The sequence below is a fragment of the Pseudomonas sp. LRF_L74 genome, assembly GCF_965644255.1.
Classification (GTDB): Bacteria; Pseudomonadota; Gammaproteobacteria; order Pseudomonadales; family Pseudomonadaceae; genus Aquipseudomonas.
On the sequence record NZ_CBFFRH010000001.1, the window covers coordinates 820627 to 1050086 of the forward strand.

Genomic DNA, 229460 nt, shown 5'->3' on the forward strand with positions numbered 1-229460 from the left:
AGGCGATGCAACTGTTGCCGACGTCGGTATGCACCGCGTAGGCGAAGTCGACGGCCGTGGAGCCTTTCGGCAGCTCCATGATCCGGCCCTTGGGCGTGAACACATAGACCTCGTCCGGAAACAGGTCGATCTTCACGCTCTCGATGAATTCCAGGGAGTTGCCCGCCCGTTGCTGCAGCTCCAGCACACCCTTGACCCACTGGCGCGCACGGGCGTGGGTGCCCTTGGGTTGCTCGTCCTCGGGGGACTTGTACAGCCAGTGCGCGGCGATACCGTTGTTGGCCATCTCTTCCATCTCGCGGGTGCGGATCTGGATTTCGATGGGCACGCCGTGCATGCCGAACAGGGTGGTGTGCAGCGACTGGTAGCCGTTGGCCTTGGGAATTGCGATGTAGTCCTTGAAGCGCCCGGGCAGCGGTTTGTACAGGTTGTGCACGGCGCCGAGCACGCGGTAGCAGGTATCTACCTTGTCGACGATGATGCGGAACGCGTAGACGTCCATGATCTCGTTGAAGGCCCGGCGCTTGCCGCGCATCTTCTGGTAGATGCTGTACAGGTGCTTCTCGCGGCCGGTGACATCGCCTTCCATGCCTTCGCGGTGCAGGCAGGCGAGGATCGATTCCTCGATCTTGGCGACGATTTCCTTGCGGTTGCCGCGTGCGCGCCGAACGGCGGCACGGATGCGCTCGGAGCGCATCGGGTGCATGGCCTTGAAACCTAAGTCCTCGAACTCCACGCGCATGCTGTGCATGCCCAGGCGGTTGGCGATGGGCGCGTAGATTTCCAGGGTTTCCTTGGCGATGCGCCGGCGTTTCTCGCCGGACAGCACTTCCAGGGTGCGCATGTTGTGCAGGCGGTCGGCCAGCTTTACCAGGATCACGCGGATGTCGCGGGCCATGGCCATGGCCATCTTCTGGAAGTTCTCGGCCTGGGCTTCGGCCTTGGACTGAAAGTCCATCTGGGTCAGCTTGCTGACCCCGTCGACCAGCTCGGAAACGGTCTCGCCGAACTGCGCGGTGAGGGCTTCCTTGGCGATGCCGGTGTCCTCGATCACGTCATGCAGCATCGCGGCCATCAGGCTTTGATGGTCCATGTGCATGTCGGCGAGGATGTTGGCGACGGCGAGCGGGTGGGTGACGTAAGGCTCGCCACTGCGGCGGCGCTGCCCGTCGTGGGCCTGCTCGGCGTAGAAGTAGGCGCGGCGGACCAGGTTGACCTGGTCCGGGCCGAGATAGGTCGATAGCCGATCGGCGAGTGTGTCTATGCTCGCCAAGGCCGTGCTCCTTGACGCTCGTCAGTCTGGCTCAGGCATCGACCCATCGCGATCAGAGAGGCTCGTTGCTCTCGTCTTCCAGCGGCGCGGCGAAGAAGGGTTCTTCTTCGACCAGGTCTTCCTGGGCGATAAAGTCGCTGTCCACCAGGCCGGCGGCGATTTCACGCAGGGCGACGACGGTCGGCTTGTCGTTTTCCCACGCCACGCGTGGCTCCTTGCCGCCGGTGGCCAGCTGGCGGGAGCGCTTGGTGGCGAGCATGACCAGCTCGAAGCGGTTGGCAACGTTGTCCAGGCAATCTTCTACGGTAACGCGGGCCATGATGTTCCTCGGTGCAAATAGCGAATGGGGCTGGTCGCCAGTCTGGCGAGCGGACTGAACAGTTTAAAAAATCACCAGCATTTAGGGAAGCGCTGTTTTCAGGTTCAGGCGAGCAGGTCGGTCAGCAGGCCGGCATGGCGCTGCTGCTGGGTCGCCTGGAGCAGTTGGTTGGCATGGAAGATCGCCTTGAGGTCGTCCAGGGCATGGGCGAAGTCGTCGTTGATCACCAGGTAGTCGTACTCGACGTAGTGGCTCATCTCGCTGACCGCTTCGCGCATGCGCCGCTCGATGATCTCGCCGCTGTCCTGGCCGCGGTTGGTCAGGCGGTGGCGCAAGGCGTCCTGGGTGGGCGGCAGGATGAAGATCGACTTGGCCTGGGGCATCAGCTTGCGCACCTGTTGCGCGCCCTGCCAGTCGATCTCGAGGATCAGGTCGATGCCTTCGGCCAGGGTCTGTTCCAGCCAGCGTTGCGAGGTGCCGTAGAAGTTGTCGAACACCTGGGCATGTTCGAGGAAGTCGCCACGCTGGATCATCGCGGTGAACTCCTCGCGGGAGACGAAGTGGTAGTTGACCCCGTCCGCCTCGCCCGGGCGCATGGCGCGGGTGGTGTGCGAAACCGATACGCGAATGCGCGGCACGGCGTCGATCAAGGCCTTGACCAGGCTGGTCTTGCCGGCGCCGGACGGCGCGGAAACGATGTAGAGCGTACCGGTGGTGGCGGTCATTGCGGGTATCCTGACTTATTCGATGTTCTGCACTTGTTCGCGCATCTGTTCGATCAACACCTTGAGGTTGACCGCGGCCTGGGTGCTGCGCGGGTCGAAGGCCTTGGAACCGAGGGTGTTGGCTTCGCGATTGAGCTCCTGCATGAGGAAGTCCAGGCGCCGCCCGGCCGCGCCGCCGGCCTTGAGCACGCGACGCACCTCGCTGACATGGGTGGTCAGGCGGTCGAGTTCTTCGGCGACGTCGCTCTTCTGCGCGAGGATCACCAGTTCCTGTTCCAGGCGCTGCGGGTCGAGTTCGGCCTGCATCTCGGCACAGCGGTCGAGGAGCTTCTGGCGCTGGCCGGCGAGCATCTGCGGCACCAGTTCGCGCAGGGCGGCGACTTCGTCGAGGATGCTGTCGAGGCGCTCGTTGAGCAACCTGGCCAGTTCGGCACCTTCACGGCCGCGACCGTTCTTCAGTTCGTCGAGGGCTTTGTCGAACAGCTTCAATGCGGCGCTGTTCAGTGCCTGGGGGTCGGCGGCGTCGGCGACCAGTACGCCGGGCCAGGCCAATACCTCCAGGGGGTTGATCGGCGCTGGCTGGGCGATCAGCGCGGCGACGCTCTGCGCCGCTTCGATCAACTGGCGCGCGCGCAGGCTGTCGACCTGCAGGCTCTTGCCGGCGTCTTCCTCGGCGAAACGCAGGGTGCATTCCACCTTGCCGCGCGACAGGCCCTGGCGCAGCGCTTCGCGCACGGCACCTTCGAGATCGCGGAACGACTCGGGCAGGCGCAGGTGCGGTTCCAGGTAGCGGTGGTTGACCGAGCGCAGTTCCCAGATCAGCGTGCCGTGGCTGCCGGCTTCTTCGGTGCGAGCGAAGGCGGTCATGCTGTGCACCATGGGGTTACCTCTCGGATCGTGAATGAGGGGCGGGATTGTAGCGCAGTGCGTCGAACGGCCCAATCGGACGTGTCGCGGCGGCGACGTGCACTCTATAATGCCGGCCAGTTTTCAGTCCCCTGACAGGTATTCCCGATGAAACGTCCCAGTGGCCGTGCCGCCGCCGAGTTGCGCCCCGTTCGTATCACCCGCAACTACACCAAGCATGCCGAGGGTTCGGTGCTGGTCGAGTTCGGCGATACCAAGGTGATCTGCACTGCCAGCGTCGAGGCTGGCGTGCCGCGCTTCCTCAAGGGCCAGGGTCAAGGCTGGTTGACCGCCGAGTACGGCATGCTGCCGCGTGCCACCGGCGAACGTAACCAGCGCGAGGCGAGCAAGGGCAAGCAGGGCGGCCGCACCCTGGAGATCCAGCGCCTGATCGGGCGCTCCCTGCGCGCTGCGCTGGACATGAGCAAACTGGGTGAAAACACCCTCTATATCGATTGCGACGTGATCCAGGCCGATGGCGGCACCCGTACCGCGTCGATCACGGGCGCCATGGTCGCCGTGGCCGATGCGCTGAAGGTGCTGAAGAAGCGTGGCTCGCTCAAGGGCGAACCGCTCAAGCAAATGGTCGCCGCCGTCTCGGTGGGTATCTATCAGGGTGAACCGGTGCTCGATCTCGATTACCTGGAAGACTCCGCCGCCGAGACCGACCTCAACGTGGTGATGACCGATGCCGGCGGTTTCATCGAGGTTCAGGGCACCGCTGAAGGCGCGCCGTTCCAGCCGCAAGAGTTGAATGCCATGCTGGCGCTGGCCCAGCAGGGTGTACGCGAGCTTTTCGAACTGCAGCGCGCCGCGCTGGCCAATTGAAAGGAGTGCTGGAAATGGATGAGCAGAGTCTGAACAAGGTGCCGAGCCAGGAAGTCCGCCAGTGGGCGATGTTCTGCCATCTGGCCGCGCTGGCCGGGATGGTTATCCCCTTCGGCAATCTGCTGGGGCCGCTGATCCTGTGGCAGATGAAGCGCGAGAATTCGCCGTTCATCGATGAGCAGGGCAAGGAAGCGCTGAACTTCCAGATCACCGTGGTGCTGGCGTTCGTGGTGTGCTTCTTCCTGGCCTTCATCGTCATTGGCGTGTTCCTGGCGGGGTTGGTGGGCATCGGTGCGCTGGTGTTGCTGATCATTGCCTCGATCAAGGCCAACGAAGGCAAGTCCTATCGCTATCCCTTCTGCCTGCGCCTGATCAAGTAAGCCCCTGGCGAGCGACCCGTCGGTCGCTCGCCACTTTTTCCCCTTCGCCTGGATGACTGCCTGTGGCCGGTGCCAACCTTCTCGCTCTGCTCGATGACATCGCCACGGTCCTGGACGATGTGTCCGTGATGACCAAGGTGGCGGCCAAGAAAACCGCCGGCGTGCTGGGCGACGACCTGGCGCTGAATGCCCAGCAGGTCACCGGGGTTTCCGCCGACCGCGAATTGCCGGTGGTGTGGGCGGTGTGCAAGGGCTCGCTGGTGAACAAGGCGATCCTGGTGCCGGTGGCGCTGCTGATCAGTGCCTTCGCGCCCTGGGCGATCACGCCACTGCTGATGGTCGGCGGTGCCTTTCTCTGTTTCGAAGGCTTCGAGAAGCTGGCGCACAAGCTGCTGCACAGCAAGGAAGAAGACCAGGCGGCTCACGAGCAGCGGAATCAGGCGCTGGCCGATCCGGCTGTGGATATCAAGGCGTTCGAGAAGGCCAAGATCAAGGGTGCGATCCGCACCGACTTCATTCTCTCGGCGGAAATCATCGCCATCACCCTGGGCGTGGTCGAGCAGCAACCGCTGCTGCAGCAGTTCACCGTGCTGGCAGGAATCGCAGTGGCGATGACCATCGGCGTCTATGGCCTGGTGGCGGGCATCGTCAAGCTGGATGATGCCGGTCTCTACCTGAACAAACGCACCAGCGCGCTCGCCCGTGCGCTCGGCAACGGCTTGCTGTGGCTGGCACCCTGGCTGATGAAGGTGCTGTCCGTGGTCGGCACGGCGGCGATGTTCATGGTCGGTGGTGGCATCCTGACCCACGGTTTCGCGCCGCTGCATCACCTGGTCGAAGCGCTGACTCTCAAGTCGGCGCAGATCGCCGAACCGCTGGCCTGGTTCGCTCCGACGCTGCTCAATGCTCTGTTCGGGATTGTCGCCGGCGCAGTGGTTCTGGCCGGTGTGACGATTGTGGGCAGCATCTGGCGCAAACTGCGCGCCTGAGCCTACCGCCAGCAGGTCTTCAGACGCTCAGCAGCCAGTCGTAGTCGACGATCAGCGCGGCATGCTGGGAGAAGCGCGGCTGGCGTGGCAGGCGTGCGTTGCGTACGGTGCGACGCATGCCGGGAGTCAGCAGTTGGTAGTCGAAGCGCCAGCCGAGGTTGAGCATCTCGGCCTGCTCGTTGTCCGGCCACCAGCTGTACTGGTCGCCTTCACGGCTGACTTCGCGCAGGGCGTCGACATAACCCATGGTGCCGACCACCTCGTCCATCCAGGCGCGTTCGGGCGCGAGGAAGCCGGGCATCTGCTGGCAATCGCGCCAGTTCTTCACGTCGAGCTTCTGGTGGGCGACGTAGAGCGAGCCGCAATAGATATAGTCGCGGCGCTTGCGGCGCTGTTTGTCCAGATAGCTGCTGAAGTCGTCGATGAACTTGAATTTCTGGTTGAGATTCTCGTCACCGCCCTGGCCGGAAGGCAGCAGCAGGCTGGCGATACTGACTTTGTCGAAGTCCGCCTGCAGGTAACGTCCGTAGCGATCCGCCGTCTCGAAGCCGAGGCCGTGAATCACGGCTTTTGGCTGCAGGCGCGAATACAGCGCCACGCCGCCTTGTTCCGGATTCTCGGCTTCGCATGCGTAGAGGAAGTAACCGTCCAGTTGAAAGGCCGGGTCGTCCAGTTCGACGGAAGTCGCCCGGGTATCCTGCAAGCAGATCACGTCGGCATTCTGGGCTTGCAGCCAGCTGAGCAGACCTCGCTCGACCGCACCCTGAATGCCATTCACGTTCACGCTGATGATCCGCATAAATGGCCCCTGAAAACACGTGCATGTATGATACCCGAGCTCATCGTCAATTAGCCAAAAATCCTAGTAATAATCGAGCCTTCCGGGACTTTCCATGCAAGCCTATCAGCGTGAGTTCATCCGTTTTGCCATCGAACGCGGCGTGCTGCGCTTCGGCGAATTCACCCTCAAGTCCGGGCGCACCAGCCCCTATTTCTTCAATGCCGGCCTGTTCAACAGTGGTTTGGCCCTGGCGCAACTGGGGCGTTTCTATGCGTCGGCGCTGGTCGACAGCGGCATCGACTTCGACGTGATGTTCGGCCCGGCCTACAAGGGTATCCCGCTGGCCGCCGCCACGGCCGTGGCCCTGGCCGAGCAGCATGGCCGCGATGTGCCGTACTGCTTCAACCGCAAGGAAGCCAAGGCCCATGGTGAAGGTGGAACCCTGGTCGGCGCGCCGTTGAACGGTCGGGTGATGATCGTCGACGACGTGATCACCGCCGGGACCGCGATTCGCGAGGTCATGCAGATCATCCAGGCACAGGCTGCGCAGGCAGCTGGCGTATTGATTGCATTGAATCGGCAGGAGCGCGGTCAGGGCGAGCTGTCGGCGATCCAGGAGGTCGAGCGCGACTACGCCATTCCGGTGGTCAGCATCGTCTCTCTGGAGCAGGTACTTGCCTATCTGGCGGATGATGCTGAACTGAAGAAGTTCCTGCCCGCCGTCGAGAGCTATCGCGCGCAATTCGGCGTTCAGTGACGCCCTACCGCTGAAGAGAAGGGTTCGGGTCATGCTCAAGGGTACTGCCCATTGCATGCTGTTGTTGTCGATCTGCCTGCCGGTGCAGGCGGACCTGTACCGCTACGTGGATGGCAAGGGAATCGTCGTGCTCGACAGCATGGTCCCGCCGCAGTACATGGAAAAAGGCTACGAAGTGCTCAACGAGCAGGGCCGGGTGGTCAAGGTGGTGCCGCCGGCTCCGAGCCTCGAGGAGCGTAAGCGCATGCAGCAGGAGAAGTCCCGCGCGGGCTCGGATATCCAGTTGCTGCGCCTGTATTCCAGCGTGGCGGATGTCGATCGTGCCCGCGACCGCAAGCTCGCCGAGCTGAGCGGGGTGATCGACGTGGCCAAGGCCAACGTACAGTCGTTGCGCATCCAGCAGAACAACCTGCTGAGCCAGGCGGCCGACATGGAGCGTTCAGGGCGCGAGGTGCCTGAGCACCTGCTGGCGCAGATCGACAACCTGAAGGCCGAGCAGGCCAGTGCCGAGCAGGACATCCTGCGTTTTCAGAAGAACCAGGCCGATGCCGCAGCATCGTTCGCCGCCGATCGCGCCAGGCTCGATTACCTGCTCAAGCGCAATCAGTAAGGCGCAGCACGTGGCTTGTATCTAAGGCCTGCTGAGGTTTTGCTCCAAGCCATTGGGCGTGTTGAAGAACGTATCTCCCTTCGACATTTCGAGCAGGCTGCTTTGAGGCAATTGCGGACATTCGTTATTCCTCCGTCATTCCCGCGAAGGCGGGAACCCAGAAGCGCTTTTTTGGGCTCCCGCCTTCGCGGGAGTGACGGCTAAACACACCGAGTAATGATGTCCGCCCCTGCCTCAATGCGGCCACTCAAGCGAAAAGTCTGTTATCGAACGGCCAAGAGTCGCTGGCTAAAACGAAAACAGCCCCTTTGGGGCTGTCGTCGTGTTTCTCTGATCGCTTAGTTGCGTGGCTTGCGGTTGCTGATCAGCGTGCCGACGCCGCTGTCGGTGAAGATTTCCAGCAGCACCGCATTCGGTACCCGGCCATCGATGATGTGCGCGCTGGTCACGCCGCCTTGCACGGCCTCCAGGGCGCAACGGATCTTCGGCAGCATGCCACCGTAGATGGTGCCGTCGGCGATCAGGCCATCGACCTGTTCGGTGGTCAGGCCGGTCAGCACTTCACCCTGCTTGTTCATCAGGCCGGCGATGTTGGTCAGCAGCATCAGCTTCTCGGCTTTCAGCGCTTCGGCCACCTTGCCTGCGACCAGGTCGGCGTTGATGTTGTACGACTCACCGTTCACGCCTACGCCGATCGGGGCGATGACCGGGATGAAGTCGCCTTTGACCAGCATGTTGATCAGGTCGGTGTTGATGCTGGACACCTCGCCAACGTGGCCGATGTCGATGATTTCCGGCTTGGTCATTTCCGGGGTCTGGCGGCTGACGGTCAGCTTCTTCGCCCGGATCAGCTCCGCGTCCTTGCCGGTCAGGCCGATAGCGCTGCCGCCGTGGCGGTTGATCAGGTTGACGATGTCCTTGTTGACCTGGCCGCCGAGAACCATCTCCACCACATCCATGGTCTGCGCGTCAGTGACGCGCATGCCGTCGATGAAATGGCTCTCGATGGACAGGCGCTTGAGCAGATCACCGATCTGCGGCCCGCCGCCATGCACCACCACCGGGTTGATGCCGACTGCCTTCATCAGGACGACGTCGCGGGCGAAGCCTTCCTTGAGTTCGTCGCTTTCCATGGCGTTGCCGCCGTACTTGATCACCAGCGTCTTGCCGACGAAGCGACGGATGTACGGCAGCGCCTCGGAGAGAACCTTGGCGACTTCGGTGGCGGCATCACGATTGAGGGTCATTGCGAAACGGGCTCCAGGGTAGGTCAGAACGGCAGTTTGAGATCAGGTGCGACGGCATGCAGTTGCGCGCGGAATACATCCTGGATGCGCGTGAGCTCTTGTTGCGTCTCGGCCTCGAAGCGCAGCACCAGTACCGGCGTGGTATTGGAGGCGCGCACCAGGCCCCAGCCTTTCGGGTAGTCCACGCGCACGCCATCCAGGGTAGTTAGATTGGCGTCGCCCCACTTGGCGTCACGCTGCAACTGTTCGATCAGCGGGAATTTGCTGTCGTCGGTCACGGTGACGTTGATTTCCGGGGTGGAGACATCGGCCGGGAAGGCGGCGAACACCTGTTCGGCGGGGCGCTTGTCCTGGCTGAGAATCTCCAGCAGGCGCGCCGCGCTGTAGATGCCGTCGTCGAAACCGAACCAGCGCTCCTTGAAGAAGATGTGCCCGCTCATCTCGCCAGCCAGCAGGGCGCCGGTCTGCTTCATTTTCTTCTTGATCAACGAATGGCCGGTCTTCCACATTACCGGGCGCCCGCCGTAGCCGCTGATCAGCGCACCGAGGCGGCGGGTGCATTTGACGTCGTAGATGATGTCGGCGCCGGGGTTGCGCGAGACCACGTCCTTGGAGAACAGCATCATCAGGCGGTCGGGGAAGACCATGGTGCCGGCGTTGGTGATCACGCCGACGCGGTCGGCGTCGCCGTCGAAGGCCAGGCCCAGGTCGGCGCCTTCGCTCTTGACCTTGGCGATCAGGTCGACCAGGTTCTCCGGCTTGCCCGGATCGGGATGGTGATTGGGGAAGTTGCCGTCGACCTCGCCGTACAGCGAGATCACTTCGCAACCGAGGGCCTCGACCAGCTTCGGCGCGATCACGCCGGCCACGCCGTTGCCGCAGTCGACCACCACCTTGAGCGGGCGCGCCAGGGCGATGTCGCCGACGATGTGCTCGAAGTAGGGCGTGAGGATATCGACCTGCTTGACACTGCCCACGCCGCTGGCGAGGTCGTTGTCGTCGATGCGCGCCTTGAGCTTCTGGATCTGCTCGTTGGCCTGGGTGTCGCCGGCGATGACGATCTTGAAGCCGTTGTAGTCCGGCGGGTTGTGGCTGCCGGTGAGCATGACGCCGGACTTGCCTTCGAGGATGTGGGTGGCGAAGTACAGCGCCGGGGTCGGCACCATGCCCACGTCACTGACATGGCAGCCGGCGTCGAGCAGGCCCTGGATCAGTTGCTGCACGAGTTTCGGCCCGGACAACCGGCCATCACGGCCGACGGCGACGTTGGCTTCGCCCTGGGCGAGGCTTTCCGAGCCGATGGATCGACCGATCCAGTAGGCGGCTTCTTCGGTGAGACTGTCGTCGACCACGCCACGAATGTCGTAGGCGCGGAAAATGCTTGAGAGCAGTTTCGGTGGATTTTGCGGGGCGCTGGCCATGTAGGTTTGCTCCAGTCCCAGGAGATCCTGGTCTTCGTCAAGGATATCGATATCGAGAATATCGGTGTCTTGGAACAGCGGGTCGGCCAATTCGATCGGCTTGGGCGCGGGTTCCGTTACAGCAGTGGCTTTCGGACTGCCGGCCCCGTGGCTGGCCGGGGCTTCTTGTTTGCGACGCGGCATCCGCGCGATGGCCTGGGCCAGTTCATTCAAGGGCGGCAGGCCCAGGCTGAACGCTTTGACCGACTTTCCGCCAGAAAGCTCCTGAAGCAGTTGACCAAGTTGCTTGGCATCGCCGTCCACCTGCCTGAGCAGGCGTGAGCGGGTCAGGTGCAGACCGACCAGGGCGCCGAGCAAGGCCAACAGCACGGCGATGGCCAGCAGTGGAGTGGAGATCGGTGGGGCGGTGATCGCCGGCCCAGCGCTGAAATTCAGCACCCAGTTGGGGTTGCCGGTCGGGAAGCTGACGGCCTTGCCCTCGGCCGCGCCGCCGTATTGCACCAGCGTCTGCGGGTTGCCCTTGCCGAAGCGTTGCGCCAGCTCGGCGCGCCCGGCATTCGCTGGCAGTTCGGGCAGGGTGTTGAGGATACGTTGCAGGTCGACGACCAGCAGCAACGTGCCTTGCAGTTGCGCGCTGTCGGGGCGGCGCAGGGGCGCGACGCTGTAGACCAGCCAGCGTTCGCCGATCTTGTAGGCTTCCGCGGCGGCCTGTTGGCCGTTTTCCAGGCGATGCACCAGATCGAGCGCGGCGAAGTTCATCGGCCCGGCGCGGCCGGTTTCCGGGACAGCGCGGCCTGGCGCGTTGAGGTGGGCATCGACCACGCCTTGCCAGTGCTGCAGGCTGTGTTCGGCGGCGCCGATCTGCTCGTGGTCCTGGCTGTTGATGGCGTCGAGCAACGCGGGGTCGTTGGCGGCCGCTTCGGTATCGGCCTTGAGCTGCTGCAAGGCCTGCTTGATGGCATTGGCCTGGCTGTTGCCCCAGGCCTCGACCAGCTCCTGCCGCTGGTGGTTGGCGTTGCCGTTCAGGGCATACCACAGCAGCGCGCCAGCAGCGGCGATGCCGAGCAGGGTGGTCAGCGCGCCTGGCAGCAGCGGGCTGAGGTCCCTGTCCGGCTTGGCCTTGTCGTCCGGGGCGATCAGTTGAGGTGTTTCTGTGGCATTGCCGCGCTTGAACAGTTTCACCGAGCGTCTCCCCGTCCTGAGTGTGGGTCAGCGTGTTCCCGAATGGCCGAAGCCGCCCGCGCCGCGCTGGCTTTCGTCGAACTGTTCGACCAGTTCGAAGTGCGCCTGCACCACGGGTACCAGCACCAGTTGCGCGATGCGCTCGCCGACTTCGATGGTGAAGGCGCTCTGGCCGCGGTTCCAGCAGGACACCATCAGTTCGCCCTGGTAGTCGGAGTCGATCAGGCCGACCAGGTTGCCGAGCACGATGCCGTGCTTGTGGCCCAGGCCCGAGCGCGGCAGGACCAGCGCCGCCAGGCCTGGATCGGCGATATGGATCGACAGCCCGGTGGGGATGAGAATGGTCTGGCCCGGTTCGAGGATGGCCTTTTCCTTGAGCATCGCGCGCAGGTCGAGCCCGGCTGAGCCTGGGGTGGCGTAGTGCGGCAGGGGAAATTCGCTGCCCAGGCGGGAGTCGAGGATCTTGGCTTGCAGTGCGTGCATGAAGTGTCCTGTGTCTATCGGTTGAAGTCAGGCGCCGGTCTGGCGCTCGGCGATGAAAGCGACCAGTTGGCGGGCGATCTTGCCCTTGCTGGTCTGGGCGAAGCTGCTGGCGTGCAATTCGCGGTCGATGATGGTGATCGCGTTCTCTTCACTATTGAAGCCGATGGTGGGGTTGGCCACATCGTTGGCGACGATCAGGTCGAGATTCTTGTCCTGCAGCTTGCGTGCAGCATAGCCGAGCAGGTTTTCCGTTTCCGCGGCGAAGCCCACGCTGAACGGGCGATCCGGGCGGCCGGCCAGGGTGGCGAGGATGTCGGGGTTGCGCACCAGTTGCAGGAGCAGGCCGTCGCCGGTGGTGGGGTCTTTCTTCAATTTGTGCGGGGCGATCACTTCCGGACGGTAGTCGGCCACCGCCGCCGAGGCGATGAGAATGTCGCAGGGCATGGCCGCTTCGCAGGCGGCGAGCATGTCGCGGGCGCTGACCACGTCGATGCGGGCAACCCGGTCCGGGGTCGGCAGGTGCACCGGGCCGGTGACCAGGGTCACGCGGGCGCCGGCTTCCACCGCTGCTTCGGCCAGGGCGAAGCCCATCTTGCCGGAACTGTGGTTGGTGATGTAGCGCACCGGGTCGATGTTTTCCTGGGTCGGGCCGGCGGTGATCAGCACATGCTTGCCGGTCAGGCTGTGGCGCTGGAAGCAGTCGGCGGCGCGCTGCACCAGTTCCTCGGCTTCGAGCATGCGGCCAGGGCCGACGTCGCCGCAGGCCTGGCTGCCGGCGGCAGGGCCAAACAGCTTGAGGCCGCGCTGCTCCAGCAGTTGGGCATTGGCCTGGGTCGCCGGGTCGCGCCACATCGCCTGGTTCATCGCCGGGGCCAGGGCCACCGGGGCGTCGGTGGCCAGCACCAGGGTGGTCAGCAGGTCGTCGGCGACGCCTTGGCTCAGGCGTGCCATCAGGTCGGCGGTGGCGGGGGCGACCAGTACCAGGTCGGCCCAGCGCGCCAGCTCGATATGGCCCATGGCGGCTTCGGCCTCGGGATCGAGCAGGTCGAGATGAACCGGGTGGCCGGACAATGCCTGCAGGGTCAGCGGGGTGATGAATTCGCAGCCGCCACGGGTCATGACCACGCGTACTTCCGCGCCCTGATCGCGCAGCCGGCGAACCAGCTCGGCGCTCTTGTAGGCGGCAATGCCCCCGCCGACGCCCAGAACGATGCGTTTACGATACAGCCGCTGCATAGCCTGCCTTAATAATGTGGTGTGGATAGCAATGCGACGAAGGCGCCTCCCCTGGCCCTGCCACCGCGCAAAAAAGCCGGGCTAAGATAGCACAGGGCCCACACCGGAACAGTGGGTGCAATGGACAGGGAGATGTCTATGAGTATTCGTGATTGGCCCGTGGCGGAACGCCCGCGGGAAAAGCTGCTGGCCCAGGGCGCGGCGACCCTTACCGATGCAGAGTTGCTGGCGATCTTTCTGCGTACTGGCGTGGCCGGCAAGAGTGCGGTCGACCTGGCCCGGCACCTGCTGCGCGACTTTGGCGGTCTGCGCCAATTGCTCGAAGCGGACCTGATTTCGTTCAGCCAGCACCTGGGGCTGGGACCGGCGAAATACACGCAACTGCAAGCTGTATTGGAGATGGGCCGCCGTCACCTGGCCGAGCGCATCAAGCGCGACTCGGCGCTGGAGAGCCCGCAGGCCGTGCGTGACTACCTCAAGGCCTGTCTGCGTCACGAGCCGCATGAGGTGTTCGGTTGCCTGTTTCTCGATTCGAAGCACCGGGTGATCGAGTTCGAGCCACTGTTTCGCGGCAGCATCGACGGTGCAAGCGTTTATCCCAGGCAAGTGGTCAAGCGCGCCCTGGCACAGAACGCCGCCGCCGTGATCCTGGTGCACAACCATCCTTCAGGTGTCGCCGAGCCGAGCCAGGCGGATCGCGTGTTGACGGCAAGGCTCAAGGAATCACTGGCGCTGGTCGAAGTGCGGGTGCTCGATCACTTCATCATTGGCGATGGCGATCCGCTGTCGATGGCGGAGTTTGGTTGGCTTTGAGGCAGGAGCGGACGTTCGCTATTTCTCCGTCATTCCCGCGAAGGCGGGAATCCAGAAGCGCTTTTTTGGGCTCCCGCTTTCGCGGGAGTGACGGCTAAACACATCGAGTAATGACGTCCGCTCCTGCCTCTAAGCAGCCCTTACTCGCGCAACTCCACCTTGGCAAAGTCCTGCCGCCCGAACGGGCTGGCCTGGTAGCCCTCGACCTGCTGGCGCAGCAGGACGCTGGCGGTCGGGTGGGCGAGGGGCAGCCAGAGTGCCTGGTCGTGGATGATGCGCTGTGCTTCTTTATAGGCTTGCTCGCGGGCCTGGCGGTCGCCGTCGGTCTTGCCCTGGCCGATCAATTTGTCCAGTTGCGGGGCGCAGTAGCGAGCGAAGTTGGTGCCGCTATTTACCGCCGCGCAGGAAAATTGTGGGCTGAGGAAGTTGTCCGGATCGCCGTTATCGCCGGCCCAGCCCATGAACAACAGGTCATGCTCGCCGGCTTTGGCGCGACGGATCAGTTCGCCCCACTCGATCACCCGGATTTGCACGCGAATGCCGACACCGGCCAGATCGGACTGCAGCATCTGTGCGCCCAGGCCCGGATTGGGGTTGAGCAAGCTGCCGGAAGGACGTGTCCAGATGGTGGTGTCGAAGCCTTGTTCCAGACCCGCCTGCTTCAGCAGTTCGCGAGCCTTTGCCGGATCGTGCGCATAGCCGGGCAGGCTGCGGTCGAAGCTCCAGGTGTTGGGCGGAAAGGGGCCATTGGCGATCTGCGCGCTGCCCTGGAACACCGCCTTGAGGTAGCGCTCATGGTCGAAGGCGAGGTTGATCGCCTGGCGCACTTCGGGTTTGTCCAGCGGTGCATGCTGGCTGTTGATCGCCACGAAGGCCGTCATGAAGGCCGGGGTTTCGCTGACTTTCAGCTCGTGCTGCTGGCGTGCGCTCTCTATATCCAGCGGTTTGGGCGACAGGGCGATGTGGCACTCGCCACGACGCAGCTTCTGCAGGCGTACGGTGGCTTCCGGGGTGATGATGAACACCAGCGAGTCCAGCGCGGGTTTGCCGGCGAAATAGTTCGGGTTGGCGATGTAGCGCACCACCGCATCGCGCTGGAAACGCTTGAGCTGGAACGGCCCGGTGCCGACCGGTTCGCGGTTGAGTCGGTCGGTCTGCCCGGCGGCGAGCAATTTGCTCGCGTACTCGGTGGAATAGATGGAAGCAAAGCCCATGCTCAGGCTGGCGAGAAAGGTGGCATCGGCATGCTTGAGGGTGAAGCGCACGGTCAGCGGATCGACGGCTTCGATCCGTTCGATCAGCGTGGGCCACTGCATCGACTGGGCATGTGGATAACCGCTGGGCGATGTCTTGTACCAGGGGTGTTGCGGGTCGATCATGCGCCGGAAGCTGAACAGCACGTCCTCGGCATTCAATGTGCGAGTGGGGGTGAACCAGGGCGTGGTGTGGAAGGCCACGTTCGGGCGCAAGCGGAAGGTCCATTGCAGGCCGTCGGCGGAAACTTCCCAACGCTCGGCCAGGCCGGGCACCAGGTCGCTGCTGCCGGGGGCAAGCTCCACCAGGCGGTTCATCAGCACATCGGCCGAGGCGTTGGTGGTGGTCAGCGAGTTGTAGCGCACCACATCGAAACCTTCCGGGCTGGCCTCGGTGCATACGCCCAGGGTGGCGGCTTGCGCCAGGAACGGGGTGAACAGCAGGGGCAGGGCGGCAAGGCGCATGTCGGTGCATCTCCAGCGAGTGAAGGCGTAACCCTAGACCAAGCGGCTCAGCCGGGACAACCGGCAAGGGCGACGAGCGGTAGTCAGCACATGCCCTGTGTCCGGCGCCTCTGGCCTGTGGACAGCTTTTCAACCTGCACATCGCCTTGCTAGGTCTAGGGTGTTCTGGTATAAAGTAGCGCTCTTTTCTTGGGGCCCGGCAAATGCGTGAGCGAGATAGTCGGTAAGACCCCCTGAGAAACGTGGCGCTGAGCGCCAAATGACTATTGAGTTCAAGCGGCCAACCCATGCCGGGTTGGGCATGTGGTTTTAGAGGGCTGAGGCATGTCGAGAGTCTGTCAAGTTACCGGTAAGGGTCCGGTAACCGGGAACAACGTTTCCCACGCGAACAACAAAACCCGTCGTCGTTTCCTGCCGAACCTGCAGCACCATCGCTTCTGGGTCGAGTCCGAGAAGCGCTTCGTGCGTCTGCGCGTCTCCGCCAAGGGCATGCGCATCATCGACAAGCGCGGCATTGACGTAGTGCTGTCCGAGCTGCGCGCTCGCGGCGAAAAGGTTTAAGGAGACTGTCATGCGTGAACTGATCCGTTTGGTGTCCAGCGCCGGTACCGGCCACTTCTACACCACCGACAAGAACAAGCGCACCACCCCGGACAAGATCGAGATCAAGAAATACGATCCGGTCGTCCGCAAGCACGTGATCTACAAGGAAGCCAAGATCAAGTAATTGGTCTGGCTCCAAGCGAAAAACCCGCCTTCATGGCGGGTTTTTTGTGGCCTGCCATCCATGGCGGCCACCCTTCGGGCCGTCGCAAGCGACGTCAAAAATTGCTCCCGGCAATTTTTTGTTTCTGTGACTCAGCGATTCATGCGCCCTTCGCTTCGAAAATCACATAGACCTTCCGGCAAGGCTCCAGCACTTCCCAGGTCCCGGAAAACCCCGCCGGGATCACGAAGCGATCGCCGGCGCGCACGGTTCGGGCGCTGCCGTCCCTGTCGCGCAGCACCGAAACGCCCTGCAGGATTTCGCAGTATTCGTGCTCGGTGTAGTTCACCGTCCACTGGCCGACCGCGCCTTCCCACACGCCGCTGCTGAACTGGCCACAGGGGCTGGAATAGTGGTTGCGCACATTCTGCTCGGGATCGCCCTTGAGGACTTTTTCCTTGGCGGGTCGATAGTGCTCGGCAGGCGTTGTGCTGCTGGCGAAGTCGACGATCTTGTCCAGGGTCATGGCCGCTCCTTAATAAAGAGGAAAGGTGGTCGAGTCTATGTTTGATAAAACGAACGTAGCAAGGCGATAAATTCCATTCTGTCAAAAATATTGAAAATTCGTGTTCCGCTGGTTTAGTGTGGCCGGCACTCGGCTGTGCCGAATGAATGCCTGGCTGGGTTGTCGATCCAGCACACCTAATTCGAGGACAACAAGATGACCGCTCTGACTCGCTCCGATTGGGAACAACGTGCCAAGGACCTGAAGATCGAAGGCCGTGCCTTCGTCCAGGGCGAATACCGCAATGCGGTTTCAGGCGCCACTTTCGAGTGCCTGAGCCCTGTCGATGGCCGCCTGCTCGGCCATGTCGCCAGTTGCGACCAGGCTGACGCCGATCTGGCGGTCAAGGTTGCCCGCGAAGCATTCGATTCCGGTGCCTGGTCGCGCATGGCGCCGGTCAAGCGCAAGAAAGTCCTGCAGCGTTTCGCCGACCTGATCGAAGCCCATGGCGAGGAGCTGGCGCTGCTGGAAACCCTCGACATGGGCAAGCCGATCAGTGACTCCACCAGCGTCGACGTGCCCGCTGCCGCCAACGCCATCCGCTGGAGCGGCGAGGCCATCGACAAGATCTACGACGAGGTGGCGGCCACCGCGCACAACCAGCTTGGCCTAGTCACCCGCGAGCCGGTCGGCGTGGTCGCGGCCATCGTGCCGTGGAACTTCCCGCTGCTGATGACCTGCTGGAAGCTCGGCCCGGCCCTGGCCACCGGCAACTCGGTGGTGCTCAAGCCGTCCGAGAAGTCGCCGCTGACCGGCCTGCGCATCGCCCAACTGGCCATCGAGGCCGGCATCCCGCAAGGCGTGTTCAACGTGCTGCCGGGGTTCGGCCACACCGTGGGCAAGGCCCTGGCCCTGCACATGGATGTCGACACCCTGGTGTTCACCGGCTCGAGCAAGATCGCCAAGCAACTGATGATCTACGCTGGCGAGTCGAACATGAAGCGCGTGTGGCTGGAGGCCGGCGGCAAGAGCCCGAACATCGTGTTCGCCGATGCGCCTGATCTCAAGGCCGCTGCCGAAGCTGCCGCCAGCGCCATCGCTTTCAACCAGGGCGAGGTCTGCACCGCCGGCTCGCGCCTGCTGGTAGAGAATTCGATCAAGGACACATTCGTGCCGCTGGTGGTCGAGGCACTCAAGGGCTGGAAGCCGGGCAACCCGCTGGACCCGCAGACCACTGTCGGTGCGCTGGTCGATACCATTCAGATGAACAACGTACTGTCCTACATCCAGGCCGGCCATGACGACGGCGCCAAGCTGCTCATCGGCGGCAAGCGCGTGCTGGAGGAAACCGGCGGCACCTACGTCGAGCCAACTATCTTCGACGGCGTGAACAACGCCATGCGCATCGCCAAGGAGGAAATCTTCGGCCCGGTGCTGTCGGTGATCGGCTTCGACGACGAGAAAGAAGCCATCGCCATTGCCAACGACACCGTCTATGGCCTGGCCGCTGCGGTGTGGACCAGCAACCTGTCCCGCGCGCACCTGGTCGGCAAGGCCCTGCGTGCCGGCAGCGTGTGGATCAACCAGTACGACGGCGGCGACATGACCGCGCCATTCGGCGGCTTCAAGCAGTCCGGCAACGGTCGCGACAAGTCGCTGCACGCGTTCGACAAGTACACCGAGCTGAAATCGACCTGGATCAAACTCTGATCCATTGCCGAGGGTGATTCGCGCCTGCCGAAGCAGGCTTGATACACCGAGGCGGCCGGGCTCCTTCCAGGGCCCGGCCGTTTTCTTTCGCCTGATCATCATGATGGAGAGCGTCATGGAAATGCGTTGGGGCACCTATTTCGCCGTTTGCGCGGCGGTGATCAGCATCGGCCTGGCCCTGGGCGTGACCATGCCGCTGGTGTCCCTGCGCCTGGAAGGCTGGGGCTACGGCAACTTCGCCATCGGGGTGATGGCCGCGACGCCGGCGGTTGGCGTGTTGCTCGGCGCTGCGTTGTCCGGCTTCCTCGCCGCCCGGGTTGGCACGACCTTGCTGATGCAACTGTGCCTGCTGGTCGGCGCCGTATCGGTGGCGATGCTGGCGCTGGTGCAGCATTACGCGATCTGGATCGTCCTGCGCCTGGCCATCGGCGTGGCACTGACCGTAGTGTTCATCCTCGGTGAAAGCTGGATCAATCAGTTGGCCGTGGAGAAATGGCGAGGCCGCCTGGTGGCGCTGTATGGCACCGGTTACGCGCTGAGCCAGCTGTGTGGTCCGCTCCTGCTTACCGCCCTGGGAACCAAGACCGACATCGGCTTCTGGACCGGCACCGGCCTGTTGATCGGCGGTTCGTTGCTGCTGCTCGGGCGTAGCGGGGCGCCACGGGTCGACGAGCACAGTGCTTCGGGGCGTGGCCTGGTGGGGTTCTGTCGCGAGCTGCCGACCATCGCCTGGGCGGTGATGCTGTTCGCTGCCTTCGAAGCGATGATGCTGACCCTGCTGCCGGTCTACGGGCTGCACCAGGGCTTCACCCAGGAAGTGGCGCTGCTGATGGCCACGGTGGTGGTGGTCGGCGATGCGGCGTTGCAACTGCCCATCGGCTGGTTGGCCGACCGCCTGCCGCGCCTCACGCTGTTTCGGGTGTGTGGCATTGCTCTGCTGCTTTCGAGCCTCGGCGTCCCGCTGTTATTGCACACGCCGCTGATCTGGCCGCTGTGGGTGATCTTCGGTGCCAGCGCCGGCGGCTTGTTCACCCTGTCGTTGATCCTGATTGGCGAGCGCTTCCGCGATGATGAACTGGTGCGCGCCAACGCCCACGTTGCCCAACTCTGGGGTCTGGGTTGCCTGGTCGGGCCGCTGGTCACCGGCGCGGTGAGCCAGTGGATCAGTGGTCATGCCCTGCCGCTGTTGATGGCTGTGGGCGCTGCAGTGTTCGTCTGGCTGACCTGGCGAGAAGGTCGGGCAAGCGTATCGAACGTTTCGTTGCAGAAATAACCTTCACTCGACGAGCATGCCCGCCACGGTCTCGCCAACGATGCGCAGCGCCTGCTCGACTTCGTCGCTGGTCGTCGAGTAGTTCATGCGCAGGCAATTGCGGTATTTGCCGGCGGCGGAAAAGATGCTGCCGGTGGCGATCTGCACGCCTTGTTCCACGAGCAGGCGGTTGAGGCGATGGCTGTCGAAGTCCTCGGGCATTTCCACCCAGATCATGAAACTGCCGACCGGCTGGCTGACTTTCACCACCGGCGGAAAGTAACGGGCGATCCACTCGCTCATCAGGTCGCGTCCGCGCTGGTACTGCGCGCGCATGCGTCGCAGGTGCGGCTCGTAGTGGCCGCCCTTGATGAACTCGGCCAGGGCCAGTTGCGGAACCTGGGCGGTGGAGCCGGTACACATGTACTTCATGTGCAGCGCCCGATCCAGGTAACGGCCGGGGGCGATCCAGCCGATGCGCAGGCCGGGTATCAGGGTCTTGGAGACGGAGCTGCAGAGCAGCACGCGGCCATCTTCGTCGAATGACTTGATGGTGCGCGGGCGCGGGTAACTGTAGGCCAGGTCGCCATACACATCGTCCTCGATGATCGCCACGTCATGGCGCTGGGCCAGGGTCAGCAGGGCGCGCTTGTTGGCTTCCGGCATGATGTAGCCAAGCGGATTGTTGCAGTTGGGGGTGAGCTGGATGGCCTTGATCGGCCATTGCTCAAGGGCCAGTTCCAGGGCTTGCAGGTTGACGCCGGTGAGCGGATCGGTGGGCAGCTCCAAGGCCTTCATGCCGAAGCCTTTCAGCGCCTGCATCACGCCATGGAAACTCGGCGATTCGACCGCTACCACGTCGCCAGGTTGGCAGACGGCGTGCAGGGCGGTCAGCAGCGCTTCATGGCAGCCAGTGGTGACGATGATCTCTTCGGCGGCGATGCGCGAGCCGGAGTCCAGCATCAGGCGGGCGATCTGTTCACGCAGGCCAAGGTCGCCATACAGGCTGCCGTAGGTCAGGCAGTTCAGGTCCTGGCGTCGACTCAGGCGCGACAGGCTGCGCAGCAGCGGCTTGAGCGTCGGGCTGCTGATGTCTGGCCGCCCCCGGCCGAGCTGGATGAGCGTATCGGTGGGCGCGCCGCCGATCTGTTGCAGCACCTGGTCCCATTGGGATACCTCGACTGGTCGCTGGGTCGTGCGACTGACCTCGGGGAGTGCGGGAAGCTGGCGCGCCGGTGGTACGAAATAGCCGGACTTCGGCCGCGGCGTGGCCAGGCCGCGGTCTTCCAGGGTGCGATAGGCCTGCTGCACGGTGCTCAGGCTTACGCCGTGTTCCTGGCTCAGGCTGCGTACCGAGGGCAGGCGATCGCCCGGGCGATAGAGGCCTTGTTCGATGCGTGCGCCAAGCAGCTCGGCGAGGTTGCGATAGAGGTTCATGGGGTGGGCCATACAGATAGGTCTGGAAAGCGGGATTCAGATCAGGAAAAACCAATCTGTATGGTTTTAATTGGTTTTTCCTGAATCTGTATCCATTTCCCTGCGGAAATCATCATGTTCTCCCATACAGATACGTGCAAGGAGAACATCATGCCCGACCTCATCGAACACGCCGTGCTGCCGGCCCGGCGGCAGGTGCCGGCCAAGACTTTTCAGGCGCGGTTGCAGGCATTCCTGCGCCGTCTGCACACCCGCAAGGGATTGGTCGGGCTGAATGAATCGCAACTGCGCGATGTCGGCTTGAGTCGGGAAGAGGCCCTCGAGGAGATCGAGCGGCCGGTGTGGCGGTTGTGGGGCGGTTAAGTTGCAAGCTTCAAGTAAGAGCTCAGAATCTGTTCATGACCTCCGATTGGCTCATCAGGCAGCGTTGAGGCAATTGTGGACATCGATACTATTTACCGTCACTCCCGCGAAGGCGGGAGCCCAAATAAAAAAGCGCTAAAGGCTCTTCTGGGTTCCCGCCTTCGCGGGAATGACGGAGTAATAACGAATGTCCGCTCCTGCCTCGAAGCAGTCATTCGAACGAGATTGTGAGATCGTGAATCGCTTCTCAGCGCTCAGCGCGTCTGGGTAGCTTTTAACTTGCAGTTGCTCTATTCGACGAAGGCGACGGCGCCATCCACCAGTGACTTCACCCGGGCCAGGGATTCGACGCGGTAGCCTTGGCTTTCCAGCAGGGCGCGGCCTTCCTGGAAGGATTTCTCGATGACGATGCCGAGTCCGGCGATGCTCGCGCCGGCCTGGCCGATCAGGTCGATCAGGGCCTTGGCGGCGTGGCCGTTGGCGAGGAAGTCGTCGATCACCAGGACGTGGTCGGCGGCGCTCAGGTGGCGCGCCGAGATGGCGATGGTGCTTTCGGTCTGCTTGGTGAAGGAGAACACCTTGGAAATCAGCAGGTCGTCCTTCAGCGTCAGCGATTGGTACTTGCGGGCGAAGATCACCGGTACGCCCAGTTCCAGGCCGGCCATCACCGCCGGGGCGATGCCCGAGGCTTCGAGGGTGACGATCTTGGTGATGCCCTGGTCGCGATAGCGCGTGGCGAACTCATGGCCGATCTGCTGCATCAGCGCCGGGTCGATCTGGTGGTTGAGGAAGGCGTCGACCTTGAGCACCTGTTCGGACAGGACGATGCCTTCGCTCAGTATTTTCTGTTTCAACGCTTCCACGACTGCACCCTCTGGCTCGACGAAAGCGGCGGATTTTCCCTCAAAACGCGGCGCACTTGTAGGGGCACCGAGCGAATGCCGAGTCACTCTCGTCCCCAGCGTTCCACCAGGGCATCGGCGAACACTTTCAAACGAGGGGAGCGCTGGCGCGACGGCGGATAGACGATGGAGATTTCCCGCTGGCGCCCGGCATAGGGCTGGAGCAGTTCGACCAGGCGCCCGTCGGCGATTGCCTCGGCCACGGCGAAGTCCATCAGTTGGGCGATGCCCAGGCCGAGGTGGGCGGCTTCGAGCAAGGCGTCGCCGTTGTCGAAGATCAGCCGGCCGCAGGCTTCCAGATCCCTGGGTTTGCCTTTGTCGATGAACTGCCAGGCGACCAGTCGGCCATCGCGCGGATTACGTACCGCCAGGCAGTCGTGATCGGCGAGATCATCGAGGTTCTGCGGCGTGCCCCGTCGAGCCAGGTAGCCGGGCGTCGCCACGCAGGTCCATCGAGTGGCGCGCAACGGCCGGGCGATCATGCCCTGGTCGTCGATGCGCCCGGTGCGCACGGCGAGGTCGAAGCCATCCTCGACGATATCCACGACCCGATCGCTCAGGGTGCTCTCGATGTGCAGTTGTGGATAACGCTGGTGCAACTCGCCCAGCAGCGGCAGCACGATCATCCGCCCGAATGCCGCCGGCGCGGTCAGGCGCAGGGTGCCGCTGGGTTCGCAACGGCGGTCGAGGAGGGTGCGTTCGGCATCTTCCAGGCCGCAGAGCAGTGGTGCGCATTGGTCGCGCAGTACGGTGCCGTCGGGCGTCAGGCTGACACTGCGGGTATTGCGGTTGAGCAGGCGTGTGCCCAACTGCCGTTCGAGCCGGGCGATGGCCCGCGACAGGCCGGACTGGGTCATGCCGGTGGCATTGGCGGCGAGGGTGAAGCTGCGCAGCTCGGCGACCTTGAGCAGCAGGTGGACGGCATTCAGATCCATGATTTTTATCATTACTGATAGGTTCGGTTCGATATTTATCATGCGTTGAGCATGAATGACACTGCCGGTCCGCTCAGTCTTCAAGGACCCGCCCATGCCTTCCGCCCATCCCCGCCTGATGCTTGCGCTACTTGCCTGCGCGCAACTGATCATCGCCCTGGACGCCACTATCCTGTTCGTCGCGCTGCCGAGCATCGGCGAGCAACTGGCGTTTTCCGCCCAGCAACTGCAGTGGGTGATCAGCGCCTACAGCGTAGCCTTCGGCGGCTGCCTGTTGCTCGGCGGGCGTTGCGCCGACCTGCTCGGTCGTCGGCGCATGTATCGCATCGGCCAGACCTTGTTCGCCCTGGCCTCGCTGGCCGGAGGCTGCACCGATTCACCGTTGCTGTTGGTACTTGCTCGTGCAGTGCAAGGCGTTGGCGCGGCGATGCTGTTCCCGGCGACCCTGGCGTTGATCAATACCCACTTCGCCGAAGGCCCGCCGCGCACCCGCGCCCTGGCGATCTGGAGCGCGGCTTCGGCAGCGGGTCTGGCGCTCGGGGCATTGCTTGGCGGGGTGTTGACCCAGTGGTTCGGCTGGGAAGCGGTGTTCCTGGTCAACGTGCCGTTGGCGGCAGCGTGTGCCTGGGGCGCCGGCCGCTGGATCGCGGCGGATGCTGCCCGTGAGTCGGGGCGCCGCTTCGACCTGCCCGGCGCGATCTGCGTGACGGCAGGTGGCTGCCTGCTGGTGTTGGGGTTCATCCAGGGGCCGGAATGGGGTTGGCAGTCACCCGGATTGATCGTCGCCTTCGTACTGGCGCTGCTGTTGCTCGCGGCATTCATCCATATCGAGCGCACCACCACTGATCCGCTGATGCACCTGGACCTGCTGCGCCAGCGCAGCCTGTGGCTGGCGATGCTGATCACGGCAGTGTTCATGAGCAGCTATGGCGTGCAGTACTACTTCCTGGCCATCTACTACCAGCGTGTGTATGGCTTCAGCGTGTTGCAGACTGGCCTGGCGTTTTTGCCGGCGACCCTGTTCTGCACCGTCGGCATCGCCCTGGCCGAGCGGTTGCTGGCGCGCTTCGGGGCGCGCAGTTCATTGATCATCGGCCTGCTTGCCGGTGCCGCCGGAATCGCCTGGCAGACGACCGGCCTGGTTCGTGTCGACAGCTATACGAGCCTGTTGCCGGCGATCCTGCTGTTGAGCCTCGGCCAGGGCATCACCTGGACTTCCATGTGGGTCTGCGCCGGCCAGGGCGTGCCCGCTGCACAGCAGGGCGTGGCCTCGGGCATGGCCTCCACGGTGCAACAGATCGGCGGGGCGCTCGGCCTGGCGGTGCTGGTGTCACTGGCCAATGCCGCCAGTGATTCGGTGGACGGTATGGATCGGGCGTTGTGGTGCAGTGCGCTGGTCGCGTTGGCTGGAGCAGGGTTGGCAATCGCCTTGCCGGGGCGCAGAGCGAAGGGCAGCTCGTGCCAGTGCCTGGGAACGGATGGCTGAGCCGTGCTCAACGGCGGACCAATGGCGCCTGGGTGAATTGCTCGTGGCTGTGTACGAGGTAGGCCGCAATGCGCTGCGCCAGGCGTTCCAGGGTCTGGATGCTGTAGTGCTGGCGATCCCAGGCGGCGTGCAGGACTACGCCCAGATGAGTCGAGCTGACCTGTTCATCGCTACGCACCAGGACGTGCCAGCCGGGGTACTTGGGAGGATCGGTGACCACCCCGACCCCACGACCGCTGGAGGCCAACGCCTGTACGATCGCCGCCTGATCGCATTCGTCCACCTGGCCGTAGGCGAGGCCGGTACGCACGAGGGCCATGTTCAACTCCTGGCGGGCGATGCTCTGGCTGGTGTGCAGGATCAGCCGCTCGTTGACCAGCTCTTCGAGGCTGACGTCGACACGCTGTGCCCTGGCCCAGGGATGCGCGGCACTCACGTAGGCGCGCAAGGGCACCGGGCCCAGGCGCAGGCTGGCGAAATCCTCGCTCATGTTGGCGGGGGACAGCACCATGTCGATCCCGGAGTGCAGTAGCTCATGCAGTTGGCAAGGCTGGGCTTCCTGGGTCAGCAACAGCGGATCGTCCGCCTCCAGGGTGGTGATGAACGGCGCAATCAGCCCGGAAATCGTCGCCGGGGTGGCGGCCAGGCGCAGTTGGCGAATGCGCCCGGCAGACCAGCTTTGCGCGGCGGCTCTCACCGAGCGGGCGTTGTCCAGCAGTTGCCGCGCTAGCGGCACCAGTTCGCGGCCGGCCGGGGTCAGTTGCAGGCGGTTGCGCTGGTGGTCGAACAGGCGCAGGCCGAGTTCCGTTTCCAGGGTCTGCAACTGACGGCTGAGCGCCGGTTGGGCGACGTGCAGCGCAGCGGCAGCCGCGGTCACGGTGCCGGTGTCGACGACGGCGAGGAAGCATTCGATGCGGCGCAGGTTCATGCACGCAGCATACGCCAGGGGCTCCGGCCGGCCCAACTGGCTACAGATCGGTTCAGTAGCCACGGGCCGTGTGTACACGTCGTGGTGAAGAGGTGCCTGTGGTCAGGCTGGCGAGGTTTTCCAGGGTCTGTGCGGCGATGACCTCGACGGCCGTGCGCGTGGCGATGTGCGGCGTGATGCGGATGTGTGGGTGGCTCCAGAACGGGTGCGTCGCGGGCAGCGGTTCGACGCTGAAGGTGTCCAGCGTGGCTTGGCTCAGTTGGCCACTGGCCAGGGCTTGCAGCAGGTCCGCCTCGACCAGGTGATCGCCGCGCCCGACGTTGATCACGTGCGCGCCGGGCGGCAACTGCTCGAACAGCGTGGCGTCGAGCAGGCCGTGGGTCTGCTCGGTCAGCGGCAGCAGGCAAACCAATGTCTCGCATTGAGCGAGAAAGGCAGGCAGTTGCGAGGGGCCGACGAAGCTTTGCACGCCCTCTGGCAAATCGGTCTTGGCGCTGCGACTCCAGCCCGCGAGCGGATAGCCGAGCGCCCGCAAGGCTCGTGCGCAATGCACGCCGAGCTCACCCAGGCCGGCGATGCCGACGCGGTGCGTGTGCGGTGCGCGGACCTGCACCGAGGCCCAGCGTTTTTCCTGTTGGGCGCGGGCGCACTCATCCAGGCCGCGCTGGGCGTTGGTCACTGCCCAGGTCACGTACGCCGCCATGCCGGCCGCCATCTGCGGGTCGACGATGCGGAACAGCGGCACGTCGGCGGGCAGTTCGGGATCGTCGAGCAGGTGCTCGATGCCGGCGCCGACCGACTGGATCAGGCGCAGATGCGGTAGGCGGGCCAGCAGGCCGGCAGGCGGGAACCAGCAGACAGCGGCCTCTATCTCTTCCAGCGCGCCCAGGTCGTCGCCCAGGCGCAGGTCATGATCGGGGTGCAACGCCTGCCAGGCCTGTGCCATCGGCGTCATGTCGTCGCGCGCGCTGAGCAGGGCGATGGTCGGTGTGCGGGGGGTCATAGTCGGTAGTCCGGGGCGATACGGTCGAGTTGGCGCAACAGCGCCTGCCAGGCCAGTTCGACGCCGCCCGGGTTGTCCAGCTCGCGGGCGCTGCGTTGGCGCGCGGGATCGTTGAGCTGGCGCTGGGTGCGTTCGCGCACGGGAGTGTCCGGCAGCAGCAGGTCGCCGCCGGCCTGGGCGGCGATCTGCACATCACAGGCTTTCTCCAGATAGAACAGGCGAATGAAGGCTTCGGCCACGCTGCGGCCCACGCTGAGCAAACCGTGGTTGCGCAGGATCATCACGTCGTTATCGCCCAGGTCGGCAACCAGGCGTGCCTGTTCGTCCAGATCGAGGGCCACACCTTCGTAGGTGTGGTAGCCGACCCGGCCGTGGAAGGTCAGGGCGAACTGGCTGATCGGCAGCAACCCGGCGGCCTGGGCGGCGACGGCACAACCGGCGCGGGTGTGGGTGTGCAGCACGCATTGGGCGTCGTCACGGGCGGCATGGATGGCGCTGTGGATAACGAAGCCTGCCGGGTTTACCCGGTGCCCGGTGGGCGCCACGGGCTGGCCGGCGAGGTCGATCTTGACCAGGCTGGAGGCGGTGATTTCCTCGAACAGCAGCCCGTAGGGGTTGATCAGGAAGTGATGTTCCGGACCGGGGATACGGACCGAAAGGTGGGTGAAGATCAGGTCGCTCATCCGGTAATGAGCGACCAGCCGGTAGCAAGCCGCCAGTTCCTGGCGCAGGTGGCGTTCGATGTCGTGCATGACAGCGATCCTCAAGAGGAAACGCCGCAGCCTCTAAGGCTGCGGCGCCAGGTCAGGGTTGTTTGCGGGTGACGTAGCCGGTGAGCAGGGCACCGACCAGTGAGGTCCCGGCGATCAGGGCCAGCAGGCTGGCGGGGCCCCAGGATTGGTTGTCGGAAATCACCAGCATCTGCGTGGCCAGCGCCGGCATGAATCCGGCGATGACCGCCGACAGGTTGGCCGACAGCCCGAGCCCGCTGTATTGCAGGTGCGGCGGGAACAGGCGGGCCAGCAGGTTGCCGATGGGCGCATAGGGAATGGTGGCAATGCCCAGGGCGCCGATCATGCCCAGGGTGATCCACTGGCTTTCACGGGTGTCGACCAGCCAGAAGATCGGGAAGGCCAGGGCCAGGGTCACCACATAACCGATCACCACGGTACGCACCGCACCGATACGGTCGGCGAGGCGACCGGAGAGGATCAGCACGATCATCTGCACCACGGCGGCGATGCTCATGGCCTTGAGAATCACTGTGCTGGGCAGGCCGAGCGTCTTGGTCACGTAGCTGATCATGAACGCGGTCATGATGAAGAAGCCGGCGTTGCATTGCAGGTACGCGGCGATACCGATCAGCAGGCGACCCGGCACCTGGCGCAGCAGTTCGAGCACCGGCATCTTCTCGGTCTTGTCTTCCTTGGCCAATTGTTTGAACGCCGGGGTTTCCTCGACGTGCCAGCGCATCCACAGGGCGATGCCGACCAGCACGATGGACACCAGGAACGGCAGGCGCCAGGCCCATTCGAGGAAGGCATTGCCAGGCAGTGAGGCAACCAGTGCAACGCCGCCGGAGGACAGCAGGGTGCCGGTCGGCGAACCGAGCTGGATGATCGAGGCATACAGGCCGCGCTTTTTCGGCGGCGCGTACTCGATGGCGAGCAAGGTCGCGCCGCCCCATTCGCCACCCGCGGCAATACCCTGCAGGGCGCGCAGGATGGTGAGCATGATCGGCGCGGCGATCCCGGCGGTGGCGTAGGTCGGCAGCAGGCCGATGGTGGTGGTGGCCAGGCCCATCAGCATGACCGTGGCGACCAGCGAAATGCGCCGCCCATAACGGTCACCGATGTGGCCGAAGATCACCGCGCCCAAGGGGCGTGCGACGAAGCCGGCGCCGAAGGCTAGGAAGGCGCCGATCAGCGACACGGCGGGGACGTCTCCGGGGAAGAACAGCGGGGCGAAGACGATGGCGGCGACGGTGCCGAACAGGAAAAAGTCGTACCACTCCAGGGCGTTGCCGAGGTAGGCGGCGAACACGATCTTGCGTATCTGGCCGATGCTCAGGGGCGATGCAGCAGTCGACGCGTCCAGCGAAAGCGTAGGGGAAGTCATGGTCGGCTCCTGGCTCAGAAAATGTGGAAGGGCACGTTGATAACAACGCGTGCTTCTTCCACGTTGCCTTCGATCTGGTTGTCGTGGCTGCGCAGCCAGTTGCTGCCGGCGGCGAGGCTGGCGCCTTTGAGTTGGCCCGATTGCAGGGTGTACAGCAGGTAGGCGCCGACCTCGTAATGGCTGGTGTCGTCCTGGGTAGGCGAGAGGGTGTAGGCGCCGTTCGGGCCGCCGTCATAGTGGGTGCCGTCGATCCCCCAGCCGCGCACGTACCACAGCAGTGACTTCAGGCCCGGAACCAGGCGGCCCCAGTCGCGGGTATACGCCACCTGGAAGGAGGTTTCGTTGGGGCCGTTGAAGTACGAGCCCATGGCGTTGGGCAGCGACATGGCATTGGAGTCGCGCACGTAGTCGAACCACTCGTCACCGACGATTTTCTGCAAGCCGAATTTGACGCTGTTGGCACCGTAGGTCGGTGTCACGGTCAGGCCATAGGCCTGTTGCTCGATCTTGCCGGCCAGCTCGCGGCCCTGGGAGTCGGTGTTGTAGGCGTCGATGCGGACCTGGGTGGTGAGGTCGCCCCATTTGAGTTGCTTGGCCAGGCCCAGGTACTGTCGATTCCAGACGTCCTCCAGGCGCGATACATAGGCGCTGGTTCGCCAGCCGTCGCCAAAGCTGTAGTCGCCGCCTACGTAAGCGTTGAAGTCCGGCGTTACCGCACGCGAGGCCCATTGCAGCGCCAGCTCTTCGGTGCCCGCAGCGGCACGTGGGCTGGTGTGATCGAAGTAGCCGGCCTTGACGGTCAGGCCGTCGACGGAGGTGTTTTGCAACGAGGCGCCATCGAACGAGGCGGGCAATGCACGCAGGTCGAAGTAACTCATCATCGGCGTATCGACCTGATGGCGGCCGAGCTTCACCTCGGTATCGGCGAAGCGCAGCTTGAGCGCGGCGATACCCAGCTTGCTCCAGTCGTCGACTACGTCGCCATCGGCATTGACCAGCATCCGGTTGCTGCCCCCCGCCGCCTTGGCGGTACTGTGGTCGAGGGCGATTGCGGTGTAGGTCGACAGGTCTACACCGACGCCCACCAGGGTGTCGGTGAAGCCGGAGCGATACTCCAGCTTCAGTGCCTGCACCCAGGCGCTGCGGTCGTGGGATGTCTGCGGACCGTCCTCGGTGGTGTAGCGGAACAGGTTGCTCTTGCTGGCCATTTCCTTGGAGAACCAATGACGGGTGTTGAGGGTGAGCGAGCTGCCCTCGATGAAACCTTCTTCAGCGTTGACCGGTTGGGTGAATGCGATGCAAGCGAGGACTCCGGCGAGGGGGCCGGCAAATCTGCTGGGTGAGTGCATGGAATGTGCCTGTAATCGTTGTTGGCGGCAGATCGATGAGTGCTGCTGTTGTTTTTGTTGTTCGAACGGGCGGTTCACAGGCTGTGTGAAAACTACTGCGCTCGGTCATGCGGCGTTAAAAACCGGCTCAAAATGCTCATTTACAACGCGTAAACTGCGCTTTTTCGCCGGTTTTTGCCTTGCTTGACCGTCGCTCGCTACGTTTTCACACAGCCTGTTCAGCGCGGGTTGAGCTGGCACCAGCGGGCGATGAACACGGCGAGAACCTTGGTGGCGTCCATGATCGAGTCGATGGAGACCCATTCGTCGATGCCATGGATGTTGTCGCCGGTTGCGCCATAGCAGGTCGCCGGGATGCCGCCGTAGAGGTTGAAGAAGCGCGCGTCGGTGGTGCCTTCGAAGGTGTATTCGGCGACTTCCGTGCCGAGCACGTCGCGGTGCACGTCCTTGAGCGAGGTGACCATCGGCGTGTTCATGTCGACTTCGCAGCCTTCGGCCTTGAAGCCTTCGTAGCGAATCCGGTATTGCGCATCCTTGCTGGCCGGGTGGGCAGCGAATGCATCCTGGATGCAGGTCTCCAGTTCGCCGCGCACGTCTTCGATGGTGCGTCCGGGATAGAAGCCGACGCGGATATCGAGGCGGCAGCGGGTGGGGACCGAGGAGGTCCATTCACCGCCTTCGATACGGCCCAGGTTGAAGTTGATCGGCTTGTGCGAGTGGGTGTAGCAGTGATGGCGATGCTGGGGTTCGTTCCAGTGTGCTTCGCGTTCCTGCAAGGCCTTGAACAGGCGCATGCCCATCTCCACGGCGGAGAAGCCCTGGCTGGCGCGGGCGGCATGGGCGGGGTGGCCTTCGACTTCCAGGGTCAGCCACATCACCCCCATCTGGCAGGCCATGACACCGTTGTTGGTCGGCTCGGTGATGATCGCCGCATCGGCGGTATAGCCTGCGACCAGGCAAGCCAGGGCGCCGTTACCCGTGCATTCTTCTTCGATCACCGATTGCAGGATGACCTCGGCAGCCGGCTCGTAGCCCAGCTCGCGCAGGGCCTTGAAGGCGATCAGGTAGGCTATGATGCCGGACTTCATGTCGGCACCGCCGCGCCCATACAGGCGGTCGCCGTCGACCCAGGGCTCGAACGGCGGGCGGGTCCAGAGCGCGGCGTCACCGACCGGCACCACATCGATGTGGCCGTTGAAGATCAGCGAGCGGCCTCGGGTTTGCTGTGGCCGGTGACGCCCGATGACGTTGACGCGCCCGTCATAGCTGATCAGCGAGGGCGAATAGCCGGGGTGTTCACGGATCGCGTCTTCGTCGATGACCAGGTTATCGACTTCCAGATCCAGCTGCGCGAAGCGCTCGGCGACCCAGGCCTGGGCCGAGGCTTCCTGGCCAAGCAACGACGGCTTGGCGATCAGTTGCGACAGCCAGTCGACGGTCTCTGCGCGCAGGGTTTCAACGGCCTCGACGATCTGTCGTTCCAGGTCATTCCGAGGCATGGCGGCTTGCTGCATGGGATCTCCAACGGGTGGGTGAACACGATGGTTGCGCAGGCTAAGTGGCCCTGTTCCATAGCGTCCAATACCCATTTTCGGGAATGACCATGCTGTAACGGCATGCAAGATTGCGGTGCGTGGATGCACCTGCGAGGGGCTGCGCCCCAGGGCATGCGGGGCCTGGAGAGAGGGTGTGCGGGCTGGTGACAGAGCACGGTTGTAGGGCGCCCGGCAGGGTTCGGTTGCGGTGAGGCGGCAGTCGAAAAAGGATGAATGACGGCCGCGTTCGGGGCGACGGCGTTGTGCGCGGGTGGTGCAGGCAATGTTGAGTCAGGAGCGAACACGGCAGTAAGCGCAACACCCACCGCCGAAGTAATCGTCATTCCCGCGAAGGGGAATCACCCAGAAACGTGAGGCGATAAGCCGCCGGAGCATTTGGGTCCCCGCCTTCGCGAGGACGACGGGCATGAGGAGGTTGGCATCCATAGATGCATCCTCATGGCCGGCGGCGAACGAAGAGCGCCAGGCAGGCGCGCATGCCGGGGCCTACCTCGTCATTCCCGCGAAGGCGGGACAGCGGCTCCATCGCTGAACAGCGATTGCGCTGACCCGAAGGGGAATCATCCAGAAACGTGAGGTGATAAGCCGCTGGAGCATTTGGGTCCCCGCCTTCGCGAGGACGACGGGCATGAGGAGGTTGGCATCCATGGATGCATCCTCATGGCCGGCGGCGAACGAAGAGCGCCAGGCAGGCGCGCATGCCGGGGCCTACCTCGTCATTCCCGCGAAGGCGGGACAGCGGCTCCATCGCTGAACAGCGCTTGCGCTGGCCCGAAGGGGAATCATCCAGAAACGTGAGGTGATAAGCCGTTGGAGCATTTGGGTCCCCGCCTTCGCGAGGACGACGGGCATGAGGAGGTTGGCATCCATGGATGCATCCTCATGGCCGGCGGCGAACGAAGAGCGCCAGGCAGGCGCGCATGCCGGGGCCTACCTCGTCATTCCCGCGAAGGCGGGACAGCGGCTCCATCGCTGAACAGCGCTTGCGCTGGCCCGAAGGGGAATCATCCAGAAACGTGAGGTGATAAGCCGTTGGAGCATTTGGGTCCCCGCCTTCGCGAGGACGACGGGCATGAGGAGGTTGGCATCCATGGATGCATCCTCATGGCCGGCGGCGAACGAAGAGCGCCAAGCAGGCGCGCATGCCGGGGCCTACCTCGTCATTCCCGCGAAGGCGGGACAGCGGCTCCATCGCTGAACAGCGCTTGCGCTGGCCCGAAGGGGAATCACCCAGAAACGTGAGGCGATAAGCCGCCGGAGCATTTGGGTCCCCGCCTTCGCGAGGACGACGGGCATGAGGTGGTTGGCATCCATGGATGCCTCCTCATGGCTGGCGGCGAACGAAGAGCGCCAGGCAGGCGCACATGCCGGGGCCTACCTCGTCATTCCCGCGAAGGCGGGAACCCAGAAGCGCTTTTTTATTTGGGCTCCCGCCTTCGCGGGAGTGACGACAAATAATCCGAACGGGCTTTCCTGTCTCGTAGCTGCTACTCAAACTGAAACGGAAGCAGGCTCAGCGCTTCAACATCGCCCGCATGTTGGCCAGGGCATCGTTGCCCCGTGCGGCTTTCACCTCGACGGGCGCATCTTCCTGGCCTTCCCAGGCCAGGTCTTCCGGCGGCAGTTCGTCGAGGAAGCGGCTCGGCGTGCAGTCGATGACCTCGCCGTACTGCTTGCGCTTGGCGGCGAAGGTCAGGGCCAGGTTGCGCTTGGCGCGGGTGATGCCGACGTAGGCCAGGCGCCGCTCTTCCTCGATGGTGTCGGCCTCGATGCTGGAGCGGTGCGGGAGGATTTCTTCCTCGAAGCCGATGATGTACACCGACGGGAACTCCAGGCCCTTGGAGGCGTGCATGGTCATCATCTGCACGCCATCGGCGCCTTCTTCCTCTTCCTGCTGGCGCTCGAGCATGTCGCGCAGGACCAGCTTGCCGATGGCGTCCTCGATGGTCATGTCGCCGTCCTCGTCCTTGTCGAGGGTGTTCTTCAGCGCGTCGACGAGGAACCAGACGTTGCCCATGCGCGCCTCGGCGACCTTGTCGCTGGAGGCGTTCTGGCGCAGCCACTGTTCGTAGTCGATGTCCATGACCATGCTGCGGATCGCGGCGATTGGATCGTTCTGCGCGCACTGCTGGCGCAGGTTGTCCATGTAGCGCTTGAAGCGCGACAGGCGCTCGGTGAAGCGCGCGTCCAGGTGTTCGCCCAGGCCGATCTCGTCGCTGGCGGCGTACAGGCTGAGCTTGCGCTCGTTGGCATAGTTGCCGAGCTTCTCCAGGGTGGTCGAGCCGATCTCGCGGCGCGGCACGTTGATCACCCGCAGGAAGGCGTTGTCGTCGTCCGGGTTGACCAGCAGGCGGAAGTAACTCATCAGGTCCTTCACCTCCTGGCGGGCGAAGAAGCTGGTGCCGCCGGAGAGGCGATAGGGAATCTGGTGGTGCTGCAGCTTCAGCTCCATCAGCTTGGCCTGGTAGTTGCCCCGGTAGAGGATGGCGAACTCGCTGTACGGGCGCAGGGTGCGCAGGTGCTCGGTGAGGATTTCCAGGGCCACCCGCTCGCACTCGGCGTCTTCGTTGCGGGTGCGGATCACGCGGATCTCGTCGCCCATGCCCATCTCGCTCCACAGCTGCTTCTCGAAGGCGTGTGGGTTGTTGGCGATGAGTACGTTGGCGCACTTGAGGATGCGGCTGGTGGAGCGGTAGTTCTGCTCCAGCATCACCACTTTCAGCGACGGGTAGTCTTGCTTGAGCAGGTTGAGGTTCTCCGGTCGCGCACCGCGCCAGGCGTAGATCGACTGGTCGTCGTCGCCGACCACGGTGAACTGGTTACGCATGCCCACCAGCATCTTCACCAGCAGGTACTGGCTGGCGTTGGTGTCCTGGTATTCGTCGACCAGCAGGTAGCGGATGCGGTTCTGCCATTTTTCCAGGATGTCCTGGTGCTCCTGGAACAGCTTCACCGGCAGCAGGATCAGGTCGTTGAAGTCCACCGCGTTGTACGCCTTGAGCGTGCGCTGGTAGTGCAGGTAGACGATGGCGGCGGTCTGCTCCTTCGGCCCGCGGGCGTTGGCCAGGGCCTCGTCGGGCAGGATCAGGTCGTTCTTCCAGCTGTCGATCAGGTTCTTGATCTCGTCGGCGCCGTCATCGCCGGCGTATTCCTTCTGCATGATGTCGGTCAGCAGGGCCTTGATGTCGCCGTCGTCGAAGATCGAGAAACCGGGTTTGTAGCCCAGGCGCGCGTATTCCTTGCGGATGATGTTCATGCCCAGGTTGTGGAAGGTCGACACGGTCAGGCCACGGCCCTCGCCACCCTTGAGCAGGGTGCCGACGCGCTCCTTCATCTCGCGCGCGGCCTTGTTGGTGAAGGTCATGGCGACGATGTGCTGGGCGCGGATACCGCACTGCTGCACCAGGTAGGCGATCTTGCGGGTGATCACGCTGGTCTTGCCGGAGCCGGCGCCGGCGAGCACCAGCAGGGGGCCGCTGATGTAGTCGACGGCTTCCTGCTGCCGGGGGTTGAGTCGGGACATGGTGACCATCACGGGAAAACGGGGGCGATCATTTTCAAGCCCCGGGCGACAAGCTTCAAGCGGCAGGCGCTCGGACCGACCGAATGTCGCCGGGCTTGGCAAGGCAGGCGGCCCGTGACGATCGAGGCGGAAATGCTTTCTCTGATCCCGCTGCGTGCGCCTCCCGGTGCTCGGCCGCCCGGTTTCTACGCGTTGCAGTGAGGGGCGAGGACTTCTTCTATGCTGAGGAGGCGTTGTGTTATTGGCGTTTTTCTTAGTGGAACACTCAAGTATTCTCGCGCCCCTGCCGATAGGCGGCTACATCATCCGTTTTGCTCCGTTCATTGTATCCCGGAGATTTCCATGCCTCGTTCACCGTCCCGCATCGCCTGGCAACTGGCTGTCGCCATGGTCGCCGTTCTGGTCCTGCTGACCACCGGCAGCACCCTGTTCGCCCTGCATTCGCTGGATACGGCGAACCTGTCCACCCGTAGGCAGCACCTCGACAGCGAGGCGCGCCTGCTGGCCGATCAGCTCGATACCTTCCATGGCAGCCTGAAGGAAAGCACCCAGCGCCTGGCCAGCCTGTTCGAACAGCGCTTCGCCAACGGCCTGGCGCTGGACAATGAGCAACGCATCGCGGTTGCCTCGTTGAAGCCGCCGGCACTGCTGCTCAAAGGCCAGGCGCTGAACAACGATTTCACCCAGGTCGATGAATTCCGTCACCTGACCGCTGGCGTGGCCACGGTCTTCGTCCGGGATGGCGACGATTTCGTGCGCATCACCACGTCGCTGAACAAGCAGGACGGCAGCCGTGCCATCGGCACCGTGCTCGATCGCCAGGGCCCGGCCTATCCGAAGGTCATCGGCGGGCAGAGCTATGTCGGCCGGGCGCTGCTGTTCGACCGCCTGTACATGACCCAGTACACACCGGTGCGTGACGATGCCGGGCGGGTCATCGCCGTGTTGTTCGTTGGCTTCGACTACACCGATGCGCAGAACCGCCAATTCGCCAACCTGCAGCGTTTTCGCATCGGCAAGAGCGGCTCCCTGGCGCTGCTCGACGAAAAGAATGCCTGGCTGGTGCAACCTGCCGGAGCCAGGCAGGTCGATGGCCTGAACGCGATCATGCCGACATTGACCGCCAAGCCGGATGTCGGCCAGTTCTGGAGCGATGGCGAGGAGGCGTTCTTCAGCGTCGCCGTGCCATTCGCTGGCGGGCCCTGGCAGGTCGTGGCGACCATGCCCAAGGCGGAGATCCGCTCGGTGACCTGGGCGGTCGGTGGCCAGCTGGCGCTTGGTAGCCTGCTGGCGATGATCCTCACCGTGGCCGCCGTGGTCTGGCTGCTGCGCAGCAAGCTGCGCCCGCTGGGCGAGCTGGTGCGCCAGGCCCAGGCCCTCGGTGCCGGCGACCTGAGCGCGCGCTTGAAGATCAGCAGCAACGACGAGATCGGCGAGCTGGCGCGCAACTTCAACCAGATGGGCGATGCCCTGTCGGACATGGTCGAGCATATCCGCAGTGCCTCCCAGGAAGTCGCCAGCCGCGCCCAGACCCTGACCGGCCTGGCCAGCGGCGCCTACGAAGGCATCGAGCAGCAGTCCGGCGAGATCACCAGCATGGCCGGCGCGGTGGAGGAGTTCAGCGCCACTTCCCAGGGTATCGCCGACAACATGGCCAACACCGAACGCCTGGCCAGCGAGAACGCCCAGCAGACCGGCATCGGACGAGGCAGCATGGACGAAGCCTCGGCGGCGCTGAAACAGATCGCCGAAGCATTGGAGGACACCGGCGCGGTGGTCAATACGCTGGGCCAACGCTCCCAGGAAATCGGCGGCATCGTCGGCGTGATCACCGCCATCGCCGAGCAGACCAACCTGCTGGCGCTCAACGCCGCCATCGAGGCGGCGCGGGCCGGCGAGCAGGGCCGTGGTTTCGCCGTGGTGGCCGACGAAGTGCGCAGCCTGGCCGCCCGTACCCGCGAGGCGACCGAGCAGATTGCCAGCATGATCGGCAGTATCCAGAGCGAGACCGGCAGCGCCATCGACACCATGGACCAGGGCCGCGAGCTGATGCGCAACGGTTTACAACTGAACGCCCGGGTCGGCGAGGTGCTGAACCTGATCGCCGAGCAGAGCAAGGAAGCTGGCGAGCAGTTCGCCGCCATCACCACGGCGGCGCATGAGCAGAGCGCCACCGCCACCGTGCTCAGCAACAACCTGCAGAGCATCGCCCTGGCCAACGGCGAGCAGCGCGAAGTCGTGGCCAACCTGGCGCATACCGCCCAGGAGCTGGAGCGCCTGGCGGGGACGCTACGCCAGGAGATCGGGCGGTTTCACTAGGGCGCCGTCACAGCGCATCCTTCAGCCGATACCAGAGCATGCCCAGGGCCAGCAGCGGCGAGCGCAGGTGCTTGCCGCCGGGGAAGGTGATGTGCGGCACTTTGTCGAACAGGTCGAAGCCGCTGCTCTGCTCGCCCGCGATGGCCTCGCCGAGCAGCTTGCCGGCCAGGTGCGTGGCGTTGACCCCATGACCGGCGTAGGCCTGGGCGAAGTACACGTTGGGCTGGTCCGGCAGGCGGCCGATCTGTGGCAGGCGGTTGGCGCCGATGCCGATCATGCCGCCCCACTGGTAGTCGATGGCGACGTTGGCCAACTGCGGGAATACCTTGAGCATCTTCGGCCGCATGTAGCCGGCGATATCCGCAGGGTCGCGACCGGAGTAATGACAGGCGCCGCCGAACAGCAGGCGCCGGTCCGCCGAGAGGCGGTAATAATCGACCGTCACCCGCTGGTCGCAGAGCGCCATGTTCCGCGGGATCAACGATTTTGCCAGGCTTTCTGGCAGCGGTTCGGTGGCGATCACGTAGCTGCCGGCCGGCAGCACCTTGCCGCCGATGCGCGGCTCGAGGTCGTTGAGGTAGGCATTGCAGGCCAGCACCAGGGTCTTGGCCTGGATATGGCCGTTGGCGGTATGCACCTTCACCGTCGGACCGTAGTCGATGCGTGTGACCGCAGACTGTTCGAACAGACGCACGCCGAGTGACGCCGCTGCCGCCGCTTCGCCAAGCGCCAGATTGAGCGGGTGCAAATGGCCGGAGCCCATGTCGATCATGCCGCCGACGTAGCGGTTCGAGCCGACCACTTCATGCACGTGCTGGCCGTCGAGCAGGCGCAGTTCATGGCGATAGCCGAGGCTTTCCAGCTCGGCCTTGTCCTCGGCCAGATGCGCCAGGTCGCGCGGTTTGTTGGCCAGGTCGCAGTAACCCCAGGTCAGGTCACAGTCGATCTGGAAACGTTCGACGCGCTGGCGCACCAGGTCGACGGCTTCCAGGCCCATCAGCTTCATGGCGCGAACGCCTTCACCGCCAATCACCGGTTCGAACTGTTCCAGGCCATGACCGACGCCGCGAATCAACTGGCCACCGTTGCGCCCGCTGGCACCCCAGCCGATCCGGTGGGCCTCCAGCAACGTCACGGAGAGCCCCTTCTGGGCCAGTTCGATGGCGGTGTTGAGGCCGGAAAAACCACCGCCGATGACGCATACGTCCGCCTGTTCCTCGCCTTGCAGAGCGGGAAAAACAAGCGTTCGATTCGGGGTGGCGGCGTAATAGGAGGCCGTGTGGGGCTGAACGGTCATGTTCGAAATTCCGCTTCTTATGTTCTGAATATTTGACGAGCATAAGCGCCCTCAGCGTCTCCGCCAAGAGCGCTACGCGAATCGGCGCCAATTCGCAGTGGGGGCTGTGAGGCATTTGGCTGCGGCTACGGATCGAGCCTGCGGCGCAGCCACGATAGCGGTGCCAAGGCACAGAAGATCGTCCAGGCCAGTAGCCTGGCGACGCAGCGCAATGGCAGCGGTGCGCGTTTCCAGTCCGGCTTGGGCGTGAACGCGCCTTCGGGATGGAAGTGCGCCAGCGGCCGGGTCAGGAAGCCGTGCCACAGGCCTTCGCGCGAAATCAGCACGCGCAGGTTTTCGGCGATGAAGAAGCCCGAGTGGCCGAAACTTTCCGTACGCACGTTGAGCGTGGATTTTGCCAGGTAACCCGCCCGTCCACCGGGGCCGGCACCGGGTATGAAGAACTGGGCGAAAGGCACGGCCCTGTCCTTGTCGCCGACATGGTTGAGGATGGCCTCGATCCGGCCGCAGGCGATATGACGATCCCAATCGAAGTCGGGGCGCACGATACTGGCGGCGGTGATGATCCGGCCGAACCTCAGGTCGTCGAACGCCGGATTCTGCAGCACCAGTGACAGCAGGTGGCTGCCGAAGCTGTGCACGACGATATCGGGTGCCGTGGGACGGTGGCTTTTCTCGGCCTGGCGGATGGCGATCCGGATGCGTTCGCCCAGGTTTCTGGCGAGCCGGCGATGCATCCAGCGCGCCAGCACGTCGATGGTCGCCCAGCCGTATTTGTAGATCAGCACGGGCGCCGAATAACTGAGGCGGTTGGCGATCTCCCAACTGAACTCCTCCTGCCATTTGGCGCGGCTGTTCATGCCGTGGATGACGATCACCCAACGGATGTCGCGGCTGATCTCACCGTTCAGCCGGTAGAAATGTTCGGCGATGGGCGCTTCGCCCTGCTCCTTATAGTCGCTGTGGCAATAGGGGCACGACGTGCCGTCCGCGCCTGCCGGGAGCATCTTGCCGCAGGCGCGCATTGGGCAGCGATAGGCTTCGATCCTTCTCGCCCTGGCTGAGTTGACCAGGCTGTCGAGAAAGGCCAGCAAGGTGCTGTCGTCCGCCTGCGAGTCCACTGCCTGGGCGAATTGCGCCCGCGAGAATTCCAGGCCCTGGCCTTGTTCCAGGCGCCGGGCAATTTCGGTTTCCCAGCGGGTCTCCGGTGAGTGGCTGATCATGGCTGGTTGTAACCCCAGAGCAGTTCGACGATGCGCAACACGTCCTCACGCTTGCACTGCGCCAGGATTCGCAGCCGGCCTTCGTGGCCATGGACCTGCACGGCAAGCGGCCGGCTGGTTCCGTGACCCTCGACCGAGAACAGCAGCATGCCCTGCGCCCGGTCGAACTGGTCGGGGTCCACGCTCTGCAGCACGACCCGCACCGGTTCCACCGCATCGATGGCGCCCTCCGGCAGCGTGGAGGCCATCTCGACATAGCCGCTTTCGAGTTCGAAGCGGGTCGAGTGCACCCCTTTGCCTTGCATGGCGGCGACCTTGACCGCCTGGTTGAGTGGGATTGGAACGCTGGCCGCCGCTGGGCAGCCGAGCTTTTTCAACGTGCCGCGTACCTCGCTGAACACGGCCTTGTGCTCGATGTCCGGGTTGCGGTGGATAAGGACCGCGCAATAGGGCTCGGCAAAGCGCCACTCGAAGCGCACCAGGCTGCGCTCCAGGCGCTGGCGATAGGCGTCGAGGCGATAGCGCTCCAGGCCCTCGACCTCCATGCGGTCCTTCGGCTTGTAGCGGTTCCAGGCTTCCTTGCCCTGGTGCCAGGTCAGCGACAGGCCGCCCTGCGTCAGGCCGATGTGCTTCAGTTCCAGCGTGTCGGGGAAGTCGAGGCTGGCGCTGGCATCCAGCAGGCTGGCGTGGGGGCTCGCGGCAATGCCGGCGACCAGCGTGGCGTGGTCGATGGCGGGCGGTTCGATCAGGTAAAGGTGCTGGTTGCCCCAGCCCTCTACCTCGGCAAGCCAGGCTTCCAGCGCGGCCTGGGTGATGAGGTCGTCATCGATGGCGGCATCGAGGTTGGCGGCAAAGTCTTCCTTGGTCGTGCCAATGCGGTTGCTGGTGCTGCGCAGCAGCTCCTTGATGAAGTCATTGCCCTGGGCAACGATGACCCGTCTTACCAACGCCTTGAGTTGCGCTTTGCTCAGCCGTTCCGTCGCCATGCGTTCTCCTGGCCATGCGCTACGTTCTGCATGAAATACCCGGGCGCCATCATACTGCGCCGGGCGCCGCCCAGACACAGCGCTGATGCGTCATCGCCCCGAAGCCTGGCTCCAGGCGTTCGTGTACGAGCGGTGCATCCACGGGCTACCTGCCAGGCGGTTCGATCTGGCTGCATCAGCGGATCGCCAGTTCCTCAAGGATGTGGATAGAAGCCAGAGCGGCCCGGGGATTATGCTGCTGGGCGCCTGCAAGGTAGAGTGATGTCGATTGAGGCACCGAGGTCGCTGGTCGTATGGGATTGCCAGTGCCTACACCGGACGTGCTGCACAATAATCACTACCGTACTGCCGCGCTGGGTTCAGGTCGCCCAAAACAAGCCTTGGATCATGTGAGGTGCTCAGTTGGATCAGGTCACCCGTCGAACCCGGGCAGTCATTACCCGCTACCACAAGGCCTGGGTCGAGAGAGATATCGAGGCCATCCTCGCGCTCTATCACCCTGAGCTCGAGTACTACGATTTCTTCAACAATTTGCAGTTGTCCTACGCCGACATGGCCGACTACATCCGCACCGGCATGCCGCGTAGTGAAGAGCACCGCCTCGAGCACATTGACCGCATCCGCGTGGATGGCGACACCGCCTTCATCCAGTATTGCTCGCGCTTGTCGCTCAGGCGCAGCAGCCGCCTGGCCTCGTTCCGTGCCAGTGAGGCGGTCACCGTCAAGAACGACTTGATCTGGCGTGTTCACGAATACGCAACGATGGTCCGAGACACCCCCATGGGGCGTCAGAACCAGGGGCAGCGCCTTGGGCTTTCCAAGCAGCACCTCAGCATCATGCTGCTGGATCTCGAGCAGTTCTTCAGCAGCCGCACGACCTTCCTTGAGCCAGGATTCGATCTGACCCGGCTGGCTGAAACCATTGGCTACACGCGGAACCAGATGTCCTATCTGCTCAACCAGGTCCTGGGGCTGAGCTTCTACCAGTACCTCAGCCAGGCGCGGATTGACTGGATGCTCGAGCGCCTCAAAGAGAACCCTGCACTACGCCCTGACGATCTGGCTTTCATGGCGGGGTTCAATTCGCTGTCAGTGTTCTATCGCTGTTTTCGTGAACGGACGGGCATGTCGCCCAAGGCGTACATGAAGCAACTGGCCAGCAAAAATTCCTGACGGGCACGGAAGCAAGACGCCAGGCGCTCACCACTCCTAGTCTTCGTCACGCACGTTGATTGGGAGTCGCACATGCAGGCCTGGAATGAAGTCAGCCTCTGGATGGACCAGCTTGGCGATACGCTTACCCCTCGTCCTTGCTTGAGCCAGGACATCGAGGCGGATGTTGTCATCATCGGTGCCGGTTTCACCGGGCTTTGGACCGCCTATTACCTCAAGCGCCAGGCACCGCATCTCAGGATCGTCATTCTTGAAGCACAGACGAGTGGCTTTGGCGCTTCTGGACGCAATGGCGGTTGGCTGATCGGCGGAATGCTGGGTGAGTCGCGCATGCTTGGAGGCTTGAGTGCCGATAAGCGAAAACAGTCGTTCCGACTGCTCCAATCGATCCCTGACGATGTTCAGCGCGTACTGCTCGAAGAAGGCATCGAATGCCACTATCGCAAGGCCGGCATGCTCAACTGCGCTGCCCGATACCCCGAGCAAGAGTCTCGACTGCGCCAGGAACTGAAGGCTCTGCACGAAGAGGGGCACAGCGAGCACGACTATCGCTGGCTGGATGCGCAGCAACTTGAACGCCAGGTACGCATAGCTGGCGCCTACGGTGCGATCTATTCCCCGCATTGCGCGACGGTCAGCCCCGCCCTGCTGGTGCGAGGCCTCGCGGATGCCGTCGAACGCCTCGGTGTGTCTATCTTCGATCACAGTCCTGTCAGTCGATGGCATGGACGTGCAGTACACACCGACAAGGCTCGGGTCGGCGCACAGTGGATCGTTCCTGCGGTGGAGGGCTATGCCGCCGGCTTCGAGGCACTCAGAAAGATCCAGATTCCTGTTCAGAGCATGCTTGTGGCGACCGAGCCTCTAGCGAAAGAGCGTTGGGCCGAAATCGGCTTGGCGCAAGGCCAGGCCCTGTGTGAACACAGTCGGCAGGTGACCTATGCCCAGAGAACCGTTGATGACCGTTTGGTATTCGGTGCTCGCGGTGGCTATCAGTTCGGTGGACGCCTGCGTTCCGACTTCAAGTTAAACGCCGACGAGGTCGGGCTTCGCCGGATGCTGCTGGAGTCGCTGTTCCCTTCGCTGCGCGGTGTTCACCTCACCCATGCGTGGGGAGGAAACCTCGGCATGGCTCGCCGGTTCCGCCCACACATGCTGTGCGACAAGCAGCAGGGTATTGCGTTAGCCGGCGGGTTTGGTGGCGAAGGCGTCGGTGCCACTCACCTGGCCGGCCAGACCTTGGCAGACCTGATCCTCGATCAGCCGAGCGAGCGGGTCGAACAGCCCTGGGTGTTCAGGGACAAGCCGCTCAGTTCGTTGGCGAGCTGGGAGCCCGAACCATGCCGCTGGCTTGCCTATAAAGGAATCATCTGCGCGTTTGCCAATGAGGATCGCGTGCTGGCAAACCCGGAAACGGCACCCTGGCGTAGGACGCTGGTGAGCACAGTAGCCGCCAGCCTAGAGCGCCTGATGCGCTGAGCAAGCCAATCAAAAAAACGGAGCACGACTGAATCCGGTCTGGAAAAGCCGGAACGCAACATACCTGCCAACTGCCTAGAGCGCCTGACCCGACCGGCACCACCTGCGTCCGGCAGTGAAGCGCTCAGACCCATACCAATAATGAAAGGAGTTGACCATGTCTATGCAATGCACCCGTCGTAACGCTATCGCCGGCTTACTACGACCGATCACCTCGCTCTTGTTGGCTGGTTCCCTGGCCTTCGCCGGTGTGGTTCAGGCTGAAACCTACAAGGTAGGCACAACCAAGTCCGGTATGCCCTTCACCTTCCTCGACCTGGGTTCGGAAGAGATTCAAGGCTTCGTTCCCGACCTTATGCAGGCCATCAGTCAGGAGCAGCACTTCAGCTACGAGCTGGTCCCCAGTGGCTTCGATGCACTGATCCCGGCAATCGGCTCTGGCAAGATCCAGATCATTGCCGCGCCGATGTACATCACGGCAGAAAGGGAAAAGGTCGTCGACTTCACCCAGCCTATCTACACCTATGGCGAAGGCTTGTTGCAGCAGAGCAGCGACGATACCGACTACAAGGAGCTGAGCGATCTGGCGGGCAAGGTCGTGGGCGTAGAGACCGGCACCACCTTCATCGAAATCCTGCAGAAACGCGGCGACATCAAAGCGATCAAGACGTACAGCTCTTCCGTGGACCTGATGCGCGATGTGGCGCTGGGCCGGGCGGACGTCGGTCTGTGGGATGCCCCGATTCTCGCATTCCAACTGCAAAAAAACGCCAACCCCAAGCTGAAGCTTGCGCCGCATTACCGCGCGCAGATGTCCGGCAGCATCGGTTTCTCGGTCAAGGAAGGCAACCGCGAGGTGTTGAACAAGCTCAACGATGGCCTCGACGCCCTGAAGAAGGATGGCCGTCTTGAGGCGTTACTGAAGAAATGGTCGCTCCAGTGACACCAGGCTCTCGAGTTATTGGTTCTGTTCAAGCCGTAGCGAGATCTTCCAGTCATGATGGATAACGTTCTTCAGTTCCTTCCGCTGCTGCTGGCCGCCTCTGTGGTGACCCTCCAGGTCTCTGTGCTGGCCTTGCTTGTCAGCAGCGCGCTGGGGCTCGTTCTTGCGTTGTTGAAGCTGTCTCCCAACAAGGCGTTTTCTTACCCGGCAAGCGCCACGATCAACATCATTCGTGGCCTGCCGATTCTGATCGTCCTGTTCTACATGTACTTCGTACTGCCAGAGCTGGGCATCAACCTGACTGCTTTCGAGGCCGGTGTTCTCGGCCTCGGAATCGGTTATGCAGGCTATCAGGCAGAGATCTTCCGCGCCGGCATACAGACCGTAGACCAAGGCCAGGTCGAGGCGGCAAAGGCCATTGGCATGAAGCCCAGCATGACCATGCGCCGGGTGGTACTGCCTCAGGCCTGGCGCATCAGCCTGCCGCCCTATGCCAACACCTTCACGATGATCCTCAAGGACTCGTCTCTGGTGTCGACCATCACGGTGGCGGAGATGACTCATGCGGGGCAACTCATCGCCTCGTCGACCTTCCAGAACATGACGGTCTACACGCTGACTGCCCTGCTCTATCTCGCCATGAGTTTTCCACTGTTGTTCCTGGTCGGTTGGCTCGAACGACGCCTGCGCCGATAAGAGGGCATAGCAATGATCACGATATCCAACGTGCGCAAGCACTACGGCAATCTCGAAGTGCTCAAGGGCATCAGCCTGGACGTTTCAACTGGCGAAGTGGTCTGCCTCATCGGTCCGTCGGGGTCGGGCAAGTCAACCCTGCTGCGCTGTATCAATGCCCTGGAAACCTACGACGGTGGTGATATCCATATTGGTGATCGGCGTGTGGATGCTGCAAGCCGTGATATCCACCAACTGCGTGCGAGCGTCGGCATGGTGTTCCAGCGCTTCAACCTGTTTCCCCATCGCACCGTGCTGGAAAACGTCATCGAGGGTGCTGTGCAGGTTCGTCGTGAGCGCAAGCAAGGCGCCACCGACTACGCAATGGAGCTGTTGACCAAGGTTGGCATGCAGCACAAGCGCGATTGCATGCCGCATCAGCTTTCCGGCGGCCAGCAGCAGCGAGTGGCCATCGCCCGGGCCCTCGCCATGCGACCCACTGCACTGTTGTTCGACGAGCCGACTTCAGCACTCGACCCGGAACTGGTCGGGGATGTGCTGGCGGTGATGCGCGAGCTGGCACGCGAGGGCATGACCATGGTGGTGGTCACCCATGAAATGGGTTTCGCCAGAGAAGTTGCAGACAAAGTCTGTTTTCTCTGCGATGGCGTCATCGCAGAGAGCGGGCCCGCCGCCCAGGTACTCGAATCGCCACGGCATCCTCGAACCCAGGATTTCTTGAGGCGCGTCCGTCGGTAACGCCCTCCACATCCCCACTCACCTGAGATCACCATGACAAGCATCAAACGCATTGAGCCCTATGCAGGAATCCTCAGCCATGCCTCCGTATACAACGGTGTGGTTTACGTGACAGGCCAGGTCGCTGACGACTGCTCTCAGGACGTGCATGGCCAGACCCAGCAGATCCTGGAACGTATCGATGCTCTGCTGGAAGCAGCAGGCTCTGATAAGTCGCACATCCTCTTCGCCCAGGTATGGCTCAAGCACGCAGTGCAAGACTTCGAAGAGATGAACAAAGCCTGGCGTGCCTGGGCTCCCCAGCATTCGCTGCCCAGCAGGGCCACCGTCGAGGCCAACATGGCCGGCGAGGAAATTCTCGTCGAGATCGCGATCCAGGCAGCCGTTGAGGCGTGATGCCTCACTCTTTTCAAGATCGATTTCCCCGTTATACGGAGCTCAAATGACCAAACGAATCCCCCACCTGATCGATGACAGCCACGTCGTCAGCACGAGTCGTGGCAGTGATGTGTACAACCCCTCCACTGGCGAGGTGATTGCTCAGGTTGGCCTGGCTGACGCTGATGTCCTGCGCCAGGCAATCACCTCGGCGAGTGCCGCCTATCCGGCCTGGCGTAACACGCCACCTGCAAAGCGCGCGCAGATAATGTTCCGCTTCAAGCAGTTGCTGGAGAAGCATGAAGCAGCCATTGCGCGCCTGATTAGCGAGGAGCATGGCAAGACGCTCGAAGATGCTGCGGGTGAACTCAAGCGCGGTATCGAAAACGTCGAGTTCGCCTGTGCTGCACCGGAGTTGCTCAAGGGGGAATACACCCGCAATGTCGGCCCGAATATCGACGCTTGGAGCGACTTTCAACCGCTCGGGATCGTTGCAGGCATCACCCCCTTCAACTTCCCGGCCATGGTGCCTCTGTGGATGTATCCGCTGGCGATCGTCTGTGGCAATTGCTTCATTCTGAAGCCTTCCGAGCGGACCCCCAGCGCCACGCTGTACATCGCCGAGCTGCTCAACGAAGCGGGCCTGCCAAAAGGTGTGCTGAACGTTGTCCAGGGCGACAAACAGGCGGTAGACGCCCTGATTGAGGCCGCGGAAATCAAGGCGCTGAGCTTCGTCGGTTCGACCCCCATCGCAGCGTACATCTACAGCGAAGGCACCAAGCGCGGCAAGCGTGTACAGGCACTAGGCGGTGCTAAAAACCATGCTGTCGTGTTGCCTGACGCGGATCTGGATAACACGGTCAACGCATTGATGGGCGCGGCATATGGCTCGTGTGGTGAGCGCTGCATGGCTATCTCGGTGGTGGTTGCTGTCGGTGATCAAGTTGCCGAAAAGCTGATCGAAAAACTGCTGCCGAAGATCCGAGAGCTGAAGATTGGTGCGGGCACTTCAGCAGGCCTGGACATGGGGCCACTCGTTACCGATGCTGCCCGAAACAAGGTCGAGAGCTACATCGCCAGTGGCGTAGAACAGGGCGCCAAACTGTTGCTGGATGGCCGGAATTTTAAGGTTCCTGGTCATGAAGGTGGATTCTTTGTCGGCGGCACGCTGTTCGACCAGGTGACCTCTGATATGACCATCTACCGCGAGGAAATCTTTGGCCCAGTGCTTTGCATCATGCGGGTGGAGAGCTTGGAAGAGGCGATGGCGCTGATCAACGAACACGAGTATGGCAATGGCACCTGCATTTTCACCCGTGACGGCGAAGCCGCGCGTCTGTTCTGCGACGAAATCGAAGTGGGCATGGTTGGTGTGAACGTGCCACTGCCCGTGCCGGTCAGCTACCACAGCTTCGGCGGCTGGAAGCGTTCGCTATTCGGCGACCTCCATGCATACGGTCCGGATGGTGTGCGTTTCTATACCAAGCGCAAATCGGTGACTCAACGTTGGCTCAAACGAGCAAGCCATGAAGCCGCGCAATTCGCCTTTCCCAGCAATGGCTGATGCAAAAGGCTGAATGCTCTGCTCGGACAGTGACTCTACGGCATCGATGCCTTTCGCTCGTATTTGCTTGAGCTCAAGCTGCTTGGCGCTTGCAGCGTCCAGCCCCGTCACTGGATAGCTGCCGAGCGAAGTGAACCCTTCCTGGCCGCACCTGAAGCGCCGCCTTTGCAGCCTGCACCAAGAGGTACAGACCTTCGCCATCGAAAAGTCTGTAGGCGCGATCAGCAAGCTTGCCAGGCGGCAGATGGTGTCGGTCAGTGGAACGGTCGTACGAGCCACAAGGGTGTAAGCCTTTATCGAATCGACGGTTCCAGAGATTTGGGTGGACTTCTAGGGGCCTAAATGGCGCGGCACCAAGACGAACGGTTGTTTGCTGCGATGGCACGGTTTTCGCGCGGCTGGAATCTGGTGGATTTTTTTGGATACCTCATCGCGTAGCTGTAAGCAAATCAGCTCTTTATGGCTATTTGTGGAAACGAAGCGGCGTGCAGCAGCTTTGTCCTTCGTCGGTTTGTGTCCTTCAGGCACTTGTCTGATGCTCAGAATTACACCACTGTAAAGACTATTGTCATTACAGTGAGCAAGCCATCATGGCATCCATCAATGTTCGTATAGACGACGATCTCAAAAACCGGGCCTATCGTGAGCTTGAGCGGTTGGGGGTTACACCTTCCGAGCTCATGCGCCAAGCGCTGCAATATGTCGCCGAGCGTGGGCAGTTACCCTTCAAGCCTGTACTGATGACCGATGAGGATGAAGCGCTGCTTGCAACCGTTCGCGAGCGCCTTGCCGACCCTCAGCGAGTGAAGGTTTCTCTGGATGACCTATAGCCTTGAGTTCGATGCGCGAGCGCTAAAGGAATGGCAAAAACTGGGGGATACGGTCCGGCAGCAATTCAAGAAAAAACTTGTTTCGATTTTGCTCAATCCAAGAGTTGAGGCGAACCGGCTGCATAGCTTGCCGGACTGTTACAAGATCAAGCTGCGCAGTAGCGGATATCGATTGGTTTACCAAGTGATCGATCACGAGGTTATCGTCTTTGTGGTCGCTGTAGATAAACGCGAGCGGGAACAGGCCTATCGTAAGGCAGCAGAGCGACTGGTGGGTAAAACGTCATAACGGACAACCCTCCAAAGGGTGGGTTGTAGAGGCTTTAAAGGTGTTCGGTGGAATGCAGCTGAGCTGTATGGCGGCACCAAGAGTCGAACAGATTTATATGTATATGATTATTATAGTTTTTGTTTGATTTTTTGAATCGAATTATCCCTTTGAATATCCTTTTTCCGGGTATTAATCGAATCGGTCAAAATACCTGATTTTCAGCTATTTCTAACCGTATTTGGATTGCTCTCCAAAAATGTAACTTGAGTTGTATTTCAAGGGATGAGCAACAGAGAAGAGTGGTGGGTCTCCGGCGAGCTGCGACTCAATAGTAGCGTGGCCTGCCTCGTCTGGGCAGCGATGGCTGTGCCAATGGAAATTGCTGTCAAAAGCGGACGGAGAGCCAGAAAGAATATGCCCCTTTCTCGTGGGCAGGCATAACGGCAATTCTTGATTGAAACGCAAAACTGGTGCGTCGACAAATCACGAAGGGAGCGTAGACATTCACCACAATGTCGCAATACTATAGTGCCACCACGCTGGCGGCTTTTGGTGTGATTCCGCTAATTGAGAGTTTTTGAAAGAGAAGAAATGGATTTCGTACCTTTATCGCGCTGGGTCCCCCCGCTACTGTGCTACTCCGCAGCTTGGTATTTTCAAACTGGTAGAAGTCTCGCAAAAATGAAACCAGGGCGATGGCTAGCGTTATGAACTTTTGCCAGAGAAAACATCCCGGATTTTTGTAGTAAATTCTATTGTTCCTGAATTTCGGTGTTATATGGATATAAATAGCATCAAGTCACTTGTCGCATCTTCCCCTCCAGCATCAGCGTTTGTTTCTGGTATTAAGACGAATACTAATGGGCAAAGCGTATCATTTCAGCTACTTCACGGGTGGGATTTCGCGCTAGCCCATCAATGTGATACGGAGTGGACCGCAAAAAATGTTGAAATTCTTCGCTGTGTACAGAGTTCGGTAACAAGTGAGGAAGAGTTTATACAAAAGATATCTCATCTACATATGGAGGATGCTCACTGGCGATGGACTGCTAAAGCGATTCATCATAGTGCAGAGGAGTATGACTGGTTTTTTTATGTAGCTGAGGATGCGATCCAGGCTGCTTGTCTTATATTCCATCCGAAAGATAGTATTATAGACGGGCAAGGGATTTTTTATATAGAGTATGTTGCAGTTGCTCCATGGAACAGACCTAATCCGCTAAGCGCCGCACGATTTAAAGGTATAGGATCTGATTTGATTAGGTATGCATCCCAATATGCGACTGATGTCTTAGGTCTGCGCCCCGGTTTTTCGTTGCATTCGTTACCAAAGGCCGCTGCTTACTATAATAAAATTGGTATGACCTGCTTTCCTGAGCGAAAGAAAGAGCGTCTTGATTATTACGAGATGGCCAAAGAGGCCGCTCAAGAATTCGGAGCAGCAGTCAATGGATGATAAAAATGAGCTCGAAGATTTTTTCGTCTCTACATCTGATTGCACTCCTGAAAGTCTTCTCAGGGCGTTGAACGTTTACTCTGAAATTTCTAAAAAACTAGGGTCTAACGACCCGCTTATTTTTAAAGACCTGCTATCGGGAGCGACTGGGAGTGCGCTATTCAGGCGTAGCGGTACTGTTAAAGAAACCGAGATGCTCATCTGGCTTTCTCAGGTTCAACGCTACGCTGAGATTGTAGTTTCAACTGGAAAAGTTAAAAGATTTAACGGTTTATCCAGAGATGCATTGAGAGATATATCTAGGCTTTCCTTAGATCCTGATAATTTAAAGCAAATATCTAGCTGTCTTTGGCAGCATGGTATTGCACTGATTTTTTTACCTCAAACTGCCGGCATGAAAACTGATGGGGGGTTCTTTAAGCTTCAATGTGGAACACCTGTAGTTGGAATGACGTTGCGATATAATAGATACGACTACTTTTGGTTTACATTGATGCATGAGTTGTCTCATGTTTCAATTCATTATGACCGGCTTGATGATCCGCACTTCGATTGTCTTGAAGATATTGGTGACGACATTGTTGAGCTTGAGGCAAACCAGCTTGCCAAAGAGAGCTTCATAAGTCGCAGCGATTGGCGATCTGCCTCGGTACGGAGGCACCGTAATGAAGAAGAGTTGTTTAAGGATGCGCGAAACCTTTCTATACACCCTGCAATTCTAGCGGGCTTTGTAAGGCATGATTCGGGGAACTATACCCTTTTCAACAATGTTATCCATGAGATAAGTGTCAAAAGGATGATCAGCTCAGATGCCTAAGTACATTCCATTTCTTAAAGCTAAGGCTAATGAATTTGGCGCGATTAAGTCCCTTAGCAAGGAAAGAAAGAAGTTTATCGCTCCTTTTTTTGATCTACCTTTGAAGAAGGATATGGATGATAAGGTATTAAAGAAGACTATAGAAACTGCCGCTCGGAAATTCTGCCTGAACATGAAGGGCGTCCCCGAGTACTTCGTAGATGACTATGATATTCCGGACTCGGTCCTAATTGGCAGCCGTCCCAGCTATGAATACCTCGCAGCGTGTATGCTTGCCCAGGATCTAAACTTTAACCCAGTTGTTGGGATAGATCGTACGGCTGATCGGAATGCATGCGTATTTACGCCTGCTGTAACTAAGGCTGCGAGCAATAGGCGAATTGCCTTGCGTATCTCCAGCGATGATCTTGTCAGTTATGCTCTGGTTAGGGGGGATATTCTGCACCTTATAGCAATGGGGAATGGTTTGTATGATCGATGGGTACTTGTTATAGACAATAGGGTTTGTAAGGACGTTGACCCGGTTGCTCGTGCTGCACAGATAAAAGCGTTCTGTATAGCCGCCGCCGCGGACCATGCGTATGAAGCTATTGTTATTACAGGGTCTACACTCCCCCCAGTAGCAGGTGACATACTTCCAACAAATAACGAAAAACATCTGCTTCGTAACGAAGTTGCTATCTACAGCAATGCTATTGTCGGCCTTTCTGGGCATAATGTGGTTTTTGGGGACTATACCATTGTGAGTCCTGACTACTCGGACTCTGATATTGATCCACGCAATATGCTAAACGTTACAGCGCCTAAAGTGGTCTACTCTTACGAGGACAAGCACTATATTGTACGTGGTGGTGGCATCAAGACACACCCGCGCGGATTTAAGCAGTACAATGATATTGCTGCAACTATAGTTGCAAAGAGTTTCTTCCGACACGGAAACTCAGAAGGTGATTTGTACTTGGTTGAAAAAGCGGCAGGACTTGGATCGACGGTTATGCCCGGTAGTGTCTTAAAGCCTACAATTAATTCCCATATTTCCTTTATGCTTGATCTTTTATAAGTGTTCTAAGCACAAGGGCTTTTCCTATCGTAAGGCTAAGCTCTTGAGCTCCGAAAGCCTGAGAGATGAGAAAAGATAGAGAGTCTCTGTTTATCTTGCTCTGTACTTTTCCCTCTATGCTGGTTGCAATATCAAATAGTTCATTTCGCCAGAGAGTTAACAGCGCTATCTGCTTGTCAAATGCGATACTTTTCTGAGCTTGACGAATTGGTCTAAAGATAATCTTGCCTGTAGAACTTTCTTTTACTTCGAGTATTCCCCAATGATTAGGTGCAATTTTAATCGCCTTTTCTATATGTTTGGAAGTTGTTACTAAAGTGACCTTTCGGAAGGCGAGATCATAATATATACCTTGTTGAGCAATTCTCTCAATTTTATCGCCGTCTCCCTTTATTTCGTAACAGTGGGCTTCTCTATGGATTGCAACAACATCCGCAATAGCGTTGCCATTGTGAACTCGTAGTTCCTCAATGAGAGCTTTAGGCTGAGGATAAGCATTCCTTAATCTAGCCAGCAGTGCGGCACGAATTAATGAGTCATTTAACATCTTAGTTATATGCTCGTACCATTTTTAATTTAATTCCTAGAAAAAATTCATGTAATTGACATCGCACCGCAAAGTGACACTTACTGAAATTTAATATACTAAGCCAAGTAAGCCTCATTGTATCATCGACACCAAAAAATCGCCTCAGCGCAAACAGTATAAATGGCCATCTCTAACTATCAGCAAGGGACACAAAAGCATCACAGCAGTTCCTCAAATGCTGACGATTTAGGGGCGAAAGCTTGGAGCGGGCGATCGTTATCATATAACAATTTTCTGGCGTATGAATTTGGTTCTTAACCCTTGGACTACCCCAAATTAGCCGATTGCTATCAGTCGTGACCTTAAAGATAGAGATTGAAAACCCACGAGGTTTGCAGGCGTCGAGCGAGCAGCCGCACTGTCAGCAAGTAGTAATACCGCGTCGCCTCACTCCGTTGGCTCAAGTGATGCTCAAGAAACCAAGCCAGATGCTTTCTCTGCCAGGCCCGAGGCGTTTCTCGCTGCCAGCGTGCTGCGATTTCAGCCTGGATGATTTTCGCCTGGCGCAGGTGGCGTTGCCGGGTCGCGTGTGAGCCGGTCAGCACGCCAGCCAGGAACAGTTCCATATCGAAGGGCTTACCCATGCCGGCCACCGATATAGGCAGCGACCACATCGATCCGACCGTGACCTAGCTCATAGCTGATTTGCTTTCGGGCATCGTGATCAAGGCACCTATCTATCTCGTAGCAGCGACCGCCATTGATAGGCGCGCGGTGCTGGGTGAGTTGCTCATAGCGCTCACAGGCGTAAGCCGCTCGCAGTTCATGAAAGCCTTTGAGGTCATGCGTGTGTAGAACATCCCGCGCCGGGCGTACTACGTGTTGCAGCACATCCATGTAGTTTTCGTCGGGGGCAATCAGGTTTCGGCTACCCGCTGGCGAAACACGCTGCGCAAATCCAAGCGCATCGCTAACGTGCTGATCCGCTGTAATCCAGCGCGGCGCTGAAGCACCGGCACGGCCGCCTTTGGTGCCGTCCTGAATGTTGATCTTGCCGTGGTCACTGGCTTCCCGGCATAGCCGTGGCAGGTCAGCCAGGATGGCCTCACGCAAGCGCATGCCAGTGGCCCTCGCTAATTGAACGATGGCAGCGGCGCGTGGCATCTGTCGCTCGCAGAGTGCGTCGACTATCTGCTTAACCTGTTCGTGGTCTTGGCCTTGCGGCACTGAGCGACGAACACTGTCGCGCTGCATGCCCAACGCGCTGCTTGGGCTCGGCACTTTCACATGCTTATCACCGCGAAGCGCCGCCATGGTTCGGTTCACGCTGGACAGTCGGTTTTGCGCAGTGGCGATGGCGATTTCGCCTTGTTCAACTTGCTGACGCAGGTATCCGACGTAATCCAGCAAGGTCTGTCGATCAATCTGCCGCGCATCGTTGAACCCCGGCCCATCTTCCGACCGGCACCAGCGTACAAATGCCTGCCGCCGATCACCATGCGCTTTGACCGTGCCGTAGTGGCCGCCGCCGAACATGTCTTTCAGTGCTTGCGGCCCTGCGTAACTCAGTTGCCTGCCGTACCCAAAATTACGTCCATCTCGTTTTCCAACCAGCGCCATACCCGCTGCCTCCTACTTAGCCTCCCGGTCTGGCCCCATGTCATCCCGCCAAGAATGTTGCGTGTTAATCAGGGATCGAGGCCCTTGCGGCCGATAGGGTTGTCCCTTCACGGGGGATTGTTCCGGGAGTATGGGAATCTCATGATCTGGCCTCCTGAGCACTGTTACCGGTGGGCGGCAGGAGGCTTGAGGGCAAGTGGACAGATTTATTGGCGATTCGCACACGCCGAATCTGTCCCCTTTTTGGGGAGGTCTGCTGGAAGAGCTTGGATACGAGTTCGAAGACAGATGGAGCTAGAAGAAGGGAGGGCTAACCAGCGTAGCCCTTAAACTTTTCGAGCATGTTCGCGCGGATAAGCGTTTCTGGATTTTCAGCAGGGATCACGGGCAACTGGTAGAGGCCTTATTAGATAAAAGGATGTTAGGGTATATCCTCTTACCGCCCAGATCCAATCCTTCGAATAAAGGGTGATACGAGTAAGGGCAGGAAAAGTACTTGCCGTTTTTCAAGGCTGTCTGAACGGATAGCTTTGCATTCAACGATAGCGTAAAAAATACTATCCCAAGGAAAACAGCTAAAGCTAAGACTAATGCGCTCTTCCTTTTTGAGTAATACGATATCCTGAAGTATGCTAGAAAGTGAAGTATTGCTGACCCTGCATAAACCATTGAGGCAGCAGCAATTGCTGGTAAAAACAACATCATGTTGAAGTCACTTGGAACCAGAAGTGCCGCTCTATCAATATCTTGCAGAAATATGAGGTTTTTTGTGTAAGGTAGTAATATATAGTTTGTGAGTAACCAGCACATGAAAACCAAGAAAGCTATTTTCAGCGGTGCCCATTTATAGCTCACATGGCTTTGATCAACTAAAGAATTGACGATCGATTTATAAAGACTCATGTCGCCCTCTAGAATTTATGCTTATTGATGGTGAATGCCGAAGAGGGTATCAAAGGAGTATTTCCTCTGCGTCAATCAAAGGTGACCAAGGCATTCTTACATAAGGATTTGTATAATAAATTTCATAAGCGACGACAAAGTCTGCAACACCGTCGCCATCTCGGTCACCTTCGATATAGTGAGGCTGGGGACTATACAAATCGAATGTGAGCCTTAACTCACCTGCTGTACCTGAAAACTCACTATAACCAATCCAGTTAAAGTTTTGCTTGTCATCAGTAGTTAAGTCAGCATCCATTGCGCTGAAATCTAGAGTGTCATGCTCCAGTCTGTAATAATAGCCAAGACTTGGTGTGTAGTTCATACCATTAAAGTATTCTGCCTCTTGGGCGAGCGTCAAACCATGGACCGTTTTTGTAATTAGCTCTTCGCCCGGTAGAGAAAAGTCAGAGTCGTAGAATTTTATAACATTGCTTCCTCCATGAACTACGATGTGATCATTGCCATATCCGCCGCTGATAGTATTGCCACCAATCCAATCTCCAACTAGTACATCATTCCAAGGCGAGCCAATGATTATATCTATATTTTTATACTCATCATATAGACTTGCATATTCTGTCCCTAGCCATGGAAATTGTCCGTTTCGTAGCGTCATGGCCATGTCCTCGTCCAAGAAATGTGGACCATATAAGCTCATAAGCTCTGATATTTTTTCGTTTTTATAATCATTCCCGCTAAGCATCATGTGCACTTCATAATCAGTGTTGCTGAAGTCTAATATATTAACTCCAGATCCACCTATTATTTGATTCCTAGATAAAAAATCCATTGCCCATGTGTCTTTTATCAAAAACCAGTTTGTTCCATTCCCTCCAATTATTTTGCCGCCACTTTCATCTGTTACAAATAAGAAAGCACCTGAACTGTCGCTTGCGTCGAATACTTTTTGTCCGCCATCATTAACTTCTATTTCTGAGAGATTGATGATGCTAGGTGTGGACTCAGTCAGTTCTGAAACTTGGTGCCCATCAACTTCGTTACCAATTATGATGTTGCTAATCTCCTTTAAAGCATCAGAAATCATTTTTTCTGCGTCTGGATATTCAGCAGGATTTTCAATAATTTTCATTATGGCTTGATGGAATTGATAACCAGTTAAGCCAGGCTGGTTTTCATTAGATTCATCTGGGGATGGAAGAGGAAGGCCTAAAATACCAGCGAAATATTCATTTAAAAAACTCTGTGCACCGAAGGCCTCAATTGCAAGAGATGCCATAAGCCCAACAGCTAAAGCAACGGGTAACCCAAATCCCGCTGTAGAAACAGTTAGAAGAGTAGCACCTACCAGAAGCGCTGTTTGAGTTGCTATGGCTACTTGATGAGGAACACCATTTTGTATATCCTCATTTGCCGAATAGCCCGCTAGTGCAAATTGGGCTAGTAAGTTGCTTTTTGTTGCTGCGGCCTTTATCGAGTTAAATTCGGCTTCCGTCAGAATTGATTTATTTAGTTCTGCGAGGGTGCCTTTGTAGCCCGCCATCTCCGGAATTAGAAAACCCATCATTCCTTTAATAATAAAGTTACTGCTGTCCGGGCTTTCATAGTGCGGGTCGTATATTGCTCTATTTTGTTCGAAGAACCGATTATTCCCTTCTCTAATAAAGTATAGGTATTGATGAGGTGCCGCAGGTGACGAGTAGAAACCACCGCCCACGTAATCACTACTCCCAGTCGTGTCCTGCCTGTCAGTTACCCATGTCGGGTCTAACTCAATCGCAGCCATCCTAGCTCTCCTTGTTTCTGATACGAGTTATGACTATTAGTACAAGACGTTTGAGAAGGGGAATGTCAGTAAAAGAAATATAAATTCAGAAATTTATATTTTATTTTCAAATTTAATCATGGGGAAAAAGGGGACAGATTATTTCTTGGTCCTGCTGTCCGCTTTGGGCTGCGATAGCTTTCGTCGCGACTATCAGGCCTCCATTCAAAGATTGAAAACCCACGACGTCTGCAGGCGCCGAACTAGCAATCGGACCGTCAGCAGGTAGTAATACCGCGTCGCCTCGCTCTGTTGGCTCAATCGGTGTTCAAGAAACCAAGCCAGATGCTTTCTCTGCCAGGCCCAAGGCGTTTCTCGCTGCCAGCGTGCTGCGATTTCAGCCTGGATGATTTTCGCCTGGCGCAGGTGGCGTTGCCGGGTCGCGTTTGAGCCGGTCAGCACGCCAGCCAGGAACAGTTCCATATCGAATGTCTTACTCATGCCGGCCACCGATATAGGCCGCAACCACATCGATCCGACCGTGCCCCAGCTCATAGCTGATTTGCTTTCGGGCATCGTGATCAAGGCTCCGGTCTATTTCGTAGCAGCGACCGCCATTGATAGGTGTGCGGTGTTGGGTGATCTGCTCATAGCGCTCACAGACGTAAGCTGCTCGCAGTTCATGAAAGCCTTTGAGGTCATGCGTGTGTAGAACATCCCGCGCCGGGCGTACTACGTGTTGCAGCACATCCATGTAGTTTTCGTCGGGGGCAATCAGGTTTCGGCTACCCGCTGGCGAAACACGCTGCGCAAATCCAAGCGCATCGCTAACGTGCTGATCCGCTGTAATCCAGCGCGGCGCTGAAGCACCGGCACGGCCGCCTTTGGTGCCGTCCTGAATGTTGATCTTGCCGTGGTCATTGGCTTCTCGGCATAGCCGTGGCAGGTCAGCCAGGATGGCCTCACGCAAGCGCATGCCAGTGGCCCTGGCTAATTGAACGATGGCAGCGGCGCGTGGCATCTGTCGCTCGCAGAGTGCGTCGACTATCTGCTTAACCTGTTCGCGGTCTTGGCCTTGCGGCACTGAGCGACGCACACTGTCGCGCTGCATGCCCAACGCTCTGCTTGGGCTCGGCACTTTCACATGCTTATCACCGCGAAGCGCCGCCATGGTTCGGTTCACGCTGGAGATTCGGTTCTGCGCAGTGACGATGGCGATTTCGCCTTGTTCAACTTGCTGACGCAGGTATCCGACGTAATCCAGCAAGGTCTGTCGATCAATCTGCCGCGCATCGTTGAACCCCGGCCCATCTTCCGACCGGCACCAGCGTACGAATGCCTGCCACCGATCACCATGCGCTTTGACCGTGCCGTAGTGGCCGCCGCCGAACATATCCTTCAGCGCCTGCGACCCTGCATAGCTCAATTGCCTGCCGTATCCAAAATTACGGCCATCTCGTTTTCCAACCAGCGCCATACCAGTTACCTCCTACCTAAGCCTCCCGGTCTTGCCCCACGTCATCCCGCCAAGAATGCTGAGTGTTATCAGGGATCAAGGCCCCTGCGGCCTGTGGGGTTGTCCACTACGCAGGACTAGCGGCTCCTTACGTCCGGGAGCTTGGGCATCTCATGATCTGGCCTCCTGATCACCGTTGCCGGTGGGCGGGTGGAGGCTGGGTTGGCTGACGAAACCAGCGCCGCGAGATCCTGAGTCGGGTGAAGGCAGCGGTGTGATGGCTGGGGCATGCCTGACTGTCAGTCAGGTGCAGGCCAATCCTTGGTCTGCTGCACCACCATCTGCATCGCTGTTGCTAGTGACATGGGTGTTTGTCACGTGGATTGTCACAAGGTGAATTGCGGCAGAGCCCCGTGGTAGCTGGGCTGCAGCAGTGGGACGAGTGCCCGTCTCTTTTCTGGGAAAAGAGACGGGCAGAGGTTGGCGCTGGGAATGGCCAAGTGAGTGAGTTGCTGCAGGGCAGAAAAGTCGTGAAGGTATTTGCCGCAGTGGCAATGAACTGAAGAGGCATCCATCACATGGGTAGTGATCGCACGCGCCGCCGGATGCTGATCGCGCTTGGGATGAACCACCACAAAAGTGGCGTAGCCTCAAAGGTCCTGGCTACCTGGGATGCTGTCGACGACAGCGTTTGTACCCCTCGTTTCTACGCCTGTGGATAGTTGATGTAAAGGATGGATTCTTTGGGTTTTTTGCAGCTGTGGATAAAAATTCTGTCGGTGGACAGTAGTGCGCTTCTGCGGAATCGTCGGGGCTTTGAGCTTTAACGGCGAGGTCCATCAAAATGGGGCGGCGGAGCCACCCCGTTTTGATGGACCCTGATTGAAAAGCGGCTCGCATTGGCATTGAGGGCGTGCACTCACTCGCTGACTGCGCGTTTGACCTTGAGACGAGTGACGTTCTCTCCGAGCCGGTTGGCGAACTCATGGGGGCTGACGTGCTCCTGCCGATTCACGTCGAGATAACGGCTCCACCAGTTCATGATCATCCGTCGCTCTTCAAGGAACTGGGCCTTGTGGATGTAAGCCGCCCGAACGTTGTTACGCTCCTTGTGGCTCATCTGGAGTTCGATGGCTGTCTCCGACCACAAGCCCGACTCGATCAGTGCACTACACGCCATCGAGCGAAAGCCGTGGCCGCAGATTTCCTGCTTGGTGTCGTAACCCATTTTTCGCAGGGCGCTGTTCACCGTGTTTTCTGACATGGGTTTGCGCGGGTTGTTATCGCCAGCGAAGACCAGATCGAACTCACCCGTGATTGCCTGGATCTGCTCAAGCAGAGCCAGTGCTTGCGGCGATAAGGGGACAACGTGAATGTCGCCAGCCATCTTCGTGCCGCGAGTGGAAAAGGCGACGCCTTCCAGGGCAGGGCGTGTATCTGGAATCTCCCAGACTGCGCGCTGCAGGTCGAACTCGCTCCATCGGGCGAAGCGTAATTCGCTGGAGCGGACGAAGACGTGTAACGACAGCATCACCGTGAGGCGCGTCAGTGCGCGGCCTTCGTAGTTGTCGATTCGCTCTTGCAGCTCTGGCAAGCGTGACAATGGCAGTGCCGGGCGATGGATGACCCGAGGTTGCTTGATCGAGCCGACCAGATCGTGAGCTGGATTGACGCCGATGAGCCTGAGGCGTTTGGCTTCGCGCATGATGCACTGCAGGTAGTTTTGTACCCTCAAGGCAACGTCGACAGTGCCGCGCTTCTTGATGGCCTCCAACGGCTGCATCAGATCGTAGGTGTCCAGATCGACGATGGCGCGTTCGCCAATCAACGGAAAGACATGAGTCTTGAGCCGACTCAACACTGTCTTGGCATGGCCTGGTACCCACTTGGCCGACATCATCCTGTGCCAATCGAGCGCAACGCTTTCAAAGGTTCGGCCGTCGATCACGGCTTGGACCTTGGCCTGATGCTTGGCCTGGATAGGGTCAATACCGTTAGCAAGCTGCTGCTTGAACTCAAATCGCTTGCGGCGTGCGTCAGCCAGTCCGACTACCGGGTAGCTGCCAAATGAGGTGAGGCCTCCCCGGCCATCGGGTTTTACGTACTTGAGCCTCCAGCCTTTGCGACCGTTGGCTTGGACGAGCAGGTAGAGGCCGTCACCGTCGAAGAGCTTGTACTCGCGCTCTCGAGGTTTTGCCGTGCGGCAGGCGTTATCAGAAAGGGGCGCAGTGGTGCGAGCCATTAGGATACTCCTCAATATCGAACTGAGTGGTATCCCAAACCTTATCCCTTTGAACCCTGGCTGGCGGTGGAAACCGACGGAACGCCAAAACGAAAAAACCCGCCAGAGGGCGGGTTTTCCGGGGGTTCCACGGATATCTGAGGATGTCAGTGGAACCTAAAATGGTGCCGGCACCAGGAGTCGAACCCGGGACCTACTGATTACAAGTCAGTTGCTCTACCAGCTGAGCTATACCGGCAAGGGCGGCCATTATAGCTATTGCGAAGCTGGAGTAAACCCATTAGCTCAATCAGATTTAATGAAGCTCGGCTATCGACAGCTATTTGCTTATGCACAAAGAGGGTGATGGCACTTTTGCTGTGAGGTGGTTCACGCTTGTGAACTTGGCTTGGAGAATTAATCCGCTGTTTTCATTGGCTTTTTAAGCCACTGATCAAAAAGTGAACGGCTTTTTGCAGGTCCGGTTGGATGGGGATTTGGGACGGTTCTGCAGAAATTGCTCACAGAGTTATCCACAGGTTTTGTGGGAAAACTCAGGGGCGTTCGGCGAGCAGCATGAGGTTGCGTGGGGTGAGTTCGTATGGGCAGAAGCTGCCGAGGCGGACGTGGTAGCCCTGTTCTCGCAGGTAGAGGGCGCGGTCGAGGACCAGCCACAGTTCCAGCGGGCGGCGGAACAGGTTGCGCAGCAATTCCAGGTTGCGGACCTCGGCGAGGCGTTGCCAGCCTTGGCGTTCCAGGTCGTCCCAGTCGATCTGCCCGGTGATTTCCAGTGTCTTGAGCGAGGCGAGGTGGCGGCAATAGTGCTCGAAGGATTCGTGCAGCCAGGCGACAGGCAGGGAAGGGGTCGGCAGGTAGCCATCACTGCCGCGTAGTTGGCGTTGCAGCAGGTCGAAGGACAGGCGCCGGGCCATGGATTGGTCGCGCTGGCGCCTTTGGCGCGAACCGGCGGTGACGGTTTCGCTCAAGGGCAGGCGCAGGTCGTCCAGGGACAATTCCAGTGCCGAAGCCGCCGCCGGCATGGACAGGGGAATGTACTGCTCGCCCGCGATGCGGTTGTAGCAGCAGGGGGCTACGGCGAGTTGTCCACAGCCGGCCGCGCTGGCCAGTTTCAGCAGGCGTACGTGCAAATCGCCGCAGGCATGCAGGGCCACGGGTGTGTGATCGGCACGCACGTGAAGTTCGCTGCCGGCGGCCATGACGTCTTGCAGGCGATGCTGGGCCGCGATGTGCAGGCGGTCGCTCTGCCGCTGACCGGCCGCGACCAGTGCCGGGTCGTGTTCCAGGCAGGTCAGTGCAGCGGCACCGCCGCTTGCCAGCAAGCGGCCGAGGTGGCCCTTGCCCGAGCACCAGTCCAGCCAGTGGGCGGGCGCCTGGCGAAATTGCAGGCATGCGCCGAAGGCTTCGATCTGCTGCCATTTGCGCCCGGGCACGTCGACGTTCTGCCGTGATGACGGAGCGGCGCTGGGAATAGCGGGCAAGGCATCGACTTCGCTGAGCGCCAAGGCGGTGCGTGCCAGTGCGGAAAAGGGCGCGGGTGCTTCGATCAGGTGCGGGCGGTTATGGTCCGCTTCGGCCTGTTCGAGGCTGCGCCTGCGCAGCCAGGTCGAGAGCGCGGGCAGTTGCGTTTCCCACTCCAGGCGCAAGGCCACGAATGGCTTGGGACGCCACAAGTGCTGGTGTTCCAGGAGAAAGACGTCCAGGGCCTGGAAGCGTTCGAGCAGGTGGTTGCCGCTGAGCATGTTCTGGCCTCAGCGGCCTTGGGTGGCATCGACCCGCAGGTGTTTCTCGATCAGGCGGAACACCAGGGTCAGGCCCAGGGTGATCAGCAGGTAGAACAGGCCGGCGTAGCAGAAGAACAGCATGTACTGGTAGTTCTTCGCGGCGATGGTCTTGGCCATGCCCATCAGGTCGTACAGTGTCACGGTGTAGACCACGGCGCTGGCCTTGAGCATGAGGATCACCTCGTTGCTGTAGGCGGGCAGGGCGATGCGGGCGGCACGCGGCAGGACGATGAAGATCAGGGTCTGGCGGCGTGACATGCCCAGCGAGCGGGCCGCTTCCATTTCACCGATAGGGATGGCGTGGATGGCGCCACGCAGGATTTCCGCGATGTAGGCCGTGGTGTGCAGCGACATGGCCAGCAGGGTGCAGAAGAACGGATCGCGCAGATACGGCCAGAACATGCTCTTGCGCACGGCGTCGAACTGGGCTAGGCCGTAGTACACCAGCGCCAGTTGCAGCAGCAGCGGCGTGCCGCGGAAGAAGAAGATGTAGCCATAGGGCAGGGCGCGTACGTACCAGTGCCTGGAGGCGCGGGCGATGCCCAGCGGTACGGCGAGGATCAGCCCGATGAGTGCCGATAGGCCCAGCAACTCCAGGGTGAGCAGGGCGCCTTCGAGCATCTTCGGCGTCCATTTGACGAGCAATTCCCACTCGTTCATAGCTCGTTCCTCACGAAGCCACGGTTCACGCGTTTTTCCACCAGGTGCATGACGGCCATGGCGAGGGCCGTGAGGCACAGGTAGATGGCCGCGGCGGTCATGTAGAAGGTGAAGGGTTCCTTGGTGGCGTTCGAGGCGATGCCAGCCTTGCGCATGATTTCGTCGAGGGAGATCAGCGAAACCAGGGCGGTGTCCTTGAGCATCACCAGGTACAGGTTGCCCAGGCCCGGCAAGGCCACGCGCCAGACTTGCGGCAGGACGATGCGCCAGAAGATGCGCGCTGATGACAGGCCCAGGGCCTGGCCGGCTTCGCGATGGCCTTTGGGGATCGCCAGCAGCGCGCCGCGAAAGACCTCGGTGGCGTAGGCGCCGAAGCACAGGGCCAGGGCCGAGGTGCCGGCGGCGAAGGGCGACAGGGCCAGGTCCGGATGACCGAACAGCGCGCCGAGGGCATTCATGCCGCTGACGGTGCCGAAGTAGATCATCAGGACCCAAAGGGTTTCCGGCACGCCGCGCACCACGGTGGTGTAGAGCGTGCCGAGGCCGCGCAGTAGGCGCAGCCTGGAGGTCTTGGCGGCAGCCCCGAGCAGCCCGAGCAGCAGCCCGCCGGTAACGGCCGCGAGCGACAGCCTGAGGGTCATGAGTGTGCCTTCGGCGAGTTGGTTGCCGAAGCCATGCAGATCGAAAATCATCGTCTGTCTTTATTCTGATTGAGGAAGAACAGCGCCACTGGCTAGGTGGCGCTCGAGCGGATCAGTAGATGCTGAACGGGAAGTATTTGTCGTTGATCTGCTTGTAGGTGCCGTCGGCGACGATTTCCTTCAGGGCCGCGTTCAGCTTCTCGCGCAGCGGATCGTTCTTGCGCACGGCAATGCCGATCTTGTCGTTGTCGAACACCGGCTCGCCCTTGAACTCGAAGTCCTTGCCGGCATCGCTCTTGAGCCATTCCCAGTTGACGAACTTGTCGGCCAGGACCGCATCGACGCGGCCGGAAGACAGGTCGAGGTAGGCGTTTTCCTGGGTGTCGTAGAGCTTGATGTCGACCACGCCGTCGAGGTTGTCTTCCAGCCAGGTGCCGGCGATGGTCGAGCGCTGGGCGCCGATCACCTTGCCTTTGAGGCTGCCTTTGTCGGACTTGAAGTCGGAGTTTTTCGGCGCGATGAACTGCAGCTTGTTGGTGTAGTAGGGATCGGTGAAGTCGACGGTCTGCTTGCGCTCGTCGGTGATCGACATGGAGGCGGCGATGAAGTCGAATTTCTTCGCATTGAGGGCCGGGATGATGCCGTCCCAATCGGAGGTGACCACTTCACACTCGACTTTCATCTTGGCGCACAGGGCCTTGGAGATTTCCACGTCGAAACCGCCGACCTGGCCGCTGGCGTCGATCAGGTTGAAGGGAGGGTAGGCGCCTTCGGTGCCGATCTTCAGTTTGTCCGCGGCGCCGGCGTGGCCGGCGAAGGCCAGGGTGGCGGCTGCGGCCAGCAGGATCTTCTTGTAGTTCATGCGGGGTGCTCCGTTATCGATTGCTGGACATGAATTGTTTACAGCGCGCCGACTGCGGCGATTCGAACACTTGCTCGGGTGTGCCCTGTTCTTCGACCAGGCCCTGGTGGAGGAATACCACCTTGTTGGAAACCTGGCGGGCGAAGTTCATTTCGTGGGTGACCAGCAGCATGGTGCGGCCTTCGTCGGCGAGCGCGCGGATCACGTTAAGCACTTCCTGTACCATTTCCGGGTCGAGGGCCGAGGTCGGCTCGTCGAACAGAATCACCTTGGGCTGCATCGCCAGGGTTCGGGCGATGGCCGCGCGTTGCTGCTGGCCGCCGGACAGTTGGCTGGGGAAGGCGTGGCGCTTGTCGGCGATGCCGACCTTGGCCAGCAGCGCCTCGGCCACTTCGATGGCCTCGGCCTTGGATTGCCCCAGCACACGGCGTGGCGCCTCGATGATGTTGTCGAGGATGGTCATGTGCGGCCACAGGTTGAAGTTCTGGAACACGAAGCCGATTTCGCTGCGCATCCGGTTGATCTGCCTGTTGTCGGCGGCGACCAGTTCGCCATTGCCGGCGGCCTTGAGCTTGAGTTCTTCGCCGGCGACCAGGATCTGCCCCTCGTGCGGGTTTTCCAGCAGGTTGATGCAGCGCAGGAAGGTGGATTTGCCGGAACCCGACGAGCCGAGGATGGAGATCACGTCACCGTCGCTGGCGGTCAGCGAGACGCCCTTGAGCACTTCGAGTTTGCCGTAGCGTTTATGCAGGTTGCGGATTTCCAGCGCGGGCTTGGCCTCTGCCATGGGATGTCCTCATCGGTTCGAAATGCGCTCCAGCCGGTCACCGCCATCCTGGCATCATGCAGTTAGCATAGCCAGATGGCGGGAGTGGGGACATGGAGCGTGTCGCATCATCACAGTCGATTGTCGCGCGGATTGAAAATGCGCGCCGAGTCGTACTCGGACTATCAGGCGGCGCACCCTACCCGGTTGTTCCTTGCAATTCCAGTACCGCGGCGGTCGGTCGTCGGCTGACCGGCCGGTCAGCCATTCGCGCCATCCAGCAGGTTCTTGACCTTCTCGCGCAGGTCGTCGAGGGAAAAGGGCTTGCTGATCACGTCCATGTGCGTCGCCAGTTCGCTGCCGTCGATGCTGACGATCTCCGCATAGCCGGTGGCGAACAGCACGCGCAGGCCCGGGCGCAGGCGCTGGGCTTCGACGGCGAGTTGCTGGCCGTTCATGCCGGGCAGGCCGACGTCGGTCATCAGCAGGCCGATCGGCGCATCGCTGCGCAGGACGAGCAAGGCGTCTTCGGCGTCGGCCGCCTGAAGGACCTGGTAACCGAATTCTTCGAGCACCTCGACGGTGAGCATGCGCACCACGTCGGCATCCTCGACCACGAGGATGCTTTCTCGGCGGGGTTCGACCGGCAATGGCTCGATCATCGCGGGTTGTTCCTCTGCGGGCGCGACGGCATCGCGCGGGAAATAGAGACTGACGCGGGTGCCTGCTCCCGGCTTGCTGTCGAGGCGGATCTGTCCGCCGATCTGCTTGATGAAACCATACACCATGGATAGTCCAAGGCCGCTGCCCTTGCCCAGTGGCTTGGTGGTGAAGAATGGCTCGAAGGCGCGCGCGGCCACGTCTTTTTCCATGCCGCTGCCGCTGTCGCGTACCTCCAGGCGCAGGTAGTCGCCAGCCGGGATGTCGGCTTCGGCCGGGGCACTGATGGTGCGTGTGGCGATATACAGGCTGCCACCCATTGGCATGGCGTCGCGGGCATTGCTGGTCAAGTGCAGGAGCACGTTGCGCAATTGGTTGACATCGCTGCGTATGTTGCCGGCCTGCGGGCTGAGCTCCAGCATCAGGTGGGTTCGCGTTCCAGCCGTTTCTTCGAGTTGCTCGCGCAGTTCCTCGATCAGGGTATTGAGTGGCACCGGTTGCAGGTCCAGGGCCTGGCGGCGGGCGAAGGACAGCAGGCTGCTGGTCAGGGCCGCGCCGCGCCGGGTGGAGTCGCTGGCGGCCTGGACGAAGCGCCCCAGTTCGACGCGTACCTCGTCCGGCATGCGTCGTTCGATCAGGTCGAGGCTGACCTGGATGCCGGCCAGCAGATTGTTGAAGTCGTGGGCGATGCCTCCCGAGAGTTGGCCGACCGCCTCCATGCGCTGTGCGCTACGCAGGGCCGCCTCGGTCTCGGCGAGCACCGCGGCGGTGCGTTTTTCCTCGGTGATGTCGCGCCCATTGCCATAGAGCAGGTTGTTTTCCGGGGTCGCGCTCCAGGAAATCCAGCGATAGCTGCCGTCCTTGTGGCGCATGCGGTTCTCGAAACGCTCGAGGCGCTGGCCTTCGGCGAGGGTCTGGCGCTTTTCGTCGCTGCTGGCGAGGTCTTCGGGGTGTTCGATCCAGCGCGTGGTCTTGCCCAGCAGTTCGTCTTCACTCCAGCCAAGCACGTTGCTCCAGGCTGGATTGACACTGATCAGCACGCCAGTGATGTCGACCACGCAGAGCAGGTCCTGGGACAACGACCAGATACGGTCGCGCTCGCGCGTGCGCAGTTCGACGCGCCGGGCCATCTCCGCGGCCTGGCGCAGTTCCTCGGCATGCACCATGACCTGGGCCAGGCCGTAGGCCAGGCAACTGGCGAGTTCTTCGAGGAACTCGGTGTAGCCGTTGTCGAGCTGGCGCCGTGGGCTGATGCCACACACCAGGAATCCCAGCGCTTCCTGGGCGCCACCTTCGGTGAACAGCGGCAACACGCAAGCGTCGTTCACCGGCTCCGGCCATGGTGCGAGGGGGCCGCAGGAGGCGCCTTCGCACTGCACCAGGCCTCGCCGTTTCGCCGCGATATCCAGCGGCCAGGCCTGGGACTCCTGGCCCAGCTCTATTTCCAGGGGCGCCAGCGGGTGGCCCGCTGCCAGGCCACAGCTGGCGTGCAGCCGGGCTTCTTCGGGGGTGTTCACGTAGAACAGGAAGAACGGCAGGTCCTCGGGTGCCCCGCCAATCAGGCGCGCGGCGTCGCGACAGGCGTCGGTCACCGATGTCGCTGTATGCACGCTGTCGCGCAGGCGCCCGAGCAACTGCTGGCGGCGGCCTTGCAGCACGTTGGCGGTGGTCTCGATGACCGTGTTGAAAAGCCCGGCCGGCTTGCCGTCGCTGCCGAAGATCGGGCTGACGTTATAGGTGAAGTAACATTCCTCCACGTAACCGAAACGCTGCATGGGCAGCATGCCGTCTTCGGCATGCACGGCGATGCCGGTCTGCAGGATGCCGGTGTACATGGGGCCGATGATCGACCAGATGTCGGCCCAGGCCTCCCGCGCGGGCTGGCCCAGCGCCCAGGGATGCTTGTCGCCCGGGATGGCGCTCCAGTCGTCGTTATAGAGCAGGTTGAGGTCATGCCCCCAGTAAATGCAGACCGGAAGTCTGGAGTTCAGGCCCACGCCAAGGACCGATTTCAGCGCCTGTGGCCATTGCTCGATGGGGCCGAGTGTCGATGTGCTCCAGTCCTTGGCGCGAATCAGCCGGGCCATGACGCTGTCACCGGCAAGGAAGTCTTCGCTGATCCAGGTCTGATCTATGGGCTCGGGCATCGCGGTGCGTCCAGGGGAGCGGTGATCCATCATACGGAGGGCTGAAGTCAGAAGAAGGGGCAACTTTGAAATAAAGCCGAAAAAAAGATTCCACCTTTTTCTCCCACCGCTGTCGTTGGTCATTGCGTGTGGCACGCATTACCATGCTGGCCACTGCGCATCCCGTGGGGACGCTCAGCCAGCCTGGCCAGGAAAAACAAGATGACCACCACTCCTGTGATCGACGAAATGGGTTTTCGCCGCATACTCGCGCGCAACGTGATGCTGCCGCTGGGTATCGGTGCTATCGGCGCCGTGCTGTTCGTCGCCCTGATCGGCTACCTCATCTATGTCCTCAGTTGGGTCGAGCACACCGACCGGGTGTTGACCAACGCCAACGAGAGCCTGCGCCTGGCGGTCGACCAGGAAACCGGCCTGCGGGGTTATCTTCTGACCGCCAATCCCGAATACCTGCAACCCTACGAGCGTGCCCGTCCGCGCATTCGCGCCGAGCTCACGAGCCTGCGTGAGCTGGTTGCCGACAATGCCCTGCAGGTCGACCGCCTGGCGCACATCGGCGCCTTGCATGACGAGTGGGCGCAGTTCGCCAAGGACATGATCGAGACCCGCCAGCGTAGCGGCAAAGTCAGCGACGAGGTGGGTGAAGGGCGCGGCAAGCAATTGACCGATGCGATCCGCGAGCAATACGAGGCGTTCACCAACACCGAGCGGCGCCTGCGCCAGGAGCGCAGTGACGCGGCCGGCAATACGGCGATCCTGACCATCGGCCTGTACCTGGCGTTCAGCCTGGCGTTCAGCGGTTTGCTCGCCTACCTCGGGCGGCGTGAGCTGGTGCGCCTGTCCGGGGTCTACGGCAGTTCGCTGGAGAAGCAGGTCGCGCATACCGAGCACCTGCAGCGCGAAGCCTGGCTGCGCGAGGGGCAAAGCCTGCTTGGCGAGCGCCTGATCGGCCAGCAGACCTTGTCGGAACTGGGCCGCAACATGCTCGAGTTTCTGGCGGCACGCCTGGGCATGGTGGTCGGCGGTGCTTATGTGCGGGAAAACCATGGCGGCCTGCAGCGGATCGCCGCCTATGGTTTCTCCCGCGAGATGGCGCTCGCCGAGCAGTCCTTCTACAACGCCGAAGGCCTGGTCGGCCAGGCCGCCCAGGAGCGGCGCATGCTGGTGCTCGATCGCTTGCCGGCGGGCTACCTGAAGGTCAACTCCGCCCTTGGCAACGGCGAGCCGCAGACGGTGGTGCTGTTGCCGACCGTCAACGAGGGGCAGGTCAACGGCGTGATCGAACTGGGCTTCCTGCGTCCGCTCGGCGAGCGTGATCTCGGCCTGCTCGAACTGATCGTCGGTAGCCTCGGTGCGGCTGTCGATGCCGCGCGTTATCGCCAGCGCCTGCAGGAAGTGCTGGTCGAGACCCAGCAGCTCAACGAGGAGTTGCAGGTCCAGCAGGAAGAATTGAAGACCGCCAACGAGGAACTGGAAGAACAGTCCCGCGCGCTGCGCGAGTCCCAGGCCCACCTGGAAACCCAGCAGGCCGAGCTGGAGCAGACCAACGAACGCCTTGGCGAGCAGGCCCAGGAACTGGCCGCCCAGCGCGACGACCTGGATCGCAACAATACTGCGCTGAGCCAGGCCCAGGCGGAGCTGGAGGCGCGCGCCGACGAGTTGCAGCGCGCCAGTCGCTACAAGTCCGAGTTCCTCGCCAACATGTCCCACGAGTTGCGCACGCCGCTGAACAGCTCGTTGATCCTGTCCAAGCTGCTGGCAGACAACGCCAAGGGCAATCTGGACGAGGAGCAGGTGCGTTTCGCCGAGTCGATCTATGCCGCGGGCAACGACCTGCTCAACCTGATCAACGACATTCTCGACATCGCCAAGGTCGAGGCCGGCAAGCTGGACGTGCGCCCGGAGAATACCCCCGTGTCGCGCCTGGTCGAGGCGCTGGAGACGGTGTTCAGGCCGCAGGCCGACCAGAAGCGCCTGGCGTTCCAGGTGCAGGTCGACAGCGATGTGCCGGCGCAGCTCCATACCGACCGCCAGCGCGCCGAGCAGATCATCAAGAACCTGCTGTCCAACGCCATCAAGTTCACCGACCAGGGCACGGTCAGCCTGCATGTGAGCCGGGTCGAAGGGGGCATCGCGTTCCTCGTGCGCGACACCGGCATCGGCATCCGCCATGACCAACTGGAGCGCATCTTCGAGGCCTTCCATCAGGCTGACGGCACGTCCAGTCGGCGCTTCGGCGGTACGGGCCTGGGGCTGTCGATTTCCCGCGACCTCGCCGAGTTGCTCGGTGGTTCGATTCAGGTCTGTAGCGAGCCGGGCAAGGGTAGCCAGTTCACCTTGCTGCTGCCGCAGGCCTACGGCCATGCGCACGGCGAGCTCGTTTTGCCGGCCAACGTCCAGGCGCCAGCGCCGCAGCGCCCGGCCAAGGCCGAGCCGGCAGGCCAGGTCGAGGTCATGCCGAGCTTCCCTGACGACCGCGATACGCTGAAAGGCGAAGGGCGCCGCGTTCTGGTGATCGAGGATGAACCGCAGTTCGCCCGGATTCTCTTCGACCTGGCCCATGAGCTGGGCTACCTCTGCCTGGTCGCCCACAGCGCCGACGAGGGCCTGCGTCTCGCCCAGGCCCATGTGCCGGACGCGATCCTGCTGGACATGCGCCTGCCCGATGGTTCCGGCTTGGCGGTATTGCAGCGGCTCAAGGAAAGCCCGCCGACGCGGCATATCCCGGTGCACGTGATTTCCGTCGACGATTACGCCGAGCCCGCCCTGCACCTGGGGGCCATCGGCTATGCGATCAAGCCGACCAACCGCGAGCAACTGCGCGACGTGTTCGCTCGCCTGGAAGCCAAGTTCACGCAGAAGGTCAAGCGCGTGTTGCTGGTCGAGGACGATGCCCGCCAGCGTGACAGCATCGCCCGGCTGATCGGCGACGAGGACGTCGAGATCACCGCCGTGGAATATGGCGAGCAAGCCCTGGAGCTGCTGCGCAGAACGGTGTTCGACTGCATGATCATCGACCTCAAGCTGCCCGACATCCAGGGCAAGGACCTGCTCGAACGCATGGGCAGCGAGGACATCTGCTCCTTCCCGCCGGTGATCGTCTATACCGGACGCAACCTGACCCGCGACGAAGAGGCCGAGCTGCTGAAGTATTCGCGCTCGATCATCATCAAGGGCGCGCGTTCGCCGGAGCGCCTGCTCGACGAGGTGACGCTGTTCCTGCACAAGGTCGAGTCGAGCCTGTCCAGCGAGCGCCAGCGCATGCTCAAGACCGCGCGCAGCCGCGACAAGGTATTCGAGGAGCGCAGCATCCTGCTGGTCGACGACGACGTGCGCAACATCTTCGCCCTGACCAGCGCCCTGGAGCAGAAAGGCGCGCGGGTGGAAGTCGCCCGCAACGGCCATGAAGCCATCGCCAGGCTCGACCAGAATGAAGACATCGACCTGGTGCTGATGGACGTGATGATGCCGGAAATGGACGGTTACGAAGCGACCCGCCTGATTCGCCAGGACCCACGCTGGAGCAAGCTGCCGATCATCGCGGTGACGGCCAAGGCGATGAAGGACGACCAGGAGCTGTGCATGCGCGCCGGCGCCAATGACTACCTGGCCAAGCCCATCGACCTGGACCGCCTGTTCTCGCTGATCCGCGTGTGGCTGCCGAAGCTGGAGCGCATCTGAATGCAGCAGCGCACCCTGGATATCGAATTGCGCCTGCTGATCGAAGCGATCTACCTGCGCTACAGCTACGATTTCCGCGATTACTCCGGCGCCTCGCTCGAACGCCGCGTGATGCACGCCATGCGCCAGTTCGGTTGCGACACCGTGTCGGCGCTGCAGGACCGCATCATCCATGACACCCAGGCGTTCCACGAACTGCTGCAGTTCCTCACCATCCCGGTCAGCGAAATGTTCCGCGACCCGCAGTTCTTCCTCGCCCTGCGCCAGGAAGTGGTGCCGGTGCTGCGCACCTACCCGTCGCTGAAGGTGTGGATCGCCGGTTGCAGCACCGGCGAAGAGGTGTATTCGATGGCCATCCTCCTGCATGAGGAAGGCCTGCTCGAACGCACCCTGATCTACGCCACGGACATCAACCCGCGTTCGCTGGAAAAGGCCCGGCGTGGCATCTATCCCATCGACGCCATGCGCCAGTACAGCGAGAACTATCAACAGGCCGGCGGCAAGGTATCGCTGTCCCACTACTTCACCACGGCCTATGACGGCGCGCTGTTCGACAAGGCCTTGCGCGACAACGTGACCTTCGCCGACCACAGCCTGGCCACCGACAGCGTGTTCTCCGAGACCCAATTGATTTCCTGTCGCAACGTGCTGATCTACTTCAACAAGCACCTGCAGGATCGCGCCCTCGGGCTGTTCCACGACTCGCTGTGCCATCGTGGCTTTCTCGGCCTGGGCAGTAAGGAAAGCCTGGATTTCTCCGCCTACGCCGAGCGCTTCGAAGCGCTGAACCGGGCCCAGCGCGTGTTCCGCAAACTATGAGCGGCGCGACCCACGAGCTGGTCGTGGTCGGGGCGTCGGCCGGTGGCGTCGAGGCATTGCTGAGCGTGTTCGAGCGCTTGCCGCGCGGTTATCGGCCGAGCATCGCCTGTGTGCTGCACCTGCCGGAAAAGCGCCCGAGCCTGCTCGCCGAGCTGTTCGGCCGGCGCCTGGCGATGCCGGTGCGCGAGGCGCGGGACAAGGAACCGCTGCAACCGGGCACGCTGTATGTCGCGGGCCCCGACTACCACCTTTCCGTGGAGCGCGAAGGCTGTTTCTCCCTGAGCGGCGAAGCGCCCCTGCACTTTTCCCGTCCGGCCATCGACTTTCTCTTCGCGTCGGCGGCGGATGCCTATGGCGAGCGCCTGATCGGCGTTCTGCTTACCGGGGCCAGCCAGGATGGCGCGGCGGGCCTGGCACGGATTCATCGACAGGGAGGCCTGAGCATCGTCCAGGACCCCGATGAAGCACAGGTTCCGACCATGCCCGAGGCAGCGCTGGCGCTGCACACGCCCGACCACATCCTGCGTCTGCGCGATATCGCGGCGCTGCTGGCCAAACTGGATGACCGCCCATGCTGAATACGCCCGTGAGCAAGTTGCTGCTCGTCGACGACCTGCCGGAGAACCTGCTGGCCCTGGAAGCGCTGGTCAGCGAGGAGAGGCGCGCGGTGTACAAGGCGCAATCCGCCGATGAGGCCCTGGCGCTATTGCTGGAACATGAATTCGCCCTGGCCATTCTCGACGTACAGATGCCCGGCATGAACGGTTTCGAACTGGCCGAGCTGATGCGCGGCACGGAGAAGACCAAGCACATTCCGATCGTCTTCGTCAGTGCCGCCGGTCGCGATACCAACTACGCCTTCAAAGGCTACGAAAGCGGCGCGGTGGACTTCCTGCACAAGCCGCTGGATGGCCATGCGGTGCGCAGCAAGGTGGCGGTGTTCGTCGAGCTGTATCGCCAGCGCAAAGTCATGAGCCGGCAACTGGATGAGTTGCAGCGCAGTCGCAAGGAGCAGGACGCACTGCTCGCCGAATTGCGTGAAACCCAGGTCGAGCTGCAACACGCGGTGCGCATGCGCGATGACTTCATGTCGGTGGTTTCCCATGAGTTGCGCACACCGCTCAACGGCCTGAGCCTGGACACCCAGCTGCGCAAGATGCATTTGAACAGGGGCAATCAGGCAGCCTTCGGCGAAGACAAGCTCAAGGCCATGTTCGAGCGTGACGAGCGGCAGATCCAGCGGCTCATCCGCCTGATCGACGACATGCTCGATGTCTCGCGCATCCGCACCGGCAAGCTGTCGATCCGGCCGCAAGGCTTCGATCTCGCGCAACTGGTGCGCAACATCTGCGATAACTTCGCTCAGCAGATGGAGCATGCCGGCTGCGAGTTGTCGCTGGAGGTCGACGGTGAACTGCCTGGAGTGTGGGATGAGCTGCGCATCGAGCAAGTGATCAGCAACCTGCTCAGCAACGCCCTGCGCTATGGCGCCGGCAAACCGGTTCGCGTGCGGGCGGGCCTGCGCGATGCGCGGGCCTGTGTCGAGGTGTGCGATGGCGGTGTCGGCATCGCGGTTGCGGACCAGGCGCGGATTTTCCAGCAGTTCGAGCGCGCCAGTGGTTCTGAAACGGTTGCCGGTCTTGGCCTGGGCTTGTTCATCTCCGAGCAGATCGTGCTCGCCCATGGCGGGCATATCGAACTGGAAAGCGATGCCGGCAAAGGCTCGCTGTTCCGCGTTCTGTTGCCGTTATAGGCAGGCCTGCTGGTTCAAGCGCGGGCGCGTACCAGTCGTGGAATCGCGCGCAGGTAGATCAGCTCGGCGATCAGTTCCACCAGGGTCTGGGTGATCACCGCGGCGGCGGCCAGGCCGCGGATGGTTTCCGGCAGGGCCAGGGCCAAGGGCAGGACCACCAGCGAATTGCGCGTCGATGAGCTGAACATCACCGCCCGTGTCGCGGCGATCTCCAGGCGAAACAGGCGTGAGCTGAAAAAACCGAGGGCGGGGGCGAGCAGCGCGAAGGCGACGTATGCCGGCAGAAGGGGGGCGAGCAGGGCAAGTTGCTCGACCACCCTGGCGATCTGCGAGCCGATCACGGCCAGCAGCACGACAGCCATCGCCGGCACCGGCAGCCAGGCCCAGCCGTTGCTCCAGTGGCGCAGCAGGGCCGAGCGGGGCGCCGCGAGTTCGGTGGCCACGGCCGCGATCAGGGGCAGCACGATCAGCAGCGCAAAGGCCTCCACGAAAGGGCGGACGTCGATCACCGTGCTCGCTTCCTGGCCCAGTATCAGGCGCAGGTAGATGGGCAGCAGCAGAAGCTGGAGCAACAGCAGCAACGGTGTCGAGGCCAGTACCAGGCGCGAGTCGCCCTTGCCCAGGTGGGTGAATACCACCACGTAATCGATGCAGGGCGTCAGTAGCACCAGCAGCGCGCCGGCCAGCAGCGCCTTGTTGGCGGCGAGTGGCAAGGTCAGCAGCCAGACCAGCAGTGGCACCAGTACGAAATTGGCGAGCAGCAGGGCACCGAGGAAACGGCGATTGCCGAATGCCTGGCGCAGCTCCAGGAAGGGAATCTGCAGGAACATGGCATACATCAGCATCGCTATCGCCGGTGTGATGGCCAGCGCCGCATATTCGGCGAAAACGCTGGACGACAGGCCGACGGCGACGGCTACCAGCACCGTGGCGAAGTACAGTGGGATCTGCTTCTGTTCCAGCCAGTCTCTCGTTATCACTGATCGCCCTCCCCGGCAAAGGGACGCATTGTGGCATCGTTCGTGGCTGCCGTGGCGGCGTGATCGCTCGCCTTGCGCATCACTGGGGGCGCGGTTTCCGTAGGGCGCGTGGTTCAGCCCCGAGTGGCTGCGAGCACCTGCTTCAGCCCGTTCAGGTCGTCCGCCGCGACCGCTACCTTCTCCGTGCAGAGCTGCACCTCGACCGTGGTCGCACTGGCCAGGCGCTGCAGTTGTTCCCGGCTGAGCTGGCCGGTGAACAGTTCCAGATGCACTGCTCCTGTGGTGCGTTGCGAATAGTGGGTGGCGATCTGCGGCGCCGGCTGGCCGTCGACCCGCCAGAACGCCCGCTTGCAGTCGGCGAAGCGATGGGCGCCACCTGCAAAACTGAGCTGGAGGATATAGAGGGAAGGGCGCTGACGGTCTGGCTCATAGCGGGCGATTGCCGTCAGGCCCGCTTCGCCAGGTTTTGGCGGCGAGTACCAGGCGACGTGGCTGCCATCCTCGGTCTGCTCGTGCCGCAGCTCGCCAGCCACTAGGCTGGTTGCAGTGGCGCAGGCGAGTACCAGATAGAGCGCGCGATAGATCAAGCGATAGCCCTTGTGGAGACACTGCGCCAACGCGCAGGCAACAAAAAACCGGCTCAAGGCCGGTTTCTTGGGGTTTCGGATGGCTTTGACACCACCTGAAAAGTATCAGTGGTGCCCAGGGACGGAATCGAACCGCCGACACGGGGATTTTCAATTACACAATTACCGAGTGTCACTGGCGAAGGTTAGCCATGTTTAACAGTGTTTACAAGTCTTAAGGGCTTTAAAAACAAGATGTTGAGCGGTGTTTGATGGTTTTGCGAGGTCTTTACGAGTGCACCTATTTTCACCAGTATGAAGCGCGCTTGCACCTACTGCGCACCTCACTCTGAGCGGTGGGGCGGGTGCTTCTAGGAGGGGGCTTAGGTAATAAAGGTTGGGCTTGTATTGTGTAGCGCTACACGATACAGTTAATTTACTTCCAACCCTACCCATGACCTTCATAGCGCCCGGAGGGCTCAGTAATGACTTCCCAAGACGTTCCTCATCCCGGTTTGCGAATCAAGGCGGAGGTCATTCCTGCAGGGATGACAGTGACTAAGGCTGCATCACTAATGGGCGTGGGGCGTCCAGCTTTGTCAAATCTCCTAAATGGCAATTCAGCCTTGTCGGCCGAGATGGCTGCGCGGTTGGAGAAAGCTTTTAAGGTGCCGCTCAAAGAGCTGATGGAGATGCAGGCCCAATATGAGGCAGCTCAAGCCAGTAGGAAAGTAAAGCCCGCCAGTGCAATGACCTATGTCCCGCCATTTTTGGCGATTAAGGCTAATGCCATCGAAGACTGGGCTTCTCATAACATTCAGGCGCGATCCCGCTTTGCAGTGTTTCTGCGCACTTTGGTCCACTCGACAGGTGTTGGGCTTGCGAAGGTTGATTTCCCTGGCAATGACGATGCTGAGCGTCCGGGCTGGGACGGCCTCGTTGAGGCCGGCGAGGGTACGCCATGGGTCCCAGAAGGCAGTTCGGGGTGGGAGTTTGGCACCAACGAAGAACCTCGCACGAAAGCCAATGGAGACTATGACAAGAGCGTGAAGGCTCTTGAACCATCAGCTTGCAGGACGATGACCTTCATATTCGTCACGCCTCGCCGTTGGCCTGGGAAAGGTGCTTGGGTGGCTTCTAAGCAAGCGTTGAAACAGTGGAAAGATGTTCGTGCATACGACGCGAGTGATCTTGAGCAGTGGCTAGAACAGTCACTACCTGGGCAGGCATGGTTTGCAAGCGAAACACATATCCCGGCTCAAGATGTACGTTCACTCGACAAATGCTGGGCCGACTGGGCGGACGTCTCGAGTCCGCCGTTAGTAGGAGGTCTATTCGCTTCAGCGATTGAAGATGCTAAACGGGCTGTAGCTTCTTACCTGTCGAGTCCTGCTAATGATCCTTTCGTGATAGCCGCCGACTCGGATGAGGAGGCGCTTGCATTCCTTGCTCAGCTACTCAGCGAGCAGGGCGGTGACGAATTGGCTTCATATCGAGATCGAGTGTTGGTCTTTGACAGGCCGGGGGTTCTGCCCCGGTTAGCCTCAGCTAAACAAACCTTCATTTCGGTCGTCTATACGCGCGACGTGGAGCGAGAGCTAGCGCCTTACGCAAAATCCATGCACTCATTTGTGGTCTATCCCCGCAACGCGGTGCTCGCTTCTCCGAATATCTTGCTTAAGCCAGCAAGCTCCCAGGCGTTCACTGCGGCGCTTGAGAGCATGAACATGAGCCGGGATGAAATCACTCGCCTAGCGAAGGCCTCTGGCCGTTCTTTAACGGTACTCCGTCGCCAGCTCTCTTCCCTCCCGGCGATTAAGTTACCGGCCTGGGCCGCAGATCCTCAAACGGCCGCTAAGCTTGTTCCATTTCTATTTGTTGGAGCATGGGACAGTCGCAATGAGGCCGATAAAGCTGGACTTGTGAAATTGGCCGGTGGGCGACCCTACGATGAGCTTGAGAAGGATTGCCAGGTTCTGGCCACGCTCAATGACGCGCCGGTGTGGTCAGCTGGTACGGCAAGGGGGGTTATTTCAAAGCTAGATTTACTCTTCGCCGTTGCTGCTGGGGTGACGGAGGCTGAGCTGAGGCGTTATTTCGAGGTGGCGCGAGTCGTGCTGGGAGAAGACGATCCTGCTCTTGATCTGGAGGAAGATCAGCGTTGGAGGGCATCAGCCGAGGGTAAGGTGCGCGAGTTCTCCAGTGCTTTCCGAGACGGAATTTCGGAAACGCTAGTATTGCTTTCTGTCCACGGCCATGAAGTCTTTAAAGGGCGCCTGGGCATTGATATCGAAAGCGAGGTTAATAGCGTTGTGCGCGAATTGTTGAGCCCCCCGTTAACTACACGAGTGCTGGAGGCCAATGACCACGACCTCCCAACCTATGCAGAGGCTGCTCCCAGCGAGTTCCTATCCATAATCAGACAAGACCTTCAGGCTGAAAGTCCCGCTGTTTATGGTCTTTTGCGACCAGTGAGCCCTGGAGTTTTCGGCGCTACTCCAAGTCGCACAGGACTGCTCTGGGCGCTTGAAGGCCTTTGCTGGAGTCCTGAAACGGTTGCGCATGCCGTGTCTATTCTTGCGCAACTCTCAGAGATCGAGATCAAGGACAACTGGGCCAACAAGCCCGCGCACTCACTGGGATCAGTTTTCCGCTCTTGGATGCCACAGACCGCCGCTAGTCTTCAGCAGAGAGTGGGGCTGCTCAAGAATCTTGTTGCCAAGTTTCCTGATGTCGCTTGGCGCATCTGTATGGCAGAGCTCAGCCCTCACAACAGCATAGGTGATTACAGTCACAAACCACGTTGGCGTGATGATGGTTATGGCTACGGTGAGCCCTTTGCGACATGGAAGCCAGTACTTGAGTTTAAGAGGGAAGTGGTTGCACTGGTACTAAATTGGCCTACGCACTACACGTTGGACATGCTCGGTGAGCTGGTCGAGCGCTTGCAGGGGCTGAATGAAGGGGATCAGGCTCGAGTTTGGGCGATGATCGAAGATTGGGCGACTACTCAAGCTAGTGATGCTGACAAGGCAGCAATGCGCGAGAAGGTTCGGAGATCGACACTGTCGCGACGTGCTGCGCTGCGTGCAAAAAAGGATAGCGACCATGCGGCGCTGGTTATAGCAGGAAAGTCTGTCTATGAGGCGTTAGAGCCTCATGACACTGTGAATCGGCATTTGTGGCTGTTCCGCGCTGGATGGGTCGAGGAATCTGCGGACGAGTTGGAGGACTTTGCGACGCTCGACCATCGTGAGCGCGAAGAGAGGATCAATCGCCTGAGGGTAGAAGCGCTAGGCGACATTCTTGCGCATCGTGGGCTCGGTGGGATTCGTGAGCTGGCGGAGCGTGGAAACGCGGCCTGGATTGTTGGCTCTCTTGCCACCGGAACCGTGTTGTCTGAGCCTGAATTAGTGACTTTGCTTCGTAGTGCGTTTCAAGCAATCCACACAGACGGGGGCGTGGGGCATTCGTATAGGAATCTTATTAGCGGAGCGTTACGGGCTCAGCCAGATGACCGGCGCAGTGGGGTGTTGTCGAGTTTGATGGAAGGCTTGCCTGAAGAGGCGGTGGTTGATTTGTTGCTGCTCGCTCCTTTTGGTCGCTCGACTTGGAGTTTGATAAATACCCTGGGCGAGCAGATTCAGTCTCAGTACTGGAGCGAAGTAGTACCAGATTGGATCAGCGATTCAGAGGCTGAGCGAAATGAGGCTATTGAGCGACTTCTCAAAGCGGAAAGGCCGAGGGCGGCATTTTCTTGCATTCGTTATGCGCTATCAAAAACGGATCCAGAGCTTATTTTCCGATTGATGTCGGAGATGGCCCGTGGAGGAAGAGACCTGCCTGGGCAATATATGCTGGAGCCCTACTACGTAGAGGAGGCGTTCAAGCATGTGGGTGACTGTTCCAGTCTGTCACTTGAGCAGAAGGCAGGCTTGGAATTCGCCTATATCGAGGTGCTTGGGCAGCCTTTTTCGAGACGATCGGTCTCGAGTATTCCTCACCTTGAACAGTACGTAGAGATGCATCCGGAGCTGTACGTTCAGGCTATATGCTGGATGTTTAAGCGTGCTGATGGCGGGGTCGATCCAGTGGAGTTTTGCGTACCGTCTGATCGTATAGGTGACATGGCTATGCGCGGATACAAGCTGCTGAATGCGTTGGCTCGGATTCCAGGTCAGGGTGCTTCTGGTGAGATTAACGAGGCCCGCTTGGCGACGTGGATTGCAAATGTCCGGCAGTCTTGCAACGAGCTGAGCCGAGCAGACGTTGGGGACGGCCGTCTTGGCGAGCTTCTATCACATGCGCCTGAGGGTAAGGACGGTGTTTGGCCCTGTGAGGCGGTGCGCACTGTGATGGAAGATGTTCAGTCGGAAGCGATGATGCGGGGGGCTCACACGGGGGTTTATAACTCGCGCGGTGTGCATATGAGGGGCGAGGGGGGGGAGCAAGAGCGTGCGCTTGCTGACAAGTACCGGGTGTGGGGGAAGGCACTGCAGGTTTCTCATCCGTTTGTTGCTTCGAAGCTACTGATGGCGCTAGCTAAGACATACGATCATGAGGCAAGGAGGGAGGATACCGAAGCGGATATTCGACGGCGTTTACATCCCTGAGTTTTGCTGTCTTGAATTGCCATTGTGAGGGATAAAGGCGGGCGAACGGAGGGGGCTTTAGCCGCCGTAGTGCAGCCTGCCCGACAAGCGCAGCGCGTCAGTAGTAAGTGGCTCAAGATGCTCAAGGTGAGCAAGGCGCTCAAGATACTCAACTTTGAACAAGGGCCCTACCGGCTGAGACTACACCTCAGCGCGGCAATTGCATGCCTGCCAGAATTCGTTCCAGCCGATCTAGATGCTCTCGGGCTCGGCAGATTTCTTCTGCCAGGTAGCGAACGCTGGGATTCATCGCAGGATCGATTTCATACAAGTGAGGAACGGACTCCTCTGGAATCTGCTCTAGGGTGATCATCGACCGAGATTTTTCTACGACGTACCAAAACGAGCTCGTTTTTACGAGCGTCCCATCGGGTTCTAAGAACTTACCACCGAAGCCCAGGTAAACGCCTTTAGGTACGTAACTGACCTCGAACCACTCGCGAGCCACTTTGTCCTTGAGGAGAAGCGCGCCATCTGCGGGCACAACCTTGTCGAATTTGCGGACAACATAGGCCCCCCAGTATTGCTTGCCTTCGCGCTGGGTTTCGATGAACTCTAGATGCGGGCTTCTTATTGAGCCGCCTGCGTCAATTTCTACTACATGCATCGGACTTCTCCGCGACAATGCTCGCTCGAGCACTAAATTAAGGTCATCGCTAATTTAACGCCTGTATACCTCCGTGATTTCTGGCCTGAAATGCCCCAGTAACTGCGAGGTTATTAGTTTTGCGCGCTCGGTGTCTCCCGTATGGAGCAATGCTCGGTAATCACTCTGCTGGGCATAGTCATGACGAACTCCATGGAGCCCAGTCGAGTACGCTAGTTGCAACGTGCTAGCCCTACTGAATGCCTGGCTTAAGGCCTGGCCGCCGCCTATGTCGTATTTCTGACGGTAGAGCGTTCCGCGGTCTCTTCTAGTACGAGGTGTGTCTAGGCGGGTTGTCTCCAGCCGTTCTGCCAAGTGCTGAGGAATGGCGATCTCGCGTTTGAGGCCGCCTTTCCCGGTGGTCACGTAGATCACATGGTCTTCCAGTCCGGCAAATTTCTCTGGATCTGCAGGTCGAGGATCCGGAGCCGTCTCATCGCGCCGTTCTAGTGTTATCAACTCATGTGCTCGCAGGCCAGCAGCGTGGGCTATCTCCACAGCTAAAGCATTCTGCGGCGTCATCCTCTGGATAATCAAACTGACCTGGTCTGCCGCATAGGCGCGGGGTACCAGCGTCTGCGCTTTATCAGCCTGAATGACCTTGATCCGCGTCTTCTCATCCAGCTTACCTTGCCAGCGCAGCAATGCCTGCACCGCCTGGCGATCGCGATCTAGTGTCTTTTGGCCAACTAAGCCGGCGCGTTCAGCCAGAAATCGCTCGGCTCGCGCTAATGAGGCTGATTGCTCAAGAGGGCCACAGCGATTCTTTTCTAGCCACTCGGCAAACCTGGTTAGGCCGTCCTGGTAAGTATTGGATGTGCCAATCGAGGAAATATTCTTTGCCTTGAACATAGCGATGCAGGCGCGTTTCGCCTGCGTAGACGGTTTGGCGAAAACTCGGTTTTTTCCCTTGCTGCCTTTTCTACTCATAGCGTTGCTAGCTCCCTGCGGATTGAGCGAATTGAACTTCTAACTCCTTGGGCTTCGAGGGCAATCAGAATCCCCTGTAGGGAGTGTCCATGCTGTCGGAGGTGCTGAATGAAGCCCCTCCAGCGGTACAGGCTGCGTCTATAGCGACGTGGCGGATGGCTCATCCTGGAAAGGGACTGGTAGTGAATGTACTCCCTGTCTTGGGGCAGAGGCGTAAATGCTCGTGCACTGCTGGATCTGAGCCAGCGAGATAGCGTGGGCTGGCTGACGGAGACGCCGGTTTCATGCAGTAGGTAGAGTTGCAGCATGCGTTGCGTGTAGCCCTGGCGGGCGCGCAATAGCAGAGCCTCAGCGTGTGGGCTCAGGAGGTAAGTCGCCATGTTGGGATCTGTAAGATGAAACATGGCCATCTAGTTATATCCGCTGGAAACGAGCTGCAACTCAAAAGCTGCGCATCAATTTCCATGGCGAATTCCTAAGGCCAGTCGATCTCGTGACTACGAGACCTTGCCCCTTCTCAGCAGGGACTTTCTGCCAGTGGCAGCGTGCTAGGCACCTTTTGCTGTTTGCTCGAGAGCGTAAGTACCGCAGAGGTCAGGAGTCCGGGGACTCCAGCATCGCTTAGCGATGGACACCCTGAGGTGTTTAGCTCGGTGTAACTCCAATGCTGCTGAGCAAGCACCATTAGACCGGGCATTGACGATAGCCACAGCGTCGGGCGGTATTGCCGCGTGCCAGATAGCCATATCTGGAGCGTTCGCCGACAACCCCCTGCAGAGACAAGGGATAGCGGGCAGAGGTGTAAGTGCGAGAGCGCACCTTACACCTCCCCGCCGATGCATCGCCGCGAGAGCGCGGGGAGTGCATCGGGTGAGTACTCCTGTTGGGGAATGTACTCGATGGGTAAGTCTATCCTAGCGATATGCGCACGATGGTCAACGTGGCGCATTGAATATTCACGGACTGTCTAGACGGCGCGCTATGTAAGGGGCCGAGCGTAGCGAAGGACCCTGACATAGCGCGCCGTCCCGGCGCGTGTGCCTTTGGCACAGCGGCGCTAAAGCGCCGCCAGCCGAGCTTCGCTCGGCTGTTCGCTAGGAGGGAAATGCGGCCCTGAAAACCGAGTTTTTGCCGATGTATCGGAGGGGGTATTTGGCGAGGGTATTTTGGGTGGCGGGTGCCTTATTCACGGCTGATGATGCTTTGTATCAGGTGAGAGTGAGGACTCCTCGATGCATCGTATTGGCAGGGTGGCAGGTTGGTTTGCGTTAGTCATATTTGTCGTGGTTTTGCTGGCAGCTGGTGTCGCAGGGAGCTGGTATTCCAACCCAATTTTTCGGTTGGGATGGTTCGCCTTTTTCTGCGCAGGGTGTCTGGCTTTCGTAACCTGGGCTGTTTGTCTGATTGGCGGCGTTGGGCAACGCAGCATCGCCTGGTGGCGGGCTAGGGGCTTCCAATGAGCCCTGAGGATCTCCAGGGCTTCGACTGGATGATCAATGGATTTGATCAGCTCGTTGCGGATTTGATGATCTTGACCGCTCCGATGTTCGAGTCCATAGCCAACTCTGTGCGTCCGATGGTTCCCGGGATCAGTTATGCCATGTTGGCCCTTGCTGTGCTGAACGTGGCGCGGGCTGGAATTTTCCGCACGCTCGGTTTTTGTGCCGTCACTTGGTTCGTCCTCGGTTGGGGACTCGGTCCGGCGAGCATTCAGATTTCCGAGAGTGCGAGGGTTCCGGCTCCGAAGATCGTTTGGGCCGGCCACCAGTTGGCTATCGGCACCAGACAGCTGCTGGGCTTGGGTGTGAGCGGGCTCGCTGAGCGGATGGGGGCCAACGGGGCGATTATGCCCAGTGCAGCGATTAAACAAGCTGCGGCTGATCGTGCGGCGGCGGTTTTCCAGGGAACAGACCTTGCGCGCCTTGTTCGCGACTACAACGCGCAATGCACACCAGACGGAGCTGTCGTGCAGGATGGCAGCATCAGTCTGGAGGCCCTGCATGCGATTGGTCTCGCTGGCGGATCTGGACTAGGCATTCCTGATGAGGAGGTTGGTTTTCTCGCGCAGGCGACCGCAACCTATAGCGGTGCGCTCAGCGCGATTAAAGTGGCCAGCGGCAACCTGCTCAGCATGGATGGCGTATGGGATGGAGTTAATAAGGGCCTCGATGTATCTGCTATCCGTAGCCGGCGTGCCGAAGGACGTGAATTCCTAGAGGAGCAGGGGCGCGGTTTTGAACCGTCGGATAGCCGCCCATACCTGCTGCCCTCGCAGGAGCACTGGGTCGGGATATATGAGAAGAGAGCTACTGCAGAATCTAAAAACTCGTATTTGTCCCTGGCAGATGCGCCATTCGAGCTGGAACCTGTTGCCTGGCCTGCTGGCGGCGCGCAAGGCGCGTCACAGGGTTTTTACCCAGGATCCTGCGTAGAGGCATACAAGGCTGCCCAGTTTGCGGCTGAGCAGTCATACAAGGCCCTTCTGGCGACTGGAGGTAAGCCTTCCTCGGGTCAGCGTGCTGACACCGAGGGTGGGCGTGTCGCTGCGGCACTGGCATGGCAGCGAACGCTTAACCGCTCGATGACAGGGAGTGCAGAAGGAAAAGGGGCGTGGTCGGCGGTGACCGGTGGTATTGCAGTCGTTCAGGGCGTCAAAAACGAGAAGGCTTGGCTGGAAATGTATGCGTACCTGCCGGCATACGTTACTGGCTTAGCGGTTCTGCTGTGGCTGCTTTTGCTGATTGCACCGATTTTCATGCTCAGTACCGCCGTGCTGGGTTTCAGAGGCTTTCAGACCTGGCTGGGTGGAATCTTCTTTACAGCGCTCGCAATCGTTTTCACTCAGTTCCTGGTTATCGGAACCTCGTTCGCTATGTCGGGAGCTGCGGTTTACCAGTCTGCTCTTGCTAGCGGGTGGTCAGGAAACGGAACCGACATAGATTCGATTATGGGCGTACTGCAATGGGCGGGGATGTTCATCATCTGTGCGTCCTTTGTAGCCGCTGGCTGGGTGACAGGCTTTTCGATCGGGCCATTGGCAGCAGCTGCTACGGGAGCGGTGGCCACTGTCTCCACGCTGGCTAGCGGAATAGCAAGCGTGGCTGGCGGTTTGGGAGGGGCGGGCAAGATGGTGAAGCGTGCTGGATCAGGCAGAGCGCCTAAGGAACGTCCAGGTGGAGGAGATGGCGGTGGGAATCCTGGTTCTGGCGGTGGAGCTGGGGCAGCTGCTGCTAGTCGAACAGTTCGCGCCTTGCATCAGCGCACGGTCATGACGTCCCACCACACCTCTCACCCTCGAACTGGTGGCGATGCAAGCACAGGCAGGCAGAACTGGGAGCAGAGGAAGAGGCGTCTGCGAGAGAAGATTTCGCTTAACCCACCGAAGGATCCTGAATGATGAACCTGGTACAGATTGATGATCCGCTGGTAGATGGTGTGATGCTGACTCTCAATGCTGAGGCCGACGCAAAAGGGCCTCAGCCGAGCTCGGCCTATGTGCTTCGGGCGCTCGCCTTTGCCGTTGATCACGATGCATTCTCCATGGAGGTTCTTGCCGTGCTCGGTGAGTCCCGTGAGCAGGCACTGGCAAGTCTGAGTGCGAGCTGCTGGGAGGAGGATCTGCGCGACGACGAATCTCTGCAGCGCAGTGCACTGAGGGAATCGCTGGCAGCTTTGGTGCCTGAGCATCTACGGCCAGCGGGTTGGCCTGGTGGCACGCAATAAACGGGTGAAGATAGGGTCTCCAACCTTTCGGAGGCCTTATGACACTCGTCCCGCCACACGTTCCTGGTGAATGGATCACTGAGCTCGATGCGCAACTGTCGTCGTTAGGTTGTAGAGCTATCCATGTATTGCCTGGGCCGCGTCTAGCTGCCATTTCCTGGGCATCGGTTTCGATCATTTCCCTCGAGCATCAGCCACTCGATTCCTACCTGCAGGCCGAGCAGATCGCTACGAGGGTCAATCGTTTAAGAGGTGTCTGCGATGCAGAGCGCTCCGCCATCATGGAATATCTCAAATGAGGTTGGCGACCTTCATCTTGTCCAGGGCGGCGATACGCCTCGATGCTTCGAAATCTGTTTTGCATGCCAGTCCTCCCTCGGTTGTGCAGATGCATCTAGATCTGAGCAATTGGTTTCAGACGCTGGGCCGGCCTGTGCCGATGCGCGTAGCGGTGAGGATCTGGTGGTGGGCGTTCTGCGTGGAGCGGAGTGCGTACCACTTTGCCAAAGCAGAGGACTGCCGGCGATGAGAGATCCCGACCTGGTCGATTTGAGGTATCTGCAGGATCCAGGATTCAAGCCCGGGGCACCTTCTTCTTGGAGCTGGCCGGTGAATGTTTTTGAGGCGCGCATGGGGGCTAACGCGCACGCTGGCCAGGTGCTGGAGTTGGAGCTCGAGGTCGCAGTCCGAGTTCTTGGCGCGGCAGCGCTTGTCGCTCCAGGAAGAAGGGTCGTTTTTGTGGATCTGCAACTATGCAGGGGGCGAGTCAGGCTGTGTGTGATCCCCTGCAGCTGTGCAATGCCGCCGATTAATGCCGATGAGGCCGGTAATCTCCTGCCTGTGCTGCAGTGGTATCAGCGGCAGGGAGTGGAGCTACTGCGAGTGGCACTCATGAAACCGAGTTTTTTCTGGCTGCCGCTGATGGAAGGTGGCGAATGATCCCTCTCTTTCTGTCCCTTTCTGTCGCTTTCCGTGGGCTTCCGTCATTTTCCGTGTGTGTGGGGCCTACGAGTACGTGGATGGGGCTGTGGGGTGGTCGAAAGGCTCTAAATTCAGAGGTTTTTTCCCGTTATTACCCGTCGATTTCTGCCGCTCTCCGTGGGTATCCGTTGCTTTCTGTGGCCTTCCGTGGCCTTCCGTGGAAATCCGCCATTATCCGCGAGCGGCGTAAATTTCTTCTCTGGGTCTACTGGCACGCACGAGATCGAGCGAGGGTGATGCCTCATTCAACGTGGAGGTTTTCACCATGACCCATGCTGCTGACGCTCGGCCTGTTGTTCTCGGTTTTGCTGCCTATCTTTGCGCCCATATGGCGTTGTTCTCGTTGGTAGGCCTGCTAGGTCTACCCATGCCGGCACTGTGGTGGTCGACGGCTGCGCTGATTCCCAGCTGGGGGTTGATGCATTGGCTCGAACGGCGAGGCCGTAACCACTTAGCCATGCTCGTAGGCATTCATGCGTGCGCCCTTGCTGGCGGGGTGCTCGGGGTGCATGGGCGCGAACTTTTCTGTGTTGCCCGAGCGCTGGTAGCGCCGGGCGTATTTGTCCTGGGAGGGGCTGTATGAGAAGAGGATTATCGGTGCTGGCTGCGAGTGCTGCTTTGGCGGGGTGCGGCGATAGCTACGATGGAGTTTACGCTGGAGGAACCGGCTTCATGATGGTGGCGGTAATGGAGCTCAAGGGCGACACTGCCAGCATCGAGACGGTGAACACAGCGCTTCGCCGAGTGGTGGCTGCTCGTGAGTTGGAGGCCGAGATTAAGTCGGGGAAGCTCCACCTCATCCGACAGGACGGCCTGCGTTTCGTATATGGGCTGGCGGACGATCAGGCGTCGCTGGAGTGCCTTTCCGATTCCTGTCAGGGGTTCGCTGGGCTGGGTAGAAACGATATGCCTAGAGCATGGAGCCCTCACCGAGGAGGATGATTGCGAAGGCTATTGCGAAAGCAAAATTGCTAGGTAAGATGAGTCACCCGGTATATGCGGTGAATCATTGAGGTAGCTTCGGCTTAGAGGTGATTCGCTACCGGCACTGAGGGGCGGTACGGTCTACGGGCATGGTTCCGTAGGGGGACTGCCCCCTTTCATTTCTGTGTTCAGAAACTTGTACTCAAATACGCTTTGAGCTTTGCAGCGCAGCGGACAGGAGAGTCAGCAATTTCTGTACCCGCCAATCTAAAAGAGCGAACTCCTATCGCTTCCAATTTTTTATCAATTGCGAGATCTTTTGCCAAAGCCTCGGCTGACGTGTGATGGGCTTTGGAGTCGCAGAATACAGCGACCTTTTCCTTTTCAAAGAAAAAGTCAGCCTCTGTAATGATTTTCGAAAGCTTACGGGTGCGAATGCCATCTTCCCACATCGACTGTAATGACGGGAATATTGACCCGTCAGGGTAAATAAGCATCTGGATTTTAGGATGTAATCCAATTTGGCTCATGGCCTGCAGAAGGAAAAGCTCAATGGGTGAATCGCATCCCCAGATTTTTATAGGGCTCGTTTCTGTGAATTTCTTAAAGTATTTCTTGAACCTGAATTTTCGATAATCTCCAAGAATACCCTGTGTCTCGCCAAGTAGTGCCGTGCATAAGCCAGGATCTATGACATCCTTAGGCACATATTCGGAGGCGATGACGTAGATGTTGTAAACAAATCCGATCACATCTGAGCATACGTTTTTGCTGATGGGAACAGGGCCCACCGCGTACAGCCCAAAGGCGGTGTCAAAAGGGTTATATCCTATGTAATGTGGGCGTCCGTCTAGAACCCTTTCTAAATCATATCTGGCGATCCAGTCGACACCTACCTTCTGTGGCAAGCCATTTTTTTGAGCAGGGCGCAGAGAGACATGGTAAGGCAATGCGTAAAGCTTCCCTTCGCGCCTTTCAAAAGAATGGCAGCAAACAACCACATTGACCATTTGGAAAGTGTCGCCACGCCTTCTGTAAAATTCAATGGCCTCTTCCGAAGGATTAACACCAATAACTGGCAATCCTTCGAATGTTTCATTTGATAGGTTTAAAATAGTCGATTCAAGAGGCTGCACTCCATCTAAATCGAAGATTTCGTTAGCGAGAAATTCCCCGGCAGCGCCGGCGAGATCTATCTGGAATGGCTCGTCAGGCAAATTACTATAATTAGGGAATGCATATAGCTCTTTGGGGCGATTTTGAATATCACCTTCTATATTTGGCACGTTTTCTCCGAATCGGATCCAAATTTTTATTTTATGGTCTAGCCCTGAAAAGGGCATAGTGATCTTCAAAATTATGTCTGGTCAGACTGCTGGAGCACGGTGTGGCACTGTCGGTTTCCTCTGGCTTTACGGGGCGTGCCTTGCAAGTCAGGGTGATGATGCATGCCGGTAAGATTCGATGTAAAGGCCAGTCAAGTCGAGTGCAACCAGGTGGGTAAGTCTGTGCAATTACCCACCAATGGTCGTGCTAACTTGGGCCGTGAGCAGTTTGAGCAGTTTGATCACCTTCGTTACGTAGTGCCCAAACCCACGACCCGCCGGCTCCATTTTTCCGTGCCACCGCAATTTTGCGTTGTGCGCGACGCACTGTGGCCCATGCAAGCCCGGCTGTCTCTGCAGCCTGTTCCAGCTCTGTCGTCGGTATAGGACCATCGGCCAATGCTTCACGTAGAAACTCGGTAGCGAGTTGAAGCTGGCTCCTTGGGCCATCATCTTGAATCTCATAGTCGGCCAATAGTTCGCGTGCGGAACCGCTAACGGTCTCCCCCCAGGCGACGCGTGTCGATGTGAGGCCTGCAGGTAGGTCTGTCTCCTCCACCTCGTACCTAAGGCCTCCATGATCGGGCCCAATGTTCGATTTGGCGCGTACGAGAATGCGAGAGGTACTGCACTCTTGCTGGGTGGCGATCAGCACCGTCCTGGCCAAAGCGGAGAATGCCTGACTCCCGATGATGCGGTCCGCAGGAGAGCTCAGTTGCGCCCCCTTCGCGAGGTGTGTGATGCCCAAAACTGAACAGTTCCATCTGGCTGCAAAATCGACCAGTTGCTGGAGTGCGTTACGAACGTCGTTTGCCCTATGCATGTCGCCAGACACGAGTGAGACGATCGGATCAATCAACAGTAGAGAGACGCCGCCAATTTGCTCTGCTCGCTCATGGAGCAGCGAGAAATCCCGGGCTGGGTTGAATGGCTGGAGTTCGCCATGCTCGTTCTGGCGTCCGCTGACGAAAAAAACCGAGTTTAGATCCGCTCCTGCTGCGATTAGGCGGGGGGTGAGAGTGTCTTCAATATCATCCTCAGCGGACCATATAAACGTCTTGCCGGGGCCACGGCTTGGGGCTCCATCTGGCCAGGCCGCTCCAATAGAGTTAATCGCTGCTAGGGATAGTGCCAGAGTCGTTTTTCCGCATCCGCCTGCGCCGGCGAGGATGCTGATTTTTCCGCGAGCTATCCATTTGTCCCAGAGCCATGAGATGGGCTGTGGTACTACGTTGGCGGCAGGGGTCAGAACTGCTTGATACCTGCTGCTCATTCGGATGCCTCTTCGCCGGCAATGATCCCAGCCACCTCTACGGTGACGAAGTAGATGCGTCTCCCGATCTTTTTGCGTGCCTTGCGCATAGCCACTGCCGAGGGTTCAGGACTTTTGTTGAGCCACTGCCTGAATGGCTCGGTCGGCCTGTGTAACGCAGCAGCGAGCATTTCCGCTGTCATCATCGCGCCGTATCGCGCTTGAAGGGTGTCGTTGAGGGTCTGTACCTGCGGGGTCATAGCGGTGCTCCGTTGTGTTAATACCCCTAATAGCTGGTGGCTAGTGAACAAAAACGGGTAAAAACCGGTAAGCACCCGAAAAAATATGTAGCCACCTCATTTCGCGCGGGGCCTCGAGAGCCTGCGCATCTTGAGCGCCTTGCACATCTTGAGCACCTTGAGCGTCTTGCCGCTGGCGAGCTGAGCTTTTTTGCGACAAAAAAAGGGGGCCGTAGCCCCCTGTGATGTTCATTCTTTCAGCGTTTGATTCGATCAAGTATGTCGACCAACGTTTCTCCGCGTAGGTGTGTGTATCGCTTCAGCATTTGCATGGATCTGTGCCCGCTGATCGCTGCTGTCTGCTGATCCGTGACCCCTGCAGAAATCAGTCGGCTGATGGCTTCGTGCCTGAGGTCGTGAAATCGAAAGTCAGACATACCGATGCGTGTTTTTATGTCTCGCCAAGGCTTGTTGAAAATGTAGGGGCGACGGACATCATCCCGGCCGGGCTCTCCGAAGAAAACGAGATTGGTGTCCTTGGGGCGGGGGAAGGCCAAGGCAAGTCGCATGACTTCCGTTGCGCGCTTGCTCAGGGGGACGAGCCTTACATCCCCATTTTTGGTGTCTGGCAGCATGATGACGCGCCTCTGCAGGTCTACTTGCTCCACAGTGATGCCTGATGCCTCTCCCAGGCGCATAGCGCTTTCCAGGGCCAGCTCTACGATCCACCCTAGAAAAGGGTTTGGATAGGCTCTAACTGCTTCCAGTAGCCTGTCCTCTTCATCTGCCTGCAGTCGACGGTTTCGCCCTCTGCCAGGGCTGGGTTTGCGCACGCCAGTGATTGGGTTATGAGTCAGGCCGATGTGCCACTCCTGAATTGCTGTCGTGAACAGGTGGCTTAGCAGTGCAAGCTCGTGACGTACGGTGCTGGCGCTGACCTTGCGTTTAGGCGTGGCGGGGTTGTTCGATTTGACCTGAGTGTTTTCATTGAGCCGCTTGTCGCGGTAACCGGCGATCACGTTTGGGGTTAGTGCGGCCAGGGAGTAAGAGCCGAGGATCCGAATTAGAGGCTTCGATTTCGTTTTCTCAGACTTTTGCGTGGACTCGCTCTTGGTGGTGGATACCTCAGCTAGGTAGCGCTCCATCGCCATACGCAAGGTGGTCTTTTCCGAGGCTACGCGATGGATATAGACGCGACGGCTCATCTCGTCTTCCACTCCCCTGGCCCAGTTTTCTGCATCCCTCTTCAGTCGGAAGGTTTTGCTGACTGTGGGGTAGCCTTTGCGGCGAATGACGGCTTTGTGCCTCGTGCCCCTTTTGCCGGTAATTTCATCGAACGTTGCCATTCTTTCATCCCTCGATCTGGTGGGAGCGGCCAGGCATCGCTATGGAGACATCTGGCTGCATCGAAGGGAATAACTGAAAGTTGGTGAACAATTCCTGTGGACGATGCTGGCGGAAAAGTGCGCCATCGAGCATCAGGTGTGCAGGGGGAATAACAACGCTATACGAGCTGAGCGTGTGAGCTTCGATTAGAGCTGAGGGGATATGCTTGGGGAGTGTTTTCATCGTTGCTCCAGAGTACTGAGCATCGGCGATGTACCGAAACTGTACCTCTGGAGCAAGGAACTGAACCTAGCGTTGCGCTAAGCCCTTGAAATTCTTGGTGCCCAGGGACGGAATCGAACCGCCGACACGGGGATTTTCAATCCCCTGCTCTACCGACTGAGCTACCTGGGCAACGGGGCGCATTAAACGGATTTCGCGGGGCAGTGTCAAGCGCCTTCCTGAAAAAAATTCCAGTACATACGGGCGCTTACGTCCGTCGGCTCATTCGCTGGGGGGAACGTAACCGTCTGCCTGGGCGTATTCCTCGCCGGAGAGGAACTTGTCCATCTCGGCCTGGAGGAATTTGCGATCCTCGGCATTCATCATGTTCAGCCGACGCTCATTGATCAGCATGGTCTGGTGCGCTTGCCACTCGTCCCAGGCCTGCCTGGAGACGTTGTTGAAGATGTCCTCGCCCTTGGCGCCCGGATACGGTGGGCGGTCGAGGCCTGGCAGGTCTTTATGGTGCTTGCGGCAGTGGACGGTGCGGCTCATGGGGTTTCTCCAGCATTCAGAACATCCGCGGCTCGCTTGAGGAGCTTCTTCACCGGAGCGGCAAGGCCCAGGCGCGGCGGGGTGGCGAGGTTATACCAGAGCCAGTCGCCCTCGGCCACGGCGCCAGCCTGCTCGTCCACGTGCACCAGCCAGGGTTCGATGGCCAGTTGGAAGTGGCTGAAGGTGTGGGTCAGGCCGTCCAGTTCGCGGCGTTCGTTCAGGTGCAGGCCGTGCTGGCTGGCCAGGTCATCCAGGCCGTCGAGGTCGTCCAGTTCCGGCAGGCTCCACAGGCCGCCCCAGAGGCCGGTCGAAGGCCGGCGATAGAGGAGGATGGCGCCTTCGTCGTTGGCCAGGATCGGCATCAGCGTGCGTTTCTGCGGCAGCTCCTTGCGTGGCTTGGGCACCGGATAACGGATCTCCAGGCCGAGCATGTGCGCTTCGCAACCGGTATGCAGCGGGCAGATCAGGCAACTCGGCTTGCTGCGCGTACAGAGGGTGGCGCCGAGGTCCATCATCGCCTGGGTGTAGTGATTGACCCGTTCGTGGGGCAGGAAGCGCTCGGCCACGGTCCAGAGCTGGCGTGCCACCTTGGGTTCGCCCGGATAGCCCTCCTGGGCCACGTAGCGCGCCAGCACGCGCTTGACGTTGCCGTCGAGGATCGGCGCGCGCAGGCCCATGCTCAGGCTGGCGATGGCGCCGGCGGTGGAGCGGCCGATGCCGGGCAGCTCGGCGAGCTTTTCCACGTCACGGGGGAATTCGCCGGCGTGATCGCGCATGACGATCTGCGCGGTCTTCTGCAGGTTGCGCGCGCGGGTGTAGTAGCCCAGGCCGGTCCACAGGTGCAGGACTTCGTCCTCCGCCGCATTGGCCAGGGCGGCGACGGTCGGCAGGGCATGCATGAATCGGTCGAAATAACCCAGGACGGTGCTGACCTGGGTCTGTTGCAGCATGATTTCCGAGACCCATACCCGGTAGGGCGTGATGTCTTGTTGCCAGGGCAGGTCCTTGCGCCCGTGATGGTCGTACCAATCCAGCACGGCGCTGGAGAACTGCTGGGGATTCATCGTTTGAACAGGCCCTTGAGTGCGTCTTTCAGCTCGGGACTGACCTTGTCGCCGAGCTTTTCTTCGATCTTCTGGTTGAGTTTGTCGCCGGCCAGTTTGGCGGCGACCTTGCCCATGCCGTCCTTGTCCAGGCGGCAGGCCTTGGCGCCCAGCTCCAGCGGGCCACGGCAGTGGATCGGCCATTCGACGCCGATGTAGCGTTCGTTGACCTGGCAGGCCGGGTCGGGCATTTCGCGCTTGTCGCCTTCGATGACGATGCCCAGGCGGTAGTCCAGGCCCAGCACGCGCAGGTCGATGTCGCCGTTGCCATTGACGTTCAGGCCGGGGATGCGCGCCTTGAGGTCCGGGTTGCTGGCCACGCCGTTGCGGAAGGTCAGGTTGCCATCCAGCTCCTCGAAGGCGGTGTCCTTGCTGCGCGTTTCGCTGCCCAGGGACTTGCGGTTGAGCAGGGCGATACCCTGGCACAGTTGCTGTTCCAGGTTGGCATCGACCAGCACGCCCTTGCCCAGGTTGAAGCTGGCGCTGCCGTTGAGGCCGTCGATCCAGGCTTTCTGGCTGGTACCCTGGGTCTGGAGGTCGGCGTTCAGGTCGAGCAGGCCGCGAACCGGGGCTTTCTCTCCCTGGCTTTCGATGAGTTTTTCCACCGGTACGTGGCTGATGCGTTTCTTCGCGCTCAGCAGCGGGATGTCGGGGCGGGCATCGATGCGTGCGGTGGCGTCGAAGTTGCCACTGAACAGGTCGCCATGCAGCTCGCCGAGGTCGAGCACGCCGTCCTTGGCCGTGGCCTTGAGGCTGGCGCCCTGGATCGGCAGCTTGGTGATGGTCAGCGTGCCGAGGCTCAGGTTGGCATCGACGTCGAGCTTGCGCAGTTGCTCGACCGGCAGGATGGCTTCACTGCTCCAGGCCTGTTCGGTGGGGGCGTTGGGCAGCGGCGTGGTGCCGCCGGCGCTGGCGGCGACGGTGTCGTTGACCTGCGCCTTGCGCGCCGCACCGCTGTCTTTCCTTGGTGGCAGGTAGCGGTCCAGGTCGAGCGTGTCGCCCTTGAGCTGCAGGCTCAGCGAGCGCTTGGCGAAGTCGTTGACCGCGATGGCGCCGGTGAAGGCGCTGTCGTCGAGCTTGAGGTTCAGTTCATCGAGCTTGAGGCTGGTCGGCGAGGCCGCCAGGCGGGTCGACAGTTCGACCTGCTTCAGCGTGTTGCCATCGGCCATCGCAGGCAGTTCGATGCCCAGCTCGCCAAGGAACTGGCGCAGGTCGAAACTGGCGATGGCCAGGCCGCCTTGCAGTTGCGGGGTCTTGTCGAGGTCGCGCAGTTTCAGTTCGCCGATTGCGCGCATCTGGTTGGCATTGAGCTTCAGGCTGTTCCACTCGGCGATCTGCGCGGCCTGGTCGAGCAGCAGCTCGCCCTGGGTGGAGAACACCAGGGTCTTGCCTTGCAAGGGTTCGCCCGAAGCCTCGCCGGAGAGCTTGAAATCTTCCAGTTGGTAGCGTTTCAGGGCGCGGTCGAAGCGCAGCTTGGTCTGCAGTTCGGTCTTGGCCCGTACGACCGGCTGGTTGGTGCCGAAGAAGGCGCTGAGCTTGACCGGGATGCTGCTGCTCTCGCGGATCGCCCCGGTGCTCAGGTCGATGCCTTCGGCGGTGAATTGGCGGCCGCTCTGCGCATCGCTGTAGTCGATGCGCGAGTTGCTGATGTTCAGGCTGTCGATATCCAGTTTCAACGGGCGATCGCTCGGCGAACTGGCCGGCGCGGCCTCGGCTTGCGCTGGCACGCCCTGCTCGGTGGGCGGTTGCGGATCGTTGCTGGCCTGGGCCGGCTTGCCTATGCCTTCCCAGTTGCCGCGGCCCTGGGCATCGCGCTGTAGGTTCAGGTTGACGCCATCGATGCGGATGTCGCTCATCTGCACTTCCTTGCGCAGCAGCGGCAGCACGCGCACGGAAAGGCCCAGCAGGCGCACGTCGGCGAAGGGCTTGTCGGGCGTGTCGGCGCTGGCCAGGGTGGCGTCGGTCAGTTCCAGGCCGAGCCAGGGGAACAGGCTCCAGCCGATGTCGCCCTTCAGATCGAGTTCCAGGTTGGCCTTATCGTGGGCCAACTGGCGGATCTCGTCCTTGTAGTCGTTGGGGTCGAACAGGTGAGTCAGGGCGAAGCCGAGAGCGACGACGATCAGCAACAGTCCGAGGAATAACAGGCCCAGGATTTTGCCGATGGATTTCATGGACGGATCCTTGTGTGCGATGGGTTCTGGATAGTGGGGGCCGAGTATAGCGCCAGGTCGGCGCCACGCGCTGGCATGCTCGGCATGGATGGCTCGGCGTTGGATGGCGAACCCGGCGAGCGGTTCCCGGGGCGCCGCCGATCAGGTCGTGATGGACTCGTCCAGCCTGCGCAGTACCGGTCGCCACGACCGCAGACCATGCGGATGGACACACCGGCTTTCTTTGGCGGCTGACGAGGGCTGCATCGTTCCGGTTTGCTCGTGAAAACTAGACATATCCAGCATAAAGAGTCGTTGAAATTGTCCGTTTGGTCAGATTTGTGCGCCATGTATCGGTAAAAGGCGACGATTGATGGCAATCTGATGGTCTTGTTCAAATATCGCTTCGTTATATTCATATATGCGATCGAACCAAAGAGAAGGTCATGGGTCTCTGCTGGTTCTACGCCTTGGCTGCATTTACATGAAACCCGATACAGAGCGCCGTATCGCCTCCCTAGGGCTTAACGAGCACGAGCAGGGGCTGCTGGTTCAGCAACTGAAAATGTTGCGTGGCCGTACCCAGAGTCTGTGGTCCTATGCAGGCGAGTCCGCCAACGCGGACTTGACCATCACGCTATCGCGCAGTGGTTCGCCCAGTGCCAGTGCCCGTCTCAAGCCCCTACCGGATTTACCGCCATTACGGCTGGAGTGGCCGCTGCGCCTGTTTGGCTTGATCAGCCTGCTCGAAGAGTGCGAAACCCGCCTGGCCAACCGGCCGGCCTCGAGTCCCGGAACCGTGTCGCAAGCGTCGTTGGCGGCGCGCCTTGGCGCGCTGGAGGCACCTGCAGTGCTGGTCCATGACGGTCTATTCATTCATATCGATCCCGAGCAGGATCTGTTGCGCAGCAACCTGGGCGATGCGCAGCGCCTGTTTGCGGGGCTGGCCGGCATGCCTGTCGACATCGAGTTGCGCTCTGCCGACGGTATTCGCGAGTTGCCTCACACGTTTGGCTTAAAGGCCCTGGTGTGGGCGTTGGCGTTGCGCGAGGAAGCCGGTGCGAGCCGTGATTGGGCGCACCCGGGCGCAACCTATCGTATCGGCGCCTGGCCGCTGTTCGGCGAATGGCAGACCACCCCGGCGATGATGCGCCTGTCGGCCTTGTATGCCAGGCAGTTCGCCAGCCTGGCCCAGGGGGCGGCCTTTGCGTCGACGTCACTGGTCGAGGTCGCCAGCTTCCTGCATGCCTGTGAGTGTTGCCGGCTTGGGTTAGACTCCCGCTTCAGCACTTCCAAGGTAGCGGCTAGCGTCCGCCCCGATGAGCAACCCCAAGGCTTGCTGCAGCGCCTGCGCAAGCGCCTGGGGCTCGGTTTCAAGAGAACCTGAGCGTATGAAGATACTTTTCATCGGTCCGATGGGGGCCGGCAAGACCACGGCGATCAGTGCGGTCAGCGATATACCGCCGATCACCACCGAGGCCGAGAACAATGATCTCGAGTCGCACGCCAAGGCAACGACCACTGTCGCCATGGACTTCGGCGAAATCCATCTGGACAACGGCGAGACTGTCGCGCTTTACGGCATTCCCGGCCAGGAACGCTTTTCCTTCATGTGGCCGGTTCTGGCCGAGGGGGCGATGGGCGCTATCCTGCTGCTCGACGATGGTGCCACTGGCGCGCGCGAGCAACTTGTGACGTACCTCGACGCTTTTCCCGAGCTAGTCGGGCGCGGTGCCCTGGTCATTGGCGTAGGCCACGTACGCCAGGGACATGGTCAGGTTCTTGCTGCCTATCAGGATGTCCTGCGTCAGCGCGGCCTTGCGTTGCCGTTGTTCACCACCGATGTCCGCGAGCGGCACAACGTGCTGCTGCTGATCGAAACCCTGATTGCCAACGCCGAGGTCAATCAATTGCTGGATGGAACCGCGCCATGAGCACTCCGACCTCGCCGTTGCGCAGCATCTGCCTGCAGCATCTGGATGGCCTCAAGCATACCTTCGGCGAGCTGCTGCGCATGGCCGTGGTGTCGTCGACCGATGGTTTTCCCATCGCCATGCTCGATATCGAGGCTTCGGCCGGGCGCAAGGCGACCGCGATGGCCGCGGCGCTGGACGGTCTGTGCAAGACCATCGTCAAGGAGTTCGCCCTCGGTGCGCTCGAAGGCACGGTGCTTGAATGCGAGCAAGGCCTGGTGCTCTGTCGCCAGGTACGAGGGCCCAATCGCAATCTCGTCCTGCTGCTGGTTTTGGGCGAGGGCGCCAGCTACGGACATGCTTTATGGGCGGTGAAAAACGCCGTCCAGGAAATCGGTGCCTCCCTGCAGGACCTGCTCGACACGAATACTTCCCCCAACACGACCATCAAGGATTAACCAAGTGACCACTATCACTGAAAAACTCAATCAACTTCTCGAACTCGACGGCGCGCTGGCGGCGGCCGTTGTCGACTACTCCAGCGGCATGCTGCTGGGTTCGGTTGGCCAGGGTATCGACCTGGAGCTGGCGGCGGCCGGCAACACCGAGGTCGTTCGCGCCAAGCTCAAGACCATGAAGATGCTGGGCATCAACGATAACATCGAAGACATGCTCATCACCCTGGGTACCCAATATCACCTGCTCCGCCCGCTGACCAAGACCCAGGAACTGTTCGCCTACTACGTGCTGGACCGCTCCAAGGCCAACCTGGCCCTGGCCCGTCGCAAACTGCAGGCTGTCGAAGAGCAGATCGCGCTCTGATAAGCCGCTCGTGCCGCTGGCCGTGCTTCGGTCCAGCGGCAAGTTGGGGTTTTCCGCACGACGTGACATCCCGCTTCCAGGTAAAGATCGGTACGGGGCCCGATTGGCGCAATAGCTGTGGAAAGTGGTTTAAAGCCTGTATCTCCCTATGGATTGATACTGTCTATCACTTGATAGATCGCGTCTTTATCAGCGCAGATAATGACAAAACCCCTGCAAAATTAATAAAAAAGGAAGGCGTTCCGCGTCATTTTGTCGCGGTCGGATGCTACTCTTTATGAACTTTGGCACCAGTGCGCTGTCGCGTCGCGCCATCGTTTGCTTGCAACCATAAAGAGAAATTACCCATGACTGACGCCACTACTCCTAGCGGTGCTGCCTCTCAGGCTTCGTTCCTGTCCAAGGAACGTATCATCGCCAAATCCGGCTTCAACCGCTGGCTGGTTCCGCCCGCGGCTCTCGCGATTCATCTTTGTATCGGTATGGCCTATGGCTTTTCGGTGTTCTGGATTCCGCTGTCCAAGTCCATCGGTATCAGCGCAGCGGTCGCCTGTTCTCCAGATACCGGCTTCTTCGATCAACTGTTCAGTGCCAATTGCGACTGGCCGATCTCCATGCTCGGCTGGATCTACACCCTGTTCTTCGTGCTCCTGGGAAGCTCTGCCGCGATCTGGGGCGGCTGGCTGGAACATGCCGGGCCGCGCAAGGCCGGCGTGGTCTCCGCCCTGTGCTGGTGCGGCGGCCTGCTGATCTCCGCACTGGGCGTCTACCACCACCAGATCTGGCTGATGTGGCTGGGCTCCGGGGTGATCGGCGGTATCGGTCTGGGCTTGGGCTACATTTCGCCGGTCTCGACCCTGATCAAGTGGTTCCCGGACAAGCGCGGCATGGCGACCGGCATGGCGATCATGGGCTTCGGTGGCGGTGCGATGGTCGGTGCGCCGCTGGCCACTGAGCTGATGAAGCATTTCGCCACGCCGACCAGCGTCGGGGTCTGGGAAAGCTTCGTGGTCATGGCGGCGATCTACTTCGTGTTCATGATCGGCGGCGCCCTGGCCTACCGCGTGCCGCCGACCGGCTGGAAGCCGGCTGGCTGGACCGCTCCGGTGAAAAAGGCCAACAACGCCATGATCACCAAGGGCCACGTGCATGTCAGTGTCGCCTGGAAAACCCCGCAGTTCTGGTTGGTCTGGGCCGTGCTGTGCCTCAACGTTTCCGCCGGTATCGGCATCATCGGCATGGCCTCGCCGCTGCTGCAGGAGGTGTTCGGCGGCAAGCTGCTGGGCAACAACCTGTCATTCAGCGAGCTCGACGCCGCGCAATTGACGCAGATCGCGGCCATCGCCGCGGGTTTTACCGGTCTGCTCAGTCTGTTCAACATCGGTGGTCGCTTCTTCTGGGCCTCTTTCTCCGACCTGATCGGCCGCAAGGTCACCTACTTCGTGTTCTTCGCCCTGGGCTTCTTGCTTTACGCCCTGGTGCCATGGGCCGGTCACCTGGGTAGCGTGGCGTTCTTCGTCTTCGCCTTCTGCGTGATCCTGTCCATGTACGGCGGCGGCTTCGCCACCGTGCCGGCCTATCTGGCCGACCTGTTCGGCACGCAGATGGTCGGTGCGATCCACGGTCGCCTGCTGACCGCCTGGGCGGTCGCCGGCGTGCTCGGTCCGGTGCTGGTCAACTACCTGCGCGAATACCAGCTGAGCATCGGCGTGGAGCGCGCGGCGGTGTACGACATCACCCTGTACATCCTCGCCGGCCTGCTGGTGCTGGGTTTCATCTGCAACCTGCTGGTGCGCCCGGTGGCGCCGAAGTACTTCATGAGCGAAGAGCAACTGGCCGCCGAGCGCGCCATCGGCCACGATGCGGCACAGGGCGGCTCCAGCCTGGAGTGGTCGGCGAACCCGTCCTCCACGCCGGTGGCCATCCTGGCCTGGCTGGCCGTCGGCATCCCGCTGGCCTGGGGTATCTGGATCACCGTGCAAAAAGCCATCGTGATGTTCCACTGATCGCTGGCTGAACGAGAGCCCGCCCGTGCCTTGCACCGGCGGGCTTTTTCGTTTCTGGCAGGTGCGGAATCGGCGTTTCGTCGATGCAAATGGCCTAGGGTCTGTTGCCGTTTCGGCGTAAGCCGCGTTGTCGCGAGAAATAACCCCCGGTTAGGCGCAGGACGCAGGCAATGGCATTCCCTTACCAAGTCCTGCAACGACAGCGGGGGTTATTTCTCGCACAACCTAGGCGGCCCCACCCGAAGGGCCGGGCCCGTTTTTATACGATGCAGCGTTACTCGATGGCTTATTTAGCCCACTAAACTTCGCATCTCGCGCCTCGCCTCGTATAAAAACTGGCTCCGGCGCGGTCGCGACGAAACGGCAACAGACCCTAGCTTCTAGGTTCGCGGCTTATCGGCCTATAATGGCGCCCTTTTTCGTACAACGACCCCGTGGAGCTGGAGATGGCCGACCGTACGGCATCCGTCGAGCGCAATACCCTGGAGACCCAGATCAAGGTCTCGATCAACCTGGATGGCACCGGCAAGGCCAAGTTCGATACTGGCGTGCCGTTCTTCGAGCACATGCTCGACCAGATCGCCCGCCATGGCCTGATCGACCTGGACATCTACTGCAAGGGCGACCTGGAAATCGACGACCACCACACCGTCGAAGACGTCGGCATCACCCTGGGCCAGGCGTTCGCCAAGGCCGTCAGCGACAAGAAAGGCATGACCCGCTATGGCCACTCCTACGTGCCGCTGGACGAAGCGCTGTCGCGCGTGGTGATCGATTTCTCCGGCCGTCCGGGTCTGCAGATGCACGTACCGTTCACCCGCGCGGTGGTCGGCGGCTTCGATGTCGACCTGTTCCAGGAGTTCTTCCAGGGCTTCGTCAACCATGCCCAGGTCAGCCTGCACATCGACAACCTGCGCGGGGTGAACACCCATCACCAGATCGAGACGGTGTTCAAGGCCTTCGGCCGCGCCCTGCGCATGGCCGTCGAGCTCGATCCGCGCATGGCCGGGCAGATGCCGTCGACCAAGGGAGTCCTTTGATGCAGACCGTTGCCGTCATCGACTACGGCATGGGCAACCTGCACTCGGTGGCCAAGGCCCTGGAGCACGTTGGTGCTGGCCGGGTACTGGTGACCAGCGACGCCAAGGTCATCCGTGAAGCCGACCGCGTGGTCTTCCCCGGTGTCGGCGCGATCCGCGACTGCATGGCCGAGATTCGCCGCCTGGAGTTCGACGCCCTGGTGCGCGAGGTGAGCAAGGATCGTCCGTTCCTCGGCATCTGCGTCGGTATGCAGGCGCTGCTCGAACACAGCGAGGAAAACGGCGGCATCGACTGCATCGGCCTGTTTCCCGGCCAGGTGCGTTTCTTCGGCAAGGACATGGTCGAGGACGGCGAGCCGCTGAAAGTGCCGCACATGGGCTGGAACGAGGTGCGCCAGCAGGTGCGTCACCCGCTGTGGCACGACATCCCGGACAACGGTCGCTTCTACTTCGTGCACAGCTACTACATCGAGGCCGGCAACCCGCAGCAGGTGGTCGGTCGCGGCCACTACGGCAAGGACTTCGCCGCCGCCCTGGCCGATGGCTCGCGCTTCGCCGTGCAGTTCCACCCGGAAAAGAGCCACACCCACGGCCTGCAATTGCTGCAGAACTTCGTGGCCTGGGACGGACGCTGGTAAGCCCCAAGATTGATTTGCGCCTGCTTGCAGCTTGAGGCTTGCAGCTTGTCGCTCTTTTTGACGTTAGGAAAAAAGACATGCTGATTATCCCCGCTATCGATCTCAAGGACGGTGCCTGCGTGCGCCTGCGCCAGGGCCGCATGGACGACTCCACGGTGTTCTCCGACGATCCGGTGAGCATGGCGGCCAAGTGGGTCGAGGGCGGTTGCCGTCGCCTGCACCTGGTCGATCTCAACGGCGCCTTCGAGGGCAAGCCGGTGAATGGCGAAGTGGTCACCGCCATCGCCAGGCGCTACCCGAACCTGCCGATCCAGATCGGCGGCGGCATCCGTTCGCTGGAAACCATCGAGCACTACGTCAAGGCTGGCGTCAGCTACGTGATCATCGGCACCAAGGCGGTGAAAGAGCCCGAGTTCGTCAGCGAGGCGTGCAAGGCGTTTCCGGGCAAGATCATCGTTGGCCTGGATGCCAAGGACGGATTCGTCGCCACTGACGGCTGGGCCGAAGTGTCCAGCGTCCAGGCCGTCGACCTGGCGCGTCGCTTCGAGGCCGATGGCGTCTCGGCGATCGTCTACACCGACATCGCCAAGGACGGCATGATGCAGGGCTGCAACGTCGAGGCCACCGCGGCCCTGGCCGCTGCCAGCCGCATCCCGGTGATCGCTTCCGGCGGCATCCACAACCTCGGCGACATCGACAAACTGCTGGCCGCCAAGGCGCCGGGCATCATCGGCGCGATCACCGGCCGGGCGATCTACGAAGGCACCCTGGACGTTGCCGAAGCCCAGGCTTTCTGCGACAGCTTCAAGGGTTAAGTCAGACGCAGTGTGGAAAGCCGCAGCGCATTTTCCACCGATCCACGGTGGGCAAGCAGAGCGTTGCCCACCCTACAGAATCGCGAGAGCACCGATATGGCACTGGCCAAACGCATCATCCCCTGCCTCGACGTGGACAATGGTCGCGTGGTCAAGGGCGTCAAGTTCGAGAACATCCGCGATGCCGGCGACCCGGTGGAAATCGCCCGGCGCTATGACGAGCAGGGCGCGGACGAGATCACCTTCCTCGACATCACCGCCAGCGTCGACGGTCGCGATACCACCTTGCACACGGTGGAGCGCATGGCCAGCCAGGTGTTCATTCCGCTGACCGTCGGCGGCGGCGTGCGCACCGTGCAGGATATCCGCAACCTGCTCAATGCCGGCGCGGACAAGGTGTCGATCAACACGGCGGCGGTATTCACGCCCGAATTCGTTGGCGAAGCCGCTTCGCGTTTCGGCTCGCAGTGCATCGTCGTCGCCATCGACGCCAAGAAAGTCTCGGCCGCGGGCGAAACGCCGCGCTGGGAAATCTTCACCCACGGCGGCCGCAAGCCGACCGGCCTCGACGCCGTGCAGTGGGCACAGAAGATGGAAGGCCTGGGCGCCGGCGAAATCCTGCTCACCAGCATGGATCAGGACGGTGTGAAGAGCGGTTATGACCTGGGCGTGACCCGCGCCATTTCCGAAGCCGTCGGCATTCCGGTGATCGCCTCCGGCGGCGTCGGCAACCTCGAACACCTGGCTGCCGGCATCCTCGAGGGCAAGGCCGCCGCGGTGCTGGCGGCCAGCATCTTCCACTTCGGCGAGTACACCGTGCCGGAAGCCAAGGCCTACATGGCCAGCCGCGGTATCGTGGTGCGTTGAGCGCGGCATCCGCCGCCTTCGTGCGGCGGCCAGGGCGTTGCGGCAGCCCCCTATTTCAATGCCGTTTGTCGGAGCATCGCGCATGCTCCTTCCGTCGGTTCTTCACGCCATGGCGAAGCCGTTCTGCCGCCACCCCTCATAGACCACCACCGCTACCGCGTTGGACAGGTTCAGGCTGCGGCTATGCGGCAGCATCGGCATGCGCAGGCGCTGGTTTTCCGGGACCGACTCGCGCACATCCACCGGCAGGCCGCGACTTTCCGGGCCGAACAGGAGCATGTCGCCCGCGCGGAAATCCATTTGCTCGTAGCTGCGACTGGCTTTTGTGGTGAATGCCAATATCCTTTCACTGGAGGTTTGCGCGATACAGTCGGCCAATGAAGCGTGGCGCTTGAGCGTCGCGTACTCGTGATAGTCCAGGCCGGCACGGCGCAGGCGCTTGTCGTCCAGCTCGAAGCCCAGGGGTTCGATCAGGTGCAACTGACAGCCGGTGTTGGCACACAGGCGAATGATATTGCCGGTGTTGGGTGGAATTTCGGGTTGGAACAGGACGACGTGGAACATGATCACGCTCGGGGACGTTGCCGGGAAGCACATTCTACAGTGAGCCGTCTCGCGCTGCGGCAGGCGAGGATGGCCTAAGGGGACAAGGGTTGGTTTGGTTCGCTCGCAAGAGAAACACGACTGACGGTCTGGTTGGACTCGAAGTGAGACCCAGGGGCATAGCGTTGGCGCACGTGGTGCGTGTGGCCGGCGAAGCCCCCCGTTTGCGTGCCTGCCTGTTCCGTGATGCCGAACGCGCCCAGCAGCCCGCGGTATTGCGGCGCATGGTCGCCGATCTCGACCTGGTGGGCTCGCGGGTCAACGTGTTGCTGCACCCGGACGACTACCAGATGCTCCTGCTGGAAAGTCCCGAGGTGCCTGCCGAAGAGCTGCGCGACGCGATTCGCTGGCGGATCAGGGACCTGATCAACGAGCCACTGGAGCAAGTGGTGGTCGATGCCTTCACCCTGCCGCAGGACGCCTATCGTGGCCGCTTGCACATGGCCTACTGCGCGGTGCTGAACAAAGCGCGGATGCATGTCTGGGGCGCCCTGGTGCGCCAGGCCGGGCTGGAGCCGGTGGCCATCGATGTCACCGAAATGGCGTTCCGCAACCTGGGCCTGCTGGCTGGCGCCGAGGGCATCAACCTGGCGACCTTGCGCCTGCGCTCCCGCGAGGGGCTGATCTGTGTGCAGCAGGGTGGCGACCTGTATATGGCCCGGCGCATCGAGCATGGCCTGGAGGAGGCCGGCGGCGACTATTCCCAGGTGACCCTGGAAGTCCAGCGCTCGCTCGATTACTTCGAAAGCCAGTTGGGCAAGGGCTACCTCAACCGCCTGCTGCTGCTGCCGAACAAGCGCAATGGCACGGAGATCCTGCGCGAGCTGTCTGCCGGCCTGGCGGTCAACCTGTCGCCGCTGGACCTGCGCGAGCTGTTTCCCGGCCAAGGCAGCGCCGAACTGGACGAGCCCGCGCAGGCTCGCTGCATCACCGCGGTCGGTGCGGCATTGCGCCAGGAGACGGGCTGATGCAAGACATCAATCTGTACCAGATCGAGGACGTCGGCCAGTACGTTCCCCGTGGCTCCAACATGCTGCCGGGCCTGGCGATCCTGCTGGTCGTGCTGCTCATGTACGGCGGCTGGCTGGCCTGGAGCCTGTACCAGGCTGGTGGGCGCCTGAGCGCCGCCCAGGCCCAGCTCCAGGCCGACCAGCAGGCCCTGGTGGCGATGCAGGCCAGTTTCGTCGAACCTACGCTCGATGCCGAATTACCGTTGCGCCTGGCCCGCAGTGAAGCGCGCCATCGTGAGCTGCTGCGCATGGTCGATTATCTCGATGGCTTGTCACGCAACCAGCGTGCGGGGTTCGCCGCCGCGTTATCGGCGCTCGCCGCGCAGCATCCGGCGGCTGGCCTGTGGCTCGATGGCATCACCCTGAGGAACGGCGGCGGCGAAATCCGCCTGCGAGGCATCACCCAGAGCCAGGACCTGCTGCCCGAATACCTCAAGCGCCTGGGCGACAGCGAGGTGTTCCGTGGTCGCGAGTTCGCCCGTTTCGATATCCAGCGTGGTGAAGACCAACTGCTGCATTTCGACCTTTCTTCCCGTATCGACGACAAGGACGCCAAGCCATGAATGCCCTGCTGCAGCGCTGGCGCAACCTGCAAGCGCGAGAACAATGGCTGGCCTACGGCGTCGGCCTGGCCCTGTTGCTGGCGCTGTTCATGCTGCTGGTGGCCGATCCCCTGTCGACACGGCTCGCCAACCGTGAAGCGGCGGTCCGCATGGCCCTGGCCCAGCAGCAGGATGTTCGCGTCGCGCTGGCCGAGCTGCAGGCCAGGGCGGCGTCGGACCCCAATGCGCCCTACACGCGTGCGCTTGCCAGTGCTGAAACCGCTGCCCGGCAACTGCTCGACAGGATTGATCGCAGCACCCGCGAACTGATTCCGCCACAACAGATGCGCGGCGTGCTGCAGGCGTTGCTCAAGCGCCAGCAGGGCCTGCAACTGGTGGCCATGGAAAGCTTCAGCGAGCCGATCAGGCTCGATCCGCTGGCCACAACCAAACCGGGCGAGGGCCAGCCTGAGCCCGCCAGCGAAGTCACGCTCTATCGCCACGGCATGCACTTGACCCTGGAAGGCGGCTATTTCGACCTGATCGCCTACTTGCAGGCGATTCAGGCCTCGGGCTGGCAGCTCAACTGGGACAGCCTCGATTACACGGTGGGCGAGGCCGGGCCGGGCCGTGCGGCGATCAGCCTCACGCTCTATACGCTCAGTCGCCAGGCGGGGTGGGTCGGTGTCTAGACTCCTTTGGCTGATCCTCGTCCTCGGCAGTGCCATGGCCCAGGGCGCGGGCCCCCTCGATCCGACCCAGCCTCCAGCGACGTCGCAGGGGGCAACCAAGGAAAAGGCCAGGGCGCCCGAGCCGCTGGTGCTGCAAGCGATCCTGCGCAGCGCGGGCGGCAGTCGGGCAGTAATCAACGGGGACACATTGAAAGTGGGTGAGCTGCGCAATGGCGTGCGTTTAGTGGCGATCTACCCGCGAGCCGTGCAGATCGAGCGAGAGGGCCAGCGCGCGGAGCTGCGCCTGGTCGAACCCGTAATAAAACCGAGCCAGTGAGGGCGACGATGCGCAAATTTCTGCCGAGCTGCGGCGTACTGGGGCTTATCCTGCTGAGCGCCTGCCAGACCTTCACCGACGGTGACCGGCAGCTTCGCGAGCAGAGCAACAGGGTGCTCGACGAAAGCCTGCGCCAGAGTGGCGCCAGGGTCACGCCGCCGCCGGCGGTACAGGCGGCGCTGATTCCACCGCTCGAAGAGCGCGACATGCTGCCAGGCGGCGGGCCGCGCTTCGATGTCTCGGCCAAGGACATGCCGGCCCGCGACTTCTTCCTCAGCCTGATGGACGGCGCCAACCAGAACATCGTCGTGCACCCGGACGTGGCAGGGGCGATCACCTTCAGCCTGCGCCGCGTGACCCTCGACGAAGTGCTGGCCGCCGTACGCGATACCTATGGCTACGACTATCGCCGCACCACCTACGGCTACCAGATCCTGCCGAACAAGGTGATCACCCGCAGCTACGACCTCAACTACCTCAATCTGCAACGCCTGGGCGAGTCGGACACCCGGGTCAGCTCCGGCCAGGTGGAGAACAGCGGCAACAGCAATGGCAACGCCAGTAGCGACAGCAGCAGTTACAGCGATGACGGCAGCGACAACAGCACGGTCACGACGCTGAATGCGAGCAAGGTGATCACCCGCAGCAACGTCGACTTCTGGAAGGAGGTGGAAGCGGTGGTGCGCAGCATCATCGGTGACGATCCGGGCAACAGCGTGATGGTCAACCCGCAGGCGAGCATGCTGGTGGTGCGCGCCAACAGCGCCGACCAGGAGAACGTCGCCAGCTTCCTCGCCCAGGCCCAGCGCAACCTGCAGCGCCAGGTGATCCTGGAGACCAAGATTCTCGAAGTGCAGCTCAGCGATGGCTTCCAGTCTGGCATCAACTGGTCGCGCCTGGGTGACAACAGCAACATCGGTGGCGGCGTGGATGCCGAGTCCCTGAGCGGGCCCACGGATATCGGTGGTGTGTTCAACGCGGTGCTGCGCTTCGGCGATTTCAGCGGGCTGATCCAGTTGCTGGAAACCCAGGGCCAGGTGCGGGTGCTGTCCAGCCCGCGGATTTCCACGCTGAACAATCAAAAGGCGGTGATCAAGGTCGGGACCGACGAGTTCTTCGTCACCAAGGTGACCTCCAACAGCTCGGTGACCACCGTGGCGGGCATCACCCAGCCGACCCAGAACCTGACCCTGACGCCGTTCTTCTCGGGGATTTCCCTGGATGTCACCCCGCAGATCGACGAGAGCGGGGTGGTGACCCTGCATGTGCGGCCCACGGTCAGCCGTGTCGAAGACCAGAACAAGGTCATCACCCTCGGCGAAGACAACGTCTACAACCTGCCCCTGGCACTCTCCACCGTGCGCCAGTCCGACTCCATCGTCCGGGCGCGCAGCGGCCAGGTGGTGGTGATCGGCGGCCTGTTGCAGAACAGCAACGAGAACAACGACGCCAACGTGCCCTGGGCTTCCAGGCTGCCAATCGTCGGCAACCTGTTCAAGCAGCAGCGCAAGAGCCTGGAGAAAAGCGAACTGGTGATCCTCATGCGCCCGCAGGTGGTCGATGACGAGGTCTGGCTCGACGAGTTGCGCAAGAGTGCGGACAGCTTCCGCGAGCAGAGGTAGCCATGTACGAAGCCTATTTCGGCCTGCACGAGAAGCCCTTCGCGTTGACGCCCAATACCGGCTTCCTGGTCCAACTGGCGCCTTACCAGGCATGCCTCAACCTGCTGCGCGTGGCCCTGGGCGAAGGCGAGGGTTTCATCAAGATCAGCGGCGAGGTCGGTACCGGCAAGACCCTGTTGTGCCGTACCCTGCTCAACGAGCTGGACGAAGCGCGTTTCCAGGTCGCCTATCTGCCCAATCCCGGCATGAGTCCGGTGGGGCTGCGCCAGGCCCTGGCGCGTGAGCTGCACATCGATCGGGTCGACGAAATGGAGACCCAGGCGGTGCTCGATGCCTTGCATCAACGCCTGATCCAGCTGGCGATCGCCGGCAAGAGTACGGTGGTGCTGATCGACGAGGCCCAGGCGCTGCCACCGGAAACCCTGGAAGCCCTGCGCCTGCTGACCAACCTGGAGACCGAGCAGTCCAAGCTGCTGCAAGTCGTGCTGTTCGGCCAACCCGAACTGGACGCCATCCTTGAACACAACGAGTTCCGTCAATTGCGCCAACGCATCACCTTTTCCTACCGTCTGCGTCCGCTGGACGTGCGCGACACCCAGCGCTACCTCAACGAGCGCCTGGCCGTGGCCGGTTATCGCGGCGAGCCGCTGTTCAGCGCTGCCTCGATTCGCCGCCTGGTACGTGGCAGCGGCGGCATTCCACGGCTGCTCAACATCCTCGCGCACAAGGCCCTGATGGCCGCCTACGGCGAAGGCAAGCGCCAGGTCGAGGTGCGCCATGTGCGCCGGGCCCAGGCCGATACCGAAGGTGCCCGGCCGTTCCTGCGCCAGGACAACCGCTGGCTGGGCTGGTGTGGCCTGGCCGCGACCCTCTCGGCGCTGCTGGTGATCGGGGCCTGGCCGTGGCTCGGGCAATGGCGGGAGCTGCTGCCATGAGCCTGGTCAACGACATGCTGCGCGATCTCGAGGCGCGTCGCGCCGCACCGGGCGAGCGCCTGCAACTCGAAGGCCTGCAACCGGTGGATGAAGAATCGGCCGCGCGACGCGAGCGCAACGAGCGTATTCATCGCGGCCTGGTCTGGCTGGCGGCGGTGATCCTGGGCGGCGTGCTGGTGGGGCTGATGCTGGGCCGCCTGTTCAATCCGAATGCCGCCCAGTTGCCCATGCCCGCCGCGCCAGTGGCGGCCGTTCCCGCGCCGCCTGTGCCGCAGGTGCTCGATGTACTGCCGCAGCACGATCAGCGCGGCCTGGTCCTGCAAGTGCTGCTCGATCATTCGGTGACTTACCAGCGCACCGAAGAGAGCGGCGCGGTCAGCCTGCGCCTGCCAGGTTTCGCCATGCCCGGTGGCACCCAGCAGGGCCGGCTGCAGAACACCGGGCGCAGCCTGTCGTGGCGGGTCGAGCCTCAGGGCAACAACGTGCAGATCCTGCTGGTCGGCCTGGGTAACGGCCTGGATGTGCGTGACCGCCTGGAGGCGGCGGGAGATCGCTGGGTGCTGTGGATCGAGGTGCCGCTCGACAGCGCGCCTGCTGCCGAAGCGGCACTGGACCTCGACGACCTGCCTGCCGCCGAGGCTGAGGCGCCTGTGAATGAACCGTCGCCGCCGGCCTGGGCGAACAAGCCGGTAGCGCCAGCCAACACGGCGTCGGCCAAGCCTGCGCGTGGCGAGGTGCCGACGCCCGCCAAACCGACCGGCCCGCCCCAGGTGCGGATCGCGCCGTACCAGCCCGATGCCCTGAGCCTGGCTCGCCAGGCCTTGCAGGATGGCAACCCGGCCCGGGCGATCAGCGACCTCGAAGCCCTGAACAAGACGCGCCCCGACGATCCCGAAGTCGCCCGCTGGCTGGCGCGTGCCTACCTGGCGGGTAACCAGCGCCAGCGCCTGCTGGACTGGGCGCCGGAGCAACTGCGGCGGCGCCCGGACAACAGTGGCTTGCGCCTGCTGCTGGCGCGCGCCCAGTTGCAGGGCGGGGAGCCGGCTGGCGCGATCTCGACCCTGGAGCAGCACGCGCCACCCCTGCTACAGGAGCCGACCTATTTCGCCTTGCTCGCCGCGACCTATCAACAGGCCGGGCAGTGGCGCGAGAGCGCGGGCCTCTACCGGCGCCTGGTCGAATTGCGCCCGACCGAGGCCACCTGGCAACTGGGCCTGGCCATTGCCCTCGACCAGCAGGAACAGCCCCAGGAGGCGCGGCGTCATTACCTGCTGGCCCTGCGTGGCAGCGGCCTCGAACAGCATTCGCGGCAGTTCGCCAGCGAGCGGGCGCAAGCCTTGGGGAGATGAGCGATGAGCGAGGACAGCGGACAGCCGAACGACAACCCAAATCGCAAGATGCGCCTGGGCGATCTGCTGACCAAGGCTGGCCTGATCAACGAGGCGCAGTTGCAGGTCGCCCTGCAGGAGCAGAAGCGTACCGGCTCCAAGCTCGGGCGCACGGTGATCGACCTGGGGTTCGTGGAAGAGCTGCGCTTGCTGACGACGCTTTCCGAGCAGTTGAAGATCCCCTTCATCGAGCTCAAGCACTTCAAGTTCGATTCCGAGTTGGCGCAGTCCCTGCCGGAATCCGTGGCCCGGCGTTTCCGTACCATCGTCCTGTCGCGAGAGGGCGGGGCCCTGCTGGTCGGCATGTCCGACCCGCTCGACCTGTTCGCCCTCGACGAGATGGAGCGCATTCTCAAGCACCGGGTGAAACCGGCCGTGGTCCGCGAGGGCGAGCTGCTGGCTACCCTCGACAACGTCTATCGCCGTTCCAGCCAGATCGCCTCCCTGGCTGGCGAGCTGGAGGGCGAACTCAAGGACAGCGACTTCGACCTGGCCAGGCTTGGCGCCGACAACAACACCGATGCCCCGGCGGTGCGCCTGTTGCAGACCCTGTTCGAAGATGCCGTGCAGATCAAGGCATCGGACATTCATATCGAGCCTGACGAGGGCGTGGTGCGTATTCGCCAGCGCATCGATGGCGTGCTCAGCGAGCATGTGATGAAAGAGGCACGGGTTGCTTCGGCGCTGGTCATGCGCTTGAAGATCATGTCCGGGCTGGATATATCCGAAAAGCGCCTGCCCCAGGACGGGCGCTTCAATATCCGGGTGAAGAACCGTTCCATCGATGTGCGCGTATCGACCATGCCGGTGCAATACGGCGAATCGGTGGTGATGCGCCTGCTCGACCAGTCCGGCGGCGTATCCAGCCTGGAGGCCACGGGCATGCCGGTGGATATGCTGGGGCGTTTTCGCCGCCTGCTGCGGCGTCCATTCGGCCTGGTGCTGGTCACCGGGCCGACCGGCTCGGGCAAGACCACCACGCTGTATGCCGGCTTGAGCGAGCTGAACCGCCCGGAAACCAAGATCATCACCGTCGAGGACCCGGTGGAATACCGCCTGCCACGGGTCAACCAGGTGCAGGTCAACACGCGCATCGACCTCAGCTTCGCCCGCGTGCTGCGCGCCGCCTTGCGCCAGGACCCGGACATCGTCCTGATCGGCGAGATACGCGACCAGGAAACCGCCGAGATCGGTCTGCGTGCCTCGCTGACCGGCCACCTGGTGTTGTCGACCCTGCACACCAACGACGCCCTGACCTCGGCCATGCGCCTGATCGACATGGGCGCCGAGCCGTTCCTGGTGGCTACTTCGCTGAGCGCGGTGATCGCCCAGCGCCTGATCCGCAGGGTCTGTGAGAACTGCATGGAAGACCACCTGCCCGAGCCGCGCCAGCTCGCCTGGCTGGAAAGCATCCATGGCATGCCGTTGGTCGGGCGTACGTTCAAGCGTGGCAACGGTTGCCACCAGTGCCACAACAGCGGCTACGCCGGCCGGATCGGGGTCTATGAACTGCTGGAGATGGACGAGCCGATGGCCGCCGCATTGCGTCGTAGCGACCCCCAGGGCTTCGCCGAAGCGGCACGTGCCAGCGCCAACTATCGCCCTCTTGCCGCCTGCGCCCTGGACTACGCCCTGGCCGGGGTGACCAGCGTCGAGGAAGTCTTGAAAGTCTGCGCTACCCTTACTGACGAGACGCAGGGCCAGGCACGCTGATGGAGGGAACAAGGCAGTGGGCCAGTTCCATTACACCGGGCGCGATGCCCGTGGAGGCAAGGTCAGCGGTCATCGGCAGAGCCTATCGGTAAATGCCCTGGCCAGCGAGTTGCTGGCCGAACGCATCACGCCGTTGACCATCGAGGAGCAGGCGCCGCAGGTCGACGACAACGTGCTCGTCGCGCTCAAGGAAAAGCTGCGGCGCAAGCGGGTCGAGCTTGAGGAACTGATCGTCTTCTGTCGACAGATGTACAGCCTGAGCAAGGCCGGCGTACCGATCATCCGCGCCATCGGCGGCCTGGGCGAATCGCACCGCAACCTGTACTTTCGCCAGGTACTGCAGGACGTGCGCCGCGACCTCGAAGGCGGCATGAGCATGGCCACGGCGCTGCACGCCAATCCCAGGGTGTTCAACAGGCTGTTCATCAGCATGATCAGCGTCGGCGAGAACACCGGCCAACTGGACCAGGCCTTTCGTCAGTTGGCCGCCTACCTGGAGATGGAGCGCGAGACACGCAAGCGGATCAAGCAGGCCACCCGCTATCCGCTGTTCGTGTTGTCGGCGATGGGCGTGGCGATGGTGGTGATCAACCTGTTCGTGATCCCTGCCTTCTCCAAGGTCTTCGCCCAGTTCAACGCCCAGTTACCGTTGCCGACGCGTCTGCTCATCGGCCTGTCGGAGCTCTTCCAGCACTACTGGTGGCTGATGCTGATCCTCGTTGTCGCCGGTGTCCTGGGCTTCATCCGTTGGCGCAAGCGCGAAGCCGGAGCCCTGCGCTGGGACCGGATCAAGCTGCACCTGCCGATCGTCGGCCCGATCTTCGAGCGTATCGCCCTGGCGCGTTTCACCCGCACCTTCGCCATGATGTACCGCGCCGGCGTGCCGCTGTTGCAGACCCTGTCGATCAACAGTGCCAGCGTCGGCAACCTGCATATCGGCCTGGCGATCCTGGGCATGCGCGAGGGGGTCGAACGCGGCGAGGCGCTGACCCGCACAGCATCTGCCAGCGGCTTGTTCACCCCCCTGGTGCTGCAAATGATGGCGGTCGGCGAGGAAACCGGCGCCCTCGATGAGCTGTTCGTCGAGGTGGCCGATTTCTACGAGCAGGAAGTGGATTACGACCTCAAGCGGCTGGCCGATGCGATCGAGCCGCTGCTGATCATCGCAATGGGCGTCATGGTCCTGGTCCTGGCCCTGGGCGTGTTCCTGCCGATGTGGGAGCTGGCCTCGGCGGCCAAGGGCCAGATGTGAGCACTTTGTCGATTAGCCAGGCTGCGGCCGGGAACAACGGAGAATCTGCGTCTATCGTTTGATAACGGTGCCCGGCGCAGTGATGGGCACGGCGACCAGGGCGCAGCCTTGGAACTGGAAGCGGTGCCGGCGGCGCAATGGGCTGGCCGGCCTCATCACCGAGGGACGGATATGAAGAGGCAAGCGAATCAGGGATTCACCTTGATCGAACTGGTCGTGGTGATCGCGATACTCGGCATCCTGGCGGCGATTGCTTTGCCGCGCTTCATGAATGCGACCAAGGATGCGCATCGCGCTGCTGTCCAGGGCGCGGGCGGGGCACTGGCCTCGGCAGTGCTGCTTGTGCGCTCGCAATGGGAGGTCAATCGAAGCAAAGGCATCGCGACGCCCAATACCGATGTGGTGGGTTTTGGCGACGGCACTGTCGATGTGAACAGCTCGGGCTGGCCGTTGGGTACTGCGGGAACGCTGGATTGCGTTTCCCTGTGGGGCGCGCTGCTCCAGGGTTCCGCGCCGAAGGTGGCTGCCCTGGCGGACTCGGATATCGACTACGTGGCGACCAGCGACACAAGCCAGTGCACCTACACCTATCAGAAAGACGACCAGAACGACACCATCGTCTACAACTCGACGACAGGTGTAGTGACCACGACTTTCAACGAGTGAGCGCACTCAGGGAGCTATACAGATGAAGAAGCAAAAGGGTTTCACCCTGATCGAGTTGATCATGGTCATCGTCATCCTGGGCATTCTGGCGGCGTTCGCGCTGCCGAGGTTTGCGGACCTGAGTGGTGATGCACGCCTGGCAGCGATGCAGGGGGCGCTTGGCTCGGTCAAATCGGCTTCGGCCGTTGCCCACTCGGCGGCGCTCGCCAAGAACGCGAGCGGCAGTATCACGCTGGAAAGCGCCACCATCACCATGGTGAATAAATACCCTGCCCCGACGGATGCCGGCATAGGCAGCGCGGCGCAGATAGCGACCACCGACTCGTCCGATTTCACGATCGTTACGGCGACCGCGGACACCTATGAGGTCCAGGCCAAGAACAAGGCTGCGTGCAAGTTCACCTACAAGATGGCGGCAGCGGATACCGCGCCCACCATTACGTCCACGGCGCTCACTTCCGCCAACTGCAACTGATCGTCATGCGCGGCTTCACCCTCGTCGAGTTGATCATGACCCTTGTGATCATCGGTATGCTTGCCGTCGTGGTGGGGCCGCGTTTCTTCAGCCGGCAGCCCTTCGATGAGCGGCTGTTCTACGAAGAGAGCTTGTCTGCCGTGCGCTATGCCCAGAAGCTGGCGCTGGCCAGTGGTTGTCCGGTCCGCGCGCAGATCAATTCCAGCGGCTATTCGCTGACCTATGCAGCGGCTTGTGGCACGGCGACGTCGGGGACGGTGCTGAGCAACCCGGCAGGTGGCACGTTCTCCTCGGCGCCGCCGGGTACGGTCACCGTGCAGGCGGCGCTGGACGTGACCTTCAACTCACTCGGTTGCGTCAACGCGGCTGGCGCCTGCGCAACGGGCAGCACGGTCGCGCAGGTGGGCGGCTTCAGCATGACGGTATATGGCAGCACCGGCTTCGTGGACTCCGCATTGTGAAGCGCGAGCGCGGTATGACATTGATCGAACTGGTGATCGCCATCGTCGTGGTGGGTATCGCGGTGGCGGCGTTGTTCAGCGCCATGGCGGTGATCAACATGCGCTCGGCCGATCCCATGTTGCGCCAGCAGAGCCTGGCGATCGCCGAGGGTTATCTGGAGGAAATCACCCTGCAGGCTTTTCCATCCAGCACGGCCTGCACCGGCAACAACAATGGCAACAACCGTTCGACCTTCGACAATGTGTGCGCCTACAACGGCCTGACCTATGGCGGTGGCACACCCTTCGCGCCCCGCAGCCCGGTTTCGACTACGCCACTGGCTGGCCTGGCTGCCTATCAGGTAACCGTGCAGGTCAGCGCCCAGGCGCTCAATGGCATCGCCAGCGCCGATGCGTTGCGCATCCTGGTAACCGTCACCGATCCCAGCGGCCAGTCGCTGAGCCTGGTCGGTTACCGCACGCGTTATTGAGTCGCGGCCATGCCAAGGACGACACGCGGCTTCACCCTGATCGAACTGGTCATGGTCATCCTGTTGTCGGGGCTTGTACTGGTCATGATCGGTGCGATTCTGTCGCGGCCATTACAAGGCCTGAGCGACCAGAGCCGGCGGGTCGAGCTGGTCGACCTGGCCAGTGGCGCGTTGAGCCGTATGTCTCGTGACATCCGCCTGGCCATACCCAATAGCCTGCGGACCAGCGGCACGCAGACCTTCGAGCTGCTGGCCATCAGCGAGGCCGGGCGTTATCGGGCCAACCTGCCCGGTGGGCTGGTGCGCAGCGACCCGCCGGCCTGCCCGGGCAGCGGAGCCTGCCAGATCCAGGTGCTCAGCCCGGGCGTGAGCGCCACGGGGGCAGCGGCGGCGCAGTGGATGGTGGTCTACAACATCGGCTCCAGCGACAGCGGCAGCTCCGTGTGGCCGCCGATCAACACCAGCGCGGCAGGTACGCCGGCGGTCATCACCCCCAACGGCGGGGCGTTCAGCCTGGCCAGTGGCGTGCTGAGCGTGACCGGCATCGCCGGTTTCCGCTTCAAGCATGCCTCGCCGCAGCACCGCTTTTACCTGGCGCGCGAGGTGGTCGGTTTCACCTGCAGCGGGGTGGGAACCGACTCCAGTGGCACCGGCACCGGCACGATCCGCCGCGCCAGTTTTTCCACGCTGGCGAGCAGCTATGGCTACACCGCCGCCAACAGCGCATTGCTGGTCGACTCGGTCGCCAGTTGCAGTTTCAGCTACGACCCCGGCAGCAACCTGCGTGGCGGCCTGGTCACCCTGAGCCTGGGGCTGGCCAAGGGCGGCGAGGTGGTCACGCTCTTGCAACAGGTCCACGTCGACAATGCGCCCTGACAGGCAGCGTGGCTTCGGCCTGGTGGCGGCGATGTTCCTGATCATCATCGTCGCGGCGGCGATCGTGCTGATGAGCCGCCTCAACGTGACCCAGAGCGCCACCGCCAGCCTGGCCATCCAGCAAGCGCGCGCCTACCAGTCGGCGCGTGCCGGGCTGGAGTGGGGCATCAACCGCGCGCTGGCCAGCCAGACCTGCAGCGGCAGCTTCAGCCTCGATGGTTTCACCATTGGCGTCACCTGCGCGGTGACCAGTGCCGGCGCCATCGCCGAAGAAAACAAGACGGTGACCTTCAGCCAGATCACCGCCACCGCCGAATACGGCGCGGCCAATACGCCGGACTACGCTTACCGGCAGTTGACCACTGTCGTGGAGTTGCCGTGAACACTGTCGGCCGCTGGCTCGTCCGCCTGCTTTTTCTGCTGGCGCTGTCTCTCGTCGCGGGGACCGCAATGGCCGTGAATACCACGTACGTATTCAGCATTCTTGGCACGACCGCCCCTTGTACGGGCAGTTGGTCGATCAGTCTCCCCACCTATACCTGCAACGGTAGTGTGATCCTGACGTCTGGCGACAGCCTGACGCTGAGTTCATTGCTGCTTCTCAGCGATATCAATGTCGTCGCTACCGGCGGCTTTACCTTGGTCGGTAATACGATCGGCGCGTCCGGCAGGACCATTTCGCTGTCCGATGGCGCATCTGCCACCAGCTCCCTAACGGGGACGAACACGATCAATGGCTCGGTCAGCCTGAACAAGGCCAACGTGACAGGCAGCCTGCAGGCCTACACGGCGACCTTCGGCAACGGCTCCACCCTGGGCACCGCTTCGGCGCCGGTCGGTGTAACCACGTCCGTCGGTGACGTAACCCTGAACAACGCCACCGCCTATGGCACATTCACCGCGCCCAACAGCAATACCATCCGGGTCAACGGCAGCTCTACGGTGGTCGGCTATTGCCAGCCCAATTCCACCCCGGCCAACGCCTGCATTGCGCCTGCCGGCACGACGGGGCAGACCTGCATCAGCGATGACTTCTCCGCCAGTACCCTCAGCACCACCAATTGGTCGGTGGTCAGCCGCAACGGAACCTTCGGTGTGCCCAGGATCGTCAACGGCCGTCTACGCCTGACCGACGACAGCGGCAACGTCGCCACGGCCGCGACTTACCAGCGAGCGTTTCCGACGGCCAATAGCCTGATCACCATGACCTTCGATTATTTCGGTTACTCGAACAGCTCATCGCGGGGGGCCGACGGGATCGCGGTGATCCTTTCCGATGCCTCGGTTACCCCCCAGCCGGGCGCTTTCGGTGGCTCCCTGGGATACGCACAAAAGACCGCAATCACTGGTTTCGCGGGGGGCTGGCTGGGGATCGGCCTGGATGAGTTCGGTAACTACTCCGCGGTGGCCGAAGGGCGGGTCGGCGGGGTCGGGGTTCGTAGCGATGCCGTTGCGATCCGCGGCAGCGCGGCCAGCAGTTACACCTACCTGACCGGGACCGCGACGCTTGCCACCGGCATCGACGCCAGCGCTGCGAGTGCCACGCCAGCGCCAGGCCATCGCTATCGCATTACCATCGACACGCGCACGACGGGCAAGGCCCTGGTCACCGTCGAGCGCGATGTCAGCGGACTCGGCAACAGCTACACCACGTTGATCGCGGCCTTCGATGTGCGCTCCAGCAGCGCCCAGGGGGCACTGCCGGGCAACTTCCTGATCAGCCTGACCGGCTCTACAGGCAATCTGGCGAATATCCATGACATGGACAACATGCAGGTGTGCAGCACGAGTGGCAGCACCTCGGTAGGGCTTATCGATCATTACGAGATCATCTCGTCCAGCAGCACCGGCCTGACCTGCGCGCCGCTGAACATCACCTCGATACGAGCCTGCCAGGATGCCGCCTGCACCCTGTACACGGACTCGGTGACCGCCAGTGTCACGGCGACCGGTAATTCCGCCACCACTACGACCCTGCCCAGCACCTTTACGGGCGGCACCAGCGGCACTTACTCGGTCAGTTACCCGGTGGCGGAGAATGCAACCCTGGGCATTGCTTCGTCCTCTGCCCCGCTTGCCCTCAACAAGACGCAATGCCGGATTGGCTCTGTAGCGGCTCCGGCCAGCGTCGCCAACTGTACGGTGGGCTTTCAGGACAGCGGTTTTATCATCACGCTCCCGGACATGCTGGCCGCCAAAGGTTCTAGCGGCACCATCCAGGCGGTCAAGAAGGATACGACCCAGAGCTGCGCGCCAGGCTTCGAGGGTTCGCGCAGTGTCAGTTTCACTACGGCATACAGCGATCCAGGCAGCGGCAGCATGCCGGTTTCGCTCAACGGCACCACCGTCGGCAGTACGGCAACGCCGCTGACGCTGACGTTCGACAATACGGCCACGGCCCCGCTGACGGCGATGTACAGGGATGCGGGGAAAATACTGGTCAACGCCACCTATGGCGGCAGTGCCGCTACAGGCGATGCCGGCCTGGTCATGATCGGCGCGACCAGTTTTGTCAGCCGCCCTTATGGGCTGTGCCTACAGACCGACCTGGATAACATCAGTCCCTCCAATCCCTGCACTGCGGCCAGCGTCGCGGGTTGCCCGGTCTTCGCGGGAGGGATTCGCGCCGGTGATAGTTTTCCACTGCGTATCGCGGCGGTCAGTTGGGTCAGCGACAACCAGGGACGGAGCGCGGCGGCGTTGTGCAGCAATGCCAAGACCCCCAACTTCCAGCTTGCCAGCATCACGCTCAATACCACGCTCGCAGCGCCTGCTGGCGGCAGCGGTCGCCTCACGCCAGTGACTTACAGCCATGTTCCTGGTAACCAGACCGTGAGCACTGCCAGCTTCCCGGAGGTCGGCATCATCAGCGTCACGGCCGTGCCACCCGAATACTTCGGCCAAGCCATCGGTGGCGGCACCAGCAACTACATCGGTCGTTTCATGCCTGCTTCACTCGGCGCGGTTGGCAGCGCTTCGCTCAAGACCAGTTGCGGCAGTGCCTTCAGTTACCAGGGGCAGCCGATTGCCTTCAACCAAAACCCGACCTTGACCGTCACGGGGTACAACCGGCAAGGCGCGGTGACCAGCAATTACGACCGTGGCGAGTTCTGGCGGCTCAATACGCCGGTGCGACAGGCTTATCTCTCGGTCATCGCTTCGCGTACGGGGTTGAATGCCAGGCTCGGGACGCAGGGCAGCGTCACCACCGGCATCAGCGACAGCACCGTGGGCGACGGCGCCAAGAGCTATGTCTGGAGTGGCGAGCAATTGGTCTACAACCAGCCGACAGCACCAGGCGCTGACGATTACCCCGTCACCGCCGCCGTGCGCCAGAGCTTCCTCGCTGCCGCGCTGACCGACCAGGATGGCGCCTGCGTGGGCGGCACCGCCTGCACCGGCTACAGCTTCGACTTCGCCGGCAGCGATATTCGCCTGGGGCGCCTGCGTATCGGCAATGCCAGCGGCTCGGAGCTGCAAGGCTTGAGCCTGCCCGTGGTGCTGGAGAGCTGGCAAAGTTCCAACACCTTCCAGAACGAGGGGCTGGATACCTGCACCAATGTTGCTGCATTGGGGGCTCTGACCCTGGATACCTACACCGCCAACCTGTCCGCCGGCGAGACCACGGCAACCGTCACCGTGCCTGCCGCCGGGGTTAACGGCAGCATCGCCTTGAGTGCCCCGGGGGCCGGCAATAACGGTTCCGTACGTGCGCTGTTCAACGGCATGCCGAACTGGCTGAAATACCCTTGGGATGGCAGCACCTACAGTGCGGCCAGCGGCGTCGCCACCTTCGGTATCTACACGGGCGCCACGCCGCTGATCTTCCGTCGCGAGAACTATCGCTGAAAAACGAAAAGGCCACTCCGGGGAGTGGCCTTTCGTGTGCTTGTAAAAGAGGGGAATCCCCGGCCTGCCTGTACCAAGGTCCCCGAAACTGGGAATACTTGTCTTATTGCAGGGGGCGTGCCAACTCTGCCTGAAAATGTGAAGGCCACGTTTTACGGTGCTTCCAGGGCGGTCTACGGTTTTTTTCGAGGCGTTCCATTGGGGGACGCCTTGAACCGTGGCAGTGCACGATGAGCGAATGGTGTGCACTGGCGGTGCGCAGGCGGTGCTTTTCCTCGCGCCATCGTTTCTGCTCGGCGGCCAAGCCCCAAGGACTCGACGCGCCGCAGGCTCGAACGTAACGAGATTGCCTGCTCGGCATAATGATAATGCGGCCGTTAGTTATCACTCGACTTGGTCTTGCTATTACGAGTTTGATCCGCTGTTTGTTTGAATAGTTAAAGAAAACCTTAACTTTCTATTATTTTTCCCAGAACTTTTATTTAAAAACGCCATGTTATGGTGTCGCCCCATTTTAATGTCGATTACCCTCGAAATAAGGAAAGTTCTGACATGGGAGTGACCAGGCGAAAGTTTTTGATCGGCGGCGGTGTCGTGGCGGTTGTCGGGGGCGCGGGGGTTCTAACGCCCATGCTGACGCGCGAAGGTAGATTGATCCCCGGCAAACCCAGGTCTGGCTTCGTTGCGGGCAGCGAGGGGCCGCTTCCACAACAGGCCGACGTAGTGGTCATTGGCGCCGGTATCCTGGGCATCATGACCGCCATCAACCTCGCCGAACGTGGGTTGTCCGTAGTGGCTGTTGAAAAGGGCGATATTGCTGGCGAACAGTCCTGCAGGTTCTATGGCCAGGTCATGACTTACAAGATGCCTGATGCGACATTCCAGTTGCACCATCTTGCCAAACAGCGTTGGCGAGAGATGAATGCCAAAGTGGGTGTCGACACCAGTTATCGCACTCAAGGCCGGGTTGAAGTGCCTTTCGATGAAGAAGACCTGGACAGTGTCAGAACGTGGATCAAGGCCAAAACCCAGGAAGTAGCGGGCGACCTTCCCTTCAAGACCAGAATGATCCAAGGCAGTGAACTCGAACAACGCCTGCGCGGCGCTTCGTCCAATTGGACGATCGCTGGATTCGAGGAAGACTCCGGCAGCCTGGATGCCGAAATCGCTTCGTTCGTCATGGCCGAATACGCCAAGAAGATAGGCGTCAGGATCTACACCAACTGCGCGGCGAGAGGCCTGGAAACCCAGGCAGGAGCCATCTCCGATGTGGTCACGGAGAAAGGCGCGATCAAGACCAGCCGCGTCGTCGTGGCCGGCGGGGCCTGGTCCAGGTTGTTCATGCAGAACCTGGGGGTCGATGTCCCCACGTTGCCCGCCTACCAGTCCCAGCAACTGATCAGCGCCGCGCCCAATGCGCCGGGCGGAAACGTTGCCTTGCCCGGGAATATCTACTTTCGCGAACAGGCCGATGGCACCTACGCGACTTCGCCCCGCGTGGTCGTCGCGCCGGTCGTCAAGGAGTCCTTCACCTACGGCTACAAGTATCTGCCGCTTCTGGCACTTCCCGATTTCCCGGTACACATCTCGCTGAACAGGCAGTTGATCGATTCCTTCATTCGACCGACACACTGGAAACTGGACGAAGTTTCGCCGTTCGAAGAGAACAGGCTGATGACCGCTGCTCCTGATATTCCTGAACTTGATGCGTCGCTGGAAAAGTTGAAAGTCGAATTCCCCGCCTTCAAGGATTCGAAGTTGATCGATCAGTGGAGCGGTGCGATGGCGATCGCCCCGGATGAGAACCCTATTATTTCGCGGGTCAATGAATATCCAGGCCTGGTCATCAATACGGCAACCGGCTGGGGTATGACGGAAAGTCCGGTTTCTTCCGAGTTGACTGCGGACCTGCTGCTTGGCAAAGAGCCGATTCTGGACCCGCAATCCTTCAGCCTTTATCGGTTTTCCTAAACGCCCTGCTCGTGCCCGGTTGTGGCGGCACAGGTCATTCACCGGTGCCGACCCATCACGCTGAAATGAAGCGCACGGGTAATTCGTACAAACAATCCCAGGTCATCATTTAGGAGACAGTATGAAATTCACATTGAAGACCGTTGCGGCATTGGCTGTGACAGTGGCCGCTTCAACAAGCGTTCTGGCGCAGGATATCGTGCGCCATGGCGCCGGCAGTTTTCCCATTTCGTCGGCGGTGGAGGTGCCGGCAGGAAAAGCCACGGTCTATCTCAGTGGCAATGTTCCGGCGGTGATAGACGCCAAGGCGGCCAAGGATTCTCTGCAAGCCTTCGGCGATACCAAGGCGCAGACCATCAATGTGCTGGAGCAGATCGAGCAGCAACTGAAGGCACTCGGCCTCGGCCTCGGCGATGTCGTGAAAATGCAGGTCTTTCTGGTCGGCGGACCTGAGAACGGCGGCAAGATGGACTTCGATGGCTTCATGGCGGGCTATACCCAGTTCTTCGGGCCGGCCGCCAAGCAACCCAACCTGCCTGCGCGCTCCGCCTTCCAGATCGCTGCCTTGGCCCACCCGGCCTGGCGGGTCGAGATCGAGGTCACAGCGGTTCGCCCCTGAGCGTATCCGCATGACCGGCCCGGGCCGTCGAGCGCCCGGGCTGGACTATGGCCTACAGGCAACGGGTCACGTGCTTGACCGCCTGGTAGGCGCTCAGCCCCCAGGGGCCCAGCTCGCGGCCAATGCCGCTGCCCTTGCCGCCGCCCCACGAGGTTTCGACGAACACCGCCTGGATCGAGTTGATCCACACATGGCCGACTTCCAGGGCGTTGGCGACCCGCTCGGCGCGTTGCAGGTCGGCACTTGCAACGGTGGCGACCAGGCCAAAGGCGCTGTCGTTGGCCAGGCTTATGGCGTGCTCTTCGCTGGCGAAACGGCGTGCGCAGAGCAGTGGGCCGAAGATTTCTTCCGTCCACAGGCGGCTCTCGGCAGGCACATCGGTGTACAGCGTAGGCGCGACGAACCAGCCTGTGCGTTCCAGCGCCACGCCGCCAGCCAGGCAGTTCAGGTGTTCGTCGCGAGCGATGGCGAAGTATTCGCTGACCTTGGCGAACTGCGCCTGGCTGGTCAACGGGCCCATGTCGATCTCTTCGCTGAGCGGGTTGCCCACGCGCAGCTTGTCGAGAGACTCACCCAGGCGTGGCAGCAATGCGTCGGCGATACCGTCCTGGACCAGCAGGCGCGAAGTGGCCGAGCACATCTGCCCGGCGTTCCAGCAGATGCCGGCGATGATCCATTCGATGGCCTGGTCGATGTCGCAGTCATCGAACACGACGATCGCTGACTTGCCGCCCAGCTCCAGGGTCACGGGGCGGCAGAACTCGGCAGCGCTGTGCATGACCCGGCTGCCCACCGCGTTGCTGCCGGTGAACGACAGCTTGTCCAGGCCGGCGTGGCTGCTCAGCGCTGCGCCGACCTCGGCCTTGCCGCCGACGATATTCAACACGCCCGCAGGCAATCCGAGTTCGCTGGCGATTTCGCCGTAGGCCAGTTCGATCAGCGGAGTAACTTCCGAGGGTTTGAGCACCACCGTGCAACCTGCGGCCAGCGCCGGGGCGATCTTCCAGGCGCTGGTCACCAGCGGGAAATTCCACGGCACGATCAGGCCGACCACGCCAACCGCTTCCAGCCGGGTGTGGGCGCTGAAACCGGGAACTGCCAGGGCGACTTCGCGGTTCTGCTGGTCGTCCAGGCGTTCGGCGAGCCCGGCGTAATAGCTGAAGGTGGCGATGGCGTCGTCGAGGTCGACCTCGGCTTCATGGCGTGGCTTGCCGTTGTTGCGCATTTGCAGGGCGATCAGCGTGCCCCGGCGTTCGCCGAGGGCCGTGGCGAAGCCATGCAGGTAGCGGGCACGCTCGGCGCAGGCGCTGGTTTTCCACGCGGGCAGTGCCCGGCGTGCTGCGGCCACGGCCCGATCGACCTGGGCTGGGCTGGCGGCGCGCAGTTCGGTAAAGGGCAGGCCGAGGGCCGGTTCGAAAACGCTGAGTACGTCAGCGCCTTCGCCAGCGGCCCATTGGCCGTCGATGTAGTGAGGCATGTTCATAGGGCGGTTCCGTGACAGATTCAGGGGGCGAAAGGCGGCGCTTCGGCGATCTCGATCAGCAGCGGCCGGTCCGTTGGCGCGTCGCGCAGCAGCGCTTGCAGGTGTGCGTGGTCGCGGGCACGCTCGGCCTGGCAGCCGAAGCCGCGGGCGATGGCGATGAAGTCCGGGGTGTAGATGTCCACGCCCAGCGGCGTGATGTCGCGGCGTTCCATGTAGCGCTTGATCTCGCCGTAGCCCTGGTTGTTCCACAACAGGATGATCACGCCGACCTTGGCTTCGACCGCGCTGGCCAGTTCCGGCAGGGTGAACTGGATACCGCCGTCGCCCATCAGGCTGATCACCGGGCGTTGCGGCTCGGCCAGCTTGGCGCCGATGGCCGCCGGCAGGCCGTAGCCCAGGGTGCCGTAGCCGGTGGAGGCGTTGAACCAGCGGCGCGGGCCATCCAGCTCGACCAGGTGGTTGCCGCTGTACACGGTCTGGGTCGAGTCGCCGACGAAGCGCGCGTCGGGCAACACGTCGAGGATGCAGTCGAACAGCGTGCGGTAATGCGCCCAGCCGCTGAAGTCCTCGGCCAGTTGCCGTTGCGCGGCAGCGGTACGCGCGGCGCCCGGGCTGTCGTTGCGCGTGCTGCCAGCCGGCAGCTCGGCCAGCAGGGCGGCGATGGCCAGGCCGGCATCGCTGTGGATGGCCAGGCGCGGCGGATGGTTGCGGGTCAGTTGCTCGGCGTCGATATCGATACGGATCAGCTCGCCGCCAATGCGGAAGTTGCCGTCGAACACCACGTCGTAGTCGGTCTCGCCCAGTTCGGTGCCGATGGCCAGCACCACGTCGGCTTCCAGCGCCAGTTGGCGCACCGGCACCAGCGACTGGTTGCTGCCGAGCAGCAGCGGATGGGTCGCCGGTAGCAGGCCCTTGGCATTGATGGTCAGGGCGGTGGGCGCATCCAGTGCCTCGGCCAGTTGTCGCACCGCATCGGGGTGCGCCACGCAACCGCCGCCGACCAGCAGCAAGGGCTGGCGCGCTTCGCCCAGGCGCTGAGCGGCCTGGCGAATCAAGGCGGCATCCGCTGCTGGGTGCGAGGTGATCACGCGCGGCTGCAGGCTGAGGTGATCGGCTGCTGCGGTGATGATGTCCAGCGGCAGCTCGATGTGCACCGGGCGCGGGCGCTGGCTGTCGAACACGGCAAAGGCGCGGGCTAGAACGGCAGGCAGTTCCTCGACGCTCATCAGGGTATGGCTGAAGGCGCTGACCCCGGCGACCAGCCCGCGCTGGTTGGGCAACTCGTGCAGGTAGCCATTGCCCAAGCCAAGGCGATGCCGCTCGTTGACGCTGGAGATCACCAGCATGGGAATCGAGTCGGCATAGGCCTGGCCCATGGCAGTGGCGATATTGGTCATCCCCGGCCCGGTGATGATGAAGCACACGCCAGGCTTGCCGCTGACCCGCGCGTAGCCGTCGGCCATGAAGCCGGCGCCCTGTTCGTGACGCGGGGTGACATGGCGGATGGCGCTGCCCGGCAGGCCACGATACAGCTCGACGGTATGCACGCCGGGAATGCCGAACACGGTGTCGACGCCCCAGTGCTCGAGTTGCTTGACGAGGAATTCTCCACAGGTGGTCATGACGGGTTCCTTTGCGTGAATGGCGAAACGCCGGCCCGGGGGCCGGCATCGTCAGGTGAATGAGGGGCTCAGGCCAGGCTGGTCATGCGGCTCTGCGGGCGGGTCAGCAGGCTGCCGACGACGAAGGCGAGCAGGCCGATGGCCAGGCTGTAGTAGATCGGCGTGTTGGCTTCCAGTCCATCGCGGACCATGAACACCAGGGCCGTGCCGCAGCCCAGGGCCATGCTGGCGATGGCGCCCGTGGTGGTGGCGCGTTTCCAGTAGATGGCGCCGAGCATCGGAATCAGGATGCCGCCGACCAGCAGGTTGTAGGCCAGGGTCAGGGCGCCGATCACGTCGTTGACGACCAGGGCGATGGCCAGGACCAGCAGGCCGGTGAGGAAGGTGAAGGTGCGTGCCAGGCCAAGGCTGGAGGGCCGCCCGCCACGCAACTTCGGCAGCAGGTCTTCGGTCAGCGTGGTCGAGGCGGCGAGCAGGCCGGCGCTGGCGGTGGACATCATGGCGGCCAGCGCGGCGGCGATCACCAGGCCGCGAATACCGTTGGGCAGCGCGTTCTGCACGATGGCGGCGAAGGCGTTGTTGGCGTTGTCCAGTTCAGGCAGCAGCACCTTGGCGCACATGCCGATCAGCGCGCCGACCAGGCCGTAGATCACGCAGTACACGCCGGCCAGGCTGCCGGCGACGCGGGCCACGCCTTCGCTGCGGGCGGTGAACACACGCTGCCAGATGTCCTGGCCGATGAGGATGCCGAAGAAGTAGATCAGGAAGTAGGTGAGGATGGTGTCGTAGCCGATGGTGCCCAGGCTGAACGCGGTGGCCGGCAGCTTGGCCACCAGTTCGTCCCAGCCGCCGACGCGGTACAGGCAGATCGGTAGCAGGATGAACATCAGGCCGACGGTCTTGATCACGAACTGGACGATATCGGTGAGGGTCAGCGACCACATGCCGCCAATGCTCGAATACACCACCACCACGCCGCCGGCGAGCAGGATGGCGCCCCAGAACGGCAGGTCGAACAACACCTGCAACACCGTGCCGCAGGCCAGGGTGGAGACCACGGCGATCATCAGCGCATAGGCGAACATCACCACGGCGCTGGCCTGGCGCGCCATCGGCGTATAGCGCCGTTCGAGGATCTGGGTGACGGTGTAGATGCGCAGCTTGAGCAGCGGCTTGGCCAGGAACAGGTTGAGCACGAGGATCCCGGCGCCTAGGGCGGCGCATAGCCAGAAGCCGGAAATGCCATGCACATAGCCCAGGCGCACGGTGCCGACCGTCGCGGCGCCGCCGAGCACCGTGGCGGCCATGGTGCCCATGTAGAAAGCCGGCCCAAGGTTGCGCCCGGCGACCAGGTAATCCTCCTGGCTGCGCGCGCGGCGCATGCCGTACCAGCCGAGCAGCAGCATGCCGGCGGCGTATATGAAGACGACGAATATATCCAGGAACATAGTGTTGTTCTCGTTTTTAGCTGGATTGAAGCGGGCGCCTGACGCCCGCTGTTGGAAACGCGTCAGGCCCTGCTCAGGCTGCCTCGACGTTGCTCATGCGGGCTGGCGTGGCGCTTTTCAGGCGTACCCAGCGCGGGCCGGCCGGGCCGTAGACGGTCGCGGGCTCGGGAAACAGGTTGAGCAGCGCCAGATACAGCAGCGCCGCCGTTCCCAGGGTGATCGGCAGGCTGATGTCGACGCCGCTGGCCAGTTCGCCCAGCGGGCCGACGAACTGCCCCGGCAGGTTGACGAAGCACAGGCCCAGCGCCGCGCTGGGAATCCACGCGCCGAGGCCGCGCCAGTTCCAGCCGTGCTGGAACCAGTAGCGCCCGCCGCGCTGGCCGCGGGTGAACACCTGCAGGTCGTCGGCGTGGTAATGACCGCGACGGACGATCAGGCCGAGGATCATGATCACCATCCACGGGCTGGTGCAGGTAACGATCAGCACGGCGAAGGTGGACACGCTCTGCACCAGGTTGAAGGCGAAGCGGCCGATGAAGATGAAGGCGATGGCGGCGAGGCCGATCAGCAGGGTGGCGGCGGCGCGGCTGAGCAGGCGCGGGAACAGGCTCGACATGTCCAGGCCGGTGCCGTACAGCGCCGTGGTGCCGGTGGACATGCCACCGATCACCGCGATCAGGCACACCGGCAGGAAAAACCAGCTCGGCGAGATCGCCAGCAGGCCGCCGACGTAGTTGTTCGCCTCGATGTACTGCGGCGCCTGGCTCGCTACCAGGGTCGCCGTGCACAGGCCGAACAGGAACGGGATCAGCGTGGCGGCCTGGGCCGCGATCACCGCCAGCATGATGCGCGACTTCGGCGTCTGGCGCGGGATATAGCGCGACCAGTCGCCGAGGAAGGCGCCGAACGACACCGGGTTGCTCATCGCCAGCAGCGCCGCGCCGACGAAGGCCGCCCAGAAACCCGGTTGCTCCAGGCTGACGCTGCCGGCGTAGGCCGCATCGAACGGCCCGGCGAAGGCGAAGATGCCGAGCAGGAACAGCAGGCTCGACGCCCACACCGCGATCTTGTTGACCCACAGCATGAAGCGGAAGCCATAGATGCACACCACCAGCACCAGCACGGCGAACAGGCCGTAGGCCAGGCCCAGGGTGAGATCGGTTTCCGGCAGGCCGGCCAGGCGCTTGGCGCCGCCGATCAGGGCGTCGCCGGAGCTCCACACCGACAGCGAGAAGAACGCCACGGCGGTGAGCAGGGAAAGGAACGAGCCGACGATGCGCCCGTGCACGCCGAAGTGGGCGCCGGACGAGACCGCGTTGTTGGTGCCGTTGAGCGCGCCGAACAAGCCCATGGGTGCGAGGATCAGCGAGCCGACGGCGACGCCGAGCACGATGGCCCACAGGCCGGCCTGGAACGACAGGCCGAACAGCACTGGGAAGCTGCCCAGTACGGCGGTGGCGAAGGTGTTGGCGCCGCCGAAGATCAGGCGGAACAGATCGCTGGGGGATGCATCGCGTTGGTCGTCGGGAATCTGCTCGACGCCAAAGGTTTCGATAGCCGTGGAGTGACTCATGGATGTTCTCCGGTGCCTGTCACGATTGTTGTGAAGGCCTGCGCAGGCACGCGGACCTTTTTAGTCACCCCCGGCGCTCGCCGGGTGGCGGTGTTGAGGCAGTGCAGCAAGGCCCCGTGATGCAGGGCCGGGTCGCTCGCGGTGCCGGTTACACCGAAGCGATCTCTTTCTAGTTCAGGCTTGGCGCGGACAGGTGCTCGTGGCACGCCAGCCAGCGCCGATCATGGAGGCGGAAGACGATGGTCTCGCGCTCCTCCAAGTGGTGTTCTTCCCCGGCCAGACGCAGGCGGGTGGTTACGTCATGGATGAATATCGCCACGTCGCCTTGCAGGCTGACGTGGGCATTGCTGGAGCGACAGGCCAGTACGGCGAAGCCTTCGAGCTGCCATCGTTGCCACAGTGACTCGTAGGCCTGGCGTGACAGCAGCGGCTGCGCCTGGGTGTGGAAAACGAAGCTGGCGTCCTCGCTGAAGCAGGCGAAGTAGCGCGCCGTGTCGTTGCTGGCGAAGGCCTCCACCAGCGCGGCAGCGGCTTCGCGCACCTGGCTGTCGCGGTTCATCGCTTGGCTACGCCCGGCAGCACGCAGAGCATTTCGTAGAGCAGGTTGGCGCCCAGCAGCGCGGTATTGCCCGTGGTGTCGTAGGGCGGCGAAACCTCCACCAGGTCGCAGCCGACCAGGTTCAGGCCCTGGCAGCCACGGATGATCTCCAGCGCCTGGATGGTGGTCAGGCCGCCGACTTCCGGGGTGCCGGTGCCGGGCGCCCAGGCCGGGTCGATGCCGTCGATGTCGAAGGACAGGTACACCGGGCCGCCATCGACCTTGGCGCGGACTTCTTCCATCAGCGGAGTCAGGGACTTGTGCCAGCATTCTTCGGCCTGGACCACGCGAAAGCCCTGGTTGCGGCTCCAGTTGAAATCGTCGGCGGTATAGCCCTGGGCGCGCAGGCCGATCTGTACCACGCGCTGGCTGTCGAGCAGGCCTTCTTCCTGGGCGCGGCGGAAGGTGGTGCCGTGGGCGATCTTCTCGCCGAACATATGGTCGTTGACGTCGGCGTGGGCATCGACATGGACCAGGCCGACCTTGCCGTACTTCTTCTTCATCGCCCGCAGGATCGGCAGGGTCAGGGTGTGATCGCCGCCGAGGGTCAGGGGGATGATGCCGTGTTCGAGGATGCCGTCGTAGTGTTCTTCGATGATGCGCACGGCGTCGAGCAGGCTGAAGGTGTTGATCGCCACGTCGCCGATGTCGGCCACGTTCAGCGAGTCGAAGGGCGCGGCACCGGTGGCCATGTTGTACGGACGGATCATCACCGATTCGCTGCGGATCTGCCGCGGCCCGAAACGGGTGCCGGAGCGCAGCGAGGTACCGATGTCGAGGGGAATGCCGACGAATGCGGCGTCGAGCTTGCCCAGCTCTTGCGCGGCTTGCACATGGGGCAGGCGCAGCATGGTGGCGATGCCGCCGAAGCGGGGCATTTCATTGCCGCCCAGGGGCTGGTGGAGGGAATTATCCACGGGTGGCCTCACGAATTTGTTGTGGTTGTCGTGGGCGGATTCTGGTGAGCGTCGTGGCCGGGAAAAATCGTGCGAGGCAAATAATAAGTTCAGGAATTTATGAACTAAGGTCGGTAGGATGGCGCGACTCCTTCACCTGGCGGAACTCGAATGCCTGACCTCAAGCTGCTGCGCCTGTTTGCCTCGGTGGTGCGCAACCAGGGCTTCGCCGCTGCGCAGCAGGAGCTGAACCTGTCCACCTCGGCGATCAGTACCTATATGAGCCAGCTGGAAACCCAGCTCGGCTTCGTGCTGTGCCACCGTGGCCGAGGCGGCTTCAGCCTGACCAGCAAGGGCGAGCTGTTCCATCAGGAAGCCTTGCGCCTGCTGGCCGAGCTGGAGGGGTTCGAACGCTACTCGGCGGCGCTCAAGGGCGAGCTGCGCGGCACCCTCAACCTGGGGGTGCTGGACTCGATGGTCAGTGATCCGGCCCTGCCATTGGTCGAGGTGATCGGCGCCTACAGCGAAGAACACCCCGCAGTGCATCTGCATTTGGCGGTGCTCAGCCCGGCGGAGTTGCAACTGGGGGTTCTGGAGAACCGCCTGGACCTGGCCATCGGTGCCTTTTCCCTGCGCAGCAACGGCCTGATCTACCAGGCCCTGCACCGTGAGCAGCATTGGCTGTATTGCAGTGACCGGCACCCGCTCTACGACCGGCGGCGGATTCCGGCCGAGGTGATCACCCAGCAGCGCATGGTCGGTCGCGGTTACTGGAGCCAGGCCGAGCTGGCGCGGCATGGTTTCAAGCACAGTGCGGCGACCGTGGAGTCGATGGAGGCACAACTGATCCTGGTGCTGTCCGGCGCCTATATCGGCTACTTGCCGGAACACTATGCCCAGCCGTGGGCCGAGCAGAAACGCCTCAAGGTCCTGCTGCCGACCACCTTCGGCTACCAGGCGCCGTTCTCCCTGGCGCTGCGCCGTGGCCGTTCCCGCGAGCCATTGATCCAGAGCTTTCGCGACCGCCTCAAGAGCCAGCTCGACGCCGGTTGATCAATCGGCGCGCTTGAAGCGGTAGAACAGGTTCGGCTCGCTGACCAGGTACAGGTTGCCCGCGCCATCCATGGCCACGCCTTCGGCCTGCGGTACGCGAGCCTTCAGGCCGTGCTGCCCGGCGAGCAGCGACAGGCTGCTGATCGGCTTGCCGTCGGCATCCAGCTCCAGCACCAGGTGCGACTCATCGGACAGCGCCAGCAGGTGGCCGCTGCGTTCGTCGTACTGCAGGCTGGAGAGGTCGCGGACGAACAACTGGGCATCGCGCTCGGGGTCGTCGACCACATGCACCGAGTAAGGCGCGTCCTGGCTGGTGCCGGGAAAACCGCGGATCTCGTAGATGCGTACCGGGTCGCGTTCCTTGGCGGCGAACAGGCGATGGTTGATCGGGTCGTAGGCCAGGCCTTCGAAACCCTTGTTGCCATTGAGGCCGATACCGAGGGACAACTGCTGGGCATAGGTCGCATCGATGACCTGGGTGTCGTCTTCCAGATGCACCTTGACCAGGCGTTGCAGGCGCTCCTCGATGATCACGTAGACGCCCGGACTGATGTATTCGATGGCTTCCGGGTCGCTGAAACCGGTCAATGGCACCTGGCGCAGCACCTTGCCGTCGAGGGACAGCTCGATGACGTGGGGATTCTTGTTGGTCACGGTGAACAGCGTGTGGCGCCCCGGATCGTAGGTCAGCGCGGACACATCGCTGAGGCCCTCGATGGGCTGGGCCTGGATATCGGCGACGTAGTCGGGCAGCCAGATCGAACGATGTTGCCATTCACTGGCGTGCTGCCATTGGCGAGCCATGAACCAGCCTCGCTCGAACAGGCGAAAGTGTTGGGCGGCGAGGGCGACGACGAGCAGTGTGCACAGCGACAGGCCGACGAGCAGCCGGCGAGTGGTTAGAAAACGCATGGAGTGGGCTCGGATAATGCAGGGTGGCGCGAGGATACCTGTGCGCGCGCGGGGCTGTCTGAAGCGAAGCTTAACGCTCGTCTCACAGCGCCTGCTCGACACTGGCGAGTCGTGCCCCATCGCTCTTGCGGAACACGTAGAACAGGTTCGGCTCGCTGACCATGAAAATGGTGCCGTGGTTGTCCATGGCCACGCCTTCGGCCCTGGGGATGCGCCGGTCAAGGCCGTTGAAGCCGCCGAGCAGGCTGATGAAGCTCACCGGCTGGCCGTCTTCGTCGAGTTCCAGCAGCAGGTTGGATTGTGCCGACAGGACGAGGATGTGCCCGGTACGCGGGTCGATGCTCAGCGCCGACAGGTTGCGCATGCCCAGGCCGTAGCTGGGCAGCGGCTGCAGGGCCTGGGCCAGTGCCTGGCTGTCGTCGCCCGGCAGGCTGTACATGGAGATCGGCTCGCGCTCCTTGCCGAGCAGCAGGCGATTCTGCTGCGGATTCCAGGCGATACCCTCGAAACCCTTGTTGCCGGAGTCGGCGAAGCCAAGGTCGAACTCCAGCGAGTCGCTGGCCTTGAGCTCGCGCGTCTGTGGGTCGAGTGGCAGCACCGAGAGGGTCCGCCGGCGTTCGTCGACGATGGCCACGTCGCCGCTGTCGAGGATCGCCACGCCTTCCGGGTTGGAGAAGCCGAGCAGGGGAATGCGCCGGACGATATCGCCCTGGCGGGTCAGTTCGACCAGCAGCGGGGTCTTGCCGGTCACGGTGAATAGCGTGTCGGTCAGCGGGTTGTAGGCCAGGTCGGAGGTCTCGTCCTCCTCGAGGCCATCCAGCGGCTTGGCATCGATCTCGACGTGATAGCCGGGGAGCCAGATGCTGGCGTCGCGCTCAGGCTGGGACAACTGGCTTTCCTTCAGCCAGTACCAGGCGCGGTCATCGAGGTGCAGGTAATCGATAAGCGCCACGCTGGCGCAAAGCAGGCCAGGAGCGATCAACCAGCGCAGACGGGAACGGGACATCGACGACTTCTTTTCTGTCGGACCAAAGATGCGAAATCTTATCGTTTGGGACGTGAAGAAATCGTGAAAAGCAGCCTCGACCTGCAAGCATGATCGTTCCCAGCCGTGGCTGGGAACGATCAAACGGTTTTGGGCCGTTTCTTCAGAGCACCCGGCTGGAAAAGCTGGCTTGCCCGGCCAGCGATATCTCGACCTGCTGGCCGCTGTGCAGCGGGCCGACGCCGACCGGCGTGCCGGTGGAGATCACGTCGCCGGATTGCAGGCTGAAGTGGGCGCTGATGTGCTGGATCAACGGGATGATCGGATTGAGCATGTCGCGGCTGTTGCCGTCCTGACGCACCTCACCATCGAGGCTCAGGCGAATGCCGATGTCGGTCAGGTCGCTATAGCTGTCGCCCGGAACGAAGGGCGCGAGCACGTAGGCGCCGTCGAAGGCTTTCGACAGTTCCCAGGGCAGGCCTTTTTCCTTGAGCCTGGCCTGCACGTCGCGCAGGGTCAGGTCCAGGGCCGGGGCGAAGCCGGAAATGGCATCGCGCACTTCCTCGACGCTCGGGTTGCGCGACAGCGGCTTGCCGATCAGCACGGCGATCTCCGCTTCGTAATGCACTTCGCCACGATCCTGGGGAATGGCGAAGCCATCCGCCTCCAGCGCCACGGTGCAACTGCCCGGCTTGATGAACAGCAGCGGTTCGGTCGGCACCGGGTTGTTCAGTTCCTTGGCGTGCTCGGCGTAGTTGCGGCCGACGCAGACCACCTTGCCCAGTGGGAAGTGGATTGGCGTGCCGTCGGTGTACTGGTGCTTGTAGCTCATCGTGGCTCCTGGATGTTCGTGGGGAACGCGGGTTTGGGTAGCAGGCCAGGTCAGGTTCGAGGCACAAGCGGACGTTCTGCGAACGCCCACTCCACACTCAATCGTCATTCCCGCGAAGGCGGGAACCCAAATAAAAAAGCGCTTCTGGGTTCCCGCCTTCGCGGGAATGACGGAGGAATAACGAATGTCCGCTGTTGCCTCGAAGCACCCGTTCGACGCATTGAGCCTGTAGCCTCAAACCGCGAAGATCTTACCTGGATTCATGATGCCGTTCGGGTCGAATACCGCCTTGATCGCTTTCATGCAGGCGATTTCCGCCTCGCTGCGGCTGTAGCCTAGGTAGTCGCGCTTGGTCATGCCGACGCCATGTTCGGCGCTGATCGAACCGTTGTAGCGCTGCACCGTCTCGAACACCCGCAGGTTGACCTGGGCGCAGCGGGCGAAGAATTCTTCCTTGGCCAGGCTCTCCGGCTTGAGGATGTTCAGGTGCAGGTTGCCGTCGCCGATGTGGCCGTACCAGAGCACGTCGAAGTCCGGGTAGTCGCTGGCAACGATGGCATCGATGTCCCTGAGAAAGGCCGGCACCTGGCTTACCGTCACCGAGATGTCGTTCTTGTACGGAATCCAGTGGCTGATGGTTTCCGAGATGTACTCGCGCAGCTTCCACAGGTTGCGCAGTTGCTGCTCGCTCTGGCTCATCACGCCGTCGATCACCCAGCCCTGTTCCACGCAGTGCTCGAAGGTGGCCAGGGCGGCGCCGGCCACATCCTCGTTGAGTGCCTCGAATTCCAGCAGGGCGTAGTAGGGCGTGCGGGTCTCGAAGGGCGCGGGCACGTCGCCACGGGCGAGGATCTTGTCCAGGCACTTGTCGGAGAAGAACTCGAAGGCGGTCAGGTCGAGCTTGCCCTGGAAGGCGTGCAGCACCGGCATGATCGAATCGAAGTCGGGGGTGGCGAGGACCATTGCCGTGAGGTTCTTCGGCGCCCGTTCCAGGCGCATGGTCGCCTCGACCACGAAGCCCAGGGTGCCTTCGGCGCCGATGAACAGCTGGCGCAGGTCGTAGCCGGTGGCGTTCTTGATCAGGTCGCGGTTGAGTTCCAGCAGCTCGCCGCTGCCGGTGACCACTTTCAGCCCGGCCACCCAGTTGCGGGTCATGCCGTAGCGAATGACCTTGATCCCGCCGGCGTTGGTGCCGATGTTGCCGCCAATCTGGCTGGAGCCGGCGGAGGCGAAGTCCACCGGGTAGTACAGGCCCTTGTCTTCGGCGAACTGCTGCAGGGTGGCGGTGACCACGCCGGGCTGGCAGACCACGCTGCGGTCGTATTCGTTGAAGGCGAGGATCTGGTTCATGTAGTCGAACGACACCACCACCTCGCCATTGGCTGCCACCGCCGCCGCCGACAGGCCGGTGCGGCCACCGGATGGCACCAGGGCGACCTTGTGCTGGTTGGCCCAGCGCACGATGGCCTGGACCTGCTCGACGGTCTTGGGAAAGACGACGGCGCTGGGCGCGGGCGCGAACTGCTTGGTCCAGTCCTTGCCGTGGGTTTCAAGGGCGGCGCTGTCGGTCAGCACCTTTCCGGGATCTACCAGGGTCTTCAGCAGGTCGAGCTGGGCAGCTGTGGTCATCGTGCAACTCTCGCTTCGTTCATGGTCGCTCTGAGAATGTTTCAGGTCGCACCCGGGCAAGGAAATGAGAAGACATGCTAACATACGCCCCCCTTGGATCGTCCTATCACGACCCAAGGCTGTTGCCGGCGCTGAGCGGGCACCCTGACTGACCTTTCCGCGATCCACAGGTACTCCGATGAGCAAGACCTCTCTCGACAAGAGCAAGATCAAGTTCCTTCTTCTGGAAGGCGTGCACCAGAACGCTGTCGACACCCTGAAGGCTGCCGGCTACAGCAACATCGAGTACCTCAAGACCGCCCTGTCAGGCGAGGAGCTGAAGGCCCGGATCGCCGACGCCCACTTCATCGGCATCCGCTCGCGTACCCAACTGACCGAAGACGTCTTCGAAGCGGCCAAGAAGCTGATCGCGGTCGGCTGCTTCTGCATCGGCACCAACCAGGTCGACCTGAACGCCGCCCGCGAGCGCGGCATCGCCGTGTTCAACGCCCCCTATTCCAACACCCGCTCGGTCGCCGAACTGGTGCTGGCCCAGGCCATCCTGCTGCTGCGCGGCATTCCGGAGAAGAACGCCTCCTGCCACCGTGGCGGCTGGATCAAGTCGGCGGCCAACTCCTTCGAGATCCGCGGCAAGAAGCTGGGCATCATCGGCTACGGCTCCATCGGCACCCAGCTCTCGGTACTGGCCGAAGCGCTCGGCATGCAGGTGTTCTTCTACGACACCGTGACCAAGCTGCCGCTGGGCAACGCCACCCAGGTCAGCAACCTGTACGACCTGCTGGGCATGGCCGACATCATCTCCCTGCACGTGCCCGAGCTGCCGTCCACCCAGTGGATGATCGGCGAGAAGGAAATCCGTGCGATGAAGCAGGGCAGCATCCTGATCAACGCCGCTCGTGGCACCGTGGTCGAGCTGGATCACCTGGCCACCGCGATCAAGGAAGAGCGCCTGATCGGCGCGGCCATCGACGTGTTCCCGGTCGAGCCGAAGTCCAACGACGAAGAGTTCGCCAGCCCGCTGCGTGGCCTGGACCGCGTGATCCTGACCCCGCACATCGGTGGCTCCACCGCCGAGGCCCAGGCCAACATCGGCCTGGAAGTGGCCGAGAAACTGGTCAAGTACAGCGACAACGGTACGTCGGTGTCCTCGGTCAACTTCCCCGAAGTGGCCCTGCCGGCGCATCCGGGCAAGCACCGCTTGCTGCACATCCACCAGAACGTGCCGGGCGTGATGAGCGAAATCAACAAGGTGTTCGCCGACAACGGCATCAACATCTCCGGCCAGTTCCTGCAGACCAACGACAAGGTCGGCTACGTGGTGATCGACGTCGACGCCGAGTACTCCGACCTGGCCCTGGAAAAACTGCAGCACGTCACCGGGACCATCCGCAGCCGCGTGCTGTTCTGATTCCTTGAGTGAATGCGAAAAGGGGCCTCGCAGACTGTGTGAAAACTACTGCGCTCGGTCATGCGGCGTTGAAAAACAGCTCAAAATGCTCATTTACAGCTCGTAAACTGCGCTTTTTCGCCGTTTTTCGCCTTGCCTGACCTTCGCTCGCTACGTTTTCACACGGTCTGTTTGGCCCCTTTTTTGTGGCTTGCCATCCTTGGCGGCCCCCCTTCGGGCCGTCGCTACTGCGCCCGAATGTCGCTTGAGCCGCGTCGTGCGGCGCTGCTACATTGCCGCCCCATGAACGCCTACCGTCCCGCCCTCGCCTGGCTCCTGCTGACGCTGCTGTTGCTCAACGGCATCGCGTGCGGCATGGGTCACGGCCAGCCCGTTGCCGCCACCACGCCCGTGGCGCAGCTGGACTGTGGGCCGCATGCGACGCATGGCGGTGAGCCGGCTGGCACGACGCATCCCGCGCTGTTCCAGTTGGCGGGCGACTGTGTCTTCGCCAACTCGCTGCCCTTGGCGCTGCTGGCGCTGACTGTTCTCGGTTGGCTGAGCCGTATGCGGCGCGATGTCGTTGGCCAGCGTGCCCCGGCCTTCCTCCTGGCACCGCTGCGCGCCTTCCCCAGGCTCAATCCGCAGGCGCCCTAGGCGGCCGCGAGCTGGTCGTTTCCGTGGGGCTTGTTGCCCCTCACCCAGGTCCTGCCCGGAGGGCCTGGGTGAGGGGCAAAGCGCCGACACCGATCCTACTCGGGCACGTCACCATGAATCGTTCTGCCATGGCCGTTCGCGGCCGCTTTCCAGTCGCCCTGGGCATGCTGCTCAGGCGCCTGCATTTCTACATTGGCCTGTTCGTCGGGCCGTTCCTGCTGGTCGCCGCGCTCAGTGGCATCGGCTATGCCCTGACGCCGCAGATCGAGGCCCGCATCTATGCATCGGCCCTGCATGCCGACAGCCCTGGCCAGGCCATGCCGCTGGCCCACCAGGTGCAGGCGGCGCAGGCTTTCGTCGGCGCCGAATCGACGGTCTTCGCCGTGCGCCCGGCGCCCCATGCCGGCGATACCACACGGGTGATGTTCAGCGTGCCCGGCTATGGCGCCTCGGAAAGCCGGGCGATCTTCATCGACCCGGCCAGCGCCGAGGTCAAGGGTGATCTAAAGGTCTACGGCACCAGCGGCGTGTTGCCGATCCGCACCTGGCTCGACCAGTTCCATCGCAACCTGATGCTCGGCGAAGCCGGGCGCCTGTACAGCGAACTGGCCGCTTCCTGGCTGTGGGTCGCCGCCCTCGGCGGCCTGTACCTGTGGGCACAGCGGCGCGGCAGCGGGCGTGGCGTGCTGCAACTGCACAGCGTGCTGGGCCTGACCCTGTTGCTTGGCCTGCTGTTCTTTTCCGCCACCGGCCTGACCTGGTCGCGCCTGGCGGGCGACAACATCGGCGTGCTGCGCAAGGAATTCGGTTGGGCCACGCCCAGCGTCTCCACCCAGCTAGACGGCCAGGCCAAGGCAATGGCCGACGAGCACGCCGAGCACCATATGCAGATGATGGCCCATGAGCACGCTGGCCATGGCGTCGCGCCAATGATGTTCGACCACATGCTGCAAGCCGCGCGCGCGGCCGGCATCGACGCCGCCAAGGTGGAACTCCGGCCGCCGCAGAACGATACGAGTGCCTGGACGGTCAGCGAGGTCGACCGCAGTTGGCCGACCCAGGTCGATGCGGTGGCCATCGACCCGCGTAACCTGCAGGTCGTCGACCGGGTCGACTTCGCCCAGTACCCGTTGGCCGCCAAGCTCACCCGCTGGGGAGTGGATGCCCATGTCGGCGTGCTGTTCGGCCTGCCCAATCAGGTATTGCTGGCGCTGACCGGCGTCGGCGTGGTGCTGATGACCGGCCTTGGCTACCTGCTCTGGTGGCGGCGTTCATCCCGTGGCCGGCAGCCGACCCTGGTCGATGCCTGGCGTGCCTTCGGCCCGGGGGCGCGTGTCGGCATCGCGCTGGCTGGCGTGCTGCTGGGTATTTCCCTGCCGCTGTTCGGCATCTGCCTGCTGGCGTTCATCGCCTCCGATCTGATCGTGACGATGCGCCAGGGACGGCGACGGTTTGTCAGCCAGCAGGCCTGAGCGGCACTGGCGACGCCAGCCCAGCTATCGACGGGTCGGTGCCTGGCTGGGCGGCTTCGCCATGCTCATGGTGCTGCTCGGGCCGCTGATCGGCCAGGGCAGCGCGTGGCTGCACGGGGCTGGCCAGCATCACGCAAACAGTCAGATGTCGATGGCCGATTGCGGCATGGCTGGCATGCCCGCGATGGCGCATGGCGCCAAGCCGGCGAAGACCTTCCAGGCTGTCGACCTCGACGCCTGCGGTTACTGTTCCCTGTTGTTCCAGCACCCGGCGCTGGGCCGTTTCGACTTTTTCCTCGACCTGCCTGCCGCGCCCGGCAGTACCGACCTCGTCGTCATACGGCCGCTGCGCTCGCCGGCGGCACCGTTTTTCTCCAGCTCACGCAGTCGCGCACCGCCGCAATGGCTCGCCTGATCCAGACCGCTTCGAATCATTGGCTGCGCGACCGCGTCGTGCCGCCGTGCCTGTCCGTCTGCTTTCAACGAGTGAGCGATGACTTTTTCTTTCAAGCGTTACCTCTCCGCGCTGCTGTTCATGCCGATCTGCAGCCATCACGTCCTGGCCGAAGAGGCCGACACACTCAACCTGGCGCCGGTGCAGATCAGCGATGACGCCAGTGCCGATCCGCTGCACCTGGATCAGCCCAATGCCACCGGCAGCCGCCTTGGCCTGAGCGCGCGGGAAACCCCGGCCACGGTCGAGGTGAAGACCCAGGCCGACATGCAGCGCAAGGGCCTGCGCACCACCAAGGAGGCATTCGCCGACATCAATGGCGCCACCGTCGGCAACGTGCCGGGCAACCCGGCGGTGCTGAGCATGCGCGGCTTCACCGGCAACGCCGTGAATGTCCTGCAGGATGGGGTGCGCGTGGCTTCTTCGACCTTCACCACGCGTGATGTCGATACCTGGAACTACGAGCGCATCGAGGTGCTGAAAGGCCCGTCCTCGGTGCTCTACGGCGAAGGCGCCCTGGGCGGCGCGGTGAACATGATCACGCGCAAGGCCAGCCTCGACGGCCAGCAACTGGACGGCATGCTCAGCTACGGCAGCTTCGCTACCCGGCGCAGCGCCATCGGCGTCAACCAGCCGCTCAGCGACAGCGTGGCGGTGCGCGCCGACCTCGCCTACAGCCAGTCCGACAGCCTCTACGACGTCGAGGACCAGGACACCCGTTCCTTCGGCCTGACCAGTAGCCTGCTGTTCAAGCCCAACGACGACCTGTCGATGCTGGTCGCCTTCGACCACTTCTACGACAAGTACGCCTCCACCTACCAGGGCGCGCCGCTGGTGGCCGCCTCGGCGGCGAGCAACCCCAGCAGTATCGTCGACAACCCCTATGGCCTGGTGGTCGACCGCAGTGCCCGGCGTACCAACTACAACCCGGACGGCGCCAGCTCCGGGGCACGCAGCAACATGCTGCGCTGGACCACCGACCTGCGCCTGAACGATGACTGGACGCTGAACAACCTGTTCAGCTACTACGAGGCGCGGCGCACCTTCTTCCTCTCCGGCGAGCAGAACTACAACCGCAGCACGGGCAGGCTGGACCGCACGGTGCAGCGCATCAGCCACGACCACCAGTTCTGGAGCGAGCGCCTGAGCCTGGCCAACGATACGTTCATCGGTGGCCATCGCAATCGTTTCACGCTGGGCGGCGAGTACAGTTACACCGACTTTTCCAACCCCCGGCAGAACGGCACCCTCAGCTCGGTCGACCCACTCGCGCCGGATGTCGGCAGCATGCCGGGCAGCGCCGCCGCGAACTGGCCGGGCAGCGGCAAGAACCTGGTCTACCAGAGCAACGTGGAAAACTTCGCGCTGTTCAGCGAGGACGCCTTCAACCTGAGCGACGATTGGCTGCTGGTCGGCGGCCTGCGCTACGAGCGCATCGACCTGCGGCGCACCATCGACGACCTCAACCTGGGCACCGAACAGAAAAGCCACCCGACCTACGAGCCGTTCTCCTGGCGCCTGGGCACGGTGTACGAACTGACCCCGGAGGTGCAGCTCTACGGCCAATACAGCACGGCGGTGACGCCGGTGTCTTCGCTGCTGACGATCTCCACCGCCAACGGCGCCTTCGACCTGTCCAAGGGGCGCTCGGTGGAAGTCGGCTTCAAGGCGTCGTTGTTCGACGGCACGACCAGTGTGCTCGGTTCGCTGTACTGGATCGAACTGGACGACATCCTCACCCGCGACCCCAACGACTCGACCCTGACCGTGCAGGGCGGCACTCAAGTGTCGAAGGGCATGGAGCTGAGCCTGGCCAGCCAACTGACCCGCCAGTTGCGTGCCGACCTCGGCCTGGCGCTGGTCGATGCGCGCTACACCGAACTGCGCGAGGCGGGCGGTGCGGATCGTGCCGGCAATCATCCAGTCAACGTGCCGCACACCACCGCCAGCGCCGGCCTGACCTACACCTTCGACCGCCTGCCCGTGAGCATCGGCGCTTCGCTCAAGCATGCCAGCGGCTTTTATACCGACACCGCCAACACCTACTTCGTCAAAGGCCACACCCTGCTCGACGCCTCGCTCGCCTATGAGCTGAAGAACGCCACCGTGACCCTGCGCGGGCGTAACCTGACCAACCGTTTCTACGGTGAATACTCGGGTTATTCCTCGACCCAGGTGTACATCGGCGCACCGCGCAGCGCCGAGCTGGGGGTGACGTTCAGGTTCTAGGCCGCATTCCTCCCGGTCAGGCTGGGCAGCTTTGAGGCAGGAGCGGACACTCGTGCGGTGACTCTATTACGCGGTGTATTTAACCGTCATCCCCGCGAAGGCGGGGACCCAGAAGCGCTTTTTTATTTGGGCTCCCGCCTTCGCGGGAGTGACGGCAAATAATCTCGAACGTCCGCTCCTGCCTCCATACCGCCCCTCTGGCTGAAAATGGTAAGGCCCCTAGGCAATCACCTGCGTGTCGCTATAATGCGACTCACTATCAAATAGCTGCGATTCCCGGCAATGACCAAGTCCTCACCCGACACTGAGCTGATCGGTGCCCTGGCACTGCATTACGACGATCTGGTCGACTACATTCGCCGGCGTTTCCAGGGCAGCCAGTTCGCTCGCGAAGTGATCCACGATGTGTGCGTGCAACTGCTGGAGAAGCCCCCACAGCAGCCGATCAAGCTGCCGTTCGCCTTCCTGCGCAAAGCCTCGTTCAACCGCGCCATCGACCGTCGCCGCGCCGACTGTACCCGTGACGCGCGCTTCGAAGGCGTGGCCGAGATTCCCGACTGGCACGTGCATGAACTGGACGGCGCCGTGGCGCTGGACTTCGAGCAACAGCTCGATGCCTTGCTGGCGATCATCGACGCGCTGCCGGCACGGGCGCGCCAGGTGTTTCTGCTGCACCGCATCCACGACATGCCGCAACGTGAAATCGCCGAGGAACTGGGCGTTTCGGTGAACATGGTCACCCAGCATTTCGCCCGTGCCATGCGCATCATCGCCCGCGATTGGGAGCCGGCACGCCTGGCCCTGGCGGGTCGGCCATGAGCGATCCGCAGCGCCCCGAGCAGGATAATGCTCGCGACCCGCTGGCGCCCTTCGAGCAGGCGCTGCGTGCCCGCGTCCCGTCGCGCGAAGCATTGCTCGCCGAAGCCAAGGCGCAGACCGCACGCCAGCAGCGGCGCAAGCGCCTGGCCGGCGGCGCGTTGTCGATCCTGCTGCTGGGCGGCGCGGTGTGGCTGATCGACCCGGCGTGGCGCAGCGAGGACGTGCTCACTGCAATCGGCCAGCGGCATAGCCTGACCCTGGCCGACGGCAGCCAGGTCCAGCTCAACAGTGCCAGCCATTTGCGCGTGGAGCAGCGCCTGCGCAGCCGCCAGTTCGAATTGCTGGAGGGCGAGGCGACCTTCAGCGTGACCCATGGGCCCAAGCCCTTCATCGTGCGCAGCCAGGGTGTGGCCGTACGCGATATCGGCACGGTGTTCAACGTGCGCAGCGACAGCCGTGGCGTCGCTGTGGCGGTGCTCGAAGGCGCGGTCGAAGTCTCCGCCAGCGCCCTGTCGTCACGCCAGTTGCACGGCGGCGAACAGGTGCTGGCCAGCGATGGAGCCATCAGTGCGACCACGTTCGCCGACAGCGAGCGCGTCACGGCCTGGCAACACGGCAAGCTGCGTTTCGACGGCACTCCGCTGCGCGACGTGATCGCCGATATCCAGCGCTATCGCCAGGCCCCGATCCGCCTGGCCGACGAGCGACTCGGCGGCCTGCGCATGTCCGGCGAATACGACAGCGCGGCCATCGAGTCGCTGGTCAACCTGTTGCCATCGATCCTGCCGGTGCGCATTGCACGGGTCGCCGATGGCAGCGTCGTCGTTAGTGGCCGGTAGGCATTCGGATCGCTCCTGCACAAAGCATGGGAACGATCAGGAAAAATATTTTTCGCCCGACCTCAACATCGTCCAATGCTCATCCGCCACTCCCTGTGAATACCAATAACCAGATCGTTCCATGGGGAGTTTCATGAGCATCGCATCGACCCGTTTTCCCTCACGGCGCAGCCGCCTTTCCGTCCTCGTCGCCGGCTTGCTGCTGGCCTCGACCCTGCACGCCCAGGACGCCACCTACCCATTGGACCTGCCGGCCCAGCCGCTGGACCAGGCGCTCAACACCCTGGCCGGGCAGACCGGCAGCCGCATCCTGTTCGCGACCGATATCGCTGAAGGACTTAATGTGCCGGCCCTGAAGGGCGAGCTGAGTGTGGAGCAGGCGTTGCAGCGGTTGCTGCGTGGCACTGACCTGAAGTTGGAGAAGACGGGGGACGGCAGTTACGTCGTGGCGGCGCCTTCGCCAGATGTCGCCGCTCTTGAGATCGGCGTTGTATCTATTTCCGGCAAGGCGCCTGGTTCAACCACGGAGGGAACCGGGTCCTACACCACCTATTCCACCAGCAGTTCCACGCGTCTGAATCTGTCGCCGCAGGACACCCCGCAGTCGATAACCGTGCTGACCCGGCAGCGCATGGAGGATCAGAAGCTCGACAACATAATCGATGCACTGAACGCCACTGCGGGTGTCATCGTACAGAACTCCAACGTCGGTGCTGACAGCCCCGACTTCATGTCACGTGGCTCCAGGATCAACAATTTCCAGATCGACGGTGTACCGACCTCCTCCCTGTTGAGCAATGACCTGCACAGCACCGCCATCTATGACCGGGTAGAGGTGGTACGAGGCGCGAGCGGCATGATGAGCGGCCTGGGAATGCCATCGGCGACGGTCAATCTGATTCGCAAGCGACCCACTTACGAGCCTCAGGCCAACCTCACCGCCGAGGCGGGCAACTGGCAGCGCTATGGGAGTGGGATGGATGTTTCCGGGCCACTCAATGAAAGCGGCAGCATTCGCGGACGCCTGGTGGCCGACTACAAGCACCAGCATGCCTGGGTCGATCGTTACGAACAGGATTACTTCGTTCTGTACGGCGTCAGCGAATTCGATCTGAGCGACACGACCCTGCTCACCTTGGGCTTCAGCCATCTGACGCGGGACAGCAACTCGCAGTTCAGGGCCACGCCGCTGTTCTTCAGTAACGGACAGAGAATCAACTCCAGCGCAAACGATTACAAATGGCCTGAGTGGCTTCATTACGACCAAGAGCTGAACAATGCTTTCGTCTCTCTCGAACAGCAGTTTGGATCCGGCTGGAGCGGGAAAGTCGAGCTTAACTACACCCAGAATGAATACGATGCGCTTGTCACCAACATAAGGGGCGCGATCGATCAGGCCACGGGAACCGGGGCAACACTCTGGCCCTCTCGATGGATAAGCAATTCCGAGCAAATCGGCCTGGATGCCTATGCCACGGGCTCATTCTCTCTCTTCGGGCGTGAACATGAACTGATTACCGGGCTCACCCTGTCCGATCTTTGGGCCAAGGGCCCGAGTATGGGCTTGTCCCCCAGCTACGACAGGAACATTCCCAATTTCTATGACGTTGGCGCCATGCCCAAACCCGAATTCATCGACTACGGGAATAATGTGCGCAACGAATATCAGTACAGCGCCTATGCAAGCTCCCGCTTCCAACTGACAAACAGTACCAGCCTCCTCCTGGGGAGCCGTGTCATCGACTGGAAGCGAGTCATGGAATACCCGGGCGCTGAGGATGTCCGCAGCCGGGAAAGCGGAGTATTCATTCCCTATGTGGGCATCGTGCAGGCTCTGGACGACACCTGGTCGCTCTACGCCAGTTACACCAAGATATTCCAGCCGCAGGACGACTACGTAATCGAATACAACGGCACCCCCCTGAAGCCGGAAGAAGGCATCAGCTACGAAGCCGGTATCAAGGCCAGTTTCAATGATGGGCGTCTTACTTCCAGCCTGTCCGTGTTCAAGAACGAACAAGAGAACCTGGCAGTCTGGAATAACGATACGTTCATGTACGACGTTTCAGATTCCGCCACGACCGAGGGCGTGGAACTGGAGCTCAATGGAGAGCTGGCCGAAGGTTGGCAATTCACCAGTGGCTATTCCTATAGCGTCACCACTGACAAGGACAACGAGCGCATCCTCACGAGACTGCCCCGGCATAACCTGAAGACCTTCACCACCTATCGTATGCCAGGCGCTCTGAGCAAGCTCACGATAGGCGGCGGCATGAACTGGCAGAGCAGAATTGGTGAGGGCGTGTACTGGCAAGGCAGCTATGCACTGGTCAATCTGATGGCTCGCTATGAGATCACGGAGAATCTGACTGGCTCCGTCAATCTGAATAATCTGTTCGACAAGGAACATTTCACTTCCGTAAGCAGCGGCTACGGGTTCCATGGCGCGCCACGCAATTTCATGTTTTCACTGAAGTACAGCTATTGAGCGGGGAGGGTGGAACGGAGCGCGTAGCCAACGTGAGGCTTATCCGCCGATGATCGTTCACGCTCTGCGCGTGAACGATCGGTACACAACGAAACGCCCGCAACTCGCGGGCGTTCTGCTTTCAACTCGCCGCTTGCGGCTCTATTCCGGCACCGGCAAGGTCAGCGATTCCTTCACCTCTTCCATCACGATGTAGCTCTTCGACTCGCGCACGTGCGGCAGCTTGAGCAGGATGTCGCCGAGCAGCTTGCGGTAGCTGGCCATTTCGTTGATGCGCGCTTTCACCAGGTAGTCGAAGTCGCCACTGACCAAATGGCATTCGAGCACGTGGGGCAACTTGAGCACGGCGCGGCGGAATTCCTCGAAGGTGTCGCCGGACTTGTAGTCCAGGCTGATCTCGACGAACACCAGCAGGCTTGCCTTGAGGTTCTGCGGGTTGAGCCGGGCGTGGTAGCCCATGATGATGCCGTCGCGTTCCAGGCGGCGGACCCGCTCGGTGCACGGCGTGGTCGACAGGCCGACGCGCTCGCCCAGTTCGGTGAAGGATATGCGACCGTCCTCCTGTAGGATGCGCAGGATGTTGCGGTCGATCTTGTCCAGCTCGCGCCGGCTCTGGTGCTGGGTTCTCATGGTCGGTGCTCTGGCGGTGATTCGCTCGTTGCGAGAAATTGACCGAGAATATAGCCGGCCAGCCAGTGAAAAACACTGGCTTGATCGTGTGGTCATATGCTCCTAGCCAGTTCATTGAATGCAACCGTAGGGTGGACAACGCTCTTTTTGTCCACCCTACGAAACTAAAAACGTGTTGTCACATGTCGACACCCATGGAAGAGAGCTGTCATGCGCTCACGCCGCCTGACCTGGTTCCTGCTGATCGTCATCCTGCTCGTGGTGGGCGTGTGCCTGGCATTCAATCGCCTGCTGGTCGCTCAGGGGGTGACCCAGCTGGACTGGCACATGACTCGCGCCGGGCTGGTTGTGGATAAGTTGCAGGTGGAACGTGCTGCCGCCGATGGCAGTCGCCTCAGCCTGCAAGGCAATGCTATCGAGCTGGCCTGGCCGCGTTATCAAGACGGCCAACCGCTGCTTCCGTCCCTCGCTGCGCGAACTCTGACCATGAATTGGCAGCCGCCGACCGAGGCCGGGCAAGACGATGCAGCGCCCAGCGATCCCCAGGCCCTGCTCGACAACCTGCGCTGGATTCCCCTGTGCGTCGATATCGAATCCTTGAACCTCGACCTGCCCTGCGCCGCCGAACGCTGCCTGCTGCAAGGCGGCCTGCATCTCGACCAGAGCGCCCAGCCGGCCAGCCTGCGGGTCGAGTTGCATGAGGGCGAACGACTGTTCGTCGTGCAGTCGACCTTGCAATACCGCGACGAGCAATGGCAATTGCAGGCCGACGTGAGCCTCGACGGCAAGCCGCAACTGACGCTGTCCAGCCAGTTGCAGGGCGACGCCTGGAGCGGTCGTCTACAGCTCGAACAGTTGAGCGATACCCGTGGCCTGTTTGCCTGGATCAGCCAGTGGCAGGCGGCGGATGAACGTTTGCTGCATGCCGAGGCCGCCGCTCGCCTGACTGCCAACTGGCAGGTACAGCTGGTAGCCAATGATGACCCGCTGAGTTTGCAGCGGGTGCAGGACGGCAGTGGTCGCTTCGATCTCGACGCTTATCTACAAAGTCCGCAACTGCGCCAGGATGACCTGACCCTCAAGAGCCTGGCGGCGAACATCAAGCTGGACGGTCAGTTCGCCGAGCGGCGCGTGCAGATCAAGCTGCTGCCCGGCACCAGCCTGGCGGCAGGGCAGCTCGACGTGGGCAAGGCGATCACCGCGCAAACCGTGAAGATCGAACCGGCCGGTCTCGAATTGCAAGCCGGCGATCCACAACGACCGCTGCTGGCGCAAGGTCCGCTAAGCATCAGCGTCGGCACGTTGCAGCAGGCCAACCTGCATGCGCTTGGCTGGCGCTTCAAGGGCACGGTCGAGGCCGACCTGAGCCGGCAGAGCTGGCGCGGCAAGCTGAGCAACGATGCCGAGCTGGCGCTGGATATCGACGGCGTACGCACTGCCGATGGCACCGTCCAGTTGAATGCCGCGATGGGCGAGCTGTTCTTTCGCGCCGGCAATCCGCTGAGCAAGAGTTTCGTCGATTGGCCGGCGCTGCTGGAACTGGCCAACGGGCGCCTGCAAGGAAAACTGGCGCTACGCCTGCCACCGTCGGCGAAAGCGTTGTCGGCCGATGCCAGCCTGCAATTCAAGGGGCTCGACGGCATCTACGACCGCAGCGAGCTGCGCGGCGTGAGCGGCAGCGCCAACCTGGCGCTACGCGACAACCAGCTCAATCTGGAGTTGCCCGACCTGGCCGTGCAACAGGCCAACCCTGGCTTGCCCATTGGTCCGCTGAGTTTCCAGGGGCGTTATCAAACTACCTTGAGCGCGCCGTTGAGGGGCCGGGTGACCTGGCAGCAGGCACGTACCGGCCTGTTCGGCGGCGAAGTCTGGCTGGCACCGGGCGAGGTCGATTTGTCCCGTCCCGCGCAACGCTTGCCATTGCAGATCAAGGGCCTGCAACTGGCCGAGGTGCTGCGCGTCTATCCCGCCGAGGGCCTGGCCGGCACCGGTACCATCGACGGTCAGTTGCCGCTGCTGGTGGATGCCAGCGGGGTGCGGGTGGAGCAGGGCAGGGTCGCCGCCCAGGCGCCGGGCGTACTGCAATTCCGTTCGGAGAAGATCAAGGCGCTGGGGCGCAGCAACCCCGGCATGAAACTGGTGTCCGATGCGCTGGATGACTTCCATTACGAGGTGCTCGACAGCGCCGTCAGCTACGATCAGAACGGCAAGCTCACGCTCGGCCTGCGCCTGCAAGGCCGCAATCCGGACCTGGAGAAAGGCCGGCCGATCAACCTCAACGTCAACCTGGAAGAGGATGTGCCCGCCTTGCTGACCAGCCTGCAACTCACCGACAAGGTGAGCGAAACCATCCGCCAGCGCGTGCAGGAACGCCTGCGCCAGCGCAACAGCCCGGCGCCATGAGACGCCATGTCACCCACCAGGAGTTAGCCATGCGCCAGCGTGCGTCATTCATCGCTCTCGCGCTCGCCTGCTTGTGTGCCGCCTGTACCCCGACGGTGCAACTGGCGGTGCCCAACGAGCCGATCAACATCAACCTCAACGTGAAGATCGAGCACGAGATCTACATCAAGGTCGATAAGGCCCTGGATTCGATCATCAACGAGTCGAGCGGTCTTTTCTAAGGAGTCGCACATGAAACTGCGTAGCAAACTGGGCCTCGGCCTGATCGCCCTTTGCCTGAGCCTGCCGGCCCTGGCCATCAGCCTCAACGAAGCGATGTCGGCCCTGGGCTCGGCCAAGGCCGCCGGCCAGGTCGGCGAGCAGCCCGACGGCTACCTCGGGGTGGTCAACAGCAGCGGCCAGGCAGCGGACATCGCCGCCCAGATCAACCAGGCGCGCCGCGCCGAATACCAGCGCCTGGCCAAGGACAACGGCCTGCAACTGGGCGACGTCGAAGCCCTGGCCGGGCAGAAGGCGCTGGAGAAAACACCGTCGGGCCAGTACATCCAGGTCAATGGCAAGTGGGTGCGCAAATAGCAGACGGGTAAATCAACTGGTTGGCTGTAGTAAAAGCGGCATTATCTGGCGTTCCTGTTCCTGTATCCAGCCATTGCTGCGCTTTTAATCGCCAAATATAGCCATTTAAACGGTGAAAACGCCTGCTCGCGCCTTCCTATACTTGCCCGCATTAGATGCTTGGCTGATTTTCCACTGGCAGGGCCGGTGGTCTGGGAGGCGACGATGCGTGTTCTGGTACTTGGCAGCGGTGTGATCGGTACTGCCAGTGCGTATTACCTGGCCCGCCAGGGCTTCGAGGTGGTGGTGGTCGACCGCCAGGATGGCCCGGCCCTGGAAACCAGCTTCGCCAACGCCGGCCAGGTCTCGCCTGGCTATGCCTCGCCCTGGGCCGCGCCGGGCGTGCCGCTCAAGGCCATCAAGTGGCTGCTGCAAAAGCATGCGCCGCTGGCGATCAAGGCCACCGGCAGCCTCGACCAGTACCTGTGGATGGCGCAGATGCTGCGCAACTGCACTGCGGCTCGCTATGCGGTGAACAAGGAGCGCATGGTGCGCCTGTCCGAGTACAGCCGCGACTGCCTCGACGAATTGCGTGCGGAAACCGGCATCGCCTACGAAGAACGCCAGCTTGGCACTACCCAGCTGTTCCGCACCCAGGCGCAACTGGACAGCGCCGCCAAGGACATCGCCGTGCTGGAGCAGTCCGGTGTGCCTTATGAGCTGCTCGATCGTGCCGGTATCGCCCGGGTCGAACCGGCCCTGGCTGGCGTCACCGACAAACTCACCGGCGCCCTGCGCCTGCCCAACGACCAGACCGGCGACTGCCAGATGTTCACCGGCAAGCTGGCGCAGATGGCCCGTGACCTGGGGGTCGAATTCCGCTTCGGGCGTACCATCGAACGCCTGGACTTCGCCGGCGACCGCATCAACGGCGTGTGGGTCGATGGCAAGCTGGAGACCGCCGACCGCTACGTGCTCGCCCTCGGCAGCTACAGCCCGCACCTGCTCAAGCCGCTGGGCATCCAGTTGCCGGTCTACCCGCTCAAGGGCTATTCGCTGACCGTGCCGATCACCGACCCGGCGATGGCGCCGACCTCGACCATCCTCGACGAAACCTACAAGGTCGCCATCACCCGTTTCGACCAGCGCATCCGCGTCGGCGGCATGGCCGAGATCGCCGGTTTCGACCTGTCGCTCAACCCGCGTCGCCGCGAAACCCTGGAGATGATCACCGCGGATCTTTATCCACAGGGCGGCGACCTCAGCCAGGCGAGCTTCTGGACCGGCCTGCGCCCGGCCACTCCGGACGGCACGCCGGTCGTGGGCGCCACCGCATTTCGCAATCTGTTCCTCAACAGCGGACACGGTACCCTTGGCTGGACCATGGCCTGCGGCTCCGGTCGCCTGCTCGCCGACCTGATGGCGAACAAGCAACCGCAGATCAGCGCCGCAGGCCTGGACATCTTCCGTTATGGCAATTCCAAGGAGAACCACAAGCATGTCCATCCAGCGCCTGCGCACTGAAAAGCGCTTCAGCGAAATCGTGATCCACAACGGCACCGTCTACCTGGCGGGGCAACTGGCTGACGACTACAGCGGCGACATCCGCGCGCAGACCCGCGAGACCCTGGCCAATATCGATCGTTTCCTGGCCGAGGCTGGCAGCGACAAGTCGAAGATCCTTTCGGTGACCATCTACCTCAAGGACATCGCCGTTGACTACGCCGGTCTCAACGAAGTGTGGGATGCCTGGGTCGCCGAAGGCACGGCGCCAGCGCGTGCCTGTGTCGAAGCGGCGCTGTACGACCCTCGCGTACGGGTCGAGATGACCGTGGTCGCCGCCCAATCCTGATGCTGTCGGCCCGCTGCGGCGGGCCATTCCGATAACCAGAAAAGAAGTAGCGAACCATGCGCCCCGCCCGTGCCCTGATCGACCTGCAAGCCCTGCGTCACAACTACCGGTTGGCCCGTGAGGCGAGCGGGGCGCGAGCGTTGGCGGTGATCAAGGCCGATGCCTACGGGCACGGCGCGGTGCGCTGCGCCCAGGCCCTGGGCGACGAGGTCAATGGTTTCGCCGTGGCCTGTATCGAGGAAGCGCTGGAGCTGCGCGAGTCAGGTATCCGCCAACCTATCCTGTTGCTCGAAGGCTTCTTCGAGGCGGACGAGCTGGGATTGATCGAGCGCCACGACCTGTGGACCGTGGTGCATTCCAACTGGCAGATCGAAGCCATCGAGAAAGCCGCGTTGCAACGCCCGCTCACCGTCTGGCTCAAGCTCGACTCGGGCATGCACCGGGTTGGCCTGCACCCGGCCGAGTACCGCGACGGCTACCAGCGCCTGCTGGCCAGCGGCAAGGTGGCCAAGGTGGTGCTGATGACCCACTTCTCCCGTGCCGACGAGCTGGACAGCACGCGCAGCGCCGAGCAGGTGGCGGTGTTCGAGCAGGCCCGGGCGAGCCTGGGCAGCGAAGTCAGCCTGCGTAATTCGCCTGCGATCATGGGCTGGTCGCAGCTGTTTCCCGAGCAGTCGGCGAACGATTGGGTACGGGCCGGCATCATGCTCTATGGCGCCACGCCGTTCGAACAGACGCAGGCCGTGGCCGAGCGCCTGCATCCGGTGATGACCCTGGAGTCGAAGATCATCGGCGTGCGCGAGCTGCCGGCTGGCGAGCCGGTCGGTTACGGCGGGCGCTTCATCAGCGAGCGGCCGACCCGGGTCGGCGTGGTCGCCATGGGCTATGCCGACGGCTATCCCCGCCACGCGCCCACCGGCACACCGGTGGCCATCGACGGCAAGCCGGGCAGTTTGATCGGTCGCGTGTCCATGGACATGCTCACGGTCGACCTCACCGACCTGCCGCATGCCGGCCTCGGTAGCCGGGTCGAACTCTGGGGCCGTGACGTGCTGGCCAGCGATGTCGCCATCCAGGCTGGCAGCATTCCCTACCAACTGTTCTGCAACCTCAAGCGGGTGCCGCGAATCTACTGCGGGGGCTGATCGGGCAGGGGGCCCCGTTTCGTCGGATGGCGACTTGGACGGGGCAGGCTTTAATGGGCAAGACGTTGTAAATACTGAACGTCGGGCCCATGATACGGCCACTTTTCCCTACCCGTTCCTCAAGGAGGACACCCGCATTGGACGTCGGCGTTCGACTGCAATCCATTCGCAAGCTCAAGGGCCTTTCCCAGCGTGAACTCGCCAAGCGGGCAGGCGTGACCAACAGCACCATTTCCATGATCGAGAAGAACAGCGTCAGCCCCTCGATCAGTTCGTTGAAGAAGGTACTGGGCGGCATCCCGATGTCGCTGGTGGAATTCTTTTCCCTTGAGATGGAGCAGGAGAACCAGCCCCAGGTGGTCTATCGCGCCGCCGAGCTGACCGACCTGTCGAGCGGCGCCGTGGCCATGAAGCTGATCGGCAAGGCGCATCCGAGCCGGGCGATCACCTTCCTCGACGAGACCTACCCGCCAGGTTCCGACACCGGCGACGAAATGCTCGCCCACGATGGCGAAGAGGCCGGCATGCTGCTCGAAGGCCAGCTCGAACTGACGGTCAACGGCCAGGTGTTCGTGCTCGAACCGGGCGACGGCTACTACTTCGAAAGCAGCAAGACCCATCGTTTCCGCAATCCCTTCGACAAACCGGCGCGGCTGATCAGCGCGACGACGCCGGCGAATTTCTAAGCACCTGTCCACGATCTTGGCGAGCTCGTTCGAATGGCGGCTTCGAGGCCACTGCGGACATTCGTTATTCCGTCATTCCCGCGAAGGCGGGAACCCAGAAGACTCGGTGCATTTGGATGGTTCCCCTTCGGGCCAGCGCAAGCGCTGTCCAGCGATGGAGCCGCTGTCCCGCCTTCGCGGGAATGACGATTGAGTGTGGACCGGGTGTTCGTGGAACGACCGCTCCTGCCTCAACCCATCCTGCGTTTCCCGTTCAGCCTTAAGCGTTTTGATCGGCTACTCGCTTTGATGCAGATGCACCGCCAGCCATACCGCGCCCACTGAAGTCTGCTCGACCCGGTGCGGCATGCCGGCGGGCAGGAACAGGTGGTCGCCCGGCTGTAGTTCGACGCGTTCGCCATCCACCGTCATTACGGCATGGCCCTGGAGCAGGGTGACCCACTCGTCCTGCTCCTGCACGTAGTCGATCGGCTCGGCCACACCGGAGCTGACGATGCGTTCGATCACCAGGTTGCGATGGCTGAGCAGTGCCTCGAAGCGCTCGCCTTGGGCGGGCGCGGCGCTGTCCTGGTACAGGTTGCCGATGTTCATCTGTGTTTCCTTCATCAGGTCTTGCCCAGGCGCGGGCTGCCGGCGACCAGCAAGTGCCCGTGCTCCTCGCAGTAGAGCTCTTCGTACCAACCGTAGTGGGGGTCATTGCACAGGCCATGACGCAGGGGCGTCGGCACGTGGCGCACATCGCTCCTGAAGTCATGCCGCAGCGAGGCGAACACCGAGCCGCGCGCTGGCCAGTCGGTGCGCTCCGGCTGCCGGGCCAGCACGTTGCCGCGCCTCAGCTCGGTGCTCAGCACGCGGGCCAGCTCCGGGCACAGGCTGGCCGGGGTGGGTGTCCTCATGGTGTGTCCCTGGGGTCGAGATTCCTGGCGTAACGCTGCACGATCACCACACTAGTGCCGCTGGGGACGGTAATACGCATCCCACAACCGGTTGCGGAATTTGTAGCCAGGATCGATGCGTTGCTTGAGCGCGAAGAACTCTGGCGCACGAGGGTAGGCCTGGAGAAACTGCTCGCGGCTGGCATGGATCTGGTAGGGCAGGTAGTAGCGACCGCCGCAGGCCAGCGCCGCGGCGATCAGGTCGCGGGTCCAGGCTGCGGTCTTCCGGCGTTCGCTCTCGGAACTGCCCTGGCGGTAGTAGAGCACCAGGGCGAAGGTTTCTTGCGGCGCCCAGGCCAGCAGGGTGCCGGGGTCGGCCTTGGCATGGCGGATGGAGACGTTGATCAGGGTGGCATCGTGCTGGCGCGTCAACCGAGCCAATTCGCCGATGAAATGCTCCAGTTGCTCGGGGGCGACGAAATATTCCTGCAGCACATAGCTGAAGTCCGGCCCGGAGATCGGCGCTAGTTCGGCGACGTCGAGACTGGCTTCGTGGTTGCGCCATTGCACCTTGGGGCGCTTGTAGAGCAACGGGTCGAGCACGGCTTCGCGCAGCAGCAGGCCGGGACGCGAAGCGCTCAGGCGAATGCCGCCTTGCTGCAGGCGATAGGACTGATCGAGCGGTGTCAGCCGCGCGGGCTCGGTCAGCGCGGCATCGGTGCGCCGGTAGGACACTGCGCGCACGGTGGCGAAGTCGTTGAGATACAGGATGCCGTTATGCATCAGCACATCATCCTGCGTGGCGACATTGCGGGCGAACCAGGAACGGTATTCGCCCAGCGGCATGACCTGGCTTTCCCGCGCCAGGCGGGTATTTTCCACCAGGCCGAGAGTCGCCTCGACGATGACCCCAAGGCCGCCATAGCCGCCAATGGCACCATAGAACAATTCTCTGTTCTGGCTGGGGCTGGCCTCGATCAGGCTGCCGTCGGCCAGTACCAGGCGAATCGAACGGACCGAGCCCACCAAGGGTCCTTCGCCGACGTAACGCCCATGCACGTTGACCGATAGCGAACCGCCGACCGTGAAGTTGGCGTAGGACTGCATGATCTGCGGCGAAAGGTCGTGCGGATCTATGTATTCGAGCAAGGCACGCCAGGTGATGCCGCTCTGCACGCGGATTTCGCGGCGCTCGCTGGACAATTCGAGAACCCGGTCCAGATGGCGCATGTCCAGTTGCAGGGTGCCTTCGGTGGCCGTCTGCCCGCCCATGCTGAAGCGGCCGCCGCCAATGCTGATCGGCCCGGCGTGCTGGCGGACTGCGTCGACCACGTCTTGTACCGTGGACGGCGTGAGCACCTGCTCGACCCGGATCGGATTGAGTCCGGTCACGTCGTTGACCGTGACATCGGCTGCCGCTACGAAGCTGAGCAGCCACAGGCAAATCATCAGGTGTCGCATCAACCATCCCTGGCCATGGAAAAGGGGCGGTTATCTTGTCTCTTTGCCGATGCGTTGGCCAGCGAGCCATCCCAGGAGCGTGAAGACGGTCAGGACTCCAGTTGCCTGGCCAGGGCCTGGACCTGTAGATGGCGCTCGGCATCTTCCAGGCGGGCAGCGGGATTGAGCGATGACCATTCGGGGTGGGCGCGTGCCTTGCGCAGGGCGTCCGGCAATTTGCCTTCGCGCCAGCTCTGGTCGCGGGGCGCGTCCAGTTGGATGGCCTCGGTGGCGGCATGGCCCCGGGCGCCGAGTGCCGCGAGCAAGTGGCGCTGGCGCAGGGCGAGCAGGCGCAGCACGCCATCGTCGAGGGTCAGTTCGCGTTGCCCGCGCAGCTTGCCGAGCAGGCGCCCGCCATAGTTGCGCGCGGTCTGCAGGCCGCCACCGGCGAGCGCGCCGAGCAAGGCCGCGCCGCCCAGGGTGATGCCGCCGACCAGCAGGTCGATGCCGGCGCCGGCCGCCGCGCCCGCGGCCATGCCGCCACCGACCTTCACCCCTAGCTGACGCAGGGTTTCCGGGTTGAACAGGTCGTCGCCCCAGCGCCCGCCGGCCAGCGGCAACTCGCTGGCCCGGGCGTCGTCCTTGCGGAAGGCGTACAGGCGCAGCAGGGCTTCGACGCAGCCCTGTTCGCGCTGGCGAATGGTTTTGTGCAGGTCTTCGACCTGGCGTTGTTCGAGGCCCGCTTCGCTGGCGACGCTGCGCCGGCAGGCGGCGCAGTCGATCAGCAGTTCGGCGATCAACCGCGTGCCGGTCTGCTGGCGGGCGATGGCCTGGGCTTCGTGGTCGAGGATCAGGCGTTCCAGCTTCGGCCGCGCGCTTTCCAGCAGCAGGGCCAGGCTTTCGTACAGGCGCCGTTCACCGTCGATGGGCGGCGCCACGGTGTCGAACCGCACCAGCGCATGCAGGCCAAGGCGCGCCAGGGCTTCGCGCCACTCCGACTCGCGCTGTTGGGGATGAGCGCTGAAGTTGAGCACGGGCAGCAAGGGCTTGCCGCAAGCGGCCAGCACGCTGAGCTCGTCGCGGTACTTGGCCAGCACCGGCTCGCGGGCGTCGATCACGTAGAGGCCGGCGTCCGAGGCGAGTAACTGGCGCAGCACCTTGGCTTCCTGTTCGAAACGCTGGCGGGCTTCGGCGCCATCCAGAAAGCGCGCGGTGCGCGCCGGGCCGTCGAGGCGTTCGCCGGGGCGCTCCAGGCGCTCCAGGTAATCGAGCAGGGCGATGGCGTCTTCCAGGCCGGGCGTGTCGTAGAGATCGAGCAGCGCCTCGCCGGCCACCGACAGGCGCGCGCCTTCGACATGGCGGGTGGTGCTGGGGCGATGCGAGACTTCGCCGAAATCGACATCACGGGTCAGGGTACGCAGCAGCGAGGTCTTGCCGACGTTGGTGTGACCGACCACGGCGAGTTTGAGGGCATTAGTCATGGCCACTCTCCAGCCAGGCCAGCGGTGCGCAGTCGGCCCAGCGCAGGCCGCGTTCGTCCAGGGCCGCATGCCAGTCGCCGAGGCGCTGGCTGTCGAGGCTTTCGCCGGCTGGCGGTTGCAGCAGCCAGATCCGCGTCTCGTGAGCACTGCGCGCCAGCTCTTCGAGCAACGCCAGGGTGCCGCGGTCGGGCGAGCGGCGTGGGTCGCAGGCGATGGCCAGGCGTTCGGGCGGAAAGCGGCCGAGTTGTTCGAGCAGTTGCTGGCGTTGTTCGCGACTGTCGAGGATGCCCGCATCGGCCACGCCTTTGGGCAATGCGGGTGGCCAGGCGCGCAATGGGTCGAGTTCGATGGCGACCAGCAGGGCACCGTTGCCGCTGATGGGCTGGGTATCGAGTGGCGTGCGGGCGAGATCGGCGGGCGCCTGGTCGATCACCCCCAGCCGCTCGCTGGGCGGATGCAGGCGCTCGGCGAGCAGGCGGTAGCCGGGCTGCTCCAGATCCAGGCGTAGCTGGGCGCTGCCGCGCTGCCATTGCCAGAGGCACAGCAGCAGGAGCAGCAGGCGCGGCAGCAGGCCGAAGACCAGCAGCACGCCAAGCAGCCAGCCGGCCCAGGCATGTCGCGCGCCTTCGCTGGCCAGGGCGCCGGCACCGCTGGCCTGGATGGTCAGCGCATCGGGCACCGGGAAGCCGAGCAGCGCCGGTAGCGCGCCGAGTCCTTGGGTCAGGGCGACGAAGGTCTGGCTGCCGAGCAGGGTGGTTTCCCAGACGAAGCCGTAGCGACGTGTCGACAGCAGGGCAAGCAGCATCAGCAATGCGCAACCCAGCACCACCAGCCACAGGCCGTTCACCAGCAAGCCGAGCAACCAGCGGTTCAGTTGCCGTCGTTGCAGCAGCAGGACCAGGGCGGGCGCCAGTTGCGCGGCCCTGGCATCGCGGGCGAGTTTGGCGCTGAGCCACCACCACAGCCGGCCGAGCGCCGCACCCTGGTCGCCCGCCAGCAGCAGGCTGATCAACCAGCCGCTCAGCATCAGGATATGCACGCCGAGCAGACTGCCAAGGGCCCAGAACACGTTGACCGGGCGTTGCCCATCGCCCAGCGCCGCGACGCCAAGGCCGGCACCGCTGGCCAGGGCCAGGATGACCAGCACCAGCAGGGCCAGCCGTGCGCCTTGCAGCCAGTGGCGCAACGCCTGGCGTTGGCCATCGCGCTTGGCGAGCCAGAGGGCGCGGGCTTCGATGCGTTGGCCCAGGTCCTGGCCGGCCAGGCGGGCATGGCGATTGGCCTCGCTGTCTTCCAGCGGGCCGGCGTGTTCTTCGCGCAGGCGAATGGTTTCGCACAGCCACAGGCGTTGCAGCGGGGTAAGAGGACTGTCGGACACGCGGTTTCCCTTCCACCGGGGTGAAGTGGAAGGATAACCCGTAACGGCGATCGATAAGAGCGCTTGAGGCTGGACGCTAGGGTCTGTTGCCGTTTCGGCGCAAGCCGCGTTGTCGCGAGAAATAACCCCCGGTTAGGCGCAGGACGCAGGCAATGGTCATTCCCTTACCAAGTCCTGCAACGACAGCGGGGGTTATTTCTCGCACAACCCGCAGGGCCGGGCCCGTTTTTATACGATGCAGCGTTACTCGATGGCTCATTTAGCTCACTAAACTTCGCATCTCGCGCCTCGCCTCGTATAAAAACGGGCTCCGGCGCGGTCGCGACGAAACGGCAACAGACCCTAGGCCGTCGTTCAGCGGCCCGTCTTGGTGCGTAGGCGCACCGCGATATCCGGCTGGTCGATGAACAGGCCGTCGATGCCGGCGTCGAGGAAGGCGCGGATCTCCTTGTCGATGTCGCCGCGTTCGTCGAGCTTGTCGCTGCTGCGCAGGTCAGTGGGCAGGAAGTTGTTTTCCGCGCGGAAGGTGAACGGATGCACCAGCAGGCCCGCCGCGTGAGCGTCGGCGACGAAGGTGGTCGGCTGGCCGAGGTTGCCATTGGCGTCACGCGGGATGATGTAGCCCTTCTCCGGGCCGACACCGCTGGCGTAGCGGGCGATGTCCTTCAGGCCCTTGGCCGTCGCCATCTGGGCGTAGCTCAGGCCGGTACCTTGCACCACCTGGTCGTAGGGCTGGCCGGCGTCGAACAACTGCACCAGGCGGATCGAGGTCTGCTTGCTCAACTGCTGCAGGTTGCCGACTTCGAACGACTGGATGTAGACCGGGTCGCGCCGGTCACGGTAGCCGTTGCGTTGCAGGGTGTTCAGCAGCGGCTGTTCCAGGGCCAGGCCGAGCTGCTGGAAGTGGGTCGGGTGCTTGGTCTCGATGTACAGGCCGATGCGTCGGTGCTGGCTCTTCTGCAGGCTTTTCACCAGCTCGATGATTTCCTGCAAGGTGGGAATCTCGAAGGTGCCGTCCAGGCGTGCGTTGCCCGGACGGAATTGTGGAATGCGCTCGATGGCGCGCAGGGTCTTGATCTCGGCGAGGGTGAAGTCTTCGCTGAACCAGCCGCTGAGGCTGACGCCATCGACGCTCTGGGTGCGCTTGCGCTCGGCGAATTCCGGGTGCTCGGCGACATCGGTGGTCAGGTCGAGCTGGTTGTCGTGACGGGCGACCAGTTGCCCGTCACGGGTCGAGACCAGGTCCGGCTCGATGTAGTCGGCGCCCTGCAGCGCTGCCAGTGCGTAGGCGGCCAGGGTGTGTTCGGGCACGTAACCGCTGGCACCGCGATGGCCGATCACCAATGGTTTGCCTTCGCCACGTGGGTGATGACCCTTGGTGCTACGGGGCTGCTCGGCGGCCCAGTCGATGGCGGATTGCACCGGGTCCGGCGCGGAGAAGGCACTGAGAGGCAACGTCAGGCTGCAGACCGCCAGCCAATGCCGCAGGGTGGAGTGACAGGACATGGCTGGTCTCCTTGCGGTATGAGGGAGCGCAAGACTGCCATCGAACAGATGACGATTCGTCGAGTGTTCTGTTTTCGAATGTAACGGGAGAGCACAGGCCGCAGTTGTCGGATGGCTGTCGCTCCACGCATCCTGCGGGCAGAAACGACGCCGCTGCGCTCGCTTGTCCGCGCCCCTCTGGTATCCTCCACGCCATGAACAAGACCCTGCCTCTCTGCCTGATCGCCGGCCTCGCGGAAAACCGCGTGATCGGTCGCGACAACCAAATGCCCTGGCACCTGCCGGCCGACATGAAGCACTTCAAGGCGCTGACCATGGGCAAGCCGATCATCATGGGCCGCAAGACCTGGGAATCCCTGGGCCGTCCCTTGCCCGGCCGCCTGAACATCGTGGTCAGCCGTCAGCCGGACCTGCGGCTCGATGGCGCGGAGGTCTTCGCCACGCTGGATACCGCCGTGCTGCGCGCCGAGGCCTGGGCCCACGAGCAGGGGGTCGAGGAACTGATGCTGATCGGCGGCGCCCAGCTCTACGAGCAGGGCCTGGAGCATGCCGATCGCCTCTACCTGACGCGCATCGCCCTGATGCCCGAGGGCGATGCGTTGTTCCCGCCGGTGGACGATGCCATCTGGCGTTGCAGCGAGTCCGAGAACCACGAAGCGCTGGAGCAGGCGCCGGCGTATCGCTTCGAAACCTGGGTCAGGCGCCAGGCCTGATCCTTCGCTTCCCGTTTGCAAGCGGCCCGCTGATCGCCGGGCCGAGGCCTGAGCATGACTGATTCGCCCAATCGTTCCTCGCTGCTGATGCGCCATCCGTTGTGGGAGGATGCCCTGGCCATGCTCTGCGGCACGGCGATGGTGGCGCTGGGTATCGCCTTCTACGGCCACGCGGGGCTGCTCACCGGAGGCACGGTGGGCCTGGCGTTGCTGGTCAAGTACAGCCTGGGGTGGCCATTCGGCCTGGCGTTCTTTTTGCTCAACCTGCCGTTCTATGCCTTGGCCATCTGGCGCATGGGCTGGGCCTTCACCTTGCGCACCGTGTGCGCGGTGGGGCTGGTGTCGCTGTTCGCCGAACTGACCCCGCGCTGGGTGCGTTTCGCCGAACTCAACCTGTTCTATGCGGCGACTTTCGGCGGTTTCGCCATGGGCCTTGGCCTGCTCATGCTGTTCCGCCATCGCGCCAGCCTGGGTGGAGTGAACATCCTGGCGCTGTACCTGCAGGATCGTTTCGGCCTGCGCGCCGGCATGGTGCAGATGGTTGCCGATGCGAGCATCGTCACGGCGGCGATCTTCATCGTCGCAACGGACAAGGTGGCCTTGTCGGTGCTGGGCGCGGTGGCCCTGAACCTGGTCCTGGCCATCAACCACCGCGCCGGGCGCTACATGGGGACGAGCTGACTCACACCACCGGGGTGAACTGGATGATCTCGACCCAGTAGCCGTCCGGGTCCTTGATGAAGGCGATGTCCTTCATGCTGCCGTCGCTCAGGCGCTTCTGGAAGGTCACGCCCAGTTCCTCGAAGCGCGCGCAGGCGGCGCGAATGTCCGGCACCGCAACGCACAGATGGCCGAAGCCGCGTGGATCGCTGTTGCCACTGTGATAGCTGAACTCGGGGTCGTTCTCGGTGCCGTGGTTGTGGGTCAGTTCCAGCATGCCGGGAACCGATTTGCGCCACAGATGACGCTCGGCCGGATCACTGGGGATCTGCGACTTGTCGGCGATCAGGGCGACGAAGTAGAGGCTGAATTTGGCCTGCTCGAAATCGACTTTCTCAATCAGGGTGAAACCCAGCACACGGGTGTAGAAATCCAGCGAATGCTCAAGGTTCTTCACCCGGATCATGGTGTGGTTGTACACGAAGTCGGCGGTGGCGACGTCAGGCTTGGCGGTGACGCCGGGCAGGGCGTTGAGTTCGTCGAGGGTCATGTTGGGCTCCATCGGATAAGACACGGGTGGGCGATTGTAGACCGCCCGTGCGTGCTATTGGTGCCTGCGCAATGATCCGAGGCGTGCCATGTATCGAGAATGTTTATCATTAGCATGGTTAATGCTAATGAGAGGTGATAGCGTTTGTGGCTCTAAAACCAAAAAAGGTTCGACGCCATGCGCCATCGCGCTTCTTTCAGAAAAACCGCTCCCTGCAACGTTCCCGCAGGGCCAAGCCTGCTTGCGCTTGCCATTGCCTTGAGTTGTGCCAGTGCTCCTGCCTGGGCGGCCGAGCCCTCGGAATCCGAGCCGTCGGCCGCCGACTCCCAGGCCAGCACTCTGGAGCTGGAGGCCACGGCGGTCACCAGCAACCAGCTCGGCACCATCACCGAAGAGTCGAAGTCCTACACGCCGGGCAGCATCGCCACGGCTACCCGCCTGGTGCTGACGCCTCGGGAGACCCCACAGTCCATCAGCGTGGTGACACGCCAGCAGATGGACGACTTCGGCTTGAACAGTATCGACGACGTGATGCGGCATACGCCGGGCGTCAGCATCGTCACTTACGACTCGGAGCGTAACGAGTATTACGCGCGGGGCTTTGCCATCAACAATTTCCAATACGATGGCATACCGATGACCCGTGATTCGGCCTACTCCTCGGGTAATACGCTGAGCGACATGGCTATCTACGACCGCATCGAAGTGCTTAAAGGCGCAACAGGGCTGCTCACCGGGAGCGGTGATCCGGGCGCGACCATCAATCTGATCCGTAAGAAGCCGACCAACCAATTCAGTGGCCATCTCACCCTGGGCGCAGGGTCCTGGGATACCTACCGCAGTGAGGTCGATGTCGCCGGGCCGCTGACCGAAAGTGGCAACGTGCGTGGGCGTGCGGTCGCGGCCTACCAGGACAAACACTCGGTTCAGGATCGCTACGAGCGGGAAACCAAGGTTTTCTACGGCATACTCGAATTCGATCTGGATGAGAGCACCTTGCTCTCGGTCGGTGCCGACTATCAGGACAGCAATCCCGAGGGATCGACCTGGGGCGGCAATCCCATCTTCAACAGCGTGGGCGACTTCAACAAGGTCTCCCGCTCATTCAGTAACGCCGCCGACTGGAGCCATTGGGACCAGTACACGCGGACGGTCTTCGCCACGCTGGAACGTCAGTTCGACAACGGCTGGGTGGCCAAGGCGCAGCTCAACCACCAGATCAATGGCTATGACGCGGCGCTCGGTGCCGCCGCCTCCGGCAATCCAACCCCTGAAACCGGAGCCGGGGTGAATCTCTGGTTGGGCAAGTATGTCGGCAAGACCACCAGCGATGCGGTGGATGTCTATGCGAGCGGTCCTTTCCAGTTGTTCGGGCGCGAACATGAACTGGTTATTGGCGGCAGCGTAAAACGCAGCCATTGGGAAAGTGATGGCAAGGGCCCTCAGACCGGTTATGCCGGGGCTGTCGGCAATTTCTACGAGTGGAGCGGCGATATTCCCGAGCCCGCCTGGCAATACACTGGCGAAAATGACCGGGTGACCTGGGAAAACGGCTTGTATACGGCTTCGCGCTTCAGCCTGACGGATGACTTGAAACTGATGCTGGGCGCGCGCCTGGCCAACTACCGCAACGTCAGCAAGAGCAAAAGCGTTTACGACCCGCCCGTCAGTCACGAAACCCAGACCGAAACCGGCGTGGTCGTTCCCTATGCCGGCCTGATCTATGACCTGAACGACAACTTCTCCCTCTACGCCAGCTATACCAGCATCTTCAAGCCACAGTCGATTCGCACGGTCACTGGCTCCACGCTCGATCCACTCGAAGGTGACAGCTACGAAGCCGGGATCAAGGGCGAATTCTACGAGGGCCGCCTGAACGCCAGCCTGGCCTATTTCCAGATCAGGCAGGATAACTACGGCGTTGCGGTTGGTAACGTGCAGAACTCGACCGAAACAGCCTACGAGGCTGCCGATGGCGTCGTTACCAAGGGATACGAGGCTGAGATTTCCGGTGAGTTGTTGCCGGGGTGGAATGCCCAGGCCGGTTATACCCACAAGGTCGCACGGCAAGATGGCGACAAACTCTCCACCGTCGAGCCGGAGGATATCTTCAGCTTCTACACCACCTACAACCTCAAGGGCGCACTGGAGCCCTTGACCGTCGGTGGAGGTGCACGCTGGCAGAGCCGGAGCTGGGGTGAGGTCAGCCATCCGACGGCGGGAACCGTCGATTTCGGCCAGAGCGCCTACTGGCTGGTCGACGTGATGGCCAGGTATCAAGTGACCGATAACCTGTCCGCGACCCTCAACGTCAACAACCTGCTGGACAAGAAGTACCTGACGATCATGGACTTCTACAGCGTCTACTCCTGGGGCGAACCGCGCAACGTGATGCTGACCACCCGCTACGACTTCTGACCCTGACGGCCGCTGGCCAAAGCCGGCGGCAGTTCGATCAATTCGGTCATTACTTCCCCTCTCTCAAGCACCAGCCTGCCGACGCTGATCGGCAGGCTGAAGCGTCGCGGCCCGGCGCTGCCTGGGTTGAAGTGGCGGACGCCGTCATGAACCTCGTCCAGCGGCTTGTGCGAATGGCCGGACAGGACGATGTCGATACCTGCCGCCTGCGCATCGATCGGCAATTGCTTGCGGTCATGGATCAGGTACAGGCGCACGCCGGCGAACTCCAGCTCCAGGGTTTCGGGAATGGCGTCGGCCCAGGCATCGGTGTCGTTGTTACCGCGCACGACATGCAGCGGCGCCAGGGCGCGCAGGCTGTCGAGAATCCCGGGCGAGCCGATGTCGCCCAGGTGCAGCAGCACGTCGCAGCCTTGCAGGGCTTCCAGTGCTTCAGGGCGCAGCAGGCCGTGGGTGTCGGCGATCACGCCGATGCGTAGGGAAGGCGTCATGGGGAGAAAGAATAAATGATGCAGGCGTCAAAGGCCTGCATCGTTTCGGTCTTCCTCTATCCGTTCAGGCACGGGCGTCGTCCTGCTCCGCCGACTCCGGCAAGAACCAGTTCAGCAGCAGTGCGCAAATACCGCCGGTGGCCACGCCGGACTCCAGCACCGCGCGCAGAGCCTGCGGCATGTGGGCGAGGAACTCGGGAACCTGGGAGATGCCCAGGCCGAGGGCCAGGGACACGGCGATGATCAGCAGGGCGCGGCGGTCCAGGCGCACGCCGGCGATGATGTTGATGCCGGACGCAGCGACGGCGCCGAACATCACCAGCACCGCGCCGCCGAGCACCGGCTCCGGCACCGCCTGGATCACCCCGGCGACGCTGGGGAACAGGCCGAGCAGGATCAACATCGCGGCTATCCACAGGCCGACGTAGCGGCTGGCCACGCCGGTCAACTGAATCACGCCGTTGTTCTGGGCGAAGATCGAGCTGGGAAAGGTGTTGAACAACCCGGCCAGCAGCGAGTTGGCACCGTTGACCAACACGCCGCCCTTGATCCGCTGCATCCACAGCGGGCCTTGCACCGGTTGCCTGGAAACCTTGCTGGTGGCGGTGACGTCGCCGATGGCTTCCAACGAGGTGACCAGGTAGATCACCAGCATCGGGATGAACAGGCTCCAGGAAAAACCGAGGCCGAAGTGCAGCGGCGTCGGCACCTGGAACAGCTCGGCCTGGTGCATGCCGGTGAAGTCCAGGCGTCCGAGGTAGCCGGCCAGGCCGTAGCCGACGGCCAGGGCGATGACGATAGCGCCGCTGCGCATCCATACCACCGGTATGCGGTTGAGCACGACGATGATCGCCAGCACCGTACCGGACAGCAGCAGGTTCTCGCCATTGGCGAAGGTGCCGCCCGCCATCGCCGAGAAGCCACCGCCCATGCTGATCAGGCCGACCTTGATCAGGGTCAGGCCGATCATCAGCACGACGATGCCGGTCACCAGCGGGGTGATCAGGCGTTTGACGAACGGCAGGATGCGCGACACACCCATTTCGATGAACGAGCCGGCCATCACCACGCCGAAGATCGCCGCCATCACGCCTTCCACCGGCGTGCCGTTGTTCACCATCAACGCACCGCCGGCGATCAGCGGGCCGACGAAGTTGAAGCTGGTGCCCTGGACGATCAGCAACCCGGCGCCGAACGGGCCGAAGCGCTTGCACTGGACGAAGGTGGCGATGCCGGAGATCACCAGGCTCATCGACACGATCAGGTTGGTGTCGCGCGCCGATACGCCCAGCGCCTGGCAGATCAACAGGCCTGGGGTGACGATGGGCACGATGATCGCCAGCAGGTGCTGCAGCGCGGCGAGCAGGGCAACGGGGAGCGCGGGGCGGTCTTCCAGGCCGTAGACCAGGTCGTTGCGCTCGGAGGTGTTCTGTTCGGGGGCGCTCATGCTGGCGTGGCTCCGCAAAAGAGCGCGATTCTAGGGGAGGGAGAAGAGCAGCCTCAAGCCACAAGTTTCAAGCTGCAAGTAAGCGCCCGAGGCGACGAAGTCGCTTGACGGGCGCTGGAGAGGATCGTCCACGCTGAAAGGCTTGCATTTGTGAATTCATCTCATTATCTGCTAGCGTGCGCGCCTCTTCACTTCGAGCTGCATCGACGTGCCGTCCTGGAATGCCCAACTTGCCCGCCTGTTTCTCGAACAGCGCAAAGCGCTGGAGGCGTTCGTCGCCCGGCGTACGGGCAATCGCCAGGTGGCGGCCGACCTGACGCAGGAAGCCTTTCTACGTCTGGCGCGGCTGCCGGACACCGAGCGCATCGACAACCTGCGGGCATTTCTCTTCACTGTCGCCGGTAATCTGGCCCTCGATCACCAGCGCCAGGCCCAGCGGCGCAGCCAGGTCGAGGGCGAGATGCCCAAGCAGGAGCCGGAGTGCAGCCAGCCGGATGGCTTGCAGCGGCTGGCCGCCGAGCGGGAACAATCACTTTTGCAGGATGCGATTGGTGCGTTGCCTGAGCAGCGCCGCCGCATTTTCCTGCTGTATCACGTCGAGGGTATGACCTATCGCGAGATCGCCGAACGCGAGGCGACCACTGCGCGCAGTGTGGAATATCATTTGCGCCAGGCCTTGATCGATTGCCGGGCTTTCATCAAGGCTCGATTGCGCCCGAATTTGCGAGCAAGGAATCCCCAGCCATGAATGACGACGAACTGTTCGCCCAGGCCAGCGCCTGGCATTTTCGTCTGCAGGCCGAGGATGTCAGCGAGCAGGATCGCCGGGATTTCGCGATCTGGCTGCAACAAGGCGAGGCCCATTCTCTGGCATGGGACGAAGCTCAGACTCTGCTGGCCGCACTGATGCCTGCCGCGCGGGAGGTGTACCACACGGCTCCCGCACGCCGCCGTCAGACCTGGCCTTGGGCGACCGCAGCGGCACTGTTGCTCGCCTTGGGGCTGGCCTGGCAGACGCCTTGGCCAGACCGCTTGCGCGCCGATTACTACACCGCCGTGGGAGCATCCAGAACCGTCGAGCTGGCCGACGGATCACGTATCGAACTCAACACCGACGCGGCATTGCGCGTCGAGCTCAGTGGCGCTGAACGTCGTGTCGAATTGCTGCGTGGAGAAGCCTGGTTCGATGTCGCCCACGATGTCAGTCGGCCTTTCGTGGTCGAAAGTGATGGCTTGCAAGTGCGCGTGCTGGGCACTCAGTTCGATGTGGTTCGCGAGGCTGACCATACCCGTGTACGGCTTGCCCAAGGCCGTGTCGAAGCCAGCGTCAAAGGCGGGTCACCCGTGGTGCTGGCGCCGGGCCAGTCTGTTGCGCTGGAGCGAGGGCAGCTTTCTTCGCTGAGTGATTTCGATCCGGCCCAGGCGTTTGCCTGGCGTCAGCGCCAACTTGTGTTTCGCCAACAGGCGCTAGGAGAGGTAATCGCTGAGTTGAACCGCTACTGGCCGGGCCGGTTGCTGGTTGCTGACCAGGCACTTGAAAGTCGTCCGGTTTCGGGGGTCTTCGAGATCGACAAGCCCGAGGCTGTATTGCGTGCATTGCAATTGACCCTGGGCCTGCAGGTCGAGCACTACACGCCTTATCTGACGGTGCTGCGCGGCGGCAAGTAGAAACTCCACGATCGATTGCAAAAAACTTCAGGGATTTTTGCGGGGCCGTCGTCCTTGGTGATGAGGCGCGAATTACAAGCACTCGCAAGTAGTGCCCAGTGCGCCGATATGGATTCGATCATCGGGGAGTTCTTCATGCATCACCTTACTGCTCGCCAGTGCGGCCTGCCGTCGCTGCTGTCTCTGGCCATCGCATTGGCCGCTGTTCCACACCTGGCTGTCGCTGCCGCAGCGGCTCCGGAGCAGCAGCAGGTACTGCGCTTCGATATTGCTGCGCAGTCGCTCGATGCAGCGCTGGCCGCGTTTTCGGCCGTGACCCGAACTCAGGTGCTGGTGTCTGCCGAGCTGACCCGCGATCTGCATTCGCCCGGCGTTTCCGGCAGCTATGTCCAGAGCGAGGCATTGGCTCGCCTGTTGGCCGGTACCGGGCTGGCGGCACGTTTTGTCGATGGCGATACGGTGACGTTGGAGCCGCTCGCTCAGGGCGGGCGATCATTGGCGCTGGGGGCCACGACGATTACCAGCCGCAGCCTGGAGTCGGCCACCGGACATGTCGATGGCTACGTCGCCCAGCGCAGTGCCACGGCAACCAAGACGGATTCCGGGCTGCTGGACGTTCCGCAAACCGTCAACGTCATCACCCAGGATGAAATCAAGGTCAGGGGCTCGCAGAGCGTGACCGAGGCGTTGCGCTATACGCCAGGTATCAGCACGGGCGGTTTTGTTGACCGTTCGAAGAGTTTCGATGAGCCGACTTCTCGCGGTTTCTCCCCGACACCGTTGTACCTCGACGGTCTGCACCTGCCATACGGTGGCGGCAGCATCGGCGGGGCCTTGCAGGTCGATCCCTATACCCTGGAGCGCATCGAGGTGCTGAAGGGGCCGGCCTCGGTTCTCTACGGGCGCAATGAGCCTGGCGGTGTCGTCAACATGGTATCGAAGCGTCCGTCAGCGACTCCTGTCAGGGAGGTTGTGCTGGGGGGCGGCAGTTATGATCGTCACTATGGCGCTCTGGATATCGCAGACTCTCTGGACGAGCAGAAGACCTATCTGTACCGGCTGACCCTGCTGGGCTCCGAGCAAGGTTCGGAAATCGACTATGCGCAGCAGCAGCGCTTCCTGATCGCGCCGAGCTTCACCTGGAACATCGGCGATCGGACCGCTCTCACTCTGTATGGGCAGTACCAGAAAGACAACGATGTACCTGAATCGCAGGGGTTGCCCTCGGTTGGCAGCCGATTCGATAGCCCGAATGGAAAGATCAAGCGCAGCCGTTTTATCGGTGATCCCGACACCAATGCTTTCGACCGAGAGCAATTCGTGATCGGCTATGAGTTCAGCCATGAGCTGAACGATACCTGGACGCTTAGGCAGAACAGCCGTTATGCCTACGTCGATGATCACTACGTAGCCCCGCTGCATGGTTATGGTTTCGTGGCCAATCCCTTAACCGGGGAGAACGATCAGAGCCATATGACCCGCTACGGTGTGAACTGGGCTCAAACCAACAAGGTGTTCGGCATGGATAACACCGCTCAGGCCAGGTTCAACACGGGAGATATAGAGCATACGGTGCTGATTGGCCTCGACTACTACCACTTCGCTTCGACGTTCCTCGGGTTGTACTCCTACGAGGGTGAGTCGCCGATCATCGACCTATATGCACCGGTCTATGGCCAATCCTTCACCTTCGGCTCCCCGAACCGCTGGCACAACACCATAACCCAGACCGGGTTGTATGTTCAGGACCAACTGAAATGGAACCAGTGGTTCGTCACCCTGGGGGGCCGTTACGACTGGGCTGAAACGGACAACAACCGTACGCAGCCACGCTTTGGCGTGGTGGTGGATACCAAGGCCAAGGATGAGAAATTCACCGGACGCATCGGTGCCGGCTACGCATTCGAAAGTGGCGTGACTCCCTATGTCAGCTATTCGGAGTCGTTTTTGCCGACCTCTGGTACCGACTGGCTGGGCAATGAGTTCGAACCATACTCCGGCAAGCAATACGAAGCAGGCATCAAGTACCAGCCACCTGGACAGAACAGTTTCATTCAAGTGTCGGTCTATCAGATCGATCAGAAGAATGTGCTGACCTCGGACGAGCAGAACCCAGGCTTCAGCAGCCAGTCCGCCGAGCAGCGCTCACGGGGTTTCGAGGTCGAAGGCAAGGCCAGCCTGAGCAACAACCTCGGCATCATCGCCGCGTTCTCGCGCAACGATATCGAGTACACCAAAGACAACGATGGCCGTGAAGGACGGCATCCGGCAGGGGTGCCACCGATGACGGCGTCGCTCTGGCTTGATTACGCGCTGACGGGGGACACGATGCTCGCAGGGCTGGGGGCAGGAATCGGTGCTCGTTATGTTGGCCAAACCGACGGTACGACAACGGCGAGCAATCATTTCACCGTACCTGCCTACACCGTCTATGACGCCATGCTGTCCTACGACTTTGGCAAGTCCAGGCTGAACGTCAAAGGGCTCAAGCTACAGATGAACGTGGAGAACCTGACCGATAAGGAATACATCAGCGGCTGTACTGGCGTGTGGGAATGCTTCTATGGACGTGGCCGCACCGTGACGTCGAACCTTACCTACGCTTGGTGATTCGGCGAGTACCCCGGTTTTGAGGAGTTGCCATGCAAGGAAACGCCTCTGAATCGATCAACCCCGCTTCCGCAACAGCCCGGCACCGTGCCGGGCTGGTTTCTAGCAGGTGGTGATCAACCGTCCAGCAACGCCTTGTTCCTCACCGCGCCTTTGTCGGCGCTGGTGGCGAGCAGGGCGTAGGCCTTGAGTGCGGTGGTCACGCGGCGGGCGCGTTTCTGGGCCGGCTTCCAGCCTTTCTGGTCCTGCTCGACGCGGCGCGCGGCCAGTTCTTCATCGCTGACCAGCAGGTTGATGCTGCGGTTGGGGATGTCGATCAGCACTTTGTCGCCGTCCCTGACCAGGCCGATGGCGCCACCGGCGGCGGCTTCCGGCGAAGCGTGGCCGATGGACAGGCCGCTGGTGCCGCCGGAGAAGCGACCGTCGGTGAGCAGGGCGCACTGTTTGCCCAGGCCCTTTGATTTCAGGTAGCTGGTCGGGTAGAGCATTTCCTGCATGCCCGGGCCGCCTTTCGGGCCTTCGTAGCGGATGATGACGATGTCGCCGGCCTTCACTTCGTCGGCGAGGATGCCCTTCACGGCGCTGTCCTGGCTCTCGAAGACCTTGGCGTTGCCTTCGAACACCAGGATCGACTCGTCGACACCGGCGGTCTTCACCACGCAGCCGTCGAGGGCGATGTTGCCGTACAGCACGGCCAGGCCGCCCTCTTGCGAATAGGCATGCTCGACACTGCGGATGCAGCCGTTGGCGCGATCGTCGTCCAGGCTCGGCCAGCGGGTGCTCTGGCTGAACGCGGTCTGGCTCGGGATGCCTGCCGGGCCGGCCTTGAAGAAGTGATGCACCGCTTCATCGCTGCTCTGGGTGATGTCCCACTGGGCGATGGCGTCACGCATGCTCGGGCTGTGCACGGTGTGCACGTCGGTGTGCAGCAGGCCGCCACGGGCCAGTTCGCCGAGGATGGAGAAGATGCCGCCGGCGCGGTGCACGTCTTCCATGTGGTACTTCTGGATGTTCGGCGCCACCTTGCACAGCTGCGGCACCTTGCGCGACAGGCGATCGATGTCGCGCAGGTCGAACGGCACCTCGCCTTCCTGGGCCGCGGCCAGCAGGTGCAGGATGGTGTTGGTCGAGCCGCCCATGGCGATGTCGAGCATCATGGCGTTCTCGAACGCCTTGAGGGTGGCGATGTTGCGCGGCAGTACGCTTTCGTCGTTTTCGCCGTAGTAGCGTTGGCACAGTTCGACGGCCAGGCGGCCGGCGCGCAGGAACAGTTGCTCGCGGTCGCTGTGGGTGGCCAGGGTCGAGCCGTTGCCCGGCAGGGACAGGCCCAGGGCTTCGGTCAGGCAGTTCATCGAGTTGGCGGTGAACATGCCGGAGCAGCTGCCGCAGGTCGGGCAGGCGCTGCGCTCGTACTCGGCGACTTTCTCGTCGGAGGCGCTGCTGTCGGCGGCGATGACCATGGCGTCGACCAGGTCCAGGCCATGGCTGGCCAGCTTGGTCTTGCCGGCTTCCATCGGCCCGCCGGAAACGAACACCACCGGGATGTTCAGGCGCAGGGCGGCCATCAGCATGCCGGGGGTGATCTTGTCGCAGTTGGAGATGCAGACGATGGCGTCGGCGCAGTGGGCGTTGACCATGTACTCGACGGAGTCGGCGATGATCTCGCGGCTCGGCAGCGAATAGAGCATGCCGTCGTGGCCCATGGCGATGCCGTCGTCCACCGCGATGGTGTTGAACTCCTTGGCCACGCCACCGTGCTTCTCGATCTCGCGGGCGACCAGCTGGCCGAGGTCTTTCAGGTGCACGTGGCCGGGCACGAACTGGGTGAAGGAGTTGGCGATGGCGATGATCGGTTTCTTGAAGTCTGCGTCCTTCATCCCGGTGGCGCGCCACAGCGCACGGGCACCGGCCATGTTGCGGCCATGGGTGGAGGTCTTCGAGCGATAGTCAGGCATGACGGTTTCCTGCGGCTAATCAGGTGTCTGGTTATGTGCGTTGCGTGAGCGCATGGGACCGGTGGCAAACGGCAGATGACCGTGCGTTCGGAGGAGCCGCGATGCGCAACGGGTTTACCGTTCACGCGGCCAGCTCACTGGCCCGCCGAAGGATGGTTGGCGAGGAATGCCGTGATTCTACGCCTCTCGGCGACATCGGGGAAAGGGCGACCGACAGCGAGCAGGGTTCCCGGTCATTCGTATCGGGCGGGCCAGGGAGGCTGGTGAGTTCACGGATGGGGCGGATGGTGTCCGTGGCGGGCATGCGCGCTGGCAACCACCCAGAGGCCGAGAGTGATCCGCTCTAGGTCGCGGCCCAGGTGCTCGCCGTAGTCTGTTAGGACTAAGAGCTTGCGCGGGACTTATGCGCACGCTTGAATGGCCGCCATGACCAGACGCCTGCTACTTATCGACGACCATGCCTTGTTCCGTTCCGGGATCGGCATGGTGCTGACCACCGGACTACCGGACGTGGAAATTTTCGAGGCGGCTTCGTTGGACGAGGCGCTGCTTTGCCCCTGCGAGGAGCCGGACCTGCTGTTGCTCGACGTGCAGCTCGAAGGCCTCAATGGCCTGGATGGGATTGCCGTGTTCAAGCGCAAGTGGCCGCTGGCGAAGGTGGTGATGGTGTCGGCCATCCAGGACTCGCAGGTGGTGAATGAGGCACTCGCGCGTGGGGCGCAGGGTTTCATCTGCAAGGCCGAGACGCCGACGCGGATGCTGGAGCTGGTCGAACAGGTCCTCCGTGGCCAGATGCCGATCACTGGCGAGCGCGTGCCGGAGGGCGTCGTTGCGCAACAGGCGATCAAGCTGACGCCGCGCCAGTGCGAGGTGCTCGACCTGATGAGCCGTGGGCTGTCGAACAAGATGATCGGTCGGCGCATGAACCTCTCGGAAAACACCGTGCGCGTGCATGTCCAGGCCACGCTTGCCGCTCTGCAGGTGTCCAGCCGCTCCGAGGCGGCGTTCGTGGCCCGGCGCCTGGGCCTGGTCAATTGAGGCCAGCGCCCGGCAGCGAGCCCGAGCAGAACATCCGCATCGAGCAGGTGCGCCTGGTGTTCAACGGCATGAAGAACTCGCTGCTGCTGGGCAGCACGTTGGCGGTGGTGCTGACGCTGACCCTGCAGACCCCGGAGAATCTCCACCTCATGCTTGCCTGGCTGGCCATGGTGGTCGGCGGCAGGGTGACCTGCGTCAGCTATGCGATGTTCGCCCTGCACCGGGGTGTCACTGTCGGCAATGCTTCGCGGCTGATCCTCGGCATGGCGCTGATCAAGGTGTTCGAAGGCCTGGCCTGGGGCACCCTGGCCTGGATCGTCATGGGCCAGGCACCGCTGCCCTACCAGTTGCTGGTCATGGCCTCGCTGGCTGGGGTCAGTGGTAATGCGGTGTCGCTGTTGGCGCCGGTTTTTCCACTGTATGCGAGCATGCAGATTCCCCACTTGCTGATCGTCGCCTGCCGCCTGTGGACACTCGACGACAACCCCTACAAGGTGCTGGCCGTCGGTTGCCTGCTCTATATCGTCGGGCAGATCGGCCAGGCTCTGCTGATACAACGTTCGTCGCGGCAATCCATTGCCCTGCGGTTCGAGAACCTGGAGCTGGTCGAGCGCTTGCGGGTGGCTTCCGAACGCGCCGAACAGGCCCGGCAAAAGGCCGAAGATGCCAACCTGGCCAAGTCGAAGTTCCTTGCCGCGGCCAGCCATGACCTGCGCCAGCCTGTGCATGCCCAGGAGCTGTTCCTCGAGGTTCTGGCGCGTGGCGAGTTGTCCGAGCTGCAGCGCAAGGTCTTGGGCAATGCGCGCATGGCGGGCCAGGCATCGGCACAGATGCTCAATACCCTGCTGGATTTTTCGCGCATCGAGGCGGGCGTGATCGAGCCGCAGCGCCGTTCCTTCCATTTGCAGCCGCTGCTGAACAAGCTGGAGAACGAACTGGGCAGCCAGGTCGATGCCAAGAACATCGTTTATCGCAGTCGTGAAACCCACCTGGCGGTGGATTCCGACCCGGCACTGCTGGAACTGATGCTGCGCAACCTGATCACCAACGCGATTCGCTATACCGAGCACGGCGGCCTGCTGGTGGCCTGTCGCAAGCGTGGCAATGCGGTGTCCATCGAGGTCTTCGATACCGGCATCGGCATTGCGCCAGAGCAGCAGGCCGAGGTGTTCCGCGAGTTCCACCAGTTGGGCAACCCGGAGCGTGACCGGCAAAAGGGCCTGGGGCTCGGCCTGGCGATCAGCCAAGGGCTGGCCCGTTCGCTGGGCCATGAGCTGAGCCTGGTGTCGCGTCCGGGCCAGGGCAGTGTGTTTCGCCTGAGCCTGCCGCTGGCCAGGGACGGTATCGGTGCGGATCTGCTGAACACTGCCTCGCAGTTGCAGATGGAGCGCCTATGCGGCATGCGCGTGCTGGTGATCGAGGACGACGACATCGTGCGCGAGGCCATGCTGCAACTGCTCGGCAACTGGGGCTGCGAATGCCGGGCCGCCGAGCATATCGACGAAGCCTTGCAGCAGGTCGCCGATTGGCCGGTGCAGATGCTGATCAGCGACTACCGCCTGCGCGAGCACCGCACCGGTGCCCAGGCGATCAGCCAGGTTCGTGCCGCGGTCGGTTATCCACTGCCGGCGCTGATCATCACGGGCGATACCGCCCCCGAGCGTCTGCGCGAGGCGCGTAGCAGCGGCGTGCCGTTGCTGCACAAGCCGGTATCGCCGGCACAACTGGCCAGGGCCTTGATCGAAAAAGCTTGAAGGTCGCCGCAGGCCACTGGCTCGCGGCGCGCGGCTAATACCCCTGCGACAACTTGGGTTATTCCGGCCTTCGACCGCTGTCGCTATACTTTCTCAAGCCCGCGAAAACCGTGGCCGCGGGCCTGTATAGCCACGATGAGGGTGTACCGTGAACCTGATAAGAAAGATGCTGACGGCCAATGCCGCCGTCCTGGTGCTATGGGCCGCCGGCGCTCAGGCCGCGACCAACGATGCCATCGCCGAACGCATCAAGCCGGTGGGCGAAGTCTGCGTCCAGGGCCAGGAGTGCAAGGGCGTGAATGCGGTCGCCGCAGTTGCCGCTGGCGGTGGCGCGAAGTCTCCTGACCAAGTGGTGACCGCCCATTGCGGTGCCTGCCATACCGCTGGCGTGCTGGGCGCGCCGAAGATCGGCGATGGCGCCGACTGGAAGAAGCGCGCCGACGAGCAGGGTGGCCTCGACGGTCTGTTGGCCAAGGCTATCTCCGGCGTGAATGCCATGCCGCCGAAAGGCACTTGCGCCGATTGTTCGGACGACGAGCTCAAGGCCGCCATCCAGAAGATGTCCGGGCTTTAGCCTGAGTGCACGAGCGTCGCGATGGCCGCGAGACGCTCGGCCTTGAGCGCTTCGCCCAGTTCCGCGCCCTGCAGGCCGCGCTCGATCAGCGGCTGGATGGCAACGGCTCGGGCTGCCTCGGCGGCCTGCTCGAATAATTCGGCTCTCCCGCAGAGCGGCGGCTGCAGGCGGCAAACGGCGAGAAACTCCTCGAAGCGCGAGGGCCTGCGGTAGACGTCGAAGCGTTGCAGCAGGTCGAGCAGGGCGGCGGCAGGGGGCGTTGCGCTCTCCTGTGCCAGCGGCAGGTACTGAGCGCTCAGTTGTGCCAGTTCCTGGCATTCACGGGGCGCCTTGAGCCGCTGGTTGATCGTGCATATCGCCTGTGCCGCCAAGTCTTGCAGCAGGCAGGCCCAGCGCACCGTAAGTGGGTGCTCGGCTGCGGCGCTGGATTGCAGTCGTGCCAGCGCCTGACGCAGGTGCCCGGCGGATAGCGTGTCCAACTCCGGAAATATCCTGGCCAAGGCGCCACAATCGCGCAGCGCTTCGATGAATACCTGTGGGCTGGGTTCCATCAGCGCGCGGGAGATTTCCTTCCAACTGCGTTCTGCGGTCAATGCTTCCAGCTCGCCGGATTCGGCGAGCTGGCGCATCAGCTCCAGGGTTTCTCCGGCGATGCGAAACCCCAGGGGCGCATAGCGTGCGGCGAAACGGGCCACGCGCAGCACGCGCAACGGGTCTTCGGCGAATGCCGGTGAGACATGGCGCAGGAGGCGTGCGTCGAGATCGAGCCGGCCGCCATAAGGGTCGACGACGTTGCCGCTGTCGTCTTCGGCCATGGCGTTGATGGTCAGGTCGCGGCGGGCGAGGTCGTCTTCCAGGGTGACCTCCGGGCTGGCGTGGAAGACGAAGCCGCCATAGCCCTTGCCCGACTTGCGCTCGGTACGCGCCAGGGCATATTCCTCGCCGGTCTGCGGGTGGAGGAACACCGGGAAGTCCCCGCCCACGGGCTTGAAGCCCTGCTTGTGCATGGCTTCGGCGCTGGCGCCAACCACGACCCAGTCGACGTCGCTGACCGGGCGGCCGAGCAGGCGGTCGCGCACGGCGCCGCCAACCTTGTAGATCTGCATGTGTGAATCCTCCGAGCGCGGAGGATAAGCCAAGGCCGCCGCCGCTGTCGTGGTCAGCGGCGGCCTGGCTCAGATCGGCGGGATGGCCAGGTCCAGGCGCGGGTACTCGCTCTGGCTGTCGTGCTCGCCACGGGGCGGGACGTGCTGGGTGCCGATGGTCTGCTCGCCCTGGCGAACCTCCAGGTGAATGTCGAAGCCCCAGAGCCGGTGCAGGTGCTTGAGCACTTCGTCGGTGGAGTCGCCCAGCGGTTTGCGGTCGTGCTGCTGGTGGCGCAGGGTCAGCGAGCGGTCACCACGGCGGTCGACACTGTAGATCTGCACGTTGGGCTCGCGATTGCCGAGGTTGTACTGTGCCGCCAGGGTTTCGCGGATGGTCCGGTAACCGGGTTCGTCATGAATCGCCGGGACGATCATCTCGTCCTGCTGGTCGTCGTCCATCACGCTGAACAGCTTGAGGTCGCGGATCACCTTGGGTGACAGGTATTGCAGGATGAAGCTCTCGTCCTTGAAGTTCTGCATGGCGAACTTGATGGTGCTCAGCCAGTCAGCGCCGGCCAGGTCGGGGAACCAGCGGCGATCCTCCTCGGTGGGGTTTTCGCAGATGCGACGGATGTCGCAAAAGATGGCAAAGCCCAGGGTGTAAGGGTTGATCCCGCTGTAATAGGGGCTGTCGAAGCCGGGCTGGAAGATCACGCTGGTGTGCGACTGCAGGAACTCCAGCATGAAGCCGTCGTTGATCAGGCCTTCGTCGTAGAGGTCGTTCATCAGCGTGTAATGCCAGAAGGTGGCCCAGCCTTCGTTCATCACCTGGGTCTGGCGTTGTGGGTAGAAGTACTGGGCGATCTTGCGCACGATGCGGATCACCTCGCGCTGCCAGGGCTCCAGCAGCGGCGCGTGCTTTTCCAGGAAGTAGAGGATGTTTTCCTGCGGCTCGGACGGCCAGCGGTTGTTGTCCTGTTCCTGGTTCTTGGTCGCACTCTTGGGAATGGTGCGCCAGAGGTCGTTGATCTGCCGTTGCAGGTGTTCTTCGCGGTCCTTCTGGCGGCGGCGCTCTTCTTCGGCGGAGATCGGGTAGGGGCGTTTGTAGCGGTCCACGCCGTAGTTCATCAGGGCGTGGCAGGAATCGAGCAGGTCTTCCACCGCGTCGATGCCATGACGCTCCTCGCACTGCATGATGTACTGCTTGGCGAACACCAGGTAGTCGATGATCGAACTGGCGTCGGTCCAGGTACGGAACAGGTAGTTGCCCTTGAAGAAGCTGTTGTGGCCGTAGCAGGCGTGGGCGATCACCAGCGCCTGCATGCACATGGTGTTTTCTTCCATGAGGTAGGCGATGCACGGGTCGGAGTTGATCACGATCTCGTAGGCCAGGCCCATCTGCCCGCGGCTGTAGCCTTTTTCGGTGCTGAGGAAGTGCTTGCCGTAGGACCAGTGGTGATAGCCGAGCGGCATGCCCACGGAGGCGTAGGCGTCCATCATCTGTTCGGCGGTGATCACCTCGATCTGGTTGGGGTAGGTGTCGAGGGCATAGCGTTCGGCCAGGCGCGCGATTTCCTTGTCGTACTGGCGAACCAGATCGAAGGTCCATTCCGAGCCGGTGGAAATGGGTTGGCGCTTCTTGTCGCTCATGTCGCGGCTCCTCAGGTTACGAGTCGGCGCTGGAACAGCTCGCGGAACACCGGGTAGATGTCCGCGGGCGACACCAGTTGCTGCTGGGCGAAGGTGTCGGCGAACGCTTCACCGACCTGTTCGTACTCGAACCACAGCGCCTGGTGCTCCCTTGGGGTGATCTCGACGTAGGTGAAGTACTGCACGAACGGCATGATCTGGTTGATCAGGATATCGCGACAGATCGGTGAATCGTCATTCCAGTTGTCGCCATCCGACGCCTGGGCGGCGTAGATATTCCATTCGTTGATCGGGTAACGCTCGGCCATGATCTCCTGCATCATTTTCAGCGCGCTGGAGACGATGGTGCCGCCGGTTTCCCGCGAGTAGAAGAATTCTTCCTCGTCGACTTCCTTGGCGCTGGTGTGGTGGCGGATGAACACCACCTCGATCTTGTCGTAGTTACGCTTGAGGAACAGGTACAGGAGGATGAAGAAGCGCTTGGCGATGTCCTTGGTCGCCTGGGTCATCGAGCCGGACACGTCCATCAGGCAGAACATCACCGCCTTGGAACTGGGGTTGGGCTGCTTGGTCAGCAGGTTGTACTTGAGGTCGAACGTGTCGAGGAACGGCACGCGGTTGATGCGGCCGCGCAGCTTGGTGACCTCGGCCTCCAGTTCGAGGATGTCGCCGAGGTTGTCCGGCTCTTCGCGCTTGAGGCGTTCGAGTTCGGTCAAGGCTTGCTTGAGTCGCGCCCGGCTGCTGCCGGACAGGGCGATGCGCCGCGCGTGGGCCGAGCGCAGTGTGCGGATGATGTTGATGCGCGAGGGATTGCCCTCGCTGCTGATGCCGGCGCGCACGGTCTTGAAGGTGTCGGCGCCGGTCAGGTGGCGCTTGACCAGGTTGGGCAGCTCCAGGTCCTCGAACATGAAGTCGAGGAATTCTTCCTGGGTGATCTGGAACACGAACTCGTCCATGCCTTCGCCGGATTTGCTCGCCTTGCCCGCCCCGCGACCGCCGCCGCCACCTTGCTGGCGAGGAATGCGTTCGCCAGTGGTGAATTCCTTGTTGCCAGGGTGAACGGTGGTCTGCTTGCCGCCACGGCCGTGGTGAAGCACCGGCTCGTCGATATCGCGACCGGGAATGCTGATCTGCTCGCCGTGCTCCATATCGGTGATGGAGCGCCGACTGACCGCCTCTTCGACGGCCTTCTTGATGTGGTCACGGTAACGCCGCAGGAAGCGCTGGCGGTTCACCGTGCTCTTGTTCTTGCCATTCAGGCGACGGTCGATCACATAGCTCATAGCCCCTCCGGGGCAGTTGCAAGCCGCAAGCCATAAGCTGCAAGTAAGAGCGGGGCTTCTACTTGCAGCGTGGCTTGCCGCCCATGACTGCTGTTACTGCGATTTGCGAACCCGCAGGTACCACTCGGACAGCAGGCGGACCTGCTTCTCGGTGTAGCCGCGCTCGACCATTCGGGTGACGAAGTCGTTGTGCTTCTGTTGATCCTCCTTGCTCGCCTTGGCATTGAAGCTGATGACCGGTAACAGGTCCTCGGTGTTGGAGAACATTTTCTTCTCGATCACCACGCGCAGCTTCTCGTAGCTGAGCCAGGTCGGGTTCTTGCCGTTGTTGTTGGCGCGGGCGCGCAGCACGAAGTTGACGATCTCGTTGCGAAAATCCTTCGGATTGCTGATGCCGGCTGGTTTCTCGATTTTCTCCAGTTCCTCGTTGAGGGCGACGCGGTTGAGGATCTCGCCGGTTTCCGGGTCGCGGTATTCCTGATCCTGGATCCAGAAGTCCGCGTACAGCACGTAGCGGTCGAAAATGTTCTGACCGTATTCGCTGTAGGACTCCAGGTAGGCGGTCTGGATTTCCTTGCCGATGAATTCGATGTAACGCGGCGCCATGTATTCCTTGAGGAAGCGCAGGTAGCGCTCGCGGACTTCGGCGGGGAATTGTTCCTGGTCGATCTGTTGTTCCAGCACGTAGAGCAGGTGCACCGGATTGGCGGCGACTTCGTGCGGGTCGAAGTTGAACACCTTGGACAGGATCTTGAAGGCAAAGCGGGTCGACAGGCCGTTCATGCCTTCGTCGACGCCGGCCGCGTCGCGGTATTCCTGGATCGACTTGGCCTTGGGGTCGGTGTCCTTGAGGTTCTCGCCGTCGTAGACGCGCATCTTCGAATAGATGTTGGAGTTCTCCGGTTCCTTCAGGCGGCTGAGGGTGGAGAACTGGGCGAGCATCTTCAGGGTGTCCGGCGCGCAGTGGGCGTTGGCCAGCGAGCTGTTGATCAGCAGCTTGTCGTAGATCTTGATCTCGTCGGAAACGCGCAGGCAGTACGGCACCTTGACGATGTAGATGCGGTCGATGAAGGCCTCGTTGTTCTTGTTGTTGCGGAAGCTGTGCCACTCCGATTCGTTGGAGTGAGCAAGGATGATGCCGTTATAGGGAATCGCGCCGAGGCCTTCGGTGCTGTTGTAGTTGCCTTCCTGGGTCGCGGTGAGCAGCGGATGGAGCACCTTGATCGGCGCCTTGAACATCTCGACGAACTCCATCAGGCCCTGGTTGGCGCGGCACAGCGCGCCGGAGTAGCTGTAGGCGTCGGCGTCGTTCTGCGGGAATTCCTCGAGCTTGCGGATATCCACCTTGCCGACCAGCGCGGAGATGTCCTGGTTGTTCTCGTCGCCCGGTTCGGTCTTGGCCACGGCGATCTGGTTGAGGATCGACGGGTACAGCTTGACCACGCGGAACTGGCTGATGTCGCCGCCGAACTCCTGCAGGCGCTTGGTGGCCCAGGGCGACATGATGCTGTTCAGGTAGCGGCGCGGGATGCCGAAGTCTTCCTCGAGGATGGCGCCGTCTTCGGTGGCATTGAACAGCCCCAGGGGAGATTCGAATACCGGAGAGCCCTTGATGGCGTAGAAGGGCACCTTTTCCATCAATTGCTTGAGTTTTTCCGCCAGGGACGACTTGCCGCCGCCGACTGGGCCGAGAAGATAGAGAATCTGTTTCTTCTCTTCCAGGCCTTGGGCCGCATGACGGAAATAGGACACGATCTGGTCGATGCACTCTTCCATGCCATGGAAGTCGGCGAACGCCGGGTAACGGCGGATGACCTTGTTGGAGAAGATTCGCGACAGGCGAGAGTTGCTCGAAGTATCGATCAGCTCCGGCTCGCCTATGGCCATCAGCAAACGCTCGGACGCCGATGCATAGGCGCTGCGATCCGCCTTGCACAGGTCGAGGTACTCCTGAAGCGAGTACTCCTCCTGGCGGGTCGCCTCGAAACGTTGCTGGAAGTGGCTGAAAATACTCATGTCTGCACCTCGCTCGCTGCGTGAATCCGGGACGGGACATTCGGGCGGGTGCGGGAGTGGCCGAAAGGACGGTCTGCCGAGTCTCCCCTGAAACACCAAAGATCGCTGCCGAAAGGCCCGGAACCGGTGTGCCGGCTCTCCCTGTTGGATGGCCTCGAACTAAAGAGTAGTCGGCTTTCGGCAAGTTCAAGGTGGAGGAGCGAATTAGCGAGGGCGACCGTTCGTCCCCCTTGTGCTGGAGCGCAGCAATGACGGGGGATTGCGGTCAGAAAATTTTTTTATTCGCTTTCGCTATGACTGACGTGCTGGGGAAACTGGTTGCGCCATAGTTCGAAGCCACCGTCGAGGCTGTACACCTCGGAGAAGCCCTGGTTGGCCAGGTAAGCGGCTGCGCCCTGGCTGGAGTTACCGTGGTAGCAGCTGACGATCAGTGGCTTGTCGAAGTCCGCCCGGGCGATGAAGTCCGCCAGTGAATGATTGTCCAGGTGCAGGGATTGGCTGATGTGGCCGCTGGCGAAGCTCTGTGGATCGCGGATATCGACCACTACGGCACCCTGGTCGCGCAAGGACTGGGCCTGTTCCGGGGAAATGCGTTTGAACTCGCTCATGTTCCAGTCTCCTTGCAGGCGCACTGCAGGCGCACGCCGCTATCGATATTCATCAGGGTCATGCTGCCGCCCCACACGCAACCGCTGTCCAGGGCGCTGATCCCGGGCTCGTCGCAGCGTGCCTCCAGGGCTGCCCAGTGACCGAAGATGATCTTCTGCCCACGGGTCTTGCGCTGCGGGTGGCTGAACCAGGGGGCGTAGCCGGCGGGCGCGGTGCCCACGCCTTCCTTGGACTTGAGGTCGAGTACGCCATCGGCGGTACAGAAACGCATGCGCGTGAAGTAGTTGGTGATCACGCGCAGGCGCGTCACGCCATGCAGGTCCTTGCTCCAGCGATCCGGCTCGTTGCCGTACATGCCGTCGAGAAACAAGGGCAGGCGCGCATCGTCGCGCAGCACCTCCTCGACCTCGGCGGCACGGCGCAAGGCTTTTTCCATCGTCCATTGCGGTGGGATGCCTGCATGCACCAGGGCTGTGTCGCGCTCGGCGTCGTAGTGCATCAGCTTCTGCTGGCGCAGCCAGTCGAGCAACTCGGAGCGGTCCGGGGCATCGAGGATTTCCTGCAGCGTATCGCCCTTTTTCAGGCGCTCGACGTTGTTCGCCACGGCCAGCAGGTGCAGGTCGTGATTGCCCAGCACGCAAACCAGCGCGTCGCGGATCGAATAAAGGAAGCGCAAGGTCTCCAGCGACTGCGGACCCCGGTTGACCAGGTCGCCGACCAGCCAGAGGCGGTCCTGCTGCGGGTCGAAGCCGACATGTTCGAGCAGGCACTTGAGTGGCGTCAGGCAGCCTTGCAGATCACCAACCGCATAAGTCGCCATCAGTGCAGGACCCCCGGAACGGCCAGGCGAAAGGGCGCGACGGTGGCGTCGAAGTGGATGCCGTCATCGGCGATCATCTGGTAGCTGCCGTACATGCTGCCGACCTGGGTGGCCATTACCGTGCCGCTGCTGTAGGTATGGCTGGCGCCAGGCTCGATGTGCGGCTGCTGGCCGATGACGCCAGCGCCGCGCACTTCCTGAACCTTGCCGTCGCCGTCGGTAATGATCCAGTGGCGGCTGAGCAGCTTGGCCGCCTGGGCGCCGCTGTTGTGGATGGTCACGGTATAGGCGAAGGCGTAACGGCTCTGCTGCGGATCGGACTGGTCCGGGAGAAAACGCGTTTCCACGCTGACGTCGATCTGGTAGTCGCTTTGGCTCATTGAGAGTCTAGTCCTGTGGGGTCGCCATCTGCGCCGCCAGTTGGTCGGCAAGACGGACAAAGGCCGCGAGGTCGAGTTGTTCGGGGCGCAAGCCGCCATCCACCTGGGCCGCTTCGATGGCGTTTGCATCGAGCAGGCCCTTGAGGGTGTTGCGCAAGGTCTTGCGGCGCTGGTTGAACGCCTCGCGCACGATGCGTTCGAGCAGGCGATGATCCTTGGCCGGGTGAGGGAGTGTCTCATGAGGTACAAGACGGACGATGGCCGAGTCGACTTTAGGTGGCGGATTGAAGGCGCCGGGGCCGACATTGAACAGGTGCTCCACGCGGCAGTGGTACTGGACCATGATCGACAGGCGACCCCAGTCGCCGCCACCCGGCCCTGCGGCCAGGCGCTCGACCACTTCCTTTTGCAGCATGAAGTGCATGTCGCGGATCAGCGAGGCATTGCTCAGCAGGTGGAAGATCAGCGGCGTGGAGATGTTGTAGGGCAGGTTGCCGACCACACGCAGGCTGGCGGGCGCGGCATCGAGGCGGTTGAAGTCGAATTTCAGTGCGTCGCCCTGGTTGAGGCGAAAGTTCGGCTTGCCGGCGAACTTGGCTTCGAGGATCGGGATCAGGTCGAGGTCGAGTTCGATCACGTCGAGCTGGGCGCCGCTGTCGAGCAGGCCTTCGGTTAGCGCGCCCTGGCCGGGGCCGATCTCCAGCAGGCGCTCGCCCGGACGCGCATGGATGGCACGCAGGATGCGATGGATGACGCCGGCGTCATGCAGGAAGTTCTGGCCGAAGCGCTTGCGCGCGCGGTGTTGGTATTCGGACATCTGAAGGCAGCTCCAGTGGGAGCAGCTTGAAGCTTGAAGCTTGAAGCTGGAAGCGGAAAAGCGAACGGCGGATCTTAGCAGTCCTGCCAGTGTAGGAAAAATGCAGTTATCAGGCGCGCTCTTCGCGAGCCGCCGCCATTTGACTGGCGGTTTCCAGGGCGACCTTCAGGCTGCCCGTATCGATTCGACCGCTGCCTGCCAGGTCGAGGGCGGTGCCATGGTCGACCGAGGTGCGAATGATTGGCAGGCCCAGGGTGATATTGACCGCGGCGCCGAAGCCTTTGTACTTGAGCACGGGCAGGCCCTGGTCGTGGTACATCGCCAATACGGCATCGCACTGTTCGAGGTGTTTGGGGGTGAACAGCGTGTCGGCGGGCAGTGGGCCGACCAGGTCCATCCCCTCTTCGCGCAAGCGTGCCAGGGTCGGTTCGATGACTTCGATCTCCTCGCGCCCCAGGTGGCCGCCCTCGCCAGCATGGGGATTGAGACCGCAGACCAGGATGCGTGGATTGGCCAGGCCGAACTTGTCGCGCAAATCGGCGTGGAGGATCCGCGTGACCCGGGCCAGGCGCTCTGGGGTGATGGCAGCGGCAACGTCCTTGAGCGGCAGGTGGGTGGTCACCAGGGCGACGCGCAGGCCGTGGGTGGCGAGCATCATCACCACCTGTCCGGTGTGGGTCAGCTCGGCGAGAAACTCGGTGTGGCCGGAGAAGGCGATACCGCCCTCGTTGATGATGCCTTTATGGACCGGCGCGGTGATCATCCCGGCGAAGGTGCCGTCCAGGCAGCCTTTGCCCGCACGAACCAGGGTTTCCAGGACGTAGCCGGCGTTGGCCTTGTCCAGTTGGCCGGGCACTACGGGGGCGTTTACCGGCGTATCCCAGACATAAAGACTGCCGGCTGGCGCTGCCGCCTCTGGCCAGTTACCGGGGCCCACGTCGATCAGCTCGATCTTCAGAGCAAGTTGGCGAGCGCGCTCAGCCAGTACGGTTCTGCTGGCAATGGCGACGACTGGCTGCGACTGCCGTTGCTGGGCGGTCAATAGACTCAGGTCCGGGCCGATACCGGCAGGCTCTCCGGGAGTCAGGGCGAAAACGGTGGTCATGGCATGTTCTCCGGGGAGCCAGGCTAGTGGCGGCCGAGGCATTGTTTTTAGTGGCTGCTGCGAGGTAGGAGCGGACATCGTGCGATAACCGTTCTTACACGGTGTGTTTAGCCGTCACTCCCGCGCAGGCGGGAGCCCAGATGCTTCTAGTCCTCTGGATTCCCGCCTGCGCGGGAATGACGGCGTAACGAATGTCCGCTCCTGCCTAATAGCGGCCTGTCAGCGGCTGTCTGTGCAGCGATTCTAACCCTTCCGAAACTCGGCGCGAAAAAAAGCCCGGCTCTGCGAGGCAGCAGCCGGGCTTCTCAGCGAGGCGCGAAATCAGAGTTTGATTTCGACGTAGGCCTCGTCGCGGATCTGCCGTAGCCAGGTCTGCAGTTCTTCGTCGTACTTGCGGTTACGCAGGATGTTGAGGGCCTGCTGCTCGCGGAATTTCTCGCTGCTGTCGGTGGCGCGGCGGCCGAGGACTTCCAGAACGTGCCAGCCGTAAGGCGACTTGAAGGGCTTGGACAGTTCGCCAGTCGGCGTCTTGGCCATCACCTCACGGAACTCCGGTACCAGCGCGTTGGGGTCGATCCAGTTGAGGTCGCCACCGTTGAGCGCCGAGCCCGGGTCTTCGGAGAAGCTCTTCGCCAGTTCGGCGAAGTCTTCGCCCGAGGTGATGCGCTGATAGAGGCGCTCGGCCAGACGCTTAGTCTCGGCTTCGCTGCGGATCTCGCTGGGCTTGATCAGGATGTGGCGCACATGCACTTCATCACGGACCAGCGTGTCGCCGCCACGTTTTTCCAGCAGCTTGATGATCATGAAGCCGCCCGGAGTGCGGATCGGATCGGTGACGCCGCCGACACTCAGGTTGCTGATCACCTGGTCCAGGGGTGGCGGCAACTGGGCGGCCTTGCGCCAGCCGATGTCTCCACCTTCCAGGGCATTTTCGCTGGCGGAGTTGGCGATCGCCAGTTGGCCGAAGTCGGCACCGGATTGCAGTTGGCTGTGAATCTCGGCGACCTTGCGTTCCGCTGCCTGGATCTCGCTCGACGACGCGCCTTCGGAGACCGCGATCAGCAGGTTGGCCAGGTGGAACTCTTCGGACAGTTGCATCTTGCCCAGGTCCGAGGCGAGGAAGTTCTGCACTTCCTGGTCGGTGACCTGGATACGCTCGGCCACCCGGCGCTGGCGTACCCGGCTGATGACCATCTCGCGGCGAATCTGCTCGCGGGCGGTCTGCAGTGACAGGCCGTCGTTGCGCAGGGCGGCGGCGAACTGGTCCAGGCTCATGTTGTTACGCTGGGCGATGGTTTCCATCGCCTGGTTGAGCTCTTCGTCGGCGATGCGGATACCGGAACGATCGCCGATCTGCAATTGCAGGTTCTCGGTGATCAGGCGCTCGAGCACCTGCTGTTGCAAGGCTTCGATGGGAGGCATCTGGGCGCCGCGCTTGGCCATGGTCTGCTCGACTTCGCGGATGCGCTCATCCAGCTGGCTTTGCATGATCACGTCGTTGTCGACGATGGCCACTACACGATTGAGCGGTTGTACGGCTGCCTGGGCGCTGCTGGCGCCCAGGAGAACGGCGCCCAGCAACAGCGGGCGCAGGCAATCAGAAAGCTTGTTCTTCACGTTCGCGATAACCCTGGATTCCATTGGAGAGGAAGGTTTCGGTCTTGTTGCCGACGACGCCGCCCAGACCTTTGAGGACGATTTGCAGGAAGATGCCACGGTCACCGGAGTTGTTGTCGTCCGGTCGCAGGCTGACTTCGTCGTAATCGACCCAGTAACGGTTGATCAGGCGCAGCTTCCAGCAGCAACTGTCGTATTCGAAGCCACCGAAGGCCTCGAGGGTACGGTTGCGGTTGTAGTCGAACTGCCAACGGCCGATGGCGCTCCACTGCGGCACGATGGGCCAGATGACCGACATGTCGTGCTGGCTGATCTTGTAGTAATCCTTGATGTAACCAGGCTGGCCTTCGACACCGAAGTCGCTGCCGCCCACTTTCCAGGTACCGGTGGACTGGTCGTAGTGCACCGAGTCATTGCGGTAGCGGTAGCCGGCATTGACGATCTTGCCCGGGTTGTCTTCAGGCTGGTAGTGGAACATCACGCTGCCGGAACGGGTGCTCTTGCTGTCCGGGTCCCAGTTGAAGTCGGACGTCAGGCGCCAGTCGCGGTTGAAGCGGAACTGGTAGTCGAGGGCGATCGGCGAAACCTGGGCAGTGGCGTCCTGGCGGTCGCGATAGTCGATGCCCGGCATCTGTACCTTGCGGTCCTCGAAATACAAGGCCTGGCCGATGCGGAAGCGCTGGCGCTCGAAGCCGTTTTCCTGGATCCAGCGGTTGGTCACGCCGAACGACAACTTGTTCTCGTCGCCGATGCGGTCCTTGCCGGAGAAACGGTTCTCGCGGAACAGCGATTCATAGTTGAACGAGGTTTCGCTGGTGTCGAAGACCGGGATGTCGCTCTGGTCTTCCTCCGGTACATAGAGATAGAACAGGCGCGGTTCGAGGGTCTGCCGGTAGTTGCTGCCGAAGTACTGGGTGTCGCGGTCGAAGTACAGGCCGCTGTCGAGGCTGAACAGGCCCACGCCACGGCTCTGGCTGCTCTTGAATTCCTCACCGCTGGCGGCCATCTGTGCCTCGCCCTGGCTGTCCAGGTCGAGGTCGTAGTTGGTCTGCAGGTACTTGATGGTCGGCTTGACATAGCCCCACGACCAGTTCAGCGGCAGGCTCACCCCGGGTTCTACGTGCAGGCGCGTGCCGTTGGCGCGTGCCAGGCCTTTGATGCGCTCGTCGTACCACGTCTCGGGATTGCCGTCTTCGTCGATGTAGTTGCCATTGCGCAAGCTGCGTTCGAAACGTACCGCTTCGGCACCGTAGGTGAACTGCAGGCCAGCAGGGTTGAACGGCAGGCTGCCGTTGATGCTCACCTGTGGCAGCTTGTTGTATGGCGTGATGTCGCTGATGGTCGCCATTTCATAGGCGTGGGCATTGAGTTTCGCGGTGAAGCTGTCGCCGCGCCAGGTCAGCGTGCCACGCTGGTTGACGTAGCTTTCGTTGCTGACCTTGAGGTTGCTGTCCAGGTCCTGGAAGTAATACGGGTCGCTGATGTCGGTATAGTCGACCTCGGTCAGCAGGCGCGAATCAAGGCCGCCAGTGTGCTTCCAGGTATACAGCCAGCGCTTGTCCTCGTACTCGGACTGCAGCTTGCGCTCGTCTTCCTGGTCATCGAGGAAGGCGGCGCCGACTTCACCCTCGCTGCTCTTGGTCAGGTAGCGGAACTGGCCTTCCATCATCAGGCCGCGCTTGGTCATCAGCGTCGGATAGAGTGTGGCGTCGTAGTTCGGCGCAAGGTTGAAGTAGTAAGGCGTCGAGATCAGGAAGCCGGTATCGCTGGCGGTGCTGAAGCTCGGCACCAGGAAGCCGGATTGACGGCGGTCGTCGATCGGGAAGTAGATATACGGGGTGTAGAACACCGGAATGTCCTTGACCCGCAGGGTGACGTTGGTCGCCGTGCCGAAGCCGGTTGCCGGGTTCAGGCTGACGTTGTTGCCCTTGAGCTGCCAGGCGTTGCTGCCGGGTTCGCAGCGGGTATAGGTGCCATCCTTGAGGCGGATGATGGCGCTGTCTTCACGCTTGGCGTACAGCGCGCTGCCGCGGATATGGCTCTGATGCAGCACGTACTCGGCGTTGTCGATCTGCGCCTCGCCGTTGTCCAGCTGGATCTCGGCACGGTCGCCGACGATCAGTGCGCCGTTGTCACGCAGGCGGACATTGCCGACCAGCTCGCCACGGTTTTCCGCCTGGTGCAGGTTCGCCTCGTCGGCCTCGACCTGGCGGCTGCCCTGACGCAGGACCACGTCGCCGGCGAGGGTCGCGGTCTGGCTCTCCTGAGCGTAGCGCGAGGCCTTGGCGGAAACGAAGGTCGGCGCCTCGTTCATCGGTGTCTTGTCGCTGATGCCGGGGCGTAGCGGCTCGATATAGGAGCCTTCGCAATACGGACCGACTTCGGCGAGCTGGGCGGCGGTCAGCTTGTCACGCGGAACCCAGTCCAGGTGGCTGTAGTCTTCGCTGCGGCTGCTCAGGCCGCGGCCCTTGCTCTCGGTGACCTTGACGGCCTGCTGCTGGGCTGGCGTGGTGGCGACATCCTTGCCGGCGCTCTGGACCTCGGCATCGCCGGCGGGCTCCGTCGAGCTTACCGATGACTCGTTATGCTTGGGCCGAGGCAGTTGTGCGCCGGAGGTTTCGTTGGGATTACAGGCCCAGCCACCGGCGGTGGACGCCTGGCAGGCGAACTGCTCGGCGGCGCTGGAGAACGGCGCGGCGATGGGTTGTATGGCCAGTAGACTGCCGGTAACCAGCAGCGGGAATTTTTTACGGAACATGGGGAGTTTTACTGCCATCTTGTATGTCCGGCTTCCTGCGCGCTGTAGGCCTTAAGGCCGCACGCCTCTCGATGGGCGGAAAAAGATCCCGGATAATAAAGCATGACCCGCATCACGGCTAGCGCCGTCGGAGACCCTGTAATGCCTGATCACGATGTACGCCTCCAGCAGTTGCAAGGCTGGCTGGACGACTGTTTGCCAAGTTTGTTCGCTTCTCTCGGCTGGGGTGAAGTGCCGTCTGCCACATTGAGCCCGGCGAGCAGCGATGCCAGTTTTCGCCGCTATTTCCGTTGGCAGGCAGCCGGGCGCAGCCTGATCGTCATGGATGCGCCGCCGCCGCAGGAAGATTGCCGTCCATTCGTGCGCATCGCCGGGTTGCTGCACGATGCCGGCACGCATGTGCCCCGGGTACTGGCGGCGGACATCGAGCGTGGCTTCCTGCTGCTCGACGACCTTGGCCGGCAAACCTGGCTGGAGGTGCTCGATGCAGGCAATGCCGATGCCCTGTTCGAGCAGGCCTTGCGCACCCTGGTCGGTTTCCAGCGTTTGCCGCAGGACCTCGGCTTGCCCAGCTACGACGATGCGCTGTTGCGCCGCGAGCTGCAGTTGTTCCCCGACTGGTATCTGCAGCGCCACCTAGGCGTGAACCTGGACCAGGCGCAGCAGCGCCAGTGGCAGGAGGTCTGCGATCTGCTGGTGAGCAGCGCCTTGGCTCAGGCGCGGGTGTTCGTGCACCGTGACTACATGCCGCGCAACCTGATGCTCAGCGAGCCCGACCCGGGCGTGCTGGATTTCCAGGATGCGGTGTATGGGCCGGTCAGCTATGACGCGACGTCGCTGTTCAAGGATGCCTTCCTCAGTTGGCCCGAGGCGCGGGTGCGCACCTGGCTCGAACGCTATTGGAGCCTGGCGCGTGAGGCCGGCATCGCCGTGCCTGACCGTTTCGAGGCGTTTTACCGCGACAGCGATCTGATGGGGCTGCAGCGCCATCTCAAGGTGATCGGCATTTTCGCGCGGATTTGCCATCGCGACGGCAAACCGAAGTATGTGGCCGATGTGCCGCGCTTCTTTGCCTATATAGATGCAGTGATCGAACGCCGCCCGGAACTCGCGACGCTCAAGTCGCTGCTGGCCAGCCTGCCGGATGAGGCACGTTCGGCATGAAGGCGATGATTCTCGCGGCCGGCAAGGGTGAGCGTTTGCGTCCGTTGACCTTGCACACGCCCAAGCCGCTGGTACGTGCCGGGGGTGTACCACTGATCGAGTACCACATCCGGGCGCTGGCCAGGGCGGGCTTTACCGAGTTGGTGATCAACCATGCCTGGCTCGGCCAGCAGATTGAGGATCATCTCGGCGATGGCTCGCGTCTGGGGGTCAGCATTGCCTACTCGCCCGAGGGGGAGCCGCTGGAGACCGGCGGCGGCATCTTCCGCGCCTTGCCTTTACTGGGCGAGGAACCGTTCCTGGTGGTCAATGGCGATATCTGGACGGACTTCGACTTCGGTTCCCTGAACCGGCCGCTGGCCGGGCTGGCTCATCTGCTGCTGGTGGACAACCCGGCGCACCATCCTCGTGGGGATTTCAGCCTGCTCGATGGGCTGGTCAGCGAGGCGCAAGAAGGCCAGGAAACGCTGACCTACAGCGGCATCTCGGTCCTGCATCCCGCGTTGTTCGCCGGCTGCGCGGACGCTGCGTTCAAGTTGGCGCCCTTGCTGCGCTCGGCCATGGCCAGGGGCCTGGTCAGCGGCGAGCGCTTCAGCGGCCGCTGGGTGGACGTTGGCACCCATGAGCGCCTGGCCGAAGTCGAGCGCCTGCTGGCGGGGGCGGCCTGATGTTCTGGCCGGTGACCTTGCTCGGCGCCGTGGCGGGGTGGGCGCTGGCCAGCATTCCTGGTGCGCTGCTGGGCGCGTTGCTGGGGCAGGTGCTTGACCGCCGTCTCAAGCTCACCTCCTGGGCGGCTGTGCGTGGCCGTTTTCGGGGCGCTGCAGTCGAGTTGGATGACGAGGACCTGTTATTCACTCTGTTCGGTCGCCTGGCCAAGAGTGACGGCAGAGTCCTGGAGTCGCATATCCAGCTGGCCCGTGAGGAAATGCAGCGCCTGGGGCTCGATGAGTCTGCCCGGCGCCGGGCGATGGAGGCATTCGCCCGTGGCAAGCAGGGCCGGGACGATATGCGGGCGCCGCTCGAACCGTTGCGCCAGCGTCCGGAGCGTGCCGAGGTGTTGTTGCGCGCCTGCTGGCGAATGGCCTGGGCCGATGGCCGGGTCAGTGCCGCCGAACAGGCGCTGATTCGCCAGTGGGCGCGCTGGCTGGGCTGGAGTCAGGATGCCCTGCGCGCCATGGCCGACGAATACCGGCCCAAGCAACAAGAACGACCTTCCGTGGCGCCTGTAGGCGACTATCACGCGGCACTGCGTTTGCTGGGGGTGGATGGCGCGACAGAGCCGGCGGCGATCAAGCGCGCCTACCGCCGCCTGCTCAGCCAGCATCATCCGGACAAACTCGCCGGCGCCGGGGCGACGCCCGCACAGATTCGCGCGGCCACCGAACGCACCGGCGCGCTGCATCAGGCTTATGAGCTGGTGCGCTCGCGGCGGGGGTTTTGAGGAGGACAAGCGTACATCCCGCAACGGCACAGATTGCCCGTTCCTGCTGACGTGCGATCTGCTTATTTGCTTCCCGGAATCCGCTTGTCCAGCCAGCCGCGGATACGCCGATAGAGTTGCTCCTGCTCGTCGTCGCGATTGCCAGGGATGGCGTTCAGGGCGACCTGGGTGTAGCGCTTGTCCTTCTCGCGCTTGCTGGCTTGCAGGCGCAGGCGGGCGGCGTCCTGCTCCGTTGCGCTGTCTTTGTAGTAGAAGTCGCCCACCGCGATGTTCAATGCCGGCACCAGCTCGTCCAGTGCAGGCTGGAGCCCGACGGGCACCTGCGGTGCGATGACGATCAAATGAGCGACCTGCGCCGGCTTGCGTTCGGCGACGAAACGCGCGGCCCAGTAGCCGCCTTCGCCGTGGCCGACGAGTACGACAGCCTTGGTCTTCTGTTCTTCGGCAAAGCCCAGGCCGGCCTCGATGCGGGCGAAAACCCGTTCGGCCGGATCGGCCACGGGATGGGCGGATTGGCTAGCATCGACGGCCGCGTTGGCCGGCTCGCTGCCTGGCGGCGGGTCGGCGGCTTCGGTCGTTGCCGGCGGTGTGCTCTTGTCGTCGTTCGACGGCTCCGGCGCGGGCGGGCTCGGCGACGTCTCCGCGGGCGCTGGCTGGCGATCCGGCAGGGACAGGACCAGGGTGCTCCAGCCCGCATCGGGCAGTTTGTTGCGCAGCGGCCCCACGGCCAGAGGCCAGTTCGCGCTTTCGCCATCGCTTGGAATGATGATGGCGATACCGGTCGATTCGGCGCGGTTGGCCGGTTTCCACAAGGACAGGAATTCACTGTCGCCGGCTTTCAGCACCTTCTGTTCGCGCTTGGGTAGCAGGCGTTCGAGAGCACTGGCCCGCTCGGCGCTGCGTTCGGCCAGCGCGGCACGTTCGTTCGGCGGGCTAGCCGGGGGGGCATCGGCTGGCGCCTGGGCGGGCTCGTCAGCGGCCAGGCACATGGCTGGCAGCAACGCCATGGTGGCGGCGAACAGGACCTGGCGTACGGGGGATTTCATCGCGGGGGTTTCTGCCTGGCGGTCGGTTCGAGCAGACTAAGCGCTCGCGCCCTGTTTGTCAGGCGCTCCGAACGAGCCGTGGAACGCAATTCAATGAAACCAATCGTGCTGGCCCTGCTGCTGATTTGCCCGGCCTGGTCGTGGGCCGCCGCCGTACCCGCCGGGGCGGTGCTGAGCCCGGCGCAACGGGGCTGGCTGGCCGAGCATCCACGGCTGCGCGTCGGTGTTGTGCTACAGGCGCCTTATGCCGAGTACCAGCGCCGTCGACAGCAGTTGTCGGGCATGAGCGTCGAGTTGCTCGAAGCCGTGTTCAAGGGGCTGCCGGTCGAATTCAACTGGCATGGCTATGCCGATCAGCAGGCGCTGGAAGAGGCCCTGCGCAAGGGCCGCATCGACCTGGCTCCAGGGCTGAGCCAGAGCCCGGCAGGACTGCGCCTATGGCGTTACTCCGATCCGTACCTGCGCGTCCCGCACCTGCTGGTTGGCGAGCGCCAGGGGGGCGTGGGGATCGAGCTGGAGCAACTGGAGGAGAATGATCTGATCGCCACGCGGGTGCCGAGCGCGGTGGCCGACTACCTGCGCGGCAACTATTTCAACCTGCGCCTGCTGCCGCAGGCCTCGGACCGCCAGGCGCTGCAGGCGGTGCTGGAGCAGCGCGCGCGATTCGCGGTGATCGACCAGGCGCAACTGAGCCGTCTGAGTCAGGAGGCGGAGTTCGTGCCACTGGCAGTGGTCGCCGATATCGGCTCACCGCAGTTGCTGCGTATCGGCACCCGGGCTGACTGGCCGGAGCTGGCCGGGATCATGGACGCGGCTCTGCAGGCCTTACCGGTCGCGACCATGGAGCAGTTGCAGGAGCGTTGGCTGACGGCCAAGGCGCCAGGGCTGAGCGATTCGCCGCGCTTCTGGCGCAACCTGTGCCTGCTGCTGCTCACCCTGCTGGGCATCACCACGACGTTGCTGATGGTGGTGCGCCGCCAGCGTGGTCGCCTGGAACACAGCCTGCTGGCCGCACGCCAGGCGTTGGCGGTGCGCGAGGCGGCGGAGAATGCCCTGCGCCTGACCCAGTTCTCCAATGACCACAGCACGGTCGGCATCCTCTGGGTCAATTGGGACAGTCATGTGCGCTACGTCAACCAGGCGGCCGGACAGATGCTGGGCTACGCCGAGGGGGGGCTGGACGACAGGCCGCTGGTGCTGGTGGAGCCGACGTTGAGCATGGATCGCTGGTTGAACCTGTGGCGTCGCGCGCGCAATGAAGAGGGCCCGCTCAGCTTCGAAAGCAATTGCCTGCGCGCCGATGGCTCCAGCATGCCGGCGGACGTGTCGCTGAGCTTTCTGCGCTTTCGCGATGCGGAGTACCTGGTGGTGTATATCACCGACGTCACCGAACGCCGTCGGGCCCATGCCGCGCTGCTGGAAAGCGAGTCGCGGCTCAAGGGCATCGCCGCCAACGTGCCTGGCCTGGTGTTCCGCCTGGAGCGCAGCCAGGCCGATGCCCAGGCTGAGTTCGCCTTTATCAGCGACGGTTGCGAAAGCCTGGTCGGCTACCCCGCCTCGACGGTCATGGCCCCGGGTTTCGGCCTGCGCAGCCTGGTTCACCCGGATGACAAGGCGTCCTATCACGCGGTACAGGATCACGCCTTCGCCGCCGCTGCCGACTGGTATTGGCAGGGGCGGATCGTCACCCGCGACGGTGAGTCGCGCTGGGCGGACATTCGTGCCCGCGCCCGGCAGCTCGACGAAGACCGGGTGGTCTGGGATGGGGTGGTCTGGGACATCAGCGAGAACAAGCAGATCGAGCTGCAACTGGCCGAATCGCGTGCCCAGTTGCGTGAGTTGTCCGCGCACCTGGAGAGCGTGCGCGAGGAAGAGAAGGCGCGCATCGCCCGCGAGGTGCATGACGAGCTGGGCCAGGTGCTGACCGTGCTCAAGCTGGAAACCTCGATGTGCGAGCTGGCCTATGGCGAGCGCGATGCGGGCCTGCGCGAGCGCCTGGGCAGCATGAAGAAGCTGATCGCCAACCTGTTCCAACTGGTGCGCGACGTGGCCACCGCCCTGCGCCCGCCGATCCTCGATGCCGGTATCTGCTCGGCCATCGAGTGGCAGGCAAGGCGCTTCGAGGCGCGCAGCCAGATCCTCTGTCAGGTGGATGTGCCGGAGTCGCCGCCGTCGATTTCCGATGCCAAGGCGGTCGGCTTGTTCCGGGTCCTGCAGGAGGCCTTGACCAACGTCCTGCGCCATTCCCAGGCGCACACGGTGGAGGTGAGCCTGAAGCTCGAAGGCGAGCAGTTGTGCCTGAGCATCAGCGACGACGGCCAGGGCTTTGCGCCGGGCGCGACCAGCGCGCAATCTTTCGGCCTGGTCGGCATGCGTGAGCGCATGCTGATGCTGGGCGGTACCTTGCAGCTACACAGCCAGCCGGGCGAGGGCACCAGCCTGTATGCGCGGGTGGCAATCGATAGAGAGGAAGCAGCGTGATCCGTGTCCTGGTAGCCGAAGACCACACCATCGTCCGTGAGGGCATCAAGCAGTTGATCGGCCTGGCCAAGGACCTGCAGGTCGTTGGCGAGGCCTGCAACGGCGAGCAACTGATGGAGACCCTGCGCAGCGTGGCGTGCGAGGTGGTCCTGCTGGACATCTCCATGCCCGGCGTCAACGGCCTGGAGGCCATCCCGCGCATCCGCGCTCTGAGCAATCCGCCAGCGGTGCTGGTGCTGTCCATGCACGACGAGGCGCAGATGGCGGCACGGGCGCTGAAGATCGGCGCGGCGGGCTATGCGACCAAGGACAGCGACCCGGCGCTGCTGCTCACTGCGATTCGCAAGGTGGCGGCCGGTGGCCGCTATATCGATCCGGACCTCGCCGACCGCATGGTGTTCGAGGTTGGCCTGACCGATTCGCGGCCGCCCCATGCCTTGCTATCGGAACGCGAGTTTTCGGTGTTCGAGCGCCTGGTCCAGGGCGAGGGCGTCAACGAGATTGCCCAGCACCTGTCGATCAGCAGCAAGACGGTGAGCACGCACAAGGCGCGGCTGATGCAGAAGCTGGGCAGCAATTCGGTGGCCGACCTGGTGCGTTATGCGATGGAGCACAAGCTGGTGTAGTGCGTTTAGAGAGGTAGAAAACCCTCTAGTGCAGGGCTTGCGGCGATCTGTCTGTGGCCGGCCGCGTCGCGCCGGTCTATGATCGCGGCAGCCAGCACTCAGGGAGTGATAACAACGATGAAGAAGCAGGTTTTCGGCGCCGCAGTGGTCATGGGCGCTTCGATGGTCTCGGCATCCGCTCTTGCCGACTACATCACGGTGATTTCGTTTGGCGGGGCCAACAAGGATGCGCAGAAAGTCGCGTTCTACGACCCCTTCAAGGCATCTTCCGGGACGACCGTGGTACGCGGCTCCTACAACGGCGACCTGGTCAAACTGCGGGAAATGATCGATATCAGCCACGTCTCCTGGGACGTGGTCGAGGTCGAGGCGCCGGAACTGGCCCGTGGTTGCGAGGAGGGGCTGTTCGAGCCGCTCGACCCTGCGGCCTTTGGCAAGGCGAGCGACTACGTGCCTGGCACCCTGCAGCCTTGCGGCGTGGGCATCTTCGTCTGGTCGACGGTGATGGCCTACAACAGCGCCAAGGTCAAAGGCCAGCCCGATGGCTGGGTGGACTTCTGGAACCTGCAGAAATTCCCGGGCAAGCGCGGCCTGCGCTGGGGGGCCAAGTACAACCTGGAGTTCGCCTTGATGGCCGACGGTGTCGCGCCCAATGAGGTCTACGCCACTTTGTCCACTCCGGCGGGCGTCGAGCGGGCCTTCAAGAAGCTGGACGAGATCAGGTCGCAGATCGTCTGGTGGAAGTCCGGCCAGGAGCCGGTGCGGGCGCTGGGCAGCGGCCAGGTGGTGATGAGCTCCGCCTACAACGGCCGTATCGCCGCGGCCAGGAGCGAGCAGCCGCAGTTGGCCTTGAGCTGGCGCGGCGGGATTTATGACTTCGACTACTGGGCATTGCCCAAGGGCGCCTGGAAGACCGCCCTGGCCAAGCAGTTCGTCCAGTTCGCCAGCCAGCCGGCGCAACAGAAGGTGTATGCCGAGAACATCGCCTATGGCCCGGTCAACCTGAACGCCTCCGCGCAATTGCAGCCGGAGGTGCTGGCCAACCTGCCCACTGCGCCGCAGAACATCATCAACTCCGTCGGCATGGACGTGGCCTTCTGGGCCGCCAATGGGCCGGAGCTGGAGAAGCGTTTCGAGGCCTGGGCGAAATAGCCTCTCCAAGGCTCCAGGCTGCAAGCAAAGCGAAAGCGCTCCCCGGTTTTCTCGCTTTACTTGCAGCCTGAAGCGGGTGCCTGCCTTGTAGGGCAATCCCTACAAACCATCTTCCTGCCGCCTTATAGCAATTTGTCATCGCGCCCGATTTGCAGGGCATAGCCGTGCCACTACGCTTGATCCAAGCAGACAAGAACCACAGGTGCGGTGATGGCCGATACTCCTTCCAACGATGTGCTGGTCAGTTTTCGTGGCGTGCAGAAGAGCTACGACGGCGAGACCCTGATCGTCAAAGACCTCAATCTGGACATTCGCAAAGGCGAGTTCCTGACCTTGCTCGGACCCTCCGGCTCGGGCAAGACCACCAGCCTGATGATGCTCGCCGGCTTCGAGACGCCAACCAATGGCGAGATCCTCCTGGCCGGGCGCTCGATCAACAACGTGCCGCCGCACAAGCGCGACATCGGCATGGTGTTCCAGAACTACGCGCTGTTCCCGCACATGACCGTCGCCGAGAACCTGGCGTTTCCGCTCTCGGTGCGCGGCATGAACAAGACCGACGTCGCCGAGCGGGTCAAGCGTGCCCTGGGCATGGTCCAGCTCGACAACTTCGCCGGCCGTTATCCGGCCCAGCTCTCCGGCGGCCAGCAGCAGCGCGTGGCGCTGGCCCGGGCGCTGGTGTTCGAACCGCAACTGGTGCTGATGGACGAGCCGCTCGGTGCGCTGGACAAGCAACTGCGCGAACACATGCAGATGGAGATCAAGCACATCCACGAACGTCTCGGCGTGACCGTGGTGTACGTGACCCACGACCAGGGCGAAGCCCTGACCATGTCCGATCGCGTGGCCGTGTTCCACCAGGGCGAGATCCAGCAGATCGCCCCGCCGCGTGAACTCTACGAGTCGCCGCGCAACACCTTCGTCGCCAACTTCATCGGTGAGAACAACCGTCTCAACGGCCAACTGCTCAGTCGTGATGGCGAGCGTTGCGTGGTGGGTCTGCCGCGCGGCGAGAAGGTCGAGGCGCTGGCGATCAATGTCGGCCAGCCGGGCGAGCCGGTGACCCTGTCGATCCGTCCCGAGCGCGTGCGTCTCAATGGCTCCAGCGAACAGTGCGCCAACCGCTTCTCCGGGCGCGTGGCCGAGTTCATCTACCTGGGCGACCACGTCCGCATCCGTCTCGAGGTGTGCGGCAAGCCTGACTTCTTCGTCAAACAGCCGATTGCCGAGCTCGACGCCAGCCTGCAGGTTGGCGATGTCGTACCGCTCGGCTGGCAAGTGGAGCACGTCCGTGCGCTCGATCCGCTTCTGGCGGACTGACAGCTCACGGCGCAATACCAACCAGCACTGGAGAAACAATAATGTTGAAGCTCTTGCAACGAGGCGGCGTACAACTGACCGCTCTGGCCCTCGGTCTGGCTTGTGCCGCCCCGGCAATGGCGGGCGACCTGACCGTGGTGTCCTTCGGCGGCGCGAACAAGAATGCCCAGGTCAAGGCGTTCTACGAACCCTGGGAAAAGTCCGGTAGCGGCAAGATCATCGCCGGCGAGTACAACGGCGAACTGGCCAAGGTCAAAGCCATGGTCGACACCAGCAGCGTGTCGTGGAACCTGGTCGAGGTCGAATCCCCCGAACTGGCTCGCGGTTGCGACGAAGGCCTGTTCGAGGAACTCGACCCGGCGCAGTTCGGCGAGGCTTCGGATTACGTCGATGGCGCCATCCAGCCTTGCGGCGTGGGCTTCTTCGTCTGGTCGACCGTGCTGGCCTACAACGCCGACAAGCTGAAGAGCGCACCGGCGACCTGGGCCGATTTCTGGGACACCAAGAAATTCCCGGGCAAGCGCGGCCTGCGCAAGGGCGCCAAGTACACCCTGGAATTCGCCCTGATGGCTGACGGCGTCGCGCCGAAGGACGTCTACAGCATACTGGCGACCAAAGACGGCCAGGACCGCGCGTTCAAGAAACTCGACGAGATCAAGTCGAGCATCCAGTGGTGGGAAGCCGGTGCCCAGCCGCCGCAATTCCTCGCCTCCGGCGACGTGGTCATGAGCTCCGCCTACAACGGCCGCATCGCCGCCGTGCAGAAGGAGAGCAACCTCAAGGTCGTCTGGACCGGCGGTATCTATGACTTCGACGCCTGGGCGATTCCGAAGGGCGCCAAGGATATCGAGACCGCGAAGAAATTCATCGCCTACTCGGTCAAGCCCGAGCAGCAGAAGATCTACTCCGAGAACATCGCCTACGGTCCGGCCAACAAGGCTGCCGTCGCGCTGCTCGACAAGGGGCTGCTGAACGACATGCCGACCACGCCTGAGAACATCAAGGACCAGGTCGCCATGAACGTCACCTTCTGGGCGGACTACGGCGAGCAACTGGAGCAGCGCTTCAACGCCTGGGCTGCCAAGTAAGCGCCTGTACCGAAGTGAGTTGTACGCGTTTCCCTCGTCATGAGGGGCAGGGGTGAGGGCGAAGGCCCTCGCCTCATTTTCCCGGTCGATACCCGTCGGCCTGATATGCCGGAGCTAGCGATGGTTGCCACCGTCTCCCTCAACGAATCCCCGGGTCCATCCCTGAAGCAGCGCCTGGCGCGTGCCGAGCGGATGAACCGACTCAAGGCGCAGGGCCTGATCCTGCCGCTGCTGGTCTTCCTCGTGCTGACCTTCCTCGTGCCTATCGGCGCGTTGCTCTACAAGAGCGTGAACAACCCCGAGGTGGTCAGCGCACTGCCGCGCACCGTCGAGGCGATCGCGCAGTGGGATGGCAAGGCGCTGCCTGGCGAGCCGGTGTACAAGGCGTTGAGCCTGGACCTGGTCGACGCGCGCAAGAACCAGACCATCGGCGATCTTTCCAAGCGCCTGAACATGGAACTGGCCGGCTACCGCAGCCTGATGGCCAAGACCGGCCGCGCCCTGCCGTTCAAGGAGGAGCCGGCCTCCTACAAGGACGCGCTGGAAAGCCTCGACGAGCGCTGGGGCGACCCCGCCTACTGGCAGGCGATCCGCCGCAACGCCAGCAGCACCACGTCCTATTACCTGCTGGCGGCCCTCGACCACCGTATCGATGACCTCGGTGAGTTGGCCGTCGCCACGCCTGACCAGGCGATCTACCTCGACATCTTCGCCCGCACCTTCTGGATGGGCGTGGTGATCACGGTTCTCTGCCTGGTGCTGGCCTATCCGCTGGCCTATCTGCTGGCCAACCTGCCTACGCGCAAGAGCAACCTGCTGATGATCCTGGTGCTGCTGCCATTCTGGACTTCGATCCTGGTGCGCGTCGCGGCGTGGATCGTGCTGTTGCAGTCCGGCGGCCTGATCAACGGCCTGCTGCTGAAGCTGGGGCTGATCGACCAGCCGCTGCAACTGGTGTTCAACCGTACCGGCGTGTACATCGCCATGGTGCACATCATGCTGCCGTTCATGATCCTGCCGATCTACAGCGTGATGAAGGGCATTTCGCCGAGCTACATGCGTGCCGCGATCTCCCTCGGTTGCCACCCGTTCGCCAGCTTCTGGCGCGTGTATTTCCCGCAGACCGTGGCCGGTGTCGGCGCGGGTTGCCTGCTGGTGTTCATCCTGTCGATCGGCTACTACATCACCCCGGCGCTGCTGGGCAGCCCGAACGACCAGATGATCAGCTACTTCGTCGCCTTCTTCACCAACAGCACCATCAACTGGGGCATGGCCACGGCGCTGGGCGGCCTGCTGCTGCTCGCCACCATGCTGTTGTACGTCGTCTATAGCTGGCTGGTCGGCGCCAGTCGCCTGCGCCTGGGCTGAGGAGAGAATGATGAACAGTCCTTACATGTCCCCGGTCGAGCGCCTGTGGTTCTGGACCCTGCGCATCCTCTGCGCGCTGGTGCTGTTGTTCCTGATCCTGCCGGTATTGGTGATCGTGCCGCTGTCGTTCAACTCCGGCACCTTCCTGGTCTACCCGATGCAAGGCTTCTCGCTGCGCTGGTACAGCGACTTCTTCGGCTCGGCCGAATGGATGCGCTCGCTGGGTAACAGCATGATCGTCGCTCCGGCGGCGACCTTGTTGGCGATGGTGCTCGGCACCCTGGCGGCCATCGGCCTGACCCGGGGCGAGTTCCGTGGCAAGGCGCTGATCATGAGCCTGCTGATTTCGCCGATGGTCGCCCCGGTGGTCATCGTCGGCGTCGCCAGCTACCTGTTCTTCGCCCCGCTGGGCCTGGGCAACAGCTACCTGTCGCTGATCCTGGTGCATGCCGTGCTCGGCGTGCCGTTCGTGATCATCACCGTCTCGGCCACCCTGCAGGGCTTCAACTACAACCTGGTGCGGGCGGCGGCCAGCCTCGGCGCATCGCCGATCACCGCGTTCCGCCGGGTGACCCTGCCGCTGATCGCACCCGGGGTGATCTCCGGCGCGTTGTTCGCCTTCGCCACCTCGTTCGACGAAGTGGTGGTGACGCTGTTCCTCGCCGGCCCCGAGCAGGCGACCTTGCCACGGCAGATGTTCAGCGGCATCCGCGAGAACCTCAGCCCGACCATCGCCGCCGCGGCGACCCTGCTGATCGGCTTCTCCATCGTCCTGCTGCTGGTGCTGGAGTGGCTGCGCGGGCGTAGCGAGAAGATGCGCACGGCGGTTTCTGAGTGACGCATGTCGGGTCGCTGGCGGGCGACCCGGCCATGGTCGAAACGCAAAACTGATATGTGACAACTGCCTCGCTGGGCGACTCAGGCTACAATCTGCGCCACCGTGATCCGCCCCGAGGCATTCCATGCAACCCTTTTCCATCGCCCCGTCCATTCTGTCCGCCGATTTCGCCCGCCTGGGGGAAGATGTGGACAAGGTTCTCGCCGCGGGTGCGGACATCGTGCACTTCGATGTCATGGACAACCACTACGTGCCCAACCTGACCATCGGCCCGATGGTCTGCGCCGCGCTGCGCAAGTACGGCGTCAGCGCGCCGATCGACGTGCACCTGATGGTCAGCCCGGTGGATCGCATCATCGGCGACTTCCTCGAAGCCGGTGCCACTTACATCACCTTCCATCCCGAAGCCAGCCAGCATATCGACCGCTCCCTGCAACTGATCAAGGATGGCGGCGCCAAGGCCGGCCTGGTGTTCAATCCGGCCACCTCGCTGGACAGCCTGAAGTACGTGATGGACAAGATCGACATGGTCCTGCTGATGAGCGTCAACCCCGGCTTCGGTGGGCAGAAGTTCATCCCCGGCACCCTCGACAAGTTGCGCGAGGCGCGTGCGCTGATCGACGCCAGCGGCCATGAGATCCGCCTGGAGATCGACGGCGGGGTCAACGTCAAGAACATCCGCGAGATCGCCGAGGCGGGCGCCGACACCTTCGTCGCCGGCTCGGCGATCTTCAACCAGCCCGACTACAAGGGGGTGATCGACGCGATGCGCACGGAACTGGCCCAGGCCAAGATCGCCCGCTCATGAGCGGCCTGGCCACGCTGTTCCCGGCCGGCCTGCCGCGCCTGGTGATGTTCGATCTGGATGGCACCCTGATCGACTCGGTGCCCGACCTGGCCGTTGCGGTGGACAGCATGCTGATCGCGCTGGGGCGCCCGGCCGCCGGCATGGCGCAGGTCCGCGACTGGGTCGGCAACGGCGCTACGGTGCTGGTGCGGCGTGCCCTGGCCGGCGGGATCGAGCATGACGCCGTGGACGCTGCCGAGGCCGAGCGCGGCCTGGAACTGTTCATGCAGGCTTATGCCGACAGCCACGCCTTCAGCACGGTGTATCCGGGAGTGCGCAGCACATTGAAGTGGTTGAAGGGCCAGGGCGTGGAAATGGCCCTGATCACCAACAAGCCCGAACAGTTCGTCGGCCCCTTGCTGGACGAGATGCGCATCGGTCGTTATTTCCGCTGGATCATCGGCGGCGACACCTTGCCACAGAAGAAACCCGACCCGGCGGCGCTGCTGTTCGTCATGCGCATGGCCGGGGTCGAGCCGGCGCAGGCGTTGTTCATCGGTGATTCGCGCAACGATGTGCTGGCCGCTCGCGCCGCCGGCGTCGCCAGTGTCGGCCTGACCTACGGCTACAACCACGGCCGGCCGATCGCCGAAGAAGAACCGAGCCTGGTGCTCGACGATCTGCGCCAACTGCTGCCCGACGGTTGCCTGGGCGACGGCGCTGCGCTACTGTCGCCCGACTCCTCCGAACACCCGCAGTCGAGAGAAAACACCGTGGCGGCTCCCTGCAAACACTGGCTCAACCTGGCCAACATGCGAATCATCAAGGCCCTGGCCCGTTGGCGCTGGCGCGCCTGATCGATTGTTGCCGGCCTGCCGGCGTGTCTGCTCCAACCCCCGTGTTTTCCAAGTGCAAGCCCGCGGGCTTGCGCTCAAGAGGCTGACCTACCATGACTCGCGACGAATTCCTGCGCCTGGCCGCCGACGGCTACAACCGCATCCCCCTGGCTTTCGAAACCATCGCCGACTTCGACACACCGCTGTCGATCTACCTGAAACTGGCCGACGCGCCGAACACCTACCTGCTCGAGTCCGTACAGGGCGGCGAGAAATGGGGACGTTTCTCGATCATCGGCCTGCGGGCGGCGACCGTGCTGCGGGTGTATGGCTACACCGCGGTGATCACTGTCGACGGCGTCGAGACCGAGCGTCACGCGTGCGAAGACCCGCTGGATTTCGTCGAGCAGTTCAAGGCCCGCTACCAGGTGCCGACCCTCGACGGCCTGCCGCGCTTCAACGGTGGCCTGGTCGGTTACTTCGGCTATGACTGCGTGCGTTATGTGGAGAAGCGCCTGGGCGCCAGTCCGAATCCCGACCCGCTGGGCACCCCGGATATCCTGCTGATGGTGTCCGATGCCGTGGTGGTGTTCGACAACCTGGCGGGCAAGATGCACGCCATCGTTCTGGCCGACCCGGCCGCCGCCGATGGTTATGAGCAGGGGCGCCAGCGCCTGGATGAGTTGCTCGAACAACTGCGCCGGCCGATCACTCCGCGCCGTGGTCTCGACCTGAGTGTCGCGCGCGGTGAAGAGCCGGCATTCCGCTCCAGCTTTTCCCGCGAGGACTACGAGCGCGCGGTGGACACCATCAAGGAGTACATCCTGGCCGGTGACTGCATGCAGGTGGTGCCGTCGCAGCGCATGACCATCGACTTCAAGGCGGCGCCCATCGACCTGTACCGGGCGCTGCGCTGTTTCAACCCGACGCCCTACATGTACTTCTTCAACTTCGGCGACTTCCATGTGGTCGGCAGTTCGCCGGAGGTGCTGGTGCGGGCCGAGGACGGGGTGATCACCGTGCGTCCGATCGCCGGTACCCGTCCGCGAGGGGCTACCGAGGAGGCCGACCTGGCGCTGGAACAGGACCTGCTTTCCGATGCCAAGGAAATTGCCGAGCACCTGATGCTCATCGACCTCGGGCGCAATGACGTGGGGCGTGTTGCCGACACCGGCTCGGTCAGGCTGACCGAGAAGATGGTGATCGAGCGCTATTCCAACGTCATGCACATCGTGTCGAACGTGACGGGCCGTCTGCAGCCCGGGCTGACGGCCATGGACGCCCTGCGCGCGATCCTGCCGGCCGGCACCTTGTCCGGCGCGCCGAAGATCCGCGCGATGGAGATCATCGACGAGCTCGAACCCGTCAAGCGCGGCATCTACGGTGGCGCCGTGGGGTACTTTGCCTGGAACGGCAACATGGATACCGCCATCGCCATCCGCACCGCGGTGATCAAGGATGGCGAGCTGCACGTCCAGGCCGGTGGTGGCATCGTCGCCGACTCCGTGCCCGCCCTGGAATGGGAAGAAACGCTGAACAAGCGGCGCGCCATGTTCCGCGCCGTCAGTTTGGCGACTAGTCCATCTGAGTGAATTGACGGCTAATTGACGTGTGTATAATGGAAAGCCATTAAATTGGCTTTTTTTGCTGGAAATCGCTGCTGGCCTCTTGCCTTCACCGCATGAGGCCACTAGGATCGCCAGCCTGATTACAGCGTGACAAGACCGACACTGAGTTTCTGTTGGGCACGTTTGGCGTGTGGCAACTCTTCCTTTTTCCTGAGTTTTCCCGAGGGTGCCTGGTGGCGCGTCTCGCGTGTTCGCTTGGCCTGAGGGCGGTCAGTTCTTTCGTTGGGGCATGCCTGACCGGGTAACGCCTCGCATTAACGTAACCGTGGGGTTTGAGGCTGGATCTCGCGAACGGAATCGATTCAGGTAGCGGCAGATATGGCAAGGAACGCTCAGCGTCAGCTCTTCCAATGCAAGTGCTTGTCCCGGTGGCTGGCTGCTTTCGTTGTGTTCCTGGTTCCCGCCCTGGGCATGGCCGCGCAGCAGGCGCCGAACAGTGTCGCCCTGTGGTATGCCGACCAGCCGCCGCTGCCTGAGCTGGCGCAATTCGACTGGGTCGTGCTCGAGCCCGGCCATGCCGGTGCCAAGGAAGCCGAGTTCCTGCGCAAGCAAGGCAGCGTGCCGTTCGCCTATCTCTCCATCGGAGAGTTCGACGGCGATCTCGGCATGCTGGACGGTGGTGCCAGCCAGGTGCGTAACGATAACTGGAACAGCCAGGTCATGGACCTGACCAGCCCGGCCTGGCGCCAGCACCTGCTCAAGCGCGCCAGCGAACTGGCCGGGCAGGGGTTCTCCGGACTGTTCCTCGATACCCTCGACAGTTTCAACCTGTTGCCCGAAGCGCAGCGCGAGCCGCAGCGCCAGGCGCTGGTAGCGTTTATTCGCGAACTGCATGCGCAGCGGCCCGGGCTGAAATTGTTCTTCAACCGTGGCTTCGAGGTCCTGCCGGATTTGCCGGGGGTGCCAGCCGCTATCGCCGCGGAGTCCATTCATCATGGCTGGGATGCGGCGACCAAGCGCTATGCGCCGGTGTCCGACGAGGCGCGCAACTGGTTGCTCGATCAACTCAAGCCGGTGCAGGCCCAGGGCATTCCCGTGGTGGCCATCGACTACCTGCCCAGCGCCCGCCGTGAAGAGGCCCGTGCCGTGGCCCGCCGTCTGCAGGACGAGGGCTTCGTGCCGTTCGTCGGCGTGCCGGCCTTCGACGAGCTGGGCGTCAGCGGTGTGGAAGTCCAGCCGCGACGCATCGCCGTGATCTATGACCCCAGCGAAGGCGACCTGGGCCAGAACCCGGCGCAGACCTACCTGGGCGGCCTGATCGAATACCTTGGCTACCGCGTCGATTACCTGCCCGCCGACACCAGCCTGGCCAGTCGCCGCAACGGCGGTATCTATGCCGGTGTCCTGACCTGGATGACCAGCGGGTCGCCGGAAGCCTCCAGTGTCTTCGAACCCTGGTTGGCGGCCCGCCTCGACGAGAACGTGCCGCTGGCCTTTTTCGCCGGTTTCCCGGTAGAGGACGACGCCCTGTTGCAGCGCATGGGCATCCAGCGCCTGTCCACTCCGATGAGCGGCCCGCCGGCCAAGGTCGAGTACGACAAGGCGCTGTTCGGCAGTTTCGAGGCGCCGTTCGACGTGCGCCTGCGCGAGCTGCCGGCCCAGGGCGTGGCGAAGGGCGGGCCGACGCCTGCGATCACCCTGACCTCGCCGCGTGGCCAGCCCTTCGTACCGGCCGCGTTCGGCAAGTGGGGCGGTTACGCCCTGGCGCCCTACGTGCTGCAGGAGGGCAACGAGCAGGCGCGCTGGATGATCGATCCATTCCTGTTCCTTACCCGGGCCTTGCACCTGAAGCCGCAGCCGCGACCTGACGTGACCACCGAGAACGGTCGTCGCATCGCCACCGTGCACATCGATGGCGATGGCTTCGTGTCGCGCGCCCAGGTCACCGGCTCGCCCTATTCGGGCAAGGTGGTGCTGGCCGACTTCATCCAGGCGCACCCGTTCCTGACCTCGGTCTCGGTGATCGAGGGGGAGGTCGGTCCCAAGGGCATGTTCCCGCACCTGTCGCGCGAGCTGGAGCCCATCGCCCGGGAAATCTTCGCCGATCCGAAAGTCGAGGTGGCGACGCACACCTTCAGCCATCCCTTCTTCCTGCAACCCGAACTGGCGACCAAACGCGAGAACTTCGACGCCGAGTACGGGTTGAAGATGGCCATTCCCGGCTACGACAAACTCGACTTCGTGCGCGAGGTGGTTGGCTCGCGCGACTACATCAACGCGCGGCTGACCACCCCGGCCAAGCCGGTGAAGATGATCTTCTGGCCAGGCGATGCCTACCCCGGCGCCGACACCATCAAGCTCGCGTATGACAGCGGCCTGCCCAACGTCAACGGCGGCAATACCGCGCTGACCTACGCCAACCCGTCGTTGACCGGCCTGTCGCCGTTGATCCGACCGACCGAGGGTGGCGTCCAGTATTACGCGCCGATCATCAACGAGAACGTCTACACCAACCTCTGGCATGGCCCGTACTACGGCTTCCGCGGGGTGATCGAGACCTTCGCCCTGACCGACAGCCCGCGCCGCATGCGTGGCCTGAACCTCTACTACCACTTCTATTCGGCGACCAAGCAGGCGTCGATCAAGGTGATGGACGACATCTACAAGGACATGGAAGCGCAGAATCCCATGTCGTTGTGGATGAGCGATTACATTCCGCGCCTGCATGGCCTCTACCAGGCGAGCCTCGGCCTGCGCCTGGACGGCCGCTGGCAGGTGCGCGCCCTCGACGCGCTGCGTACCGTCCGCCTGGACCCGGAAATGGGCTGGCCGGACCTGGCGCGCTCCAGCGGCGTTGCCGGGGTGCGGGATTTGCCGCAAGGCCGCTACGTGCACCTGGCCGGCCCATCCACCGTGCTCGCCCTGCGCGACAGCCGCGACCCGCGCCCGGCGTTGGAGCAGGCCAACCTGCCGTTGCTCGACTGGCAGTATCGCAGTGACAAGCGTGTGGTGTTTTCCTTTGCCGGCGAGGTGCCGTTGCAGTTGCAGGTTCGCTCGCAAACCGCTTGCCGTATCGACGTCGCAGGCAACAGCTACCAAGGCCAGGGTGGCGCGGGCCTGTGGAACTTCCAGTTGCCGATGAAGAAGGTGAGCGATGCGCAACTCATCTGTAACTGACAAGCGCTCACGCCTGCTCAGCCCCTGGGCGCTGGGTGGCGCCGCGGTAGCGGTCGTCGGCCTGCTGGGCTTCATCTTCAAGGGCGAAGAGGTGTTCATGCCCGACGGCAAGCAGCCCGACCTCGTTCAGGCGAGCTATGCCGAACTGTTGCTGCAGGCGCATCCGGACAACGAAAGCCTGCGCATGAACCTGATCGAGCTGCTGATCAAGCTGGGCGACTACGCCAAGGCGCGCCTCTATCTCGTCGATGCCAACAATACCGAAGTGCGCGAGGCGCCGTTCTACAGGCTCGAACTCGACTTGCTCGACGCCCTGGCCCAGCCCGAGGGCATTCCCGCCGAGCAGCATGATGAACTGGTGGCGCGCCTGCGCAGGCTGGACCTGAATACCCTCAGCGACGAGCGTCTGCAACGCCTGGCCCAGCATGCGCTGGCCCTCAACGTCCCCGCGCTGGCCGCGACCGCCTACGATGATCTGGCCGTGCGCCAGCCTCAGCGCCGCAACGAGTGGCAGACCGAGGCTGCGCGCTGGTACCTGGCCAGCAACCAGCCGCAAAAGGCGGCCAGTCTATACCTGCGCCTGGCCGCAGACCCTGAGCTGCAAGCTGCGCGCCACGAGAATCTGCAACAGGCCTTCTACAGCCTGCTGGCCGCCGATCATTCGGAGCAGGCGGCCGAATTGATGGTCCGCCACCTGGCCGATATCGAGAATACCGACGCCGATATCGCCTGGCTCGAATCCGCGGTGAGAACCGCCCAGGGGGCGCTGCGCTTCGATCTCGCCGAGGATCTGCTGGCCCATTGGTACAGCCTGCGCCCCAACGACCCGGTCGCCCTGAAGCTGGACTTTGGCCTGCAACTGGCGTCTGGCGATATCCACAAAGCCTGGGGCATCGGGCGTACGGTGGACGCGCAGGACAGCGCCTGGCTCGAGCAGATGGCACTTCTTGGCGAATGGACCGGGCACCCGGTCGAGGCGTTGGATTACTACATCGCCCGGCTGCGCCAGAACGAAGACCCGGCGCGTCGCGAATATGCCTGGCGCCTGGCCTCGATGCTGTTCGATTTCGATCGGGCCATCCCGCTGCTCGGTGAAATTGCCGATCAGCGCATGCTGAGCGACACCGAGCTCGATGCCCTGGTCTACGGCCACGAATCCCGTGGTACGCCAGAGCAGGCCGAGACCTGGCTGCGCGCATACGTGAAGCGCCATCCGCAACACAAGCTGGCCTGGCTGCGCCTGCAACAGAACCTGGAAAACACCTTGCAGTACAAGGCCGAGAGCGAGGTCTGGGGCGAGCTGAACCAGCATTTCCCGCTGACCATTGAACAACGCCTGGACTGGGCCGCGGTGTATTGGCGCATGTATGACCTGGCGGGAGCCTGGCGCGTGCTCGATGACGTCGATCACGCCAAGGTCCGCAGCGTCAAATACTGGCGCCTGCGCGCGGCGGTGGCCTGGGCGCTGGAACGTGACGACGATGCCCAGAAATCCTACGAGCGCTTGCTGGCGCTCGACGGCAAGCTGTTCTCCAACGAAGAAGAACAACTGACCCTGATCTACACGCAGGTTGCGCCTGAGAAAGCGCTTGGCTTGATGGTCGCCAATTGGCGGCGTACCGGTGAGCCGCGCAAGTTGGTGAATGCCCTGCAGATAGCCGAGCAGTTGCGCGAGTGGGGGCTGGTGCGAGAGCTGCTCGCCGAAGCGGCCAGGCGTCCTGAGGTCAACGTCGAGGCCCAGGTGTTCGCTTCGCGTGGTTTCCAGGCCGAGCGTGACGGTCACCTGGATGAGGCCGAGAAACTCTACCAGCAGGGTCTGGCTCGTTACCCGATGGATAACACCTTCCGCCAGCGCCTGCTGTGGTTCTATGTCGATCACGGGCGTCGCGACGCACTGGTCTCTGTCGTGCCGCAATGGCGCCAGATCGCCCGCGCCGACAGCCGCATGTGGCTGGCTTTCGCCAGCGCCCAGCAGATGCTCAACAACCAGGCCGAAGCGCTCGGCTGGTACCAGCGCTACCTGCAAGTCAACCCCGACGACTGGCTGGTCCAGGCCGCCTACGCCGATGCCCTGGAAACCGCCGGCCGTGGCGACAGCGCCATGCGTCTGCGCCGCTACCTGCTGCCCAGGCTCAAGGAGGGCCTGGGCACGGCCACTCCCGAGGAGTACGCCACCTACCTGCGCCTGGTGACCGTCAGCATCTCGCCGATGGCGGCCCGCGCCGAGGCCCGTACTGCCAGGCCGGTCGGTGGCGGCGCCTTGCAGGTGTGGTTCGAGCAGTTCCTCGACCATCTCGACCAGGTCAACCAGGAAGGCGTGAAGAGCGAGTGGCTGGGCTGGGCGCATCAGCGTGGCCTGAAGATCAGCCAATATGAGCAGATTCAGGATGTACTGCGCCGCAACAGCCGCGACGAGATCGAGCGCCTGCTGGTCGGTTCCGGCCTCGATCCGGCGCAGCGTGTCGAGGCGCTGGAGCGTCTCGGCCATGGTTCGGATGCGCTGGGCGAGGGGCTCAGCGCCATGGGCGACGAGCAGCCGGAAGCAACCCAGCGCCAGTTGCTGCGCCAGGTGGTGGCGCTGGATCAGGCCCATCCGCAGGGCATGCAGATCAGCCCGCTCAAGCAGGACTTCGGCGGCCTCGACTTCCGCGGTGTCCAATTGCACATGGCGCGGAGCCTGGGCAGTGACTGGTACGCCGAGGTGACCTTGAGCGAGGGCCGCTACTCGGGCGAATCGCTGGACGCCTCCGTGCTCGGTACGGAGCGCAACCTGCTGCTCAAGGCCGAGCGCGAGCTGGCGGATGGTTCCCTGGGGCTGACCCTCGACAGCAGCCTGCGCCGCGACAAGGACCGCAATGGCTTCGGCCTGAGCCGCACCTGGGAACTCGACAGCCGCACCGCGCTGGAAGTCGCCCTCGACTACCAGCGCGAAACCGACGACTCCGGGCTGATGCGCGCCCTGGGCCGGCGCGATGGCCTGAGCCTGTCCGGCAGCCACGGCCTGACCCCGCGCGACCAGTTGGTCTGGAGTCTCGCTCATCGCCGTTATTCGACTCGCCAGGGCGAGGACCTTGGCAATGGCGAAGCGATGAACGTCGAACTCAATCATGCGATTTTCTTCGAGGGCCCGGCCTGGACCGTGCGTTCCGGCCTGGATTACCAGCACAACCGTCCGACCGGCCTGCTCGATGAGCGGCTGCTGGCGACCCGCGAGATCGCCAATGACGACGGTGACGATTTCATCGAATCGCTCGGCGGCCCGCTGCGCATCGAAGAGGCGCGTGCCTCGGACCTGCTGCAGAGCCGCTACGGCCAGTTATACGTCGGCACCACCCTGCGTCGTGGCCTGCCTGGCTCGCTCAACCGCGAGCGGCCGCAGTACACCTGGCTGGTGGACCTGATGACGGGCTGGCAATGGACGGACAACACGATCAACTACGGCATCAACGTCGGTCTCGGCATGGAAGTGATCGGTGACGACGAATTGGCATTCACCTTCGGTTATCAGTCGGCGCCACGCGGTGGCAATGGCGAGCCCGGTGGCGTGCTGGGCATGACTTACAGCACCCGCTTCGGGCGCTGAAGCGAATCAATCAGGAGGAACGAACATGAACCCCATCCGCTCTCTGACCCTGGCGCTGGCCTCCATGCTGCTGGCCGCGTGCTCCAGCTTCTCAGGCCCCGACAGCCCGGCCCTGCCGGCGAGTGCCCAGTGGGGCATCGTCCCGGTGGTCAACTTCTCCCAGGCCCCCCAGGCCGGTGAGCGTGCCGAGCAGATCCTGCTCAGCGTACTCGGCGAGGAAGGCCTGCAGCCACGCATGTACCCGGCGGTGAACCAGGGCGACGACGTGCCGCTGCTGGACGATCGCGAGCGTCAGCGCGCGGCCCTCGACTGGGCCCGCGAGCAGAAGCTCGACTACGTGGTGACCGGCAGCGTCGAGGAGTGGCAGTACAAGAACGGCCTCGACGGCGAGCCCGCGGTAGGCATCAGCCTGCAAGTGATCGAACCGGCCAGCGGCCGTATCGTCTGGAGCAACAGCGGCGCGCGTTCGGGCTGGTCGCGCGAGAGCCTGGCCGGCAATGCGCAGAAAGTCCTGCGTAAACTGGTCAGCGACCTGCGGTTGCAATAAATGGCCATGGAATCCGCCCACAAGGACTTCATCCTGGCGCCTCGCGCCAGTGGTGCCGTGTCCTGGATCGAAACGATCGGTCTGACCGCGCTGGGGCTCGGCCTGAGCTACTGGCTGTCGCCACAGGATCCGCTGCTGATCGAGGGCGGATTCCCCTGGCTGGTGCTGGCGCCATTGCTGATGGGCATGCGCTACGGTTTCCTGCGCGGGCTGGTCAGCGCAGTGCTGCTGGTGGCGGCGCTGCTTGCCTTTCACTCTGCGGTCGCTGGGCTGTACGACGATATCCCCGAGTCGTTCATCGTCGGCGTGCTGCTGTGCGGCATGCTGGTCGGTGAGTTCCGCGATATCTGGGAGCGCCGCCTGGAGCGCCTGGACCTGGCCAATGACTACCGCCAGTTGCGCCTGGACGAGTTCACCCGTGCCCACCACATCCTGCGCATCTCCCATGACCGCCTGGAACAGCGTGTGGCCGGCAACGACCTGAGCCTGCGCAGCTCACTGCTCTACCTGCGCGAGCAACTGCGCGACCTGGCCACTGGCCGCGATGCGTTGCAGGCCATGGCCGATCCGATCCTGGCTCTGCTGGTGCCGTACGGTTCGCTGCGCAACTGCGGCCTGTACCGGGTTTCGGCTGCGGGCAAGGTCGAGGCCAAGCCGCTGAGCCAGGTTGGCGACCTGGTCGGGTTCGACCCGGACGATCTGCTGGTCAAGCTGTGCCTGGAGCGTGGCGAACTGGTCAGCGTGCGTGAAGAGCTGGTGGAGCGCGGTGAGCACCGCGCGCATTCCGCTCTGCTCGCCTGTGTGCCGCTGATCGATACAGAGGGCCGCGTGCTGGCGCTACTGGGCATCCAGCAGATGCCGTTCTTCGCCTTCAACGACCGCACCCTCAGTCTGTTGGCGATTCTCTGTGGCCACATCGCCGATCTGCTGCACAGTGACAGCGCTGCCCTGCGCCTGGGCAGCGCCGACGCCCAGGCGTTCTCGCAGAACCTCAAGCGTGTGTTGTTCGATGCGTGCGACCATGACCTGTCTGCCTGCCTGTTCGCCTTCGAGTTCCAGGCAGGTGCCGATCGTGACGAACTGCTCGGCCTGCTGCAGGGCAGCCAGCGCGGTCTCGACCTGCAATTGCGGCAGACCAATTCGCGCGACAGCGAATGTGTCCTGGTCTTGCTGCCGCTGACGTCGGCCGAGGGTGCGCGTGGCTATCTGGAACGCATCGACAGTCTGGTCGACAAGCGTTTCGGCCCGGGCCAGACCTTCGCGACCCGGCAGGTACGCATCCACCAGTTCGACATGGCCCCGGGGCATGCGGCGAGCGAGCTGAAGCATTTCCTCTACAACGAGTGCGGACTCAATGATCAGCAAGTGGCTGTTTAGCGGCGCCTTCCTGTTCGAGGTCGGTAGCTGGGCGACACTGTTCGCCGCGTTGCCCTTCGCCCAGGCCTGCTTCCTCTACGCGATGGCCCACGGCCTGGGCAGTGCGCTGCTCAGTGCCGGGGTCTGGCTGTGGTTGCCGCGCCGCTACAAGCAGCCGTTGCCGTGGAGCGTGCTGTTCATCTTCAGCCTGTCGTTCTTCGTGCCCTTGCTGGGGGCGATTGGCGTAGCCGTTGCCGTGTTCCCGGCGCTGTTCCTGCCGCGCCGTCGCAGTGAGCAGGTGTGGCAGGCCCAGGGCGTGCCTGACCTGCCGTTCCGCCCGCTGGAGCGCAAGAAACAACTGATGTTCAACGATGGTGGTCTGCAAGACGTGTTGCGGCATGCGCCGGACCCGGAAACCCGCATCACCGCGCTGTTCGCCACGCGGCGCATGCCGGGGCGCGACTCCATCCCGATCCTGAAGATGGCCCTGCGTGACCCGACCGATGACGTGCGCCTGCTCGCCTATTCGATGCTCGACCAGCGCGAAAGCGAAGTGAACCAGCGCATCGAGAGCGGCCTGGCGGCGCTGGCCAGCGCCGAGGGCGTACAGAAGGCGGCAGCCCATGGCAGCCTGGGCAACTGGTACTGGGAGCTGGCCTATCTCGGCCTGGCCCAGGGCAGTGTGCTCGACCACGTACTGAGCCAGGCCCGCGAGCACGTGCAGGCGGCGCTGGCCATCGAAGCCACGGGCGAGCGCTATGTGCTGGCCGGGCGCATAGCGCTCGAACAAGGTGCTCTGGAAGACGCCGCCGGCTTGTTCCAGCAGGCCGAAGACAACGGCGTGCCGGCCACTCAATTGATTCCTTTCCGGGCGGAACTGGCCTTCAACCGTCGGCATTTCTCCGATGTCTCCAGAGCGTTGGCCGGCCTGTCCCAGGAAATGTTGCAGCACCCGCAATTCGCGGCACTGGCGAGATACTGGTTATGAGCATTCAACGGCCCGAAGCGGCCAGCGCCGATATCTGCCTGTTGCTCGAAGGCACCTGGCCTTACGTGCGTGGCGGCGTGTCCAGTTGGGTCAATCAACTGATCCTCGGCCTTCCCGAGCTGACCTTCAGCGTGTTTTTCATCGGCGGTCAGCGCGAGGCCTATGGCAAGCGCCACTACGCCATTCCGCCGAACGTGATGCATATCGAGGAGCACTTCCTCGAGAGTTCCTGGAAGCCAGGCGCCGCCACCGTGCGCGACGGCCGTGACGGTCCGGTCAAGGAACTGCAGGCCATGCACCAGTTCCTCCACCACCCGGACGAGCCGAGCGCGGCCCAGGGCAACGCCCTGCTCGACGCCCTGGTGGCGGGCAGGATCAGCCTGGACGATGTGCTGCACAGCCGTGGCAGTTGGGAAGCGATTCGCGACGGCTACGAACGCCATTGCAGCGACCCGTCCTTCGTCAACTATTTCTGGACCCTGCGCACCATGCAGGCGCCGCTGCTGGCGTTGCTCGAAGCGGCCCTGCGCATGCCGCGGGCGCGCATGCTGCACTCGATCTCGACCGGTTACGCCGGGCTGCTCGGCGCGCTGCTCAAGCGCAGCTGGGGCTGCCAGTTCCTACTCAGCGAGCACGGCATCTATACCAAGGAACGCAAGATCGACCTGGCCCAGGCCAGCTGGATCGCCGAGAGCCCGGACGAGGCGCTGAATACCAGTCTCGATGTCGAAGTCAGCTACATCCGCCGTTTGTGGATTCGCTTCTTCGAGCGCGTCGGCCTGTTGGCCTATCGCGAGGCGGATTCGATCATCGCCCTCTACGAAGGCAACCGCCGTCGGCAGATCCAGGATGGTGCCGATCCACGCAAGACCCAGGTGGTGCCCAACGGCATCGCCATGGCGCAGTGGGCCGATGCCCTGGAGAAACGCCCGGCCGGTATTCCGCCGGTGGCGGGGCTGGTCGGGCGGGTGGTGCCGATCAAGGACGTGAAGACCTTCATCCGTGCCATGCGTGGCGTGATCAGCGCCATGCCGGAAGCGGAGGGCTGGATCGTCGGCCCGGAAGAAGAAGACCCGGACTACGCCGCCGAATGCCACAACCTGGTGATCAGCCTCGGCCTGGAAGGCAAGGTGCGTTTCCTCGGTTTCCGCAAGATCGACGAAGTGCTGCCGCAACTGGGGCTGATGGTCCTGACCTCGATCAGCGAAGCCCAGCCGCTGGTGATTCTCGAAGCCTGGGCGGCCGGCACGCCGGTAGTCAGTACCGATGTCGGCTCCTGCCGCGAACTGATCGAAGGCGGCAGCGAAGAAGACCGTGCCCTCGGCCTGGGCGGCGAGGTGGTGGCCATCGCCGATCCGCAAGCCAGCGCCCGCGCCATGCTCGGTCTGCTGCGCGATCAACCGCGCTGGCAGGCCGCCCAGGCCACCGGCCTGATGCGAGTGAATCGCTATTACACCGAGGTGCTGATGCTCGAGCGTTATCGCACCCTCTACGTTGACGCTATGGGGCGTGTCTGATGGCCGGCATCGGTTTCGAACTGCGCAAGATCCTCTCCCGCGACTCCTACACCGCGACCCTGCGCGCGTACCTGTATGCCGGCCTGATCAGCTCCGGGCCGTGGGTATTGTCGATCATCAGCGTGATGCTGATCGGCGTGATCAGTATCGGCATCGTCATCCCGCAGGTACAGGTGTACCAGTTCCTGGTGACGGTGACGTACCTGATGGCCACCTCGCTGATCCTCACCGGTGGCCTGCAGCTGTTCTTCACCCGTTTCGTTTCCGACCGCCTGTTCGAGAAACAGTACGACGCGATCCTGCCCAACCTGATCGGCATCCTGCTGGTGGTCACCCTGGTGGCCGGGCCGTTGTCGATCCTGGTGCTGTCCTTGGCTTTCGAGCAGTCGTTCTCCTATCGGCTGCTGGTCATGGCCAACTTCGTGGTGCTGTGCAACCTGTGGATGGTGATCATCTTCCTGTCCGGGATGAAGGCCTATAACCGCATTCTGCTGGTGATGCTGGTCGGCTACGGCCTGATGATCCTGGCGGCGATCTTCCTGCGCACGCTACAGATGGAGGGCTTGTTGCTGGCGCTGTTGATCGGCCATAGCAGCCTGCTGTTCATGTTCCTCTACGACATCCTGCGCGAGTACCCGGCCAAGCAACTGGTGGCCTTCGACTTCCTCGACAAGCGCAAGGTGTTCGTCAGCCTGCTGGCCAGCGGCTTCTGCTACAACCTGGGCATCTGGATCGACAAGTTCATCTTCTGGTTCAACCCGGCCACCTCCAATCCGGTGATCGGCCCGCTGCGTGCCTCGATCCTTTATGACCTGCCGATCTTCCTCGCCTACCTGGCGATCATCCCCGGCATGGCGGTGTTCCTGGTGCGCATCGAGACGGACTTCGCCGAGTGGTACGAGCGTGTCTATTCGGCGATTCGCGGCGGCGAGACCCTGCGCCACATCGGTCAGTTGAAGGAGCAGATGGTCCTGTCGATCCGCCAGGGCCTGCTGGAAATCTGCAAGGTCCAGGGCCTGACCCTGGTCCTGCTGTTCCTCCTCGCGCCGCGTCTGCTCGACTGGCTGGGCATCTCGCTGTATTACCTGCCGCTGTTCTACGTCGATCTGGTCGGGGTCAGCGTGCAGGTGGTGTTCATGGCGCTGCTCAACGTGTTCTTCTACCTCGACAAGCGCGCCATCGTGCTGGAGCTGTGCATCCTCTTCGTGGTGCTCAACGCCGGCCTGACCCTGCTCAGCCAATTGCTGGGGCCGAGCTTCTTCGGCTATGGCTTCACGCTGTCGCTGCTGTTGTGCGTGTTGCTGGGGCTGCATCGCCTGTCGCGTTCGCTGGACGACCTGGAGTACGAAACATTCATGCTTTCGCGGTAGCGATATTGCACAGGGGCCCGCGCCTGGGCTACTGTGCGGCCATCGTAACGCGAGATCCGTCCGTGAACTCCAGCAGCACCCTCCTCATGCGCGTCGTCAAAGCCCACGCCCGTTGGCGCTGGCGTGCTTGATCGCCTCCTGTCCGGCCTGTTGGTCGGGCACTTCGTCTCATCTTCTCGCTTGATCGACACCGGCATCCTCCCGAGAGGCTGATCGCGAGACATGACTGAACAACGCAGTAAGCCAGAGGGCAAAGCCATGCTGCTGATGATCGATAACTATGACTCTTTCACCTACAACGTCGTGCAATACCTGGGCGAGCTGGGCGCCGACGTCAAGGTCGTGCGCAACGACGAACTGAGCGTGGCGCAGATCGAGGCGCTGAATCCCGAGCGCATCGTCGTCTCTCCAGGCCCCTGCACGCCGACCGAGGCCGGTATTTCCCTGGAAGCGATCAAGCACTTTGCCGGCAAGCTGCCGATCCTCGGTGTCTGCCTGGGGCACCAGAGCATCGGCCAGGCCTTCGGTGGCGACGTGGTGCGCGCGCGCCAGGCCATGCATGGCAAGACCAGCCCGGTGTTCCACAAGGACCAGGGCGTGTTCGCCGGCCTCAACCATCCGCTGACCGTGACCCGCTACCACTCGCTGGTGGTCAAGCGCGAAACCTTGCCCGACTGCCTCGAGGTGACGGCCTGGACCCAGCACGAAGACGGCAGCGTCGACGAGATCATGGGCCTGCGCCACAAGACCTTGCACATCGAAGGCGTGCAGTTCCACCCGGAGTCGATCCTCACCGAGCAGGGCCATGAGCTGTTCGCCAACTTCCTGCGCCAGGTCGGGGGTGTGCGTCCATGAACATTCGCGAAGCACTCAATCGGATCGTCAACCAGCTCGACCTCAGCACCGAGGAAATGCAGGACGTCATGCGCGAGATCATGACCGGTGCCTGCAGCGACGCCCAGGTCGGCGCGTTCCTCATGGGCATGCGCATGAAGAGCGAGACCATCGACGAGATCACCGGCGCCGTGGCGGCCATGCGTGAGCTGGCGAGCAAGGTCGAGCTGAACGACCTGCGCCACGTGGTCGATGTGGTCGGCACCGGTGGCGATGGCGCCAATATCTTCAACGTTTCCTCGGCGGCGACCTTCGTTGTCGCGGCCGCCGGCGGCAAGGTCGCCAAGCACGGCAATCGCGCGGTTTCCGGCAAGAGCGGCAGTGCCGACCTGCTGGAAGAGGCGGGCATCTACCTGGACCTGCAGCCGGAGCAAGTGGCGCGCTGCATCGACAGCGTCGGTGTCGGTTTCATGTTCGCCCAGACCCATCACAAGGCCATGCGTCATGCCGCCGGGCCGCGCAAGGAGCTGGGTCTGCGTACGCTGTTCAACATGCTCGGCCCGCTTACGAATCCGGCCGGCGTACGTCATCAGGTGGTCGGCGTGTTCAACCAGGCGCTGTGCCGCCCGCTGGCCGAAGTGCTCAAGCGCCTTGGCAGCGAACATGTGTTGGTGGTGCACTCGCGTGACGGCCTGGACGAATTCAGCCTGGCGGCCTCGACCCATGTCGCCGAGCTGAAAGACGGCGTGGTCAGCGAGTATGAAGTCAGCCCCGAGGACGTTGGCCTGAAGAGCCAGACCCTTATCGGCCTTGAAGTCGACAGCCCGCAGGCGTCGCTGGCGCTGATTCGCGATGCGTTGAGCAAGCGCAAGACGGAAAACGGCCAGAAGGCGGCGGAAATGATCATCCTCAATGCCGGTGCCGCATTGTACGCGGCGGATCTCACGTATAGCCTCAAGCAGGGCGTGGAGCTGGCGCACGACGCGCTGCACACCGGGCTGGCCTGGGAAAAACTACAGGACCTGGTGTCTTTCACCGCCGTGTTCAGACAGGAGAATCAAGCGTGAGCATCCCGACCGTTCTGGAAAAGATCGTCGCCCGCAAGGTCGAGGAGGTCGCCGAACGGCGTGGCCGCGTCAGCCTTGCCGAGCTCGAAGTCCTGGCCCGTGGCGCCGATGCGCCGCGCGGCTTCGCCCAGGCATTGCTGGAGCGGGCCGCACGCAAGGAGCCGGCGATCATCGCCGAGGTGAAGAAGGCCTCGCCGAGCAAGGGTGTATTGCGCGAGGACTTCGTGCCGGCCGAGATCGCCCAGAGCTATGAGCGTGGCGGCGCGGCGTGCCTGTCGGTGTTGACCGATGTCGACTTTTTCCAGGGGCATGACGACTACCTGAGGCAGGCGCGTGCCGCCTGCTCGCTGCCGGTGATCCGCAAGGACTTCATGATCGACCCCTACCAGATCGTCGAGGCTCGGGCTTTGGGGGCGGACTGCGTGCTGCTGATCGCCGCCTGCCTGGATGATGCGCGTATGGTCGAGCTGGCGAGCGTGGCCAAGGGCGTCGGCCTGGATGTGTTGGTCGAGGTGCATGACGGCGAAGAGCTGGAGCGTGCGTTGAATAGCCTCGATACCCCGTTGCTGGGGATCAACAACCGCAACCTGCACACGTTCGAGGTCAGCCTCGAAACCACCCTGGACCTGTTGCCACGCATCCCGCGTGATCGGCTGGTGGTCACCGAGAGCGGCATCCTCAGCCGTGCCGATGTCGAACTGATGGAAATCAGCCAGGTCTATGCCTTCCTCGTTGGCGAAGCCTTCATGCGTGCCCAGGAACCGGGTGCCGAGCTGCAGCGGTTGTTCTTCCCAGGCAAGGGCGCGCGCGTGGCAATCGATCCAGACTGACGCTCTTCAAGGTGGATAAAAAGAACGACGGTAGCCGGTCTTTTTATCCACCTTGGTTTTACCGGGTGCCGAAGACCACCATCGTCTTGCCCTTAACGTGTACCAGGCCTTGTTCCTCGAGGCTTTTGAGTACCCGGCCGACCATTTCCCGTGAGCAGCCGACGATCCGGCCGATTTCCTGGCGGGTGATCTTGATTTGCATGCCATCGGGGTGGGTCATGGCATCGGGCTGCTTGCACAGGTCGAGCAGGGTGCGAGCGACCCGGCCCGTGACGTCGAGGAAAGCCAGGTCACCGACCTTGCGGGTCGTGTTACGCAGGCGGTCCGCCATCTGGCTACCGAGGGCGTAGAGGATTTCCGGATCTTGCTGGGTCAGCTCGCGGAATTTGGCATAGCCCAGCTCGGCCACTTCGCATTCGGTCTTGGCGCGCACCCAGGCACTGCGCTCTTTCTCCTGGCCTTCTTTTTCGAACAGGCCCAACTCACCGAAGAAGTCCCCGGGATTGAGATAGGCGATGATCATCTCGCGGCCATCGTCATCCTCGATGAGGATGGTGACCGAACCCTTGATGATGAAGAACAGCGTCTCGCAACGGTCGCCCGCGTAGATGATGGTGCTTTTCGAGGTGTAGCGACGTCGATGGCAGTGCGCCAGCAACTTTTCCATGTTCTTGATTTTAGGTGTAAGTGTTATAGCGACCATGCCTGTCCCCGGTCAGAAAAAGATAAAAACTTCCCAGCGATGTTTCCTTGTTATGGCATGCAGTGTGCCATTATCTTGTCGTCAAATTAACAGAGCGTGAGCGAGCGCAACCGTTATTTGCGACGAGCCTAACATTGAGGGCTGGACAAACGCACGATTGTACTCCTCTGTCGGTATTGGCCACTGTGCTAGACTCGCGCCTTTTGCGAACAGCGGAGCTCTAAGTAATGAAGGCGCGCATTCAGTGGGCGGGCGAGGCGATGTTCCTCGGTGAATCCGGCAGTGGCCATGTCGTGGTAATGGACGGTCCGCCCGACGCTGGCGGGCGCAACCTCGGGGTTCGCCCCATGGAAACGTTGCTGATCGGCCTGGGTGGCTGCAGCAGTTTCGACGTGGTCAGCATCCTGAAGAAATCCCGTCAGGCCGTGGAAAGCTGCGAGGCTTTCCTCGATGCCGAGCGCACGGATGAAGATCCAAAGGTCTTCACTAAGATCCACCTGCATTTCCTGATCAAGGGGCGTGGCCTCAAGGAGCCGCAGGTCAAGCGCGCGGTGGAGTTGTCTGCGGAGAAATACTGCTCGGCCTCGATCATGCTCGGTCGTGCAGGCGTGGAAATCACCCACGGCTACGAAATCGTCGAGCTGGATCAGTAGGCAAAAACAGCTCCGATCGAATAGCTCCAAGCGGTAAAAATCGCGAAATGGCGGGGCAGCAGCAGAGCCGCCTCGTGGCAGGCTTTATATCCTATAAGTGCTCTTGGTCATGACCTTCGACAGCAGGGTCATGCCGAACTTCAGCGGAAGCGGAAAGCGCAGACCGCCAGCGTCGAGGGCGCTGTTGGCGTGGTGCTGCTCGTCTTCGCGCATCTGTTCGAGAATGGCGCGGGTCTTGGCGTCATCTGCGGGAATCTGCTGCAGGTGCTCATCCAGGTGCTTGACCACTTGATCCTCAGTGGCGGCGACGAAGCCCAGGCTGACCCGGTCGCTGATCAGGCCGGCCATTGCGCCGACACCGAATGACAAACCGTAGAACATCGGATTGAGTAGGCTCGGGCGGCTGCCGAGTTGACGAATGCGCTGTTCGCACCAGGCCAGGTGGTCGACCTCCTCTTCGGCGGCTTCCTCCATGGCCTTGCGCACCTGTGGCAGCTTGGCGGTCAGTGCCTGGCCTTGGTAAAGCGCCTGGGCGCAAACCTCGCCGGTGTGGTTGATGCGCATCAGGCCGGCCGTATGGCGGGCTTCGCCATCGTCCATCTCGCACTCGTTCTGGGCGAGCGCCGGCGAGGGCCGCGCGGGTGCGCCGCTGAATGGCAGCAGGGTGCGCAGCGCGGCATCGGCCTGCATCAGCAGGCGGTCGACAGGGGAGAACTGGCGTTCGCTGGTCATGGGATCACCTCCACGGAAAGCAGGCGGCAAGTGTAACCGATCTGCGTTACCTCCCGGCGACGCCTGCAGAGGAGGCTATTGCCGGGGCAATAGAGGGCGAATCATGCGTGCGCTGAATCGACGGACCAGGGCGCGTGGGCTCAGGCGTACGAGGAGTGTCAGCAAGCGATGCTGGCGCCGTGGAATGATGATCGCGCGATTGCGCTCCAGCCCCTGAACGGCCGCCAGGGCGATCTCTTCGGGTGTGGCGAGCCGTTTACCTGCTTCAAGCGGTCCGCTCTTGAGTTGGCTGCGCCTGAAAAAGCCCGTGGCGACCCAGCCGGGACAAAGCACCGATACCTTGACGCCGTAGGGCGCAAGCTCGTGACGCAAGCCTTCGGACAGGTGGAGCACGTAGGCTTTGCTGGCGAAGTAGTTGCTCATCATCGGCCCGGGCTGGAATGCCGCCAGTGAGGCCACGTTGAGAATCTGCCCATTGCCACGCTGGCGCATGTGTTGGCCTAGGTCATGGCAAAGGCGGGCGAGAGCCAGCATGTTGAGTTCGATCAGTTCCTTTTCATGCGACCAGTCCTGATCGACGAAGAGGCCTGAGCTGCCGATGCCGGCATTGTTGACCAGCAGATCGATCTGGCGCCCGGACTGCTCCAGTTCCTGGATCAGCCCGGTCATTTGCAGGGGTTCGGCAAGATCGCAAACGCGAAACAGCACCTCGACGCCAAAGCGCAAGCTCAGTTCGCAGGCGATGCTTTCCAGCATGTCGCGCCGACGAGCGACCAGGATCAGGTCTCGCCCGCGCCGCGCAAGGGCCTCGGCCAATGCCAGGCCGAGGCCTCCCGAGGCGCCGGTGATGAGTGCGTAGCCGGGCATCGGGCTGGATTACTGGCTTTGTTGTTGATACTGCTGTGCCCGTTCCAGATAGTCCTGGTAAGCGGGCATGGCGATGGCTGCGAGTATGCCGATAACGACCGGGATGAGCAGCCAGCCAAATGCCAGGACCTTGACCGCGGTACTGTTGGGCGGAGGCGGCGGGCCGTAGCGGTTGGGGCCTTCGGTGCCGGGTACGACCAGCATGACGATGGCGAATATGGCACCAACGAAGGGTACCAGTGTGAGCAGCCATAGCCAGCCGGACATGCCCATGTCGTGCAGGCGCTGTACGCCGATCTGCACGCTGACGACCCCGCAGGCGATGATGATTGGAATGAATAGCAGGCCTGCCAGCCAGGCGGCGGCCAGGCCGAGCAGCGCGGCGACGATATACAGGCCGAATGTGGCGGTGAACAGAACCGCACTCCAGCCGAGGTAGCGCACCCGGCCAATACGGCCGGTCACACCGAATACCTTCAGCTCGCCAAATTCCGCCGCTGGTGCTGCCACTTGGGCCTTTGGCGGGGTGTAGGGCGAGACCTCGACGGTTGCAGGGCTGCCGGGGGCCGGCGTTGCCTCGGCCTGGCTGGCCTGGCGGGCGAGGAACTTCTCCACAACGATGCCGCAGGCGGCGCAAATGGGCGCTTTGTCCTGGTCATGGCCGCATTTCGGGCAGCGCATCTGTGCTGCGCCTGACGCAACCGGCTCCTCATCGATCTTCACCAGGCTGAATCCCTGGCTCGTATCCGCTTCCTTGCTTGCCAGGGCGCCCGCTCGGGTCAGTACCGCGAGGTACTTGTCCGCTTCTGCCTCCTCGAGGTTGCGCTTGAGGATGACCTTGTCGCCCTTGAACAGTGCATCGATCTGCTCGATGCTGCTCTTGAACAGATTGGCGAGCTTTTCACGGGTTTCGTCCAGTGCTGCGCCAGGCACGAGCTGGCCGCTGAACACGATCTTGAAGCGTGGTTGTTGCATGATACGTCCCTGTCTATGGGCTGGTGGCAGATTGGCGGCTAGCGTGGCCAATGATGGGCGAGCTGTCCAGCTTGCGTGTGTGCTTCTCGATACTCTCGATCAATACGTGCGATCAGTTCCCCAACTTTCGGCACGTCGTCGATGCCACCGACGCCCTGGCCGGCGGACCAGACGCTCTTCCAGGCCTTGGCCTCCTCGTCCAGCGGCTTGAGTTTGCCGACACCCGGATCGCGCAGGCGGGCCAGGTCATAACCGGCGCTTTCCAGGCTCTGGCGCATGAAGCTCGCGGGCACGCCGGAGACGGCAGGAGTGTGCACGATGTCAGCGGCCTGGGCGGAGAGAATCATCGCTTTATAGGCATCCTCGGCGCCACTCTCCCGGGTGGCGATGAAGCGAGTGCCCATATAGGCGAGGTCGGCACCGAGCATCTGCGCGGCAAGGACCTGGTGGCCCGTGGTGAGTGCGCCGGCAAGCAATACGGTCTTGTCGAAGAATTGGCGGATCTCGGCGACCAGGGCAAAGGGGCTCCAGGTGCCGGCATGGCCGCCGGCACCGGCTGCGACGGCAATCAGCCCGTCCACGCCTGCCTGCGCCGCTTTCTCTGCATGACGGCGGGTGGTGACATCATGAAATACCAGGCCGCCGTAAGCGTGCACGGCATCTACCACTTCTTTCGCTGCCCCCAGGCTGGTGATGACGATAGGGACGCGATGGTCCACGCAACGTTGCAGGTCGGCATCAAGGCGCGGGTTGCTGTCATGCACGATCAGGTTCACCGCGTAAGGTGCTGCGTTCGAGGTCAGGCCGCTTTCGATCTCTGCGAGCCATGCCTCGAAGCCATGGCCATCCCGCTGGTTGAGCGCGGGAAAGCTGCCAACGATGCCTTGATTGCAACAGGCGAGCACGAGCTTCGGGGTCGATACCAGAAACATCGGCGAGGCAACGATTGGCAAGCGCAGATTATTCAGCAGGGCGGGCAGCGACATGGCGAGGACCTCGTGCGTTAGAAGGGTTTGACCACCACCAGCAGAACGATGGCCAGCAGGAACACTACGGGTATTTCGTTGAACCAGCGATAAAAGATATGGCTGCGTGGATTCTCGCCACGAGCGAAACGCTTCATCTGGGCACCGCACATGTGGTGATAGCCGATGAGTATGGCGACGAGCAGCAGCTTGATGTGCAACCAACCCATCTGCAGCCAATAAGGATTGAGGTAGAGCAGATAGCCGCCCAGGCCGATCGTCGCCAGCATGGAGGGCGTCATGATGCCGCGATACAGCTTGCGTTCCATGATGCAGAAGCGTTCGCGGCTTACGTTGTCCTCGCTCATCGCGTGGTAGACGAAGAGCCTGGGCAGGTAGAACAAGCCTGCAAACCAGCAAACCATGGCAATGATATGCAGGGCTTTGACATACAGCATGAATGCTCCCGAGGGGGGGGGATGAAGCCGCGATAGTAGTGAAGGCCCGCCCAGGCGTCACCTCCGGCCTGGCCTGCCGGTGCGGCGAGGCCTATCATCTTTGCCCGCCAGACCGGCGGCGTTTAGTTGACCAGCCCGGTAGGGCAAGCGGATAATTCTGCGCAGCGACATGTAGCAGGGCGCCTGGCGCCGGGAGAACCACACGATGAGCGTTGAAACCTTCACCCCCACTCCTTTGCTTTTCACCCAAGGGGCGGCCAATAAAGTGAAGAACCTGGTGGACGAAGAGGGCAATCCTCGTCTGAAGCTGCGCGTGTTCGTCACTGGTGGCGGTTGCTCGGGGTTCCAGTACGGCTTCACATTCGATGAGGACGTGGCTGATGATGACACCATCATCGAACGCGAAGGTGTCAGCCTGGTCGTCGATCCGATGAGCTTCCAGTACTTGGCAGGTGCCGAGGTCGATTATCAGGAAGGCCTGGAAGGATCCCGCTTCGTGATCAAGAACCCCAATGCGACCACGACCTGTGGCTGTGGCTCATCTTTCTCGATCTGAGCGCACGAAAGAATCAGAGAGGCCGCGCCGATGCGCGGCCTTTTCATTCATGCTGGGTAAATGGCGCCCAGTATCCGAGAGCCTTTTGCCGCCGTCACGCTAGGGCGATTGCCGGGCAGGCCCTCCAGGCAGCAGTAGGCGAGCCAGGCGAATGCCATGGCTTCGATCCAGTCGGGGTCGATGCCTGCCTCACGGGTGCTGCCTACCAGGCAACCTGGCAGGTAAGCCTGCAGACGCGCCATGAGTGCGTCATTGTGGGCTCCTCCGCCGCAGACCAGAACCTCTTCGACCTGCGGCAAGGCATGCTTGAGTGAGTCGGTAATACTGAGTGCGGTCAGCTCCAGCAGTGTGCGCTGAACGTCTTGCGGCGCAATCTGCAGGCCATTCAGGTGATGGTCCAGCCAATCGAGGTTGAAAAGCTCCCGGCCGGTGCTCTTTGGGCCTTTGGCCTTGAAGAACGGGTCGTCACTCAGGCGTTCCAGCAATTGAGGGGCGAGGGTGCCCCCCGCAGCCCACTGGCCGCCGCTGTCGTAGTGTTTGCCTGCGTGGCGCAGGATCCAGGCATCCATCAAGACATTGCCGGGACCGCAATCGAAGCCCCGAACCTCTTGCTCCGGCACGAGAAGGCTCAGGTTGCTGAAGCCGCCGATATTGAGAATGGCGCGACGGCGTGACGGATGGGAGAAGAGCGCGTCGTGGAACGCTGGAACCAGCGGGGCGCCTTGCCCGCCTGCGGCCACGTCACGTCGGCGGAAGTCCGCCACGACAGCGATACCCGTGAGTTCGACAAGCAGCGCGGGGTTGCCGATCTGGGTGGTGAACCGGCGAAGTGGCTCATGGCGGATCGTCTGGCCATGGCTGCCGATTGCGCGAATCTGGCTGGCGTCGAGTTTTTCTTTCTGTAGCAGTTGGGAAATACCGGCGGCGGCGAGAGTGGCCCAGCGGTTTTCTGCTTCGGCTGACCGGGCGATTTCGTCTGCACCAGGGCTGCAAAGGCCCAGCAGCTCTGAGCGCAATGCATCGGGCATGGGAATGTAGTGGGTGGCGAGCAGCTTGGTTCGTTGAGCCTGCTCGATCAGGGCGATGTCCAGGCCGTCGAGGCTGGTGCCGGACATCACTCCGATATAGAGC

Annotated in this window: 200 protein-coding genes, 2 tRNA genes and 2 pseudogenes (2 of these 204 only partly in view); 111 read left to right on the forward strand and 93 right to left on the reverse strand. The window is 62.4% G+C overall.

Annotated elements, in window-relative coordinates:
• The 4 genes from spoT to ACSZPK_RS03845 form a co-directional block, all read right to left on the reverse strand.
• Window positions 1–1273, reverse strand: partial view of a bifunctional GTP diphosphokinase/guanosine-3',5'-bis pyrophosphate 3'-pyrophosphohydrolase gene (spoT, locus tag ACSZPK_RS03830; RefSeq protein WP_437880056.1) — the 5' portion only. 836 nt of this gene lie to the left of the window's left edge; only the first 1273 of its 2109 coding nucleotides appear in the window; the start codon lies at window positions 1271–1273; its stop codon lies off the left edge, out of view.
• Window positions 1274–1325: 52 nt separating this feature from the next.
• The gene (rpoZ, locus tag ACSZPK_RS03835; protein WP_437880057.1) at window positions 1326–1592 is read right to left on the reverse strand and encodes a DNA-directed RNA polymerase subunit omega; all 267 of its coding nucleotides are present in this window, start codon (window positions 1590–1592) and stop codon (window positions 1326–1328) included.
• Between the two features lie 104 nt (window positions 1593–1696).
• Complete coding sequence (gmk, locus tag ACSZPK_RS03840) at window positions 1697–2317, reverse strand: guanylate kinase (RefSeq protein WP_437880058.1); 621 nt, start codon at window positions 2315–2317, stop codon at window positions 1697–1699.
• Between the two features lie 15 nt (window positions 2318–2332).
• The gene (locus ACSZPK_RS03845) at window positions 2333–3196 is read right to left on the reverse strand and encodes a YicC/YloC family endoribonuclease (protein WP_437880059.1); all 864 of its coding nucleotides are present in this window, start codon (window positions 3194–3196) and stop codon (window positions 2333–2335) included.
• 135 nt (window positions 3197–3331) lie between these two features.
• Between ACSZPK_RS03845 and rph the strand changes: the two genes are divergently transcribed.
• The 3 genes from rph (at window position 3332) to ACSZPK_RS03860 (ending at window position 5420) form a co-directional block, all read left to right on the forward strand.
• Window positions 3332–4051 (forward strand): ribonuclease PH, encoded by a 720-nt coding sequence (gene rph / locus ACSZPK_RS03850; protein ID WP_437880060.1) that lies wholly within the window; start codon window positions 3332–3334, stop codon window positions 4049–4051.
• Window positions 4052–4065: 14 nt separating this feature from the next.
• Entirely contained in the window at window positions 4066–4431 is a 366-nt protein-coding gene (locus ACSZPK_RS03855; RefSeq protein ID WP_437880061.1) for a DUF4870 domain-containing protein, read from the forward strand.
• 62 nt (window positions 4432–4493) lie between these two features.
• Complete coding sequence (locus ACSZPK_RS03860; RefSeq protein ID WP_437880062.1) at window positions 4494–5420, forward strand: DUF808 domain-containing protein; 927 nt, start codon at window positions 4494–4496, stop codon at window positions 5418–5420.
• Window positions 5421–5439: 19 nt separating this feature from the next.
• Here ACSZPK_RS03860 and ACSZPK_RS03865 read toward each other — a convergent pair whose 3' ends face one another.
• Window positions 5440–6219, reverse strand: a complete 780-nt coding sequence (locus tag ACSZPK_RS03865; protein WP_437880063.1) for an exodeoxyribonuclease III — start codon at window positions 6217–6219, stop codon at window positions 5440–5442.
• 94 nt (window positions 6220–6313) lie between these two features.
• Between ACSZPK_RS03865 and pyrE the strand changes: the two genes are divergently transcribed.
• Both pyrE and ACSZPK_RS03875 read left to right on the forward strand, forming a co-directional pair.
• Window positions 6314–6958 carry an orotate phosphoribosyltransferase gene (gene pyrE, locus ACSZPK_RS03870; protein WP_437880064.1) on the forward strand — a complete coding sequence of 215 codons (645 nt, stop codon included), beginning with the start codon at window positions 6314–6316 and terminating at the stop codon, window positions 6956–6958.
• Window positions 6959–6989: 31 nt separating this feature from the next.
• Window positions 6990–7568, forward strand: coding sequence for a DUF4124 domain-containing protein (locus tag ACSZPK_RS03875; protein ID WP_437880065.1), 579 nt, complete (start codon window positions 6990–6992; stop codon window positions 7566–7568).
• Between the two features lie 338 nt (window positions 7569–7906).
• On the opposite strand, the gene argB is transcribed toward ACSZPK_RS03875, so the two are convergent.
• The 4 genes from argB to coaBC form a co-directional block, all read right to left on the reverse strand.
• A complete protein-coding gene (gene argB / locus ACSZPK_RS03880; protein ID WP_437880066.1) occupies window positions 7907–8815 on the reverse strand; it encodes an acetylglutamate kinase in 909 nt (302 codons plus the stop codon).
• A 23-nt stretch (window positions 8816–8838) separates the two neighbouring features.
• Window positions 8839–10236 carry a phosphomannomutase/phosphoglucomutase gene (gene algC / locus ACSZPK_RS03885; RefSeq protein ID WP_437880282.1) on the reverse strand — a complete coding sequence of 466 codons (1398 nt, stop codon included), beginning with the start codon at window positions 10234–10236 and terminating at the stop codon, window positions 8839–8841.
• Between the two features lie 1209 nt (window positions 10237–11445).
• Window positions 11446–11901, reverse strand: a complete 456-nt coding sequence (dut, locus tag ACSZPK_RS03890) for a dUTP diphosphatase (protein ID WP_437880067.1) — start codon at window positions 11899–11901, stop codon at window positions 11446–11448.
• Window positions 11902–11928: 27 nt separating this feature from the next.
• A complete protein-coding gene (gene coaBC / locus ACSZPK_RS03895; protein WP_437880068.1) occupies window positions 11929–13137 on the reverse strand; it encodes a bifunctional phosphopantothenoylcysteine decarboxylase/phosphopantothenate--cysteine ligase CoaBC in 1209 nt (402 codons plus the stop codon).
• A 138-nt stretch (window positions 13138–13275) separates the two neighbouring features.
• On the opposite strand from coaBC, the gene radC reads away from it, so the two are divergent.
• Window positions 13276–13950, forward strand: a complete 675-nt coding sequence (gene radC / locus ACSZPK_RS03900) for a RadC family protein (protein ID WP_437880069.1) — start codon at window positions 13276–13278, stop codon at window positions 13948–13950.
• Between the two features lie 140 nt (window positions 13951–14090).
• Here radC and ACSZPK_RS03905 read toward each other — a convergent pair whose 3' ends face one another.
• On the reverse strand, window positions 14091–15668 hold the full coding sequence (locus ACSZPK_RS03905; protein ID WP_437880070.1) for an ABC transporter substrate-binding protein: 1578 nt from the start codon (window positions 15666–15668) through the stop codon (window positions 14091–14093).
• 324 nt (window positions 15669–15992) lie between these two features.
• On the opposite strand from ACSZPK_RS03905, the gene rpmB reads away from it, so the two are divergent.
• Both rpmB and rpmG read left to right on the forward strand, forming a co-directional pair.
• A complete protein-coding gene (gene rpmB / locus ACSZPK_RS03910; RefSeq protein ID WP_021702024.1) occupies window positions 15993–16229 on the forward strand; it encodes a 50S ribosomal protein L28 in 237 nt (78 codons plus the stop codon).
• Window positions 16230–16239: 10 nt separating this feature from the next.
• On the forward strand, window positions 16240–16395 hold the full coding sequence (gene rpmG / locus ACSZPK_RS03915; RefSeq protein WP_012703270.1) for a 50S ribosomal protein L33: 156 nt from the start codon (window positions 16240–16242) through the stop codon (window positions 16393–16395).
• Between the two features lie 139 nt (window positions 16396–16534).
• Here rpmG and ACSZPK_RS03920 read toward each other — a convergent pair whose 3' ends face one another.
• On the reverse strand, window positions 16535–16900 hold the full coding sequence (locus ACSZPK_RS03920) for a cupin domain-containing protein (RefSeq protein WP_437880071.1): 366 nt from the start codon (window positions 16898–16900) through the stop codon (window positions 16535–16537).
• 195 nt (window positions 16901–17095) lie between these two features.
• Between ACSZPK_RS03920 and ACSZPK_RS03925 the strand changes: the two genes are divergently transcribed.
• Both ACSZPK_RS03925 and ACSZPK_RS03930 read left to right on the forward strand, forming a co-directional pair.
• Complete coding sequence (locus tag ACSZPK_RS03925; protein ID WP_437880072.1) at window positions 17096–18589, forward strand: aldehyde dehydrogenase; 1494 nt, start codon at window positions 17096–17098, stop codon at window positions 18587–18589.
• Between the two features lie 121 nt (window positions 18590–18710).
• Window positions 18711–19862, forward strand: coding sequence for an MFS transporter (locus tag ACSZPK_RS03930; protein ID WP_437880283.1), 1152 nt, complete (start codon window positions 18711–18713; stop codon window positions 19860–19862).
• Window positions 19863–19865: 3 nt separating this feature from the next.
• On the opposite strand, the gene ACSZPK_RS03935 is transcribed toward ACSZPK_RS03930, so the two are convergent.
• On the reverse strand, window positions 19866–21278 hold the full coding sequence (locus ACSZPK_RS03935) for a PLP-dependent aminotransferase family protein (RefSeq protein ID WP_437880073.1): 1413 nt from the start codon (window positions 21276–21278) through the stop codon (window positions 19866–19868).
• A gap of 150 nt (window positions 21279–21428) precedes the next feature.
• Between ACSZPK_RS03935 and ACSZPK_RS03940 the strand changes: the two genes are divergently transcribed.
• Window positions 21429–21641, forward strand: a complete 213-nt coding sequence (locus tag ACSZPK_RS03940; protein WP_437880074.1) for a DUF1127 domain-containing protein — start codon at window positions 21429–21431, stop codon at window positions 21639–21641.
• 290 nt (window positions 21642–21931) lie between these two features.
• Here ACSZPK_RS03940 and ACSZPK_RS03945 read toward each other — a convergent pair whose 3' ends face one another.
• Both ACSZPK_RS03945 and ACSZPK_RS03950 read right to left on the reverse strand, forming a co-directional pair.
• Window positions 21932–22504, reverse strand: a complete 573-nt coding sequence (locus ACSZPK_RS03945; RefSeq protein WP_437880075.1) for a xanthine phosphoribosyltransferase — start codon at window positions 22502–22504, stop codon at window positions 21932–21934.
• 83 nt (window positions 22505–22587) lie between these two features.
• Window positions 22588–23478, reverse strand: a complete 891-nt coding sequence (locus ACSZPK_RS03950) for a LysR family transcriptional regulator (protein ID WP_437880076.1) — start codon at window positions 23476–23478, stop codon at window positions 22588–22590.
• Window positions 23479–23596: 118 nt separating this feature from the next.
• Here ACSZPK_RS03950 and ACSZPK_RS03955 point away from each other — a divergent pair, with 118 nt between their 5' ends.
• Window positions 23597–24964: an MFS transporter gene (locus ACSZPK_RS03955; protein WP_437880284.1), complete on the forward strand. Its 1368-nt coding sequence runs from the start codon at window positions 23597–23599 to the stop codon at window positions 24962–24964.
• Between the two features lie 7 nt (window positions 24965–24971).
• On the opposite strand, the gene ACSZPK_RS03960 is transcribed toward ACSZPK_RS03955, so the two are convergent.
• The 7 genes from ACSZPK_RS03960 to rep all read right to left on the reverse strand — a co-directional run bounded on the left by ACSZPK_RS03960 (window position 24972) and on the right by rep (window position 35441).
• On the reverse strand, window positions 24972–25892 hold the full coding sequence (locus tag ACSZPK_RS03960) for a LysR family transcriptional regulator (protein WP_437880077.1): 921 nt from the start codon (window positions 25890–25892) through the stop codon (window positions 24972–24974).
• A gap of 52 nt (window positions 25893–25944) precedes the next feature.
• Window positions 25945–26895, reverse strand: a complete 951-nt coding sequence (locus tag ACSZPK_RS03965; protein WP_437880078.1) for a 2-hydroxyacid dehydrogenase — start codon at window positions 26893–26895, stop codon at window positions 25945–25947.
• Window positions 26892–27647 (reverse strand): class II aldolase/adducin family protein, encoded by a 756-nt coding sequence (locus ACSZPK_RS03970; protein WP_437880079.1) that lies wholly within the window; start codon window positions 27645–27647, stop codon window positions 26892–26894. Before ACSZPK_RS03970 ends, ACSZPK_RS03965 begins: the two co-directional genes overlap by 4 nt.
• 52 nt (window positions 27648–27699) lie before the next feature.
• Entirely contained in the window at window positions 27700–29013 is a 1314-nt protein-coding gene (locus ACSZPK_RS03975) for an MFS transporter (RefSeq protein WP_437880080.1), read from the reverse strand.
• Between the two features lie 14 nt (window positions 29014–29027).
• Window positions 29028–30362 (reverse strand): OprD family outer membrane porin, encoded by a 1335-nt coding sequence (locus tag ACSZPK_RS03980; protein ID WP_437880081.1) that lies wholly within the window; start codon window positions 30360–30362, stop codon window positions 29028–29030.
• Between the two features lie 218 nt (window positions 30363–30580).
• Complete coding sequence (locus tag ACSZPK_RS03985) at window positions 30581–31876, reverse strand: M20 family metallopeptidase (protein ID WP_437880082.1); 1296 nt, start codon at window positions 31874–31876, stop codon at window positions 30581–30583.
• Window positions 31877–33431: 1555 nt separating this feature from the next.
• Window positions 33432–35441 (reverse strand): DNA helicase Rep, encoded by a 2010-nt coding sequence (gene rep / locus ACSZPK_RS03990; protein ID WP_437880083.1) that lies wholly within the window; start codon window positions 35439–35441, stop codon window positions 33432–33434.
• A 387-nt stretch (window positions 35442–35828) separates the two neighbouring features.
• On the opposite strand from rep, the pseudogene ACSZPK_RS03995 reads away from it, so the two are divergent.
• Window positions 35829–36905, forward strand: a pseudogene (locus ACSZPK_RS03995) (Cache 3/Cache 2 fusion domain-containing protein); the annotation flags it as partial.
• A gap of 306 nt (window positions 36906–37211) precedes the next feature.
• A pseudogene (locus ACSZPK_RS04000) lies at window positions 37212–37760 on the forward strand (methyl-accepting chemotaxis protein); the annotation flags it as partial.
• Between the two features lie 7 nt (window positions 37761–37767).
• Here ACSZPK_RS04000 and ACSZPK_RS04005 read toward each other — a convergent pair.
• The 3 genes from ACSZPK_RS04005 to ACSZPK_RS04015 form a co-directional block, all read right to left on the reverse strand.
• Window positions 37768–39057 (reverse strand): NAD(P)/FAD-dependent oxidoreductase, encoded by a 1290-nt coding sequence (locus ACSZPK_RS04005; protein WP_437880084.1) that lies wholly within the window; start codon window positions 39055–39057, stop codon window positions 37768–37770.
• 125 nt (window positions 39058–39182) lie between these two features.
• Complete coding sequence (locus ACSZPK_RS04010) at window positions 39183–40280, reverse strand: hypothetical protein (protein WP_437880085.1); 1098 nt, start codon at window positions 40278–40280, stop codon at window positions 39183–39185.
• On the reverse strand, window positions 40277–41266 hold the full coding sequence (locus tag ACSZPK_RS04015; protein WP_437880086.1) for a hypothetical protein: 990 nt from the start codon (window positions 41264–41266) through the stop codon (window positions 40277–40279). Before ACSZPK_RS04015 ends, ACSZPK_RS04010 begins: the two co-directional genes overlap by 4 nt.
• Before the next feature lie 402 nt (window positions 41267–41668).
• Between ACSZPK_RS04015 and ACSZPK_RS04020 the strand changes: the two genes are divergently transcribed.
• From ACSZPK_RS04020 to ACSZPK_RS04075, 12 genes are all read left to right on the forward strand, one after another.
• Window positions 41669–42439 carry a helix-turn-helix domain-containing protein gene (locus tag ACSZPK_RS04020; protein ID WP_437880087.1) on the forward strand — a complete coding sequence of 257 codons (771 nt, stop codon included), beginning with the start codon at window positions 41669–41671 and terminating at the stop codon, window positions 42437–42439.
• A gap of 72 nt (window positions 42440–42511) precedes the next feature.
• On the forward strand, window positions 42512–43918 hold the full coding sequence (locus tag ACSZPK_RS04025; protein ID WP_437880088.1) for an NAD(P)/FAD-dependent oxidoreductase: 1407 nt from the start codon (window positions 42512–42514) through the stop codon (window positions 43916–43918).
• A 157-nt stretch (window positions 43919–44075) separates the two neighbouring features.
• Window positions 44076–44861, forward strand: coding sequence for an ABC transporter substrate-binding protein (locus tag ACSZPK_RS04030; RefSeq protein WP_437880089.1), 786 nt, complete (start codon window positions 44076–44078; stop codon window positions 44859–44861).
• Between the two features lie 54 nt (window positions 44862–44915).
• The gene (locus ACSZPK_RS04035; protein ID WP_437880090.1) at window positions 44916–45557 is read left to right on the forward strand and encodes an amino acid ABC transporter permease; all 642 of its coding nucleotides are present in this window, start codon (window positions 44916–44918) and stop codon (window positions 45555–45557) included.
• Between the two features lie 12 nt (window positions 45558–45569).
• Entirely contained in the window at window positions 45570–46295 is a 726-nt protein-coding gene (locus ACSZPK_RS04040) for an amino acid ABC transporter ATP-binding protein (RefSeq protein ID WP_437880091.1), read from the forward strand.
• Window positions 46296–46328: 33 nt separating this feature from the next.
• Entirely contained in the window at window positions 46329–46691 is a 363-nt protein-coding gene (locus ACSZPK_RS04045) for a RidA family protein (RefSeq protein ID WP_437880092.1), read from the forward strand.
• A gap of 46 nt (window positions 46692–46737) precedes the next feature.
• Entirely contained in the window at window positions 46738–48237 is a 1500-nt protein-coding gene (locus ACSZPK_RS04050; RefSeq protein WP_437880093.1) for a CoA-acylating methylmalonate-semialdehyde dehydrogenase, read from the forward strand.
• A gap of 590 nt (window positions 48238–48827) precedes the next feature.
• Window positions 48828–49067 carry a type II toxin-antitoxin system RelB/DinJ family antitoxin gene (locus ACSZPK_RS04055; RefSeq protein WP_377733481.1) on the forward strand — a complete coding sequence of 80 codons (240 nt, stop codon included), beginning with the start codon at window positions 48828–48830 and terminating at the stop codon, window positions 49065–49067.
• Window positions 49057–49356 (forward strand): type II toxin-antitoxin system RelE family toxin, encoded by a 300-nt coding sequence (locus ACSZPK_RS04060; RefSeq protein WP_437880094.1) that lies wholly within the window; start codon window positions 49057–49059, stop codon window positions 49354–49356. Before ACSZPK_RS04055 ends, ACSZPK_RS04060 begins: the two co-directional genes overlap by 11 nt.
• Before the next feature lie 760 nt (window positions 49357–50116).
• Window positions 50117–50794 (forward strand): hypothetical protein, encoded by a 678-nt coding sequence (locus ACSZPK_RS04065; RefSeq protein WP_437880095.1) that lies wholly within the window; start codon window positions 50117–50119, stop codon window positions 50792–50794.
• Window positions 50787–51611 (forward strand): ImmA/IrrE family metallo-endopeptidase, encoded by an 825-nt coding sequence (locus ACSZPK_RS04070; RefSeq protein WP_437880096.1) that lies wholly within the window; start codon window positions 50787–50789, stop codon window positions 51609–51611. The genes ACSZPK_RS04065 and ACSZPK_RS04070 overlap by 8 nt, the downstream gene beginning before the upstream one ends.
• Window positions 51604–52671 carry a beta family protein gene (locus ACSZPK_RS04075; RefSeq protein ID WP_437880097.1) on the forward strand — a complete coding sequence of 356 codons (1068 nt, stop codon included), beginning with the start codon at window positions 51604–51606 and terminating at the stop codon, window positions 52669–52671. Before ACSZPK_RS04070 ends, ACSZPK_RS04075 begins: the two co-directional genes overlap by 8 nt.
• On the opposite strand, the gene ACSZPK_RS04080 is transcribed toward ACSZPK_RS04075, so the two are convergent.
• The 15 genes from ACSZPK_RS04080 to ACSZPK_RS04150 all read right to left on the reverse strand — a co-directional run bounded on the left by ACSZPK_RS04080 (window position 52652) and on the right by ACSZPK_RS04150 (window position 68703).
• Window positions 52652–53218 carry a sce7726 family protein gene (locus ACSZPK_RS04080; protein WP_437880098.1) on the reverse strand — a complete coding sequence of 189 codons (567 nt, stop codon included), beginning with the start codon at window positions 53216–53218 and terminating at the stop codon, window positions 52652–52654. The genes ACSZPK_RS04075 and ACSZPK_RS04080 overlap by 20 nt on opposite strands.
• A 344-nt stretch (window positions 53219–53562) precedes the next feature.
• Window positions 53563–53844: a hypothetical protein gene (locus ACSZPK_RS04085; protein ID WP_437880099.1), complete on the reverse strand. Its 282-nt coding sequence runs from the start codon at window positions 53842–53844 to the stop codon at window positions 53563–53565.
• Window positions 53837–54820 carry an integrase domain-containing protein gene (locus ACSZPK_RS04090; protein ID WP_437880100.1) on the reverse strand — a complete coding sequence of 328 codons (984 nt, stop codon included), beginning with the start codon at window positions 54818–54820 and terminating at the stop codon, window positions 53837–53839. Before ACSZPK_RS04090 ends, ACSZPK_RS04085 begins: the two co-directional genes overlap by 8 nt.
• A 381-nt stretch (window positions 54821–55201) precedes the next feature.
• Window positions 55202–55723: a hypothetical protein gene (locus tag ACSZPK_RS04095; protein ID WP_437880101.1), complete on the reverse strand. Its 522-nt coding sequence runs from the start codon at window positions 55721–55723 to the stop codon at window positions 55202–55204.
• Window positions 55724–55772: 49 nt separating this feature from the next.
• The gene (locus ACSZPK_RS04100) at window positions 55773–57509 is read right to left on the reverse strand and encodes a hypothetical protein (RefSeq protein ID WP_437880102.1); all 1737 of its coding nucleotides are present in this window, start codon (window positions 57507–57509) and stop codon (window positions 55773–55775) included.
• Window positions 57510–57713: 204 nt separating this feature from the next.
• Window positions 57714–57989, reverse strand: a complete 276-nt coding sequence (locus tag ACSZPK_RS04105; RefSeq protein ID WP_437880103.1) for a hypothetical protein — start codon at window positions 57987–57989, stop codon at window positions 57714–57716.
• The gene (locus ACSZPK_RS04110; RefSeq protein ID WP_437880104.1) at window positions 57982–58965 is read right to left on the reverse strand and encodes an integrase domain-containing protein; all 984 of its coding nucleotides are present in this window, start codon (window positions 58963–58965) and stop codon (window positions 57982–57984) included. Before ACSZPK_RS04110 ends, ACSZPK_RS04105 begins: the two co-directional genes overlap by 8 nt.
• Before the next feature lie 898 nt (window positions 58966–59863).
• Window positions 59864–61186 (reverse strand): tyrosine-type recombinase/integrase, encoded by a 1323-nt coding sequence (locus ACSZPK_RS04115; protein WP_437880105.1) that lies wholly within the window; start codon window positions 61184–61186, stop codon window positions 59864–59866.
• A gap of 162 nt (window positions 61187–61348) precedes the next feature.
• Window positions 61349–61424: transfer RNA gene (locus ACSZPK_RS04120), tRNA-Thr, on the reverse strand.
• A gap of 295 nt (window positions 61425–61719) precedes the next feature.
• Window positions 61720–62925 (reverse strand): methyltransferase, encoded by a 1206-nt coding sequence (locus ACSZPK_RS04125; RefSeq protein WP_437880106.1) that lies wholly within the window; start codon window positions 62923–62925, stop codon window positions 61720–61722.
• 9 nt (window positions 62926–62934) lie between these two features.
• Window positions 62935–63627 (reverse strand): ABC transporter permease, encoded by a 693-nt coding sequence (locus ACSZPK_RS04130; RefSeq protein ID WP_437880107.1) that lies wholly within the window; start codon window positions 63625–63627, stop codon window positions 62935–62937.
• The gene (locus ACSZPK_RS04135; RefSeq protein WP_437880108.1) at window positions 63624–64319 is read right to left on the reverse strand and encodes an ABC transporter permease; all 696 of its coding nucleotides are present in this window, start codon (window positions 64317–64319) and stop codon (window positions 63624–63626) included. The genes ACSZPK_RS04130 and ACSZPK_RS04135 overlap by 4 nt, the downstream gene beginning before the upstream one ends.
• Before the next feature lie 61 nt (window positions 64320–64380).
• Complete coding sequence (locus ACSZPK_RS04140) at window positions 64381–65130, reverse strand: ABC transporter substrate-binding protein (RefSeq protein ID WP_437880109.1); 750 nt, start codon at window positions 65128–65130, stop codon at window positions 64381–64383.
• 13 nt (window positions 65131–65143) lie between these two features.
• Window positions 65144–65917, reverse strand: a complete 774-nt coding sequence (locus ACSZPK_RS04145) for an ABC transporter ATP-binding protein (RefSeq protein ID WP_437880110.1) — start codon at window positions 65915–65917, stop codon at window positions 65144–65146.
• A gap of 239 nt (window positions 65918–66156) precedes the next feature.
• Window positions 66157–68703 carry an ATP-binding protein gene (locus ACSZPK_RS04150; protein ID WP_437880111.1) on the reverse strand — a complete coding sequence of 849 codons (2547 nt, stop codon included), beginning with the start codon at window positions 68701–68703 and terminating at the stop codon, window positions 66157–66159.
• Between the two features lie 201 nt (window positions 68704–68904).
• Between ACSZPK_RS04150 and ACSZPK_RS04155 the strand changes: the two genes are divergently transcribed.
• From ACSZPK_RS04155 to ACSZPK_RS04170, 4 genes are read left to right on the forward strand one after another with little or no spacing between them, the layout of a single operon-like run.
• Complete coding sequence (locus tag ACSZPK_RS04155; protein ID WP_437880112.1) at window positions 68905–72384, forward strand: response regulator; 3480 nt, start codon at window positions 68905–68907, stop codon at window positions 72382–72384.
• Entirely contained in the window at window positions 72385–73203 is an 819-nt protein-coding gene (locus tag ACSZPK_RS04160; RefSeq protein ID WP_437880113.1) for a CheR family methyltransferase, read from the forward strand.
• Complete coding sequence (locus ACSZPK_RS04165; RefSeq protein ID WP_437880114.1) at window positions 73200–73781, forward strand: chemotaxis protein CheB; 582 nt, start codon at window positions 73200–73202, stop codon at window positions 73779–73781. Before ACSZPK_RS04160 ends, ACSZPK_RS04165 begins: the two co-directional genes overlap by 4 nt.
• Window positions 73775–74956, forward strand: coding sequence for a hybrid sensor histidine kinase/response regulator (locus ACSZPK_RS04170; protein ID WP_437880115.1), 1182 nt, complete (start codon window positions 73775–73777; stop codon window positions 74954–74956). Before ACSZPK_RS04165 ends, ACSZPK_RS04170 begins: the two co-directional genes overlap by 7 nt.
• A gap of 14 nt (window positions 74957–74970) precedes the next feature.
• Here ACSZPK_RS04170 and ACSZPK_RS04175 read toward each other — a convergent pair whose 3' ends face one another.
• Both ACSZPK_RS04175 and ACSZPK_RS04180 read right to left on the reverse strand, forming a co-directional pair.
• Window positions 74971–75933, reverse strand: coding sequence for an arsenic resistance protein (locus tag ACSZPK_RS04175; RefSeq protein WP_437880285.1), 963 nt, complete (start codon window positions 75931–75933; stop codon window positions 74971–74973).
• 116 nt (window positions 75934–76049) lie between these two features.
• A complete protein-coding gene (locus tag ACSZPK_RS04180; RefSeq protein WP_437880116.1) occupies window positions 76050–76580 on the reverse strand; it encodes a hypothetical protein in 531 nt (176 codons plus the stop codon).
• A gap of 407 nt (window positions 76581–76987) precedes the next feature.
• Between ACSZPK_RS04180 and ACSZPK_RS04185 the strand changes: the two genes are divergently transcribed.
• On the forward strand, window positions 76988–81115 hold the full coding sequence (locus ACSZPK_RS04185; RefSeq protein WP_437880117.1) for a HigA family addiction module antitoxin: 4128 nt from the start codon (window positions 76988–76990) through the stop codon (window positions 81113–81115).
• Between the two features lie 187 nt (window positions 81116–81302).
• Here the strand turns inward: ACSZPK_RS04185 and ACSZPK_RS04190 are convergent, their stop codons facing one another.
• Together ACSZPK_RS04190 and ACSZPK_RS04195 are read right to left on the reverse strand one after the other, a co-directional pair.
• The gene (locus ACSZPK_RS04190; protein ID WP_437880118.1) at window positions 81303–81761 is read right to left on the reverse strand and encodes a hypothetical protein; all 459 of its coding nucleotides are present in this window, start codon (window positions 81759–81761) and stop codon (window positions 81303–81305) included.
• 54 nt (window positions 81762–81815) lie between these two features.
• Window positions 81816–82730, reverse strand: coding sequence for a site-specific integrase (locus tag ACSZPK_RS04195; RefSeq protein ID WP_437880119.1), 915 nt, complete (start codon window positions 82728–82730; stop codon window positions 81816–81818).
• 1456 nt (window positions 82731–84186) lie between these two features.
• Here ACSZPK_RS04195 and ACSZPK_RS04200 point away from each other — a divergent pair.
• The 3 genes from ACSZPK_RS04200 to ACSZPK_RS04210 all read left to right on the forward strand — a co-directional run bounded on the left by ACSZPK_RS04200 (window position 84187) and on the right by ACSZPK_RS04210 (window position 87392).
• The gene (locus tag ACSZPK_RS04200; RefSeq protein ID WP_437880120.1) at window positions 84187–86127 is read left to right on the forward strand and encodes a hypothetical protein; all 1941 of its coding nucleotides are present in this window, start codon (window positions 84187–84189) and stop codon (window positions 86125–86127) included.
• On the forward strand, window positions 86124–86453 hold the full coding sequence (locus ACSZPK_RS04205) for a hypothetical protein (protein WP_437880121.1): 330 nt from the start codon (window positions 86124–86126) through the stop codon (window positions 86451–86453). Before ACSZPK_RS04200 ends, ACSZPK_RS04205 begins: the two co-directional genes overlap by 4 nt.
• Before the next feature lie 525 nt (window positions 86454–86978).
• Window positions 86979–87392: a hypothetical protein gene (locus ACSZPK_RS04210; RefSeq protein ID WP_437880122.1), complete on the forward strand. Its 414-nt coding sequence runs from the start codon at window positions 86979–86981 to the stop codon at window positions 87390–87392.
• A 1154-nt stretch (window positions 87393–88546) separates the two neighbouring features.
• Here the strand turns inward: ACSZPK_RS04210 and ACSZPK_RS04215 are convergent.
• The 9 genes from ACSZPK_RS04215 to ACSZPK_RS04255 all read right to left on the reverse strand — a co-directional run bounded on the left by ACSZPK_RS04215 (window position 88547) and on the right by ACSZPK_RS04255 (window position 96551).
• A complete protein-coding gene (locus ACSZPK_RS04215; protein WP_437880123.1) occupies window positions 88547–89644 on the reverse strand; it encodes a hypothetical protein in 1098 nt (365 codons plus the stop codon).
• A gap of 247 nt (window positions 89645–89891) precedes the next feature.
• The gene (locus ACSZPK_RS04220; protein WP_437880124.1) at window positions 89892–90956 is read right to left on the reverse strand and encodes an AAA family ATPase; all 1065 of its coding nucleotides are present in this window, start codon (window positions 90954–90956) and stop codon (window positions 89892–89894) included.
• Window positions 90953–91195 (reverse strand): hypothetical protein, encoded by a 243-nt coding sequence (locus ACSZPK_RS04225; RefSeq protein ID WP_437880125.1) that lies wholly within the window; start codon window positions 91193–91195, stop codon window positions 90953–90955. Before ACSZPK_RS04225 ends, ACSZPK_RS04220 begins: the two co-directional genes overlap by 4 nt.
• Window positions 91196–91431: 236 nt before the next feature.
• On the reverse strand, window positions 91432–92520 hold the full coding sequence (locus ACSZPK_RS04230; RefSeq protein WP_437880126.1) for a tyrosine-type recombinase/integrase: 1089 nt from the start codon (window positions 92518–92520) through the stop codon (window positions 91432–91434).
• A 4-nt stretch (window positions 92521–92524) separates the two neighbouring features.
• Window positions 92525–92743 carry a hypothetical protein gene (locus ACSZPK_RS04235; protein ID WP_437880127.1) on the reverse strand — a complete coding sequence of 73 codons (219 nt, stop codon included), beginning with the start codon at window positions 92741–92743 and terminating at the stop codon, window positions 92525–92527.
• 95 nt (window positions 92744–92838) lie between these two features.
• A tRNA-Phe gene (locus ACSZPK_RS04240) sits at window positions 92839–92914 on the reverse strand.
• Window positions 92915–93004: 90 nt separating this feature from the next.
• Window positions 93005–93277 carry an oxidative damage protection protein gene (locus ACSZPK_RS04245; protein WP_437880128.1) on the reverse strand — a complete coding sequence of 91 codons (273 nt, stop codon included), beginning with the start codon at window positions 93275–93277 and terminating at the stop codon, window positions 93005–93007.
• Window positions 93274–94341, reverse strand: a complete 1068-nt coding sequence (gene mutY, locus ACSZPK_RS04250; protein WP_437880129.1) for an A/G-specific adenine glycosylase — start codon at window positions 94339–94341, stop codon at window positions 93274–93276. The genes ACSZPK_RS04245 and mutY overlap by 4 nt, the downstream gene beginning before the upstream one ends.
• Window positions 94338–96551, reverse strand: coding sequence for an AsmA family protein (locus tag ACSZPK_RS04255; protein ID WP_437880130.1), 2214 nt, complete (start codon window positions 96549–96551; stop codon window positions 94338–94340). Before ACSZPK_RS04255 ends, mutY begins: the two co-directional genes overlap by 4 nt.
• A 463-nt stretch (window positions 96552–97014) precedes the next feature.
• On the opposite strand from ACSZPK_RS04255, the gene ACSZPK_RS04260 reads away from it, so the two are divergent.
• From ACSZPK_RS04260 to hisF, 9 genes are all read left to right on the forward strand, one after another.
• Entirely contained in the window at window positions 97015–97917 is a 903-nt protein-coding gene (locus tag ACSZPK_RS04260; RefSeq protein WP_437880131.1) for a hypothetical protein, read from the forward strand.
• Between the two features lie 4 nt (window positions 97918–97921).
• Window positions 97922–98464: a GTP-binding protein gene (locus ACSZPK_RS04265; RefSeq protein WP_437880132.1), complete on the forward strand. Its 543-nt coding sequence runs from the start codon at window positions 97922–97924 to the stop codon at window positions 98462–98464.
• Window positions 98461–98901, forward strand: a complete 441-nt coding sequence (locus ACSZPK_RS04270; protein WP_437880133.1) for a roadblock/LC7 domain-containing protein — start codon at window positions 98461–98463, stop codon at window positions 98899–98901. The genes ACSZPK_RS04265 and ACSZPK_RS04270 overlap by 4 nt, the downstream gene beginning before the upstream one ends.
• A 4-nt stretch (window positions 98902–98905) precedes the next feature.
• Window positions 98906–99265 (forward strand): hypothetical protein, encoded by a 360-nt coding sequence (locus ACSZPK_RS04275; protein WP_437880134.1) that lies wholly within the window; start codon window positions 98906–98908, stop codon window positions 99263–99265.
• Window positions 99266–99612: 347 nt separating this feature from the next.
• On the forward strand, window positions 99613–101271 hold the full coding sequence (locus ACSZPK_RS04280; protein WP_437880135.1) for an OFA family MFS transporter: 1659 nt from the start codon (window positions 99613–99615) through the stop codon (window positions 101269–101271).
• A gap of 446 nt (window positions 101272–101717) precedes the next feature.
• Window positions 101718–102311, forward strand: coding sequence for an imidazoleglycerol-phosphate dehydratase HisB (gene hisB / locus ACSZPK_RS04285; protein WP_437880136.1), 594 nt, complete (start codon window positions 101718–101720; stop codon window positions 102309–102311).
• Window positions 102311–102949, forward strand: coding sequence for an imidazole glycerol phosphate synthase subunit HisH (gene hisH / locus ACSZPK_RS04290; protein WP_437880137.1), 639 nt, complete (start codon window positions 102311–102313; stop codon window positions 102947–102949). Before hisB ends, hisH begins: the two co-directional genes overlap by 1 nt.
• 77 nt (window positions 102950–103026) lie before the next feature.
• Window positions 103027–103764: a 1-(5-phosphoribosyl)-5-[(5-phosphoribosylamino)methylideneamino]imidazole-4-carboxamide isomerase gene (hisA, locus tag ACSZPK_RS04295; RefSeq protein ID WP_437880138.1), complete on the forward strand. Its 738-nt coding sequence runs from the start codon at window positions 103027–103029 to the stop codon at window positions 103762–103764.
• 96 nt (window positions 103765–103860) lie between these two features.
• Window positions 103861–104631 carry an imidazole glycerol phosphate synthase subunit HisF gene (gene hisF / locus ACSZPK_RS04300; RefSeq protein WP_437880139.1) on the forward strand — a complete coding sequence of 257 codons (771 nt, stop codon included), beginning with the start codon at window positions 103861–103863 and terminating at the stop codon, window positions 104629–104631.
• Window positions 104632–104733: 102 nt separating this feature from the next.
• Here hisF and trmL read toward each other — a convergent pair whose 3' ends face one another.
• Entirely contained in the window at window positions 104734–105195 is a 462-nt protein-coding gene (gene trmL / locus ACSZPK_RS04305; RefSeq protein WP_437880140.1) for a tRNA (uridine(34)/cytosine(34)/5-carboxymethylaminomethyluridine(34)-2'-O)-methyltransferase TrmL, read from the reverse strand.
• A gap of 173 nt (window positions 105196–105368) precedes the next feature.
• On the opposite strand from trmL, the gene ACSZPK_RS04310 reads away from it, so the two are divergent.
• From ACSZPK_RS04310 to ACSZPK_RS04395, 18 genes are all read left to right on the forward strand, one after another.
• Window positions 105369–106202, forward strand: a complete 834-nt coding sequence (locus ACSZPK_RS04310) for an MSHA biogenesis protein MshI (RefSeq protein WP_437880286.1) — start codon at window positions 105369–105371, stop codon at window positions 106200–106202.
• Window positions 106202–106807 carry a PilN domain-containing protein gene (locus ACSZPK_RS04315; RefSeq protein WP_437880141.1) on the forward strand — a complete coding sequence of 202 codons (606 nt, stop codon included), beginning with the start codon at window positions 106202–106204 and terminating at the stop codon, window positions 106805–106807. The genes ACSZPK_RS04310 and ACSZPK_RS04315 overlap by 1 nt, the downstream gene beginning before the upstream one ends.
• On the forward strand, window positions 106804–107478 hold the full coding sequence (gspM, locus tag ACSZPK_RS04320; RefSeq protein ID WP_437880142.1) for a type II secretion system protein GspM: 675 nt from the start codon (window positions 106804–106806) through the stop codon (window positions 107476–107478). The genes ACSZPK_RS04315 and gspM overlap by 4 nt, the downstream gene beginning before the upstream one ends.
• Window positions 107471–107794, forward strand: a complete 324-nt coding sequence (locus ACSZPK_RS04325) for a Type II secretory pathway component (protein WP_437880143.1) — start codon at window positions 107471–107473, stop codon at window positions 107792–107794. The genes gspM and ACSZPK_RS04325 overlap by 8 nt, the downstream gene beginning before the upstream one ends.
• Before the next feature lie 8 nt (window positions 107795–107802).
• The gene (locus ACSZPK_RS04330) at window positions 107803–109416 is read left to right on the forward strand and encodes a secretin N-terminal domain-containing protein (protein WP_437880144.1); all 1614 of its coding nucleotides are present in this window, start codon (window positions 107803–107805) and stop codon (window positions 109414–109416) included.
• A gap of 2 nt (window positions 109417–109418) precedes the next feature.
• The gene (locus ACSZPK_RS04335; protein ID WP_437880145.1) at window positions 109419–110351 is read left to right on the forward strand and encodes an ExeA family protein; all 933 of its coding nucleotides are present in this window, start codon (window positions 109419–109421) and stop codon (window positions 110349–110351) included.
• Window positions 110348–111700, forward strand: a complete 1353-nt coding sequence (locus ACSZPK_RS04340; protein WP_437880146.1) for a tetratricopeptide repeat protein — start codon at window positions 110348–110350, stop codon at window positions 111698–111700. The genes ACSZPK_RS04335 and ACSZPK_RS04340 overlap by 4 nt, the downstream gene beginning before the upstream one ends.
• Before the next feature lie 3 nt (window positions 111701–111703).
• Entirely contained in the window at window positions 111704–113452 is a 1749-nt protein-coding gene (locus tag ACSZPK_RS04345) for a GspE/PulE family protein (RefSeq protein ID WP_437880147.1), read from the forward strand.
• A 16-nt stretch (window positions 113453–113468) separates the two neighbouring features.
• Window positions 113469–114704, forward strand: coding sequence for a type II secretion system F family protein (locus tag ACSZPK_RS04350; protein ID WP_437880148.1), 1236 nt, complete (start codon window positions 113469–113471; stop codon window positions 114702–114704).
• A gap of 171 nt (window positions 114705–114875) precedes the next feature.
• On the forward strand, window positions 114876–115370 hold the full coding sequence (locus ACSZPK_RS04355) for a type II secretion system protein (RefSeq protein WP_437880287.1): 495 nt from the start codon (window positions 114876–114878) through the stop codon (window positions 115368–115370).
• Between the two features lie 22 nt (window positions 115371–115392).
• Window positions 115393–115845: a type IV pilin protein gene (locus ACSZPK_RS04360; RefSeq protein WP_437880149.1), complete on the forward strand. Its 453-nt coding sequence runs from the start codon at window positions 115393–115395 to the stop codon at window positions 115843–115845.
• Window positions 115761–116306 carry a pilus assembly FimT family protein gene (locus ACSZPK_RS04365; RefSeq protein ID WP_437880150.1) on the forward strand — a complete coding sequence of 182 codons (546 nt, stop codon included), beginning with the start codon at window positions 115761–115763 and terminating at the stop codon, window positions 116304–116306. Before ACSZPK_RS04360 ends, ACSZPK_RS04365 begins: the two co-directional genes overlap by 85 nt.
• A complete protein-coding gene (locus ACSZPK_RS04370; RefSeq protein WP_437880151.1) occupies window positions 116303–116776 on the forward strand; it encodes a type IV pilus modification PilV family protein in 474 nt (157 codons plus the stop codon). Before ACSZPK_RS04365 ends, ACSZPK_RS04370 begins: the two co-directional genes overlap by 4 nt.
• Window positions 116777–116785: 9 nt before the next feature.
• Window positions 116786–117652, forward strand: coding sequence for a PulJ/GspJ family protein (locus ACSZPK_RS04375; RefSeq protein ID WP_437880152.1), 867 nt, complete (start codon window positions 116786–116788; stop codon window positions 117650–117652).
• Window positions 117642–118034: a pilus assembly PilX family protein gene (locus ACSZPK_RS04380; RefSeq protein WP_437880153.1), complete on the forward strand. Its 393-nt coding sequence runs from the start codon at window positions 117642–117644 to the stop codon at window positions 118032–118034. Before ACSZPK_RS04375 ends, ACSZPK_RS04380 begins: the two co-directional genes overlap by 11 nt.
• A 74-nt stretch (window positions 118035–118108) precedes the next feature.
• The gene (locus ACSZPK_RS04385; RefSeq protein ID WP_437880154.1) at window positions 118109–121501 is read left to right on the forward strand and encodes a DUF6701 domain-containing protein; all 3393 of its coding nucleotides are present in this window, start codon (window positions 118109–118111) and stop codon (window positions 121499–121501) included.
• Between the two features lie 552 nt (window positions 121502–122053).
• Window positions 122054–123472: an NAD(P)/FAD-dependent oxidoreductase gene (locus ACSZPK_RS04390; RefSeq protein ID WP_437880155.1), complete on the forward strand. Its 1419-nt coding sequence runs from the start codon at window positions 122054–122056 to the stop codon at window positions 123470–123472.
• 121 nt (window positions 123473–123593) lie between these two features.
• Window positions 123594–124091: a RidA family protein gene (locus ACSZPK_RS04395; RefSeq protein WP_437880156.1), complete on the forward strand. Its 498-nt coding sequence runs from the start codon at window positions 123594–123596 to the stop codon at window positions 124089–124091.
• A 52-nt stretch (window positions 124092–124143) separates the two neighbouring features.
• Here ACSZPK_RS04395 and ACSZPK_RS04400 read toward each other — a convergent pair whose 3' ends face one another.
• The 6 genes from ACSZPK_RS04400 to speB form a co-directional block, all read right to left on the reverse strand.
• Window positions 124144–125574 carry an aldehyde dehydrogenase family protein gene (locus ACSZPK_RS04400; protein WP_437880157.1) on the reverse strand — a complete coding sequence of 477 codons (1431 nt, stop codon included), beginning with the start codon at window positions 125572–125574 and terminating at the stop codon, window positions 124144–124146.
• 20 nt (window positions 125575–125594) lie between these two features.
• Window positions 125595–127196: a 5-guanidino-2-oxopentanoate decarboxylase gene (locus ACSZPK_RS04405; RefSeq protein ID WP_437880158.1), complete on the reverse strand. Its 1602-nt coding sequence runs from the start codon at window positions 127194–127196 to the stop codon at window positions 125595–125597.
• 68 nt (window positions 127197–127264) lie between these two features.
• Window positions 127265–128644, reverse strand: a complete 1380-nt coding sequence (locus ACSZPK_RS04410; RefSeq protein WP_437880159.1) for a sodium:solute symporter — start codon at window positions 128642–128644, stop codon at window positions 127265–127267.
• A 73-nt stretch (window positions 128645–128717) separates the two neighbouring features.
• On the reverse strand, window positions 128718–130217 hold the full coding sequence (locus tag ACSZPK_RS04415) for a purine-cytosine permease family protein (protein ID WP_437880160.1): 1500 nt from the start codon (window positions 130215–130217) through the stop codon (window positions 128718–128720).
• A gap of 169 nt (window positions 130218–130386) precedes the next feature.
• The gene (locus tag ACSZPK_RS04420) at window positions 130387–130776 is read right to left on the reverse strand and encodes a nuclear transport factor 2 family protein (RefSeq protein ID WP_437880161.1); all 390 of its coding nucleotides are present in this window, start codon (window positions 130774–130776) and stop codon (window positions 130387–130389) included.
• Window positions 130773–131732, reverse strand: a complete 960-nt coding sequence (speB, locus tag ACSZPK_RS04425; protein WP_437880162.1) for an agmatinase — start codon at window positions 131730–131732, stop codon at window positions 130773–130775. The genes ACSZPK_RS04420 and speB overlap by 4 nt, the downstream gene beginning before the upstream one ends.
• Before the next feature lie 150 nt (window positions 131733–131882).
• Between speB and ACSZPK_RS04430 the strand changes: the two genes are divergently transcribed.
• Entirely contained in the window at window positions 131883–132764 is an 882-nt protein-coding gene (locus ACSZPK_RS04430; protein ID WP_437880163.1) for a LysR family transcriptional regulator, read from the forward strand.
• Here ACSZPK_RS04430 and ACSZPK_RS04435 read toward each other — a convergent pair whose 3' ends face one another.
• The 4 genes from ACSZPK_RS04435 to ACSZPK_RS04450 all read right to left on the reverse strand — a co-directional run bounded on the left by ACSZPK_RS04435 (window position 132765) and on the right by ACSZPK_RS04450 (window position 137122).
• Entirely contained in the window at window positions 132765–133676 is a 912-nt protein-coding gene (locus ACSZPK_RS04435) for an SdiA-regulated domain-containing protein (RefSeq protein WP_437880164.1), read from the reverse strand.
• 82 nt (window positions 133677–133758) lie between these two features.
• Entirely contained in the window at window positions 133759–134682 is a 924-nt protein-coding gene (locus ACSZPK_RS04440) for an SdiA-regulated domain-containing protein (protein ID WP_437880165.1), read from the reverse strand.
• Window positions 134683–134824: 142 nt separating this feature from the next.
• Window positions 134825–135493, reverse strand: a complete 669-nt coding sequence (locus ACSZPK_RS04445; RefSeq protein ID WP_437880166.1) for a fumarylacetoacetate hydrolase family protein — start codon at window positions 135491–135493, stop codon at window positions 134825–134827.
• Window positions 135494–135727: 234 nt separating this feature from the next.
• Window positions 135728–137122, reverse strand: a complete 1395-nt coding sequence (locus ACSZPK_RS04450; protein ID WP_437880167.1) for an FAD-binding oxidoreductase — start codon at window positions 137120–137122, stop codon at window positions 135728–135730.
• A gap of 178 nt (window positions 137123–137300) precedes the next feature.
• Between ACSZPK_RS04450 and serA the strand changes: the two genes are divergently transcribed.
• The 8 genes from serA to ACSZPK_RS04490 all read left to right on the forward strand — a co-directional run bounded on the left by serA (window position 137301) and on the right by ACSZPK_RS04490 (window position 147467).
• Window positions 137301–138530 (forward strand): phosphoglycerate dehydrogenase, encoded by a 1230-nt coding sequence (serA, locus tag ACSZPK_RS04455; protein WP_437880168.1) that lies wholly within the window; start codon window positions 137301–137303, stop codon window positions 138528–138530.
• A gap of 282 nt (window positions 138531–138812) precedes the next feature.
• The gene (locus tag ACSZPK_RS04460) at window positions 138813–139166 is read left to right on the forward strand and encodes a hypothetical protein (RefSeq protein ID WP_437880169.1); all 354 of its coding nucleotides are present in this window, start codon (window positions 138813–138815) and stop codon (window positions 139164–139166) included.
• 113 nt (window positions 139167–139279) lie between these two features.
• On the forward strand, window positions 139280–140638 hold the full coding sequence (locus ACSZPK_RS04465; RefSeq protein ID WP_437880170.1) for a PepSY-associated TM helix domain-containing protein: 1359 nt from the start codon (window positions 139280–139282) through the stop codon (window positions 140636–140638).
• The gene (locus ACSZPK_RS04470) at window positions 140619–141053 is read left to right on the forward strand and encodes a DUF2946 domain-containing protein (RefSeq protein WP_437880171.1); all 435 of its coding nucleotides are present in this window, start codon (window positions 140619–140621) and stop codon (window positions 141051–141053) included. The genes ACSZPK_RS04465 and ACSZPK_RS04470 overlap by 20 nt, the downstream gene beginning before the upstream one ends.
• A gap of 78 nt (window positions 141054–141131) precedes the next feature.
• Complete coding sequence (locus tag ACSZPK_RS04475; RefSeq protein ID WP_437880172.1) at window positions 141132–143321, forward strand: TonB-dependent receptor; 2190 nt, start codon at window positions 141132–141134, stop codon at window positions 143319–143321.
• Between the two features lie 282 nt (window positions 143322–143603).
• Window positions 143604–144140 (forward strand): sigma-70 family RNA polymerase sigma factor, encoded by a 537-nt coding sequence (locus ACSZPK_RS04480; RefSeq protein ID WP_437880173.1) that lies wholly within the window; start codon window positions 143604–143606, stop codon window positions 144138–144140.
• Complete coding sequence (locus ACSZPK_RS04485; RefSeq protein ID WP_437880174.1) at window positions 144137–144979, forward strand: FecR family protein; 843 nt, start codon at window positions 144137–144139, stop codon at window positions 144977–144979. The genes ACSZPK_RS04480 and ACSZPK_RS04485 overlap by 4 nt, the downstream gene beginning before the upstream one ends.
• Before the next feature lie 133 nt (window positions 144980–145112).
• Window positions 145113–147467 (forward strand): TonB-dependent siderophore receptor, encoded by a 2355-nt coding sequence (locus tag ACSZPK_RS04490; RefSeq protein ID WP_437880175.1) that lies wholly within the window; start codon window positions 145113–145115, stop codon window positions 147465–147467.
• Window positions 147468–147608: 141 nt separating this feature from the next.
• On the opposite strand, the gene dadR is transcribed toward ACSZPK_RS04490, so the two are convergent.
• Entirely contained in the window at window positions 147609–148097 is a 489-nt protein-coding gene (gene dadR, locus ACSZPK_RS04495) for a transcriptional regulator DadR (RefSeq protein WP_437880176.1), read from the reverse strand.
• A gap of 210 nt (window positions 148098–148307) precedes the next feature.
• Here dadR and ACSZPK_RS04500 point away from each other — a divergent pair, with 210 nt between their 5' ends.
• From ACSZPK_RS04500 to ACSZPK_RS04530, 7 genes are all read left to right on the forward strand, one after another.
• A complete protein-coding gene (locus tag ACSZPK_RS04500; RefSeq protein WP_437880177.1) occupies window positions 148308–150500 on the forward strand; it encodes an intermembrane phospholipid transport protein YdbH family protein in 2193 nt (730 codons plus the stop codon).
• Between the two features lie 29 nt (window positions 150501–150529).
• Window positions 150530–150721, forward strand: a complete 192-nt coding sequence (locus tag ACSZPK_RS04505; protein WP_437880178.1) for a YnbE family lipoprotein — start codon at window positions 150530–150532, stop codon at window positions 150719–150721.
• 10 nt (window positions 150722–150731) lie between these two features.
• Window positions 150732–151076 carry a YdbL family protein gene (locus ACSZPK_RS04510; RefSeq protein ID WP_437880179.1) on the forward strand — a complete coding sequence of 115 codons (345 nt, stop codon included), beginning with the start codon at window positions 150732–150734 and terminating at the stop codon, window positions 151074–151076.
• Between the two features lie 204 nt (window positions 151077–151280).
• On the forward strand, window positions 151281–152579 hold the full coding sequence (dadA, locus tag ACSZPK_RS04515) for a D-amino acid dehydrogenase (protein ID WP_437880180.1): 1299 nt from the start codon (window positions 151281–151283) through the stop codon (window positions 152577–152579).
• The gene (locus ACSZPK_RS04520; RefSeq protein WP_437880181.1) at window positions 152554–152907 is read left to right on the forward strand and encodes a RidA family protein; all 354 of its coding nucleotides are present in this window, start codon (window positions 152554–152556) and stop codon (window positions 152905–152907) included. Before dadA ends, ACSZPK_RS04520 begins: the two co-directional genes overlap by 26 nt.
• Before the next feature lie 56 nt (window positions 152908–152963).
• Window positions 152964–154052: an alanine racemase gene (alr, locus tag ACSZPK_RS04525; protein WP_437880182.1), complete on the forward strand. Its 1089-nt coding sequence runs from the start codon at window positions 152964–152966 to the stop codon at window positions 154050–154052.
• A gap of 137 nt (window positions 154053–154189) precedes the next feature.
• Entirely contained in the window at window positions 154190–154738 is a 549-nt protein-coding gene (locus tag ACSZPK_RS04530) for a cupin domain-containing protein (protein ID WP_437880183.1), read from the forward strand.
• 276 nt (window positions 154739–155014) lie between these two features.
• On the opposite strand, the gene ACSZPK_RS04535 is transcribed toward ACSZPK_RS04530, so the two are convergent.
• From ACSZPK_RS04535 to ACSZPK_RS04560, 6 genes are all read right to left on the reverse strand, one after another.
• A complete protein-coding gene (locus ACSZPK_RS04535; protein WP_437880184.1) occupies window positions 155015–155329 on the reverse strand; it encodes a cupin domain-containing protein in 315 nt (104 codons plus the stop codon).
• A gap of 14 nt (window positions 155330–155343) precedes the next feature.
• Window positions 155344–155634, reverse strand: coding sequence for a hypothetical protein (locus ACSZPK_RS04540; RefSeq protein WP_437880185.1), 291 nt, complete (start codon window positions 155632–155634; stop codon window positions 155344–155346).
• A gap of 51 nt (window positions 155635–155685) precedes the next feature.
• On the reverse strand, window positions 155686–157074 hold the full coding sequence (locus ACSZPK_RS04545) for an FAD-binding oxidoreductase (RefSeq protein WP_437880186.1): 1389 nt from the start codon (window positions 157072–157074) through the stop codon (window positions 155686–155688).
• 89 nt (window positions 157075–157163) lie between these two features.
• A complete protein-coding gene (locus tag ACSZPK_RS04550) occupies window positions 157164–158534 on the reverse strand; it encodes a GTPase/DUF3482 domain-containing protein (protein ID WP_437880187.1) in 1371 nt (456 codons plus the stop codon).
• Entirely contained in the window at window positions 158527–159912 is a 1386-nt protein-coding gene (locus ACSZPK_RS04555) for a DUF2868 domain-containing protein (protein WP_437880188.1), read from the reverse strand. The genes ACSZPK_RS04550 and ACSZPK_RS04555 overlap by 8 nt, the downstream gene beginning before the upstream one ends.
• A 354-nt stretch (window positions 159913–160266) precedes the next feature.
• On the reverse strand, window positions 160267–161418 hold the full coding sequence (locus tag ACSZPK_RS04560; protein WP_437880189.1) for a glycerophosphodiester phosphodiesterase: 1152 nt from the start codon (window positions 161416–161418) through the stop codon (window positions 160267–160269).
• 194 nt (window positions 161419–161612) lie between these two features.
• Between ACSZPK_RS04560 and ACSZPK_RS04565 the strand changes: the two genes are divergently transcribed.
• Both ACSZPK_RS04565 and ACSZPK_RS04570 read left to right on the forward strand, forming a co-directional pair.
• On the forward strand, window positions 161613–162131 hold the full coding sequence (locus ACSZPK_RS04565) for a dihydrofolate reductase (RefSeq protein WP_437880190.1): 519 nt from the start codon (window positions 161613–161615) through the stop codon (window positions 162129–162131).
• 54 nt (window positions 162132–162185) lie between these two features.
• Window positions 162186–162812 carry a YitT family protein gene (locus ACSZPK_RS04570; protein WP_437880191.1) on the forward strand — a complete coding sequence of 209 codons (627 nt, stop codon included), beginning with the start codon at window positions 162186–162188 and terminating at the stop codon, window positions 162810–162812.
• 1 nt (window position 162813) lies between these two features.
• Here the strand turns inward: ACSZPK_RS04570 and gloA are convergent, their stop codons facing one another.
• Window positions 162814–163341 carry a lactoylglutathione lyase gene (gloA, locus tag ACSZPK_RS04575; RefSeq protein ID WP_437880192.1) on the reverse strand — a complete coding sequence of 176 codons (528 nt, stop codon included), beginning with the start codon at window positions 163339–163341 and terminating at the stop codon, window positions 162814–162816.
• A 177-nt stretch (window positions 163342–163518) separates the two neighbouring features.
• On the opposite strand from gloA, the gene ACSZPK_RS04580 reads away from it, so the two are divergent.
• Window positions 163519–165759, forward strand: a complete 2241-nt coding sequence (locus ACSZPK_RS04580) for a TonB-dependent siderophore receptor (protein WP_437880193.1) — start codon at window positions 163519–163521, stop codon at window positions 165757–165759.
• On the opposite strand, the gene ACSZPK_RS04585 is transcribed toward ACSZPK_RS04580, so the two are convergent.
• Window positions 165747–166250, reverse strand: coding sequence for a metallophosphoesterase family protein (locus ACSZPK_RS04585; RefSeq protein ID WP_437880194.1), 504 nt, complete (start codon window positions 166248–166250; stop codon window positions 165747–165749). The two genes, ACSZPK_RS04580 and ACSZPK_RS04585, sit on opposite strands and share 13 nt — an antisense overlap.
• A 64-nt stretch (window positions 166251–166314) precedes the next feature.
• Window positions 166315–167697 (reverse strand): nucleobase:cation symporter-2 family protein, encoded by a 1383-nt coding sequence (locus ACSZPK_RS04590; protein WP_437880195.1) that lies wholly within the window; start codon window positions 167695–167697, stop codon window positions 166315–166317.
• A 208-nt stretch (window positions 167698–167905) separates the two neighbouring features.
• Between ACSZPK_RS04590 and ACSZPK_RS04595 the strand changes: the two genes are divergently transcribed.
• From ACSZPK_RS04595 to ACSZPK_RS04605, 3 genes are all read left to right on the forward strand, one after another.
• Window positions 167906–168445 (forward strand): RNA polymerase sigma factor, encoded by a 540-nt coding sequence (locus ACSZPK_RS04595; protein ID WP_437880196.1) that lies wholly within the window; start codon window positions 167906–167908, stop codon window positions 168443–168445.
• Window positions 168442–169365 (forward strand): FecR family protein, encoded by a 924-nt coding sequence (locus ACSZPK_RS04600; RefSeq protein ID WP_437880197.1) that lies wholly within the window; start codon window positions 168442–168444, stop codon window positions 169363–169365. The genes ACSZPK_RS04595 and ACSZPK_RS04600 overlap by 4 nt, the downstream gene beginning before the upstream one ends.
• A gap of 135 nt (window positions 169366–169500) precedes the next feature.
• On the forward strand, window positions 169501–171975 hold the full coding sequence (locus ACSZPK_RS04605) for a TonB-dependent siderophore receptor (protein ID WP_437880288.1): 2475 nt from the start codon (window positions 169501–169503) through the stop codon (window positions 171973–171975).
• 116 nt (window positions 171976–172091) lie between these two features.
• Here the strand turns inward: ACSZPK_RS04605 and ilvD are convergent, their stop codons facing one another.
• Window positions 172092–173930 carry a dihydroxy-acid dehydratase gene (gene ilvD, locus ACSZPK_RS04610; protein WP_437880198.1) on the reverse strand — a complete coding sequence of 613 codons (1839 nt, stop codon included), beginning with the start codon at window positions 173928–173930 and terminating at the stop codon, window positions 172092–172094.
• Between the two features lie 426 nt (window positions 173931–174356).
• Between ilvD and ACSZPK_RS04615 the strand changes: the two genes are divergently transcribed.
• The 3 genes from ACSZPK_RS04615 to ACSZPK_RS04625 all read left to right on the forward strand — a co-directional run bounded on the left by ACSZPK_RS04615 (window position 174357) and on the right by ACSZPK_RS04625 (window position 177296).
• Window positions 174357–174968, forward strand: coding sequence for a response regulator (locus ACSZPK_RS04615; protein ID WP_437880199.1), 612 nt, complete (start codon window positions 174357–174359; stop codon window positions 174966–174968).
• Window positions 174965–176722, forward strand: coding sequence for an ATP-binding response regulator (locus ACSZPK_RS04620; protein WP_437880200.1), 1758 nt, complete (start codon window positions 174965–174967; stop codon window positions 176720–176722). The genes ACSZPK_RS04615 and ACSZPK_RS04620 overlap by 4 nt, the downstream gene beginning before the upstream one ends.
• Window positions 176723–176870: 148 nt before the next feature.
• Window positions 176871–177296, forward strand: coding sequence for a c-type cytochrome (locus ACSZPK_RS04625; protein ID WP_437880201.1), 426 nt, complete (start codon window positions 176871–176873; stop codon window positions 177294–177296).
• On the opposite strand, the gene ACSZPK_RS04630 is transcribed toward ACSZPK_RS04625, so the two are convergent.
• The 11 genes from ACSZPK_RS04630 to ACSZPK_RS04680 form a co-directional block, all read right to left on the reverse strand.
• On the reverse strand, window positions 177293–178402 hold the full coding sequence (locus tag ACSZPK_RS04630) for a multifunctional CCA addition/repair protein (protein WP_437880202.1): 1110 nt from the start codon (window positions 178400–178402) through the stop codon (window positions 177293–177295). The two genes, ACSZPK_RS04625 and ACSZPK_RS04630, sit on opposite strands and share 4 nt — an antisense overlap.
• A gap of 69 nt (window positions 178403–178471) precedes the next feature.
• Complete coding sequence (locus tag ACSZPK_RS04635; protein ID WP_437880203.1) at window positions 178472–180031, reverse strand: SpoVR family protein; 1560 nt, start codon at window positions 180029–180031, stop codon at window positions 178472–178474.
• Between the two features lie 11 nt (window positions 180032–180042).
• Window positions 180043–181314 (reverse strand): YeaH/YhbH family protein, encoded by a 1272-nt coding sequence (locus ACSZPK_RS04640; protein ID WP_437880204.1) that lies wholly within the window; start codon window positions 181312–181314, stop codon window positions 180043–180045.
• A gap of 93 nt (window positions 181315–181407) precedes the next feature.
• The gene (locus ACSZPK_RS04645; protein WP_437880205.1) at window positions 181408–183330 is read right to left on the reverse strand and encodes a PrkA family serine protein kinase; all 1923 of its coding nucleotides are present in this window, start codon (window positions 183328–183330) and stop codon (window positions 181408–181410) included.
• A gap of 278 nt (window positions 183331–183608) precedes the next feature.
• Window positions 183609–183938, reverse strand: coding sequence for a thiosulfate sulfurtransferase GlpE (glpE, locus tag ACSZPK_RS04650; RefSeq protein ID WP_437880206.1), 330 nt, complete (start codon window positions 183936–183938; stop codon window positions 183609–183611).
• Window positions 183935–184759: a symmetrical bis(5'-nucleosyl)-tetraphosphatase gene (locus ACSZPK_RS04655; RefSeq protein WP_437880207.1), complete on the reverse strand. Its 825-nt coding sequence runs from the start codon at window positions 184757–184759 to the stop codon at window positions 183935–183937. Before ACSZPK_RS04655 ends, glpE begins: the two co-directional genes overlap by 4 nt.
• Window positions 184759–185139, reverse strand: a complete 381-nt coding sequence (gene apaG / locus ACSZPK_RS04660) for a Co2+/Mg2+ efflux protein ApaG (protein ID WP_437880208.1) — start codon at window positions 185137–185139, stop codon at window positions 184759–184761. Before apaG ends, ACSZPK_RS04655 begins: the two co-directional genes overlap by 1 nt.
• A gap of 7 nt (window positions 185140–185146) precedes the next feature.
• The gene (gene rsmA, locus ACSZPK_RS04665) at window positions 185147–185956 is read right to left on the reverse strand and encodes a 16S rRNA (adenine(1518)-N(6)/adenine(1519)-N(6))-dimethyltransferase RsmA (protein ID WP_437880209.1); all 810 of its coding nucleotides are present in this window, start codon (window positions 185954–185956) and stop codon (window positions 185147–185149) included.
• A 109-nt stretch (window positions 185957–186065) separates the two neighbouring features.
• Window positions 186066–187061, reverse strand: a complete 996-nt coding sequence (gene pdxA, locus ACSZPK_RS04670; protein ID WP_437880210.1) for a 4-hydroxythreonine-4-phosphate dehydrogenase PdxA — start codon at window positions 187059–187061, stop codon at window positions 186066–186068.
• Window positions 187062–187382: 321 nt separating this feature from the next.
• A complete protein-coding gene (locus tag ACSZPK_RS04675) occupies window positions 187383–188678 on the reverse strand; it encodes a peptidylprolyl isomerase (protein ID WP_437880211.1) in 1296 nt (431 codons plus the stop codon).
• On the reverse strand, window positions 188659–191454 hold the full coding sequence (locus ACSZPK_RS04680; protein ID WP_437880212.1) for an LPS-assembly protein LptD: 2796 nt from the start codon (window positions 191452–191454) through the stop codon (window positions 188659–188661). The genes ACSZPK_RS04675 and ACSZPK_RS04680 overlap by 20 nt, the downstream gene beginning before the upstream one ends.
• Window positions 191455–191577: 123 nt before the next feature.
• On the opposite strand from ACSZPK_RS04680, the gene ACSZPK_RS04685 reads away from it, so the two are divergent.
• Genes ACSZPK_RS04685 through djlA form a run of 3 tightly spaced genes read left to right on the forward strand, consistent with a single transcriptional unit; the run spans window position 191578 to window position 194041 of the window.
• On the forward strand, window positions 191578–192600 hold the full coding sequence (locus tag ACSZPK_RS04685) for an aminoglycoside phosphotransferase family protein (RefSeq protein ID WP_437880213.1): 1023 nt from the start codon (window positions 191578–191580) through the stop codon (window positions 192598–192600).
• Complete coding sequence (gene murU / locus ACSZPK_RS04690; protein WP_437880214.1) at window positions 192597–193268, forward strand: N-acetylmuramate alpha-1-phosphate uridylyltransferase MurU; 672 nt, start codon at window positions 192597–192599, stop codon at window positions 193266–193268. The genes ACSZPK_RS04685 and murU overlap by 4 nt, the downstream gene beginning before the upstream one ends.
• Window positions 193268–194041 carry a co-chaperone DjlA gene (gene djlA / locus ACSZPK_RS04695; protein WP_437880215.1) on the forward strand — a complete coding sequence of 258 codons (774 nt, stop codon included), beginning with the start codon at window positions 193268–193270 and terminating at the stop codon, window positions 194039–194041. The genes murU and djlA overlap by 1 nt, the downstream gene beginning before the upstream one ends.
• 62 nt (window positions 194042–194103) lie before the next feature.
• Here the strand turns inward: djlA and ACSZPK_RS04700 are convergent, their stop codons facing one another.
• Window positions 194104–195087, reverse strand: a complete 984-nt coding sequence (locus ACSZPK_RS04700) for an alpha/beta hydrolase family protein (protein WP_437880216.1) — start codon at window positions 195085–195087, stop codon at window positions 194104–194106.
• A 93-nt stretch (window positions 195088–195180) separates the two neighbouring features.
• Here ACSZPK_RS04700 and ACSZPK_RS04705 point away from each other — a divergent pair, with 93 nt between their 5' ends.
• The 20 genes from ACSZPK_RS04705 (at window position 195181) to trpC (ending at window position 222420) form a co-directional block, all read left to right on the forward strand.
• Window positions 195181–197568 (forward strand): PAS domain-containing sensor histidine kinase, encoded by a 2388-nt coding sequence (locus tag ACSZPK_RS04705; RefSeq protein ID WP_437880217.1) that lies wholly within the window; start codon window positions 195181–195183, stop codon window positions 197566–197568.
• On the forward strand, window positions 197565–198194 hold the full coding sequence (locus ACSZPK_RS04710; protein WP_437880218.1) for a response regulator: 630 nt from the start codon (window positions 197565–197567) through the stop codon (window positions 198192–198194). Before ACSZPK_RS04705 ends, ACSZPK_RS04710 begins: the two co-directional genes overlap by 4 nt.
• A gap of 117 nt (window positions 198195–198311) precedes the next feature.
• Window positions 198312–199346 (forward strand): ABC transporter substrate-binding protein, encoded by a 1035-nt coding sequence (locus ACSZPK_RS04715; RefSeq protein WP_437880219.1) that lies wholly within the window; start codon window positions 198312–198314, stop codon window positions 199344–199346.
• A gap of 210 nt (window positions 199347–199556) precedes the next feature.
• On the forward strand, window positions 199557–200666 hold the full coding sequence (locus ACSZPK_RS04720) for an ABC transporter ATP-binding protein (RefSeq protein ID WP_437880220.1): 1110 nt from the start codon (window positions 199557–199559) through the stop codon (window positions 200664–200666).
• A 41-nt stretch (window positions 200667–200707) separates the two neighbouring features.
• On the forward strand, window positions 200708–201754 hold the full coding sequence (locus ACSZPK_RS04725; protein WP_437880221.1) for an ABC transporter substrate-binding protein: 1047 nt from the start codon (window positions 200708–200710) through the stop codon (window positions 201752–201754).
• 120 nt (window positions 201755–201874) lie between these two features.
• Window positions 201875–203122: an ABC transporter permease gene (locus ACSZPK_RS04730; protein ID WP_437880222.1), complete on the forward strand. Its 1248-nt coding sequence runs from the start codon at window positions 201875–201877 to the stop codon at window positions 203120–203122.
• 10 nt (window positions 203123–203132) lie between these two features.
• A complete protein-coding gene (locus ACSZPK_RS04735) occupies window positions 203133–203960 on the forward strand; it encodes an ABC transporter permease (RefSeq protein WP_437880223.1) in 828 nt (275 codons plus the stop codon).
• A gap of 124 nt (window positions 203961–204084) precedes the next feature.
• Window positions 204085–204768, forward strand: a complete 684-nt coding sequence (rpe, locus tag ACSZPK_RS04740) for a ribulose-phosphate 3-epimerase (protein ID WP_437880224.1) — start codon at window positions 204085–204087, stop codon at window positions 204766–204768.
• On the forward strand, window positions 204765–205604 hold the full coding sequence (locus ACSZPK_RS04745) for a phosphoglycolate phosphatase (RefSeq protein ID WP_437880225.1): 840 nt from the start codon (window positions 204765–204767) through the stop codon (window positions 205602–205604). Before rpe ends, ACSZPK_RS04745 begins: the two co-directional genes overlap by 4 nt.
• Window positions 205605–205696: 92 nt before the next feature.
• Window positions 205697–207175: an anthranilate synthase component I gene (gene trpE / locus ACSZPK_RS04750; RefSeq protein WP_437880226.1), complete on the forward strand. Its 1479-nt coding sequence runs from the start codon at window positions 205697–205699 to the stop codon at window positions 207173–207175.
• A gap of 354 nt (window positions 207176–207529) precedes the next feature.
• Window positions 207530–210328, forward strand: a complete 2799-nt coding sequence (locus tag ACSZPK_RS04755; protein ID WP_437880227.1) for an endo alpha-1,4 polygalactosaminidase — start codon at window positions 207530–207532, stop codon at window positions 210326–210328.
• A complete protein-coding gene (locus tag ACSZPK_RS04760; protein WP_437880228.1) occupies window positions 210306–213911 on the forward strand; it encodes a tetratricopeptide repeat protein in 3606 nt (1201 codons plus the stop codon). The genes ACSZPK_RS04755 and ACSZPK_RS04760 overlap by 23 nt, the downstream gene beginning before the upstream one ends.
• 25 nt (window positions 213912–213936) lie before the next feature.
• Entirely contained in the window at window positions 213937–214458 is a 522-nt protein-coding gene (locus ACSZPK_RS04765) for a penicillin-binding protein activator LpoB (protein ID WP_437880229.1), read from the forward strand.
• 6 nt (window positions 214459–214464) lie between these two features.
• Complete coding sequence (locus ACSZPK_RS04770) at window positions 214465–215835, forward strand: PelD GGDEF domain-containing protein (RefSeq protein ID WP_437880289.1); 1371 nt, start codon at window positions 214465–214467, stop codon at window positions 215833–215835.
• Window positions 215813–216802, forward strand: coding sequence for a HEAT repeat domain-containing protein (locus tag ACSZPK_RS04775; RefSeq protein WP_437880230.1), 990 nt, complete (start codon window positions 215813–215815; stop codon window positions 216800–216802). The genes ACSZPK_RS04770 and ACSZPK_RS04775 overlap by 23 nt, the downstream gene beginning before the upstream one ends.
• Window positions 216799–218319, forward strand: coding sequence for a GT4 family glycosyltransferase PelF (gene pelF / locus ACSZPK_RS04780; protein ID WP_437880231.1), 1521 nt, complete (start codon window positions 216799–216801; stop codon window positions 218317–218319). Before ACSZPK_RS04775 ends, pelF begins: the two co-directional genes overlap by 4 nt.
• Window positions 218319–219689 (forward strand): exopolysaccharide Pel transporter PelG, encoded by a 1371-nt coding sequence (pelG, locus tag ACSZPK_RS04785; RefSeq protein ID WP_437880232.1) that lies wholly within the window; start codon window positions 218319–218321, stop codon window positions 219687–219689. The genes pelF and pelG overlap by 1 nt, the downstream gene beginning before the upstream one ends.
• A 258-nt stretch (window positions 219690–219947) precedes the next feature.
• A complete protein-coding gene (locus ACSZPK_RS04790; protein WP_437880290.1) occupies window positions 219948–220544 on the forward strand; it encodes an aminodeoxychorismate/anthranilate synthase component II in 597 nt (198 codons plus the stop codon).
• A complete protein-coding gene (trpD, locus tag ACSZPK_RS04795; protein ID WP_437880233.1) occupies window positions 220541–221590 on the forward strand; it encodes an anthranilate phosphoribosyltransferase in 1050 nt (349 codons plus the stop codon). Before ACSZPK_RS04790 ends, trpD begins: the two co-directional genes overlap by 4 nt.
• The gene (gene trpC, locus ACSZPK_RS04800) at window positions 221587–222420 is read left to right on the forward strand and encodes an indole-3-glycerol phosphate synthase TrpC (protein WP_437880234.1); all 834 of its coding nucleotides are present in this window, start codon (window positions 221587–221589) and stop codon (window positions 222418–222420) included. The genes trpD and trpC overlap by 4 nt, the downstream gene beginning before the upstream one ends.
• 58 nt (window positions 222421–222478) lie before the next feature.
• On the opposite strand, the gene crp is transcribed toward trpC, so the two are convergent.
• Complete coding sequence (gene crp, locus ACSZPK_RS04805; RefSeq protein WP_437880235.1) at window positions 222479–223123, reverse strand: cAMP-activated global transcriptional regulator CRP; 645 nt, start codon at window positions 223121–223123, stop codon at window positions 222479–222481.
• 227 nt (window positions 223124–223350) lie between these two features.
• Between crp and ACSZPK_RS04810 the strand changes: the two genes are divergently transcribed.
• Window positions 223351–223776 carry an OsmC family protein gene (locus ACSZPK_RS04810; RefSeq protein ID WP_437880236.1) on the forward strand — a complete coding sequence of 142 codons (426 nt, stop codon included), beginning with the start codon at window positions 223351–223353 and terminating at the stop codon, window positions 223774–223776.
• Between the two features lie 84 nt (window positions 223777–223860).
• On the opposite strand, the gene coq7 is transcribed toward ACSZPK_RS04810, so the two are convergent.
• From coq7 to hemJ, 5 genes are all read right to left on the reverse strand, one after another.
• On the reverse strand, window positions 223861–224508 hold the full coding sequence (gene coq7, locus ACSZPK_RS04815) for a 2-polyprenyl-3-methyl-6-methoxy-1,4-benzoquinone monooxygenase (protein ID WP_437880237.1): 648 nt from the start codon (window positions 224506–224508) through the stop codon (window positions 223861–223863).
• Window positions 224509–224583: 75 nt separating this feature from the next.
• Window positions 224584–225375 (reverse strand): SDR family NAD(P)-dependent oxidoreductase, encoded by a 792-nt coding sequence (locus ACSZPK_RS04820; RefSeq protein ID WP_437880238.1) that lies wholly within the window; start codon window positions 225373–225375, stop codon window positions 224584–224586.
• 9 nt (window positions 225376–225384) lie between these two features.
• Window positions 225385–226350, reverse strand: a complete 966-nt coding sequence (locus ACSZPK_RS04825; protein WP_437880239.1) for a DUF805 domain-containing protein — start codon at window positions 226348–226350, stop codon at window positions 225385–225387.
• 38 nt (window positions 226351–226388) lie between these two features.
• Window positions 226389–227336 (reverse strand): NAD(P)H-dependent flavin oxidoreductase, encoded by a 948-nt coding sequence (locus ACSZPK_RS04830; protein ID WP_437880240.1) that lies wholly within the window; start codon window positions 227334–227336, stop codon window positions 226389–226391.
• 17 nt (window positions 227337–227353) lie between these two features.
• Window positions 227354–227773 (reverse strand): protoporphyrinogen oxidase HemJ, encoded by a 420-nt coding sequence (gene hemJ, locus ACSZPK_RS04835; protein WP_437880241.1) that lies wholly within the window; start codon window positions 227771–227773, stop codon window positions 227354–227356.
• A gap of 205 nt (window positions 227774–227978) precedes the next feature.
• Here hemJ and erpA point away from each other — a divergent pair, with 205 nt between their 5' ends.
• Window positions 227979–228329, forward strand: a complete 351-nt coding sequence (gene erpA, locus ACSZPK_RS04840) for an iron-sulfur cluster insertion protein ErpA (protein ID WP_437880242.1) — start codon at window positions 227979–227981, stop codon at window positions 228327–228329.
• Between the two features lie 47 nt (window positions 228330–228376).
• Here the strand turns inward: erpA and ACSZPK_RS04845 are convergent, their stop codons facing one another.
• Window positions 228377–229460 carry the 3' portion of an anhydro-N-acetylmuramic acid kinase gene (locus ACSZPK_RS04845; RefSeq protein ID WP_437880243.1) on the reverse strand. Its footprint extends 5 nt past the window's final position, so 1084 of the gene's 1089 nt are visible here — the last part of the coding sequence; the start codon falls outside the window, past its right edge — the gene reads right to left on this strand; it ends in the stop codon at window positions 228377–228379.

Excerpts from the sequence above, each read along its gene's own strand:
- ACSZPK_RS04085 (WP_437880099.1), bottom strand. The coding sequence starts at position 53,844 with ATGGGTAAGCCCTTCGATATGGAACTGTTCCTGGCTGGCGTGCTGACC.
- ACSZPK_RS04615 (WP_437880199.1), top strand. The coding sequence starts at position 174,357 with ATGACCAGACGCCTGCTACTTATCGACGACCATGCCTTGTTCCGTTCC.
- dadA (WP_437880180.1), top strand. The coding sequence starts at position 151,281 with ATGCGTGTTCTGGTACTTGGCAGCGGTGTGATCGGTACTGCCAGTGCG.
- erpA (WP_437880242.1), top strand. The coding sequence starts at position 227,979 with ATGAGCGTTGAAACCTTCACCCCCACTCCTTTGCTTTTCACCCAAGGG.
- ACSZPK_RS03940 (WP_437880074.1), top strand. The coding sequence starts at position 21,429 with ATGCCCGACCTCATCGAACACGCCGTGCTGCCGGCCCGGCGGCAGGTG.
- rsmA (WP_437880209.1), bottom strand. The coding sequence starts at position 185,956 with ATGTCCGAATACCAACACCGCGCGCGCAAGCGCTTCGGCCAGAACTTC.
- ACSZPK_RS04545 (WP_437880186.1), bottom strand. The coding sequence starts at position 157,074 with ATGCGACACCTGATGATTTGCCTGTGGCTGCTCAGCTTCGTAGCGGCA.
- ACSZPK_RS04030 (WP_437880089.1), top strand. The coding sequence starts at position 44,076 with ATGTCTATGCAATGCACCCGTCGTAACGCTATCGCCGGCTTACTACGA.
- ACSZPK_RS04775 (WP_437880230.1), top strand. The coding sequence starts at position 215,813 with ATGATCAGCAAGTGGCTGTTTAGCGGCGCCTTCCTGTTCGAGGTCGGT.
- ACSZPK_RS04010 (WP_437880085.1), bottom strand. The coding sequence starts at position 40,280 with ATGATCAGCCACTCACCGGAGACCCGCTGGGAAACCGAAATTGCCCGG.
- ACSZPK_RS04480 (WP_437880173.1), top strand. The coding sequence starts at position 143,604 with ATGACCAAGTCCTCACCCGACACTGAGCTGATCGGTGCCCTGGCACTG.
- ACSZPK_RS04400 (WP_437880157.1), bottom strand. The coding sequence starts at position 125,574 with ATGAACATGCCTCACTACATCGACGGCCAATGGGCCGCTGGCGAAGGC.
- ilvD (WP_437880198.1), bottom strand. The coding sequence starts at position 173,930 with ATGCCTGACTATCGCTCGAAGACCTCCACCCATGGCCGCAACATGGCC.
- ACSZPK_RS04380 (WP_437880153.1), top strand. The coding sequence starts at position 117,642 with ATGCGCCCTGACAGGCAGCGTGGCTTCGGCCTGGTGGCGGCGATGTTC.
- ACSZPK_RS04245 (WP_437880128.1), bottom strand. The coding sequence starts at position 93,277 with ATGAGCCGCACCGTCCACTGCCGCAAGCACCATAAAGACCTGCCAGGC.
- ACSZPK_RS04335 (WP_437880145.1), top strand. The coding sequence starts at position 109,419 with ATGTACGAAGCCTATTTCGGCCTGCACGAGAAGCCCTTCGCGTTGACG.
- hisH (WP_437880137.1), top strand. The coding sequence starts at position 102,311 with ATGCAGACCGTTGCCGTCATCGACTACGGCATGGGCAACCTGCACTCG.
- ACSZPK_RS04165 (WP_437880114.1), top strand. The coding sequence starts at position 73,200 with ATGAGCGGCGCGACCCACGAGCTGGTCGTGGTCGGGGCGTCGGCCGGT.
- ACSZPK_RS04600 (WP_437880197.1), top strand. The coding sequence starts at position 168,442 with ATGAATGACGACGAACTGTTCGCCCAGGCCAGCGCCTGGCATTTTCGT.
- ACSZPK_RS03875 (WP_437880065.1), top strand. The coding sequence starts at position 6,990 with ATGCTCAAGGGTACTGCCCATTGCATGCTGTTGTTGTCGATCTGCCTG.
- trmL (WP_437880140.1), bottom strand. The coding sequence starts at position 105,195 with ATGTTCCACGTCGTCCTGTTCCAACCCGAAATTCCACCCAACACCGGC.
- ACSZPK_RS04230 (WP_437880126.1), bottom strand. The coding sequence starts at position 92,520 with ATGGCAACGTTCGATGAAATTACCGGCAAAAGGGGCACGAGGCACAAA.
- ACSZPK_RS04540 (WP_437880185.1), bottom strand. The coding sequence starts at position 155,634 with ATGAGGACACCCACCCCGGCCAGCCTGTGCCCGGAGCTGGCCCGCGTG.
- ACSZPK_RS03920 (WP_437880071.1), bottom strand. The coding sequence starts at position 16,900 with ATGACCCTGGACAAGATCGTCGACTTCGCCAGCAGCACAACGCCTGCC.
- ACSZPK_RS04265 (WP_437880132.1), top strand. The coding sequence starts at position 97,922 with ATGAAGATACTTTTCATCGGTCCGATGGGGGCCGGCAAGACCACGGCG.
- ACSZPK_RS04460 (WP_437880169.1), top strand. The coding sequence starts at position 138,813 with ATGAACGCCTACCGTCCCGCCCTCGCCTGGCTCCTGCTGACGCTGCTG.
- ACSZPK_RS04050 (WP_437880093.1), top strand. The coding sequence starts at position 46,738 with ATGACCAAACGAATCCCCCACCTGATCGATGACAGCCACGTCGTCAGC.
- ACSZPK_RS04605 (WP_437880288.1), top strand. The coding sequence starts at position 169,501 with ATGCATCACCTTACTGCTCGCCAGTGCGGCCTGCCGTCGCTGCTGTCT.
- ACSZPK_RS04160 (WP_437880113.1), top strand. The coding sequence starts at position 72,385 with ATGCAGCAGCGCACCCTGGATATCGAATTGCGCCTGCTGATCGAAGCG.
- ACSZPK_RS04735 (WP_437880223.1), top strand. The coding sequence starts at position 203,133 with ATGAACAGTCCTTACATGTCCCCGGTCGAGCGCCTGTGGTTCTGGACC.
- ACSZPK_RS04135 (WP_437880108.1), bottom strand. The coding sequence starts at position 64,319 with ATGATTTTCGATCTGCATGGCTTCGGCAACCAACTCGCCGAAGGCACA.
- ACSZPK_RS04155 (WP_437880112.1), top strand. The coding sequence starts at position 68,905 with ATGACCACCACTCCTGTGATCGACGAAATGGGTTTTCGCCGCATACTC.
- ACSZPK_RS04820 (WP_437880238.1), bottom strand. The coding sequence starts at position 225,375 with ATGCCCGGCTACGCACTCATCACCGGCGCCTCGGGAGGCCTCGGCCTG.
- ACSZPK_RS03855 (WP_437880061.1), top strand. The coding sequence starts at position 4,066 with ATGGATGAGCAGAGTCTGAACAAGGTGCCGAGCCAGGAAGTCCGCCAG.
- ACSZPK_RS04205 (WP_437880121.1), top strand. The coding sequence starts at position 86,124 with ATGATGAACCTGGTACAGATTGATGATCCGCTGGTAGATGGTGTGATG.
- ACSZPK_RS04715 (WP_437880219.1), top strand. The coding sequence starts at position 198,312 with ATGAAGAAGCAGGTTTTCGGCGCCGCAGTGGTCATGGGCGCTTCGATG.
- ACSZPK_RS04465 (WP_437880170.1), top strand. The coding sequence starts at position 139,280 with ATGAATCGTTCTGCCATGGCCGTTCGCGGCCGCTTTCCAGTCGCCCTG.
- ACSZPK_RS04475 (WP_437880172.1), top strand. The coding sequence starts at position 141,132 with ATGACTTTTTCTTTCAAGCGTTACCTCTCCGCGCTGCTGTTCATGCCG.
- ACSZPK_RS03985 (WP_437880082.1), bottom strand. The coding sequence starts at position 31,876 with ATGCAGCAAGCCGCCATGCCTCGGAATGACCTGGAACGACAGATCGTC.
- ACSZPK_RS04210 (WP_437880122.1), top strand. The coding sequence starts at position 86,979 with ATGAGAGATCCCGACCTGGTCGATTTGAGGTATCTGCAGGATCCAGGA.
- ACSZPK_RS04570 (WP_437880191.1), top strand. The coding sequence starts at position 162,186 with ATGACTGATTCGCCCAATCGTTCCTCGCTGCTGATGCGCCATCCGTTG.
- ACSZPK_RS04685 (WP_437880213.1), top strand. The coding sequence starts at position 191,578 with ATGCCTGATCACGATGTACGCCTCCAGCAGTTGCAAGGCTGGCTGGAC.
- ACSZPK_RS04640 (WP_437880204.1), bottom strand. The coding sequence starts at position 181,314 with ATGAGCTATGTGATCGACCGTCGCCTGAATGGCAAGAACAAGAGCACG.
- djlA (WP_437880215.1), top strand. The coding sequence starts at position 193,268 with ATGTTCTGGCCGGTGACCTTGCTCGGCGCCGTGGCGGGGTGGGCGCTG.
- gspM (WP_437880142.1), top strand. The coding sequence starts at position 106,804 with ATGAATGCCCTGCTGCAGCGCTGGCGCAACCTGCAAGCGCGAGAACAA.
- ACSZPK_RS04410 (WP_437880159.1), bottom strand. The coding sequence starts at position 128,644 with ATGTTCCTGGATATATTCGTCGTCTTCATATACGCCGCCGGCATGCTG.
- ACSZPK_RS04255 (WP_437880130.1), bottom strand. The coding sequence starts at position 96,551 with ATGAAATCCATCGGCAAAATCCTGGGCCTGTTATTCCTCGGACTGTTG.
- ACSZPK_RS04195 (WP_437880119.1), bottom strand. The coding sequence starts at position 82,730 with ATGAGTAGAAAAGGCAGCAAGGGAAAAAACCGAGTTTTCGCCAAACCG.
- crp (WP_437880235.1), bottom strand. The coding sequence starts at position 223,123 with ATGGTCGCTATAACACTTACACCTAAAATCAAGAACATGGAAAAGTTG.
- ACSZPK_RS04095 (WP_437880101.1), bottom strand. The coding sequence starts at position 55,723 with ATGAGTCTTTATAAATCGATCGTCAATTCTTTAGTTGATCAAAGCCAT.
- murU (WP_437880214.1), top strand. The coding sequence starts at position 192,597 with ATGAAGGCGATGATTCTCGCGGCCGGCAAGGGTGAGCGTTTGCGTCCG.
- ACSZPK_RS03960 (WP_437880077.1), bottom strand. The coding sequence starts at position 25,892 with ATGAACCTGCGCCGCATCGAATGCTTCCTCGCCGTCGTCGACACCGGC.
- ACSZPK_RS04065 (WP_437880095.1), top strand. The coding sequence starts at position 50,117 with ATGGATATAAATAGCATCAAGTCACTTGTCGCATCTTCCCCTCCAGCA.
- hisB (WP_437880136.1), top strand. The coding sequence starts at position 101,718 with ATGGCCGACCGTACGGCATCCGTCGAGCGCAATACCCTGGAGACCCAG.
- trpD (WP_437880233.1), top strand. The coding sequence starts at position 220,541 with ATGAACATTCGCGAAGCACTCAATCGGATCGTCAACCAGCTCGACCTC.
- ACSZPK_RS03845 (WP_437880059.1), bottom strand. The coding sequence starts at position 3,196 with ATGGTGCACAGCATGACCGCCTTCGCTCGCACCGAAGAAGCCGGCAGC.
- ACSZPK_RS04450 (WP_437880167.1), bottom strand. The coding sequence starts at position 137,122 with ATGACCACAGCTGCCCAGCTCGACCTGCTGAAGACCCTGGTAGATCCC.
- ACSZPK_RS03970 (WP_437880079.1), bottom strand. The coding sequence starts at position 27,647 with ATGCACGACATCGAACGCCACCTGCGCCAGGAACTGGCGGCTTGCTAC.
- hisF (WP_437880139.1), top strand. The coding sequence starts at position 103,861 with ATGGCACTGGCCAAACGCATCATCCCCTGCCTCGACGTGGACAATGGT.
- mutY (WP_437880129.1), bottom strand. The coding sequence starts at position 94,341 with ATGAATCCCCAGCAGTTCTCCAGCGCCGTGCTGGATTGGTACGACCAT.
- alr (WP_437880182.1), top strand. The coding sequence starts at position 152,964 with ATGCGCCCCGCCCGTGCCCTGATCGACCTGCAAGCCCTGCGTCACAAC.
- ACSZPK_RS04520 (WP_437880181.1), top strand. The coding sequence starts at position 152,554 with ATGTCCATCCAGCGCCTGCGCACTGAAAAGCGCTTCAGCGAAATCGTG.
- ACSZPK_RS04225 (WP_437880125.1), bottom strand. The coding sequence starts at position 91,195 with ATGACCCCGCAGGTACAGACCCTCAACGACACCCTTCAAGCGCGATAC.
- pyrE (WP_437880064.1), top strand. The coding sequence starts at position 6,314 with ATGCAAGCCTATCAGCGTGAGTTCATCCGTTTTGCCATCGAACGCGGC.
- ACSZPK_RS04055 (WP_377733481.1), top strand. The coding sequence starts at position 48,828 with ATGGCATCCATCAATGTTCGTATAGACGACGATCTCAAAAACCGGGCC.
- algC (WP_437880282.1), bottom strand. The coding sequence starts at position 10,236 with ATGGCCAGCGCCCCGCAAAATCCACCGAAACTGCTCTCAAGCATTTTC.
- ACSZPK_RS04355 (WP_437880287.1), top strand. The coding sequence starts at position 114,876 with ATGAAGAGGCAAGCGAATCAGGGATTCACCTTGATCGAACTGGTCGTG.
- glpE (WP_437880206.1), bottom strand. The coding sequence starts at position 183,938 with ATGAGCGAGTTCAAACGCATTTCCCCGGAACAGGCCCAGTCCTTGCGC.
- ACSZPK_RS04765 (WP_437880229.1), top strand. The coding sequence starts at position 213,937 with ATGAACCCCATCCGCTCTCTGACCCTGGCGCTGGCCTCCATGCTGCTG.
- coq7 (WP_437880237.1), bottom strand. The coding sequence starts at position 224,508 with ATGACCAGCGAACGCCAGTTCTCCCCTGTCGACCGCCTGCTGATGCAG.
- ACSZPK_RS04705 (WP_437880217.1), top strand. The coding sequence starts at position 195,181 with ATGAAACCAATCGTGCTGGCCCTGCTGCTGATTTGCCCGGCCTGGTCG.
- ACSZPK_RS04220 (WP_437880124.1), bottom strand. The coding sequence starts at position 90,956 with ATGAGCAGCAGGTATCAAGCAGTTCTGACCCCTGCCGCCAACGTAGTA.
- ACSZPK_RS03930 (WP_437880283.1), top strand. The coding sequence starts at position 18,711 with ATGCGTTGGGGCACCTATTTCGCCGTTTGCGCGGCGGTGATCAGCATC.
- ACSZPK_RS04395 (WP_437880156.1), top strand. The coding sequence starts at position 123,594 with ATGAAATTCACATTGAAGACCGTTGCGGCATTGGCTGTGACAGTGGCC.
- ACSZPK_RS04045 (WP_437880092.1), top strand. The coding sequence starts at position 46,329 with ATGACAAGCATCAAACGCATTGAGCCCTATGCAGGAATCCTCAGCCAT.
- ACSZPK_RS04005 (WP_437880084.1), bottom strand. The coding sequence starts at position 39,057 with ATGACCGTTCAGCCCCACACGGCCTCCTATTACGCCGCCACCCCGAAT.
- pelG (WP_437880232.1), top strand. The coding sequence starts at position 218,319 with ATGGCCGGCATCGGTTTCGAACTGCGCAAGATCCTCTCCCGCGACTCC.
- ACSZPK_RS04535 (WP_437880184.1), bottom strand. The coding sequence starts at position 155,329 with ATGAACATCGGCAACCTGTACCAGGACAGCGCCGCGCCCGCCCAAGGC.
- ACSZPK_RS04730 (WP_437880222.1), top strand. The coding sequence starts at position 201,875 with ATGGTTGCCACCGTCTCCCTCAACGAATCCCCGGGTCCATCCCTGAAG.
- ACSZPK_RS04125 (WP_437880106.1), bottom strand. The coding sequence starts at position 62,925 with ATGCTCAGCGGCAACCACCTGCTCGAACGCTTCCAGGCCCTGGACGTC.
- ACSZPK_RS04590 (WP_437880195.1), bottom strand. The coding sequence starts at position 167,697 with ATGAGCGCCCCCGAACAGAACACCTCCGAGCGCAACGACCTGGTCTAC.
- ACSZPK_RS03905 (WP_437880070.1), bottom strand. The coding sequence starts at position 15,668 with ATGCGCCTTGCCGCCCTGCCCCTGCTGTTCACCCCGTTCCTGGCGCAA.
- ACSZPK_RS04340 (WP_437880146.1), top strand. The coding sequence starts at position 110,348 with ATGAGCCTGGTCAACGACATGCTGCGCGATCTCGAGGCGCGTCGCGCC.
- ACSZPK_RS04040 (WP_437880091.1), top strand. The coding sequence starts at position 45,570 with ATGATCACGATATCCAACGTGCGCAAGCACTACGGCAATCTCGAAGTG.
- rpmG (WP_012703270.1), top strand. The coding sequence starts at position 16,240 with ATGCGTGAACTGATCCGTTTGGTGTCCAGCGCCGGTACCGGCCACTTC.
- ACSZPK_RS03935 (WP_437880073.1), bottom strand. The coding sequence starts at position 21,278 with ATGAACCTCTATCGCAACCTCGCCGAGCTGCTTGGCGCACGCATCGAA.
- gloA (WP_437880192.1), bottom strand. The coding sequence starts at position 163,341 with ATGACCCTCGACGAACTCAACGCCCTGCCCGGCGTCACCGCCAAGCCT.
- rep (WP_437880083.1), bottom strand. The coding sequence starts at position 35,441 with ATGTCCCGACTCAACCCCCGGCAGCAGGAAGCCGTCGACTACATCAGC.
- pelF (WP_437880231.1), top strand. The coding sequence starts at position 216,799 with ATGAGCATTCAACGGCCCGAAGCGGCCAGCGCCGATATCTGCCTGTTG.
- ACSZPK_RS04510 (WP_437880179.1), top strand. The coding sequence starts at position 150,732 with ATGAAACTGCGTAGCAAACTGGGCCTCGGCCTGATCGCCCTTTGCCTG.
- ACSZPK_RS04430 (WP_437880163.1), top strand. The coding sequence starts at position 131,883 with ATGCCTGACCTCAAGCTGCTGCGCCTGTTTGCCTCGGTGGTGCGCAAC.
- ACSZPK_RS03980 (WP_437880081.1), bottom strand. The coding sequence starts at position 30,362 with ATGCACTCACCCAGCAGATTTGCCGGCCCCCTCGCCGGAGTCCTCGCT.
- ACSZPK_RS04565 (WP_437880190.1), top strand. The coding sequence starts at position 161,613 with ATGAACAAGACCCTGCCTCTCTGCCTGATCGCCGGCCTCGCGGAAAAC.
- radC (WP_437880069.1), top strand. The coding sequence starts at position 13,276 with ATGAGTATTCGTGATTGGCCCGTGGCGGAACGCCCGCGGGAAAAGCTG.
- gmk (WP_437880058.1), bottom strand. The coding sequence starts at position 2,317 with ATGACCGCCACCACCGGTACGCTCTACATCGTTTCCGCGCCGTCCGGC.
- ACSZPK_RS04490 (WP_437880175.1), top strand. The coding sequence starts at position 145,113 with ATGAGCATCGCATCGACCCGTTTTCCCTCACGGCGCAGCCGCCTTTCC.
- serA (WP_437880168.1), top strand. The coding sequence starts at position 137,301 with ATGAGCAAGACCTCTCTCGACAAGAGCAAGATCAAGTTCCTTCTTCTG.
- ACSZPK_RS04745 (WP_437880225.1), top strand. The coding sequence starts at position 204,765 with ATGAGCGGCCTGGCCACGCTGTTCCCGGCCGGCCTGCCGCGCCTGGTG.
- ACSZPK_RS04645 (WP_437880205.1), bottom strand. The coding sequence starts at position 183,330 with ATGAGTATTTTCAGCCACTTCCAGCAACGTTTCGAGGCGACCCGCCAG.
- ACSZPK_RS04770 (WP_437880289.1), top strand. The coding sequence starts at position 214,465 with ATGGAATCCGCCCACAAGGACTTCATCCTGGCGCCTCGCGCCAGTGGT.
- ACSZPK_RS04080 (WP_437880098.1), bottom strand. The coding sequence starts at position 53,218 with ATGTTAAATGACTCATTAATTCGTGCCGCACTGCTGGCTAGATTAAGG.
- rpmB (WP_021702024.1), top strand. The coding sequence starts at position 15,993 with ATGTCGAGAGTCTGTCAAGTTACCGGTAAGGGTCCGGTAACCGGGAAC.
- ACSZPK_RS04405 (WP_437880158.1), bottom strand. The coding sequence starts at position 127,196 with ATGACCACCTGTGGAGAATTCCTCGTCAAGCAACTCGAGCACTGGGGC.
- ACSZPK_RS04170 (WP_437880115.1), top strand. The coding sequence starts at position 73,775 with ATGCTGAATACGCCCGTGAGCAAGTTGCTGCTCGTCGACGACCTGCCG.
- ACSZPK_RS04260 (WP_437880131.1), top strand. The coding sequence starts at position 97,015 with ATGAAACCCGATACAGAGCGCCGTATCGCCTCCCTAGGGCTTAACGAG.
- ACSZPK_RS04060 (WP_437880094.1), top strand. The coding sequence starts at position 49,057 with ATGACCTATAGCCTTGAGTTCGATGCGCGAGCGCTAAAGGAATGGCAA.
- ACSZPK_RS04145 (WP_437880110.1), bottom strand. The coding sequence starts at position 65,917 with ATGGCAGAGGCCAAGCCCGCGCTGGAAATCCGCAACCTGCATAAACGC.
- ACSZPK_RS03950 (WP_437880076.1), bottom strand. The coding sequence starts at position 23,478 with ATGGATCTGAATGCCGTCCACCTGCTGCTCAAGGTCGCCGAGCTGCGC.
- ACSZPK_RS04025 (WP_437880088.1), top strand. The coding sequence starts at position 42,512 with ATGCAGGCCTGGAATGAAGTCAGCCTCTGGATGGACCAGCTTGGCGAT.
- ACSZPK_RS04110 (WP_437880104.1), bottom strand. The coding sequence starts at position 58,965 with ATGGCGCTGGTTGGAAAACGAGATGGCCGTAATTTTGGATACGGCAGG.
- ACSZPK_RS04825 (WP_437880239.1), bottom strand. The coding sequence starts at position 226,350 with ATGCAACAACCACGCTTCAAGATCGTGTTCAGCGGCCAGCTCGTGCCT.
- ACSZPK_RS03925 (WP_437880072.1), top strand. The coding sequence starts at position 17,096 with ATGACCGCTCTGACTCGCTCCGATTGGGAACAACGTGCCAAGGACCTG.
- ACSZPK_RS04185 (WP_437880117.1), top strand. The coding sequence starts at position 76,988 with ATGACTTCCCAAGACGTTCCTCATCCCGGTTTGCGAATCAAGGCGGAG.
- ACSZPK_RS04630 (WP_437880202.1), bottom strand. The coding sequence starts at position 178,402 with ATGCAGATCTACAAGGTTGGCGGCGCCGTGCGCGACCGCCTGCTCGGC.
- ACSZPK_RS03955 (WP_437880284.1), top strand. The coding sequence starts at position 23,597 with ATGCTTGCGCTACTTGCCTGCGCGCAACTGATCATCGCCCTGGACGCC.
- dut (WP_437880067.1), bottom strand. The coding sequence starts at position 11,901 with ATGCACGCACTGCAAGCCAAGATCCTCGACTCCCGCCTGGGCAGCGAA.
- ACSZPK_RS04635 (WP_437880203.1), bottom strand. The coding sequence starts at position 180,031 with ATGAGCGACAAGAAGCGCCAACCCATTTCCACCGGCTCGGAATGGACC.
- ACSZPK_RS04390 (WP_437880155.1), top strand. The coding sequence starts at position 122,054 with ATGGGAGTGACCAGGCGAAAGTTTTTGATCGGCGGCGGTGTCGTGGCG.
- ACSZPK_RS04655 (WP_437880207.1), bottom strand. The coding sequence starts at position 184,759 with ATGGCGACTTATGCGGTTGGTGATCTGCAAGGCTGCCTGACGCCACTC.
- ACSZPK_RS04435 (WP_437880164.1), bottom strand. The coding sequence starts at position 133,676 with ATGCGTTTTCTAACCACTCGCCGGCTGCTCGTCGGCCTGTCGCTGTGC.
- ACSZPK_RS04790 (WP_437880290.1), top strand. The coding sequence starts at position 219,948 with ATGCTGCTGATGATCGATAACTATGACTCTTTCACCTACAACGTCGTG.
- ACSZPK_RS04315 (WP_437880141.1), top strand. The coding sequence starts at position 106,202 with ATGCAAGACATCAATCTGTACCAGATCGAGGACGTCGGCCAGTACGTT.
- argB (WP_437880066.1), bottom strand. The coding sequence starts at position 8,815 with ATGACCCTCAATCGTGATGCCGCCACCGAAGTCGCCAAGGTTCTCTCC.
- ACSZPK_RS04485 (WP_437880174.1), top strand. The coding sequence starts at position 144,137 with ATGAGCGATCCGCAGCGCCCCGAGCAGGATAATGCTCGCGACCCGCTG.
- ACSZPK_RS04090 (WP_437880100.1), bottom strand. The coding sequence starts at position 54,820 with ATGGCGCTGGTTGGAAAACGAGATGGACGTAATTTTGGGTACGGCAGG.
- ACSZPK_RS04560 (WP_437880189.1), bottom strand. The coding sequence starts at position 161,418 with ATGTCCTGTCACTCCACCCTGCGGCATTGGCTGGCGGTCTGCAGCCTG.
- ACSZPK_RS04810 (WP_437880236.1), top strand. The coding sequence starts at position 223,351 with ATGAAGGCGCGCATTCAGTGGGCGGGCGAGGCGATGTTCCTCGGTGAA.
- ACSZPK_RS04550 (WP_437880187.1), bottom strand. The coding sequence starts at position 158,534 with ATGACTAATGCCCTCAAACTCGCCGTGGTCGGTCACACCAACGTCGGC.
- ACSZPK_RS04725 (WP_437880221.1), top strand. The coding sequence starts at position 200,708 with ATGTTGAAGCTCTTGCAACGAGGCGGCGTACAACTGACCGCTCTGGCC.
- ACSZPK_RS04150 (WP_437880111.1), bottom strand. The coding sequence starts at position 68,703 with ATGCCCGAGCCCATAGATCAGACCTGGATCAGCGAAGACTTCCTTGCC.
- rpe (WP_437880224.1), top strand. The coding sequence starts at position 204,085 with ATGCAACCCTTTTCCATCGCCCCGTCCATTCTGTCCGCCGATTTCGCC.
- ACSZPK_RS04280 (WP_437880135.1), top strand. The coding sequence starts at position 99,613 with ATGACTGACGCCACTACTCCTAGCGGTGCTGCCTCTCAGGCTTCGTTC.
- ACSZPK_RS04140 (WP_437880109.1), bottom strand. The coding sequence starts at position 65,130 with ATGAACTACAAGAAGATCCTGCTGGCCGCAGCCGCCACCCTGGCCTTC.
- rph (WP_437880060.1), top strand. The coding sequence starts at position 3,332 with ATGAAACGTCCCAGTGGCCGTGCCGCCGCCGAGTTGCGCCCCGTTCGT.
- ACSZPK_RS04440 (WP_437880165.1), bottom strand. The coding sequence starts at position 134,682 with ATGTCCCGTTCCCGTCTGCGCTGGTTGATCGCTCCTGGCCTGCTTTGC.
- ACSZPK_RS04190 (WP_437880118.1), bottom strand. The coding sequence starts at position 81,761 with ATGCATGTAGTAGAAATTGACGCAGGCGGCTCAATAAGAAGCCCGCAT.
- ACSZPK_RS04115 (WP_437880105.1), bottom strand. The coding sequence starts at position 61,186 with ATGGCTCGCACCACTGCGCCCCTTTCTGATAACGCCTGCCGCACGGCA.
- apaG (WP_437880208.1), bottom strand. The coding sequence starts at position 185,139 with ATGAGCCAAAGCGACTACCAGATCGACGTCAGCGTGGAAACGCGTTTT.
- ACSZPK_RS04015 (WP_437880086.1), bottom strand. The coding sequence starts at position 41,266 with ATGGCGACGGAACGGCTGAGCAAAGCGCAACTCAAGGCGTTGGTAAGA.
- ACSZPK_RS04505 (WP_437880178.1), top strand. The coding sequence starts at position 150,530 with ATGCGCCAGCGTGCGTCATTCATCGCTCTCGCGCTCGCCTGCTTGTGT.
- ACSZPK_RS04585 (WP_437880194.1), bottom strand. The coding sequence starts at position 166,250 with ATGACGCCTTCCCTACGCATCGGCGTGATCGCCGACACCCACGGCCTG.
- ACSZPK_RS03965 (WP_437880078.1), bottom strand. The coding sequence starts at position 26,895 with ATGACCCCCCGCACACCGACCATCGCCCTGCTCAGCGCGCGCGACGAC.
- ACSZPK_RS04270 (WP_437880133.1), top strand. The coding sequence starts at position 98,461 with ATGAGCACTCCGACCTCGCCGTTGCGCAGCATCTGCCTGCAGCATCTG.
- ACSZPK_RS04200 (WP_437880120.1), top strand. The coding sequence starts at position 84,187 with ATGAGCCCTGAGGATCTCCAGGGCTTCGACTGGATGATCAATGGATTT.
- ACSZPK_RS04580 (WP_437880193.1), top strand. The coding sequence starts at position 163,519 with ATGCGCCATCGCGCTTCTTTCAGAAAAACCGCTCCCTGCAACGTTCCC.
- ACSZPK_RS04500 (WP_437880177.1), top strand. The coding sequence starts at position 148,308 with ATGCGCTCACGCCGCCTGACCTGGTTCCTGCTGATCGTCATCCTGCTC.
- ACSZPK_RS03865 (WP_437880063.1), bottom strand. The coding sequence starts at position 6,219 with ATGCGGATCATCAGCGTGAACGTGAATGGCATTCAGGGTGCGGTCGAG.
- ACSZPK_RS04445 (WP_437880166.1), bottom strand. The coding sequence starts at position 135,493 with ATGAGCTACAAGCACCAGTACACCGACGGCACGCCAATCCACTTCCCA.
- ACSZPK_RS04680 (WP_437880212.1), bottom strand. The coding sequence starts at position 191,454 with ATGGCAGTAAAACTCCCCATGTTCCGTAAAAAATTCCCGCTGCTGGTT.
- ACSZPK_RS04345 (WP_437880147.1), top strand. The coding sequence starts at position 111,704 with ATGAGCGAGGACAGCGGACAGCCGAACGACAACCCAAATCGCAAGATG.
- rpoZ (WP_437880057.1), bottom strand. The coding sequence starts at position 1,592 with ATGGCCCGCGTTACCGTAGAAGATTGCCTGGACAACGTTGCCAACCGC.
- trpE (WP_437880226.1), top strand. The coding sequence starts at position 205,697 with ATGACTCGCGACGAATTCCTGCGCCTGGCCGCCGACGGCTACAACCGC.
- hisA (WP_437880138.1), top strand. The coding sequence starts at position 103,027 with ATGCTGATTATCCCCGCTATCGATCTCAAGGACGGTGCCTGCGTGCGC.
- ACSZPK_RS04235 (WP_437880127.1), bottom strand. The coding sequence starts at position 92,743 with ATGAAAACACTCCCCAAGCATATCCCCTCAGCTCTAATCGAAGCTCAC.
- ACSZPK_RS04420 (WP_437880161.1), bottom strand. The coding sequence starts at position 130,776 with ATGAACCGCGACAGCCAGGTGCGCGAAGCCGCTGCCGCGCTGGTGGAG.
- ACSZPK_RS04760 (WP_437880228.1), top strand. The coding sequence starts at position 210,306 with ATGCGCAACTCATCTGTAACTGACAAGCGCTCACGCCTGCTCAGCCCC.
- hemJ (WP_437880241.1), bottom strand. The coding sequence starts at position 227,773 with ATGCTGTATGTCAAAGCCCTGCATATCATTGCCATGGTTTGCTGGTTT.
- ACSZPK_RS03975 (WP_437880080.1), bottom strand. The coding sequence starts at position 29,013 with ATGACTTCCCCTACGCTTTCGCTGGACGCGTCGACTGCTGCATCGCCC.
- ACSZPK_RS04375 (WP_437880152.1), top strand. The coding sequence starts at position 116,786 with ATGCCAAGGACGACACGCGGCTTCACCCTGATCGAACTGGTCATGGTC.
- ACSZPK_RS04035 (WP_437880090.1), top strand. The coding sequence starts at position 44,916 with ATGATGGATAACGTTCTTCAGTTCCTTCCGCTGCTGCTGGCCGCCTCT.
- pdxA (WP_437880210.1), bottom strand. The coding sequence starts at position 187,061 with ATGACCACCGTTTTCGCCCTGACTCCCGGAGAGCCTGCCGGTATCGGC.
- ACSZPK_RS04130 (WP_437880107.1), bottom strand. The coding sequence starts at position 63,627 with ATGAACGAGTGGGAATTGCTCGTCAAATGGACGCCGAAGATGCTCGAA.
- ACSZPK_RS04755 (WP_437880227.1), top strand. The coding sequence starts at position 207,530 with ATGGCAAGGAACGCTCAGCGTCAGCTCTTCCAATGCAAGTGCTTGTCC.
- ACSZPK_RS04070 (WP_437880096.1), top strand. The coding sequence starts at position 50,787 with ATGGATGATAAAAATGAGCTCGAAGATTTTTTCGTCTCTACATCTGAT.
- ACSZPK_RS04720 (WP_437880220.1), top strand. The coding sequence starts at position 199,557 with ATGGCCGATACTCCTTCCAACGATGTGCTGGTCAGTTTTCGTGGCGTG.
- ACSZPK_RS04700 (WP_437880216.1), bottom strand. The coding sequence starts at position 195,087 with ATGAAATCCCCCGTACGCCAGGTCCTGTTCGCCGCCACCATGGCGTTG.
- ACSZPK_RS04330 (WP_437880144.1), top strand. The coding sequence starts at position 107,803 with ATGCGCAAATTTCTGCCGAGCTGCGGCGTACTGGGGCTTATCCTGCTG.
- ACSZPK_RS04105 (WP_437880103.1), bottom strand. The coding sequence starts at position 57,989 with ATGAGTAAGACATTCGATATGGAACTGTTCCTGGCTGGCGTGCTGACC.
- ACSZPK_RS04415 (WP_437880160.1), bottom strand. The coding sequence starts at position 130,217 with ATGAGTCACTCCACGGCTATCGAAACCTTTGGCGTCGAGCAGATTCCC.
- dadR (WP_437880176.1), bottom strand. The coding sequence starts at position 148,097 with ATGAGAACCCAGCACCAGAGCCGGCGCGAGCTGGACAAGATCGACCGC.
- ACSZPK_RS04100 (WP_437880102.1), bottom strand. The coding sequence starts at position 57,509 with ATGGCTGCGATTGAGTTAGACCCGACATGGGTAACTGACAGGCAGGAC.
- coaBC (WP_437880068.1), bottom strand. The coding sequence starts at position 13,137 with ATGCAGCGGCTGTATCGTAAACGCATCGTTCTGGGCGTCGGCGGGGGC.
- ACSZPK_RS04360 (WP_437880149.1), top strand. The coding sequence starts at position 115,393 with ATGAAGAAGCAAAAGGGTTTCACCCTGATCGAGTTGATCATGGTCATC.
- ACSZPK_RS04075 (WP_437880097.1), top strand. The coding sequence starts at position 51,604 with ATGCCTAAGTACATTCCATTTCTTAAAGCTAAGGCTAATGAATTTGGC.
- ACSZPK_RS04830 (WP_437880240.1), bottom strand. The coding sequence starts at position 227,336 with ATGTCGCTGCCCGCCCTGCTGAATAATCTGCGCTTGCCAATCGTTGCC.